General features: G+C 70.7%; 199 protein-coding genes, 3 tRNA genes and 12 pseudogenes (2 of these 214 cut by a window edge). 114 read left to right on the top strand and 100 right to left on the bottom strand.

Annotated features, from left to right (window positions below):
* The 3 genes from JIX56_RS04270 to JIX56_RS04260 all read right to left on the bottom strand — a co-directional run.
* Positions 1-57, bottom strand: the beginning of a protein-coding gene (locus tag JIX56_RS04270; protein ID WP_257537417.1) for a Dps family protein. Its footprint begins 426 nt before the window's first position; the window shows 57 of its 483 coding nt (coding positions 1-57); the start codon lies at positions 55-57; its stop codon lies off the left edge, out of view.
* 13 nt (positions 58-70) lie between these two features.
* Positions 71-346: a WhiB family transcriptional regulator gene (locus JIX56_RS04265; RefSeq protein ID WP_257537416.1), complete on the bottom strand. Its 276-nt coding sequence runs from the start codon at positions 344-346 to the stop codon at positions 71-73.
* 83 nt (positions 347-429) lie between these two features.
* Positions 430-1239, bottom strand: a complete 810-nt coding sequence (locus JIX56_RS04260) for an alpha/beta hydrolase (RefSeq protein WP_257537414.1) — start codon at positions 1237-1239, stop codon at positions 430-432.
* A 164-nt stretch (positions 1240-1403) separates the two neighbouring features.
* Here JIX56_RS04260 and JIX56_RS04255 point away from each other — a divergent pair, with 164 nt between their 5' ends.
* Positions 1404-2177 (top strand): sulfite exporter TauE/SafE family protein, encoded by a 774-nt coding sequence (locus tag JIX56_RS04255; protein ID WP_257537413.1) that lies wholly within the window; start codon positions 1404-1406, stop codon positions 2175-2177.
* Between the two features lie 58 nt (positions 2178-2235).
* On the opposite strand, the gene JIX56_RS04250 is transcribed toward JIX56_RS04255, so the two are convergent.
* Positions 2236-2793, bottom strand: a complete 558-nt coding sequence (locus JIX56_RS04250; protein WP_257537412.1) for a DUF309 domain-containing protein — start codon at positions 2791-2793, stop codon at positions 2236-2238.
* A gap of 99 nt (positions 2794-2892) precedes the next feature.
* On the opposite strand from JIX56_RS04250, the gene JIX56_RS04245 reads away from it, so the two are divergent.
* Positions 2893-2966, top strand: a tRNA-Pro gene (locus JIX56_RS04245).
* Positions 2967-3042: 76 nt separating this feature from the next.
* Here the strand turns inward: JIX56_RS04245 and JIX56_RS04240 are convergent.
* Entirely contained in the window at positions 3043-3576 is a 534-nt protein-coding gene (locus JIX56_RS04240) for a TerD family protein (RefSeq protein WP_257537411.1), read from the bottom strand.
* 208 nt (positions 3577-3784) lie between these two features.
* On the opposite strand from JIX56_RS04240, the gene JIX56_RS04235 reads away from it, so the two are divergent.
* The gene (locus tag JIX56_RS04235; RefSeq protein WP_257537410.1) at positions 3785-4240 is read left to right on the top strand and encodes an archease; all 456 of its coding nucleotides are present in this window, start codon (positions 3785-3787) and stop codon (positions 4238-4240) included.
* Between the two features lie 210 nt (positions 4241-4450).
* Here JIX56_RS04235 and JIX56_RS04230 read toward each other — a convergent pair whose 3' ends face one another.
* Entirely contained in the window at positions 4451-5863 is a 1413-nt protein-coding gene (locus JIX56_RS04230) for an RtcB family protein (RefSeq protein WP_257537409.1), read from the bottom strand.
* Between the two features lie 155 nt (positions 5864-6018).
* On the opposite strand from JIX56_RS04230, the gene JIX56_RS04225 reads away from it, so the two are divergent.
* Positions 6019-7128 (top strand): CapA family protein, encoded by a 1110-nt coding sequence (locus JIX56_RS04225; protein WP_257537408.1) that lies wholly within the window; start codon positions 6019-6021, stop codon positions 7126-7128.
* A 205-nt stretch (positions 7129-7333) separates the two neighbouring features.
* Here the strand turns inward: JIX56_RS04225 and JIX56_RS04220 are convergent, their stop codons facing one another.
* The 4 genes from JIX56_RS04220 to JIX56_RS04205 form a co-directional block, all read right to left on the bottom strand.
* The gene (locus JIX56_RS04220; protein ID WP_257537407.1) at positions 7334-7984 is read right to left on the bottom strand and encodes a phosphoribosyltransferase; all 651 of its coding nucleotides are present in this window, start codon (positions 7982-7984) and stop codon (positions 7334-7336) included.
* An 89-nt stretch (positions 7985-8073) separates the two neighbouring features.
* A complete protein-coding gene (locus JIX56_RS04215) occupies positions 8074-8730 on the bottom strand; it encodes a dienelactone hydrolase family protein (RefSeq protein WP_257550720.1) in 657 nt (218 codons plus the stop codon).
* Between the two features lie 20 nt (positions 8731-8750).
* Positions 8751-10520, bottom strand: coding sequence for a DNA polymerase/3'-5' exonuclease PolX (gene polX, locus JIX56_RS04210; protein ID WP_257537406.1), 1770 nt, complete (start codon positions 10518-10520; stop codon positions 8751-8753).
* A gap of 68 nt (positions 10521-10588) precedes the next feature.
* The gene (locus JIX56_RS04205) at positions 10589-11692 is read right to left on the bottom strand and encodes a baeRF2 domain-containing protein (protein ID WP_257537405.1); all 1104 of its coding nucleotides are present in this window, start codon (positions 11690-11692) and stop codon (positions 10589-10591) included.
* A 160-nt stretch (positions 11693-11852) separates the two neighbouring features.
* Here JIX56_RS04205 and JIX56_RS04200 point away from each other — a divergent pair, with 160 nt between their 5' ends.
* Complete coding sequence (locus tag JIX56_RS04200) at positions 11853-12542, top strand: endonuclease (RefSeq protein WP_257537404.1); 690 nt, start codon at positions 11853-11855, stop codon at positions 12540-12542.
* 656 nt (positions 12543-13198) lie between these two features.
* Here the strand turns inward: JIX56_RS04200 and JIX56_RS04195 are convergent.
* Positions 13199-15094 (bottom strand): helix-turn-helix domain-containing protein, encoded by a 1896-nt coding sequence (locus JIX56_RS04195; RefSeq protein ID WP_257537403.1) that lies wholly within the window; start codon positions 15092-15094, stop codon positions 13199-13201.
* Positions 15095-15318: 224 nt separating this feature from the next.
* Between JIX56_RS04195 and JIX56_RS04190 the strand changes: the two genes are divergently transcribed.
* The 9 genes from JIX56_RS04190 (at position 15319) to JIX56_RS04150 (ending at position 27800) form a co-directional block, all read left to right on the top strand.
* A complete protein-coding gene (locus JIX56_RS04190) occupies positions 15319-17076 on the top strand; it encodes an FAD-dependent oxidoreductase (protein ID WP_306819821.1) in 1758 nt (585 codons plus the stop codon).
* Between the two features lie 60 nt (positions 17077-17136).
* Positions 17137-18066: an intradiol ring-cleavage dioxygenase gene (locus JIX56_RS04185; protein WP_257537401.1), complete on the top strand. Its 930-nt coding sequence runs from the start codon at positions 17137-17139 to the stop codon at positions 18064-18066.
* Positions 18066-19133 carry a maleylacetate reductase gene (locus tag JIX56_RS04180; RefSeq protein WP_257537400.1) on the top strand — a complete coding sequence of 356 codons (1068 nt, stop codon included), beginning with the start codon at positions 18066-18068 and terminating at the stop codon, positions 19131-19133. The genes JIX56_RS04185 and JIX56_RS04180 overlap by 1 nt, the downstream gene beginning before the upstream one ends.
* 68 nt (positions 19134-19201) lie before the next feature.
* On the top strand, positions 19202-20113 hold the full coding sequence (locus JIX56_RS04175; RefSeq protein ID WP_257537399.1) for a YceI family protein: 912 nt from the start codon (positions 19202-19204) through the stop codon (positions 20111-20113).
* 297 nt (positions 20114-20410) lie between these two features.
* On the top strand, positions 20411-20593 hold the full coding sequence (fxsA, locus tag JIX56_RS04170; protein ID WP_257537398.1) for an FxSxx-COOH cyclophane-containing RiPP peptide: 183 nt from the start codon (positions 20411-20413) through the stop codon (positions 20591-20593).
* Entirely contained in the window at positions 20593-21843 is a 1251-nt protein-coding gene (locus tag JIX56_RS04165; RefSeq protein WP_257537397.1) for an FxsB family cyclophane-forming radical SAM/SPASM peptide maturase, read from the top strand. The genes fxsA and JIX56_RS04165 overlap by 1 nt, the downstream gene beginning before the upstream one ends.
* 329 nt (positions 21844-22172) lie before the next feature.
* On the top strand, positions 22173-23510 hold the full coding sequence (locus JIX56_RS04160; protein ID WP_257537396.1) for a TIR-like protein FxsC: 1338 nt from the start codon (positions 22173-22175) through the stop codon (positions 23508-23510).
* Positions 23500-27537 (top strand): FxSxx-COOH system tetratricopeptide repeat protein, encoded by a 4038-nt coding sequence (gene fxsT, locus JIX56_RS04155; RefSeq protein ID WP_257537395.1) that lies wholly within the window; start codon positions 23500-23502, stop codon positions 27535-27537. The genes JIX56_RS04160 and fxsT overlap by 11 nt, the downstream gene beginning before the upstream one ends.
* Positions 27538-27726: 189 nt before the next feature.
* Positions 27727-27800, top strand: a tRNA-Pro gene (locus tag JIX56_RS04150).
* A gap of 346 nt (positions 27801-28146) precedes the next feature.
* Here JIX56_RS04150 and JIX56_RS04145 read toward each other — a convergent pair.
* Positions 28147-28712 (bottom strand): annotated as a pseudogene (locus JIX56_RS04145) (carbohydrate ABC transporter permease); the annotation flags it as partial.
* 281 nt (positions 28713-28993) lie between these two features.
* On the opposite strand from JIX56_RS04145, the gene JIX56_RS04140 reads away from it, so the two are divergent.
* The gene (locus JIX56_RS04140; RefSeq protein ID WP_257537394.1) at positions 28994-29719 is read left to right on the top strand and encodes a hypothetical protein; all 726 of its coding nucleotides are present in this window, start codon (positions 28994-28996) and stop codon (positions 29717-29719) included.
* Positions 29716-29988: pseudogene (locus tag JIX56_RS04135) on the top strand (LuxR C-terminal-related transcriptional regulator); the annotation flags it as partial. The gene JIX56_RS04140 and the pseudogene JIX56_RS04135, both read left to right, overlap by 4 nt.
* 458 nt (positions 29989-30446) lie before the next feature.
* On the opposite strand, the gene JIX56_RS04130 reads toward JIX56_RS04135, so the two are convergent.
* Positions 30447-31115, bottom strand: a complete 669-nt coding sequence (locus JIX56_RS04130; protein WP_306819820.1) for a GntR family transcriptional regulator — start codon at positions 31113-31115, stop codon at positions 30447-30449.
* Positions 31116-31207: 92 nt separating this feature from the next.
* On the opposite strand from JIX56_RS04130, the gene JIX56_RS04125 reads away from it, so the two are divergent.
* The 4 genes from JIX56_RS04125 (at position 31208) to JIX56_RS04110 (ending at position 34429) form a co-directional block, all read left to right on the top strand.
* Positions 31208-31636: a VOC family protein gene (locus JIX56_RS04125; RefSeq protein WP_257537393.1), complete on the top strand. Its 429-nt coding sequence runs from the start codon at positions 31208-31210 to the stop codon at positions 31634-31636.
* Positions 31637-31808: 172 nt separating this feature from the next.
* Positions 31809-32750: a carbon-nitrogen hydrolase family protein gene (locus tag JIX56_RS04120; protein WP_257537392.1), complete on the top strand. Its 942-nt coding sequence runs from the start codon at positions 31809-31811 to the stop codon at positions 32748-32750.
* Between the two features lie 504 nt (positions 32751-33254).
* On the top strand, positions 33255-33743 hold the full coding sequence (locus JIX56_RS04115) for a cytochrome P450 (protein WP_257537391.1): 489 nt from the start codon (positions 33255-33257) through the stop codon (positions 33741-33743).
* The gene (locus JIX56_RS04110; RefSeq protein WP_257537390.1) at positions 33737-34429 is read left to right on the top strand and encodes a cytochrome P450; all 693 of its coding nucleotides are present in this window, start codon (positions 33737-33739) and stop codon (positions 34427-34429) included. The genes JIX56_RS04115 and JIX56_RS04110 overlap by 7 nt, the downstream gene beginning before the upstream one ends.
* A gap of 46 nt (positions 34430-34475) precedes the next feature.
* On the opposite strand, the gene JIX56_RS04105 is transcribed toward JIX56_RS04110, so the two are convergent.
* Entirely contained in the window at positions 34476-34790 is a 315-nt protein-coding gene (locus tag JIX56_RS04105; RefSeq protein ID WP_306819819.1) for a hypothetical protein, read from the bottom strand.
* Positions 34791-35011: 221 nt separating this feature from the next.
* Between JIX56_RS04105 and JIX56_RS04100 the strand changes: the two genes are divergently transcribed.
* Positions 35012-35722, top strand: coding sequence for a hypothetical protein (locus tag JIX56_RS04100; protein ID WP_257537389.1), 711 nt, complete (start codon positions 35012-35014; stop codon positions 35720-35722).
* A gap of 115 nt (positions 35723-35837) precedes the next feature.
* Here the strand turns inward: JIX56_RS04100 and JIX56_RS04095 are convergent, their stop codons facing one another.
* From JIX56_RS04095 to JIX56_RS04080, 3 genes are all read right to left on the bottom strand, one after another.
* On the bottom strand, positions 35838-37055 hold the full coding sequence (locus JIX56_RS04095; RefSeq protein ID WP_257537388.1) for a serine/threonine-protein kinase: 1218 nt from the start codon (positions 37053-37055) through the stop codon (positions 35838-35840).
* A 1046-nt stretch (positions 37056-38101) separates the two neighbouring features.
* Positions 38102-38647, bottom strand: coding sequence for a hypothetical protein (locus JIX56_RS04090; RefSeq protein ID WP_257537387.1), 546 nt, complete (start codon positions 38645-38647; stop codon positions 38102-38104).
* Between the two features lie 684 nt (positions 38648-39331).
* Positions 39332-39883: a hypothetical protein gene (locus JIX56_RS04080; RefSeq protein WP_257537386.1), complete on the bottom strand. Its 552-nt coding sequence runs from the start codon at positions 39881-39883 to the stop codon at positions 39332-39334.
* Positions 39884-40465: 582 nt separating this feature from the next.
* Between JIX56_RS04080 and JIX56_RS04075 the strand changes: the two genes are divergently transcribed.
* The 3 genes from JIX56_RS04075 (at position 40466) to JIX56_RS04065 (ending at position 44943) form a co-directional block, all read left to right on the top strand.
* A complete protein-coding gene (locus tag JIX56_RS04075; RefSeq protein WP_257537385.1) occupies positions 40466-41047 on the top strand; it encodes an SMI1/KNR4 family protein in 582 nt (193 codons plus the stop codon).
* Between the two features lie 164 nt (positions 41048-41211).
* The gene (locus JIX56_RS04070; protein WP_257537384.1) at positions 41212-44103 is read left to right on the top strand and encodes a helix-turn-helix transcriptional regulator; all 2892 of its coding nucleotides are present in this window, start codon (positions 41212-41214) and stop codon (positions 44101-44103) included.
* 315 nt (positions 44104-44418) lie between these two features.
* Positions 44419-44943 carry a hypothetical protein gene (locus JIX56_RS04065; protein WP_257537383.1) on the top strand — a complete coding sequence of 175 codons (525 nt, stop codon included), beginning with the start codon at positions 44419-44421 and terminating at the stop codon, positions 44941-44943.
* Positions 44944-45126: 183 nt separating this feature from the next.
* Here the strand turns inward: JIX56_RS04065 and JIX56_RS04060 are convergent, their stop codons facing one another.
* Complete coding sequence (locus JIX56_RS04060; protein WP_306819818.1) at positions 45127-45606, bottom strand: MarR family winged helix-turn-helix transcriptional regulator; 480 nt, start codon at positions 45604-45606, stop codon at positions 45127-45129.
* Positions 45607-45823: 217 nt separating this feature from the next.
* Here JIX56_RS04060 and JIX56_RS04055 point away from each other — a divergent pair, with 217 nt between their 5' ends.
* Positions 45824-46819, top strand: coding sequence for an alpha/beta hydrolase (locus tag JIX56_RS04055; RefSeq protein ID WP_257537382.1), 996 nt, complete (start codon positions 45824-45826; stop codon positions 46817-46819).
* Between the two features lie 33 nt (positions 46820-46852).
* Here the strand turns inward: JIX56_RS04055 and JIX56_RS04050 are convergent, their stop codons facing one another.
* The 4 genes from JIX56_RS04050 to JIX56_RS04035 all read right to left on the bottom strand — a co-directional run bounded on the left by JIX56_RS04050 (position 46853) and on the right by JIX56_RS04035 (position 51901).
* Complete coding sequence (locus tag JIX56_RS04050) at positions 46853-47017, bottom strand: hypothetical protein (RefSeq protein ID WP_257537381.1); 165 nt, start codon at positions 47015-47017, stop codon at positions 46853-46855.
* A gap of 36 nt (positions 47018-47053) precedes the next feature.
* Complete coding sequence (locus tag JIX56_RS04045; protein ID WP_257537380.1) at positions 47054-49273, bottom strand: NADP-dependent isocitrate dehydrogenase; 2220 nt, start codon at positions 49271-49273, stop codon at positions 47054-47056.
* A 337-nt stretch (positions 49274-49610) separates the two neighbouring features.
* Positions 49611-50696: a mechanosensitive ion channel family protein gene (locus JIX56_RS04040; protein WP_257537379.1), complete on the bottom strand. Its 1086-nt coding sequence runs from the start codon at positions 50694-50696 to the stop codon at positions 49611-49613.
* Between the two features lie 287 nt (positions 50697-50983).
* Entirely contained in the window at positions 50984-51901 is a 918-nt protein-coding gene (locus tag JIX56_RS04035; RefSeq protein WP_257550715.1) for a lysylphosphatidylglycerol synthase transmembrane domain-containing protein, read from the bottom strand.
* A 297-nt stretch (positions 51902-52198) separates the two neighbouring features.
* Between JIX56_RS04035 and JIX56_RS04030 the strand changes: the two genes are divergently transcribed.
* Positions 52199-54103, top strand: coding sequence for an ABC transporter ATP-binding protein (locus JIX56_RS04030; protein WP_257550714.1), 1905 nt, complete (start codon positions 52199-52201; stop codon positions 54101-54103).
* Between the two features lie 22 nt (positions 54104-54125).
* On the opposite strand, the gene JIX56_RS04025 is transcribed toward JIX56_RS04030, so the two are convergent.
* From JIX56_RS04025 to JIX56_RS04000, 6 genes are all read right to left on the bottom strand, one after another.
* Positions 54126-54812, bottom strand: coding sequence for a DUF6766 family protein (locus tag JIX56_RS04025; RefSeq protein ID WP_257537378.1), 687 nt, complete (start codon positions 54810-54812; stop codon positions 54126-54128).
* An 87-nt stretch (positions 54813-54899) separates the two neighbouring features.
* Positions 54900-55331: a hypothetical protein gene (locus JIX56_RS04020; RefSeq protein ID WP_257537377.1), complete on the bottom strand. Its 432-nt coding sequence runs from the start codon at positions 55329-55331 to the stop codon at positions 54900-54902.
* Positions 55332-55466: 135 nt separating this feature from the next.
* On the bottom strand, positions 55467-56207 hold the full coding sequence (locus tag JIX56_RS04015; protein WP_257537376.1) for a metallophosphoesterase family protein: 741 nt from the start codon (positions 56205-56207) through the stop codon (positions 55467-55469).
* Positions 56204-56515: a BON domain-containing protein gene (locus tag JIX56_RS04010; RefSeq protein WP_257537375.1), complete on the bottom strand. Its 312-nt coding sequence runs from the start codon at positions 56513-56515 to the stop codon at positions 56204-56206. The genes JIX56_RS04015 and JIX56_RS04010 overlap by 4 nt, the downstream gene beginning before the upstream one ends.
* A complete protein-coding gene (locus tag JIX56_RS04005; RefSeq protein ID WP_257537374.1) occupies positions 56499-57116 on the bottom strand; it encodes a nucleotidyltransferase family protein in 618 nt (205 codons plus the stop codon). The genes JIX56_RS04010 and JIX56_RS04005 overlap by 17 nt, the downstream gene beginning before the upstream one ends.
* 441 nt (positions 57117-57557) lie before the next feature.
* Positions 57558-59054: an FAD-binding protein gene (locus JIX56_RS04000; RefSeq protein ID WP_257537373.1), complete on the bottom strand. Its 1497-nt coding sequence runs from the start codon at positions 59052-59054 to the stop codon at positions 57558-57560.
* A gap of 523 nt (positions 59055-59577) precedes the next feature.
* Between JIX56_RS04000 and JIX56_RS03995 the strand changes: the two genes are divergently transcribed.
* The 8 genes and pseudogenes from JIX56_RS03995 to JIX56_RS03960 form a co-directional block, all read left to right on the top strand.
* On the top strand, positions 59578-60786 hold the full coding sequence (locus JIX56_RS03995) for a sensor histidine kinase (protein WP_257537372.1): 1209 nt from the start codon (positions 59578-59580) through the stop codon (positions 60784-60786).
* On the top strand, positions 60783-61184 hold the full coding sequence (locus JIX56_RS03990) for a roadblock/LC7 domain-containing protein (protein WP_257537371.1): 402 nt from the start codon (positions 60783-60785) through the stop codon (positions 61182-61184). The genes JIX56_RS03995 and JIX56_RS03990 overlap by 4 nt, the downstream gene beginning before the upstream one ends.
* Positions 61181-61558 (top strand): DUF742 domain-containing protein, encoded by a 378-nt coding sequence (locus tag JIX56_RS03985; RefSeq protein WP_257537370.1) that lies wholly within the window; start codon positions 61181-61183, stop codon positions 61556-61558. The genes JIX56_RS03990 and JIX56_RS03985 overlap by 4 nt, the downstream gene beginning before the upstream one ends.
* Complete coding sequence (locus JIX56_RS03980) at positions 61533-62126, top strand: GTP-binding protein (protein ID WP_257537369.1); 594 nt, start codon at positions 61533-61535, stop codon at positions 62124-62126. Before JIX56_RS03985 ends, JIX56_RS03980 begins: the two co-directional genes overlap by 26 nt.
* A gap of 13 nt (positions 62127-62139) precedes the next feature.
* On the top strand, positions 62140-63480 hold the full coding sequence (locus JIX56_RS03975; protein WP_257537368.1) for a cytochrome P450: 1341 nt from the start codon (positions 62140-62142) through the stop codon (positions 63478-63480).
* Positions 63481-63811: 331 nt separating this feature from the next.
* On the top strand, positions 63812-66397 hold the full coding sequence (locus JIX56_RS03970; protein ID WP_257537367.1) for a tryptophanase: 2586 nt from the start codon (positions 63812-63814) through the stop codon (positions 66395-66397).
* 966 nt (positions 66398-67363) lie between these two features.
* Entirely contained in the window at positions 67364-68521 is a 1158-nt protein-coding gene (locus JIX56_RS03965) for a hypothetical protein (RefSeq protein ID WP_257537366.1), read from the top strand.
* 320 nt (positions 68522-68841) lie between these two features.
* A pseudogene (locus JIX56_RS03960) lies at positions 68842-69078 on the top strand (aminoglycoside phosphotransferase family protein); the annotation flags it as partial.
* 141 nt (positions 69079-69219) lie between these two features.
* Here JIX56_RS03960 and JIX56_RS03955 read toward each other — a convergent pair.
* Positions 69220-69912: a TetR/AcrR family transcriptional regulator gene (locus JIX56_RS03955; RefSeq protein WP_257537365.1), complete on the bottom strand. Its 693-nt coding sequence runs from the start codon at positions 69910-69912 to the stop codon at positions 69220-69222.
* A gap of 99 nt (positions 69913-70011) precedes the next feature.
* On the opposite strand from JIX56_RS03955, the gene JIX56_RS03950 reads away from it, so the two are divergent.
* From JIX56_RS03950 to JIX56_RS03935, 4 genes are all read left to right on the top strand, one after another.
* On the top strand, positions 70012-70950 hold the full coding sequence (locus tag JIX56_RS03950; protein ID WP_257537364.1) for an NADP-dependent oxidoreductase: 939 nt from the start codon (positions 70012-70014) through the stop codon (positions 70948-70950).
* Between the two features lie 305 nt (positions 70951-71255).
* Complete coding sequence (locus JIX56_RS03945; RefSeq protein WP_257537363.1) at positions 71256-71804, top strand: hypothetical protein; 549 nt, start codon at positions 71256-71258, stop codon at positions 71802-71804.
* A 418-nt stretch (positions 71805-72222) separates the two neighbouring features.
* Positions 72223-72912, top strand: a complete 690-nt coding sequence (locus JIX56_RS03940; RefSeq protein WP_257537362.1) for a dioxygenase family protein — start codon at positions 72223-72225, stop codon at positions 72910-72912.
* Entirely contained in the window at positions 72909-73343 is a 435-nt protein-coding gene (locus JIX56_RS03935) for a nuclear transport factor 2 family protein (protein WP_257537361.1), read from the top strand. The genes JIX56_RS03940 and JIX56_RS03935 overlap by 4 nt, the downstream gene beginning before the upstream one ends.
* 172 nt (positions 73344-73515) lie before the next feature.
* Here JIX56_RS03935 and JIX56_RS47610 read toward each other — a convergent pair whose 3' ends face one another.
* Positions 73516-73881, bottom strand: a complete 366-nt coding sequence (locus JIX56_RS47610; protein WP_306819817.1) for an MmyB family transcriptional regulator — start codon at positions 73879-73881, stop codon at positions 73516-73518.
* Positions 73882-74114: 233 nt separating this feature from the next.
* A pseudogene (locus tag JIX56_RS47605) lies at positions 74115-74387 on the bottom strand (helix-turn-helix domain-containing protein); the annotation flags it as partial.
* Between the two features lie 62 nt (positions 74388-74449).
* Here JIX56_RS47605 and JIX56_RS03925 point away from each other — a divergent pair.
* Positions 74450-75118, top strand: a complete 669-nt coding sequence (locus JIX56_RS03925) for a quinone oxidoreductase family protein (RefSeq protein WP_257537360.1) — start codon at positions 74450-74452, stop codon at positions 75116-75118.
* A 160-nt stretch (positions 75119-75278) separates the two neighbouring features.
* On the opposite strand, the gene JIX56_RS03920 is transcribed toward JIX56_RS03925, so the two are convergent.
* The 4 genes from JIX56_RS03920 to JIX56_RS03905 are packed head-to-tail and all read right to left on the bottom strand — an operon-like array spanning position 75279 to position 80551.
* Complete coding sequence (locus JIX56_RS03920; protein ID WP_257537359.1) at positions 75279-77294, bottom strand: beta-galactosidase; 2016 nt, start codon at positions 77292-77294, stop codon at positions 75279-75281.
* Positions 77295-77341: 47 nt separating this feature from the next.
* Positions 77342-78226 carry a carbohydrate ABC transporter permease gene (locus JIX56_RS03915; protein WP_257537358.1) on the bottom strand — a complete coding sequence of 295 codons (885 nt, stop codon included), beginning with the start codon at positions 78224-78226 and terminating at the stop codon, positions 77342-77344.
* Positions 78223-79203, bottom strand: a complete 981-nt coding sequence (locus JIX56_RS03910; protein WP_257537357.1) for a carbohydrate ABC transporter permease — start codon at positions 79201-79203, stop codon at positions 78223-78225. The genes JIX56_RS03915 and JIX56_RS03910 overlap by 4 nt, the downstream gene beginning before the upstream one ends.
* A gap of 37 nt (positions 79204-79240) precedes the next feature.
* On the bottom strand, positions 79241-80551 hold the full coding sequence (locus tag JIX56_RS03905) for an ABC transporter substrate-binding protein (RefSeq protein WP_257537356.1): 1311 nt from the start codon (positions 80549-80551) through the stop codon (positions 79241-79243).
* A gap of 507 nt (positions 80552-81058) precedes the next feature.
* On the opposite strand from JIX56_RS03905, the gene JIX56_RS03900 reads away from it, so the two are divergent.
* Positions 81059-82096, top strand: a complete 1038-nt coding sequence (locus JIX56_RS03900) for a LacI family DNA-binding transcriptional regulator (protein ID WP_257537355.1) — start codon at positions 81059-81061, stop codon at positions 82094-82096.
* Positions 82097-82319: 223 nt separating this feature from the next.
* The gene (locus tag JIX56_RS03895) at positions 82320-84380 is read left to right on the top strand and encodes an RICIN domain-containing protein (protein WP_257537354.1); all 2061 of its coding nucleotides are present in this window, start codon (positions 82320-82322) and stop codon (positions 84378-84380) included.
* A 255-nt stretch (positions 84381-84635) separates the two neighbouring features.
* Here JIX56_RS03895 and JIX56_RS03890 read toward each other — a convergent pair whose 3' ends face one another.
* Entirely contained in the window at positions 84636-85925 is a 1290-nt protein-coding gene (locus JIX56_RS03890) for a cellulase-like family protein (protein ID WP_257537353.1), read from the bottom strand.
* A 158-nt stretch (positions 85926-86083) separates the two neighbouring features.
* Here JIX56_RS03890 and JIX56_RS03885 point away from each other — a divergent pair, with 158 nt between their 5' ends.
* Positions 86084-88132, top strand: a complete 2049-nt coding sequence (locus tag JIX56_RS03885; protein WP_257537352.1) for a glycoside hydrolase family 2 protein — start codon at positions 86084-86086, stop codon at positions 88130-88132.
* Positions 88133-88187: 55 nt separating this feature from the next.
* Here the strand turns inward: JIX56_RS03885 and JIX56_RS03880 are convergent, their stop codons facing one another.
* Genes JIX56_RS03880 through JIX56_RS03870 form a run of 3 tightly spaced genes read right to left on the bottom strand, consistent with a single transcriptional unit; the run spans position 88188 to position 91434 of the window.
* Complete coding sequence (locus JIX56_RS03880) at positions 88188-89114, bottom strand: carbohydrate ABC transporter permease (RefSeq protein WP_443032024.1); 927 nt, start codon at positions 89112-89114, stop codon at positions 88188-88190.
* A gap of 2 nt (positions 89115-89116) precedes the next feature.
* Complete coding sequence (locus JIX56_RS03875) at positions 89117-90085, bottom strand: carbohydrate ABC transporter permease (protein WP_443031756.1); 969 nt, start codon at positions 90083-90085, stop codon at positions 89117-89119.
* Positions 90085-91434 (bottom strand): ABC transporter substrate-binding protein, encoded by a 1350-nt coding sequence (locus JIX56_RS03870; RefSeq protein ID WP_257537351.1) that lies wholly within the window; start codon positions 91432-91434, stop codon positions 90085-90087. The genes JIX56_RS03875 and JIX56_RS03870 overlap by 1 nt, the downstream gene beginning before the upstream one ends.
* 178 nt (positions 91435-91612) lie before the next feature.
* On the opposite strand from JIX56_RS03870, the gene JIX56_RS03865 reads away from it, so the two are divergent.
* The 9 genes from JIX56_RS03865 to JIX56_RS03825 all read left to right on the top strand — a co-directional run bounded on the left by JIX56_RS03865 (position 91613) and on the right by JIX56_RS03825 (position 99191).
* The gene (locus JIX56_RS03865; RefSeq protein ID WP_257537350.1) at positions 91613-92356 is read left to right on the top strand and encodes an SDR family NAD(P)-dependent oxidoreductase; all 744 of its coding nucleotides are present in this window, start codon (positions 91613-91615) and stop codon (positions 92354-92356) included.
* 67 nt (positions 92357-92423) lie between these two features.
* Positions 92424-93170 carry a FadR/GntR family transcriptional regulator gene (locus JIX56_RS03860; RefSeq protein ID WP_257537349.1) on the top strand — a complete coding sequence of 249 codons (747 nt, stop codon included), beginning with the start codon at positions 92424-92426 and terminating at the stop codon, positions 93168-93170.
* Positions 93167-94312, top strand: a complete 1146-nt coding sequence (dgoD, locus tag JIX56_RS03855) for a galactonate dehydratase (protein WP_257537348.1) — start codon at positions 93167-93169, stop codon at positions 94310-94312. The genes JIX56_RS03860 and dgoD overlap by 4 nt, the downstream gene beginning before the upstream one ends.
* 70 nt (positions 94313-94382) lie before the next feature.
* Positions 94383-95003, top strand: coding sequence for a bifunctional 4-hydroxy-2-oxoglutarate aldolase/2-dehydro-3-deoxy-phosphogluconate aldolase (locus JIX56_RS03850; RefSeq protein WP_257537347.1), 621 nt, complete (start codon positions 94383-94385; stop codon positions 95001-95003).
* Between the two features lie 50 nt (positions 95004-95053).
* Positions 95054-95974: a sugar kinase gene (locus JIX56_RS03845; protein ID WP_443032023.1), complete on the top strand. Its 921-nt coding sequence runs from the start codon at positions 95054-95056 to the stop codon at positions 95972-95974.
* Positions 95975-95989: 15 nt separating this feature from the next.
* Entirely contained in the window at positions 95990-96877 is an 888-nt protein-coding gene (locus JIX56_RS03840) for an SMP-30/gluconolactonase/LRE family protein (protein WP_257537345.1), read from the top strand.
* 272 nt (positions 96878-97149) lie between these two features.
* Positions 97150-98148 carry a glycerate kinase gene (locus JIX56_RS03835; protein ID WP_257537344.1) on the top strand — a complete coding sequence of 333 codons (999 nt, stop codon included), beginning with the start codon at positions 97150-97152 and terminating at the stop codon, positions 98146-98148.
* A 232-nt stretch (positions 98149-98380) separates the two neighbouring features.
* Positions 98381-98800, top strand: a complete 420-nt coding sequence (gene panD, locus JIX56_RS03830) for an aspartate 1-decarboxylase (protein ID WP_257537343.1) — start codon at positions 98381-98383, stop codon at positions 98798-98800.
* Between the two features lie 46 nt (positions 98801-98846).
* A complete protein-coding gene (locus JIX56_RS03825) occupies positions 98847-99191 on the top strand; it encodes a GNAT family N-acetyltransferase (RefSeq protein ID WP_257537342.1) in 345 nt (114 codons plus the stop codon).
* Positions 99192-99650: 459 nt separating this feature from the next.
* On the opposite strand, the gene gndA is transcribed toward JIX56_RS03825, so the two are convergent.
* Positions 99651-101090: an NADP-dependent phosphogluconate dehydrogenase gene (gene gndA, locus JIX56_RS03815; protein ID WP_257537340.1), complete on the bottom strand. Its 1440-nt coding sequence runs from the start codon at positions 101088-101090 to the stop codon at positions 99651-99653.
* Between the two features lie 336 nt (positions 101091-101426).
* Here gndA and JIX56_RS03810 point away from each other — a divergent pair, with 336 nt between their 5' ends.
* Positions 101427-102533 (top strand): transglycosylase family protein, encoded by a 1107-nt coding sequence (locus JIX56_RS03810; RefSeq protein ID WP_257537339.1) that lies wholly within the window; start codon positions 101427-101429, stop codon positions 102531-102533.
* Positions 102534-102564: 31 nt separating this feature from the next.
* Here JIX56_RS03810 and JIX56_RS03805 read toward each other — a convergent pair whose 3' ends face one another.
* Complete coding sequence (locus JIX56_RS03805; RefSeq protein WP_257537338.1) at positions 102565-103686, bottom strand: DMT family transporter; 1122 nt, start codon at positions 103684-103686, stop codon at positions 102565-102567.
* A gap of 228 nt (positions 103687-103914) precedes the next feature.
* Here JIX56_RS03805 and JIX56_RS03800 point away from each other — a divergent pair, with 228 nt between their 5' ends.
* The 5 genes from JIX56_RS03800 to JIX56_RS03780 all read left to right on the top strand — a co-directional run bounded on the left by JIX56_RS03800 (position 103915) and on the right by JIX56_RS03780 (position 110439).
* Entirely contained in the window at positions 103915-104634 is a 720-nt protein-coding gene (locus JIX56_RS03800) for a (2Fe-2S)-binding protein (protein WP_257537337.1), read from the top strand.
* 94 nt (positions 104635-104728) lie between these two features.
* Positions 104729-105880, top strand: coding sequence for a glycogen synthase (gene glgA / locus JIX56_RS03795; protein WP_257537336.1), 1152 nt, complete (start codon positions 104729-104731; stop codon positions 105878-105880).
* A 45-nt stretch (positions 105881-105925) separates the two neighbouring features.
* Positions 105926-107146, top strand: a complete 1221-nt coding sequence (gene glgC, locus JIX56_RS03790; protein WP_257537335.1) for a glucose-1-phosphate adenylyltransferase — start codon at positions 105926-105928, stop codon at positions 107144-107146.
* 165 nt (positions 107147-107311) lie between these two features.
* Positions 107312-108658, top strand: coding sequence for a wax ester/triacylglycerol synthase family O-acyltransferase (locus tag JIX56_RS03785; protein ID WP_257537334.1), 1347 nt, complete (start codon positions 107312-107314; stop codon positions 108656-108658).
* A 287-nt stretch (positions 108659-108945) separates the two neighbouring features.
* Complete coding sequence (locus tag JIX56_RS03780; RefSeq protein WP_257537333.1) at positions 108946-110439, top strand: SDR family NAD(P)-dependent oxidoreductase; 1494 nt, start codon at positions 108946-108948, stop codon at positions 110437-110439.
* Here JIX56_RS03780 and JIX56_RS03775 read toward each other — a convergent pair.
* Positions 110418-110915 (bottom strand): hypothetical protein, encoded by a 498-nt coding sequence (locus JIX56_RS03775; protein ID WP_257537332.1) that lies wholly within the window; start codon positions 110913-110915, stop codon positions 110418-110420. The genes JIX56_RS03780 and JIX56_RS03775 overlap by 22 nt on opposite strands.
* 493 nt (positions 110916-111408) lie before the next feature.
* On the opposite strand from JIX56_RS03775, the gene JIX56_RS03770 reads away from it, so the two are divergent.
* Positions 111409-111582 carry a hypothetical protein gene (locus JIX56_RS03770; protein ID WP_257537331.1) on the top strand — a complete coding sequence of 58 codons (174 nt, stop codon included), beginning with the start codon at positions 111409-111411 and terminating at the stop codon, positions 111580-111582.
* Positions 111583-111894: 312 nt separating this feature from the next.
* On the opposite strand, the gene JIX56_RS03765 is transcribed toward JIX56_RS03770, so the two are convergent.
* Both JIX56_RS03765 and JIX56_RS03760 read right to left on the bottom strand, forming a co-directional pair.
* Positions 111895-113244, bottom strand: a complete 1350-nt coding sequence (locus JIX56_RS03765) for an amidase (protein WP_257537330.1) — start codon at positions 113242-113244, stop codon at positions 111895-111897.
* 149 nt (positions 113245-113393) lie between these two features.
* Entirely contained in the window at positions 113394-114818 is a 1425-nt protein-coding gene (locus tag JIX56_RS03760; RefSeq protein WP_257537329.1) for a lipase maturation factor family protein, read from the bottom strand.
* Positions 114819-114931: 113 nt separating this feature from the next.
* Here JIX56_RS03760 and JIX56_RS03755 point away from each other — a divergent pair, with 113 nt between their 5' ends.
* Together JIX56_RS03755 and JIX56_RS03750 are read left to right on the top strand one after the other, a co-directional pair.
* Positions 114932-117016 (top strand): SpoIIE family protein phosphatase, encoded by a 2085-nt coding sequence (locus tag JIX56_RS03755; protein WP_257537328.1) that lies wholly within the window; start codon positions 114932-114934, stop codon positions 117014-117016.
* A gap of 160 nt (positions 117017-117176) precedes the next feature.
* Positions 117177-118046, top strand: a complete 870-nt coding sequence (locus JIX56_RS03750; protein ID WP_257537327.1) for an Fpg/Nei family DNA glycosylase — start codon at positions 117177-117179, stop codon at positions 118044-118046.
* Positions 118047-118167: 121 nt separating this feature from the next.
* Here the strand turns inward: JIX56_RS03750 and JIX56_RS03745 are convergent, their stop codons facing one another.
* The 3 genes from JIX56_RS03745 to JIX56_RS03735 form a co-directional block, all read right to left on the bottom strand.
* Positions 118168-118827: a hypothetical protein gene (locus tag JIX56_RS03745; protein ID WP_257537326.1), complete on the bottom strand. Its 660-nt coding sequence runs from the start codon at positions 118825-118827 to the stop codon at positions 118168-118170.
* Between the two features lie 207 nt (positions 118828-119034).
* On the bottom strand, positions 119035-119550 hold the full coding sequence (locus tag JIX56_RS03740; protein WP_257537325.1) for a hypothetical protein: 516 nt from the start codon (positions 119548-119550) through the stop codon (positions 119035-119037).
* A 155-nt stretch (positions 119551-119705) separates the two neighbouring features.
* Positions 119706-120251: a sigma-70 family RNA polymerase sigma factor gene (locus tag JIX56_RS03735; RefSeq protein WP_257537324.1), complete on the bottom strand. Its 546-nt coding sequence runs from the start codon at positions 120249-120251 to the stop codon at positions 119706-119708.
* Between the two features lie 279 nt (positions 120252-120530).
* Here JIX56_RS03735 and JIX56_RS03730 point away from each other — a divergent pair, with 279 nt between their 5' ends.
* Positions 120531-121682: a CapA family protein gene (locus JIX56_RS03730; protein WP_257537323.1), complete on the top strand. Its 1152-nt coding sequence runs from the start codon at positions 120531-120533 to the stop codon at positions 121680-121682.
* A 48-nt stretch (positions 121683-121730) separates the two neighbouring features.
* On the opposite strand, the gene JIX56_RS03725 is transcribed toward JIX56_RS03730, so the two are convergent.
* Positions 121731-122192 carry a universal stress protein gene (locus JIX56_RS03725; RefSeq protein WP_257537322.1) on the bottom strand — a complete coding sequence of 154 codons (462 nt, stop codon included), beginning with the start codon at positions 122190-122192 and terminating at the stop codon, positions 121731-121733.
* Positions 122193-122338: 146 nt separating this feature from the next.
* Between JIX56_RS03725 and JIX56_RS03720 the strand changes: the two genes are divergently transcribed.
* Positions 122339-123196 (top strand): polysaccharide deacetylase family protein, encoded by an 858-nt coding sequence (locus tag JIX56_RS03720; protein ID WP_257537321.1) that lies wholly within the window; start codon positions 122339-122341, stop codon positions 123194-123196.
* A gap of 37 nt (positions 123197-123233) precedes the next feature.
* On the opposite strand, the gene JIX56_RS03715 is transcribed toward JIX56_RS03720, so the two are convergent.
* Positions 123234-123905, bottom strand: coding sequence for a class F sortase (locus JIX56_RS03715; RefSeq protein WP_257537320.1), 672 nt, complete (start codon positions 123903-123905; stop codon positions 123234-123236).
* A gap of 333 nt (positions 123906-124238) precedes the next feature.
* On the opposite strand from JIX56_RS03715, the gene JIX56_RS03710 reads away from it, so the two are divergent.
* Complete coding sequence (locus tag JIX56_RS03710) at positions 124239-124730, top strand: hypothetical protein (protein WP_257537319.1); 492 nt, start codon at positions 124239-124241, stop codon at positions 124728-124730.
* Positions 124731-124859: 129 nt separating this feature from the next.
* Here JIX56_RS03710 and JIX56_RS03705 read toward each other — a convergent pair whose 3' ends face one another.
* Both JIX56_RS03705 and JIX56_RS03700 read right to left on the bottom strand, forming a co-directional pair.
* Positions 124860-125624 (bottom strand): bestrophin-like domain, encoded by a 765-nt coding sequence (locus JIX56_RS03705; RefSeq protein WP_257537318.1) that lies wholly within the window; start codon positions 125622-125624, stop codon positions 124860-124862.
* A 16-nt stretch (positions 125625-125640) separates the two neighbouring features.
* Positions 125641-126255, bottom strand: coding sequence for a hypothetical protein (locus tag JIX56_RS03700; protein ID WP_257537317.1), 615 nt, complete (start codon positions 126253-126255; stop codon positions 125641-125643).
* A 272-nt stretch (positions 126256-126527) separates the two neighbouring features.
* Between JIX56_RS03700 and JIX56_RS03695 the strand changes: the two genes are divergently transcribed.
* The 3 genes from JIX56_RS03695 (at position 126528) to JIX56_RS03685 (ending at position 130824) form a co-directional block, all read left to right on the top strand.
* Positions 126528-127541, top strand: coding sequence for an SCO0930 family lipoprotein (locus JIX56_RS03695; RefSeq protein ID WP_257537316.1), 1014 nt, complete (start codon positions 126528-126530; stop codon positions 127539-127541).
* 329 nt (positions 127542-127870) lie between these two features.
* Positions 127871-128683, top strand: coding sequence for an SAM-dependent methyltransferase (locus JIX56_RS03690; protein WP_257537315.1), 813 nt, complete (start codon positions 127871-127873; stop codon positions 128681-128683).
* Complete coding sequence (locus JIX56_RS03685; protein ID WP_257537314.1) at positions 128680-130824, top strand: putative bifunctional diguanylate cyclase/phosphodiesterase; 2145 nt, start codon at positions 128680-128682, stop codon at positions 130822-130824. Before JIX56_RS03690 ends, JIX56_RS03685 begins: the two co-directional genes overlap by 4 nt.
* A 130-nt stretch (positions 130825-130954) precedes the next feature.
* On the opposite strand, the gene JIX56_RS03680 is transcribed toward JIX56_RS03685, so the two are convergent.
* Positions 130955-131839: a LysR family transcriptional regulator gene (locus tag JIX56_RS03680; RefSeq protein WP_257537313.1), complete on the bottom strand. Its 885-nt coding sequence runs from the start codon at positions 131837-131839 to the stop codon at positions 130955-130957.
* 138 nt (positions 131840-131977) lie between these two features.
* Here JIX56_RS03680 and JIX56_RS03675 point away from each other — a divergent pair, with 138 nt between their 5' ends.
* From JIX56_RS03675 to JIX56_RS03665, 3 genes are read left to right on the top strand one after another with little or no spacing between them, the layout of a single operon-like run.
* Positions 131978-132649, top strand: coding sequence for a succinate dehydrogenase (locus tag JIX56_RS03675; RefSeq protein ID WP_257550711.1), 672 nt, complete (start codon positions 131978-131980; stop codon positions 132647-132649).
* A gap of 2 nt (positions 132650-132651) precedes the next feature.
* Positions 132652-134610 carry a fumarate reductase/succinate dehydrogenase flavoprotein subunit gene (locus JIX56_RS03670; protein ID WP_257537312.1) on the top strand — a complete coding sequence of 653 codons (1959 nt, stop codon included), beginning with the start codon at positions 132652-132654 and terminating at the stop codon, positions 134608-134610.
* Entirely contained in the window at positions 134607-135356 is a 750-nt protein-coding gene (locus JIX56_RS03665; protein WP_257537311.1) for a succinate dehydrogenase/fumarate reductase iron-sulfur subunit, read from the top strand. The genes JIX56_RS03670 and JIX56_RS03665 overlap by 4 nt, the downstream gene beginning before the upstream one ends.
* Before the next feature lie 156 nt (positions 135357-135512).
* On the opposite strand, the gene JIX56_RS03660 is transcribed toward JIX56_RS03665, so the two are convergent.
* Entirely contained in the window at positions 135513-137555 is a 2043-nt protein-coding gene (locus tag JIX56_RS03660) for a HEAT repeat domain-containing protein (protein WP_257537310.1), read from the bottom strand.
* A 294-nt stretch (positions 137556-137849) separates the two neighbouring features.
* Here JIX56_RS03660 and JIX56_RS03655 point away from each other — a divergent pair, with 294 nt between their 5' ends.
* Entirely contained in the window at positions 137850-138620 is a 771-nt protein-coding gene (locus JIX56_RS03655) for a GNAT family N-acetyltransferase (protein WP_257537309.1), read from the top strand.
* A gap of 4 nt (positions 138621-138624) precedes the next feature.
* Positions 138625-139554: a lysophospholipid acyltransferase family protein gene (locus JIX56_RS03650; RefSeq protein ID WP_257537308.1), complete on the top strand. Its 930-nt coding sequence runs from the start codon at positions 138625-138627 to the stop codon at positions 139552-139554.
* Here the strand turns inward: JIX56_RS03650 and JIX56_RS03645 are convergent.
* The 7 genes from JIX56_RS03645 to JIX56_RS03615 all read right to left on the bottom strand — a co-directional run bounded on the left by JIX56_RS03645 (position 139518) and on the right by JIX56_RS03615 (position 152137).
* On the bottom strand, positions 139518-140525 hold the full coding sequence (locus JIX56_RS03645; protein ID WP_257537307.1) for an MsnO8 family LLM class oxidoreductase: 1008 nt from the start codon (positions 140523-140525) through the stop codon (positions 139518-139520). The genes JIX56_RS03650 and JIX56_RS03645 overlap by 37 nt on opposite strands.
* A 181-nt stretch (positions 140526-140706) precedes the next feature.
* On the bottom strand, positions 140707-145875 hold the full coding sequence (locus tag JIX56_RS03640) for a family 43 glycosylhydrolase (protein WP_257537306.1): 5169 nt from the start codon (positions 145873-145875) through the stop codon (positions 140707-140709).
* 286 nt (positions 145876-146161) lie between these two features.
* A complete protein-coding gene (locus tag JIX56_RS03635) occupies positions 146162-147121 on the bottom strand; it encodes a GNAT family N-acetyltransferase (RefSeq protein WP_257537305.1) in 960 nt (319 codons plus the stop codon).
* Positions 147122-147225: 104 nt separating this feature from the next.
* A complete protein-coding gene (locus JIX56_RS03630; protein WP_257537304.1) occupies positions 147226-148953 on the bottom strand; it encodes a SulP family inorganic anion transporter in 1728 nt (575 codons plus the stop codon).
* A 368-nt stretch (positions 148954-149321) separates the two neighbouring features.
* Positions 149322-150053 carry an FAD:protein FMN transferase gene (locus tag JIX56_RS03625; RefSeq protein ID WP_257537303.1) on the bottom strand — a complete coding sequence of 244 codons (732 nt, stop codon included), beginning with the start codon at positions 150051-150053 and terminating at the stop codon, positions 149322-149324.
* A gap of 4 nt (positions 150054-150057) precedes the next feature.
* Positions 150058-150774 carry an FMN-binding protein gene (locus tag JIX56_RS03620; RefSeq protein ID WP_257537302.1) on the bottom strand — a complete coding sequence of 239 codons (717 nt, stop codon included), beginning with the start codon at positions 150772-150774 and terminating at the stop codon, positions 150058-150060.
* 19 nt (positions 150775-150793) lie between these two features.
* Positions 150794-152137: a ferredoxin reductase family protein gene (locus JIX56_RS03615; RefSeq protein ID WP_257537301.1), complete on the bottom strand. Its 1344-nt coding sequence runs from the start codon at positions 152135-152137 to the stop codon at positions 150794-150796.
* Positions 152138-152285: 148 nt separating this feature from the next.
* Here JIX56_RS03615 and JIX56_RS03610 point away from each other — a divergent pair, with 148 nt between their 5' ends.
* The 5 genes from JIX56_RS03610 (at position 152286) to JIX56_RS03590 (ending at position 157027) form a co-directional block, all read left to right on the top strand.
* Positions 152286-152975 carry a response regulator transcription factor gene (locus tag JIX56_RS03610; protein ID WP_257537300.1) on the top strand — a complete coding sequence of 230 codons (690 nt, stop codon included), beginning with the start codon at positions 152286-152288 and terminating at the stop codon, positions 152973-152975.
* Positions 152972-154417, top strand: a complete 1446-nt coding sequence (locus JIX56_RS03605) for a sensor histidine kinase (protein WP_257537299.1) — start codon at positions 152972-152974, stop codon at positions 154415-154417. Before JIX56_RS03610 ends, JIX56_RS03605 begins: the two co-directional genes overlap by 4 nt.
* A 319-nt stretch (positions 154418-154736) precedes the next feature.
* Entirely contained in the window at positions 154737-154898 is a 162-nt protein-coding gene (locus tag JIX56_RS03600; RefSeq protein ID WP_257537298.1) for a hypothetical protein, read from the top strand.
* Positions 154899-154908: 10 nt separating this feature from the next.
* On the top strand, positions 154909-156312 hold the full coding sequence (locus JIX56_RS03595; protein ID WP_257537297.1) for a sensor histidine kinase: 1404 nt from the start codon (positions 154909-154911) through the stop codon (positions 156310-156312).
* A 70-nt stretch (positions 156313-156382) separates the two neighbouring features.
* Positions 156383-157027 (top strand): response regulator transcription factor, encoded by a 645-nt coding sequence (locus tag JIX56_RS03590; RefSeq protein WP_257537296.1) that lies wholly within the window; start codon positions 156383-156385, stop codon positions 157025-157027.
* A gap of 382 nt (positions 157028-157409) precedes the next feature.
* Here JIX56_RS03590 and JIX56_RS03585 read toward each other — a convergent pair whose 3' ends face one another.
* The 3 genes from JIX56_RS03585 to JIX56_RS03575 all read right to left on the bottom strand — a co-directional run bounded on the left by JIX56_RS03585 (position 157410) and on the right by JIX56_RS03575 (position 160506).
* Positions 157410-158453 carry a zinc-dependent alcohol dehydrogenase gene (locus JIX56_RS03585; protein WP_257537295.1) on the bottom strand — a complete coding sequence of 348 codons (1044 nt, stop codon included), beginning with the start codon at positions 158451-158453 and terminating at the stop codon, positions 157410-157412.
* Between the two features lie 234 nt (positions 158454-158687).
* Positions 158688-159458: an SDR family NAD(P)-dependent oxidoreductase gene (locus JIX56_RS03580; RefSeq protein ID WP_443032022.1), complete on the bottom strand. Its 771-nt coding sequence runs from the start codon at positions 159456-159458 to the stop codon at positions 158688-158690.
* Between the two features lie 112 nt (positions 159459-159570).
* Entirely contained in the window at positions 159571-160506 is a 936-nt protein-coding gene (locus JIX56_RS03575; protein WP_257537293.1) for an SGNH/GDSL hydrolase family protein, read from the bottom strand.
* Between the two features lie 448 nt (positions 160507-160954).
* On the opposite strand from JIX56_RS03575, the gene JIX56_RS03570 reads away from it, so the two are divergent.
* The 8 genes from JIX56_RS03570 to JIX56_RS03535 all read left to right on the top strand — a co-directional run bounded on the left by JIX56_RS03570 (position 160955) and on the right by JIX56_RS03535 (position 169890).
* The gene (locus tag JIX56_RS03570; RefSeq protein WP_257537292.1) at positions 160955-161476 is read left to right on the top strand and encodes a MarR family winged helix-turn-helix transcriptional regulator; all 522 of its coding nucleotides are present in this window, start codon (positions 160955-160957) and stop codon (positions 161474-161476) included.
* Positions 161477-161598: 122 nt separating this feature from the next.
* Positions 161599-162318 (top strand): response regulator transcription factor, encoded by a 720-nt coding sequence (locus JIX56_RS03565; RefSeq protein ID WP_257550710.1) that lies wholly within the window; start codon positions 161599-161601, stop codon positions 162316-162318.
* 419 nt (positions 162319-162737) lie between these two features.
* Complete coding sequence (locus tag JIX56_RS03560) at positions 162738-163979, top strand: cytochrome P450 (protein ID WP_257537291.1); 1242 nt, start codon at positions 162738-162740, stop codon at positions 163977-163979.
* A gap of 71 nt (positions 163980-164050) precedes the next feature.
* Positions 164051-164248, top strand: a complete 198-nt coding sequence (locus JIX56_RS03555) for a ferredoxin (protein ID WP_257537290.1) — start codon at positions 164051-164053, stop codon at positions 164246-164248.
* A complete protein-coding gene (locus JIX56_RS03550; protein ID WP_257537289.1) occupies positions 164245-165456 on the top strand; it encodes an NAD(P)/FAD-dependent oxidoreductase in 1212 nt (403 codons plus the stop codon). Before JIX56_RS03555 ends, JIX56_RS03550 begins: the two co-directional genes overlap by 4 nt.
* The gene (locus tag JIX56_RS03545; protein ID WP_257537288.1) at positions 165437-166276 is read left to right on the top strand and encodes an SDR family oxidoreductase; all 840 of its coding nucleotides are present in this window, start codon (positions 165437-165439) and stop codon (positions 166274-166276) included. The genes JIX56_RS03550 and JIX56_RS03545 overlap by 20 nt, the downstream gene beginning before the upstream one ends.
* Before the next feature lie 60 nt (positions 166277-166336).
* Positions 166337-168169, top strand: a complete 1833-nt coding sequence (locus JIX56_RS03540) for a flavin-containing monooxygenase (protein WP_257537287.1) — start codon at positions 166337-166339, stop codon at positions 168167-168169.
* 38 nt (positions 168170-168207) lie between these two features.
* Positions 168208-169890, top strand: a complete 1683-nt coding sequence (locus JIX56_RS03535; protein ID WP_257537286.1) for a hypothetical protein — start codon at positions 168208-168210, stop codon at positions 169888-169890.
* Here the strand turns inward: JIX56_RS03535 and JIX56_RS03530 are convergent.
* Positions 169875-170756, bottom strand: a complete 882-nt coding sequence (locus JIX56_RS03530) for a LysR family transcriptional regulator (RefSeq protein WP_257537285.1) — start codon at positions 170754-170756, stop codon at positions 169875-169877. The two genes, JIX56_RS03535 and JIX56_RS03530, sit on opposite strands and share 16 nt — an antisense overlap.
* Before the next feature lie 68 nt (positions 170757-170824).
* On the opposite strand from JIX56_RS03530, the gene JIX56_RS03525 reads away from it, so the two are divergent.
* Entirely contained in the window at positions 170825-171724 is a 900-nt protein-coding gene (locus JIX56_RS03525; RefSeq protein ID WP_257537284.1) for an EamA family transporter, read from the top strand.
* Between the two features lie 35 nt (positions 171725-171759).
* Here the strand turns inward: JIX56_RS03525 and JIX56_RS03520 are convergent.
* Positions 171760-172419, bottom strand: a pseudogene (locus JIX56_RS03520) (IS200/IS605 family accessory protein TnpB-related protein); the annotation flags it as partial.
* A 338-nt stretch (positions 172420-172757) separates the two neighbouring features.
* On the opposite strand from JIX56_RS03520, the gene JIX56_RS03515 reads away from it, so the two are divergent.
* From JIX56_RS03515 to JIX56_RS03490, 6 genes are all read left to right on the top strand, one after another.
* On the top strand, positions 172758-173408 hold the full coding sequence (locus JIX56_RS03515) for a GntR family transcriptional regulator (RefSeq protein WP_257537283.1): 651 nt from the start codon (positions 172758-172760) through the stop codon (positions 173406-173408).
* 80 nt (positions 173409-173488) lie between these two features.
* A complete protein-coding gene (locus JIX56_RS03510) occupies positions 173489-174244 on the top strand; it encodes a PIG-L deacetylase family protein (protein ID WP_257537282.1) in 756 nt (251 codons plus the stop codon).
* A complete protein-coding gene (locus JIX56_RS03505; RefSeq protein WP_257537281.1) occupies positions 174244-174954 on the top strand; it encodes a 4-carboxy-4-hydroxy-2-oxoadipate aldolase/oxaloacetate decarboxylase in 711 nt (236 codons plus the stop codon). The genes JIX56_RS03510 and JIX56_RS03505 overlap by 1 nt, the downstream gene beginning before the upstream one ends.
* Before the next feature lie 26 nt (positions 174955-174980).
* Positions 174981-176039, top strand: a complete 1059-nt coding sequence (locus JIX56_RS03500; RefSeq protein WP_443032021.1) for a 4-oxalomesaconate tautomerase — start codon at positions 174981-174983, stop codon at positions 176037-176039.
* A 10-nt stretch (positions 176040-176049) separates the two neighbouring features.
* Entirely contained in the window at positions 176050-177000 is a 951-nt protein-coding gene (locus JIX56_RS03495; protein WP_257537279.1) for a catechol 2,3-dioxygenase, read from the top strand.
* A gap of 126 nt (positions 177001-177126) precedes the next feature.
* Positions 177127-177321: a hypothetical protein gene (locus JIX56_RS03490; protein ID WP_443031753.1), complete on the top strand. Its 195-nt coding sequence runs from the start codon at positions 177127-177129 to the stop codon at positions 177319-177321.
* 90 nt (positions 177322-177411) lie between these two features.
* Here JIX56_RS03490 and JIX56_RS03485 read toward each other — a convergent pair whose 3' ends face one another.
* Entirely contained in the window at positions 177412-178356 is a 945-nt protein-coding gene (locus tag JIX56_RS03485) for an alpha/beta hydrolase (protein ID WP_257537278.1), read from the bottom strand.
* 80 nt (positions 178357-178436) lie between these two features.
* Here JIX56_RS03485 and JIX56_RS03480 point away from each other — a divergent pair, with 80 nt between their 5' ends.
* Positions 178437-178955 carry a MarR family winged helix-turn-helix transcriptional regulator gene (locus tag JIX56_RS03480; RefSeq protein WP_257537277.1) on the top strand — a complete coding sequence of 173 codons (519 nt, stop codon included), beginning with the start codon at positions 178437-178439 and terminating at the stop codon, positions 178953-178955.
* Between the two features lie 67 nt (positions 178956-179022).
* On the opposite strand, the gene JIX56_RS03475 is transcribed toward JIX56_RS03480, so the two are convergent.
* Entirely contained in the window at positions 179023-180120 is a 1098-nt protein-coding gene (locus JIX56_RS03475) for an NAD(P)/FAD-dependent oxidoreductase (protein ID WP_257537276.1), read from the bottom strand.
* 215 nt (positions 180121-180335) lie between these two features.
* On the opposite strand from JIX56_RS03475, the gene JIX56_RS03470 reads away from it, so the two are divergent.
* Positions 180336-180824 (top strand): phosphatase domain-containing protein, encoded by a 489-nt coding sequence (locus JIX56_RS03470; protein ID WP_257537275.1) that lies wholly within the window; start codon positions 180336-180338, stop codon positions 180822-180824.
* Between the two features lie 5 nt (positions 180825-180829).
* On the opposite strand, the gene JIX56_RS03465 is transcribed toward JIX56_RS03470, so the two are convergent.
* The 5 genes from JIX56_RS03465 to egtA all read right to left on the bottom strand — a co-directional run bounded on the left by JIX56_RS03465 (position 180830) and on the right by egtA (position 185700).
* Positions 180830-181045 carry a dodecin gene (locus JIX56_RS03465; RefSeq protein ID WP_257537274.1) on the bottom strand — a complete coding sequence of 72 codons (216 nt, stop codon included), beginning with the start codon at positions 181043-181045 and terminating at the stop codon, positions 180830-180832.
* Between the two features lie 269 nt (positions 181046-181314).
* Positions 181315-182277: an L-histidine N(alpha)-methyltransferase gene (gene egtD, locus JIX56_RS03460; protein ID WP_257537273.1), complete on the bottom strand. Its 963-nt coding sequence runs from the start codon at positions 182275-182277 to the stop codon at positions 181315-181317.
* Positions 182274-183083, bottom strand: a complete 810-nt coding sequence (gene egtC, locus JIX56_RS03455; protein ID WP_257537272.1) for an ergothioneine biosynthesis protein EgtC — start codon at positions 183081-183083, stop codon at positions 182274-182276. The genes egtD and egtC overlap by 4 nt, the downstream gene beginning before the upstream one ends.
* The gene (egtB, locus tag JIX56_RS03450) at positions 183083-184429 is read right to left on the bottom strand and encodes an ergothioneine biosynthesis protein EgtB (protein ID WP_257537271.1); all 1347 of its coding nucleotides are present in this window, start codon (positions 184427-184429) and stop codon (positions 183083-183085) included. Before egtB ends, egtC begins: the two co-directional genes overlap by 1 nt.
* Entirely contained in the window at positions 184426-185700 is a 1275-nt protein-coding gene (egtA, locus tag JIX56_RS03445; protein WP_257537270.1) for an ergothioneine biosynthesis glutamate--cysteine ligase EgtA, read from the bottom strand. Before egtA ends, egtB begins: the two co-directional genes overlap by 4 nt.
* 300 nt (positions 185701-186000) lie before the next feature.
* On the opposite strand from egtA, the gene JIX56_RS03440 reads away from it, so the two are divergent.
* The gene (locus tag JIX56_RS03440) at positions 186001-186834 is read left to right on the top strand and encodes a TIGR02452 family protein (protein ID WP_257537269.1); all 834 of its coding nucleotides are present in this window, start codon (positions 186001-186003) and stop codon (positions 186832-186834) included.
* Positions 186835-186910: 76 nt separating this feature from the next.
* Here the strand turns inward: JIX56_RS03440 and JIX56_RS03435 are convergent, their stop codons facing one another.
* From JIX56_RS03435 to JIX56_RS03410, 6 genes are all read right to left on the bottom strand, one after another.
* Positions 186911-187357: a type II toxin-antitoxin system PemK/MazF family toxin gene (locus tag JIX56_RS03435; protein ID WP_257537268.1), complete on the bottom strand. Its 447-nt coding sequence runs from the start codon at positions 187355-187357 to the stop codon at positions 186911-186913.
* A gap of 96 nt (positions 187358-187453) precedes the next feature.
* Entirely contained in the window at positions 187454-188857 is a 1404-nt protein-coding gene (locus JIX56_RS03430) for a flotillin family protein (protein ID WP_257537267.1), read from the bottom strand.
* A 147-nt stretch (positions 188858-189004) separates the two neighbouring features.
* Positions 189005-189229 carry a hypothetical protein gene (locus tag JIX56_RS03425; RefSeq protein ID WP_257537266.1) on the bottom strand — a complete coding sequence of 75 codons (225 nt, stop codon included), beginning with the start codon at positions 189227-189229 and terminating at the stop codon, positions 189005-189007.
* A 10-nt stretch (positions 189230-189239) separates the two neighbouring features.
* Entirely contained in the window at positions 189240-190661 is a 1422-nt protein-coding gene (locus JIX56_RS03420; RefSeq protein WP_257537265.1) for an amidase, read from the bottom strand.
* A gap of 705 nt (positions 190662-191366) precedes the next feature.
* Complete coding sequence (locus tag JIX56_RS03415; RefSeq protein ID WP_257537264.1) at positions 191367-192665, bottom strand: helix-turn-helix domain-containing protein; 1299 nt, start codon at positions 192663-192665, stop codon at positions 191367-191369.
* Between the two features lie 212 nt (positions 192666-192877).
* Positions 192878-193852: an alpha/beta hydrolase gene (locus JIX56_RS03410; RefSeq protein ID WP_257537263.1), complete on the bottom strand. Its 975-nt coding sequence runs from the start codon at positions 193850-193852 to the stop codon at positions 192878-192880.
* An 801-nt stretch (positions 193853-194653) separates the two neighbouring features.
* Between JIX56_RS03410 and JIX56_RS03405 the strand changes: the two genes are divergently transcribed.
* Positions 194654-195688 carry a LacI family DNA-binding transcriptional regulator gene (locus JIX56_RS03405; protein ID WP_257537262.1) on the top strand — a complete coding sequence of 345 codons (1035 nt, stop codon included), beginning with the start codon at positions 194654-194656 and terminating at the stop codon, positions 195686-195688.
* A gap of 269 nt (positions 195689-195957) precedes the next feature.
* Here JIX56_RS03405 and trxA read toward each other — a convergent pair whose 3' ends face one another.
* Positions 195958-196344 (bottom strand): thioredoxin, encoded by a 387-nt coding sequence (gene trxA, locus JIX56_RS03400; protein WP_257537261.1) that lies wholly within the window; start codon positions 196342-196344, stop codon positions 195958-195960.
* Between the two features lie 126 nt (positions 196345-196470).
* Here trxA and JIX56_RS03395 point away from each other — a divergent pair, with 126 nt between their 5' ends.
* Positions 196471-197937, top strand: coding sequence for a dihydrolipoyl dehydrogenase family protein (locus JIX56_RS03395; RefSeq protein ID WP_257537260.1), 1467 nt, complete (start codon positions 196471-196473; stop codon positions 197935-197937).
* Positions 197938-197979: 42 nt separating this feature from the next.
* Here JIX56_RS03395 and JIX56_RS03390 read toward each other — a convergent pair whose 3' ends face one another.
* Positions 197980-198636, bottom strand: a complete 657-nt coding sequence (locus JIX56_RS03390; protein WP_257537259.1) for a peptide deformylase — start codon at positions 198634-198636, stop codon at positions 197980-197982.
* Between the two features lie 184 nt (positions 198637-198820).
* On the opposite strand from JIX56_RS03390, the gene JIX56_RS03385 reads away from it, so the two are divergent.
* Positions 198821-200239, top strand: a complete 1419-nt coding sequence (locus JIX56_RS03385) for a PepSY-associated TM helix domain-containing protein (RefSeq protein WP_257537258.1) — start codon at positions 198821-198823, stop codon at positions 200237-200239.
* A 109-nt stretch (positions 200240-200348) separates the two neighbouring features.
* On the opposite strand, the gene JIX56_RS03380 is transcribed toward JIX56_RS03385, so the two are convergent.
* The 3 genes from JIX56_RS03380 to JIX56_RS03370 are packed head-to-tail and all read right to left on the bottom strand — an operon-like array spanning position 200349 to position 201676.
* A complete protein-coding gene (locus JIX56_RS03380) occupies positions 200349-200696 on the bottom strand; it encodes a tetratricopeptide repeat protein (protein ID WP_257537257.1) in 348 nt (115 codons plus the stop codon).
* 51 nt (positions 200697-200747) lie between these two features.
* A complete protein-coding gene (locus JIX56_RS03375; protein ID WP_257537256.1) occupies positions 200748-201197 on the bottom strand; it encodes a MarR family transcriptional regulator in 450 nt (149 codons plus the stop codon).
* Entirely contained in the window at positions 201194-201676 is a 483-nt protein-coding gene (locus tag JIX56_RS03370) for a MarR family winged helix-turn-helix transcriptional regulator (protein WP_257537255.1), read from the bottom strand. Before JIX56_RS03370 ends, JIX56_RS03375 begins: the two co-directional genes overlap by 4 nt.
* A gap of 143 nt (positions 201677-201819) precedes the next feature.
* Here JIX56_RS03370 and JIX56_RS03365 point away from each other — a divergent pair, with 143 nt between their 5' ends.
* Positions 201820-202785, top strand: coding sequence for a pirin family protein (locus tag JIX56_RS03365; RefSeq protein WP_257537254.1), 966 nt, complete (start codon positions 201820-201822; stop codon positions 202783-202785).
* A gap of 491 nt (positions 202786-203276) precedes the next feature.
* Positions 203277-203607, top strand: a pseudogene (locus JIX56_RS03360) (helix-turn-helix domain-containing protein); the annotation flags it as partial.
* A gap of 1032 nt (positions 203608-204639) precedes the next feature.
* Here the strand turns inward: JIX56_RS03360 and JIX56_RS03355 are convergent.
* The gene (locus tag JIX56_RS03355; RefSeq protein ID WP_020120296.1) at positions 204640-204843 is read right to left on the bottom strand and encodes a cold-shock protein; all 204 of its coding nucleotides are present in this window, start codon (positions 204841-204843) and stop codon (positions 204640-204642) included.
* Between the two features lie 163 nt (positions 204844-205006).
* On the opposite strand from JIX56_RS03355, the gene JIX56_RS47915 reads away from it, so the two are divergent.
* The 6 genes from JIX56_RS47915 (at position 205007) to JIX56_RS03325 (ending at position 210880) form a co-directional block, all read left to right on the top strand.
* Entirely contained in the window at positions 205007-205324 is a 318-nt protein-coding gene (locus tag JIX56_RS47915) for a hypothetical protein (RefSeq protein ID WP_257551545.1), read from the top strand.
* A 680-nt stretch (positions 205325-206004) separates the two neighbouring features.
* On the top strand, positions 206005-206331 hold the full coding sequence (locus JIX56_RS03345) for a PepSY domain-containing protein (RefSeq protein ID WP_257537252.1): 327 nt from the start codon (positions 206005-206007) through the stop codon (positions 206329-206331).
* Positions 206332-206534: 203 nt separating this feature from the next.
* Positions 206535-207212: a response regulator transcription factor gene (locus JIX56_RS03340; protein WP_257537251.1), complete on the top strand. Its 678-nt coding sequence runs from the start codon at positions 206535-206537 to the stop codon at positions 207210-207212.
* A complete protein-coding gene (locus JIX56_RS03335) occupies positions 207112-208431 on the top strand; it encodes a sensor histidine kinase (RefSeq protein ID WP_443031750.1) in 1320 nt (439 codons plus the stop codon). The genes JIX56_RS03340 and JIX56_RS03335 overlap by 101 nt, the downstream gene beginning before the upstream one ends.
* 135 nt (positions 208432-208566) lie before the next feature.
* Positions 208567-209919, top strand: a complete 1353-nt coding sequence (locus JIX56_RS03330; RefSeq protein ID WP_257537249.1) for a hypothetical protein — start codon at positions 208567-208569, stop codon at positions 209917-209919.
* A 175-nt stretch (positions 209920-210094) separates the two neighbouring features.
* Positions 210095-210880 (top strand): Chromate resistance protein ChrB, encoded by a 786-nt coding sequence (locus JIX56_RS03325; RefSeq protein ID WP_257537248.1) that lies wholly within the window; start codon positions 210095-210097, stop codon positions 210878-210880.
* Here JIX56_RS03325 and JIX56_RS03320 read toward each other — a convergent pair.
* Positions 210796-212253, bottom strand: a complete 1458-nt coding sequence (locus JIX56_RS03320) for an ankyrin repeat domain-containing protein (protein ID WP_257537247.1) — start codon at positions 212251-212253, stop codon at positions 210796-210798. The genes JIX56_RS03325 and JIX56_RS03320 overlap by 85 nt on opposite strands.
* 269 nt (positions 212254-212522) lie before the next feature.
* On the opposite strand from JIX56_RS03320, the pseudogene JIX56_RS03315 reads away from it, so the two are divergent.
* Together JIX56_RS03315 and JIX56_RS03310 are read left to right on the top strand one after the other, a co-directional pair.
* A pseudogene (locus JIX56_RS03315) lies at positions 212523-212720 on the top strand (tyrosine-type recombinase/integrase); the annotation flags it as partial.
* A 330-nt stretch (positions 212721-213050) separates the two neighbouring features.
* Positions 213051-213125 (top strand) — tRNA-Ala (locus JIX56_RS03310).
* Between the two features lie 721 nt (positions 213126-213846).
* Here the strand turns inward: JIX56_RS03310 and JIX56_RS03305 are convergent.
* Positions 213847-214157: pseudogene (locus tag JIX56_RS03305) on the bottom strand (IS5/IS1182 family transposase); the annotation flags it as partial.
* A gap of 41 nt (positions 214158-214198) precedes the next feature.
* Between JIX56_RS03305 and JIX56_RS03300 the strand changes: the two are divergent.
* A pseudogene (locus tag JIX56_RS03300) lies at positions 214199-214336 on the top strand (IS5 family transposase); the annotation flags it as partial.
* Positions 214337-214346: 10 nt separating this feature from the next.
* Here the strand turns inward: JIX56_RS03300 and JIX56_RS03295 are convergent.
* Positions 214347-214505, bottom strand: a complete 159-nt coding sequence (locus tag JIX56_RS03295; RefSeq protein ID WP_257551543.1) for a hypothetical protein — start codon at positions 214503-214505, stop codon at positions 214347-214349.
* Positions 214506-214589: 84 nt separating this feature from the next.
* Here JIX56_RS03295 and JIX56_RS03290 point away from each other — a divergent pair, with 84 nt between their 5' ends.
* Together JIX56_RS03290 and JIX56_RS03285 are read left to right on the top strand one after the other, a co-directional pair.
* Complete coding sequence (locus tag JIX56_RS03290) at positions 214590-215663, top strand: integrase core domain-containing protein (RefSeq protein ID WP_257537246.1); 1074 nt, start codon at positions 214590-214592, stop codon at positions 215661-215663.
* 39 nt (positions 215664-215702) lie between these two features.
* On the top strand, positions 215703-215873 hold the full coding sequence (locus tag JIX56_RS03285; protein ID WP_257537245.1) for an SDR family oxidoreductase: 171 nt from the start codon (positions 215703-215705) through the stop codon (positions 215871-215873).
* A 289-nt stretch (positions 215874-216162) separates the two neighbouring features.
* On the opposite strand, the gene JIX56_RS03280 is transcribed toward JIX56_RS03285, so the two are convergent.
* Positions 216163-217383 carry a metallophosphoesterase gene (locus tag JIX56_RS03280; protein WP_257537244.1) on the bottom strand — a complete coding sequence of 407 codons (1221 nt, stop codon included), beginning with the start codon at positions 217381-217383 and terminating at the stop codon, positions 216163-216165.
* A gap of 380 nt (positions 217384-217763) precedes the next feature.
* On the opposite strand from JIX56_RS03280, the gene JIX56_RS47910 reads away from it, so the two are divergent.
* Entirely contained in the window at positions 217764-218468 is a 705-nt protein-coding gene (locus tag JIX56_RS47910) for a DUF7002 family protein (protein ID WP_443032020.1), read from the top strand.
* 406 nt (positions 218469-218874) lie between these two features.
* On the opposite strand, the gene JIX56_RS03275 is transcribed toward JIX56_RS47910, so the two are convergent.
* Entirely contained in the window at positions 218875-219528 is a 654-nt protein-coding gene (locus JIX56_RS03275; protein ID WP_257537243.1) for a BlaI/MecI/CopY family transcriptional regulator, read from the bottom strand.
* Between the two features lie 288 nt (positions 219529-219816).
* Complete coding sequence (locus JIX56_RS03270; protein ID WP_257537242.1) at positions 219817-220155, bottom strand: hypothetical protein; 339 nt, start codon at positions 220153-220155, stop codon at positions 219817-219819.
* Between the two features lie 128 nt (positions 220156-220283).
* Here JIX56_RS03270 and JIX56_RS03265 point away from each other — a divergent pair.
* Together JIX56_RS03265 and katG are read left to right on the top strand one after the other, a co-directional pair.
* Positions 220284-220415 (top strand): annotated as a pseudogene (locus JIX56_RS03265) (pirin family protein); the annotation flags it as partial.
* A gap of 200 nt (positions 220416-220615) precedes the next feature.
* Positions 220616-222805, top strand: a complete 2190-nt coding sequence (gene katG, locus JIX56_RS03260; protein ID WP_257537241.1) for a catalase/peroxidase HPI — start codon at positions 220616-220618, stop codon at positions 222803-222805.
* A gap of 163 nt (positions 222806-222968) precedes the next feature.
* Here the strand turns inward: katG and JIX56_RS03255 are convergent, their stop codons facing one another.
* The 10 genes and pseudogenes from JIX56_RS03255 to JIX56_RS03210 all read right to left on the bottom strand — a co-directional run bounded on the left by JIX56_RS03255 (position 222969) and on the right by JIX56_RS03210 (position 230211).
* A complete protein-coding gene (locus tag JIX56_RS03255; RefSeq protein WP_257537240.1) occupies positions 222969-223361 on the bottom strand; it encodes a VOC family protein in 393 nt (130 codons plus the stop codon).
* 177 nt (positions 223362-223538) lie between these two features.
* Entirely contained in the window at positions 223539-224420 is an 882-nt protein-coding gene (locus tag JIX56_RS03250) for an aldo/keto reductase (protein WP_257537239.1), read from the bottom strand.
* 19 nt (positions 224421-224439) lie between these two features.
* Positions 224440-224601, bottom strand: a pseudogene (locus JIX56_RS03245) (transcriptional regulator); the annotation flags it as partial.
* Between the two features lie 192 nt (positions 224602-224793).
* Entirely contained in the window at positions 224794-225492 is a 699-nt protein-coding gene (locus JIX56_RS03240; RefSeq protein WP_257537238.1) for a type 1 glutamine amidotransferase domain-containing protein, read from the bottom strand.
* A 24-nt stretch (positions 225493-225516) separates the two neighbouring features.
* The gene (locus JIX56_RS03235; RefSeq protein ID WP_257537237.1) at positions 225517-225663 is read right to left on the bottom strand and encodes a hypothetical protein; all 147 of its coding nucleotides are present in this window, start codon (positions 225661-225663) and stop codon (positions 225517-225519) included.
* 646 nt (positions 225664-226309) lie between these two features.
* Positions 226310-226975 (bottom strand): response regulator, encoded by a 666-nt coding sequence (locus tag JIX56_RS03230; protein WP_257537236.1) that lies wholly within the window; start codon positions 226973-226975, stop codon positions 226310-226312.
* Positions 226972-228267: a sensor histidine kinase gene (locus JIX56_RS03225; protein WP_257537235.1), complete on the bottom strand. Its 1296-nt coding sequence runs from the start codon at positions 228265-228267 to the stop codon at positions 226972-226974. Before JIX56_RS03225 ends, JIX56_RS03230 begins: the two co-directional genes overlap by 4 nt.
* A 150-nt stretch (positions 228268-228417) precedes the next feature.
* Positions 228418-228870: a hypothetical protein gene (locus tag JIX56_RS03220; RefSeq protein ID WP_257551542.1), complete on the bottom strand. Its 453-nt coding sequence runs from the start codon at positions 228868-228870 to the stop codon at positions 228418-228420.
* A gap of 103 nt (positions 228871-228973) precedes the next feature.
* Positions 228974-229123 (bottom strand): annotated as a pseudogene (locus tag JIX56_RS47905) (ATP-binding cassette domain-containing protein); the annotation flags it as partial.
* 611 nt (positions 229124-229734) lie between these two features.
* Entirely contained in the window at positions 229735-230211 is a 477-nt protein-coding gene (locus tag JIX56_RS03210) for a MarR family winged helix-turn-helix transcriptional regulator (protein WP_257537234.1), read from the bottom strand.
* Positions 230212-230282: 71 nt separating this feature from the next.
* Here JIX56_RS03210 and JIX56_RS03205 point away from each other — a divergent pair, with 71 nt between their 5' ends.
* On the top strand, positions 230283-230686 hold the beginning of the coding sequence (locus tag JIX56_RS03205) for an SDR family NAD(P)-dependent oxidoreductase (RefSeq protein WP_257537233.1). 412 nt of this gene lie beyond the right edge of the window; only the first 404 of its 816 coding nucleotides appear in the window; its start codon is at positions 230283-230285; the stop codon falls past the right edge of the window.

Genomic DNA, 230686 nt, shown 5'->3' with positions numbered 1-230686 from the left:
AGCGTCGCCCGCGATCCGGCGGGCGGGCTCGGGCAGTGTGCTCCTCACCATCGTCATGACGCGTTACTCCTCATCGCTTCGTACCGGCGAACGCTTCGTGCCGGGCGGCATCGGCGCTCCCGGCCCTGCGGAGCAGTTCGGTGCGCTCCTCCTCGTCCATGCCGCCCCACACGCCGGCCGTCTGCCCGTTGCCGAGCGCCCAGTTCAGGCACTGGCGGCGCACCGGGCAGCGGGCGCAGACGCGCTTGGCGGCGGCGACGTCGTCGAGCGCCGGTCCTGTGGTGCCCACGGGGAAGAACAGTTCGGGGTCCTCTCCCACGCAGGCCGCTCTCCGCAACCACTCCATGCGGGGCCGGGTGCCCAGGACGGATGGGGGAAAACGCCGCATCCCGGAGCCCGCGGAACGGACCCCTCCGTCAGCCGTGAGCCTCAGCGCGCGAGTACGCCGCCCACGAACTCCCTGACATCCGCCAGCACTTCGCCCTTGTTCGTCTCGTTGAACACCTCGTGCCGGGCGCCCGGATAGACGCGCTCGGTCCACTCGGTACCGCGGAACTCCTCGATCCCCGTACGGCTGCCGGGCAGCGGCACGATCCGGTCGTCGTCGCCGTGCAGCCACAGCAACGGGAGCGAACCGATGGCCCCGCTCTTCGAGATCGTCTCCAGGGCGCGGTCGAAGGCCTCCAGCGTCGGCCGCTTGAACGGGCCGTGCCACACCAGCGGATCGTTCGCGTACGTGGCCCCGACCGTCATGTCCCGCGAGAGCAGCTTCGGGTCGAGCGGGACGTCGGGCACCTCCGGCGGTGCGAGCAGCTTCCTCAGCGGCTGCCAGATACCGATCACCGGCCCGGACAGCACGACCGCGGCGAGCCCGGAGCCGTACCGCTGGGCGTACCGCGCGGCGATCAGACCGCCCATGGAGTGGCCGATCAGCACCACCGGCAGACGCGGGTACGCGGTCCGGGCCAGCTCCTCCACCGTGTGCACATCGGTGACCACGTCCTCGAAGTCCTCGATCAGCACCCGCTCGCCCGCCGACCTGCCGTGCCCCATGTGGTCGGGACCGAACACCGCCGCCCCGTGATCCACCAGGGCATCGGCCACGTGCTCGTACCGGCCGATGTGTTCCCCGTAGCCGTGCACCAGGAGCACGATGTACCGCGCCCTCTCACACGGCCATTCCCGTGCGGTGACACCGCCGCGTGTGCCGGCGAAGCCGTGCTCGCGCGAGTCGGCCATGTCTCCTCCCACTACGTCGGCGAAGGTACCCGGGGGATCTTGCCAGCCCACCGGACGATGGTCCATGGGATGGCCGGGGCGAAACCCGAACCGGCCGACGGCGGGGTCAACTGGCGAGACGGTCCTGACGCGGGCCGATAGGTGCGCATAGCATCGGACCCCGCATGAACACGATGACTCTCTGGCACCTGTCCACGGCCGAGTTCGCGGCCCTCGCCTTCGCCGCCCTGCTCGTCGGCTTCTCGAAGACCGCCGTGAGCGGTGCCAACACGGTCAGCCTCGCGATCTTCGCGGCGGTCCTGCCCGCCCGCGCCTCGACCGGCGTCCTTCTGCCGATCCTCATCGTCGGGGACGTCCTCGCCGTGCTCACCTACCGCAGGCACGCCCACTGGCCCACCCTGTGGAAGCTCTTCCCGGCGGTCGGCGCCGGCGTCGTCTTCGGCACCCTGTTCCTGATCTGGGCCGACGACCAGATCGTACGAACCTCGATCGGCGCGATCCTGCTGCTGATGACGGCCGTCACCGTCTGGCGCCGCCGCACGGTCGACAAGGACGACGAACCCGACGCGATCACGACCCGCGCCGGCCGCGTCAAGGCCCGCTCGTACGGCGTCCTCGGCGGCTTCACCACCATGGTCGCCAACGCCGGCGGCCCCGTGATGTCCATGTACCTGCTCTCGGCGGGCTTCCGGAAGCTCGGTTTCCTCGGTACGTCGGCCTTCTTCTTCCTCATCGTCAACGTCTCCAAGGTCCCCTTCAGCGTGGGCCTCGGCCTCATCGACGCCCACTCCCTGCTGCTGGACGCCGCACTCGCCCTGTTCGTCGTGCCGGGCGCCTTCCTCGGCAAGTGGGCCGTGAACCGCATCAACCAGAAGGTGTTCGAGCAGCTGGTGATCGCGGCGACGATCGTGGGCGGCCTGCAACTCCTGCTCCGCTGACGACCCGGCGCGCTCAACTGCGGTGCCCGCGTGGGCGGCCCGTGGGACAGGCGCTCCCTCAGCGGGCGGGCGGCCGCGCGAACCCCTCGCCCCCGTCCTCGCCCCCACGCAGCCGCGGCGCCCACGCCCCCGCGTCCACCGCACGCCCCTCCCGCTCCACGACGTCGGCCAGCTCCCGCGCCCAGGCCCCCACTCCGGCCAGATCGACGCCGTGGGGACGCCGACGGCCACTGCCGGCCCCCCATTGCTCGACGGCCCCGGCGCCGCGCCGCAGCAACCGGGCCCCGCCCTTGACGTTCCCGCGTGCCGAGTGCGTGAGTCCCACCGCGAGCTGGGCCAGGCCCCGCCACAGGGCACGCTCCTCCTCGGGCCCGGACTTCCAGGCGTCCTCGAAGACCTCGTGCGCGTGGAACGGCTTCCCCGCGTCCAACAGCGCCTGCGCCTCGACGACCGTCTCCGCGGGGTCCCGCACGACCCCCTCCGGCTGCCGCTCCACACCCCGCGCCCCGTACGGCAACGGCCGCCCCAGCCCGTCCCGCGGCCGCGCACTCCGCGCCCGCCCCTCCTCGTCCCGGTCCCGCCCCTGTGCCGTCCAGCCATCCGATGTCCCGCTCATGCCCCGATTGTCCCTCGCCCCTCACCGGCCGCGGGGCAGTGGCCGACGTACGGTAAAGTTCTCAGTGCGTGATCACGCGGTTCACCGCGGACAGCGCACCGGGACGTGGCGCAGCTTGGTAGCGCACTTGACTGGGGGTCAAGGGGTCGCAGGTTCAAATCCTGTCGTCCCGACGGTGCGAAGGGTCTTCGCAGGCGAGAGCCTGTGAGGGCCCTTTTCCGCGTGGATCGTCACCGGCTTCCAAGGTGGTCAGGGCTGTGGGGTGCTGCCCATCTCCGCGGTGAAGATCGCCGGGTCGCTGTCGAACCCTCGGACCATCTGGTGGAACTCCCAGCCTGCGGAGGTGTCCCGGGTGAACTCCGCCACGGTGGCGGCGGTGGATTCGGCCACCTGTGCGAAGTCGTCCTTGAGCAGTTCTCTGTACCCCTCGAGGACCAGCACTCCGGCGTTCGACAGGTCACCGAAGGTCTTGGGGCCGCTGGTCTGGTGGATCGCCACGCCCACGACCACCCGTGCGAAGGAGGACGCGAGGCGATCGAGTTCCAGGGTCATCACCTCGACGTAGCCGAAGCCCTGACCGGTCTGGCTGTGCCGGCTCATGTTGATGGTGCCGTCGGGGGAGCGGCTGTCGTAGTGGACGATGTACACCGGCCGCCCGTAGGGGGCGTCCGCCGAGTAGGTCGCGGCGATGATGTCGAGATGATGAGGTGGCTGATCCCAGGGACTCGGGTCCCACTTGAGCCGTATCTCGGCCTTTCTCACGCCCTGGCTGTCGCTGCTCACCGGATTGCTGCCTCTCCCGTATCGATCCATCACGGGATGGCCCCCCGCATGGTCAAGTATGGCTGTCCACCATCATGTTGAAGACTCGTTCGGCATCTCCGCAGGTCCGGTCCGCTCCTTCTCGACATCTCGGGTGCGCCCAATGGGCGGTCGACCGAATGGATCTGCGCATGCGGTACCGGGCCGCCGAGCGGGCAGGTGAAGGGGCATGGTCGGCGAATCAGGTGATGACAGGGCGGCGCGACGGCAGGGCGAGGGCGGACACCGGCTGGTGCCGCACACGGCCGACGTGCGCATCGAGGCGTGGGGGGCGAGCCTGGAGTGCTGCCTGGCGGAGGCCGTCATGGGCATGGTGGGCTGCTTCGCGGACGCCTCCACGGTCCGGCCCACCGCCGTGGAGCGGGTGCGGTTCGCCGAGGCCGGCGGCGACGATCTGCTGGCCGCGCTGCTGGACGAGGTGGTCTACCGGCTGGAGGTGTACGGACAGGTGCCCGTCGACGTCGAGGTGGACGCGGACGACAGCGGCCTCGAGGTGCGGCTGGCCGTCGCCGCGCTGGCGGACGTGGAGATCATCGGCGCGACGCCGAAGGGCATCTCCTGGCACGAGCTGCACATCGGGCCGGACGCGTACGGCTGGTCGTGCGCGGTGACCGTCGACGTGTGAGAAGCGGTCGCCTCGGCCCTCGACCCCGCTCACGTGGGGGAAACGGGTGGCCTCGGCCCTCGACCCCGCTCACGTGGGGGAAACGGGTGGCCTCGGCCCTCGACCCCGCTCACGTGGGGGAAACGGGTGGCCTCGGCCCTCGACCCCACTCACGTGGGGAAGCGGGTCGCCTCGGCCCTCGACCCCACTCACGTGGGGAAGCGGGTCGCCTCAGCCCTTGACCACGCCCAGTGGAACCAGCCGGGCCACCGTGCGGCACAACCCCGCCGCCTCGCTCGCGGCGACCACCTCACCGACGTCCTTGTACGCCTCCGGGGTCTCCTCGGCCAGGCCCCGCAACGACTTCGGGCGCACCGCGATGCCGTCCGCCTCCAGCCGGGCCCGCAGCTTCTCGCCGGTGACCGTGCGTGCGGCCCGGTGTCGGCTCATCACGCGGCCGGCGCCATGGCAGGTGGAGAAGAAGGCGTCGCCGCCGGGCACCCCGGCCAGGACGTACGAGGCCGTGCCCATCGTTCCCGGGATCAGCACCGGCTGCCCGAACTCCCGTAGGTCATCGGGCAGTTCGGGGTGGCCGGGCGGGAAGGCGCGGGTGGCGCCCTTACGGTGCACACACAGGCGTCGCCGCGCTCCGGCCACGGTGTGGGTCTCGATCTTGGCGAGGTTGTGGGACACGTCGTACACCAGTGAGAGGCTCACGCCCGAGGCTTTCTCGAAGATCCGGCGGGCGGCGTGGGAGAGCAACTGGCGGTTGGCGCGGCCGTAGTTGGCGGCGGCGGCCATCGCGCCCAGATAGTCCCGCCCCTCCGGGGAGTCGACGGGGGTGCAGGCCAGCTGCCGGTCGGGCACGGTGATGCCGTACCGGCTCATGGCGTGGTCCATCGTCCGGACGTGATCGGTGCAGATCTGGTGCCCCAGGCCGCGCGAACCGCAGTGGATCATCACGCACACCTGGCCGACGGAGAGCCCGAAGGCGGCGGCGACCCGCTCGTCGTACACCTCGGCGACCTGCTGGACCTCCAGGAAGTGGTTGGCGGATCCCAGGCTGCCGACCTGCCCGAGGCCGCGCTCCCGCGCCCGCGCGCTGACCTGCGTCACGTCGGCGTCGGCGACCGCCCCGCCGTCCTCGCAGCGGGTCAGGTCGCGCTGTTCGCCGTACCCCTCCTGAACGGCGTACCGGGAGCCGCCGCGCAGGATCCGCTCCAGTTGTCCGGGGCCGGTCATCCGCCATACGCCGCCGGGGCCCGCGCCGCGCGGGATCGAGCGGTCCAGGGCGTCCATGATCGCGGGTAGTGCGGGCTCCAGGGTCCGCCGGTCGGCGTGGGCGGCCAGCAGCCGCACCCCGCAGGAGATGTCGAAGCCGACCCCGCCGGGCGAGACCACTCCACCGTCGTCGAGGTCGGTCGCGGCCACGCCGCCGATGGGGAAGCCGTAGCCCCAGTGGATGTCCGGCATGGCGTACGAGGCGCCGACGATGCCCGGCAGTGTGGCCACGTTGACGACCTGCTTCAGCGACTGCTCGGCGTCGGCGAGCAGGTCCCGGGAGGCGAACACCAGGCCGGGCACCCGCATGGCTCCCCTGGGGGCGATGCGGTAGCGGTAGGGGCGCTCCTCGATCAGTTCCATCGCGGCCTCCCTTACAGATCCGCCAGCTCTGCCAGCTCCGCCAGATCCGCTGAGAGATCCGCGTACCCCTTCCTCGGGCTCCCTCCCCCTTTCCTCCGTGCCGCCTGCCCCGAGCCCTTGTCGGCACGCCGCCCGCGGGTGCCTAGGGTGAAGGTATGGGCGACGGCGTGGTGACGCTGTTCCTGTGCGGGGACGTGATGCTCGGGCGCGGCGTCGATCAGGTTCTCCCGAACCCCGGTGATCCGGTGTTGCGGGAGGACTACGTCCTGGACGCCCGGTCCTACGTACGGATGGCGGAGGCGGTCGGCGGCCCGATTCCGGCTCCGGTCGATCCGTCCTGGCCGTGGGGCGAGGCGCTGCACGTGCTGGAGGAGGCTGCCCCGGACGTCCGGATCGTGAATCTGGAGACCGCCGTGACGCGCCGTGACGCGTTCGCGCCGGGCAAGGCGGTCCACTACCGCATGCACCCCGACAACCTGCCCGCTCTCACGGTGGCCCGGCCGGACGTCTGCGTGCTGGCCAACAACCACGTGCTGGACTTCGGCCGCGAGGGCCTGGACGAGACACTCGGCTCGCTGGCCCGTGCGGAGCTGCGGACCGCCGGCGCGGGCCGGAACGCGGACGAGGCGTACGCGCCCACGGCGATCTCCCTCAACCCCGCCGGCCGTGTCCTCGTCTTCACCCTCGGTTCGCGCTCCAGCGGCATCCCGTCCAGCTGGGCGGCGGCCGAGGACCGCTCCGGCGTCGCGTACGTCCCCGGACTGTCGGCCTCCGCCGCCGACGCGATGGTTCGGCGAGTGCGGGCCGTCAGGCGTACGAGCGACATCGTGGTGGTGTCCGTGCACTGGGGCTCCAACTGGGGATACCTCGTCCCGCGCGACCAGATCCGCTTCGCGCACACCCTGGTGGACGGCGGTGTCGACATCGTCCACGGACACTCCTCGCACCACCCCCGCTCCGTGGAGGTGTACCGGGAGCGGCTGATCCTCCACGGCTGCGGCGACTTCATCGACGACTACGAGGGCATCCCCGGCTACGAGGAGTACCGCGACGACCTCCGGATCGCCTACCTCGTCACGGTGGCGGCGAGCACGGGACGGCTCACCGGCCTGCGCATGGTCCCCCTGCGCGCCCGCCGCATGCGGCTGGAGCCCGCGCCCGCCGCGGACCGCACCTGGCTCCGCACCACCCTCGACCGCATCAGCCACGGCGTGCGCATCACCCTGGAGACCGACGGCACCCTCACGGCCGAGACCGAACCATGACCCGATGGCTGCGGCTGACCCTGCTCGGCGTGGGCGCGATGAACTCGCCGAGGTTCCTGACCGTCGCCGAGCAGGCCGCAGGCCGCAGGACACGGTGTACGGCGACTGGTCCACGCCCGCATCGGGCGGCCCAGCCTGCGGGCGATCGACGCCGGGGTGAAGCCGCCGGTGGGCGCATGGGGCGTGGAGGGGCGCACGTACGCGTTCAGCGGTCGGCGCCCGTGTGCAGCGCGGCGAGCACGTCCCGGTCGGAGAGCTGGTCGAAGTGCTCGTACCAGAGGCCGACGGCCATGAAGGCGGCCGGACGGTACAGGCAGACCACCTCGTCGACCTCGGCGCGCAGCAGGTCCGACGCCTCCGGCGAGCAGACCGGCACGGCCAGCACGATCCGCTCGGGCGCCTGCCGCCGCACGGCACGCACCGCGGCGCGGGCCGTGACGCCGGTCGCCAGGCCGTCGTCGACGACGATCACGGTACGTCCCCGCACGTCCGGGGCGGGGCGGCCCTCCCGGTAGAGCTGTTCGCGGCGGCGGAGTTCGGCGCGCTCCCGCTCGACCGTCCCGGCGAGGCCGGCTCTGCTCAGGCCCAGCCGGTCCAGGGCGGCCTCGTCGAACAGCGGCTCGTCGTCCCCGGCGATCGCGCCCACACCGAGCTCCTCCTGGAACGGGGCGCCGATCTTGCGGACGACGAGCACGTCGAGCCGGGCGCCCAGCGCCCGGGCCACCTCATGGGCCACGGCGACACCGCCCCGGGGGAGGGCGAGGACGACAGGGTCCGGGAGGGCGCCCTTCTCCTGCCGGATCCGCAGTTGTTCGGCCAGTTTCCGTCCGGCCTGCTTTCGGTCACGGAACTGCATCGCGGATGCCACTCCTTTCGCACAGGGGAGCGAGTCCCGCAGGTCGACGCACGACGGCGGTTCTCACCCGGCCGCGGTCTTCAGAGTTCTCACCCGGCCGCGGTCTTCAGACGGTCGTCGCACCACTGCCGGGCGATGTCGGCGACCCGCTCCAGCGCGCCGGGCTCCTCGAACAGGTGGGTGGCGCCCGGCACGACACGCAGGGTGTGCGGACCGCTCAGCCTGCGGGCGGCCTCCTGGTTGAGCCGCATCACCTGGTGGTCCTCTCCGCCGACGATCAGCAGGACCGGAATCCGTACGGCCTCCAGTGCGTCGCCGGCCAGGTCCGGCCGTCCGCCGCGCGACACCACGGTCAACACGCGGTCGGGCCGCTCGGCGGCGGCGACCAGGGCCGCGCCCGCGCCCGTGCTGGCGCCGAACAGGGCGACGGGAAGGCCCCGGGTGTCGGACTGGACCTCCAGCCAGTCGATCGCGGCCACCAGACGGCGGGCCAGCAGGGTGATGTCGAAGCGGTGCTCGCCGGTCGCCGTGTCGCGCCGCTCCTCTTCCTCGGTGAGCAGGTCGATCAGCAGGGTGCCGAGCCCCGCGGTGCGCAGTTCGGCGGCGACCGCGCGGTTGCGCGGGCTGTGCCGGGAGCTGCCGCTGCCGTGCGCGAACAGCACGACCGCTCGCGCCTGCGTCGGCACGGCGAGGTCGCCCGCGAGCTCCGTGTCGTCGACGGGCACCGTGACCAGTTGGGAGATCATCTGCCTCGTCTTCTTCCTCACTACCTTTGATTTCCTCGATGCCTTCGATGTACCCCGATTAATCCGGTTTTCTCCAGGAAGCGCCGCAGTCGGGAGTGCGGCCAGGTGTTGATCACGTCCTCCTTGGCGAGCCAGCCGCGCTGGGCCGTACCCACGCCGTACCGCATGTGGGCCAGGTGGAGGGTGGAGTGGGCGTCGCTGTCGATCGCGAACTTCACGCCGTGCCGCCGGGCCCGCAGGATGTCCTCGTCGCGCAGGTCGAGCCGGTCCGGATGGGCGTTGATCTCCAGGGCCGTGCCGGTGCGGGCGCAGGCGGCGAAGATCGCGTCGAGGTCGGCGTCGATACCGGGCCGCCTGCCGAGGATGCGGGTGGTGGGGTGGCCGATGATGTTGACGTAAGGGTTCTCGCAGGCCCTCACGATCCGCCGGGTCAGCGCCTCGCGGTCCTGGTTGAAGTGCGAGTGCACCGACGCCACGCACAGGTCGAAGCCGGCCAGGAAGTCGTCCGGCCAGTCCACGCCGCCGTCGGGGGCGATGTTCAGCTCCGCGCCGTGCAGCAGCCGCATGCCGCCCCGCTTGCCGTACGCGCGGTCGAGCTGCCGTACCCGATCGCGCTGGGCGAGTATCCGCTCGTCGGTCATGCGCTGCATGTACAGGTCCGGCCCGTGGTCGGTGATCGCGTAGTAGGCGTAGCCGCGCTCCGCCGCGGACCGGACCATGTCCTCCAGCGGGGCGAGGCCGTCGGTGAGGTCGGTGTGGGTGTGCAGGTCGCCCCGGATGTCGGACTCCGTGACCAGGTCGGGCAGTTCGCCGCGCCGCCCGGCCTCGATCTCGCCGCGGTCCTCGCGCAGCGTGGGCTCGATCCACGGCAGGCCGAGCCGGGCGTACACGTCCTCCTCCGTCGCGGAGACGATCTTCTCGCCGCTCTCGGCGTCGAACAGTCCGTACTCGGAGAGCTTCAGCCCCTGGTGCACGGCGATCTCGCGGATGCGGATGTTGTGCGCCTTGGAGCCGGTGAAGTACAGCAGGGCGGCGCCCCAGGAGTCGGGCGGCACGACCCGAAGGTCGATCGCGAGCCCCTTGCCGGTGCGGACCGACGTCTTCTTGTCGCCGTGGGCGATGACCTCGGTGACGTACGGCAGCTCCGTGAACGCCCGCATCAGGGGCATCGGCTTCTTCGCCGCGGCGAGGACGTCGATGTCGCCGACCGTCTCCCGGAAGCGGCGCAGTGACCCGGCGTACGCGCACCGCCGGCAACCGGTCACGCGGGACAGCGCGGCGACGGTCTCCTCGGCGAGGTCGAGGGCCGCGTCGAGCAGGACGCGGTCCCCGGAGGACCGCAGGAGCTCGATGCCGTGGAGGATCTTCTCCTCCGTCCTGGGGCCGAAGCCCTTCAGGTCGCGCAGGCGCTCCGCGTGGATGGCGTCGGCCAGTTCGTCGACGGAGGAGATTCCCAGTTCCTCGTGGAGCACCATGGCCTTCTTCGGGCCGAGCGTGGGGATGGCCGTCAGCTGCCGGACCCCGGCGGGGATCCTCGCCCGCAGCTTCTCCACGGCGGACACGCTGCCCTCGCGGAAGTACTCGACGACCTTCTCGGCGATCGATGTGCCGACCCCGGGAATCTGCCGCAGGCCCTTCACGTCGAGCGTGTCGACATCGGCGTGGTGACCGCCGATCGCGCGGGCAGCCTTCTCGTAGACGCGCGCCTTGAACGCGTCCCCGCCGGTGATCGAGATCAGGTCCGCGTACTCCTGGAAGAGTGCGGCGACCTCGTCGTTGGACCGAGCCACACCTCCAGGGTAGGCGCGTCAAGGTCGCGACGACTCCCGGAAACCGCCCTTCTCGTCAGGGGTCCCGGTCAGGTGCGCGGCGTCGGATCGGCGTACCGGAGGAGGACGCCGACGCCGTCGTGCAGTCGCAGCTGCTGCTCGGGCACGACGACGAGTTCGGCCCTGGTGTCGACAAGAGCGCGGGTGAGGGCCGCGTCGGCCCGCTCCTCACGGATGTCCTGGATGCCGTAGGAGCGGAGTTCCTGTTCGGTGAGGGCGAGTTGGCTCGGTTCCGGGCCGATCCACAGGCGCAGTGGCGACTCGGGGTGGTTGTTGAGGAAGAGGGCTTTGACCTGACCGCGTTGCAGGGCCGACACGGCCTCGGCCAGGCCCTCGGCCGACGCCCCGTCGCGGGCGCGCTGGGCGAGGAAGCCGGCCAGCAGGGACCGGTCGTGCTCGGCCATACGTCCGCTGAAGAGGCTCTCGAGCCTGTGCTCCAGCAGTGCCCGCCGCGGCTGGGACTCACCGGCGCCCTCGACGGTGGTGACCCGCCCGCGCAGGGGAGCGGGGAGTCGGCGGACGAGAATGCCACGGGCCCAGACGTCCCCCGCGACGACCACCTCCTCGGCGTTGATACGCCGCGCGTGGCCTTCCAGTTCCCCGCCCAGCACCTTGGCGGCGTTGAGCCAGTCGGTCACCGGGATCTCCTCGTTGAGGCGGTGTCCCGGTGTGACCTTGGTCAGGGGCCATACGCCGATCTCGGCCTCGATCCGCACGGTACCGGTGGCGTCCGTGGAGTGACGGCCGCCGTAGTGGACGTGGACCGCCACATAGGGGATCTCGGGGGAGTGCTGGACGATCAGCGGCATGGTGTCGGGCAGCGTTCCGAAGTGCGCCGTGTCGTGTGCGGGGGGCGTGGGCAGCTCGTCCAGCAGGGCCAGCCGGCCGTGCGCGGTGAACACCGCCTGCCCGTGTACGCCGGGGATGTCCATGTCGCCGCCCACGGCGTCCGCCGCCGCGGTGATGGAGGCCTGATCGGCCCCTTCGGATGCCAGGGCGTTCCGCAGGTGCCGCCTGCTCAGGTCCACGGCGGCGTCGGGATCGTCGATGGCGCTGTGGCGGGAGGTGTCCAGGTAGACCGATGCGTAGGGGCCGGGCTGCTTGTACAGGGGTTCGAGGAACGAAAGTCGCATGGTCCACTCCTTCAGGTCCCGCTGCGCGGTCAGGGGATGGCCTGCCTGACGCCATCCGCGGCCACACCCAAGGAATCGATCGGACCTGGACGGGTACCCGGATCGCGCGGGATATGACGCCCTCCGGACGACCGGTGAAACCTTGAACGGGTGATCAGCGATGACCGCGAAGACCGCGAAGACCGATGGGAAGTCCGGCAGGAAGACGACCGGCGCGACGGACGAAGCGGTGGTGCGCGCCCTGCTCGACCGACAGCGGCGCGCCTATACGGCGCAGGCCGGCATCCGGTTGCGCAACACCCCGGCGCCGCTGTATCAGACGCTCGTGCTCGCGACACTCCTCAGCGCCCGTATCCAGGCCGACATCGCCGTGGCAGCGGCCAAGGCGCTGTTCGACGCCGGAATGCGCACCCCGCGGTCGATGGCCGACGCGTCCTGGCAGCAGCGCGTCGACGCACTCGGCGAGGGCGGCTACCGGCGCTACGACGAGCGGACCTCCACGATGCTCGGCAAGGGAGCCGAACTGGTTCTGGAGCGCTATGACGGCGATCTGCGCCGGCTGCGCGAGGAAGCCGACCCGAAGAAGGCCCTGTTGGACATACCCGGGATCGGGCCCACGGGAGCCGACATCTTCCTGCGTGACGTGCAGGGCGTGTGGCCGGAGTTCGCGCCGTACATCGACCGCAAAGCCCTGGACGGGGCCCGACGGCTCGGGCTGCCGGCCTCACCCGAAAAGCTGAGCGGCCTCGTCCCCGACCGCGAGATGCCCCGGCTGGCGGACGGCCTGGTCCACGCGGCCCTCGACAAGCCGCTGGCGGACGAGGTACGCGCGGCCGCCAAGGCAGGGTGACAGCGCCACCGGGGAACCTTGCGAGCGCGGCCCCTGGCGGGGGCCCGGCCAGCGGGGTCGTGGTCGGCGGCGGCCTGCCTCGCGTCCGTGCGTGCCGCGCTGCCGTGCTGCCGTGCGGCCGCGAGGTGCCCGGCGGCAGCTCGCCTGGCGGCAGCCCGCCCCGCGTCCTGCCCGACCCGCAACCGTGATCGCCTGCCGGACGGGGCGCGACGACCGCAATCGGTGGGCAGCCCGGTCACCGGACACCGCACCCATCCCGGCTCTCCGGACACCGCACCCATCCCGGCTCGACGCCACTGACATGCCGCAGGTCTGAACCGTGGCCGTCTCCTGGGACCACGCCTCCCCGGCCGCAAGTCCACCCTCGTCGGGCGGCTGCTGCACGACTCCAAGTCGGGCCCACCCGCGCCACGCTCGGCTGCGGCCTCACGTACCGGCGCGGCGGGCATGCCGGAGGCACACCCCGGCGGCGAGCGGCTGCTGGATCCCGGGCCGCGGCAGCCGGCGAGTCCGGCCCTGTCATGCGTACCGCGACCGTGTCCGACCGCGGCGACCCGCGCTCGCCGGCCGGCGTCGCCGGCCGTGCACGTCGTCACGGCGTCGCGTCCACGGATGAGAGGTCCGCCGGGAGGGCGAATGCGCCGCGTGGCACACGGTCAGCCTCGATAGCCCCGCAGCTTCCGGTACAGCGTGGCGCGGGCGATGCCCAGGGACGCGGCCGCGCGGGCCTTGTTGCCTCCGTTGCGGCGCAGGGCCTCCAGGATGGCGGCGCGTTCGGCGTGTTCCATGGGGCTCAGACGCCGGGCCGCGGGCCCCTCGCGGACGGGGTCCGGCAGTTCGGCGCGCCGGACGGGACCGGACGCGCGGCGGTGCTCAGCCAACGCCCGTACGAGATGCAGGAGTTCGGTGACGTTGCCGGGCCATGGGTGCTGTTCCAGGGCGCGCAGGGCGTCCAGTGTCCAGGTGAGCGGAGGCTGTCCCGGTGTCGGCTTCGGTGCCAGAGCCGTCAGCAACTCCCTTATGTCCTCCGGCCGTTCGCGCAACGTGGGCAGGGTGACCGAGCGCGCGGCCAGTGTGTCCAGGAGCCGTTGGAGGCAGGGGCCAGGGGGAGGCCCGGGGGTGTAGGTGACCAGCAGGGGCGCGCCCGGGTGGGTTTCGAGGAGCGAGTTGAGGGTCGCGGTGTCGGGCTGGGCGAGGCGTTCGACATGGCGGATGAGGAGCGCGTGACCCTCCGTCAGCTCATCGACCACGGAACCGAGTTCGCCCTCCGCCGCGTCGACGACCAGTACGTCGGCGGCCAGTTCGTGAGCGAGCGCCGTCTTCCCGGTGCCGCGCTCACCGACGAGCAGCAGTGGTTCCGGCGACCGGGCCAACTCCGTCGCGCGGCCGACCGCATGCCGCCACGGCACCGATCGTCCGGCCAGTGCCACGACATCCCGCCCGACCGGCGCCGCGGTCGCACGCCCCAGCGGCTCCAGTACCGCCACCGCACCGATGACCGCGCCCCGGTGCGGTACGGGTGAGACCGTCGCCGAACACCTCACACCGTCAGGCAGCCGGACGCGATACGAGCCCGAGGCCGAGCCTGCCGCGGCTGTGGAGCCCGACGCCGAGCCTGCCGCGGCCATGGCTGCGGACACTCGCTGCGAAGCGGCATGGGCGGGCACGCCCGAGGCCCCCTCACCCGCCGACCGCACCCCACCCTCCCCACCGTCCGCGCCCTCCCCACCCTCCCCACCGTCCGCGCCCCGCAGCAGTCCGACCACGCTTCGCTCCAGCGCCTCCAGACCCTCCGGTGACAACAGCCGCCCCGCGGCCTCGCTCACCAGACGATTGCGGCCGTCGAGGGCGACGACCGCCTGCCCCTGGTCCCGTGCGGCCCGCAGATACGCGTCCAGCAGGACCCGTTCCGCCGGCTGCGACCGCGCCAGGAGTTCCGCCTCCACGGCACCGGCCGCGGCCTCGGCGAGCGAGGCCCAGGGATGTGGAACACACTCGGCGCAGAGCCCGGACGTGACCGTCACCGTGCCCAGCGTCTGCCCGGTCTCCGGCGCGAGCACCGGCACGCTGACCGCGGACACGTCCTGCCACAGATCGAGGAAGTGCTCCGGGCCGTGCACCTCGGCGCGACGGCGGATGCGCAGCGCGAGCGCCGCGCTGTTGTGGCCGACCACCTGCTCGGAGAGGTCCTCGCAACAGGGATCGTCCGGCGCGCGCCCGGTCGCCCACAGCACCCGCAGCCGTTCGTCGGTGAGCACGAGGGCCGTCTGCCCGGTGCCTACGGCGGGCGCGAGCCGTTCGAGCACGGGCCGGGCCGCGGCCAACAGGTCGGATGCGGCTGGTCGTACGGGATGTCGTACGGAATTCCGTGGCGCTTCGGGCGCGGGGGCCGGCACGTCGTGTCGTACGCCGAAGAACCGGGCACGCTTCCAGGCGGCGACCACGTCCTCCGGCACACCGTCCGGCAGTGGGCGCTCCTCGAGGAACAGCTCACGGGCCCTGCGCAGCGACGCCAGGGCAGGGAGGACGGAGAGGTGCTCTGCGGTGGTCACGACACCACTCACCGTACCGGGCGAGGTTGAACGGGCAACGAGCACCCCGCTTCCCGGCGGCACGCCCGAGCCCACGGCGCCCGCCTGAACGGGCGCGGCCCCCGTCCCGTATCCGAGAGCGACAAGCCACACGCACTGTCTCTTATTGAGACACCCACGCTCCCGCGCCGCCCTCCATGATCTTGAAAGGTCGGTGCCTGTTCTCATTCCCTGGAGCGTTTGCCGTGCACATCGTCGAGCCCGATGTCGTGACCGACGTACTGATCGTGGGCAGTGGCCCCGCGGGCGCCTCCGCCGCGCTCGCCCTCAGTACGTACGGCGTCCCGAACATCGTGGTCACCCGCTACGCGCGTCTCGCCGACACGCCCCGGGCACACATCACCAACCAGCGCACCATGGAGGTCCTGCGGGATCTCGGGGTCGAGGACGAGGTCGTCGCGAAGGCCACGCCGCAGCAGCTGATGGGCAACACGACCTTCTGCACCAGCCTCGCGGGCGAGGAACTGGGCCGGATCCGCTCCTGGGGCAACGACCCGCTCGTCCAGGCCGCGCACGACCTGGCCAGCCCCACCCGTATGTGCGACATGCCGCAGCACCTCATGGAGCCCGTGCTCATCGACGCGGCCGTCGCCCGCGGCACCAACCTGCGCTTCAGCACCGTCTACAAGTCGTTCGTCCAGGACGACGAGGGCGTCACGGTCACCGTCGAGGACCGGCTGCGCGGCGACGAGTACACCATCTGCGCCAAGTACCTCATCGGCGCCGACGGCGGCCGCTCCCAGGTCGCCGAGGACGCCGGGCTGCCCATGGGCGGCCAGATGGGCGTGGCCGGCAGCATCAACATCGTCTTCGACATGGACCTGACGAAGTACACCGCGCACCGGCCGTCCACCCTCTACTGGGTGCTCGCCCCCGGCGCCACCGTCGGCGGCATCGGAGCCGGCCTGGTCCGCTGCGTACGGCCCTGGAACGAGTGGCTGATCGTCTGGGGGTACGACGTCACCGCCGGCGCCCCCGACCTCACCACCGAGTACGCCGAGTCGATCGTCCGCAGGCTGGTCGGCGACGACGAGATCCCGGTGACCATCAAGTCGTCCTCGGCCTGGACCGTCAACGAGATGTACGCGGAGACCTACTCGAACGGCCGAGTCTTCTGCGCCGGTGACGCCACGCACCGCCACCCGCCGTCCAACGGCCTCGGCTCCAACACCTCCATCCAGGACACCTACAACCTGGCCTGGAAGCTCAAACTCGTCCTCGACGGCACGGCCTCCCCCAGGCTGCTGGACACCTACACCGCCGAGCGCGCCCCGATCGGCAAGCAGATCGTCACCCGCGCCAACAAGTCCATCGGCGAGACCGCCCCCGTCTTCGAGGCACTCGACGGGCTCTCCCCGCAGACCCCCGAGCAGCTGTGGGCCAACATCGCCGCCCGCAAGGACGACACCCAGGCGGCGGAGAAGCAGAGGGCCAGGCTGCGTGAGGCGATCGCGTTCAAGGTGTACGAGTTCAACGCGCACGGCGTCGACCTCAACCAGCGGTACGCCTCGGAAGCCATCGTGCCCGATGGCACCCCGGACCCCGGCTTCGACCGCGACCCCGAGCTGTACCACCAGCCCACCTCCCGCCCCGGCGCCAAGCTCCCGCACGCCTGGATCACCTCCGGCACCCGCACCCTGTCCACGCTCGACACCGTCGGCCGAGGCCGCTTCACCCTGATCACCGGCATCGGCGGCACCGACTGGACACGGGCCGCCGCGGCCCAGAACCTGGAGATCGCCACCGTCGTCATCGGCCCCGGGCAGGAGTACGAGGACCCGTACGGCGACTGGGCACGCCTCAGCGAGGTGGCCGACGGGGGAGCCCTGCTCGTACGGCCGGACGGGTACATCGCCTTCCGGCAGGCCACGGCGGCCGCGTCCCCGGCGGACGCCGAGCGGTTGCTGACCGAGGCGGTCCGGCGGATCCTCGGGCTTGCCTGAAAGGGAACAGCCGCGCGCTCAGCCGTAGCGGAGTCGCGGGAACCGTCGTAGGAGTGGGGCATGACCACCGAATTCACCACCCGCATCACCGAGGCGGTCGTCGACAGCCTCGACGGCACGGCCGACCCGCGGCTGCGCGGGCTGCTCGCCGCCCTCACCCGCCACCTCCACGCCTTCGTCCGGGAGACCGAACCGACGATGGCCGAGTGGGAACGGGCGATCGATTTCCTCACGGCGACCGGACAGACCTGCACGGACACCCGACAGGAGTTCGTCCTCCTGTCGGACGTCCTCGGCGTCTCGATGCTGGTCGAGACGATCAACAGCGACGAGCGCGGCGGCGTGACCGAGTCGACGGTTCTCGGCCCGTTCCACATGACCGAGTCCCCGGTCCGGGAGCTCGGCGCGGACATCGACCTGGTGGGCGGCGGCGGGCCGTGCGTGGTCAGCGGGCGCGTGCTGGCGAAGGACGGCACCCCGCTGCCCGGCGCGGCCCTCGACGTCTGGCAGGCGAACGCCGAGGGCTACTACGACGTCCAGCAGCCGGACGTCCAGCCGGCGGGCAACGGGCGCGGACTGTTCACGGCGGACGACGAGGGCCGCTTCTGGTTCCGCACCTGCGTGCCGAGCCCGTACCCGATCCCCACGGACGGCCCCGTCGGGGACCTTCTCCGGGCGACGGCGCGGCACCCCTACCGCCCCGCCCACATCCACTTCATCGCCTCCGCCGAGGGCCACGCGCCGGTCACCACCCACATCTTCGTGGCCGGCAGCGACCACCTCGACTCGGACGCGGTCTTCGCGGTCAAGGAGAGCCTCGTCAAGGACTTCACCGAGAACGACGACCCGTCCCTGGCAAAGGAGTTCGGCGTCCCGAACCCGTTCCGGCACGCCCGCTTCGACCTCGTGCTCAACCCACTCGACCCACTTGACGGCCGCGACGCCGAGGGGCTCGACACACGCGGCGCAGGCAACTCGGGGCGGTCGTGATGGAGTTCGTGTACGAGGCCCAGCCCATGCGGGTCGTCATGCGGCCCGGCGCGTCGGTGACCGCGGTGGCGGGAGAGGCCGAACGCCTGGGACTGCGGCGGCTGTTGGTGGTGTGCGGTCCGAGGGGCGGCGAGACCGCCAGAGCCGTCGTGGCTTCGCTCGGCGACGCGTGCGCCGGACTGTTCGCCGAGGCTCGCCAGCACGTGCCGGTCGAGGTCGCGGACCAGGCGGTGCGGGTGGCGCGGGCCGCGGGCGCGGACGGGTGCGTGGCGGTCGGCGGCGGCTCGGCGATCGGACTGGGCAAGGCGATCGCGCTCCGCACCGAACTGCCATTGATCGCCGTACCGTCGACGTACTCCGGCTCCGAGATGACCCCGGTCTGGGGCCTGACCGAACACGGCGTCAAGCGCACCGGCCGCGCCCCCTCGGTCCTGCCGCGCAGTGTCGTCTACGACCCCGAACTCACCCTCTCCCTTCCGGTGAGCCTCTCCGTGACCAGCGGCATCAACGCGGTCGCACACGCCGCCGAGGCCCTGTACGCGCCGGACGCCTCGCCGCTGGTGTCGCTGATGGCGGAGGAGGGCGCCCGGGCCATGACGGGCGCCCTCCCCGGAGTGGCGGCCGATCCCGAGGACCTTGAGGCGCGCGGCCGTGCCCTCTACGGCGCCTGGCTCTGCGGTGCTGCGCTCGGCGCCACCACCATGGGTCTGCACCACAAGCTGTGCCACGTCCTCGGCGGCACCTTCGGCCTTCCGCACGCCGAGACCCACACGGTCGTCCTGCCGTACGCCCTCGCCTACAACGCGCCCGCCGCCCCCGACGCCCTGAGGGCCCTCGGTCGAGCCCTGGCCACCGACGACGCCCCACAGGCCCTGTGGGACCTCTCCGGCCGCCTCGGCGCCCCCCGCTCCCTGGCCGAACTCGGCCTCGGGGAAGCCGACTTGGCCGTGGCGGCGGCCGAGGTGACGGGGCAGGCGTACCCCAACCCACGGCAGATCACCACGGCGGACGCCCTGGAGGTCCTGAGGGCGGCATACGAGGGCGACCGGCCCCCGGTGTGGTCCTGACCGACTGACCGACCCCGGCTGACCGGCTGACGGCGAGAACCGAACGACGAGAGTGAAAGGTGAACACCATGCCCCTCGGACTGCTCCGGCGGCGATTCAGGAACGCCCCCGGAGGCGCCGCGGGCGCCACGTTCCCGGTCCCGCACGGCGCTGGTGTCGTCCTCCGTGAGGTACTGGACCCCGTGAACCAGCCCATGGGCGCGGCCGATGTGACGGTGACGGAACTGGGCAGCTACCGCCTCGCCGCACGTGGCACCACCGACCCGTACGGCTTCTTCATGGCCGTGCTGCCACCGGGCACCTACAGCATGCTGATCATGGCCGAGGGGCTGGAACCACACCGCGAGACGATCGAGATCGTCGCGGACGCCGGTGTCTCCCCCGAGCGTGTGTGGCTCCAGTCGGCCCGGGCGCTCGAACTCCCGGCCCCCGGAACCTGGCTCTTCGACCCGCCGCACACCGCGATCCGCTTCATCGCCAAGCATGTCGGGATGGCCCATGTGCACGGCCGTTTCGAACGGTTCGAGGGCGGACTCCGCATCGAGCAGGACATGTCCCGCTCCCGCGTCCAGGTGCGGATCGACGCGTCGAGCATCACCACGGGCAACAACACCCGTGACACACACCTGCGTTCCGCCGACTTCCTCGACGTCGAACGCTTCCCGTACATCGACTTCACCAGCACCCGCTTCGCCTACCGCGGCGGCAGCAAATGGACCCTCCAGGGCAGCCTCACCATGCACGGCGTCAGCCGCTCGGTCTCCCTCGACACCACCTACCTCGGCACCGTCAACGGCGGCTACGGCGAGGAACTCCGCTGCGCCGCCCTCGCCAAGGCCGAACTCCACCGCGAGGACTACACCCTCAACTGGCGCTCCATGCTCGCCCGCGGCATCGCGGTGGTCGGCCCGACGATCCAGCTGGAGCTGGACGTCCAGGCGATGTACCGCACACATGACACGCCCACGCCGCCCGAGTAGAGGGCACAGGATCCGCGCGATATCCGCTCACACCGGGGGTGGCCGCATTCCGCTTTCCGGATGAGTACGCCATTCGTTGTCATCCGCAGCCGAAAACACGGCGGTCATGTACGTCAATTCGGCCACGGTGGCAAATAAGGAAGGGGAGAGAGCCTGCCGTTGCCGGTGTGTGGAGGGCCGTCCGACGCCAAATGTCTTGTGGACGTGCGAAGAGCACTGACAGAGCATGGACAGGGAATGTATCCGGGCGGGGGCGGCTTCCTACGCACCCATCGGCTCTCAGGGAGGCAGCAAGGCATGGACGCGCCTCAGAACAGCCACAACAGCACACGACTGGTCGACATCTCCGAGGTGACGGCCGGTCTGCTGGAGGCGGTGGCAGGGAGGGACACGGTGTTCGGTCACGCCGTGCGACGCCACCTGGAGGAACGAGACGGCGCGTCGAGGACGACCGACGTCGTCTTCGAGAGTGCGCTGTGATGACGGCGGAGACCGGATCCGGGGGCTTACCCACGGTTCCCTTCCGGCAGTTCCTCCTGAAATTACACAGTTTGTGCAACCTGTCCTGTGACTACTGCTATGTGTACTTCGCCGCCGACCAGAGCTGGCGCAGACGGCCCCGAGCGATGTCCCTCGACACCGTGCGGCAGGCCGTGGACCGGATCGCCGAACACGCCCGTGAGCACCGGCTCCCCATGGTGCGGATCATCCTTCACGGGGGAGAACCCCTGCTTGTCGGCAAGGCGTACCTCGGGGAGCTGCTCACCGTCATCACCGAGCGCCTCGCCCCCGTGGTGGAGGTGCGTTGTTCGATGCAGACGAACGGCACTCTCCTCGACGAGGACTTCCTCGTGCTGCTGCGCCGGCATCGGGTCGGCGTGGCGGTCAGCGTCGACGGTTCCCCGGCGGCGCACGACCGGCACCGGCGGTTCGCGAACGGCCGCCCCAGCCACGCGCGTGTCGCCGCGGCGCTGCGCCTGCTGAACAGCCCCCGTCACCGAGAGCTGTTCGTGGGGCTGTTGTGCACCGTGGAACTCGCCAACGACCCTGTCGAGACCTACGAGGCACTGCTGGACTTCGACGCACCCCGCGTCGATTTCCTCCTGCCGCACGGCACTTGGCGACATCCGCCGCCCGGCCTCGAGCACCGCGAGGTTCCCCCGGCGCGACCACCGGTCGTCGTGCCGCCGGACGAGCCGACACCGTACGCACACTGGCTCGGCGCGGCCTTCGACCGGTGGTTCGACGCGCCGCGCAAGGAGACCCGGGTCCGGATGTTCGAGGAGGTCATGTCCGGGGTGCTCGGCGGGGCCGTGAACACCGAGGGGCTGGGGCTCGCGCCGGTGGATCTCGTGGTCGTCGAGACCGACGGGACGATGCAGCACTCCGACTCACTGAAGGTCGTCGCGGAGGGGGCTCCCGAGACCGGCCTCGACGTCCTCCGGAACTCCTTCTCCGACGCGCTCGCGACGGAGACCATACGCGGGAGACAGGCCGGCCTCCCCGGCCTAGGCCCGGTCTGCCGTGACTGCGCGCTGGCCGCGGTCTGCGGAGGCGGGCTCTACGCGCACCGTCATCACCCCACCACCGGATTCGCCACCCCGTCGGTCTACTGCTTCGACCTCGCCGCCTTCATCGACCACGTCCGTCACCGGATCCACCGGGCGATGGCACATCTCACGGGAACACCGTCGGAACCCGGGACGGAACATCCGTCAGCTCTCTCCTGAGCCGGAGTGCGACCCAGGGCGCACGGACAACGGCCGTGCAGCGCACGGCGAACAAGCACGTACGGAAGGGGAGTTGGACGCGGAGATCGGGGGAAGCATGGATTCGGGCCCTGCCAGAAAGGGGCCTGTCCTGCCGGACAGGGGGTATCGTTCTCTGTCTCGGCACGACTCAACCAAGGCTATGGCTGTGGGGTACCGGTTGGGGGGTGAGGAGGTGTGGGAGACGTCCGAACCGTGTGCACTTCCGCCGGTGTCAGCCACCTTCCAAGGCGCGAGAATCCATCCACCCCACGACAGGCATCCCGCAAACGCGGCACGTCGGGGGCTCGTTGGAACCGTACTTCTTCCTGAGCTATGCGCGCAGGCGCGGACCCCGGGTCCTCGTCAAGCGGTTTTACGACGACCTGTGCGCGGAATTACGCCAAGAACTGCGGCGATTACACAAGGGCAATGCCGTGCCCTTCGACCGCCCGTTTCTCGACGTACAGTCCATTCAAGTGGGGCAGGACTGGAACGCGGCCCTCTGCGACGCCCTCGGGCGCTGCCGCACCATGCTGGCCCTGTACACCCCCGACTACTTCAGAAGCGACTTCTGCGGTCGGGAGTGGAAGGCGTTCGAGGACCGGCAGCGCAGCCACAGACAAGTGACGGGAGTGGACGCGAAAGCGCTCATCCCCGTTCTGTGGGAGCCGGTGCAGAACATTCCGTCGGGCGCGGCCCACATCCAGTACGACAACCTCGATTTCGGCGAGAACTACGCGCGCTGGGGCCTGCGCCGCATCCTGGTCGCGGACCCGGGCGGCGAGGAGTACCGCCGCATCGTGAACCTCATCGCGCACCAGATCCTCGTCGCCGCCGAGCACTTCCGCATACTGCCCGCCAACGGCCTGGACCTGACCGGGCCGGAATCCGCCGGCCCCTTCCCGTCCGCCGCCGAACGCGCGGAGCCGGGCAGCCACGCCCTGCTGCTCGTCGCCGCCCGGACCGCGGCGAACGCCCACAAACGGTCGACGGACCCGGGGTGCCACGGGGAGAGCCCGACCGACTGGAACCCCTATCACGCCGAATGCCCGGAACCACTGGCCAGGAGAGCGAGCCTGCTCCTGGAGGAGCGGGGTTTCACGGTACGGACCGAGATCGTCTCGGACGTGCTGGGCGCCACTCTGGACGAGGCTCGTGGGCAGGGACAGGTCGCGGTCCTCCTGGTGGAGGCGCTGGCCGCCGCGGACGAGCCGTTCGGCAGTGCCCTGCGCGCGTACGACCGGAGCAACCATCCGGGCAGCGCGGCCATCGTTCCGTGCGATCCGGAAGAGGCGGGTGACGGAGCCCGGAGCAAGGCCTACTGGGAGGCGGTCCGGGGAGCCCTTCCGTTCAACTGGGCGAAGGGGACCGGGGATCCCCTGCCGTTACTGCAGTCGGGGATCGGTTCGGATCAGTTCGACGGAGCACTCCACGCGGTTGTCGCGAAGGCGCAGAACCACCTCGTCTCCTTTCTCGAGACCCTCAAGCTCACCTCTCTGGAGATGTCCCGGATCACGTCCGCCTCGCTCCCCGTCCTGAGCACCGTGGCCGCCCCGCGCAGCCGTACCGGGCTCGCGCCCCCGATCGCTGCCCGCCCCTCCTCCCACCAGATGCCCTATGAGAAGGAGCAGGAAGATGACCCATGACGACCGCAGCCGGGGCACCATCATCACCTTCTACTCCTTCAAGGGCGGTACGGGGCGCACCATGGCGCTGGTCAACACCGCCTGGATACTCGCGAGCAACGGTCTGCGCGTACTCGTCGTGGACTGGGACCTCGAGGCCCCGGGACTGCACACCTATCTCCAGCCCCTGCTGGCCGACCCCGAACTCACCGAGAGCGCCGGCGTCATAGAGATGGTGAGTGACTTCGCCCGCCACGCGGTGGTACCGCGTGTGGGCTCCGGCGTGGACGGCGCGGGCGCGGCCGGGCCACCCCGGCCGAACGGGGCCGGCCTCCCCGAGGAGCCCGACCACCGACGGCTGGCCCGCGTCGACCGGTACGCCGTCGGCACGGAACTACGGCTGCCACCGGGCGGAAAACTGGACCTGCTGCCCGCCGGCGTCCAGGACCCCGACACCTACGCGGTCACCGTCAGCACCTTCGACTGGGGCACGTTCTACCGCATGGGCGGCGCCGACTTCCTCACCGCGCTGCGCGACGACATGACCGCGCGGTACGACTACATACTGATCGACAGCCGGACCGGCCTCAGCGACACCGCGAGCATCTGCACGGTGGTCATGCCGGACATCGTCGTGGACTGCTTCACCCTCAGCCGACAGGGCGTCAACGGCGCCGCCCACGTCGCGCGCTCGATCCGCCGCATCTCCCACACCCAGCGCGACATCCGTATCGTCCCCGTCCCCATGCGCGTCGAGGACGCGGGCCGTGACCGTCTGGAGGCCGGCCGGTACCAGGCCCGCAGTCTGTTCGCCCCCTTCCTGGACTGGGTGCCTCCGCAGGAGCAGGACCAGTACTGGAGCAGCGTCGAGATCCCGTACAAACCCAGCTACGCGTACGAGGAGATCCCCGCGACCGTCGGGGAGCGACGGCAGGACGGCACCCTGCTCGCCGCGTTCGAACGGCTCACCGCCCGGCTCACGGACAACCGCGTGACCCGGCTGGGCGACATGGACGAGTCGTACCGCCGGACGCTGCGCGCGGAGTACGAGCGGACCTCGCCGGTCATCCGTAAGGACTTCTACGTCAGCTACGCCACGACCGACCGGTTGTGGGCGGACTGGACCGTCACCGTGCTGCGGGCGGCCGGCTACGAGGCGACGCTCGCTCCGATCGAGACGGACGACCTCGCGGCCGCACCGGTGTCACCGACGTGGCTGGAGCGCACTCTCGCGGGTGAAGGGCGCATGGTGGTGCTGCTCTCCCCGCGGTACATGGCTCTGCCGCAGGCCCGGGAGATCTGGCGGCAGACCACCCGCAGGGACCCGTCGGGCCGGATAGGCATGGCCGTCCCCCTCCGGGTCGATGACTCACCGCCCCCGCCGGAGTTCGCGCCCCTTTCGGCGGTCAGCCTTGCGGGTGTCTCCGCCGAGGAGGCCGTGGCCCGCCTGCTGACCACCGTCGACCGCGTCGGTTCGGTCGAGCCGGGGTCGCGTCCGGCCGCCGTCGGCCTGGCCGCGGCGGCCCGGCTTCCGGGTACTCAACCGCAGGTCATCGGGGGGCGTCCACAGCGCAACGCCGTCTTCACCGGCCGTCGAACACTCATCGAACGCCTGCGCGACAGTCTGCTCGCGGGCACCACCGCCGTCCTGCCCCAGGCACTGTACGGACTCGGCGGTGTGGGCAAGACGCAGGTCGCGCTCGAATACGCATACCGCTTCGAATCGGACTACGATCTCGTCTGGTGGATCAACGCCGCAGAGCCGACGCAGATCCGCCAGGACTTGAACACGCTGGCCGGGCATCTCGGTGTGCCCCTTGGTGGCAAGGACTTGACGGCCGTATGCAACGAGGTTCTGGACAAGCTCCGTCGCGGCACCCCCCACGAGCGTTGGTTGCTCGTGTACGACAACGCCGAGAAGCCGGCCGACCTTGACGGTCTGATTCCGGTCAGCGGGCCCGGTCACCACATCCTCATCACCTCGCGGAACCCGGCCTGGGCCGAACGCGCCGCACGTATCGAGGTGGACCTCTTCACCCGTGAGGAGAGCGTCGCGCTGCTGCGTCGCTACAACCAGGACCTGGAGCCCACCGAGGCGGCCCGGGTCGCCGAGGAACTCGGGGACTTCCCGCTGGCCGTGAGCCTCGCCGCCGCTTCACTCCAGGAGTCGGCGATGCCCGTGGACACCTATGTGGAGATGCTCCGTACTCAGATGACCGACATCCTGCGCAACCAGTCCGCCCCCGACTACCCGACGTCGGCAGCGGCAAGCTGGTCACTCGACCGGCTGAAATCCCGTACGCCCGCCGCGGCGGCCCTGCTCCAACTGTGCGCGTTCTTCGGGCCGGACCCGATCCCGCGGGACATGCTCAGCAGCCGGCCCTCCCTCGAACTGCTCGAACGCCACGACCCGAGCCTGTCCGACCCGCTGCTGATGAGCCGGCTCTACGGAGAGATCGTCCGCAACGGACTGGCCCAGGTGGACCAGCGGACCGACACACTCACCCTGCACCGCCTGATCCAGCGTGTGCTCCGGGACCAGCTCACCCCCGATGAGCAGACCGCCATGCGGGAACGGGCCCAAGCCGTACTCGGCCAGGCCAACCCCAAGGACGCCGACGAGTCCGACAACTGGCGGCGTTACGCCACGCTGCTCCCGCACCTGTGGCCCACCCGGGCGGAGGAGAGCCACAACCTCCCCGTACGGCAGTGGATCTGCGACACCGTCCGCTATCTGTGGCGCAGCGGCGACGCCGACACGGCCAACAGGACCGCCGAGCGGGTGCTCGCCAGCTGGGTGCCACCGCGCTTCGAACAGGACGACGCGCTCGTGCTGCGGCTGCGCACCGAACTCGGCAACGCGCTCCGCGACCAGGGCCGGGTGACGGAGGCGTACGACGTGACCCGCGACGCCTACGAACGGGGCAGCCGGATCCTGGGCGAGGACCATCCGTACACCCTGGGCGCGGCCATGAGTCTCGGCTCGGACCTCCGCGCCGTCGGCCGGTACGCCGAGGCCATGCAGAGCGACCGGGAAACCCTGCGACGCACACGGCGCGTCTTCGGTGACAACCATTCCCGTACCCTCTCCGCCGCCAACAACCTCGCCGTGTCCGAGTTCCTGTCCGGCGACCGGCAGGCTGCCCGTGACACCAACCGGGAGATCCTCGAACAACGCCGGGAGATCTCCGGACCCGACCAGCGCGCCACACTCAACTCCGCCACGAACTACGCCCGCGACCTGCGGGCCGCAGGGGCGTTCCGGGAGGCGCTGAAGCTCATCGAGGACACGCTGAAGCGCAGCCGGCGCGCGCTGGGTCCCGACCACCTGATCACGTTCCGCGCTTCCCTCGGTGCCGCGGTCCTGTACCGACGGCTGGGCGAGTACGAGAAGGCGTACAAGCTGACCAACGAGACCCACGAACAGGCCCTGAAAGAGCTGGGTCCCGACCACCCCGACACCCTCGCCATCGCCACGAACCTGTGCGCGGACCTGTACGACCGGGGCGAGTCCGTCCGTGGCCGCGAACTCGCCAAGGAGACCCTGGACCGTTACGAGCGTCGGTTCGGGCCGGACCATGTCTTCACCCTCGCCAGCGGCACCAACCTGGCCGTACTGCTCCGGCTGACCGGAGAGCCGGAAGCCGCGCTGGAACTGTCGACCCGTACCCTCGACCGCTTCCGCCGACTCCTCGGGCCGCGCCATCCCTACACCCTCACCTGCATGCTGAACCACGCCACGGACCGTTCCGAGAACGGCGACCACGCACGGGCCGTCGCGGCGGGCCGCGAGGCGTACGAAGGGCTCACCGAAGTACTCGGGTCCGACCACTACCTCGGCATCGCCGCGGCCTCGAACCTCGCGGCCGAACTGCGGCGGGACGATTCTGATGAGGCCGAGCAGGTGCACGAGGAGGCCGGCCGACTCCACGACGAGGCGGAGCGCCGCGCCCGAGAAAGCAAGGAACTCGGTGGTGACCACCCCATGACCCGGGCGGTCACCCGCTGGCAGCCCATCGACGCGGACATCGAGCCGCCGGTCACCTGACGGCGGGCCGCGTCGTACGGATCACGACGACGACAACCGCCCGACGACAACCGCGCGCTGCGGGCGATCCTGCCTGCGGGGCGCGGTTCCGTGAAGAGTCCACTGGATGGGCGAGGCGTCGGGGAAGGGGTGCGTAGGGTAGGGTTTACCTGCGCGTTCACACGGATCACAGCACTGTGGGACGCGCGCCGGGACGTGGCGCAGCTTGGTAGCGCACTTGACTGGGGGTCAAGGGGTCGCAGGTTCAAATCCTGTCGTCCCGACTGGAGACGGTCGCAGGTCAGGGCCGGTTTCGGAGACATCCGAAACCGGCCCTTGGTCATTCTTGGGGACCAGTTGGGGACCGGTGTCCTTGACCGGCGTCAGCGAGTCATGACGATCGGGCCCGGCAGGGAGCGCGGTGCGCGGAGCACGCTGAGGTGCGCGGAGAGTGCCGCTCCGGCGGCCGTGATCTTGTGCACGTCCGGGTGTAATGGTGCACTCGGGTATTGGAACTCTCGGAATGCCTCCCCAGCGCCATGGTCCGGCGAGCCGATGGGACCACACATCGTCACCGGAAAGCTCCGTCTCATAGTCGGAGTCCAGGATCTCGCAGTCGTGGGCGTCGAAGCGCCACACCGCCATCGCGATCAGCGACGGCATGGCCCAGGTCTCGGAGCCGAGGAAGTCCGGTGCCCTCATGCCCAGTTCCGACGCGACGCCGGCGATCAGACCGTCCGACAGGTCGAGCACGAAGCGCCAGACGACTGCGACCGCGACGATGGAGGTGACAACGGGGGCGTAGAAGCCGACTCGGAAGAAGGTGCGGGCCCGGTCGATGCCGTTGTTGAGCAGGATGGATGGCGACCAACAGGCCGAGCAGGACGGTCAGGGGGACGCCGACGACCACGAAGTACGCGGTGTTGAACAGGGCCGTGCGGAACGTGTCGTCGCCGAAGAGTCGCACATGGTTGTCGAGGCCGACGAACTCCGCCTCCAGCGGACGGGTGACATCGCGTGCCCCGAAGTCGGTGAGGCTCATCAGGAGCGTCGCGACGATCGGGAAGAGCATGAAAACGCCGAACAGCACCAGGAAAGGGGGTGGAGAACAGCCAGTCGTGCAGGTTGTGCCGGCTCAGCGAGCGCCCCCGGCCGCGTCGGCGCGGCCCCGCGGCCGGCGGCTTCGCGGCTCTGGTCCGCCCGGTCTTGGCGGTGGCCGCGCGCGAACCGCGTTCCGGCGGCCCGAGGAGGGTGACGGACGAACAGGCCGGCCGCCGCGGTCGTCAGGCCAGTTCCTCCTGTACGACACTGGTGGCCCGGCCGCACGGTGTTGGCGGTTGTCCCGAACGTGTCGAAGGCGGCGTGCCGGGCGACCCCGCGTGTGTCATGTGGATGCCGTCCCGGTGGCCCACTGTGTTGTCACAGGCATGTTTTCGCCGGTCTGTGCGACCCGCTGTCCAGACTGGTTTGGACCGAAGTGTTCCTGGAGAACTACATCACCGCGGAACGGCACGTCGACCGCGGGCTGGAGATCGCCCGGAGGACCGGGCAGCTGTATCTGCTGCCACAGTTCCTGCTGTGCAAGGCCTACATCCACTTCAGCACCTGCCGGATCGCGACCGCGCTGGAACTGGCCGACGAGGCCGAGCCCATCACGCGGGCCCTGGGCAGCGGTGAACTGCTTGGCCTCGCCCTGGCATTCAGATCCCAGATTCTGATGCAGACCCGCCCTCCGGGCGACCCCGGTGCGCTGGCAGCTGCCGAGGAGGCGGTGGCCGCGGCCGGTAAGAGCGACAGTTGGTGGGCTTCACTGGCCTGGTGCATGCTCGTCTACGCCGCGCTCGGCGCCGGCGATCCGCACCGGGTGCAGGAGGTCCTGCTGCAAGCGGGCGGCGGAGACGAGCTGCGGCGGCTGCAGCCCTCGGTACGCCCCAACTTCCTGGAACTGCTTGCCACCGCAGCCGTCGCCACCGGCAAGATGGAAGAAGCCGAAAAGTGGGCCGAGCGCGCCCACCAGGAAGCCGAGCAGCTCGGCCTGCCCGCCCAGCGCGGAGCAGCGCTGCGCAGCCACGCCCAGATCGCGGCACGCCGAGGCGACACGGCCGCGGCGGCCCGGCTGTCGCCGAGGCCGCGGCGGACAGCGCACAGTCCGGGGCGGTACTGCGCGAGGCGCAGTCCCTGCTGTTCGGGGCCCCTTTCATGAAAGCCGCCGGAGACGGCCCGCGCGCGGCCGCCATGTGGCGCCGGGCGCAACGCCTGGCTTCCGAGGGCGGCGCACGGCTGCTGGCCGGCCTCGCCGAACGGATACGTCCGGCAGTGTTCGGGGAACCCGCCGAACAGGACGCAGAACCGACCGAGAGACTCGCCACGTTGACCCAGCGCGAGCGGGAGATCGCCGAGCTGGTCGCCGCAGGCCTCACGAGCCAGGCCATCGCCACCGAGCTCTACCTCAGCCGGCGCACCGTGGAGAGCCACCTCACCCGGGTCTTCCGCAAGACGGCAGTGTCCTCCCGTGCCGCCCTGGCGTCCCTGGTGGCACGCGGCAGCGCGGCCGGATGGTACGCGGGGCCTGGCCAACTTCCGTGTTGCGCAAGGTTTTTGCGTAGTACTACGGATGTCCCGAGGCAAACAGGGCTGGATGAGGAGAACGGCCGTGGAGTGGCTGGGCCGCCTCGTCCGCGCCATGGACAAGATGCCGGCCGAACCGGTCCCGAGGGGCGGCACCGTTGCCGCCCTGAAACTCTCGGGTACGGGACGCCACGGCGGGGGTGCGGCGGCACACCCTCTCGACAGTCCAGCGTGGGTCTGAACAGGCCCTGGTCGATGGGGGAAGTGGGCCGTCGGGTCGGCCGTCGCGACGCCATCCCAGGCGTCGGAACCCGTATGGCGGCCGAACACGGAGCAGTCGCTGATCGCCGGGGCGACCAGGGCTACCCCTTCGCGTCCGCCGCCTTGAGGAGGTCGAAGGCGTGGCTCCGGTGTTCCGCGAAGAGCCGGAGAGCGCGCTCGGTGTCGCGGGCCTCCAGGACGTCGGCCAGTTCCCGGTGTTCGGTCTCGATGTGCTGGGCGTAGCCGTTCTCGGTCAGGCCCATGCGCATCAGCAGGAACAGGTGCACCTGGGAGCGGATCGCCTGCCATGCCCCTTCCAGGCGGCCGTGGTGGGCGGCGGCGTAGACAGCGTCGTGGAACTCCAGGTCCAGCCGCACAATCGCATGCTCGTCCTCGGCACGGCCCATCCGGTCCACGGCTTTCCGGACGGCCGCCAGGTCCTCCTCCGTGGCGTGCTCCACGAGGCGCTCGACGGCCAGCTGCTCCAAGGCGCCGCGGAGGCTGTTCAGCTCCTCGGCGTCCTGTGCGGACAGGGAGGTCACGGTGGTCCCACGGTGCCACTCGCTCTGGACGAGGCCTTCGCGCTCCAGCCTGAGCAGTGCCTCGCGCACCGGACCGCGGCTGACCTGGAGGGCCGTGGCCAGCTCGACCTCGCGCAGCTGAGCTCCGGGCGCGTAGACGCCGGAGAAGATCGCGTCCCGGATCCGGTCCGCGACCTCGTTTGCCATGCCGCGTCGGCGGGCCGGCGCGATGCCATTCGGGTTGCTCACTTCGCTCCCCTTGCCTCTAAATGTAGTGATGTTAACATTCAATCATTCGTCGTCAGTGCTAGTGCTACTCTCCCGAAGGACAGGCAGCCATCATGGCCATGCACGAAATACCGGTCCCGCCGTTCCACCTGGCCGTGCCCGTCGACGACCTGGCTGTAGCTCGCCGCTTCTACGGTGAGACCTTGGGCTGCCGCCAGGGCCGCAGCTCCGACACGTGGATCGACTGGAACTTCCGCGGCCATCAGCTCGTGACGCACCTGGCGCCGCGCAATGAGCCGATCCACAATCCGGTCGACGGCCACGACGTACCCGTCCCGCACTTCGGCCTCGTCCTGTCCATCCCCGACTTCCATACACTCGCCGAACGCCTCCGCGCGGCGGACACCACGTTTGTCATCGAGCCCTATCTGCGCTTCGAGGGGCAGCCCGGCGAGCAGTGGACCATGTTCCTCAAGGACCCTTCGGGTAACGCCCTGGAGTTCAAGGCGTTCGCCGACAGCTCGCAGATCTTCGCAGTGTAGCCAGCGCCGGAGCCTGGCCCGCCCGGGCCCGCAGCCCGCTGGGCCCACCGCCGACTGTTCCCTCCGTCGACTGTTCCCTCCGTCGACTGTTCCCTCCGTCGACTGTTCCCTCCGTCGGCTGATCCCTCCTCGACTCATCTCGCAATTCGAAAACGACACAGGAGACAACGACATGCGTATTGCTGCCGCACAGGCCCGGCCGCACTGGCTCGATCCGACGGCGACGACCAAGAAGGTCCTCGCCTGGCTCGAGAACGCGGCGGCACAGGGCGTCCAGCTGATCGCCTTCCCCGAGACCTTCCTGTCCGGCTACCCGTCCTGGCTGGAGCACACAGGCGGCGCCCGCTTCAACGACGCCGCACAGAAGCGCGCCTATGCGGCATACCTGCAGGCCGCGGTCGAGCTCGACGGCCCGGAACTCGCCCGGATCACCGAAGCCGCGCGGGACCTGGGCATCTTCGTGTACCTCGGAACGACGGAACGAGGAGTGGGTACCGCCCGAGGGACCGTGTTCTGCACACTGGTCGCCATCGACCCCGGCGCAGGCATCGTCAGCGCCCACCGCAAGCTCATGCCGACCCACGAAGAACGGCTGGTCTGGGGCATCGGGGACGGCAACGGACTGCGCGTGCACCAAGTGGGCCCCGCCCGGGTGGGAGGCCTGAACTGCTGGGAGAACTGGATGCCCCAGGCCCGCCACGCCCTGTACGCGCAGGGCGAGGAACTGCACATCAGTGTCTGGCCCGGCAATCCCCACAACACCGCCGACAAGAGCACCTGCTTCATAGCCCGCGAGGGGAGGATGTTCCACCTCGCGGCCAACGGGCTGCTCTCCCTGGCCGACGTCCCCACCGACTTCCCGCTGCGCGCCGAGCTGGAGGAGGCCGGCGTGACCGACTACTGCCGTGGTGGCTCTGCCGTCGCGGCGCCGGACGGCACCTGGATCGTCGAGCCGGTCGTGGACGAGGAGCGTCTGGTCATCGCCGATCTGGACTTTGCCCGGGTCCGGGAGGAGCGCCAGAACTTCGATCCGGCCGGCCACTACAGCAGGCCTGACGTCTTCGCCGTCGAGGTGGACCGCCGGCGCAGGGACGCTTCGCACTTCCGCGACTGACCCGGATCGCGCACATCGTCAACCATGGACGGCACCGTAATACGCCCTTGCTCCCCGGCATTCACCCCAACCCGAAGTGCCGTAACCCGTTGCGTAGTTCTACCGGCATCGGCAGCAAGAAATCACGGCCAGTAGCGGCCACCGGGCCGCACCACGACCCGACCAGGGCCCTCAACCGGCCTATCCGCACGGGCTCTTGGAACTTTGTGTCCTGCGCCTGAAGTTCGATGAATAGATGAACATGCGCTGCCTTGCCGACGTCTCGACGAAGAGCCGACAAGATCCTGCAGCGTCTCGCCGCAAAGCTTGATCGAATTCCCGGAGCAGGGCACTAACATGGGGCGATGCGCATACCCTCAACGCTGCTGCGGGCCTTTCGGCCCCAAGTCCAAGAGAATCTCTACGACTTCTACGAAGAGCTGCGGAGCGCCGACGACCTCTTCTGGGACCGCACCCTGGGCGCCTGGGTCGCGACCGCGTACGCAGTGGTCAGCAAAGCCGCGGGTGACCCGGGGGCTGTCCTCGGTGCGCTATCCCGACATCGAGGCCGTTCCCGAGGAACTGCGGCCGCTGGCCCGGGTCCTGAGCCGGCAGATGCTCTACAGCGACGCCCCCGACCACCCCCGGCTACGGGCCCTGATCAGCAAAGCCTTCACCTCCCGAGCAGTAGCGGCACTCCGCGCCCGGATCTTCGAAGCCGTTGACCGGATCATCACCCACGCGGCGCCGACCGGGCGGATGGACATCGTCGCGGACCTCGCCCGCCCCCTGCCTCTCACCATCATCTGCGACCTCCTCGACGTACCGGAGCAGGACCGCCCCGCCCTCGCCTCCTGGTCCGAGCCGATCGCCGAAGCCATAGGCAACTCCCGGCTCGACGCCGACCGCAACCGCGAGGCCTCGCAGAGCATGACGGACATGCTTGCCTACTTCCGCGAACTCCTCACCCGTCACGACACCCCGCCGCCCCCCACACCCTGCGCGCCATGGTGACCGCACAGGCCGAGAACACCGACCAGGACCTCGACGAACTCCTCGCCAACTGCGCCCTGCTCCTGATCGCCGGCCACGAGACCACCACCCACTTCATCGGCAACGCCACACTCGCCCTGCTCCGCCACCCGCACGCCGCCGACCAACTGCGCCGCCGACCCGACCTGATGCCCGCAGCGGTCGAGGAACTCCTGCGCTACGACGCCCCGGTACAGCTGATGCTGCGCCGGGCACGGCACGACCTGGACCTGGCGGGCCGCACCATCGCCGAAGGGCAGACGGTGCTCCTGGTCAGCGGCGCCGCCAACCGGCATCCGGCCGTCTTCCCCGATCCCCATGTGCTGGACTTCGAGCGGCCCGGCGGACGGCACATGGCGTTCGGGCACGGGCCGCACTTCTGCCTCGGCGCGGCGCTGGCCCGGCTGGAAGGCGCGATCGTCCTGGAAGCACTCCTCACCCGGCTCCCCGGCCTGTGCCTCGACGGCACCGCGCCGCCGCAGTGGCAGCGCAGCCTCAACTTCCGCGGGCTCACCCGTCTGGACGTCGCCTTCACCCCGCCTTCGGACGATCACAACAGCGGAACGCAGGCCATGCCGGCCGACGGTTCCCCATACGGCCTCGGCCCCGCGACGCCTGCCGGCGCGTGCCCCGCCCGGCCGGGGCCCGGCGGTGTCATGGGCGCTTGACCACGGCCCGGCGCACCGCCCCTGTCGTGGTGCGATGTCACGCCGCTCACCGTCCGGCGGGCGTGAGCAGGCCGGAGGCATGAAGGACGTCGGCGAAGACGCCGACCACGGTGGGGGCGGGCCATTCGGTGTCACGCAGCGCGGCCAGGTCGTACGCAGCGCGCGCGGCGACGTCGGGTACGCCCGCGGCCACGGCCTTGGCCAGGATCTCCCAGCCGGTCTCCCACCGCTGCCGGGTGGTGGAGGTCTGGACGGTGGAGATCACGGCGGTCAGGAACGCCAGCTGCCGGTCGCCGCGCTCGGGCAGGCCGAACGCCCGGGGTCGGCCGGCACCTCGTTGGGGTCGGGGACCACGAGACATGAACGGCGCTGTGATCACGCCCACTGACATCCCCTCCCGGCAAACCCACCCCACGGCGAAGTGCCGTACCTCGATTGCGTAGTTCTACCGAAGCCTTCAGAGGACGGAAGCTGGGAGCGTGGGCATGTGTGTCACCGCCCAACGGCCTTTCCGGCCCCCCGGGTTGGTGCTCACAGCTGCAGTTGTTCGGATGGTTCAGCGGTGAGAAAGAGGTACGTTTCGTGTCAACCCGGGTTCGTGTTCTGGCAGGCTTCGGAGCGGCCGTACTGGCGTTGTCCCTCGCCGCGTGCGGCTCTGAGGCGGACAAGGACCAGAACGCCACGGGCTCGTCGGCGACGCCGGCCGCCGATGGAGCGGCTGATGATTCCGGCTCGCAGGAATGCCCCGACAAGCACGAGGCAACCGTCGAAGACGACGTGTTCGGCGGTACGGCAGACATCGACATCTGCGCGCTTCCCGACATCCACGAGACGACCCTCAGCGCCTCGTGGTCGTCGGTCAATGCCCTTCCCCAAGAAATCATTTATCAGCTGAACATCGTGCCGGTCTCCTGCAAGAGCGACTCCGAAGACAGTTGCACGCAGATCAGGAGCACGGATAATCGCGACAACTGCACACCCAGCAAGCCGAACTGTCACCCGAAACAAGGCGAAGAAGTGTCTGTGGTGTGTTCGGCCGAGGACAATACAAACGCATCCACCAGGTGGTACGGCGTGCTGCTCAACAAGCGGTTGCTGGCCACGGGAACGGACAACGGCGACATCAGCGGCCCCAAGCATTACACCGACAAGGGCAGCAAGCCCATCGGCTACATAGAGGCGAAAAACCTCAACAAGGTGCCGGGCGACCTGCCCGTCTGCGACGGCACCACGCTCCACGGCAAAATGGCCCGCAATCTCGCCCAGTTGGAGGGTGTGCCTCTCGGTCTGTAAATCGCAGGTCACGGCCGGGGCCGGAAGTAGGTGCCGGTCGACTGCTGTCCGGTGACCGTGGCGACGCAGCGCAGGACGCGCAGGCCATCGGCGTATTCCGTCTGGGACGGCGGGATCACGTCGATGGTCCAGCGGGCGGGGCGATGTCCAGGGCCTCGCCCTGCCTTGTTTTCGCCATGACGTCGCGTGAGCAGAGTTTGCGGACGTCGGGGTGTTTGCTCAGTTCCTGCTGGTTGTTGGTCGTCCGGTCCGAGGGGAGCGGGGCGATGGCGAAGGTCTCCCAGGGGTGCTCCACCAGGCAGTCGGAGCGGGTGACGGTGACGACTCCGGTGGTGACGACCATGCCGCCCCAGCACTCGGCGGTCGTGGCGCAGCGGGCGCCCACGCCCGCGACGGAGGCCGCCGGGCAGTCCTCGGTGGTCGTCGGCACCTTGAAGTCGGTGGCGGCGGAGGCTCCCTCGCCCGGGGACGCCGCGCTCGCGGTGGAGGAGACCTCGGACGCGGGGGAGGAGCCCGTGGACTCCTCGGACGAGGACCCGCTCCGGTACGCCAGCACTCCGGCCGTGCCGAGAACGGCCACGGCCAGCGCCAGGACCGGGACGGCCCACCGCGGGAGCCGGTTCTTCCTCTGGTCCCGCGCGACCACGGGCCGCGTTTCCGGTCCGCCGCCCGGCCCCGGCGGCGGGAAGCTCAACGGGCCGTGCGGCGATGGGGAGTTGCCGATTGCCGGGGCGGTCAGGGCGTACGTGGTGGGGACGGCCGGCGCATCGTCGTGCAGGTCGACGGTGGCGAGGGCGTCCCGCAGGGCCGCGGCGCTCGGCAGGCGGTGAGCCGGGTCGGGTGCCATGGCATGCCGTAGGACCTCGTTGAAGGCCGGGCTCACTCCGGGCAGGTCGGGTATGGGCCAGGTGTGCCGCTTGATGACCTCGGCGATGCTGAGGGCGCCCTCTTCGGGGAAGTGCGGGGCCCGGCCGTGCACGAGGGCGTAGATGGTCGCGCCGAGGGAGTACACGTCCCCCGCGGGCGTGGGTTCGGCCAGGTGGAACGCCTCGGGCGGGGCGTACGCGGGCGTCAACGCCTCCCGGGTGACCGACAGTTCCTGGCCCGGCCGGGGCATCGCCGCGAGACCGAAGTCGGCCAGGGCGACGCCTCCGTACTGGTTGACCATGATGTTGCCCGGCTTGATGTCGCGGTGCAGCACCCCGGCGGCGTGCGCGGCGGCGAGCGCGTCGGCGATGCGCACCCCGATGTCCCGCGCCTCCCGCACCGGGAACGGGCCCTGCCGGTGGAGCCGGTCGCCCAGCGAACCGCCCGGGCACAGCTCCAGCACCATGTACGCGCGGGTCCGCGCCCGAATCCAGAGCGCGGGACAGTGCGTTGACCGCGTCGTCGACCCGGTCGGCCGCTGCCAGGGCCCGCGCGTGGAGGACAGCGAGCCCGGTACCTCCCACCCAGGCCGAGCCCCGGGCGGCGACAGAGGCGGCCTCCTCGTAACGCCCACGGAGCATCATCCGCATGGCCTCGTCAACGTGGAAGCGCGCGAACAGGGATCGTCCACGCCCTGAGCTGAACCTCTGGAGGGGCGCCTTCTCGTTCTTGCACCCCGAACCGGGTGTGCATGCACGGTTCGTCGAGCAACAGGTGCTGAGGTTGCGTAGTTCTACCGATGTCTTCGCCCCGGCCCGTCTGTATGGTTCGCGGGAAGCCGGGCGGATGGCTCGCTGCTCCCGGGCATTTCGGTTGCGGCTTCGGGAGCCTTGACGAGGCACGGTGGTGTGGCCCCGCGCCCGTACACCCGTGCCCGTACACCGGTGGCCGACTCCTCCGACTCACGGGGCTGGTTGCGCGACCGCGGCGCGCAAGCCACGCGAGGGCCGACAGGCAAAGCAGAGGTGCGGTGCCGACCCGAGCCAGTCAATCCAGCCATATTGGTGGCATCGCCGCGCCCGCAACCGGTGATCAAGAACAGAGGGCGTTGAGCGCCGTCACCGATCCTTGTGGGCCCGACTACGACCACCACGCCAGATCGTTTGACTACAGCGCCAAGGCAGCGATCCCTTGCGGGCCTGATGCCGGGGCGTCCGCGCCTCTCCTTCTTCCACCCCGTCCAGCTGATCTTCCTGGGCAAGCTGGACCCGTGGGGCGTGAGAGCAGCGTGGTCAGACGGGCGTCGGTGCCGATGTGGTCCTTCTTGCGCGTGGACCAGCGGGCCACCCGGGCGTCCTGTTCGTGCAGGAGACGTCACACCGCTCGCGCAGTTCGGTGTCCCAGGGAAAGCCGCGCAAGGTGACCGGTCCGCGACGGCGTACGGCGTCCAGCAGCGCCGCCGGCACCGGGTGTTGCGGGTCATCGTCATCGCGGCGCCACCGGCCGGGCGACTCATTCGCTGTCCGACACCCAGGACGTCCGGTCCTCGTGCCTGCGGACCACCAGCTGGGGGCAGGCCCGGCGCAGCGCATCCGCCAGCAGCTGTACTTCGTTCCCCGGCGGGTTGAACGCCGCCTGGGTGCGGTAGACCTTGCGGCCCACCCGCAACTCCAGGATCTTGTCGCCGCCGCTGCCCCCCGCGGATCGGATCCCGACGGTGAGCGGCCGCAGCTCGGTCACCGCGCCGAGGGGATGGGTGATCGTGGAGCCGTTGCGCCGCTGCAGCACCAGCACAGGCGGTGGGCCCGGCCGGATGTCGGCTGCCACGATGGAGCGGATGTCGCGCAGCCACGGCGGCAACAGGATGCTCCCCCAGAAAGCCGCGAACACGCCGCCCACGATCAGGCCTGCCAGCGGCTCGGTGACGTACGCCGCGAACACGCCGAAGACGTGGACCAGCGTGGCGAAGACGTAGGTGCCCAAGTCGCTCTTCCCTACGCGGCCGCTGCGGCGGTACATCTCCCAGTGGAAAGCCTTGACTCTCTTGTTCGTGGACACGGGCACAGCATGGTTGCCCGGGCACGGGAGCGAAAGGGGCGTCGCGCGCATTACGTAGTTTCACGGATGTCCCGGCCCCGGACTTCCGTGAGAGCCGGTCCGTTCGAGGACGCGCGCGCCATCTCTGGGCCCCGTCGAGTGGCTGCTCGACCAGTCGCGGGTGCTACATCAAGTCACACCTCGTGCGGATCGAGGCGCCGGAGTCACCGCCGCACGACGACCTCCCGGCCGAACTGGACGCGTGCTTCGGCACCGACGGGCTCTTCGCGCGGCTGTACGCACCGGCGCGGAACGAGCCTTTCCGGGCTGGAGCAGATGTTCCGCGCGCTGAACCGGCGCGACGCGTTCGCCTCGCCTTCGAACCGGTGGGCGGACCCGCGGGCACGGCTGCTGGACGGCAAGCGGTGGGAGGCGCGGGCGCTGTCCGCTGCCCAGCACGAGCATGACCTCCTGGACGAGGACGTCGCCCGGCTCTCCCCACTGCGCCACGGGAACCTCATTGTGTTGGGCCGCTACAGTTTCCGCGCCTCCACCCGCCGGTGGCTGCCTGCGCCCACTGCGCGACCTGGCCGCAGGCAGCCCCGATGACGACGAGGACGGCTCCGAGGGCTGAACAAGCAGGCCGGTATGTGCCAGTGCGGCACCATAAACTCCTTGTACGGGATTCCGGAAGTTGGATGCCGCTCAACTCAAGCGGCATCCACAGCGTCGGTGGCAGAACGTTGCCTCGGGTTGAGCCGAGAAAAAAACGTGCTCGTTCTTCCCGTCCTCCTGGCCTGGGTGAAAGAAGGGGCGAGCCGGACGGTGCTGTCTCTCGGGCACTGTCGGTTCCGCGGCGGGCTGTGGTGTCCGGTGGGTGTCGAGCCACCGCTGCCCGTCCTCGCGCGCGGCGCGCCAGTCGGTCCACCGGTCCCCGGTCACGGCGGTCAGCAGGTCGATGACTTCGATCGAGCCGGCCGCGTATCCGCGGTTCAAGCGGCTGATCACCGCGTATGAGGGTTCGGCGAGTACCGCACGCACGAACTCGGCATCCAGCCCGAGGCATACGACCCGAAGCTCGACGTCGACTTCACCCCGCTGTGTGAGCAGGACCTGGCCTCCGCGGGCCTCGGCCAGGCCGCTTGACCGCCCGTCCCGGAGTCTTCCTCTGCGGGCACTGGCCGTGCATTCGAAGCGGCCCGAAGCCGCCTCCCATGGCTTCGGGTGCTGCTTGTCAGCCCAGTAGCGCTCGGACACCAGGGGCAAGTAACCCGCCGGAAGGTTCCGAGGGGGTCGCACCTGCCGTTTTCTGGCGCTGGGGTGCCTCGTTGGGCCGACCGGCTGAACGCCGCCCGAGGGGCCGATGGCAAGGGGCGGGTGTGCGACAGGAGTGGTCACCGGAAGACGTGGTGGCATGGTGGACGATGGTGGACGGCGACCGGGACCTGGTGGCGAACAAGTCCTGCCCAAGTCGGTTCGGCGGTGAAGGCTCAGTTGTCGCGTGTTTCAGGAGTACGGAGCGGTAGGCCTGCTTTGACGCGCCGCTTCAGCTCGCGGAAGTCCTGGACCAACCGAATCGCCCAGGCCGGTTTGTGGATATGCCCGGGCTCGCCCACCCCGCCCGGCTACCGCATCACCCTCTTTGACGCGTACAAGTGCAGCGGAGCCGACGCGAATGCCCTCGAGAGCGCCTGACACCGATTGCGCGCACCGAAGGCACGGCGTAACTCGCCGTGCCTTTCGGCGCATACGTCTGGTCCCGGTCCGGGCAACTGCCGTTCCCCCGTGGAGTGCTGCGCGTACGGTGCCGTGGAGCCACGAGATCAAGGACCGTAAACGTTGATACACGAGAGCCTGGCAGTTCTTCGCCGCGCCGCCGAGGCCGGAACGGTCACGATCACGGCGTCGGGCCCCGCCTCGGCAGACGCTGTCCGCCGCCGGGAAACGGGCCTGAAGCCGCACTTCGGCACGATCAACTGGGCGGCCCCACCCGGCTATCGGGCCCTCCTCGCCGAGCACAACGCCTTCACCTGCCGAGGCGAGTTCGGCCATGACATCGTCATCGTCGGCGACGAGGACATGGTCGCGCTGAACGCGAATATCGTGCACATGCCGGAGCACACAGACACTGGTGGCGACGGCCGTCGCCTGTCCACCAACCACCTGGTCGGCTTCGCCGATTCCGGCGCGGAGGCAGTCTGGTGCTTCGACGTCACGCAGCCGGACGCGGACGGCGAGTATCCCGTCTACCTCCGCGAGCAGGGCGAGGAGCGCGCACGCTACGTCGAGAGCGGCGACTGGGAGGTCCCGGCCGACTCGGCCCCGGACTTCGCCAGAAGTCACTGGCATTGGCAGCCGGCCCGATCTCGCGGGTCTTCGGGGCTCAGCAGTGTCAGACGACCGCTGGAGTGCGCGATGTAGATGACATCGCCCATCCTGGCGCACACGTGCGGTGTCCGAATCGGTTCCGCCCGCACTGCCCGGGGCCCTGGGGGAGGGTCTCTGTGATGTTGCGCAATCCGTTACGTAGGATCTCATATGCAAAGTCCCCGACGGCCGAGTGGCAGGGGGACGGTGAGGTAGATGTGACTCCGCTGGTCAGCCGAACGACCGAGTTGGCGCGCCTGGACGAAGTACTCGACCGGACACTCGGTCGTGACGGCGATTCGGCGGTCGTGGACCTGGCCGGGAACGCGGGCATCGGCAAGAGCCGGCTCATGGCCGAGTTCTGCCGACGGGCGCGGGACCGGGGGATGACGGTGCTGCGTGGCCGGGCCACGGAGTACGAACAGCACATCCCCTACCAGCCGTTCAGGGATGCACTCGCCGACCACGACATGGAGCTGACGGATCGCGGCGGCGCCGGGGACGGGCACAGCGACCGGTTCGGGCTGCACCGGTCCGTCGCGAAGCTGCTCGTCCGGATCGCCACGGCCGGCGGCGGGACGGGCCGCAGGACCGGCCACGGGACCGGCCGCCCACTCGGCCGAGGGCTCGTCGTGGCCCTGGACGACCTGCACTGGGCCGACCCGGCGTCCCTGGAACTCCTCGACCACCTTGTCCGTCATCCCCCGCACGCCCCTGTCGTGATCGTTGTGGCCCGTCGCGACCGCCAGACCGCGGCCTCCCTCGCCGCCGCACTCACGCGGGGCATCGACCTGGGTACGGTGCTCCGGCTGGACCTCGGACCGCTCACCGAGCGCGAGTGCGTCGAGGTCCTGGCCCCCCGACTGGCGCCCGGTCTGCCGCCCGGCCGGGCCGTCGAGTTGTACGCCGCCAGCGACGGCAACCCGCTCTACTTGCTCGCCCTCCTGCAGGCCGAGCAGGCTGAACCGGCCGGACAGTGCCGACGACATGGCGGCTCACCACCGCACTCCGCCGGGCTCGGCTCCCTCCTGCTGGACGAACTGACCCCGCTGACCGCGGGACAGCGCCGTACCACCGAGGCACTTGCCATCCTGGGCGACCATGCCACCGTCGCCCTGCTGGCCGTGGTGACCGGCCAGGACGAGGCCGGTATCGACGCGGACCTGGAAACGCTGGCCGCCCGCGATCTGCTCCGCCCGAGCCCGGGTGGGCGGTGGTCGCTGCGCCATCCGGTGCTGCGGGCGCTCGTGCACGAGAGCACCGACCCCATATCGCGCGTCCGCATGCACCGCCTGGCCGCCGCCGGACTGGCCGACGTCGGCGCTCCCGCCACCGAACGCGCCCACCACATCGAGCGGTCGCTGACCGGCTGGGACCCGGAGGCCGTCGCAGTACTCGCCGAAGCGGCCGAACGGTCCGCCGCCACCGCACCCGCGAGCAGCGCCCACTGGCTGGGCGTCGCCCTCGCACACCTGCCCGACCAGCCGCGGCACGCCACACTGCGCCGTGACTTGATGCTGCGCCGGGCCCGAGCCCTCGGCGTCTGCGGAGGACTGCGGGAGAGCCGCGACCTGCTGCACGAGGTGATCGCCATGTCGCCACCGGACGAGGCGGGGGCGACAAGCGTGCGGGCTTCCGCCGTGACGCTGTGCGCCGTGATGGAACGTCACCTCGGGCGCTACGCGGAGGCGGTCGCGCTGCTCCGCCGCGAGCTCTCCCGTATCCCTGGCCCGACCCCCGCAGATGCCGTCGAACTCGGCCTGGAGCTGGGCTCGTCCGCGCCGCATGCCACCGCATACCCGCTGGTACGTGCCGAGGTGGCACGCACCCTCGACCTGGCCCGGTCGCTGGGCGACGAGGTCGCCGAGGCAGGCGCGCTCGCGATCTCGGCCCTCGGGGAGACGTACGAAGGCGAGATTCCCGCCGCACGGGAGGCCACCGACCAGGCGGCGGCTCTCGTCGACGCGCTGACCGATCACGACCTCGCGGGCCTGTGCGAGCCGCTGTTCCGGCTGAGCTGGGCGGAGGTGTTCCTGGAAAGGTACGCCGATGCCGAACGGCACGCCGATCGCGGTCTGGCCATCGCGCGGCGCGGCGGCAAGCTGTACGTCCTGCCGCACCTGCTGCTGTGCAAGGCGCACATCCACACACAGACCCTGAGGATGGCCTCGGCCGTGGAACTCGCGGACGAGGCCGAGGCCATCGCCCGCGGCATCGGCAGCGACGAACTGCTGGCCTTCGTCCTGGGCAGCAAGGCCCATGCCCTGGTCCCCGCCCTTGCGTACGACGACCGGACCGCACTGGCGGTGGCCGAGGAAGCGGTCGCGGTGGCCGGTCCGGGCACCAACTGGTGGGCGTCCATCGCCTGGTGCATGCTCGGCTACGTGGAGATCCACGTCGGCGACCCCCAGCGTGCCCGGACCGCCCTCCTCCGCGCGGGAGGTGACGACCTGAACGCACTTCAGCCGTGCATACGTCCGCTCCTCCTGGAGATCCTGGTTAGCTCCGCCGTCGCCACGGGCGACACGGACTCGGCCAGGGCCTGGGCGGAGCGGGCCGGCAAGGAGGCCGAGCAACTCGACCTGCCGTCGCAGCGGGCCTCGGCGCTGCGCAGCGCGGCCCACATCGCGCGTACCGAAGGCGACACGGCGACGGCGGTCGAACTGTTCGAGGAAGCCGTGGAGCAGTCGGCCCGTGTCGGAGCGGTCCGGTGGGAGGCATTCAGCCTGCTGCTCGGCGCCCCCCTGACCGCGGCCGCCGGTCACCCGGACCGCGCCCGAGCCATGTGGACACGCGCCCGGCACCTCGCCGCGACCGGCGGTGCACGTCTGCTGACCGGCCTGGCGGACGTGTTCCGCCCGGCCGTGTTCGGCCCCCCGGCCGCCGGCGACGCGCCCGACACCGTGTCCGCGCCCCTCTCCCGCCGCGAACGTGAGATCGCCGCCCTGATCGCCGAAGGCCTGACCACCCCCGACATCGCAGCCCGGCTCTACCTCAGCCCCCGCACGGTCGAGAGCCACCTCAGCCGCATCTACCGCAAGACTGGCGTCACGTCGCGGGCCGGCCTCGCTGTCCTCCACATTCGGTCCGAGCTGCGCGACGGACCGTAGGGACGACCGCCCGTCGATGAGGGGTGGTGCCCGGGGCCTGCGGCCCTGCCGGCGGAAGGACGCGCGTGGACGGCCTGGGCCGCGGCCCGAACTGAAACCGGTCCTGGCCCCGGATCAGGTCGAACCCGTACACCATCTCCATGGACGCAACCTTCCCACGAGAACAGGGCCGTCGCGGGACTCCCTGTGCTCGGCAGCTGCGGTCCACCGGTCCCGGCGGCTGGACAGGCGGCCAGGGCACCCGGGTTTGTGGAGGACAGCGTGGACAGGCCAGAGAGCGTCCCGGACTGTCGACGTGTCGCTGGAAGCGGCGACGTGGCGACGGCTGTGCTCGCGGTGCGCCGCATGGGTATCGGGGGTCGGCCGACTACCGGGCTGGGCATGTTCCTGCGGGCCCTCGGCGGGACGGGCCTGTTGCACCAGTCGCAGTCCTACACGGCGCCGGACGAGGACGAATGCTGGACCGACGAGGAGGCACGGGACGCCGCTGTGCTTCTTCGTGCTGAACAGAACCTTGACGGTGATGACGACGAGGAGGCGGAAGGCGGCTCATCGGTACGGGATGCACGTGAGGACGCCGAACATCTGTGGGGCCTGATCTTCTCCCATTGGCGCGGCGCGGGACGGAGCCTGTATCGGGCACAGGCCGTCCTCGCTCCCTTTCCCTGGCTGGAGGAGTGGGCGAAGCCGTCACTGACGGCCAAGATGAGGTACCTGGAGACGCTGCGGGCCCAGGCGGCCCGGTTCGCGAACCCGGGTTTCCGGGCACCTGAACGGCACGCGCGACACCGCACGCCATGCTCCTTGTTTTCTGGCCGTATGTGCAGACAAAAAGGATGACCCCTACTCCTGGGGGTCAAGGGGTCGCAGGTTCAAATCCTGTCGTCCCGACCAGCTTTGTGGCAGGTCGGAGGCCGTTCTCTCCTATAAGGGGAGGGCGGCTTCTCGCGTGCCTGGGGGCGCGATCGCCTCCTGAGGATGTACGGCGGCGACACCGCCTTCCCCGGGCATACTCCCCTCAACTCATCCCTGGCTGACGTTCGCCGTGAGGAGTCGGAGCAACTGCTTGGTGAGGGTGTGCTGTTCGGGGGTCAGGCCCATGGCGTCGCCGATGTCCACGGGGACGGTCCGGGCCCGCTCCTTGAGCTGGGCCCCGGCCTCGGTGAGGCGGATGGCGACGGAGCGCTCGTCGTCCGTACGGCGCTCGCGGCGGAGCAGGCCGCCGGCCTCCAGGCGCTTCAGGAGCGGGGAGAGGGTGCTGGACTCGAGCTGGAGCGCGGCCCCCAGATCGCGCACGGAGATCGAGTCCTGCTCCCAGAGCACGAGCATGACCAGGTACTGCGGATAGGTCAGCCCCAGTTCGTCGAGCAGCGGCCGGTAGCGGGCCGTGACCGCGCGGGAGGCGGCGTACAGGGCGAAGCAGAGTTGATCGTCCAGGAGGAGGCTGTGCCCCTCTGCCGGCGCCGCTCCGGCTGTGCTCACGATGTCGCCGGCTGTGCTCACGGTGTCGCTCCTCGGTCCCGTGCTCTACATGACGATCTCCAACCCTACCTTTGAGTGCCCTCGATTGTATCTGGCACTAAATGGTCGTGCGATAGACAGTAGGGCGATAATTGGTTGTGCACTACTTAATCGCGCGCTACTGTTGTGGCTGTGTCGCCGACCACGGCGAACGACGCCGACCGAGCCTGCCCGCGGCACCGCATCCGAGGAGATCGCCATGTCCGAGACCACCGGCACCACCGGAATCACCGGCACAGCCGGCCCCCGTCCCGTCCTGGAGCCCGCCGCCGCGGCCTTCGCGGAGGCGACCGCGAACCCGCCGTATCTGTTCGACCTCGGGCCGGTCGAGGGCCGTAAGACCGTCGACGAGGTGCAGTCGGGCGACGTCGCCAAACCGGCCGTGGACGAGGAGTGGGTGACCGTCCCGGGTGGGCCCACCGGCGAGGTCAGGGCGCGTGTCGTCCGCCCGGTGGGAGCCAAGGGTGTGCTTCCGGTGATCCTCTACATCCACGGCGCCGGCTGGGTCTTCGGCAACGCCCACACCCACGACCGGCTGGTGCGCGAACTGGCCGTGGGCGCACGGGCCGCGGTCGTCTTCCCCGAGTACGACCTCTCGCCCGAGGCCCGCTACCCGGTCGCCGTCGAGCAGAACTACGCGGTGGCCCGCTGGATCGTCACCGAGGGCGCCGGCCACTACCTGGACGCCACGCGTATCGCCGTGGCCGGTGACTCCGTCGGCGGCAACATGAGTGCCGCGCTGACCCTGATGGCCAAGGAGCGGGGCGATGTGCCCCTGGTCCAGCAGGTGCTCTTCTACCCGGTCACCGACGCCGCCTTCGACACCGGCTCCTACGACCAGTTCGCCGAGGGCTACTTCCTGCGGCGGGACGCCATGCGCTGGTTCTGGGACCAGTACACGACCAGCGAGAAGGAGCGCGCCGAGATCACCGCGTCACCGCTGCGCGCCACCCCTCAGCAGCTCAAGGGCCTGCCCCCGGCCCTCGTCATCACCGCCGAGGCCGACGTCCTGCGCGACGAGGGCGAGGCGTACGCGAACAAGCTCCGCGCGGCCGGCGTACCGGTGACCGCCGTGCGCTACCAGGGCATCATCCACGACTTCGTCATGCTCGACGCCCTGCGCGAGACGCATGCCGCCGAGGCGGCGATCGGGCAGGCGATCACCACCCTGCGCTCGGCACTCGGCACCGACTGACGGGCAGCACGCAAGGGTGTCCGCCCGCGGCCGCTACGGGCGGACCAGCGAGGGCTGAGCCGCGCTGGGGCAGGACTCGGTGGCGACCGTCTCCGAGTTCGCCGGCAGCGTGCCGATGCGGCGGTTCTCCTGCGCCCCGGCCGGAAAGCACACCGCCCCGGCCGGGAACGATTCCGGCCGGGGCGGTGCTGTGCGCAACCGTGGTCCGCGGTCCGCACAGGGCGTGCGTGAGGGTCAGGCGAAGTTCGCCAGCGTCTCGTTCCACGTGGCCGACGGGCGCATGACCGCGGCGGCCTTGGCGGGGTCGGGCTGGTAGTAGCCGCCGATGTCGGCCGGCTTGCCCTGGACGGCGATCAGCTCGTCGACGATGCGCTGTTCGTTCGCCGTGAGCGTCTCGGCGAGCGGGGCGAAGGCCTTGGCCAGGTCGGCGTCGTCGGTCTGGGCGGCCAGCTCCTGGGCCCAGTACAGGGACAGGTAGAAGTGGCTGCCGCGGTTGTCGATGCCGCCGACGCGACGCGAGGGGGACTTGTCCTCGTTGAGGAAGGTCGCCGTGGCGCGGTCGAGGGTGTCGGCGAGGACCTTGGCGCGGGTGTTGCCGGTGACCGTCGCGTACTGCTCCAGGGACGGCACCAGGGCGAAGAACTCGCCGAGGGAGTCCCAGCGCAGGTAGTTCTCCTTGACCAGCTGCTGGACGTGCTTCGGGGCGGAGCCGCCGGCGCCCGTCTCGAAGAGGCCGCCGCCCGCCATCAGCGGGACGACCGACAGCATCTTGGCGCTGGTGCCCAGCTCCAGGATCGGGAACAGGTCGGTGAGGTAGTCACGGAGCACGTTGCCGGTCACCGAGATGGTGTTCTCGCCGCGGCGGATGCGCTCCACCGACAGCTTGGTGGCCTCGACGGGGGCGAGGACACGGATGTCCAGGCCCTCGGTGTCGTGCTCCGCCAGGTACGCGTCGACCTTGGCGATCAGGTTGGCGTCGTGGGCGCGGGTCTCGTCCAGCCAGAACACCGCCGGGTCGCCGGTGGCGCGGGCGCGGGTGACGGCCAGCTTCACCCAGTCGCGGATCGGGGCGTCCTTGGTCTGGCAGGCGCGGAAGATGTCACCGGCGGAGACCGTCTGCTCCAGCACCACGTCGCCGGCCTGGTCGACGAGGCGGACCGTGCCGGTGGTCGGGATCTCGAAGGTCTTGTCGTGGGAGCCGTACTCCTCGGCCTTCTGCGCCATGAGACCGACGTTCGGGACCGAGCCCATGGTCGACGGGTCGTAGGCGCCGTTGGCGCGGCAGTCGTCGACGGCGACCTGGTAGACACCCGAGTACGAGGAGTCCGGGAGCACCGCGAGGGTGTCGGCCTCCTGGCCGTCCGGACCCCACATGTGGCCGGAGGTGCGGATCATGGCCGGCATCGAGGCGTCGACGATGACGTCGGACGGCACGTGCAGGTTGGTGATGCCCTTGTCGGAGTCGACCATCGCAAGCGCCGGGCCCTCGGCGAGCTCGGCGTCGAAGGAGGCCTTGATCTCGGCGCCCTCCGGCAGGGCCTCGAGGCCCTTGTAGATGCCGCCCAGACCGTCGTTCGGGGACAGACCGGCCGAGGCCAGCGTCTCGCCGTACTTCGCGAACGTCTTCGGGAAGAAGGCGCGCACCACGTGGCCGAAGACGATCGGGTCGGAGACCTTCATCATCGTGGCCTTGAGGTGCACGGAGAACAGCACGCCCTCGGACTTGGCGCGGGCGACCTGCGCGGTCAGGAACTCGCGCAGGGCGGCGACGCGCATCACGGAGGCGTCGACGACCTCGCCCTCGAGGACGGGTACGGACTCGCGCAGCACGGTGGTGGAGCCGTCGTCGCCGACCAGCTCGATCTTCAGCGAGCCGGCCTCGGAGATCACCGCGGACTTCTCGGTTGAGCGGAAGTCGTTCTCGCCCATGGTCGCGACGTTCGTCTTCGAGTCGGCGGACCAGGCGCCCATGCGGTGCGGGTGGGCCTTGGCGTAGTTCTTGACCGACGCGGGGGCGCGGCGGTCGGAGTTGCCCTCACGCAGGACCGGGTTCACGGCGGAACCCTTGATCTTGTCGTAGCGGGCGCGGATCTCGCGCTCCTCGTCCGTCTTCGGGTCGTCCGGGTAGTCCGGCAGCGCGTAGCCCTGGCTCTGCAGCTCGGCGACGGCGGCCTTGAGCTGGGGGATCGACGCCGAGATGTTCGGCAGCTTGATGATGTTCGCCGCGGGCGTCTTGGCCAGCTCGCCCAGCTCCGAGAGGGCGTCCGGGATGCGCTGACCCTCCTCCAGGTACTCCGGGAAGACGGCGATGATGCGCCCGGCCAGCGAGATGTCACGGGTCTCGACGGAGACGCCGGCCTGCGAGGCGTACGCCTTGATCACGGGCAGGAACGAGTGGGTCGCCAGGGCGGGCGCCTCGTCAGTGTGCGTGTAGATGATGGTCGAGTCAGTCACCGGGTGCTCCGCTCCACGTCTGCAACATTGCTCGACATCAAGATATCTCGTGATCGGACGGGACTCGACAGGGGTCGGGGTGTGGGTGTGCGTGGCACCACGGATGTTTCTCGCCCCCGCCGCCCCTACCCGTCCCGTCCCCAGGGGCCGCGTGCCCCTTCGACCCCCGTCACAGACTCGGGGCTCCGCCCCGGACCCCGTTCGCGCAGTTCCCCGCGCCCCTGAAAAGGGGCGCGGGGAACTGCGCGAGAAGCCCCACTCACCCGCGGTTGGGGGTCGAAGGGGCACCGCCCCTGGGGACGGGACGGGACGGGTAGGGGCGGCGGGGGCGAAGAATCTAGGGCGCCACCTCGACCGTGGCCTCCCGCTGATGCGGGATCTCCACGCCCCCACCCGGACCCGGCTGGAGCGTGATCGCCCGCCGGGGCACCGGGACGCTGATGCCCTCCGCCCGGTACCGCTTGTGCAGCCGCTTGATGAACTCGTGCTTGATCCGGTACTGGTCGCTGAACTCGCCGACCCCGAGGATCACGGTCATCCCGATGCGCGAGTCGCCGAAGGTGTGGAACCGTACGGCGGGCTCGTGGTCGGGGACGGCGCCCTCGACCTCCTTCATGGTCTCGGCGATCACCTCGTTGGTGACACGCTCGACATGCTCCAGGTCGCTGTCGTAGCCGACGCCCACCTGCACGAGCAGGGTCATGTCCTGCTCGGGCTGGTTGAAGTTGGTCATGTTGGTGCCGGCGAGCTGACCGTTGGGGATGATCACCAGGTTGTTGGAGAGCGACTTGATCGTCGTCTGCCGCCAGTTGATGTCGACGACATAGCCCTCCTCGCCGCTGCTCAGCTTGATGTAGTCGCCGGGCTGGACCGTCTTGGAGGCGAGGATGTGGATGCCCGCGAAGAGGTTGGCGAGGGTGTCCTGGAGCGCCAGGGCCACCGCGAGACCGCCGACGCCCAGCGCGGTGACCAGCGGGGCGACCGGGATGCCCAGGATCTGGAGGATCACCAGGCAGCCGATCGCGAGGACCGTGACCCGGGTGATGTTCACGAAGATCGTCACCGAACCCGCGACTCCGGCCCGGGACTGGGCGAGCGAACGCACCAGACCGGCGATCACCCTGGCCGACGTGATCGTGGCCACGAGGATGAACAGCACCGTCAGGGACTGGTTCACGGTGTGCTGCACGGTCTTCGTCAGCGGCAGCACCGCCGCCGCGGCCGCCGCGCCGCCGACGAACGCGCTCCAGGGGACCAGGGAGCGCAGTGTGTCGACGATGACGTCGTCACCGCCCCAGCGGGTCTTCGTCGCGTGGCCGCCGAGCCAGCGCAGCAGCAGCCGCAGCAGGAACGCGGCCAACAGGCCCGCGACCAGAGTGATTCCGGCCACGAGGTAGTCGTCGAGGGTGAGGGCCCGGGTCATCGGTCGCCTCCCGAGGGGCGCGGGGAGCGGCCGACCGGCCGTATGTCGGGTCCCACGGGCCGTATGTGATGTGTCGTCACTTGCCACCTGCTCGAATCCGGAATGCACGATCACGCTTGCCCGGACGTGTGTACGACGTCGGGCGCGACCGCTCATCCTGCCGTATCCATACGGCTGATCGGCACCGGACCTGCGTGGATCGGCCGACGACCGGCCACCGGCTCAGCGGGAATGTCCGGATGTGCACCGCCGGGACGGCTCCCTCGCTCCGGCGCCCGACTCCGAGGTCAGATCACCTTCAGCCGGACCAGCGCGCCGAGCGTCAACGCGCCCGGCAGCAGCGGCAGCCAGACCGTGATGATCCGGAACGCCAGCACCACCGCGGTCGCCACGGCCGCCGGGCCGCCGGCCGCCACCAGGGCGACCACGAGCGCGGCCTCCACGGTGCCGAGGCCGCCCGGTGTCGGCACGAGGGCGACCGCGACCGTGGCGGCGAGATAGGCGAGCGCCATGTGCGTGACAGGTATGTCGAGGCCCAACGCCAGCCCCACGGTGACCAGTCCGGTCGCCTGGAGTGCCGGGAACGCCAGCGAACCGCCCCACAGCGCGAGGATCCGCGTCGGCCGGGTGTGCACCGAGCGGGCCTCGCCCAGCGCGGTCCGCGCGAAGCCGAACACGGCCGCACGCAACGGTCGTACGAGGAGGACCACGGCCACGGCGACGCAGACGGCGGCGACGACCGCGATCAGCAGGGGAGTCGATGTGCCCTCAGGAAGAAGGGGGCCGAGTCGCAGTGCCTTGGGGAACGCGAGCAGCAGGGCCAGCAGCAGGCCGACCCGGGCGATCGACTCCGCGAGCAGATACAGCGCGAGCGCCGCCGACGAACGGGGCAGCGACACTCCGCACACCGTCATGAAGCGCAGGTTCACCGCGCTCGCGCCCAGACCGGTCGGCAGCAGATGGTTCGCCGCGCCCGCCGCGAACTGGGTGGCCAGCAGCCGCCCCGCGGGCAGTCGCTCGACGAGCGCGCCCTGCCGGGTCACGGCTGCCGCGACCCACGTCAGACATGTCACACCGATCGCCACCACCAGCCAGGGCCACCGCGCGGTCGCGAGATGGGCGAACCCCTCCACGAGAACGGAACGGTGGCGCACGGCGACCACCAGGACCAGGACGAGGGGGAGAAGACAGAGGATCCGCCGCACCGGAACACGCCGGCGGAGCCCCCGCCCCCGGCCGCCCCGCTCCGGGACCTGGCCTTCTCCGTCACTCTGCTCCCGGCCCTGACCCCGACCGTCGTCCTGCTCGTCCTGCTCCTGTGTCCGGCCCTCGGGCAGTCGTATCGCGCTCACACCGGGAGAGGTTCTCCATGCCCGGCCAACAGGGGGTTGCGGGCGCGGGGACGGCGGTTGACCGGCGGTGGACTTCACCGCGTGCGGGCGTCCTCCACGGCGGATGTTGACCTCAAGCATGGTCGAGGTTCTAACGTCCTTCGTATGAGTATGGAGACCACCGCCTGGACCCAGCTGCAGGGCATGATGACCGCCCAGCAGCAGAGCCGCCCCTTCGCCCGGACGACGCTACGGCGTATCGGCGCCTTCGCCCGTCCACATCGTCGCCGTATCACGTGGTTCGTCGGCCTCAGTGTCGTGACCGCGCTGCTCGCCGTCGCCACGCCGGTGCTCGCGGGGAACGTCGTGGATGTGATCGTGTCGGGTGGGGACGAGGCACTCGTCGTCCGCCTTGCCGTGCTCATCGCCCTCATAGCGGTCGCCGAAGCGGCGCTCGGGCTGCTGGGCCGACGATTGTCGGCCACACTCGGAGAGGGACTCATCCTCGATCTGCGGACCGCCGTCTTCGATCATGTGCAGCGCATGCCGGTCGCGTTCTTCACACGTACTCGTACGGGAGCGCTCGTCAGTCGACTCAACAACGACGTCATCGGCGCCCAGCGGGCGTTCAGCAACACCCTGTCCGGAGTCGTGAGCAACCTGGTCACGCTGCTGCTCACCCTCGCCGTGATGCTCACCCTCTCCTGGCAGATCACCCTCCTCTCGCTCGTCCTGCTCCCCGTCTTCGTCATCCCGGCCCGGCGCATGGGCCGCCGTATGGCCAGGCTGCAGCGGGAGGCGGCCGACCTCAACGCGGCCATGGGCACCCGCATGACCGAGCGCTTCTCGGCGCCCGGCGCCACCCTGGTCAAACTCTTCGGACGGCCCGAGGACGAGTCCGCCGAGTTCGCGATGCGAGCCAGCCGAGTGCGGGACATCGGCGTGCGCACGGCGATGGCGCAGTCGGCGTTCATCACCGCCCTCACCCTCGTCTCGGCCCTCGCGCTCGCCCTGGTGTACGGCCTCGGCGGCTGGTTCGCGCTGCGCGGCACCCTGGAGGCCGGCGCGATCGTGTCCCTGGCGCTGCTGCTGACCCGGCTGTACGCACCGCTGACCGCGCTGGCCGGGGCGCGCGTCGAGATCATGAGCGCCCTGGTGAGCTTCGAGCGCGTCTTCGAGGTGCTGGACCTGAAGCCGCTCATCGAGGAGAAACCGGACGCCCGCGAGGTGCCCGAAGGGCCGGTCGCAGTCGAGTTCGACGACGTCCGCTTCGGCTACCCGTCCGCCGACAAGGTCTCCCTCGCCTCCCTGGAGGAGGTGGCCGCCCTCGACACCCGCGGCGGCACCGAGGTCCTGCACGGTGTCTCCTTCCGCGCCGAACCCGGCCAGACCGTCGCCCTCGTCGGCTCCTCCGGCGCCGGCAAGTCGACCGTCGCCCAGCTGCTGCCCCGGCTGTACGACACGGACGCGGGCGCCGTCCGTATCGGCGGCGTCGATGTGCGCGACCTGAGCGCGGCGTCGCTGCGCGGCACCCTCGGCATGGTCACCCAGGACGGCCACCTCTTCCACGAGACCGTCCGCGCCAACCTGCTCCTCGCCCGCCCCGACGCCACGGACGACGACCTGTGGGACGTCCTGCGCCGGGCCCGCCTCGACGACCTCGTACGGTCCCTGCCCGACGCCCTCGACACCGTCGTCGGCGAGCGCGGCTACCGCCTCTCCGGCGGCGAACGCCAGCGCATGACCATCGCCCGGCTGCTCCTGGCCCGCCAGCGCGTCGTCATCCTCGACGAGGCCACCGCCCACCTCGACAACACCTCGGAGGCAGCCGTCCAGGAGGCCCTCGCCGAGGCGCTGGAGGGCAGGACCGCCGTGGTCATCGCCCACCGTCTGTCGACCGTACGGACCGCCGACCAGATCCTCGTCGTCGAGGCCGGCCGGATCGTGGAACGCGGCACGCACGAGGAGCTGCTGGCGGTCGGCGGACGGTACGCGGAGCTGTACCGGACGCAGTTCGACAAGTCGGCGGCGGAGGCCGACCGGCCGGTCGCGGAGTCGCCGGTCGCCGCCGCGTAGGAGCCGTGCGGTTCCCCGTGGTTCAGCCCTCGACGCCCGTCGACGTGTGGGCGGACCCGACCGGCTTGGACTCCGGGGAACCGCGCTGACGCAGATAGATCGAGAGGATCGCCATGGAGGCGATGGCGAGGAACTCCGACTGCCAGTTCTGCAGTGTACGGTCCCAGAAGTCGGCCGAGACGATGTACTCGGGCCAGCTCGTGGGCGCCTGAAGCTGCCTCAGCCGCTCCTCGTTGTACGCGGACACACCGGTGATCGACTGGGCGAGCCAGGACAGCACGAAGACGGCTCCCATGACATAGCCGAGCGAACTGGCGTACAGCTTGAGGCGGAGGCCGCCGGCCGCCGCCCAGCGGGGGGACTCCGGACTCGCGTGCGGCCCCACGCGCTGCTCCTCGTCGGACTCGACACCGCTCTTGTGCAGGCTCTTGGACTCCGGTGAACCGCGCTGCACCAGCCAGACCGTGAGGAAGACGTACAGGAAGAACTGCAGGTACTCGGACTGCCAGTTCTCCATGACGTCGACGGCGAAGTCCGAGGACGTCATGTACTCGCCGAGAGTGACCTGCTGGAGGTCCTCCGCCGCGAGCTGGTTGTTGAAGTCGGCGCGACCGGCGAAGGCCTGGCCGACCACGGCGAGCCCGAACAGCGTCAGAAAGGCGAGCCCCAGACTGTTCTCCCACAGGAACCGCCGCACGGCCCGAGTCACCGGTGCAGCACGCCCAGCGTGATGCAGTAGGCCAGACCACCCGCGATCACCAGCAGGCACAGGGCGAACATGACGCGCACGACGTCCTCACCCGCCCTTCAGCCGACACCGGTAGGGCCGCTCCGGCTGCGGGCCGCACCCGGCGGCGACGACCTTCCAGCCCCCGGAGAACTGAGACAGGAACAGGGTGTCCGTCGGGAACTCCACCCGGGCCTGGCGTCCGCTGACGTCGATGCCCTCGACGTCGTTCGAGGCCGCGGTGACGGACGGAACCTCCTCTTCCAGAACACCTTCCTCGCACGACGCCCCGGCGGACTGCTCGATCTCCTCCCGGACGGCCGGTGCCAGCACGGCACAGACGGCGACGCCGTCCCCCGCGCCCAGCGCCCGCTCGAAGTCGAGGGCCGCGTCCAGGGCCCCCGTGCGCCGCTCCTCGACCGTCCCGCAGCCGGTCGTCAGCAGCAGGACGGTTCCCGCCGCGGCTCCCCATCCCCATCGCCATCGCCATCGCCAGGGCATCCCAGGACCTCCCGTTCGGCTGTCGACGGATGTGTCGACGGACGGTAGCGCGGCCTCGCGGTCCGGCCCGGGCAGCGCGACGGGCACGGACACGCCGTCCCCCGGCTGGGGCAACGACCCCTGGGGCGTGCGGCCTTACGAGGCGCGGGCCCCGTCCACCGGCAACTGGTACACCGCGAAGGCGCGCCGGATGACCGGCTGGGCGACATTGCGCACCCGTACACCGCCGCTCGTGATGCCGTGCTCGGTGCCCAGATGGGCGTGGCCGTGGACGGCGAGGTCGGCGCCGGACTCGTCCATCGCCTCGGCCAGCAGATAGCTGCCGAGGAAGGGGTAGATCTCCAGCGGCTCACCGACGAGTGTGTCCGGCACGGGCGAGAAGTGGGTGAGCGCGATACGGACCGCGCAGCCGTCCTCCGCCAACGCGTCGAGGGCGCGGCGCAGACCGTCCGCGAGACCCCGGGTGTGGCGGACGAAGGCCTTCATCTCGGGTTCGCCGAACTCGCTGCCGCTGCGCCCGGCGAAGCCGCCGCCGAACCCCTTCGTCCCGGCAACCCCGACCCGTACCCCGTCGACGTCGAAGGCGGTTCCCTCGCCCTCCAGCACGGTCACGCCCGCGTCCCGCAACACGGCCGTCACGTCGTCGGGCCGCTCGGCGTGGTGGTCGTGGTTGCCGAGTACGGCGACGACCGGCACCGGCAGCCCCGCCACCTCGCCGGCCACGACCCGCGCCTCCTGCGGTGTGCCGTGGCGGGTGAGGTCCCCGGCGAGCAACAGGAGATCGGCGTGGTCGGGCAGCGTCTCGAACGCCGGGCGGAGCAGACCTCGGCTGTCCGGTCCCAGATGGATGTCCCCGACCGCCGCGACCCGGATCACGACAGCTCCTCCGAACGGTCCGGGTCCGGGGCGGTGACATCGGCCAACGTGATGTCCGCCCGTACGGCCACGCCCGGCAGCTCCGCCGCCGCGATCCGCAGGATCGTCTCGCGATCGGCCACCGTGGACGCCGTACCCGTGATGTGCACGGCGTCGCCGCGGGCCTCGATCCGCATCCCCAGCTCGGCCAGATCGCTCCGGGCGAGCCGCTCCTCGAGGTGGGCTATGCGGTACTCGGTGTGCGCCGCCGGGTGGGCGGCACCGTCCCCGGGCCCGCTCACCGGTGGGTTGTCATGTCCTGTCGCCATCGCCGGTCTCCTCCGGCTCGATCACATTGAGGCGTTCCAGCAGATAGAGGAAGGCGTCCGGCATCGGCTCGGCGCCGCATTCGCGCCGTACCCGACTCCAGTCGATCTTCTCGCGCAGGGTGCGGGCGATGGGCAGCACGGCACCGAAGTCGCAGTAGTGCTCGGAGAACGCCATGAGGCGCCCGATGAGCAGATCCGTCGGCGCCAGCACGGGCATCCACACGGATTCGACCGAGAGCATCTCCGCCCGGTCCAGCAGTTCGCGGCTGACCGGTCTCTGGGACGGCCGGAAGATCAGATCGACGTCCTGCCCCTGGCTGCGGGTCTTCAGCAGCCAGTCCTCGGGCGGCTCGACCACCTTCAGCCCCGCGGCCTCCAGCGTGACGGTGACGGCGTCGATGTCCTCCGGCAGCACACAGAAGTCGACGTCGTGCTGGAGCGTCCCCGGGCCGCCGTGCGCGTACACGGCGACACCGCCCGCCAGCGCGAAGGAGTGCCCACCGGCCTTGAGCAGCGAAGCGACCTCTTTGGCCGCTTCGAGGATGGCCTGGGTCCGGTCGGGAGGGAGCCCGTCGTCGTCCGGGCCGGCGAGATCGCCCATGCCTTCCACGATAGTGCGGCTCCAGCCGATGGCCAGATGTGCAACGCAGCTCACAGTGAGCCCCACTCACAGAGTAGGCGAACAGCTGAACCGGACAGTGCCCTGGACGAACGTCCTCCCGGCCGGAACCCCTGTCCTGGATGTCGCCCTGCGCGGTGAGGGGCGCCGGACCGGCCGACCAGGCGCCGGACGGGGACTGCGGGACGTCGTCGCATGCCCGTACGAGCACGGGTCCACGTGACCGAGCCGGTCACGGGCGTCCTCGCCCCCCGGCGGTGTCATGCCGATACGTCCGTCGCATGCGGCACACCGCGAAGCGCCAGGGGAAAGACCGCTGCTCGGGGACCGGCTGACGCGGTCCGGGAGGGCGAGGTCCGCGTTGCTCATCGAGGAGGCCGAGCGGCGACGTAGGGCGCGGTGGAGTACCGTCGGCGAGCCAGGTCAGAAGATGCTCGGGCCGGGAGTGAGGATGCCGCTCGGGTCGTAGTGATTCTTCCACGAGAGGAACTGCGCCCACATCGAGCCGTAGTGCGCTTGCCAGTCGGCTTGCGTGAACGCGCATGCGCCGTGCGGGTAGCGCACGCCGCCGAGGGCAGCCGCCTCCTGGTAGAAGCGATAGTTGCGGTCCATCATCCGTGACGCGAACTCAGGATCGGGGCCGGACTCCGCTGAATCGGTCAGCACGCTGACCAGCCAGACCCAGGGGCCGCCTGCCTCGTCGGGGAGTCGCAGCAGCGGTCGGCCGTAGCTCGAACGCAGCATCGGGAAGATCAGCCCGAAACCGGTCGGCCCCAGGTCCTCGGCGGTCAACGACGGGAACACCGACTCGACGTACTGCTCCACGGCGCCGTCCGGAAGGAACAGGTCCGACCAGGGCTTGACTTTCGCGTCCCAGTCCAGGTTCGCCGCGAACGCGTCGTACATGGTGGTGACCAAGGAGATGTAGTCGAGATAGGGGTAGTCCTCGAAGGCCGCCGCGTCCGCGGCCGAGCTGAGCCCACGGAGCAGATGGGACGCGTCGGGCACGTCGCCAGGGTTGTGGAAGACGGTGGCCCACAGCGTCAGCGGCTGCGCCGTGCCTGGCTGGGGAATGCTGCCGAGCGAGTCGAACTCGCCCCGGTTCGCAAGGACGCGGATGTCCTGGAAGAAGGTCGGTATGTCCGAGTACTCGATCCGGTACGTCCGAGCCAGCCGCTTGGCGGGCACCAGGTCGATGGTCGCTCGCGTGATCACGCCACACTGGCCCAGTCCGGCGAGTGCCGCCTCGAACAGGTCGCTGTTCTGCGTGCCCGAGCACCACTTCAGCCGACCCTCGCCAGTGACCACCTGGAGTTGCTGGGCGTGATCGACCTGCGCGCCGGCCCGATAGGCCGACATCATCCCGATGCCGCCCATGGACAGGGTCCCGCCGACTGTCGTCCTGATGTAGCTGGTGATCGACGCCGGCGTGAGACCCTGCTCGTACGCGGCCTCGATCACGTCCTTCCACAGCACGCCGGCATCGACGTCGGCGCCGTCCGTGCCGATCGAGTGGATCGTGTTCAGTGATTGCATTTCGATGATCAGGCCACCGCTCACGAGTGGTTGACCGAACATCGCGTGATGCGTGCCGGCCGGTGCGACCGTGATGTCGTGGTCGGCGCAGAAGCCGACCATCTTCCGGATGTCCTGGACCGAACCTGGCCGGAGCACCGCGCACGGTGTCCGGAACACGATGTTGCCCTGGTCGTGCGAATTCGCCGCGATGGATTCCGCGTCGAATGTGAGGGTGCCGTCGAGAGGTGGCGCTGTGGCGAACGAGGCACTTTCCGCGGCTGCGGCCTCCGTCACCCACTGCCGGGCAAGCAGATCGAAGCCCGCCACGAGTGCTACGGTCCCCGCTCCGCACCGGAACAGGAACTGACGTCTGTTGACGGGACCGGGTTCCTTGAGTGCCATGACAGCCTCCGTGGTGTTGATACGGCGGTTCGTCGGCACACCGCCTCGCCTTGTCGTCCTGCAATAGATTCCGCTTGCTTCCCATCATGGAGTCCGGGAGGCACATCGCGCGATGGGCCGAATCGCCAGCGGCGGCCTGACCTGTGGTCGGTGAACGAGTACATGGTGCTGCGCACCGGGCGCTTCCCGACCGGCTGGCCCTGGCAGTCAGGCACCAACCGCTGCCGGCCGGAGTCGATTCCGTATCGCCGCCGAGGGCGACGCCTCCAGCCGGCCTCGCCCCACGTGCGCGGCTGCTTGCCGTAGGGCTCAACCTTCGCAAGTACTCCGCAGATTGACGACCCGTCACCACCCGGAGTGGTGATACGATCACCGCACTTACCGAACGGACGGATGGGTGCAAAAGGAGCATCTCTCGCCATTGGTGGAGGCCTGGGTGGCAACCCCGGAGTGGCTGAGCCTTCGGTCTGTGTGAATTGACGGGAATTCAGTAGCTGGCTATCAGCCGCCTGAAGAAGGTCTCATGACGCAATACATACAAAATCCGGCACTCTGGGCACTCGTTGTCGTGACCCTTGCCGCCGTCGCCCTGATTGTTCGTCAGCGACGGGCGGCGCGGACATTACGACAGGAGATCGCAGGGCTCAGAAAGCACTACGGTGAGTTGGAGAGCCAATACTCGGAGTCCGTCCGTGCGGCCCAACAGGAAGCCGAGGGAGAAACGAGGACGGCCCTGAAGTCCGCCATGCGGACACTGCAGGGTCTCGCCGCCGAGCAGCAGCGCATCATTTCCGGGCTGCAGCGGAAGTACGGCGACTCCGTCATGCTCCAGGACCTCCTGGAGATCGACCACATGAACGCGCAGTTCGGTCGACGTGCCCAGTCCATCGCCGTGTTGTGCGAGGGCTGGCTCGGCCGGCACCGCGACACGGCCTCGGTGTACGACGTGGTCCGCAGTGCCCAGGGCAGGATCCGGCATTTCCAGCGGGCGCAGATCCTGTCGAAGGTCGACTTCGGTATCACCAGCCGGGCCGTCGAACCGGTGGCGCTGGCGCTCGCCGAGTTGCTCGACAACGCGACCAGTTACTCCAGCCCGGACACCGTGGTGGAGATCAACGTCCGCTCCGTGCCCAAGGGTGTCTGCATCGTCGTCGATGACGCCGGTGTCGGTATGAACGAGGAAGAGAAGGCCAGGGCCGAGAGGCTCCTGACGAGCGAGCGGGTCACGGGCGTCTCGGGGCTGGGCAACCCTCCGCAGTTCGGCTTCGCGGTGATCGGTGTCCTCTGCGAGCGCTTCGGCTTCACGGTGTCGGTGGACTCCACCTCCCCCTACGGAGGTGTGCGGGCGGTCGTGCTGCTGCCCGACGAGCTGCTGACCAGCATGCCGGAGCCGAGGCAGCCGACGGTGCCGGTGGACTCGGTGGCGCCGAAAGAGGTGCCGCCGCCGCCCGCCGAGGAACGTCCCTCGGTGTACGAGACCGACCCCGAGCCCTCGCTGCCCATCGCCACGACCGAGGACGGCCTGCCCAAGCGGCGGCGCAAGCGGCCGATGGCCCTGGTCTCGACCGACTCGCCCGCCTCACCGGCCACGAGGCGCCGCAGTGAGGACACGGCAGCGATCATGGCCGCCTTCAAGCAGGGCACGGACGCGGGCCGCGCCACACATCCGCAGGCGGGTGAGCGTCCGAGCAGCACCCGTGACGCAAGCAGCGAAGGGCACGAGGCCGAATGAACAACGATCTTTCTTGGATGCTTGACAGCGCCTTGGAGATCCCCGGAGCTCTCCACGCGGTTCTGGTCTCCTCCGACGGGTTGCTGAGGGCCCGTTCGAAGGGAGTGGACAAGGACGACGCCGACAAGGCAGCCGCCGCGATGAGCGGCATGCAGTCGCTCAGCCGATCGCTGGCGTTCTTCTGCTCCCGGTCGGATCTGCGGTGGCAGCAGACACTCGTCGAGTTCGACGGCGGCTGGATCTTCCTGATCTCGGCCGGTGACGGTGCCTACCTCGCCGTGTCGGCCTCCTCCGACATCGACATGGCGGACATCACCTTCCGCATGCAGCAACTCGTCGGCCAGTTGGGCAAGGTCATGACCGCTCCACCCCGGGAGAGCAGCGTGATACGGCCATGACCGATTCCGACAAGCAGGAGCCCGAGGCTGCCGAGTTAGTACGGCCGTATGTCATCACCGGTGGCCGCAGTCTTCCCGGTGAGAGCCAGTTTTCCCTGATCACACTGGTCACGGCGGTCGCCGACCAGCAGCAGCGGCCGGCGCGCCTCTCGCCCGAGGAGCAGGACCTGCTGAGTATGTGTGTCGGCGGTTACCTCTCCGTCGCCGAGATCGCGGGGCACACCCAATTGCCGGTGGGGGTGGTGAAAATCCTGCTGGCCGCGCTGTCCGAGGCCGGCTACCTCGTCACCCGCCCGCCGGTTCCGCGTGCTCCCGTCGCCAACCTGCAGATTCTCGAGGAGGTGCTCAATGGTCTCCAGTCCAAGTTTGGATGAGCGGGCGTACGTCCCGGACGGCGAGACGCAGACCGCCGTGAAGATCCTGGTCGTCGGGCACTTCGCGGTGGGCAAGACCACGTTCATCGGGTCGATCTCCGAGATCTCGCCGCTCTCCACCGAGGAGACGATGACCCAGGCGGGCGAGGCGATCGACGACCTCAAGGGCGTCCAGGGCAAGACCACCACCACGGTCGCCATGGACTTCGGCCGTCTCACCGTCAGCGACCGCGTCGTGCTGTATCTCTTCGGCACCCCCGGCCAGCTTCGCTTCGTGCAGATGTGGGAGGACATGGCCCGCGGCGCCCTCGGGGCGCTCGTGCTGGTCGACCCCGAGAGGCTGGCCGACTCATTCGCCGTGATCGACCTGATCGAGCAGTACGGACTCGACTACGCGATCGCGGTCAACCATTTCGACGGTACGTCGATACGTGACGCAAGGGCGCTGCGCGAAGCGCTGGATCTGCTCGACGACACCCCTATCGTCACCTGCGACGCGCGGGACGAGAGGTCGTCGGCCGAAGCACTGATCACGCTCGTCCGCTACTTGATGGACCGCGCCCGTTAGGAGCAGAGCAGACATGACCTCCGATTCCACCTTCCCCGCACCGCCACCCGGCTGCCCGGCCCACGACAGCGGACAGCGCGTTCCGTTGTACGGGCCGGATTTCGCGGCGGATCCGCAGGCGTACTACGCGCACATGCGGCACTACGGGCCGACCGCGCCGGTCGAGATCGCTCCCGGCGTGGACGCGACCCTCGTCACGGACCACGCGACGGCGCTGAAACTGCTCCAGGATCCCGGCAACTTCCGCAAGGACGCACGCCGTTGGCGAGACGTCGCCGAAGGCAAGGTCGGCCCGGACAGCCCGGTCGTGCCGATGCTGGGGTACCGGCCCAACTGCATGTTCACCGACGGCGCCGAGCACGCGCGACTGCGTCAGGCGGTCACCGACAGCCTCGCCAAGGTGGACTCCCGCCGACTGAGCGACATGACCAAGCGGGCCTCCGACTACCTCATGGCCCAGGTCGCCTCCCGCGGTTCGGTCGACCTGATGAACGACTACGTCAAGCAGCTGCCGCTCCTCGTGTTCAACGAGCTCTTCGGCTGCCCGGCGGACATCGGTGACAGGGTCGTCTTCGGCATATCCGGAGTCTTCGAAGGCGTCAACGCCGAGAAGGCGAACGAAGTGCTGGGGCAGGCCGTGTTCGAACTGGTGGCGCTCAAGCGGGCCAGGCCGGCCGACGACGTCACCTCGTACCTGATGCGACACCAGGCGCGGCTGACCGACGAAGAGCTGGTCCACCAGTTGATCCTGCTCCTGGGCGCGGGCGCCGAACCGCTGCGCAACCTCATCGGCAACACGTTGCACCGGTTGCTTCTCCACGACCGGTACGCCGACGGTGGCCTGATCGAGGAGGCCATCGACGACACGCTGTGGGAGAACCCGCCCATGGCGAACTACGCGCCGCACTACCCCGCGGCCGACATGGAGTTCGGCGGGACGAAGCTGCGGGCGGGCGATCTGGTCCTCGTCAGCATGACGGCCGCCAACACCGACCCGGCGCTCGCCGCCGCCCGCCAGACCGGCGGCAGGCGAGCCCACTTGTCATGGAGCGCCGGCCCGCACGCCTGCCCCTCGAAGGAACTCGCGCGGCTCGTCACCATGGTGGCCATCGAGAACCTGCTCAACCGGCTGCACGACATCGAACTCGCGGTGCCCGAGGACAGCCTGACCTGGCGTCCGGGCCCCTTCCACCGCGCCTTGGCCGCGCTGCCCTGCCGCTTCACCCCGCAGGTGGTGGAGCGGCCCAACCCCCCGCAAGCGACGCAGGCGCCCGCACTCGGCGAGAACACCCCGGCGGCCCGGAAAACGGAGCGAGGTGTGTGGGGCTCCTTCCTGTCCTGGTTGAAGGGGTGACGCACGCAACAGCCTGTAACAGAACGCACTGCATGAGTATTCAACCAAAGGGGTAGTAACGCGGCGACATTCGTGGTGACCAATGAACAAAGGGAGGTGTCGTGGAATACGTGTCCACCGGCGCCGCTTCTGCTCGACATCCTGACATTTCCCGCTCCCGACGACAGACCGCGTTACACCACGCGGAGACTGCGAGGGGCGTGCCCCGCCACCAGTCGCCGCGAGACGAGATACCCGCCCAGGTCGGCGGGTATCTTTCTGTGTCCCCTCGCACCCCCATCCACGGGACACAAGCCCCACCCCCGCACTCCGAGCAGCGGCGGGAGCACCGGTGAGCGCCATCGGGTCCGGCACCGGGAGCACCGGGAGTGACCGGACGCTCGGCGGGCTCGTGACGGGCCAGTTGCTGCGGTTGTGCCAGGTGTCGGGGCTCGGACGATCCGACGCCGAGACATACGCGCACGTACTGAACGACTCGCTGGGAGCGGTGGCCGAACGGCCCCTGGACCTGCCGCCCCCCTCCCGCACTTTCCTGTCCGACGACTCCACGCCGGTGGAGTTCTCGCTCTCCTTCACACCGGACGCGCCGCCGACGGTGCGTGTGCTGCTGGAACCGGGATGCGATGCCGACAGCCTGAGGGACAACGGCCGCGCCGGACTGCGCGTCGTCCGGTCGATGGCGCGGCGCTGGGCCTTCGCCACCGATCAACTCGACGTGCTGGAGGACCTGTTCTTACCCACGGACCCTCAGGGCCCCCTGGCGCTGTGGATCGCGCTGGAGCTGCGCCCCGGCGGTGTACCCAAGGCCAAGGTCTACCTGAACCCAGCGGCGGCCGGCGCGACGCGGGCCGCCGAGACGTTACGGGAAGCACTGGACCGGCTGGGCCACCGGCACGCCTTCGACGCGCTGCCGCCGGCCGACGGCTACCCGTTCTTCGCGCTCGACCTGGGCGACTGGGCGGCGCCCCGAGTGAAGATCTACGCCACTCATCACGGACTGCCGACCACAGCCGCCGGTGGTCTGTGCCGGATGGAATCCGGCCCCGACAACCAGACGCTGGAGGAGTTCCTCCGCACGGCGGGCGGATTCGACGACGGAACGCAACACCCGTCGGCCCTGAGGGCCACGTTCGACAGGCGCCCCGTCCTTACCTGCCATTCCTTCACGAGGACGACCGGTGGCCCCACCGGCTTCACCCTGCATGTCCCGATCAGGGACTACGTCCGGGACGACGCGGAGGCACTCCAGCGGGCTGGGGCCGTCCTCGGTCGCCACGGGCTGGACACCGGCGCGCTCGCCCGGTCGCTGGGCGCCATCACCCCGCGGCGGCCGCAGGACGGTGCCGGGCTCATCGCGTACGTGGCGCTGGCCCATGAGCAGGATCAGCCACCCCGGGTGACCACGTACCTCTCATCGGAGGCCTACGAGGTCCGGCCGCCGAACACCCCGCCGTCGGGCTACGGCACGCCGTCATCCGGACGGCATGAGCCCAGTCGCCGACACATCAACCACGCGGCAACCCGCAGCACGTCAGGAGCAAGGACCGGCATGGAGCCCTACCGCATCAAAGTCGTCGAGCCCATCGCGCTCACCACTCGGCAACAGCGCGAAGCGGCGCTGGAGCGGGTGCACTACAACCTCTTCGACCTGCGCGCCGAGGAGGTGACCATCGATCTGCTCAGCGACTCGGGCACCGGCGCCATCTCGGCCGCGCAACTCGCGGCGGGCATGGAGGGCGACGAGTCCTACGCGGGTTCGCGCTCCTTCTATCGCTTCCACGAGACCGTGACGGAGCTGACCGGCTACAAACACATCCTGCCGGCCCACCAGGGGCGCGCCGCGGAACGCATCCTCTTCACGACGCTCCTCGAACCCGGCGGCATCGTCCTGTCCAACACCCACTTCGACACGACCCGGGCCAACGTCCAACTTGCTGGATGTCAGGCGCATGACATTCCGTGCGCCGAGGCCCGCGACCTCGACAGTGCCCACCCCTTCAAGGGCAACATCGACCTGGCCGTACTCCGGCGCACGCTGGAGGGTCCGGACGGCTCCCGCGTCCGCGTGGTGATCATGACGATCACCAACAACGGGGGCGGCGGCCAGCCGGTCTCCATGGAGAACCTGAAGCAGACCGCCGAGATCTGCCGCCGGCACGGCGTCCCGATGATCCTCGACGCCGCCAGGTTCGCCGAGAACGCCTGGCTGGTGACCCGCCACGAGGAGGCATACCGCGGCCGTACCCCGCGCCAGGTCGCCGAGGAAGCGTTCCGGCTGGCCGACGGCTGTGTGATGAGTGCCAAGAAGGACGGCATCGTCCACATCGGCGGCTTCATCGGCCTCAACGACCCGGAACTCGCCGAGAAGTGCGAACGGCTCCTCATCGCCACCGAGGGCTTCGCCACGTACGGCGGTCTCGCGGGACGCGACCTCGACATGATGGCCACCGGCCTGCTGGAGGTGACCGAGCCCGCGTACCTCGCGGAGCGGGCCGACGTCGCCTCCCATCTCGCCGACCGGGTCCGCGCGGCGGGCGTCGACATCCTCGAACCCCCGGGGCTGCATGCCTTGTACCTCAACGCCGGACGATTGCTTCCCCACATACCGCCCCACCATTACCCGGGCCACGCCCTCGCCTGCCGCCTCTACCTCGAAGGCGGCATCCGCTCGGCCGAACTCGGTTCCCTCTACCTCGGCGAGGAGGACGAGGACGGCAACCCCACCAAGAGCGCGCCGTACGAACTGGTCAGGCTGGCGCTCCCGCGCCGGGTCTACACCCGCAGTCACTACGACCACGTCGGCAGGACCCTGGAACGGATCGCCAAAGGCGCGGAATCCGTCCGGGGCTACAGAATCGTGGACCAGTCCCCGATTCTTCGGCACTTCCGCGCCAAACTGCAGCCGGTGACCGGCTGACAGCACGCTCGACCCTGGTGTTCAGCGGCGGCGGCCGGGTTCGCCGCCGCCGCTGACAGGGGCCGTGCGCCGCCGGTCTGCCGCACGAGCCCTCAAAAGCCTCCCGCGCATGCTGACCGGACATGCGACTCGTCGTAAGGTATGGAAACAGCCCTTGACCTGCAAAAACGCAGGCAGGGAGCCTAGGTCCGGGAGCGCCTCCATGCTGCGTAGCATGTTCAAGTCCAAGATCTAGCGTTTGGGTGTTTCCGCGGGTCAGAGCGCTGATCTCCGCCTCCAGGTCAGCAAACGGTCAGCATCAGGCCGGACGGCTTCCGGCTTGCTGACGTGCACCCGCGGCAGGTGTCGGCTGCCCCGCCCGACGCCCTGCTCGGAAGGCTTGATACGTGGCTCGACAGCTCGCCCGTGGGATGGGGGCGGTCTTCAGTGCCCGTTTCTGAACCCCTCTTCTGGATCTTTGAGGGGGTCTAGGCTGGCTGGGTGGCCGGGGTCAACGGGCCGGTGGGAGAGCGGCGTTGTCCCGGGTGCGGTTCGCGGCTGGTGCCGGAGGCCGCGCCTCGGGCGGTGCACTGCTCGGGGGTGTGTCGGTCCAGGCAGTGGCGCCGGGTACGTCGGCTTCGGCGGCGGGTGGCCGCGTTGGAGCGGGGCGAGGGCCGGCGTGTCTGCCCGGAGTGCGGGGAGGCCTGGGTGGCCGGGGTGGACCACCGCAGCGATGCGGTGTACTGCTCGCCGCAGTGCCGGAAGAGGGCCTGGCACCACCGGAGGGAAGCGTTCGTTCAAGCGTCCAGCTGACGCTTGAACGAACGGCGAAAAGGCCCCAATTGCGGCGCTGTTCGCCCAGTTTCGCTCAGTTCCCGTCACTACCGGTGGTCGATCTGTCGGGTGCGCTGCTGCTGATGGCAGGGCCGGGGTGTGTCACCGGCGGTCCGGTCCGCCGGGCCCCGACCGCGAGGGGTGGTGGCCACGATGACGGCTGTCACGGACAAAGTCGGGAGCGTCAGCCGGCAGCGCTACGAGCAGATCGTGGCCGAACTGCGGGACGTCGTACAGCAGCAGACCAAGGGGCAATTCCTCATCGGGGACCGGGCCTTGGAGATAGAGCGCATGCAACTGAGGGGCGGACAGCACGAGGCGGCTCCTGGCGAGGAACTGCTGACGGTGCGCCAGGCGCTGTTCATGCACCCCGCGGGTTCGCACGACCCACCGGTTGACGCCGCACGCTTCACCGCGCCGGTGATGACGATGCGCGGAGCGGTTGCCACCGCCGACACACCTTCCGGCGCGGTCCGGTTCCTCGGCGCCCACCTCGGTCTGCTGGATTGCGACGGTGCGCGGCTGGCGAACACGTCCGGTCCCGCCCTGCACGCCGACGGTCTGCGGGTCGATCACAGCGTGTTCCTCCGCGCCGGGTTCCGGGCAACCGGCGCCGGACACGCCGTGCTCGCCTTGAACGGCCTGTCGGGTGAAGGTTCGCTGTTTTTGGACACCAGCGGGGTGACTCGGTCGGGTCAGGCCACGGGGGCCCTGGTCGGCATCGACGGGCTGACCTACGCGGACCTGCCGGCGCCGGTCGGGTTGTCCCGGTGGCTGGAGCTGTTGCGTGACCACACGCCCGGCTACTCCGCTCAGCCGTACCAGCAGTTGGCCGCCGTCCACCGGGCGGCCGGTCACGACAGCGAGGTGCGGGACATTCTCATGGCGCAGCGGCGGGACCAGATCGACCGTGGCGGGCTTCGGCGGCGTGACCGGGCCTGGGCCCGATTCACCGGGCTGGCCCTCGGCTTCGGTTATCAACCCTGGCGAGCGCTGCTGCTGTTGTTCGCCGTCCTCGCCGGCTCGGTCGCGCTGGCGGTCGTCCTCGGCGGGCCGGGCGGCCTGGGGCACACCGCCCGCGCGAGCACACCCACGACGCCCTGCAGCGTCGTGGAGCGGGTCGGCGTGGGTTTGGATCTGGGTCTGCCGGTGGTCAAGACGGGGGCGCGGGACCTGTGCGCCCCCGTCTTGACCACCGGCACCCCTGCAGGGCAGACCCTCACCGTCGCGGGCTGGCTGCTGCAGCTGGCCGCGTGGGCGTTGGCCACCCTGTTCGTCGCCGGCTTCACCGGCGCCGTGCGCAAGACCTGACGATTCGCCGAAATGAAGATACGCCCGAAATTCAAGATCGGTCCGGCGATCGCGAGGCGGGATTCGAGCCCGCGACCTCCGCCACGCAGGTAGCGGCGCTCTTCCCGCTGAGCTACTCTCCCGAACGGATGCTGGAGGAAGAACTCCGAACCTTCGCACCGGGTACTGGCGTTGGGACTCCTAACAAAAGTGGTGGGCTTGACCTGGTCAGAGGTCGGTGCCGTGCACGAGGCCGCTGGGTAGGGGGACGCGGTCAGCCGCGTAATCGCACGCGATAAACCCGGCGACGCCGGCGATCATCCCCGGGATACTGGTCGCCCATGGATGAGGTCAAAGTCGTCGTCGCCCATTCCGAGCGGGCGACTCTGCGCGTCGGCGGCATGTTCCTGAAGGTGGACGTCGATCAGGCGCGCATCGACGTCGAGGTCGAGGCGATGTCCCTCGCGCCGGTCCCGACCCCGGAGGTCCTGTGGCGCAAGCCGCCCGTGCTCGCGACCGCCGCACTCCCGGGGACGACGCTTGGGCGCCTCGGCGGACCGTCGACCGGGTCGCCGGCCAGGGACTCGCCGTGACCGGGGCCGCCGACATCTTGTCGAGTGGCCCACTCCGAGGGTTCCGGCCGTCGCTGCACCGCAGCGAGAGCCCCGCAACCGGTTCCCCGCACACGATGGCGCCGTAGACGAGCCAAGGCCGCCACCCTAGGTGGCGGCCGGCCCGGTTCGTGAGAGGCGGACCATGGCCCGGTACAGGACGGTGGGCGCCGGTGCTTCGGGCAGGGCGGGGATCGGGGCCCCGGGCGCGGCGTAGGAGCGGAGCATGTGGCCGACGAGGCGGCGCCAGGTGTCGGGGGCGGCGTCGCCGGTGGCGGCGATGACGCCGGCGTTGGCCATGAGCAGGATGACCACATCCTGGTGGGTGAAGTCGTCGCGCAGGTGCCCGGTGTCCTTGGCGTGGGCGATGAGTTCGAGGAGGCTCTGGTAGGCCTCGGCGCGACGGGCCTCCAGCGCTTTGGCGGTGGGGAAGGTCATGGTCAGCACGTCGGCGAAGCCGCGGTCGGCGGCCTGCATGGCGCAGACAGCGGTGATGTAGCCGGTGAAGCCGTGCCAGGGGTCGGGGTCGTCCAGGGCGGCGGTGACGGCGTCGGCGTAGGCGTCCATGCGGTCGGCGAAGACCGCGTTGACGAGTTCCTCCCGGGTGGCGAAGCGGCGGGAGAGGGTGGCTTTGCCGACCCCTGCCTCCCGGGCGACCGAGGTCATGGAGACGCCGAGTCCTTCGGTGGCGTAGAGGCGGCGGGCGGCGGCCAGGATGCGGTCGCGGTTGCGCTCGGCGTCGGCGCGCAGTCCCGTGCCGGGCTGCCGGCTCGGCGTCTGATCGGAAGGCGGGGAGGTCATGCTCCCACTCTACTCAACTGGAACGGGTGGGCCGGTTCTGTTGTACGGTGGGAGACAGTGAAAGTGGGCCGACCGGTCCACTTAATCAGGAGTGCTGTCATGCGTGCTGCAACACTCGATTCCGTCCCCTCGCCCCCGGCCGTGGCCGAGGTGGAGACCCCTCGTCCAAAAGCCGGGGAATTGTTGGTCAAGGTGGCCGCCGCCTCCTTGAACGGCTTCGACCTCGCCACCGCCGCCGGCTACACGCAGGCGTTCATGGAGCACCGCTTCCCCCTGGTCCTCGGCCAGGACTTCGCGGGCACCGTCGAGGAACTCGGCGAGGGCGTGTACGGCTTCGCGGTCGGCGACGCGGTCTTCGGTGTCGTGCTGAAGCCGTTCCTGGGCGCCGGGTCGCTGGCCCAGTACGTCACCGTGCCCGCCGGACACGGCGTCGCCCACATTCCCGTCGGCCTGACGGTGGGGGACGCGGGCGCGCTGGGCGTGGCCGGGGCCACCGCCCAGGTGAGCCTGGACGCGGTGGCCCTGTCCGAGGGCGAGACGGTGCTGGTCTCCGGGGCCTCCGGCGGGGTGGGCGCGCTGGCGGTGCAACTCGCCGCAAGCCGCGGTGCGAAGGTGGTGGCGACTGCCCGTCCCGGCGCCCAGGCCGACTTCGTCGCCGGCCTCACCGGCGCGGAGGTGCACGTGGTCGACTTCACCGGTGACCTGGAGGGACAGGTCCGCGCGATCGCCCCGGACGGTGTGGACGCGGTGCTGCACCTGGCGGGCGACGGCCCGGCGCCGGCCGCTCTGCTGCGGCCGGGCGGACAGCTCGCCTCCGCTACCGGCCTGTCCCAGGACGACGTCAAGGGGCAGGAAGTCACCGTCCACGCGATCATGGCCACCCCTGGCGCCCAGATCCTGACTTCCCTGGCCGAGCAGGTCGCCTCCGGCGCACTGCGTGTGCCGGTCACGGCCACCTACTCGCTGGAGCAGGCCCCGGAGGCTTTCGCCGCCTTCGGCGCCAGTACCCCGGGCAAGATCGCCGTCACCTGCGCCTGAAACCGGCCCCTCTTCACGGAAGACAAAGCCATCGTGCCCACTACCGCCATCGTCGGCGCAGGCCCCGGAATGGGCCTGGCCATCGCCCGCACCGTCGGCAGCCGCGGCTTCGACGGCGCCCTGATCTCCCGCACCAAGGAAGAAGCTGCAGACGCTCGTCGACCAGCTCGGCCAGGAAGGCATCACGGCCGCCGCGTTCCCCGCCGACGTGCTGGACCGCGCCTCACTGACGGATGCTCTGGACGCGGCCAAGGCCCTTTTCGGCGGCATCGACGTACTGGAGTACTCCCCGGCCGCACTCCCCGGTGCCCGGCCTCACCATGGTCGCCCCCTCCGAGGCCACTGTGGGCAATCTGCAGCCGCAGATCGAGTATGTCTTCTACGGCGCCGTCGCCGCGACCCACGCGGTGCTGCCCGCGATGCGCGAGGCGGGCGTCGGCACCCTGCTGTTCACCACCGGCGGCGGTTCGGTGGATCTCGTTCCCATGCTCGGCAACGTCAACGCCGCCGGCGCCGCCCTGCGCAACTGGGTCAATAACCTGGCCAACGAACTGGCCGGCAGCGGTGTGCACGCCGCACACGTGGCGATCAACGTCTGGATCGGTGACGGCGGCCCGGAGGGCTTCCCGAGCGTTCCTCGTCCTCCAGCTCACCGACGCCCGCTACCGGCGGGCCATGCCCGCCATCAGCAACTGACTCAGGACCGGCCCGCCATGACCTTCGAACTCGGCGTCTACTCCTTCGGCAACACCCCGCGCCGTGCGGACGGCAGCCGCGGCCCCACCGCCCAGGCCCTCCGCGATGTGCTGGAGGCCATCAAGCTCGCCGACGAGGTGGGCCTGGACTTCTGGTGAGGCGTCTGCGGGCCTTGCGGGGTCACCCCATGGCCGACATCCGACGAATCCGACGAATCCGTCGAAGTCCTCGCCACCGAACCGCCCGCCGTCCGAAAAGACCACGCCATGAAGACCGTCGCCACCGGGTTTCGCAGCCGTGCCCCTCCGACTCCCCTCGCACCCCGGGCGCCTGATGCCCGCCCTCAGTGATCCCCCACCATGAAGGAGCAGACCGGAATGACCACGACCACCGATCCGTCCTACGTCGACCCGGCGCTGATCAACCCCCGCACGGTACGACTCGTCGAGGCGTTCAAGGACGCCCTGGCCCGCCTCCGCGACGAGGAAGGACTGACCTTCGACGACCTCAACGCCGTCACCGACGTGCTGCAGCAGATGCAGCAGGCCACCGGCGCCCCCCCTGGCGCTGGCCGCCATGCCGCTCTACGGCGAGCTCTTCCAGGGCGGCCGGGACGGCTACACCCCCTCCGAGGACGTCAAGAGCCCCACCGTCATCCCCGGCTCCCCACGGATCGACAACCCCGGCACTCTGCCGATGAGGCCGGACGAGCCCGGCACCCCGCTGGTCGTGTCCGGCCGCGTCCTGGACGGCCACGGACAGCCGCTCGCGGGCGCCAAGCTGGAGATCTACCACGCGGCCAACAACGGCAACTACTCCGGTCTGTACGACGACGGAGTGCCCAAGTACAACCTGCGCGGGCACCTGTTCACCGACGCCGACGGCCGCTACACCTTCACCACCGTCACCCCTGTCGCCTACGCCGATGCCTACGCCATGGCGATCGACAGGGTCGTCGAGGCCGCCGCGGCCATCGGCCGCAGCCTCTACCGTCCGGCCCACATCCACTACGAGGTCCACCACCCCGACCTGATCACCCCCTGGTTCGGCGAGATCTACTTCAAGGGAGACCCCGTCATCCCCGTCGACTTCGTCGGCCCGAAGCTGGCCCACCCCGCCCTGCAGGCGGACACCGCCCTGCACGAGGACCCCGAGGACATAGCCGCACACGGTTTCCAGGGCCCCTACCGGAGCATGGAGTTCGACTTCGTCCTCAAGACCCGCACCAGCCCGGACACCATCACCCCGAAGGGGGAGAAGGCATGACACCCGAGGAGACCACGACCTGGTCGCTGGCCCGGCTGAACACGGCCTTCTTCCACCACTACGACCGTCGCGAGTACGACGAGCTGCTCGAACTCTTCGCCCCCGACGCCCTGTACGAGGTCCATGGGCGCAAGCTGCGCGGTCATGCCGAGATCCTGGACGTGCTCCACGCTCGTTCCGGTCCCGAGGTGACGGTCCGCCACCTCGTCACCAACCAGCACTTCCACACCATCGGGGACGGGAGCGCCCAGGGCACCGTCTCCCTTCTTGCCTACGCCGGACCCACCCCTGTCGACGAGGGCCCCGCCCTCTATCCGGCCGCGAACGCCGGACACATCGTCGAACTGAACGACCACTACCGGCTCGACAGCGGGCACTGGAAGATCACCCACCGCGCGACGCACCCGATCCTCGCCCCGGCCCTCAACTGATCATCCCCACGGTGTCGTGACCTCTCGTCGGCGGGACCCACAGCGGTTCCCGCCGACGAGCATCCGCCCGTTGGGGAAAGAGCCGCGACCACCGGCGGCGGATCACCACCGGACACGGGACGCGTCACGCTGTCCCGCGGAGTCCGGACATCGACGTCTCTTCCAAGGACGCTCAGGCGGTCGCCGGGCCCGCATCTCCGTCGGACTCCGGCGCTGCGGCGGGTACTTCCCGACCGGCCGGGCCGGTTCGGCCGGCAACCCAGCTCAGCAGCATCCCGAGGGCCTCGGCGGTCGGTGAGCCGAGCCGGGGCAGGTAGGTGATCAGTGAGCGATCGGGACGTGCTGGCACGGTGAGCATGTGGTAGTCGAACTCGAGCGTGCCGACGACCGGGTGCACGACACGGACGACGCCCAGCCGCTTCTCCCGTACGTCGCCGGTCGCCCACAGCCGTTGGAACGGCTCGCTGCGGATGGCCAGCTCACCGACCAGCGCTGCCAGTTTGGCGTCGTCGGGCCGGCGCCCCGTGAGCAGGCGCAACTGGGCGACCGTCTCGGCGGCGATCGCCTCCCAGTTCGAGTACCGAGCAGCAGCGCGGGCGCGTCCCCCATGGCCTCCAGCAGCCGGACCAGCGGCTCGTCGGGCACTGCTCTCGATACCCGTTGCGTGGCTCTCGCCTCGGCGTCGGCTCGACGCGGGCGAGCCAGGTTGCGAAGGTGCTCGGTCTCCACGTCCGAGAGGGAGAGCGCCTGCGCGACAGCGTCGAGCACCTGGTCGGAGACCTGAGCGGTACGCCCCTGCTCCAGGCGCTGGTAGTGGTCCGGGCTGACACCGGCGAGCAGGGCGACCTCCTCGCGTCGCAGCCCCGGTACCCGCCGCCGGGTGAGGCTGGGGGGCAGCCCCGCCTGTTCGGGTGTGATGCGCTCGCGTCGGATGCGCAGGAACTCCCCGATAGTCGTCTCCACCCCACCGACGGTACGCCGCCGACCACAGACCTGCCTGGCCCTGCTGGACCCAGGTAACAGCGGACCTTCCTCGCAGCTCATCGGTGGACCAACGTCGGACCTGCGACTTCCGCACGGGAGGCGCGGAGAGAAGGACAGGTCAGATGCGTGCAGCAGTAGTCAGGGAGTCCGGCGGCCCCGAGGCGATCGAGATCGTCGACGTGGCGACCCCCGAACCGGGGCCCGGAGAGGTGCTGGTCAAGGTGGCCGCGGCTTCGGTCAACTTCGCCGACGTCATGGTGCGCACGGGACTCAAGGTGGCCCTGGAGCCGGGGGAGTGGCTGCTGGTGTCGGGCGCCGCCGGCGGGGTGGGGCTCTTCACGGTCGAGCTTGCGCGGCTGCGGGGGCTGAACGTGATCGCCCAGGCCGGACCGGCCGACGAGAAGCTCGTGCGGGAGGCCGGCGCACGGCTTTTCGTCTCGCGCGACGACGACCTTGTGCCCACGGTGCGCCGACTGGTGCCTGGGGGCGTGGACGGAGCGGTCGACGCGGCCAACCTGGCCGCCGGGGCGGCGGACGCCGTGCGGCACGGCGGTGTGTTCGTGTCGCTGCTCAACTCCGCGCCCATGGCGCGCCGCCAGGTGCGGATGATCAATATGGCGTGGCACACGGACGCCGGGCGCCTGGCCAAGCTGGCGGCCTATGCGGGCGCCGGTCTGATCAGCCTGCGGGTGGCCAGGACCTATTCCCTGGAGCAGATCGCGGATGCCCACCGGGCCCTCGCCGAAGGCGGGCTCCGAGGCCGGATCGTGTTGGTCCCGGACCACCGGTGACACAAGCCCTGGTCGACGGCGGGCAGGCGGGGATCGTCTGACTGTTCCACGGCAGCGTGCCCACGGTTCGTCGGCACGCTCCCTGGCGAGGGCGTCACCACCGCCGCGTCCCCCTGACGTACTCGACCGCGATGTCGGCGGCCCAGGACCTGCGCTCTGGTCAGCGTGGCTCGCGGATGACGGCGACGGCTCCCGGTGGGACGCTGACAGTGCCGGAGACCGGCGTGCCGGTGAGGAGTTCGACGCCTTCGGCGAACACTTCGGCGCCCTTTCCCGTGTGGTCGATGAGGAACAGATAGTCGGCTTCCGCACCCCGGCGCCGGACGACCTCGATCCCGGCGGGTGCGTCGTGCTCCGGTGTGACGCCGGCGTCCTGACGGATGCGGTCGAGCAGGGCGGCGAGCGTGTCCTGGTCGGGGTGTGTGGCCAGATACCAGGCAGTGCCGTCGCCGTGCCGGTGGCGGGTGACGGCGGGGTGGCCGGCCAGTGGGCCGTCGGCGTGGGAGGCGACGGCCTGTGCGCCGGTGAGCCGGACGCGTTCCGACCACAGGTCGGCCGTGGCTCCCGGCGCCACGTCGCCGGTCAGGCCGGTCGTCTCGCCCGGCAGCAGGGGGAAGAGCTCGTCGGTGACCACGCCGAGGACATCGCGGAAGGCGCCGGGGTAACCGCCCAGGTACACATGGCAGTTCTCGTCGACCATGCCGCTGTGGAAGCCGACGGCAAGAGTGCCCCCGCGTTCGGTGAACCGGGTGAGGTTCGCCGCGGCCGCCTCCGTGACCAGGTACATCGAGGGTGCCAGGACGAGTTTGTAGCGGTCGAGTCCGGGGTCGTCGGGGCGTACGAAGTCGACGGCGACCCCGGCCCGCCGCAGGGGGGTGTACCAGTCCCGTACCAAGTCCTGGTAGCGCAGTTCGCCGCTGGGCTGGGAGGGCAGTTCCAGTGCCCAGCGGGCGTCCCAGTCCCACACGATCGCCACCTGTGCCGTGCTGGTGGAGTCCCGCACTTCGGCCAACGCCCGTAGTTCGGCGCCGAGTTGGACGACGTCGCGCCAGATCTGGCTGTCGGTGCCGGCGTGCGGGAGCATCGCCGAGTGCCACTGCTCGGCGCCCGCCCTCGCCGCCCGCCACTGGAAGAACGCGATGCCGTCGGCGCCGTGGGCCACGTGCGCGAGCGCGTTGCGGCGCATTTCCCCGGGGAGCTTGGCACGGTTGACGGGCTGCCAGTTGACGGCACCGGTCGAGTGCTCCATGAGGAACCACGGGCCGCCCGCGAGCGAACGCATCAGGTCGCCGTGGAGGGCGATGTCGACCTCGGCCTCCGGGTCGTCGGACAGCAGGTAGTGGTCGTTGGAGAGGATGTCCAGCTCGGGTGCCCAGCGCCAGTAGTCGAGAGCGTCGATGGTGCGCAGGACCAGGAAGTTGGTGGTCGCGGGGGTGTCCGGAGCGGCCCGCCGCAGTACCTCCCGTTCGGCGGTGCACAGGGAGAGTAGTTCGTCGGAGCAGAAACGGCGCCAGTCGAGCCGCTGGGTGGGGTTCGGGGGAGCCGCGGTGGTGCGGGGCGGCAGGATCTGGTCCCACGAGTAGTACCACTGGCTCCAGAAGGTGGTGCCCCAGGCGTGGTTGAGGGTGTCCAGATCATTGTCGTAGCGGGCGCGCAGCCAGGTGCGGAAGGCGGCGGCGCTGGTGTCGCAGTAGCAGGCGTCGTTGTGGCAGCCGTACTCGTTGTGGACGTGCCACATGGCGACGGCCGGGTGGGTGGCGTAGCGCTCGGCGAGGGCTTCGGTGATCCGCAGCGCCGCTCGGCGGTAGGCGGGGCTGGACGGGCAGAAGGTCTGGCGGCTGCCGTACGTCAGTCGGCGGCCGTCCTTGTCGACCGGCAGGGCTTCCGGGTGCTCGACGAAGAGCCAGGCCGGCGGGGCCGCCGTGGGGGTGGCCAGGTCTGCGGAGATACCGTTGGCGTGGAGCAGGTCGAGGATCTTGTCCATGCGGGCGAAGTCGTAGACGCCCTCGGACGGTTCGAGCAGCGCCCAGGAGAAGATGCCGACGCTGACCATGGTCACCCCGGCCTCGCGCATCAGCCGCATGTCCTCCGCCCAGACCTCCTCGGGCCACTGCTCGGGGTTGTAGTCACCTCCGTAGGCGATTCCAGGTATGCGAAGACGGCGTGCGGTACTCACTGGTGATGCTCCGGGAGGGGTGTAGGGGAGGGGCAAGAGGGGGTGTGTCAGCCCTTGTTGGCGCCCAGCGTGAGGCCGCTGACGAACTGCCGCTGCAGCACGAAGTAGACGATCAGCGTCGGGATCGCGGTGAGCAGGGCGCCTGCCGCGACCAGGTTCGGGTCGGTGAAGTACGCCCCGGTGAGGTTGTTCAGTGCCGAGGTGATCGGCATGTTCTCGCCGGTGGAGATCAGGACCAGGGCCCAGAAGAAGTCGTTGTAGATCCAGATGGAGAGCAGAGTGGCCAGGGCCGCCATGGCCGGGCGGCACAGCGGGAGCACGATCTGCCAGTACTGCCGCCACACCGAGGCGCCGTCGACCAGCGCGGCCTCGGTCAGTTCGTGCGGGAGCGAGCGCATGTAGTTGCTCAGCACGAACGCGCAGAAGCCGGACTGGAAGGCCACGTGGATCAACACCAGGCCGAGCGCGGAGTCGTAGAGCTTGCCGGACATCGTGATGCCGGGCAGGTCCACGAGCAGGTACAGGCGGTACAGCGGGGTGATGATGACCTGTTGCGGGAGCAGGTTGCCCGCGGTGAAGACCAGGAGCAGGAAGAGGTTGATCCGGAAGTCGAAGCGGCTGACGTAGAAGGCGACCATCGACGACAGGAACAGCGTCACCAGCACCGCCGGCACGGCGATGATCATCGTGTTGACGAAGTAGTGCCCCATGTCCGACTGCGTGAACGCGTTCGTGAAGTTGTCGAAGCTCAGCTCGTCGGGCCAGGACACATAGCCCTTCTCGCTGGTCTCCGCGTACGACCGCATGGCCGAGTACAGCGCCCAGAGCAGCGGCGCGAGCCAGGCCAGCGCGGCGCCCGCGAGGAAGACGTGCAGCAGGACCCGGGCGGGCCGGACGGGCGTACGGACCTTGGTCATGACGGTGGAGCTCATGCGCGCCGCTCCTTCCGGAAGGTGGCCACCAGGTAGGGGATGATCACGACGAGCGAGATGACCAGCAGGACGACGGCGATGGCCGAGCCGTAGCCGATCCGGCTGGACTCGCCGATGATGTTGTTGGTCACGAGGATCGACAGCAGCTCGGTGCCCTCGGCGCCCTTGTTGAAGACGAAGACGAGGTCGAAGGCGCGCAGGGCCTCGATGATGGTGACGACCAGCACGACGGTGTTGGTCGGCCGCAGGGTCGGGAAGATGACGTTCTTGAACGTCTGCCACTCGTTGGCACCGTCCAGGGCGGAGGCCTCCCGCAGCGACGGGTCGACGCCCTTCAGGCCGGCCAGGTACAGGATCATCATGTAGCCGGTGTGGCGCCAGGAGGCGGCGACGAGGATCGCCCAGAGGTTGAGGTCGGGGTCGCCGATCCAGTCGATGTAGCGGCCGGGCTCGTTGGCCCCGACGATGCTGTTGATCAGGCCGGTGTCCGGGTTGTACACCAGCTGCCAGACGAACCCGATGACCGCCATCGACAGCACGACCGGCAGGAAGAACGCCGTCTGGTAGACCCGGCTGAACCGGATCTTCTTGTCCAACTGCACGGCCAGGAACAGGCCGAGCGGCGTGGGGAGCGCGATCAGGACGACGAACCAGATGACGTTGTGCTGGAGGGCGGGCCAGAACTGCGGGTTCTGCTCGAAGAGTTCCTTGAAGTTCTGGAGCCCGACCCACTGGATCGAGTCGAAGCCGATGCCGTCCCAGGTGGTGAAGGCGAGGGCGATGGAGGCCAGGGCGGTGACCCAGACCAGGGACACGTGCAGGATCGTCGGCAGGCCGGCCATCAGGCCGAGCGTGATCCGGTCGCGGCGGGTCAGCAGGCGCTGGTGGCCCTGCGGAACCCGCCTCTTCGGCGTCGCGGCGCCCGGAGGCGGCGCCGCGGCCGCCTCCGGGATCTTCGTGATCGCGTCGGAGCTCATGGTGTCGGTGTTCATCCGCTTCAGAAGGGAGTCGGGCTCAGCCGGACGCGAAGATCGTCTTCTTCTGACGCTCGATCGAGGACAGCAGGCTGTCGATGCCCTTGGGGTCGCGGATGAACTTCTGGAGTGCGGGCTGCATCACCGTGGAGGTGAAGTCGGGCCGGCTGTCACGGTCCATGAACTGGGTGAGATGCTTCGCCTGCGCGATCATCTCGTAGCCCTTCTTCTGGAGGGCGCTGTAGCCGGAGGTGTCGGCCTTCGTGGAGGCGGCGATCAGGCTCGGGTCGGCCTTCAGGTAGATCTCCTCGGCCTGCGGCGTGCCCAGGAATTCGAGCAGCTTGACGGAACCGGCGTGGTTCTTGGGCTTCTTGCTGAGCATGATGCCGTCGGTCGGCGCCTCCACGGTGTCCTGGCCGTACGCCGGGTCTATCTCGGGGAAGGCGAAGAAGTCGAGGTCGTCCAGGTCCGCCTTGTTGGTGAACTGCTGGGCCACGAACATGCCGAGCATATACATGCCGGCCTTCTTCGCCACCAGAGTCTGGGCGGCGTCCTGCCAGGTACGGCCGACCGCGCCCTCCTGGTGGTAGGGGAGGGTCTCGGCCCAGGTGTCGAAGACCTTGCGGACCTTCGCGTCGGTCCACGAAGCCTTGCCCGCCATCAGCTCGACATGGAAGTCGTAGCCGTTGAGGCGGAAGTTGATCTGGTCGAAGGAGCCCATCGCCGGCCAGGCGTCCTTGTCGCCGTACGCGATCGGGACGAGGCCGTCCTTCTTCATCTGCTTGCACAGGGCGACGTACGCGTCCCACGTGGTGGGGACCTCGTAGCCGTACTGCTGGAAGACACTCTTGCGGTAGAAGACCGCCCACGGGGACGTGGTGAGGGGTACCAGGTAGTACTTGCCGTCCTGACCCTTGCTCAGGTCGTGCATCGCTGAGGGGAAGTTGCCGCCGATCGTCTTCCACACGTCGTCGATCGGGGAGGCGAGCCCCTTGGCCGCGAAGAACTGCATCCGATAGCCGGCGAACCACTGGAACACGTCATCCGGGGTGCCCTGCAGGTAGGTGTTGATCTGCTCCTGGAAGGTGTTGTGGTCCTTGGTGTTGATGTCGACCGCGATCCCGGACTGCTTCGTGAAGGCCGCGTAGACGTCGGCGTACCCCTTCTTCGGGACGGCGTCGGACGCGTTGGAGCCCACGGTGACGGTCTTGGTGTCCGACGACACGGAGCTGTCGGCGCAGGCACTCAGCAGGGGAATGCCGGCACCCAGTAGCGCGGCTCCGCCAAGCCCGCGGAGCACGGTGCGGCGGCTGGTGCCAGGCATGGGCTGGCCAAGGGATGAATGGTGCATTTCGACTCCTGACAGATCTGGCGGTACCCAGGCATGGCGCGTCAGCCGGAAGGGGGTTGGCGGAGAAACAGCCGCCGAGTGACCAGAACCAAACACGATCGAACAAGTGCGATCGGTGGACGCCAGGAAGCGTGAACGCTCTGTGTACTGGCTGTCAAGACGTCGCGTCCGGCAATGTGTGATGGATCCAGGTCCGATCGGGAGCCCGTTGTCCGGGCAGCCGGAGCGGACGGACAGGACTGACCCGGCTGGCCGTCGAGTCGTTCCGTATGGAGAAAACACTGCTTGAACTGCAGCAATGGGTGTCGGGCACGTTTCCTGGAGCGCCTGCGGCAACGCCCTCCGCCCGGCCGCGGGCCCCGGCGTCCGCTCGCGTCGGAGGCAAGTGGCGTTGCGAAAACTCTTGACGTGTTCTCGGCGGGTGCGTAGACATTGACCGCGCGGTCAGACCGCGTGGTCATGTCACTGACCTAGCTCGATGTAGGCACACGGTCGTTGGGAGACTTCATGGCAACAGGGGTGGAGCGTGGTGTCGGCTCCTCCGCGCCGCGCAGTGAGGACGTGGCCAGGCTGGCCGGCGTCTCACGCAAGACGGTCTCCCGGGTCCTCAACAACGAGCCGTACGTCTCCGACGAGTCCCGCCGACGTGTCCTGGCAGCCGCCGAGGAACTCGGCTACCGGCTGAACCACGCGGCCAGGGCACTGGCCTCCGGCCGTACCCGCTCCATCGGTGTGGTCGCTCTGGCGACAGCCGGGTACGGAACCGCCTCCCTGCTGGTGGGCATCGAACAGGCCGTACGGGACGCCGGTTACGCGCTTCGCGTGGTCAACACCCCCGACGGCGACCCGGAAAGCATCGCCGGCGCCGTGGAGTCACTCCTCGAACAGGGAGTGGACGGCATCGTCGTCTCGGAACCCGTCGTCGAAGGAGAAGTCCCGCTCGGTGTCGACGTACCGGTCCTCTTCCTGGGAGCACCACCCGCCTTCACCGCCGCCCGGACACTGAGCGTCGGCGTGGGTGCCCGTCAGCTGGCGCGCGCGGCCACCGAACACCTGCTGGACCTGGGGCATTCGACCGTCCATCACCTCGCCGGACCGCGGCGGTGGTACGCCACCAAGGACCGCATCGAGGGATGGCAGGCGGCGCTGGCGGCACGAGGCGCGCACGAACCGCCCGTGCTCAACGGCGACTGGTCTGCGGCCTCCGGGTACGCCGCGGGCCTCGGGCTGGCCTCGGACCGATCGGTGACCGCGGTGTTCGCCGCGGGCGACGAGATGGCCATCGGACTGATCCACGGCCTGCGGGAAAGCGGTCGTCGTGTGCCGGAAGACGTCAGCGTGGTCGGATTCGACGGCAACCCCGTCTTCGCCTACGTCTCACCCCCGCTGACCACCGTCCGCCAGCCCTTCGAGGCCGCATCCCACCAAGGAATCCAGCTTCTTGTACACGCCATCGAGAAGCCCGACACCGAACCGCCACCGGCGAACGACCCACCCGTCGAACTGATCGTCCGCGGTTCCACCGCACCCCCGCCCTCCCTCTGATCCACCCCGCACCCCGTGCACTGCTCCGGCGCACCCACACGCCGGGGCGCTCCACCTCCACCGTTCCGCGCTTGTCGCGCCGTGCCCCCCGCTCGCGAGCCGTGCCCGGCAGTGTCGCCCGGCTGTCCGCCGGGCCACGCGCCCAACGAACTCCGCCGCGTCACCCTGAGTCGTTCCGAGCCGGCGGCGGAAACCGAAACACACCTTCCCCCTGGGAGCCGCAATGTCCCCTGCGCAGGCAGGCGCCAGACCCGGCGCCGCTCCGCGTTCCCGTCCCGTCTTCTTCTTGTCCCTGGCTTTCGTCCTGCTCGTCACGGCGGTGGCCATGGTCATGCCCGCCGGCCGTGCGGACGCCCTGGCCCGTCCCTCGCAGACGATGTACACCCCGCCGTCGAGTGCGCCCTCGCCCGGGTCGCTCTACCCGCGGGGGATGCGGATGCAGCACAACGGCTCCGCCAACGGCACCATCCTCGCGACGTTCGAGCAGTACACCTCCGGCACGCCGGTCCTCCCCATCTACCGCAGTACGAACAACGGCACCTCCTGGACGAAGATCTCCGAGGTCGCCGACACCCAGAACGGCTGGGGCATGCGCTGGCAGCCCGAGCTCTACGAGCTGCCCACGGCGGTGGGCGGCTTCCCCGCGGGAACCATCCTCGCCGCCGGGGCTTCCGTCCCCGCCGACCGCTCGGCCATCAAGATCGATGTCTATGCCAGCACCGACCGCGGACAGACCTGGAGCTTCGTCAGCAACATCGCCACCGGCGGCCCGGCATTCGACCAGAACGGCAATGGCAACACCCCCGTGTGGGAGCCGTTCTTCCTCCACGCCAACGGCAAGCTGATCGTCTACTACTCCGACCAGCGCGACCCCGACCACGGCCAGAAGATCGTCCACCAGGTCACCACGGACCTCCGCAACTGGGGGCCGGTCGTGGACGACGTGGCGATGCCCACCTACAGCCAGCGCCCGGGTATGGCCACCGTCGCGCAGCTGCCCAACGGCAACTACGTCATGACGTACGAGTACGGCGGCTCGCCCTCGGGCAACTTCGCCGTCTACTACAAGATCTCCGCCGACCCGGAGGCTTTCGACTCCGTCACGGGCATTCCCCTGCGGTCGACGGACGGCGCGGTCCCCACCAGCACCCCGTACATCACGTGGCTGCCCACCGGCGGTCCGAACGGCACGCTCGTCGTCGGCGCCTACAGCACCACCGACCTGTTCCTCAACACGCAGAACGGCGCCGCGAACACCTGGACGCGCATCCGCTCCAACGTCGCCAACGGCTACAGCCGCGGCATGGTGCCCCTGCCCGACGGCCACAGCCTGCTCGTGCTCAGCGGCGGCAACGGAGGCAGCAACCTCTCCAACCCCGTCACCTACAGCACCATCGACCTGGGCGGCGGCATCTCGGACGGTGCCACCTACACCATGTCGAACGCGGGCTCCAGCCTCATGCTGAGCATCGCGGGCGGCTCCACCACCAACGGCACGAACGCCACCCAGCAGACCCCGACCACCTCCACCAACCAGCAGTGGCGCTTCGTGCAGCAGAGCTCGGGCTACTTCGAGATCTTCAACGTCGCCAGCGGCAAGGTACTCGGCGTGGAGAACCAGTCCACCGCCGACGGCGCCAAGATCCTCCAGTGGGACGACAACGGCACCCTGGACCACGAGTGGGCCGTCGCCCCGCACCAGGCCGGCGGGTACACCATCACCAACCGGGTGACCGGCAAGCACCTGGAGATCCCGAACGCCTCCACCGCGGTCGGCACCGCCGCCGTCCAGTGGAGTGGCACCAGCTGCGCCTGCCAGCGCTGGAACCTCACCCAGACCGCCCTGCCGCCGCTGGGTACCGGTCAGTACGTCTTCGTCAACAAGAACAGCGGGAGGTACCTGGACATCCCGCAGGGATCGACCGCCACCAACACGGCAGTCCAGCAGTGGCAGAACTCGGCCTGTCTCTGCCAGATGTTCACCTTCCAGCCCGCCGGCAGCGGAGCCTGGACCATCAGGAACGCCAACAGCAACCTGAACCTGGACATCCGTAACGGCTCCACCACCGCCGGAGCGGCCGTCGTCCAGAACACGCCGTCCGCCGCGAACTCGCAGAAGTGGACCCTCACCGACGCGGGCAACGGCTACTACGCACTCAAGAACGTGGGCAGCGGCTTCAACGCCGCCGTCGCCCAGTCCTCCACCAGCAACGGCGCGGCAGTCGTGCAGTGGAACGCCCTGGACCTCGACGACCAGCTCTGGAAGATCGTCCGCATCAACTGAGTGGCTGCGTATGGTGCGGAGAGCGGGCGTGTATCCAGCCCGCTCTCCGTATTGGTCAGGCGGGGAGCATGCAGGCGGCGGGTCTGGTCCAGCGCGCGGAGGATCTCCGCATCCTCAGCCACACGGCCAAGACCGGACAGGCCGTCCTTGTGGTCGACGGGCGGCCTGCCCAGGCGGGTACCGGTTCCGGCGCGGGGTCCCGTCATCTCGCGCATCGCGGGACCACCGGTGTTCCCGGCCGCCGCCGGGGCGTGATCAGGCCGCGGTGATACGGGCGTTGACCCGCTGCATCCAGTCCCGGTCGGTGTGCCACATGGGGTGGTGCGGGGCCGCGTTGGAGGTCAGGACGACGCCCTGGAAGCCCGCGGCGAGGCAGCGGTCGACGACGAACTCGGCGATGTCCTTGCCGACGGCGTCCTCCTCGAAGCGCGTCAGCAGCGGGGTGTAGCCCACGACGCCTTCGCCGAGGACGGCGGGGATGCCACGGTGACGGGCGAAGTCGGCGACGGAGTCGACCCATCCGGCCAGTGTGTCCCGCATGGCCTGCCGGTGGGCCGGATAGTTCTCGTAGAGCCACAGGTCCCAGCGGTCGGGGTCGACCCAGTCGTGTGCGTAGAACAGTTCGCGCGGGATTCCGGTGGCGGCCAGTCGCCAGGGTTCGTCCGGCTGGTAGTCGGCGAAGGCGGGCGCGTCGGGGCGCAGCATGGCGGCCAGTTCGGGCGTGGGCCAGGTGGCCGTCTCGGGCGCCGCCTCGGTGCCGTGCCCGAGTCCGACAGCCTCGTAGAGCGCGCCGAGCACGCCGTAGACGTAGAAGTGGAAGTGCGCGATCTGCGCCCCCTCCGGCAGGTCGTCGATCTCGCTCGGCCAGGGCTCGCCCAGCGAGTAGGTGACGGGGATGCCGGGGTGGCGGGCCCGCAGCAGCTTCACGGCGCGGTCGAGGGGGCCGCGCAGATAGGCGTAGTGGGTGGCGCCGTCGCGCGGTACGAGGGAGCAGTTGTCGACCTCGTTGTGCACCTCGACGTAGGCGACGTGGTCGGCCAGCCCGCGCTCGGTGAGGAAGTCGAGGAGTTCGGCGAGGGCTTCGGCCACCGCCTTCGCGCGGTCCGGGCCGGGCACCTCGGCCAGGGCGCGGTGCCAGACGTCGGTGTCGGCGAAGCTGGGGGACTGCTGGTACTCCCAGGAGGACACGACCACCTTGCAGTCGTGGCGGGCGGCGGCCTCGAACAGCTCGACGAGCCGTCGGCGGCCGTCCAGCGGATAGCCGCCGCGCACGTCGTACCAGCGGGTGCGCTGTCCGAACTCCCCGCCCAGGCCGCGGACCTCGATGGACTCCGGGTCGGGGACGCGGCCGGAGAACAGCAGGAAGGGCATGGCGCAGACGCGCACGGTGTTGAAGCCCCGGTCCACGGTCTCGGCGAAGGCGCGGTCGAGGTCGGCGAAGGGCTCGCCGGGTCCTGCCTGCGTGTACCAGCTGAAGTCCCACAGGGTGATGGCGAGTCGGCCCGTGGTCTCGCTCGTGGTCGCTTGCTGTTGTGCGGTGGTCATGAGGTCACCCGTCTTCGTGTGCGGTGGGACGCCGTCGGCGGCTCGACGGCATCACGCTAGCTCAATTCATTATTTATGAATAATCCTTGACGAGGGTAACGGGGTTGTCCAGGCTGTGGGGCGGACGAACACGTATGTGCATCGAGGAGCCGCCTGTCATGACCGAATCCATCCACCCGTCCCGGCGCACCGTCGTCACGGCACTCGGCGCGGCCGCCTTCGTCGCCCTGCCGGCCTGGCCGGAGACGGCGCGAGCGGCGGACGGCCCGGCCGCGGCCGCCGCGAACGGCCCGGTTCTCGACACCCACCCCGCCACCGAGCCCTCCGGCACCCATGTGCGCGCGGTCGGCGGCACCAACGTCGTCTTCCAGTACGGCACGGTGCTCCCCGCCTTCGACGGCTGGCGCACCCACGAGCCCACGCGCGACTACCTGTCCCTGGACAAGCGGTGGCGCTTCCGCTTCGACCCCGCCGACCAGGGACTCGACGAGGGCTGGCAGTCCCCGCGCCACGACGACCGGGCCTGGGACCTCATCGACGTCCCGGCGGCCTGGGACCTGCTGAACACCCCCGGCTTCGGCTCGGAGACCGCCCCCTTCGGCCAGGGCACGGCGTTCGCCGACGGCTACGCCTGGTACCGCACCACCGTCGACGTGCCCGCGTCCTGGCGTGCCCGGCACGTACGCGTCGCCTTCCTGGCCGCCGGCTACAGCGCCGAGGTCTGGCTCGACGGCAAGCACCTTGGCAAGCACGAGGGCGCCAACTCGCCCTTCGCGCTCCCGGCGGCGGGGGCTCTGAGGCCGGGGACCCGCCAGACGATCGCCGTGCGGGTCTTCCGCCGGGCCAGCTACACCGACTACACCGCCGCGACTCCGCAGCCGGTCACCGACGACCACGAACTGCCGTACAAGCCCGTCGACTACTGGCCCTACGCGGGTCTGACCCGGTCGGCGTGGATCGAGGCGGTCCCGCAGGTCACCGTCGCCAAACTGCTCGTGTCCGCCGCGAACGGGCGCCTGGAGGCACACGCGGTCGTCGAGAACCACGGCACCTCCGACTTCGACGGCCGGCTCACTCTGGATCCCGGCCGGGGGAGCGGCGCCCGGCCCACCGTCGTCGCGGCCAGGATCGCGGCCCGGTCGGCGGGCGTCGTACGGGTCGCGGTCCGTATACCCGGCGCGCCACGCTGGAGCCCGGCCGCGCCGCACATGCTCACCGCCCGCGCCACCCTGACCGCCGGGAGAACCGCGGGCCCACGGGTCGACACGCTGTCCACCGCCTACGGCGTACGCGAACTGACCGTAGCCGACGCCCAGTTGCGGCTGAACGGCAAGCCGCTGTTCCTCAAGGGCCTCAACTGGCACGAGGAGACGGCAGCGCACGGCAGGGCGATGACACCGGCCGAGTACGACCGGGAACTGGGCCACATCACGGCAGTGGGCGCCAACTTCATCCGCAACTGCGTCTACAACCGCCACCCGTACGTCTACGACTGGGCGGACGAGCACGGCATGCTGGTGATGGACGACATCGACACCATGTGGCTCAACACCCCGCAGGAAAAGCTCCAGACCGAGCGCTACGGCCTCGCCCGCGCCCTGGCCCTGACCATGGCGTGGAACCAGCACAACCACCCCTCGGTGATCCTGTGGGGCCTCCAGAACGAGTCGGAGATCGACCCCGACGGCGCCCCCGTCTACCGGGCCTGGCTCGCCGATCTCAAGGCCGCCGTGAAGGCCGTCGACCTCACCGCCCGCCCCGTGACCTGGGCCTCCAACACGAGCAACGACCCCGCGTTCGACCTCGCCGACGTCATCGGGTTCAACGAGTACTTCGGCTACTTCTACGGCAAGGACGCCGACCTCGGCCCCACGCTGGACGCGGTGCACGCGAAGTATCCCGACAAGCCGATCCTGATCACCGAGAACGGCACCTGGTCCGTGGCCGGCACCCACGGCCCCGCCACCACGCAGGGTACGGAGGAGTGGCAGGCGGCGAGCTTCACCGTGCACTGGGACCAGGTGGCCGCGCGCAGCGAGTTCGTCGCCGGATTCACCTACTGGGTTCTCAAGGATTACAAACAGCGGGCCGGTTACAACCAGGACTACAACGGCATCTCCGTCATGGGGCTGCTCACCTTCGCCGAGGAGCGGCCCAAGCTCGTGTACGACGCGTTCCTGGAGGCGGTATACCCCAGGGGCAGGTGACCTTTCGGTAGACGCGGTGGCGTGGAGGGGAGGGGCGGGCCGCCCCTCCCCTCGCTCAGCCCTTGACGCTGCCCTGGGTCAGGCCGGAACGCCAGTAGCGCTGGAGGACGAGCATCGCGGCGGCCAGCGGGAGGATCGACAGGAACGCGCCGCCGATCGTGAGCTGGTAGAGCTCGGGATTGCGGTCGGCCGCCGACTGCCACGTCGTCAGGCCCAGGGTGATCGGGTACTTGCGGTCGTCGGAGAGCATGACCAGCGGCAGGAAGTAGTTGTTCCAGATGCCGACGAACTGGAAGAGGAAGACGGTCACCAGCGCGGGCGTCATGGTGCGCAGCACGAGGGTGCCGAAGATCCGCCACTCGCCGGCGCCGTCGACGCGTGCCGCCTCCAGCATCTCGACGGGCACCGCCGCCTCGGCGTAGATACGGCACAGATATACGCCGAACGGACTGACCACGCTGGGGATCAGCACGGCCCAGTAGGTGTTGGCCAGACCCACCTTGCTGAACAGCAGGTACAAGGGGAGGGCGAGCGCGGTGCTGGGCAGCAGCACACCGGCGAGCACCACCCTGAAGACCGTCTCCCGTCCGCGGAAGCGGTACACGGCCAGGGCGTACCCGGCGGCGCACGCGAGCAGGGTCGCCAGCGCGCCGCCGACCCCCGCGTACAGGAGGCTGTTCCACGTCCAGCTCCAGAACACGCCGTCGTTGTAGGAGAAGACCTGGGACAGGTTGTGCAGCCACTGCGGGTCGGAGAACCACAGGCCGAAACTGCCGAAGAGGTCGGCACCGCTCTTGGTGGAGGCCACCAGCAGCCAGTAGACGGGCAGCAGGAAGTAGAGCGCCGCGACGGTCAGCAGCGCGACGAGCAGGATCCGCGAGGGCTTCACGCCGCAGCGCGGCGTGCCGGCCCGGCGTCCTGTGGCGGCCCGTGGAGTTCGGGCGGCGGCGGCCGTCGGCTTCCTGACGTCGGGTGTGGACACGCTCACCGTGCATCCCTTCCCTTCCCGCGGTTCACCAGGCTGAGGAAGCCGAAGGACAGCACGCTCGCGACGAGGGCGAGGATCACCGACTCGGCTGCGGCGAGGTAGATGTTGTTGTTGGCGAACGCCTCGTTGTAGGCGCTCAGGTTCGGTGTGTACGAACTGGTGACCGTCGAGGTCAGCGGCTTGATGACGAGCGGCTCGGCGAAGAGCTGCAGCGTGCCGATGATGGAGAAGACACCGGTGAGGACGAGGGCGGGCCGGGCCAGGGGCAGCTTGATCCGGATCGCCGTCTGCCACGCACCGGCCCCGTCGATGCGCGCGGCCTCGTAGAGCTCCTGCGGGATCGCCTTGAGCTGGGCGACGATCACCAGCATGTTGTAGCCGGCGAACTCCCAGATCACGATGTTGGCGATGGACCACAGCACGCTGTCGTAGCCGAGGAAGTCGGGCGCGAGGCCGACCCTGCCGAGCAGGTCGACGACCGGGCTCACGCCCGGTACGTACAAGAAGCCCCACAGGATCGAGGCGATGACGCCGGGAACGCCGTACGGCAGGAAGTAGGCGGCCCGCAGGATCCCCGCCCAGCGGTGGGAGAGCGTGTCGAGGGCCAGTGCCAGCGCGGTGGCCAGCATCAGCATCACGGGGATCTGCACGACGCCGAAGAGCAGCACCCGCGCGAAGCTCTCCAGGAAGGCCGACTGCTGCAGGGCGAGGGAGTAGTTGTCCAGCCCGGCGAAGCCGACGGTGGCCGGACCCAGGCCCAGCGCACCGGAGCGGACCGGCTTGAGCATGCTCTGGTAGACGGCGTAGCCGAGCGGGAGGACGAAGGTGAACAGGAAGAGGGCGACGAAGGGGAGGAGGAACGTCCATGCCGCCCGGTCCGGACGCGCGGACCGCCGGCCGCCCGGTGTCGGTTTCATCGTCCGGCTCTCCGTCCGGTTCTTCGTCCGGCTGATCGCGGTGCTCATCACGCGCTCCTCGCCTTGAGTCCCTTGGCCAGCAGGTTGTCCACGGTGTTCTTCTGAGCGCCGGCCAGCGTCGCGGCGAGGGAACCGCCTCCGGCTATGGCCGCACCGAAGGCATCGCCGAACTGGGCGAAGTCGGCGTCCGTGGTGGGGGACCACTTCCAGGAGGTGTCGATGGCCCGGTCGGAGGCGGTGAACACGTCGTTGTACCGCTGGCCGCCGAAGAACGGGTCGGGCTTGTCGAGTGCCGATCCGCGGAAGACGCCGGTGGCGGCGGGCCAGCCGTAGCCGACCGAGATGTTCAGGTCCACGGCCTCGGGGTCGGTGTTGACCCAGTGCGCGAACCGCAGCGCCTCACGCGGGTGGCGGGTGCCCTGGAGGATGGCGGTGGACGATCCGCCCCAGTTGGCGGAGGCGTTGTCCCCCCGGGTCCACTGCGGCAGGGGAGCGACCCGCCACTTCCCCTTGGTGCCCGGGGCGTTGCTGCGCAGCATCGCGTCGCCCCACTGGGGGCCGACCCAGGCGGAGATCTGTCCGGTCTGGACCTGCCTGAACCAGGCACTGGACATGTCGGGCCCGACGAACACGAGGTCGTCGCGGACCATCCGCTCCCAGAAGTCGGCCACCTCGCGCGAGAGGTCGCTGTTCATGTCGACGATCCAGTCGTCGCCCTCGGTCCGTATCCAGCGCGCACCGCGCTGCCAGCACATCGCGGCGAACCAGCTCGGCTGGTTGGGCGCGAACGTGCACAGCCGGGCGCCGCCGCCGCGGGCCTTGACCACGCGGGCGGCCTGTTCGAACTCGGCCCAGGTGGCGGGCGCCTCGATGCCCCACTTCTCGAAGAGGTCCTTGCGGTAGAAGAGGCCCATCGGGCCCGACGCCTGCGGGATGGTACGGACCCGCCCGTCGAAGACGCCCTGGTTCCACTGCCACGGCACGTAGCTGTCGCGCAGCTCGTCGGCACCGTACGCGCTCAGGTCCGTCAGGCCGTTGACCAGCATGAAGCCGGGAAGCTCGTGGTACTCGACCTGCGCCAGGTCCGGCGGGTTCCCGGCCGTCAGCGAGGCGTGCATCTTCTGGTAGCCGCCCTGCACGTTCTGGGGGATGGTCTGCATCTCGACGTGGATGTCGGGGTGCGTCCGGTTCCACAGGTCGACGGTCTTCTGCATCGGCACCCAGGTCCAGAAGACGAGGTTCACCTTCTGTCCGGGGCGGGTGGCCGCCTGCCGGGTCGTGCGGGCGGCTCCCACGGTCTGACCGCAGGCGGTGAGAGCGGGAAGCGCGGCAAGTGCTCCGGTCGCCCCGGCGCCCCATCGGAGCACCGTCCTCCGCGAGGGTGGTGAGCTGTTCATGTGTGTCCCTTGTGTCCCTTGTGGCTTCTTCCGCGGCTCGCTCGTGCGGCAATGCCGGTCAGTCTTGGAGCGGCATCGCCACGCCGTCAAGATATATTCATAATTAATTGAAAGAGCTATGGTGGTGTCGTCAGCAGGCACCAGACGGGAGACGCGCACGATGACGGAGTGCCGCAGGATGGCGGGACGCGTGGCGGTGATCACCGGCGCCGCGCACGGGATAGGCGCGGCCACGGCGCGAAGGCTCGCCGACGAGGGTGCGACCGTCGTGGTCACGGACGTGGACGACACGGCGGGCAAGACGCTCGCCGCGGGCATCGAGGACGCCGGCGGCCGGGCGGAGTACGTACGGTGCGATGTGACCTCGGCCGCCGACTGGGCGAACCTGGCCCGCCACGTCGACGAGCGGCACGGGCGGCTGGACGTGCTGCACAGCAACGCCTTCGCCCAACTCAACAAGCCCGCCCACGAGTTGAGCGAGGCCGAGTGGGACGGTCAGATGGCCGTACTGCTGAAGCCGGCCTGGCGCGGGATGAAGACCTTCGCGGCCATGCTGCGCGAGGCGTCGGGATCCGTCGTCCTCACCTCCTCGGTACACGCCGTCATGGGCCTGCCCGGCCACGCCGCCTACGCGGCCGCGAAGGGCGCGCTGTGCTCGCTGGGGCGGCAACTGGCTGTCGAGTACGGGCCGGACATCCGGGTCAACACGGTGCTGCCCGGCCCCATCCTCACCGCGGCCTGGGACGGCATCCCGGAGTCCGAGCGGGCGCGCAGCGTGGCGGCCACGGCGGCGAAGCGGTTCGGGCAGCCGGAGGAGGTCGCCTCGGCGGTCGCGTTCCTGGCATCTGCGGACGCCTCCTATGTGACCGGCGCGAGCCTGGTGATCGATGGAGGATGGAGCGTCATGAAGGAGTCCTCGTGAGCGAGGCGTCCTGCGCGGGGAGCTGTACGCGGCATCCGCGAACAGCAACTGAACGGAAACGGAGAACGTGGTGACTCATCCCGGTAGGGGGCTGCACGGCCAGGCGGTGGAGGAGCTGGGCCGGCGCATCATTCGTGGCGACTACCCCCCGGGCTCCGTGGTGGACCCCGTCAAGTTCGAGACCGAGCTGGGCGTCAGCAAGACCGTCGTGCGCGAGGCGCTGCGCGTGCTGGCGTCCAAGGGCCTGCTGGAGTCGAAGCAGAAACGCGGGACGACCATCCGGCCCCGCGCCGACTGGAACCTGCTCGACAGCGACCTGCTGCGCTGGCAGGGCAGCAGCGCCCCCACCGACGGCTTCCTGGAGGATCTCGCCGAGGTCCGCGCGATAGTCGAGCCCGCCGGAGCCAGGCTCGCCGCGGCCCGCCGCACCCCCGCCGACCTGGACGCGCTGCGGCAGGCACTCGACGCGATGGCGGCGGCCGGGACGGACGCGGACGCGATGGTCGAGGCGGACCTGGCCTTCCACCGCGCCCTGCTGGACGCCGCGCACAACGAACTGCTCAGCCGGATGGAGGTCGTCATCGAGGCCGGTCTGCGTGTCCGTGACCGCATCGTGCACGGCGCCCGGCACTTCTCCGACTCCATCCCCGTGCACCAGGAACTGCTGGCGGCGGTCGAGGCGGGTGATCCGGACGCGGCGGTGGCCGCCGTCGAGTCACTGCTCGCGCAGGCGTCCCAGGACCTGGCGGCCGTAAAGGCCCAGGAAGACCTCGCCGACCTCGCGACCGACCCGCTCCCCGAGGAATCCCCTTGAAGATAACCGGACTTGAGACGTTCCTGGTGGCCCCGCGCTGGCTGTTCCTGCGCGTCGCCACCGACGAGGGCGTCACCGGCTGGGGCGAGCCCGTGATCGAGGGCCGCGCCGAGACCGTACGCGCCGCGGTCCACGAACTGGCCGACTACCTCGTCGGCCGGGACCCGCTGCGCATCGAGGACCACTGGCAGGTGCTCACCAAGGGCGGCTTCTACCGGGGCGGCCCCATCCTCTCCAGCGCCGTCGCCGGCATCGACCAGGCCCTGTGGGACATCGCGGGCAAGACCTACGGCGTCCCGGTGCACCGCCTCCTCGGCGGCCCCGTACGCGACCGCGTCCGGATGTACGCCTGGATCGGCGGCGACCGCCCCAGCGATGTCGCGGAGCTGGCCGAGGAGCAGATGAAGGCGGGCTTCACCGCCGTGAAGATGAACGCCTCGGCCGAACTCGCCCCGATCGACACCCCGGCACGCACCGCCGAGGTCGTCGAGCGCGTCGCTGCCGTCCGCGAGGTGCTGGGCGACGAGCGGGACATCGCCGTCGACTTCCACGGCAGGGCCTCCACCGCCATGTCACGCCGCCTGCTGCCCCTGCTGGAACCGCTGCACCCGCTGTTCGTCGAGGAACCCGTCGCACCGGAACACTCGGGCCACCTGCGCAGCCTGGTGGAGTCCACGAGCATCCCGCTCGCCACCGGCGAACGCCTGTACTCCCGCTGGGACTTCCGCGAGGTCATGACCAGCGGCATCGCCGTCGCCCAGCCCGACCTCTCGCACGCCGGCGGCATCTCCGAGGTCCGCCGCATCGCCGCTATGGCCGAGACGTACGACGTCGCCCTGGCCCCGCACTGCCCCCTCGGCCCCATCGCCCTGGCCGCAAGCCTGCAGATCGCCTTCTCCGTGCCGAACTTCCTCATCCAGGAACAGAGCATGGGCATCCACTACAACCAGCAGTGCGACCTGCTGGAGTACGTGATGGACCCCGAACCCTTCCGCTTCCAGGACGGATACGCCGTCGCCGCCTCCCGCCCCGGCCTCGGCGTCGACATCGACGAGAAGGCGGTACGCCGCGCCGCCGAGACCGGACACCGCTGGCGCAACCCCGTATGGCGGGGCGCGGACGGGGGTTTCACCGAGTGGTGAGCACCCCCAGGTACCGAATGGTGAGCACCATCAGGCCCGCACACCCCGAACCCAAGGAGAGCCCGCTCCCATGAACCTGGTGGAATCCCTCCGAGCCCACCGCCTGCTGGCGATCGTGCGGGGCAAGGACCCCTCAGCGGCCCTGCACACCGTACGCACTCTCACCGAGGAGGGCGTCGCGGCCATCGAGGTCTCACTGACCACCGCCGACGCCCTGACCGTCATCCGGCAGGCCCGCGCCGAACTCGGCCCCGACGCACTCCTCGGCGCTGGAACCGTGCGCTCGGCGGCGGACGCGGCCCGCGCCGTGGACGCCGGTGCGTCGTACCTCGTCACTCCGGCTCTGGTCGACGGGCTGGAGCCCTACGGCATACCCGTACTGATGGGTGCCCTGACGCCGACCGAGATCGAACTCGCCCTCGCACGGGGTGCCGCCGCGATCAAACTCTTCCCCGGCACTCTGGGCGGCCCCGGTTATCTGCGGGCCCTGCGCGACCCCTTCCCCGAGGTGCCGTTCGTACCCGTCGGCGGAGTGGACGCGCAGGTGGCCCGCGACTATCTGGAGCGGGGTGCCCTCGCCGTGGGCGTCGGCTCACCTCTTGTGGGGGACGCGGCCGACGGTGGCGACCTCGATCAACTCCGGGCCCGAGCGGCCGAGTTCCGCAAGGTGGCCGCAGGGGAGACACCGTGACGACACCGGTCGGCCAGGCCGCGCCCGAGGTGGTGACCTTCGGCGAGACGATGGCGGCGCTCCGCGCCCACGGCGCACTGCGGCTCGGCGGCAGCCTCGGCCTGTCGGTCGCGGGAGCCGAGTCCAACGTCGCCATCGGCCTCGCCCGGCTCGGGCACCGGGTGCGCTGGGCCGGCCGGGTCGGCGCGGACGAACTCGGCGCGCTGGTACTGCGCACCCTGCGCGCCGAGGGCGTCGACATCGACCACGCGGTCACCGACGACACCGGCCGCCCCACGGGACTGCTGCTCACCGAACCCCGCCTGGGCACGCTCACGCGCGTCAGCTACTACCGTGCCGGTTCCGCCGGTTCGGCCGTCTTACCGGCCGACGTCCTGCCCGCGCTGGCTCCGGAACCCCGCATCCTGCATCTGACCGGCATCACACCGGCGCTCAGCCGTTCGGCGGCCGAGGCCGCCCTGGCCGCCGCCACCACAGCCCGCGAAGCGGGCATCACCGTATGCCTCGACGTCAACCACCGCTCCCGGCTGTGGACCGCCGACCGCGCCCGCACCGCCCTCCGGCCGCTGTTGGCCCGTACCGACCTGCTCATCGCCTCCGAGGACGAACTGCCGCTGGCGCTGGAACGACCCGGTGCGGGCGAATCCGAGGCCGTGCACAGCATCCTGGCGGCAGGCGTGACCGAGGTGGTCATCAAACGGGGCGCACAGGGCGCGACCAGCGTCACCGCCGACGGGGCGACCGACCGCGCGGCGCGCCAGGTCCACGCCGTCGACCTGGTCGGCGCGGGCGACGCCTTCGTGGCCGGATACCTGTCCGGACTCCTCGACGGCGCGGACGTCCCCGCCCGGCTGCACCGAGCCGTCACCACCGCGGCGTTCGCCGTCGCCACCCGGGGCGACTGGGAGGGCCTTCCCACGCGGGACGAACTCGGCCTGTTCGACCAGCCCGACGGCACCACCATCCGCTGACCCAGGAGACGGAACATGACATCAACGGCACCGTCGGCGACGCTCCTCGTGGAGGGAGCATACGAACTCGCCGAGGGCGGCCGCTGGTTCGACGGCCGGTACGTGTACGTCGACATCCTCAGCGGCCGGCTCTTCGAAGTGCCCGACGACCGCGACGACACCGGACCGACCGAACTCGCCTGTCTCGACGTACCGTTGGGCGCCGTCGCGCCGGTGTACGGCCGACCGGACACCTGGATCGCCGCCGCGGGCACCGGCATCGCGCTGCTCACCCCCGACGGCACCCTGGAATGGCTGGACCGCCCCGAGGACCGCACCCCGGTCCCCAGCCGGATGAACGACGGCGTCGCAGACCGCGCCGGGCGCTTCTGGGCCGGCAGCATGGCCTACGACGGCACCCCCAGCGCGGGCTCCCTCTACCGCACGGACCCCGACGGCACGGTGGTACGCGTCCTCGACGGCCTGACCATCGCCAACGGCCCGGCGTTCACCGCCGACGGCACCACCATGTACGTCGCCGACACGGCCGTCGGCACCGTCCTGCGCTGCCGGGTCGACCCCGTCTCGGGCGACCTCACCGGTGGCCCGGAAACCTTCGCCCAACTGCGTGACGGCGAAGGCAGCCCCGACGGAATGACCGTCGACGAGGAGGGCTGTCTGTGGGTCGCGCTGTGGGGAGCCGGGGCGGTCCGCCGCTACCATCCCGACGGACGCCTGCTCCACACCCTGACCGTCCCCGCCCCGCACCCCACGTCGGTGTGTCTGCACCCCGACGACAACCGCCTCTTCGTCACCACGGCCCGGTACGGGGTGCGGGACCCGACCGCGATCTCCGGCGCGGTACTCGGCATCCCCGTACCGATCAGGGGAACGGCAGCCTGCTCCTGGCGGGGCCGGCTCTGAGACGCACATCGACCCGGGGTTGCATCAACGGGGCCTTCGGCCTGTGCCGGTACTGACAGGCCACGCCTATAGGGGGCATTGATTTTGGTCGTGGACCCCTCATCTGTGGCCCGGTTCACTGTGGCGAAAGTCGGCGCGGACCGATCGGGCTCGATACCACGCGATCAGGGAGGCCGCAATGACGCATCCCCCGGGCAACGGACGAGTCGAACAGGCCGTGCGTATCGCGGCGAAGCCGTGGTACCGGCAGTTGTACGTCCAGGTGACTCCCGTTGGCGGACGGGGGCGAGGGGAGCGTGGCCGCCACCTGCGCGGGCCGGTTCGGCTCCGAGAAGATCATGGTGACCGGCCCGACCGGCCGGCCCGTCACGGCCGAGGTCGCGGTGCGCGGCCGTACCGTTCTCATCGAGGCGGCGGCCATCTGCGGACTGGGTGTTCTGCCGGGCGGGCGCAAGGCGCCCCTCACGGCCACCAGCCGAGGCATCGGCCAGGCCCTCCAGTACGCGCTGGCCGACGAGGCGGACACGATCGTCCTCGCGCTCGGAGGGGTCGCCACCACCGACGGTGGCGCGGGCCTGCTGCAGTCCCTCGGCGCGACGCTGGCCGGGGAGGACGGCACACCGATCGGCCTGGGCGGCGCGGGACTCGCCGCTCTCCGCACGGTTCACCTCGCCGAGGCCCGCGCGGCCTTGGCGGGAGTGGACCTCGTCCTCGCCACCGACGTGGACAACCCGCTGCTCGGGACGGCGGGCGCGGCCGCCGTCTACGGCCCCCAGAAGGGGGCGACCGCAAGCGAGGTGCGGGAACTGGACGACGCGCTCGCCGGCTTCGTACGGCGACTGGAAGCGGCGGGCGTCGCAGAAGCGGCAGGTCTCGCCGATGTCCCCGGTGCCGGGGCGGCCGGCGGGCTCGGGTATGCCGGGATGCTGCTGGGCGGGCGGGTGCGGTCGTGGCCGACTACTTCCTCACCCCGCTCGGTGCCGACGAACTGCTGGCCGGGAGCGACCTCGTCGTCACCGGCGAGGGCAACACGCGAGTCGCTGCAGATCCGCAAGACCTGGTCCGGCGAACGCGAGGCACGCCTCGACGCATTCCGCTGGCTCGACCGCTACAACACCTGTGGGGCATCAGCAGTCGTCGGTCCACTCGACCGCCTAATGTTTCGGGACCGGATGAAGCCCCGGGCTGCCGAGTGCGTGAACGACTTCCAGGTCGATGCGGAGGATGGCTCCGTGCTCGAAGAAGTGCTTGCCTGGCGCATCGTCAGGTAAATCAGCATCCGGTCAGCATTAGTTCTCGCGCACTCCGAGACAGGTGCTCGAGCGGGTGCTTGGCCGACGATGGCGCAACAGCCTGGTTGGCGTGGAAGCCCAGGCAGGGAGCCTGCTCGCAGAGTGAAGCGATGTTCCTCACAATCATCGACTCCGACACGTGCCGGTGTACAGTAAATACCGCCCTTGACCTGCAGAAAGCAGGCAGGGAGCCGTCTTCCAGGAGTCCAAAGTGCTGCGTACTCTGTTCAAGTCCAAGATTCACCGTGCCACGGTCACCCAGGCCGACCTGCACTATGTCGGATCGGTGACCATCGACGCCGACCTGCTCGACGCCGCCGATCTGCTGCCCGGCGAGCTCGTGCACATCGTGGACATCACCAACGGCGCCCGCCTGGAGACGTACGTCATCGAGGGCGAGCGGGGCTCGGGGGTCGTCGGGATCAACGGTGCCGCGGCCCATCTCGTCCATCCCGGAGATCTCGTGATCATCATCAGTTACGCTCAGGTCTCCGACGCCGAGGCCCGGACCCTGGAGCCCAGGGTCGTGCACGTGGACCGCGACAACCGGATCGTGGCTCTCGGGGCGGACGCGTCCGAGCCGGTGCCGGGTTCGGACCAGCGGCGCAGCCCGCAGGCCGTCACCGCCTGAGGCCACGCGCGGCCGTACGGCGTCCCCACCGCACGTGAGGAGTGCCATGAGCGACGTACAGATCCGCGACGACCGGGCGGCCGGCCGACTGGAGGCCTTCGCCGGCGACGAGTTGGCAGGTCACATCCAGTACTTCGTCCTCGAATCCCCGCAGGGCGCGCTCGTCCCGGTCCACACGATCGTCGAGCCCGCGCACGAGGGCAAGGGCGTCGCGGGCTCGCTGGCACGGGAGCTGTACGGCATCGCGGCCCGCGAGGGCGTGGTCGTGGCACCCCTGTGCCCGTACGTCGTCAGGTGGGCCGAACGCCACCCCGACGAGGCCCCGGCCGCCGACCCCGAGCTGCTGCGGGCCGCGAAGGACTGGCTCAGCGCGCACCCCGAGGGGTTCTGAGGGGGCCGCCACCGAGGCCGGTCACAGCGGTTCGGTCGACCGGGTGACTGCCCGTGCGGGTGACGGGTACCCGTGGCACAAGTCCATGGCCGACGTACTCACTGGCTGGAGGACGCGATGACGCACCCAGACCCGGACCCCGTGAAGCCCGGCCCCACCCCGGGCCCGGGCCCCGACCACCCGGAACCCTTCCCGCCGACCCCGTTCCCGGACCCGGTCCCCACTCCCGACCCCCGCCCCACCCCGGAACCGGACCCGGTGCCCAAGCCCCCGGGCCCGGACCCGGTCCCGGGCGAACCGAAGCCGGGCCCTGTGTCGTAGCAGGTGTCGGGCAACAGCAGATCGGCCCGGCAGGAACTTCTCCCTGCCGGGCCACATCAAGCAACTCAGGGGCGCGGGGAACTGCGCGACCAGCCACACGCGACCGCAGTCGCCAACCGGTCCGCACCCCCCACCTCCTTAGGCCTCGATCTCAGACCGCCCCTGCCCCCACATCGTGTGGAACGACCCCTCCCGGTCCACCCTCCGATACGTGTGCGCCCCGAAGAAGTCCCGCTGCCCCTGCGTGAGCGCCGCAGGCAACCGCTCGGCACGCAGCGCGTCGTAGTACGCCAGCGCCGCGGCGAAACCGGGCGTGGGCACACCCTGACGCGTGGCGGCGACCAGCACCTCACGCCAGTCGTCCTGCGCCGCCGCGATCTCCTGGGCGAACGTCTCGTCGGAGAGCAGGCTCGGCAGGTCGGGCCGCGCGTCGTACGCCGCGCGGATCCGGTCGAGGAACGCCGCCCGGATGATGCAGCCGCCACGCCAGATGGAGGCGACCCTGCCCAGGTCGATGTTCCAGTCGTACTCGTCGCGGGCCGCGTCGATCTCGTGGAAGCCCTGGGTGTACGACACGATCTTGGACGCGTACAGCGCCTGCTCGACCCGGTCGGCGAAGGCACCCGCCTCGGCCGCGCTGAGCGGCGTGGCCTTCGGGCCGGCCAGCGAGCGGGAGGCCTCGCGCAGCGCGGCGTGACCCGACAGGGACCGCGCGAAGACGGCCTCGGCGATGCCGGACACCGGAACGCCCAGGTCCAGCGCGATCTGGACGGTCCAGCGGCCGGTGCCTTTCTGCTCCGCCTGGTCCACGACCACGTCCACGAACGGCTTGCCGGTCGCCTCGTCCACGTGCGCCAGCACCTCGGCCGTGATCTCGATCAGATACGAGTCGAGCCGCCCGGTGTTCCAGGTGCGGAAGATCTCCGCGATCTGCGCGGGGGTGTAGCCGGCCACGTCGCGCAGCAGCTGGTACGCCTCGCCGATCAGCTGCATGTCGGCGTACTCGATGCCGTTGTGGACCATCTTCACGAAGTGCCCGGCGCCGTCCGGACCGACGTGCGTCACGCAGGGCGCCCCGTCGGCGGCCTTCGCGGAGATCTTCTCCAGCATCGGGCCGAGGGAGTCGTACGACTCGGCCGGGCCGCCCGGCATGATGCTGGGTCCGTTGAGCGCGCCCTCCTCACCGCCGGAGATGCCCGCGCCGACGAAGTGGATGCCCTGCTCGCGCAGCGCGGCCTCACGGCGGCGGGTGTCGGCGAAGTGCGCGTTGCCGCCGTCGATGATCATGTCGCCGGGCTCCAGGAGCGGTGCGAACTCCTCGATCACCGCGTCCGTCGGTCCGCCCGCCTTCACCATGACGACCAGCCGCCGGGGCCGCTCGAGCGCCTGCACGAACTCCTTGGCGCTCTCGGCCGCGATGAAGTCGCCCTCGTGTCCGTGCTCCTTCACCAGCGCGTGGGTCTTCGCCGCCGAGCGGTTGTGGACGGCGACCGTATAGCCGTTGCGCGCGAAGTTGCGGGCGAGGTTGCTCCCCATCACCGCGAGGCCCGTGACGCCGATCTGGGCTGAAGTGCTCATACGGTTGGCTCCTATGGATCCTGATATCGGTGGTGCCGTTCCTGCCCGCCAGTATTGTCCTTCCGGCCATCCTGACGTGCACCGGCCCCGTCCGCACTGCGCGGCTTGCCGGGCTTGAGTACGCGGGAAGGGCCCTACCTGCCTCAATGGGGCGCGCAACCAGGTGAATTGTGCGCCGTCCTCGGTCACGCGCGCGCCGGACAGGGGAACTTACGCGCCGGAGCAGGTCGCATACCCGCCACTCACGGGACTGGAGCGGCTGAATTTTCGTCTTGTCCTGGCCGGTTCGTGGCGCTTACTTTTGCGGCTCATGGCATAGGCGAGGGGGGCTTCTCCATGGCCGTACGCGGTCGGCACCGGCGGTACCAACCGAACAGGATCAACCGAGCCTCACTCACCGTGACGGCGGGCGGTGCGGGGATGGCGCTCCCGCTGATCGGCACCGGGGTCGCGGAGGCGGCCGATGTCGAGACCTGGGACAAGGTCGCGGCCTGCGAGTCCACCAACGACTGGAACATCAACACCGGGAACGGCCACTACGGCGGTCTCCAGTTCACCCAGTCCACCTGGGAGGCCTACGGCGGCACGGCCTTCGCCGCCCGCGCGGACCTGGCCACCAAGGAACAGCAGATAGCGATAGCCGAGAAGGTCCTCGACGGGCAGGGCCCCGACGCCTGGCCCGTCTGCTCGGAGCGCGCGGGTCTCACGATCGAGGACGTGAAACCCCAGACCACGCCCCAGTCGCAAGCGGGCAAGGTCGAGATGTACACGATCGTCCGGGGCGACACCCTCTCCGAGATCGCCGACTCCCAGGACGTACGGGGCGGTTGGCGCAAGCTCTACGAGGCCAACCGCAGGACCATAGGCTCCGACCCGGACGTGATAATCCCCGGCCAGCGGCTGAGCCTGAGCCCGACGGGCGAGAAAAAGGAACAGAAGAAGGAACCGAAGAAAGAACAGAAAAAAGAACAGAAGAAGGTCCAGAAAGAACAGAAGAAGGTCCAGAAGGAGCAGGCATCCGAGAAGCGGCAGGAGTCGGCGTCCCTCGTCGCCCCCGTGAGCGCCTCCCTCGGCACGCCCTACCGCGCCTCCGGTTCCTCCTGGTCGAAGGGCTACCACACAGGCGTCGACTTCCCCGTGGCGACCGGCAGCTCGGTCAAGTCCGTGGCCGCCGGGGAGGTCGTCACCTCGGGCTGGGGCGGTTCCTTCGGCTACCAGGTGGTGATCCGGCACGCCGACGGCCGCTACTCGCAGTACGCCCATCTGTCGGCGATCTCCGTGAAGGCCGGCCAGAGCGTGAGTGCGGGCCAGCGCATCGGCCGCTCCGGCTCCACGGGCAACAGCTCGGGCCCGCATCTGCACTTCGAGGTGCGGACGGGGCCCGGCTTCGGCAGCGACATCGACCCGATCGCCTATCTGCGGGCGGGCGGGGTCCGGATCTGACGTGGTGCGGGGGCCCGGTCCGGGCCCCCGCTCAGGAATTCACCCGGTCGTCGTGATGCCGGTCGAGGAGCGTGCGCGGGACGTACAGCTCGCCGTGGAACGGCCGCAGCAGCAGTCCGGGCGGAGCGTCGTCCACCTCCGCCGCGCTCCTCCCCAGGAACGGGGCAGGCACGACCACACGCTTGTCCAGGCCGATCACGTCGCCGGCGCCCGGGACCCCGGCGGACTGCCGAGGCAGTCCCGCGAGCAGCTCCTCCAGGGCGAGCGACTCCCGGTCGGCGGCCGGGACCGTGACGTCCTCGTCGGCCCGCTCCGCCCGGTCCTCGTCGCCGAGACGCTCGGTGGTCAGCAGGATCAGACCGCCCGCCGCGACGACGCCGCAGCCCAGCGCGAGGACGGTGCCGGTGGTGCCGTAGCGGAACGTCTCGCCGAACATCGTGATGCCGACCGCCGCGGCCACCACCGGGTTCACCACGGTCAGCGTGGCGAGCGGGGCCGCGAGGCCGCCGCCCCGGTAGGCGGCCTGGGACAGCAGCAGGCCGGCCGTCGCGAAGACGCCTATGACCGCGAGGGTCGGCAGGTCGAAGAGCGTGACGCCGTCCGTCCAGTCGACGGCGACCGTCTTGGTGAACACCGAGGACATACCGAACGCGACACCGGAGGCGACCGCCAGCAGGATGCTGCGCACCGCCGGGTGCCGGTGCGCGGCGCGCGCCGCCACCATCAGCGCGGCCACCGCGCCACCGCTGACCACGGCCACCACCACCCGCTGGGCGGTGTCCAAGGACTGCACATCGGCCGAGCCGACCAGGGAGAGCAGGCCCGCGAGGCCCACCGTCGCCATGATCGCGCCCCGCCAGGCCGTCGCGCCCGCCTTGCGGCCCACGAAGAGGGCCGCCATGGGCAGGGCGAAGACGATGGTCAGCGCGCCCAGCGGCTGCACCAGGCTCAGCGGGCCGAAGGCCAGGGCCACCACATGCAGCAGCCCGCCGAGGCCGTTCAGCCCGACGGCGGCCCACCAGCCCGACCGGCGCAGCGGCGCGTAGGAGTGACCGGGGGAGGACACCGCGACACGCTCCTGCACGATCGCCCCGCCCGCATACGCGACGGCGGAGACGAACGACAACAGGACGGACAACGCGAGGGCACTCATGAGGGGCTCCTCAGCGAAGCGCGAGGGCTCCGGGCCCGGCGCGGTGGACGCTCGGCTTTCATAGTGACCACGATGCCTCGCGAAAGCGTTCGCGTCGTCGTACCTGAGCACTTAATGAGTCCTACTACCGATGGAGTACGAACGGCCCTCCGTCATACCCCCGGCGGGCGACACTGAGTGCAAGCCCCCAGGTGAGCGCGGACACGGCTCCTGGTACTACTCGTCCTCGTGGACCACGACCCCGGCCTCACCGCCCTCTCGGCCCTCGGCGGCTTCTTCGTCCTACGCACGGGAGAACCGCCGCACGGCCCGCCGCCCACACTCGCGGAGGCCTACGCGGCACGGGATGCCGATATGGACGAGGAGGTTTACGCGAATCCCGTAATTTTCCGCGTCCGGAAAGTCGCGCGGAGTGTCCGCGCTCCCGAACCGCGCGTGGCCGCCTCCGTCGCCCACCTCGGCTTCGCCGCGCGCCTGTGGTCGGTGGCCCTCGGGGCGGCCGCCCTGTACGACCGCGTACCCGACCTCGACCCGCGCCTCCTGCGCTGGGACGCGGACGCGAGCGCCCCCGACGAGCTGTGGCTGAGCGAGGTGCGCAGCCTGCCCGCCGAGCGGATCGGCGAGGTCGTACGGGACGGCCATCTCCTGCCGCTGGCAGCGGCTCTGCGCGCACAACTTCCCATCTCCGCCCGCCTGTTGTGGGGGAACGCCGCGTCCGCGCTCATGGGCGCCGTACGCCAGATCGACCGTTGGGCCGTCGACAACGGCCGTACCGAGGTGGGGACTCGGGCCCGCGCGCTCGCCGCCGACCTGTTCGCACACCCCGACCTGGCCGGCACGCTCGACCCGGCCACGTACCGTCGCCGCAGTTGCTGCCTCTACTACCGGCTGCCCGGCGGGGGGCTGTGCGGCGACTGCTGCTTCGACCGGCCGCCCCGCCGCACCTGACAGGTGGTGCGCCGCCGCGCGGAATCGCGGTCTTCCCCAACCGACCCTTCTGAGTGACCATGTGGGAACCAGCCACTGAGACAGGGGGTTCCGGGTGCGAGTCGGCCTGCTGACCCGGGAGTATCCGCCCGACGTCTACGGTGGCGCGGGGGTCCATGTCGAGTTCCTCGCCCACGAGTTGAGGTCCCTCGTCGATCTGGACGTGCACTGCTGGGGCGAGGGGGCGGGCGGCGGCGTCGTACGCCACCGGCCCTGGTCCGCGCTCGACGGCGCCAACGACGCGCTGCGCACCTTCTCCGTGGACCTCTCCATCGCCGCCGGCCTCGAAGGCCGCGAACTGGTCCACTCGCACACCTGGTACGCCAATCTCGCCGGCCACTTCGGCAAGCTGCTGCACGGCATCCCGCATGTGATGACCGCCCACTCGCTGGAGCCGCTGCGCCCCTGGAAGGCCGAGCAGCTGGGCGGCGGCTACGCCCTGTCCAGCTGGGCCGAGCGCACCGCCATCGAGTCCGCCGACGCGGTGATCGCCGTCTCCGGCGCCATGCGCGACGACATCCTCGGCTGCTATCCGGCCCTCGACCCGGCCAAGGTCCGCGTCGTGCACAACGGCATCGACACCTCGCTCTACCGGCCGGACCACGGCACGGACGTCCTCGACCGCGTCGGCGTCGACACCGGCCGCCCGTACGTCCTCTTCGTCGGCCGCATCACCCGGCAGAAGGGCGTGCCCCACCTGCTGCGCGCCGTACGGGACATCGACCCGGCCGTGCAGGTCGTGCTCTGCGCCGGCGCACCCGACACCCCGGAGATCGACCAGGAGTTCCGTGACCTCTTCGCGGAACTGAGCCGTGTGCGCGAGGGCCTGTTCTGGATCCCGCAGATGCTGCCGCGCCCGGACGTGATCCAGCTCCTCACGCACGCCGCCGTGTTCGTCTGCCCGTCGGTGTACGAGCCGCTGGGCATCGTCAACCTGGAGGCCATGGCCTGTGGCACGGCCGTGGTGGCCTCGCGGGTCGGCGGTATCCCGGAGGTCGTGGAGGACGGCGTCACAGGCCTCCTCGTGTCGACCGAGGACGACTTCGAGGCTCAGCTGGCCCGCGCCCTCGACTCGTTGCTCGCCGATCCCGAGGCGGCCGCCCGTATGGGTGAGGCCGGACGGGAGCGGGCGGTGCGGGAGTTCGGCTGGGACGCGGTCGCCCGGCGGACGGTCCAGCTTTACGAGGAAGTCCTCAAGCAGGGGTAGTCAAGGCACAGGCTTCGGCACAACCGGGTGTAGAGGGGCGGCGGCATGCGGCGCGGTGGACCTTCGGTGCTGGGAATCGTACTGGCGGGCGGTGAGGGCAAGAGGCTGATGCCCCTGACCGCCGACCGTGCGAAACCGGCGGTGACCTTTGGCGGAACGTATCGCCTGGTGGATTTCGTCCTGTCCAATCTCGTCAACGCGGACATCCTGCGCATCTGTGTGCTCACGCAGTACAAGTCGCACTCGCTGGACCGGCACATCACCACCACCTGGCGGATGTCGAGCCTGCTGGGCAACTACGTCACCCCGGTCCCGGCCCAGCAGCGGCTCGGCCCGCGCTGGTACCTGGGCAGCGCGGACGCGCTCCTGCAGTCCCTGAACCTGGTGCACGACGAACAGCCCGAGTACATCGCCGTGTTCGGCGCCGACCACGTCTACCGCATGGACCCCCGCCAGATGCTGACCCAGCACATCGAGGGCGGCGCGGGCGTGACGGTGGCCGGCATACGCGTGCCGCGCACCGAATCGTCCTCCTTCGGTGTGATCACGCCCGGCTCCGACGGCCGGACCGTGGAGCGCTTCCTGGAGAAGCCGGCCGACCCGCCGGGCCTGGCCGACGACCCCGAATGCGTGTTCGCTTCGATGGGCAACTACATCTTCACGACCAAGGCGCTGGTGGAGGCGCTCCAGCGGGACGCCGAGGACGAGACTTCCGTGCACGACATGGGCGGCTCGATCCTGCCCCAGCTCACCGACCGGGGCGAGTCGCAGCTGTACGACTTCAGCGCCAACCACGTGCCCGGCGAGACCACCCGCGACCAGGGCTACTGGCGGGACGTCGGCACGCTCGACGCCTACTACGACGCCCATATGGACCTCATCGCCGAGCGCCCCGCCTTCAACCTCTTCAACCGCAGCTGGCCCATCTACACCAGTTCCGGCCAGCTCTCCCCGGCCCGCTTCAACGCGGGCGGCATCGCCAGTGAGTCGATCATCAGTGCGGGCTGCCTGATACGCGGCCAGGTGACCAGGTCCGTCCTGTCCCCGGGTGTCGTCGTCGACCCGGGCGCCGTCGTCCAGGGCTCGGTTCTGCACGACAACGTCCACATCGGGCGAGGCGCGGTCGTACGGGGCGCCGTGCTCGACAAGAATGTCCAGGTGCCCCCGGGCGCCACCATCGGCGTCAACCCCGAACGGGATGCCGAGCTGTACACGGTCTCCAAGGGCGGAGTGATCGCCCTGGGGAAGGGTCAGCAGGTCTCCTAGCCCTTCAGGGTGACCACTGTGGACACGGATGTCCCATGCATCCCGCCTTCGCCAGGTGGTGGGGCTTAATCTGCTGTTAACTGTGCGTAGCTTGATCGTACTTGACCGTAATCGGCCAACAGCGGTTGACTGCTGACTCACCCTTCGTCGACGCGAGGCAAGCCATTGACTTCTGACCTGCTCGCACCACTCGACCTGGCGTTCTGGAACATCGAGTCCGCCGAGCACCCGATGCACCTCGCCGCCCTCGGCGTCTTCACGGCGAACTCGCCCACCGCGGGAGCCCACGCCGCCGAGCTGCTCGCCGCGCGGGCCGCCGGGGTGCCCGGGCTGCGGATGCGGATCCGGGACGTGTGGCTGCCGGGCGTACGGCTGCCGCTGGCGTTCGGCGGCGCGACCCGGGAGCCCGTCGCCGACTTCGAGCCGTTCGACCACGTACGGCTGCACGCGCCGACCGCCGACTTCCACGAGATGGCGGGGCGGCTCATGGAGCGTCCGCTGGAGCGCGGCCGGCCGCCCTGGGAGGCGCATGTGCTGCCGGGGCGGGACGGCACCTCCTTCGCCGTGCTGTTCAAGTTCCACCACGCCCTGGCCGACGGGCTGAGGGCGCTGACGCTCGCCGCCGCCGTCATGGACCCGATGGACATGCCCGCGCCCCGGCCGCGCCCCGCGGAGCCGCCGCGCGGCCTCCTCGGCGAGGTGCGCAAGCTGCCCGACCTGGTCCGGGGCACCTTCTCCGACCTCGGCCGGGCCCTCGACATCGGCGCGTCCGTCGCCCGCACCACGCTCGACGCGACCCTGGGCGCCCGGTCCAGCGCCGCGCTGACCTCCGAGGCCAGCGGGACCCGTCGTACGGCCGGGGTGCTCGTGGACCTCGACGAGGTGCACCGGATCCGCAAGACCGTCGGCGGCACCGTCAACGACGTCCTCATCGCCGTGGTCGCGGGCGCGCTGCGCCGCTGGCTCGACGAGCGGGGTGACGGCAGCGAAGGGGTCGCGCCCCGGGCCCTGATCCCCGTCTCCAAACGCCGCCCGCGCACCGCGCACCCGCAGGGCAACAGGCTCTCCGGGTATCTGATGAAACTGCCCGTCGACGACCCCGACCCGCTGAGGCGGTTGCATACGGTGCGCACGGCGATGGACCGCAACAAGGACGCCGGGCCCAACCGGGGTGCCGGGGCGGTCGCCCTCCTCGCCGACCATGTGCCGCCCCTCGGCCACCGCCTCGGCGGCCCCCTGGTCAGCCAGGCCGCCCGCCTCTGGTTCGACATCCTCGTCACCAGCGTCCCCCTCCCCAGCCTCGGCCTCCGCCTCGGCGGCTGCCCCCTCGCCGAGATCTACCCCCTCGCCCCGCTGGCCCACGGCCAGTCCCTCGCCGTCGCCGTCTCGACGTACCGGGGGAGCGTCCACTACGGCCTCGTCGCCGACGCGGAGGCCGTCCCGGACCTGGAGCTGCTGGGCAAGGCGGTGACCCGGGAGGTCGAGGAGCTGCGGGCGGCGTGTGAGCCGTGACACCGTGGGGGGCGTGGTACGTGGGCGGGTGCGGGTCCGTCGTGGCTGGTCGCGCAGTTCCCCGCGCCCCTTCAAAGGGCGCGGGGAACTGCACGACCAGGGTCCGAGGCGGAGCCCCGAGTCTTTGACGGGGGTCGAAGGGGCGCGCGGCCCCTGGGGATGGGACGGGTAGGGGCGGCGGGGGCGGGGCTCGGTTTTTGGTGCGCGGGGCCGTCGCTCCGTAGAATTCCGCGTTCGGTGGCGGACGCGGTCGGCGCGCCGCGGGTGATCAGGGAAGCGGCAGCGCGATGACGGTGACAGAGGACGGCCCGGCGACCACGGACGAGGTCGCGTACGGCCCCGGAATCGACCCCGAACGGCTCGCCGTGTGCCTCAGTGTGCTGGAGGAGCTGGACAAGCTGGAGGTCGACCACCCCGACGCGATCGCGGTGCGCCGGGCCACGGCCGGTGTCTACCGCACGGTGAAGCAGCGCCGCCGCCAGGAGCGCCGCGCCGCCAAGACCGCACACGACAAGGCGGTCACGGAGTCCACGGCGACCGGCTCCGCGCAGCGCATCGACGACGAGACGGAGGGCATCCTGCCGTCGTCCGTCACCGAGGAGGGGAAGATCGCGGGGATACTCCAGCGCCCGCGCTCCTGCTACACCTGCAAGACGCGGTACGTGGAGGTCGACTACTTCTACCACCAGCTCTGTCCCGACTGCGCCGACCTGAACCGCGGCAAGCGCGACGTCCGCGCCGACCTCACCGGCAAGCGCGCCCTGCTCACCGGCGGCCGCGCCAAGATCGGCATGTACATCGCGCTGCGGCTGCTGCGTGACGGCGCGCACACCACCGTCACCACGCGCTTCCCGAAGGACGCCATCCGCCGCTTCAAGGCCATGGACGACTCGGCGGACTGGATGCACCGTCTGGAGGTCGTCGGCATCGACCTGCGCGACCCGGCGCAGGCCGTGGCCCTCGCCGACCAGGTCGCCGAGGCGGGCCCCCTCGACATCCTCATCAACAACGCGACCCAGACGGTACGCCGCCTGCCCTCCGCCTACGCCGCCCTGGTCGAGGGCGAGAGCGCCCCGCTGCCCGCCGGTGAGCTGCCCCCGTACCACGTCATCGGCGCCTTCAACTCCGGCGCCGTGGACGGGCTGGCCGCTCTGCCCGTCGGCATCAGCGGTCTCGACGCCCAGCAGGTCGCCGACCTCGCCCTGGTCGCGGGCAACGCCAGCGTCGCCCGGCACCTCGACGGCACCGCCATCGACGCGGGCGGCCTCGTCCCCGACGTCGTGGACAGCAACACCTGGGTGCAGACCATCGAGCAGATCTCCCCGGTGGAGCTGCTGGAGACCCAGCTGTGCAACTACACGGCGCCGTTCATCCTGATCAGCAAGCTCCGCCCGGTCATGGCGGACGCCGCCAGGAAGGCGTCCAGCGGTCGCGCGTACGTCGTCAACGTCTCGGCGATGGAAGGCGTCTTCGGCCGCGGCTACAAGGGCGCGGGCCACCCGAACACGAACGCCGCCAAGGCCGCGATGAACATGGTGACGCGGACCAGCGCCCAGGAGATGTTCCAGACCGACGGCATCCTCATGACCTCGGTCGACACGGGCTGGATCACCGACGAGCGCCCCCACTTCGACAAGCTGCGCCTCGCCGACGAGGGCTTCCACGCCCCGCTGGACCTCGTCGACGGCGCGGCCCGCGTCTACGACCCCGTCGTGCGCGGCGAGCAGGGTGAGGACCTGTACGGCGTCTTCCTGAAGGACTACGCGCCCGGCAAGTGGTGAGACGCCCTCGCCCGGTCCGACACCAGCTCCAGTACCGTCCGCCAGTCCTCCAGGACCCCGGCGTCCACGCCGGGGGTCCAGCCCGCCTCGTCCGCGTGCCGCAGGGCCAGCACGTCCTCGACGAGCGTCGCGTCCGCCCATCCGCCCGCGTGCAGGCGCACGAGATCGTCCGGGCCGAGGGCGTGCAGGCGTACGAGACGGGCGACCCGCTCGCCGAGCAGCGGGCGCACGGTGTCGGCGGCCAGGTCGGCGTGGCTGGTGTCGTCACCCGGACGGAGCAGATGCCCGATGGCGTGTACCAGGCCGGCCACCTGGAGCTCCTTGTCGGCCGGCCGCCCTCGGCGCAACAGCGCGGCGGTCTGCAGCGCGTGCTCGTGCGCATCGACCGGGGTGCCCCGGCGGCGGTCCGGCACCTCCCTGCCGCCGCGGCAGGCGTGCAGCAGATCCATCAGCTCCTCGACGCTGCGCAGTTCCATGCGTCGTTCCTCCCGAGTCCGCCCGCGAGAAATGCCGTTGCGACACCTGAGCAGATCATGGTCGGCTTGCGATTCGGCCAACGGGACCTGAACTACGTGCCGAGGGCAGCGATCCGATGGGTCGTCGGCCCAGTGCGGGGTGCGAGTGCTGAGCCGAACGGGTGATGAGAAAACCGAAGAAATGGGTCAAACTGCCTTAGGGTGAGGCCTGCTGGGTGCTGAACGACTCAAGACAGTTACCTCTTGTTTTCAGCCCTATCGAGCGGACGCCCGCTCATTTGGTTACTCTGTACCGGACGGACAGCCTTATTCGGGTCCCACCCACACCCACGGTCCGTCCTGGGACAAGCCGGTCACCACGGCCTGCTCTCACATCCAGGAACACCGGCGCCACCGCGTCCGAACTGACATCGACTCAGACCTGAGGGGACGTCAGGCGCGCAGCGGCAGGCTGGCCGACGTCCCGAGGGTGACCCGACATAAGGAGTGCGCGGTGACACCAGAGAAGACGAATCGCGATCAGCGCCCCAAGGAACGCACGGAGAGCGGCGGCCGGTCGAAGAAGGAGCTCGGCAGCCTGGACGTGTGGGCCAGGTCCGCTCCGATCCGACTGGCGGGCTACGAGGACGACCTCGCCGAGCCCCACATCCTGCCCAGCGTGGACTGACCGGCAGGACCTTCGCGATCGCCGACCGCATGGGCGTGCCGACCGCACGCCCATGCGGATCAGAGAAGTCACCGCCGACGACCGGCCCGGGATCTTCCGACGCGGCTAGTGCCCCGGCAGGCAACGTTCGCCCCGTCACGACGCCCGGCACGCTCCCCCATTCTCGGCTTCGCTCGAACGGGAGGGGCCCCCACCGCCGCACCGGCCGAAAGCCCAAGTACATCCGGTCCATCGACGGGGCCTTCCGGCCGGCACGCCGAGAGCACGCACCGGACGCCGCTCCTTAACGGGCAAACGTTGCCTGCCGGGGCACTAGTCGATCGGTGCCGTCCGCCGCCAGGGCCGCAGCTCCTCCAACCGGCCCGCCACCGCCAGGAGTTCGCGTTCGGAGCCCGGGCGGCCGACCAGCTGCACCGCGCAGGGCGCGCCCGACGCAAGCGTGCCGAAGGGGACCGACATCGCCGGCCAGCCCGTGAGATTCCACGGCGGGGTCAACGGCGAGTAGTTGGTGTTCACCAGCAGATTGCGCAGCCAGCCACGCTCGTGCCAGTTCGCGGCGGCGGGCCCGCGCCGGGCGAGCGCCGGGGTGAGCAGCACGTCGTGCTCCGCGAAGAACGGCTCAAGGCGCCGCCGCAGTTGCTCCCGGCGGTCGCCCGCCCGGACCCCCTTCATGAAGCGCCGCCCCACGGCCGCGTGCACCCGCGTGCGCCGGGTGAGCAGCTTCGGATCGAGGCCCTCGGCGTCCACCGCGGTGCCCGCCGTCCAGTGCGCCAGCGATGTCGTGCCCAGCCAGACGGGATACGGCGGATCGGCCGGCCGGACCCGATGCCCCGCCCCGGCCAGCAACGCGGCGGCTTGTCGCGCGGCGTCGGCGTACGGGCGCGTGACGGTCACGCCGACCAGGGGGCTGCGTACGGAGAGGGCGATGCCGGGGGTGCGCGGGGCGGTCTCGGACGGTCGTCCGATCTCCCTTCCCGCCAGGACCTGGAACATCAGCCGGGCGTCCTCGACGGTCGTCGCGAGCGGGCCGTTCTCGGACATGCCGAACCAGTCGCCGTGCCCGATGTCCGCCGGGACGACACCGAAGCCCGGTTTGAGGCCGAGCAGACCGCAGTTGGCGGCCGGTATGCGCAGCGAACCCATCCCGTCGTTGCCGAGGGCCAGCGGCACCAGTCCGGCGGCGACCGCGGCCGCGCCGCCGCCCGAGGAGCCGCCGGCCGTGCGTGAGGTGTCCCACGGGTTGCGGGCGGTGCCGTGCACCCCGTCCGTGGTGCCGAAGACACACAGCTCGGGCACGTTCGTGAGCCCCACGACCACCGCGCCCGCCGCCCGCAGCCGGGCCACCGTGACATGGTCGTCCTCGGCCGCCGTGTCCGGTGTCGCGGCGGACCCGTTCCGGGTGGCCTCGCCCCGCACGGCGAGGTTGTCCTTGACCGCCACCGGCACGCCCGCCAGCGGGAGTTCGGCCAGGTCGGCCCGGCCGGCCACCTCGTCGGCCTCCACCAGGGCCGTCCCCGCCCGGACCTTGCGGAACGCCCCGACCCGCGCGTCCAGCGCCTCGATCCGCGCCAGATGCTCCGCCACCACCTCACGCGGCGTGACCCGCTTGTCCCGCACGGCGGCGGCGATCTCGACGGCGGTCCGGCCGACCCAACTGGTCACGGGCGCTCCCTGGCGGTGTCGTGCGCGTCGGTGTCGTACGCGACGGAAGGGTGTACTCGTGAGTAACGATCGAGTACGAGGAGCACTGTGCCCTGCGGGACGGCCCGGCGTCGAGAGGCCGCCTGAAGAAGCCGTCCACGGCCGCCCCGCTAGGACTTCCGCGCCGCCGACGTGGCCAGCCGCGTCGGCGGCATGAACTCCCGTACGTATGTCCGCTCCCAGCATGCCCCCGTCTCCCGCAGCTCGCGCCAGGTCGTGTAGCGGTAGCGGAAGAGACGGGCGCGGACGAACCGGGGCGGCGCGTCGGCGAGGAAGGGGGAGCGGCGGAACAGACGGAGGGTGTCGCGGTCGTTCTCCAGGAGGCGCTCCATCATGGCCCCGAACCAGGAGCCGGCGTACGCCGGGGAGAGCGCGGCGAACCACATCAGCCAGTCGAGCCGCAGATGGTACGGGGCGAACTGGCGCGGCCAGCGCCTCGGATCACCCGGCTTGCCCTTGAACTCGTACTCCCGCCACTGAGAGTCCTCGCGCGGCACGTCGTCCGCCGTCCCCTCGACCACCACCTCGTAGCGCACCCGGCTGACGCTGCCGAACGCCCCGTAGGTGTTGACCAGATGGAGCGGGTCGAAGGAGCGGTTCATGACCTGGCGGCGCGAGATCATGTTGCGGACCGGCTGGTAGCTGAGACAGAGGACCAGCGCGGTCACGGCGAGTACGACGACCGTGTACCAGAGCGGCGCGTCGGGGGTGTCCGGTGCGGTCGTCCCGAAGTCGACGGCCGACAGGGCCAGCACGATCGTGATCCAGTTCAGCCAGGCGAAGTTGCCCGACAGCACCAGCCACAGCTGGGTCAGGATCATCAGCGAGGCGGCCGCCGTGGCGATCGGCTGCGGGGTGAACAGCAGGAACGGGACCACGAGCTGGGTGACGTGGTTGGCGGCCACCTCGACCCGGTGCAGCGGCTTGGGGAGGTGGTGGAAGAACCAGCTCAGCGGGCCCGGCATCGGCTGCGTCTCGTGGTGGTGGTCGAGGCAGGTCAGCTTCCGCCAGCACGCGTCGCCGCGCATCTTGATCAGCCCGGCGCCGAACTCGACCCGGAACAGCACCCAGCGCAGCAGGAACAGCACGACGATCGGCGGCGCCACCTCGTCGTTGCCGAGGAAGACGGCCAGGAAGCCGACCTCCAGGAGCAGCGACTCCCAGCCGAACGAGTACCAGGTCTGTCCCACGTTCACGATCGACAGGTACATCGCCCACGGCACCAGCCACATCACCATGCCGGCCCACAGGGGCAGCAGCGAGTCAACGCCCGCGAGGAGCGCCAGCGACACCGCGCAGCCCGTCCAGGCCCACACCGCGAAGAAGCGGTCCGAGTAGTGGAGGTGGAACACGCTGGGCGCGTGCCGGAACGGCACCCGCTCGACGAACCGGGGCACGGGCAGCATGCCGCGCTCACCGAGGAGCGCGCGGAACTGCAGGGCCGCCCCCAGGAAGGCGATCAGATAGAGGACGGCAAGGGCCCGCTGGAAGAGCAGCCGGCTCAGCCAGTAGTCGGGTGCGGTCAACCACTCCATGGCTCTCGCGCTCCTGGATCGCGCGCCGGGACAGGGGCATTACTGACAATAGTGAGCGGAATCGCGTCTCACCCCCACTCGAATAATCGGGCAATTGCTGGCAAAGTGGCCCCATGGTTGATCGGGGAGCGAGCGACTCGGAAGTCCCGGACGACTGGCTCGCCCACCCGGACCCGGTCCTGGCGCTCAACCGCATGGGCACCTTCGACTGGGACCTCGACGCAGGCGCGTTCCACATGGACGCCACGGCCCACGAGATCTTCGACGTGCGCCCGGACGAGTACGACGGCAACCCCGAGAGCCTGTCGGTGCGGGTACCCCCGATGGAGGGCCGCAGACTCGACACCCTGGTCTCGCAGGCCCTCAAGGACGGCAGCGAGAACTACGGCGCCTACTTCCGCATCCGGCTGCGCGACGGCACCCTGCGCTGGACCCACACCCAGGGCTACATCCGCCGCGACGGGACGGGCCGCCCGTACCGCGTCATCGGCATCGTCCGCGACGCCACCAGTGAACTGCGCGAGATCCGCTCCCGCACCGAGCGGGCCGCGCAGGACGAGGCCCGGCGCAAGCAGACCAACGTCGTCCAGGTCATCACCGCCGCCCTGGCCCACGCCCGGACCGTCCAGGACGTGATCGATGTCCTGGAGGACACCGACGGCCTCACCCACCTCGGCGCGACCGACCTCGTCATGGGCCTGGTGGAGGCCGGACGCATCCGCCTGGTCGCCACCGGCCCCGAGGACAGCTATGTGCCCGGGACCCGGATCACCCGACTCGATGTGAAGTACCCGATGAACGAGGTCGTACGGAACCTCGTACCGCACTTCATCGAGTCCCCGGAGGAGTTCGCCGAGTCGTATCCGCTGCTGTGGCCGCACATCACCGACCTCAAGATCACCTCGGCCGCCTATCTGCCGCTGATCGTGCAGGCCCGCCCCATCGGCGCCATGGGACTCCTCTACAGCGACCGGCGGGGCTTCACCTCGGAGGAGCGCGACGTCCTCATCGCGCTCGGCAGCAGCATCGCCCAGAGCCTGCAGCGGGCCATGTTCTACGAGCAGGAGAAGGACCTCGCCGAGGGCCTCCAGCAGGCGATGCTGCCCCGGTCCATCCCCAGCGTCCCGGGCGCCGACATCGCCGTCCGCTACCGGGCCGCCTCGATCGGGGGCTCGCACGGCCGGGACATCGGGGGCGACTGGTACGACCTCATCCCGCTGCCCGGCGGCCGGGTCGGCGCGGTCATCGGCGACGTCCAGGGCCACGACACGCACGCGGCGGCCGTCATGGGCCAGCTCCGCATCGTCCTCAAGGCCTACGCCACCGAGGGGCACACCCCGGCCACCGTGATGGCCCGCGCCTCCGCCTTCCTCCATGAACTCGACACCGACCGCTTCGCGACCTGCCTGTACGCGGAGGCCGACCTGTCGACGGGGGTGGTCCAGGTGGTCCGGGCCGGGCACATAGACCCCCTGATCCGGCACACCGACGGCAACTGCCACCGGGTCACCGTGGACGGGGGGCTGCCGCTCGGGCTGTCCGCCGAGTTCGGCGGCCTCGAGTACCCGGTGACCGCCGTCGAGCTGGACCCCGGGCAGACGCTGCTGCTGTGCACCGACGGGCTCATCGAGGAGCCGGGCGCCGACCTCGACGACGGTATGCGGACGCTGAAGGCGCTGATCGCCACCGGGCCGGACGACGTCGACGACCTCGCCGACCGGCTCATCGACGTGGCGGAGGAAAGAGGCGGCGACGACGACGTGGCCCTCCTCCTGCTGCGACGCCGCAGCGGGAGCGCCGAGCAGCCGGGCGGGCGGCTCCAGCAGCACGTCGGGCCCGGCGACCCGGAGGCGCTCACCGAGGCCCGGCACATGATCGGCGCGGCGGTGCGGACCTGGGGTGCGCGCGATCGGGCCGACGAGATCGAGCTCGTCGCCGACGAACTGATCACCAACGCGCTCATGCACACGGAGGGCTCCGCGGTCGTGACGCTTCGCGCGTTGACCGGGTCCGACCGGCGGTTGCGGGTCGAGGTGGAGGACTCGTCCAGCGCGTTGCCGCGGCGGCGGGAGGCGGGGGAGTCGGGGGTGTCCGGGAGGGGGCTGCTGCTCGTCGACCGGCTGACGGATGTGTGGGGGGTGGAGGCGCGGGGTGGGGGAAAGTGTGTGTGGTGCGAGTTCGTGGTGCCGGGCGCCTAGGAACTCGGGGGGTGCGGTTCGTCGGCGGGTGCGGGTCCGGTGGGGCTTCTCGCGCAGTTCCCCGCGCCCCTGAGAAGCAGGGGCTGCGCCCCGTGCTTTTCAGGCCCGCAGGGGCCTGCTCACCCGCACCGGACCACGTACCTCATGGCACCCTTGTTGTATGCCTGAATTGCCCGAAGTGGAGGCGCTACGGGACTTCCTGGTCGGCACTCTCGTCGGCCATGAAGTCGTCCGTGTGCTGCCCGTGGCGATCAGCGTGCTGAAGACGTACGACCCGCCGGTCACCGTGTTGGAGGGGCGGGAGGTCACGGGTGTACGGCGGTACGGGAAGTTCCTCGACATCGAGGCGGACGATGGTGCGCTGCACCTCGTGACGCATCTGGCCCGGGCCGGGTGGCTGCACTGGAGGGACCGGCTGCCGGACGGTCCGCCGAAGCCGGGAGGCAAGAGTCCGCTCGCCCTGCGCGTCGCCCTGGAGACCGGCGAGGGCTTCGACCTCACCGAGGCCGGGACGCAGAAGCGGCTGGCGGTGTACGTCGTACGGGACCCGGCGGAGGTCCCGGGCATCGCCCGGCTCGGTCCGGACCCCCTCGCCGACGACTTCGACGTGACCCGCTTCGCCGGGCTGCTCGCGGGCGAGCGGCGGCAGATCAAGGGCGCGTTGCGGGACCAGAGCCTGATCGCGGGGATCGGGAACGCGTACAGCGACGAGATCCTGCACGCCGCGAAGATGTCACCCTTCAAACTGGCCTCGTCGCTGAAGCCGGAGGAGACCCGGCATCTCCACCAGGCGCTGCGCGCCACGCTCACCGAGGCCGTCGAGCGCTCCCGGGGGCTCGCGGCCGGGAGGCTGAAGGCGGAGAAGAAGAGCGGGCTCCGTGTCCACGGCCGGACCGGGGAGCCCTGCCCGGTGTGCGGTGACACCGTCCGCGAGGTCTCCTTCAGTGACTCTTCGCTGCAGTACTGCCCGACCTGCCAGACGGGCGGCAAGCCACTCGCCGACCGGCGGCTGTCACGGTTGCTCAAGTAGCGTGCCGGCGGCGGCTCGGGACCGCTGGAACAGCCCGTGAACCGGAGCCGTCCATGATCCGCAACCATTGAAGGTACGGACCAATCGAGGCCCGTTCGACGGGCCGATCCGGTGGACCGATTCAGCGCCAGGCCGGGGCCTTGAGGGTCACGAGCAGCTCGCCCTCCTGGCTGCGGACCTCGAAGTGGCTGATGTCCTCGCGCTGCATGGCGGTGCCGCCCATCATCGTGGAGGCCTCGTCGGCGCCTTCGGGGGACTTCCAGTTGGCGGCCGTCTCCTCGGAGCCGTCCTTGCCGATCGCGACGAGCCGGCAGGCGTGCGCGCCGTCGGCCTCCTTGACCTTCAGCTCGATGTCGGCACCCCAGACCCGGTCCTCGGCCGTGATCTCGGCCCACACGCCCGTCTTGGCGTCGGTGGCGGCGACGGTGTCCGGCGGCTCGCCCGGACCTGCGAGAACGGCGACGGCGGGACCGCCCACGGCGATGACCACGGACGCGGCCAGCGCGAACAGCCAGCGCCTGCGCTTCGCCCGATGTCGGGCGGCCACCTCGTCGAGCAGTCGGCCCAGCAGTCGGGGACCGGGCGCGGCGAAGGGGTGCACGGCACGCGGCGTCGCGCTGCGGTACAGCATCAGCTGCCGGGCCGCCGGCCGGAACTCGGTGACCTGTACCGCGCACTGGGGGCAGCCGCGGACATGGTCCTCGAAGTGGAACGAATCCACCTCGTCCAGCACGCCCAGCGCGAACGCGCCGACGTCGTGATGACGATCCTGGGACCACATGGCAATTCCTCGGGCCGGTGTGCGGTGGGGGTTGCTTCCTGCCCCCACCGGTACGGACCAGACCGGCGAATCACTCAAGCCCCACGACCAATGCCAACCAAAAGATTCGGAGCCCTCCGCCGCGCGGATTGGTCCGGGACCGAAAAAGATGGTTCTCCTGGGCCGGAACAGGTGGATGGCCGACACCTGAACACAGGGTCGCCGGTGCTAGAAGAGATGGATCGCCAGATGCCCGAGCGGCAGACCGAGTCGCCAGGCGGGAGTCCACACCTTCGGGCCGTCGTCCTCACCGAGGACCGCGCCCCCGCCCGGGACCGCGTCCAGGTCGGGTGCGAGCAGCTCGGTCTCCTCCAGCCAGCGCCAGGCCGAGGCCGCCAGCTCCAGGTCCGGTGACGGGCCGCCGGCCTCCAGCGCCTCGGCGGTGAAGTGCGCCATGCGCTCGCACACCCAGTCCTGCCACGGCTGGTCGTACGCCGTCAGCGACAGCCAGGTCTCCAGCTGGGTGACGACCCGGATGCCGGAGAGCTCACCGCCCGCGTCCGACAGGAAGATGGTCAGCGCCAGGGCGTCCCTCCCCGCACGGAACTCGAAGGACGTCGGCGGCATCAGGTCGCCCGTCCGCAGCAGCTCCTCGGCGATGTACTCGGCGTAGAACCACGCCATGGGCACGGCCAGTTCGCCGCCGCCGGCGCCGTCCGTGCTCTCTTGACCTCTGTGCAGCATCCCTTCCTGCCTTCCTCCGGTGCGTGCGCGTCGCCCGACCCCGGGCCTGGAGACCAAGCCCCGGGCCCTCACCCGGAACACGGATGAAGACAGCTGATTGCTCAACCGGGGTCCTCAGCAAGGCGCTTTACGGAGGTTTGACTCGGCCATGGGTTTCACCGCAGGTCGGCCGCGTATCCCGGAAGCACCCGGCGCAGGGCGCGCAGCGCGTAGTACGCGCGGGACTTCACCGTACCGGGCGGGATTCCGAGGGCTTCGGCGGCTTCCGCCACACTCGCCCCCTGGAAGTACACCTGCACCAGTACTTCGCGGTGCTCGGGAGTGAGTGTCTTCACAGCTTCGCGCACATCGAGGGTCGCCACCGACCGTTCGGCGTGATCGGCCATCACGCGGGCGTTCTCCAGCACCGCGTCGCCCACTTCGGCGGGGCGCGCCTGGCGGGCCCGCCGCGCGTCAATGGCGAGCCGCCGCCCGACGGTGAGCAGCCAGGGGCGTACGGAGTCGAAGTCGTCGGCGCGCAGCGCCTCGGGGTGTTGCCAGGCGCGCACGAAGGTCTCCTGCACCAGGTCCTCGGCGCGATGGCGGTCCCCGTCGGAGAGCCGCAGCAGCAGGGCGAAGAGGGGGCGGCCGTGTTCGCGCTGGAGCTCGGCCAGCTCGTGTTCGGCGGTCGTCCCGTTGGTGATAGTGGTTCCGGCCGTCATGGCCGTATGGGAACGCGGGGCGCTTCGCGTGGACAGGGGGCCGGTCACGGGTGTGCGGCGGGCGGTCGAACCTGTCGGCGAACGGTGCGACGAACGGTCTGCCGGTGTTTCGGGGGCTCCGCCCCCCGACCCCCGCATCGGCCCTCGGCCTCGTCCTCGAACGCCGGACGGGCTCATCGCGCATCCGTGCGCCGGTATGCCTACTTGACGGATTCGTGTGACTGTATGTGGATTCGTACCGACTCCTCATGAGATACGACCACAACGGGGTGCTCATCGATGACCGCATACCGACGGGCCACCGTCGCGGCTCTCGCCGTCCTCCTCCTCACGGCCGCCTGCCAGTACCAAGGCTCGCCCTCTCGGCCCGGGCCGTCAGCCCCAGCGGGAGATCCCCGTGCCTTCACCCTCGTCGCCTCCGGTGACGTCCTCCCGCACATGTCGATCATCGAGAAGGCGTACACGGACGCGGGTGGCGACGGATACGACTTCAGGCCGATGCTCGCGGGTGTGAAACCCGTGGTGTCCGGGGCGGACCTGGCGATCTGTCATATGGAGACGGTGTACGGGGCGGACGGGAACTACAGCGGCTACCCCACGTTCAAGTCGCCGCCGCAGGTGGCGGAGGGGCTCGCGGACACCGGGTACGACGCGTGCTCCACCGCCTCCAACCACACGCTCGACGACGGCGCGGCCGGTATCCATCGCACGCTGGACGCGCTCGATCGCGCCGGCGTGCGGCACGCGGGATCGGCGCGCACGGCGGAGGAGGCGCGGAGTCCGACGTTGATGCGTGTCAGGGGCGCGCAGGTGGCGCATCTGGCGTACACGTACGGGACGAACGGCATTCCGCTGCCGGTGGACCGGCCCTGGGCCGTGAATCTGATCGACCGCGAGCGGATTCTCGCGGACGCGCGGGCCGCCCGGCAGGCGGGCGCGGAGGTCGTGGTGGTGTCGCTGCACTGGGGGACCGAGTGGCAGGACGCTCCGGACGCGCAGCAGCTGAGCCTGGGGGAGGAGCTCACCGCGGCGGCCACCCACGGGCGGCCCGACATCGATCTGATCCTCGGCACGCACGCACATGTCCCGCAGGCCTACGAGAAGGTCAACGGGACCTGGGTCGTCTACGGGATGGGCGACCAGATCGCGGGGACGATGTACAACCACTCGGGGGCCGTGGACCCACGCGGCAACCAGGGCACCCTGGCCCGCTTCACCTTCGCCCCGCCCGCGCGCGAGGGCGGCCGGTGGACGGTGACGAAGGCCGAGTTCGTGCCGCAGTGGTTCGACCTGGGCTCGGGGCGGGTCGTCGACCTCAACTCCGCGATCACGTCCGGGGCGGGGGCGGACATCACCTCCGTACGCGACCGTATCCGCGACGTCGTCCTCAGCCGGGGCGCGGCGCAGGACGGGCTGGTCATGGGGAGGTAGACACCGCGCGGGCTCCTCGGCCGTGGGTACGGTGCCACTGCCGGGGGTCTACGGCACGACCGTCACCGGCCAGCGGCCCGCCTTCACCAGGCGGAGCGCCACCGAGCCGACGAAGCGGTGGCCGGCCTGCTGGGAGGCGCCGACCACGACCGCGTCCGCCTTGAGCCGGTCCGCCGCGGTCACGAGGCCGTTGTACGGGTCGCCGCGGAAGGTGTGGAACTCCCAGCGCACCTCGAAGATCCCCTTCACCTGCTCGGCGGCCTCCCGGATCTCCGCGACCAGGTGCGCGGCGATCTCGTCGGTCGTGCCGGCCACCGGCACGCCGAGCGCCGCACTGGCCGCCAGGAGCGGCTGCACGTACACGATGGCGAGCAGCGCGTGCTGGCGGCGGGCGAGGCCGGCCGCGTAGGCCACGGCGCGCAGGGAGGAGTCGGAGCCGTCCAGTCCGACGAGGACGACCTTGGGCCCGTCGGTGCCCCGTTCGAACCGCTGTGCTTGCTGATCGCTCACGGTCGCGAGGCTATCCGAGCGCCCTGGCCCCGGCGGACGCCGGGCGGTCACCGAGAGCGCGGAAAACTACTCTCATCGGGTGTTTTCATGCCGCCGCACCGGTGTCGTGGTGGTGCGCCGTTCCGGAATTGGTCGACTGATGAGTCATGACGAAGGATCAGATGTTCACGCGGCGGCGCCTGTTGCTCGGCGGCGCCGCCCTGCTGGGCGCGGCCGGTACCGCGGGCGCCGCCGCTCTGCTCGTCGGCGACGGGGCCTCCGGTCCGGCCCCGGGCCGTGCCGCCGGTCCGGCAGCCGGTCCGGGGACCCGCCGGGCGCTCAAGCCCTCCGCGTACCGCCTTGAGCCCATCGCCGGGCACGGCCCGCCCACCCGGCGCCGCACCCTCGTCCGGGCCGCCGTCCGGCGCGAGCCGTTCCTGAAGGTGGACGGGCGCGGCCGCAGCATGGTGCTGACCTTCGACGACGGGCCCGATCCGCGCTACACCCCCGACATCCTGCGCATCCTCCGCGACCACGACGTCCGGGCGACGTTCTTCGTGTGCGGCGAGATGGCGGTCCAGCACAAGGACCTCCTGCGGGAGATGGCCTACGACGGCCATGTGGTCGGCAACCACACCTGGTCCCATCCGCTGCTCACCACCCTTTCCCGGTCCAGGATCCACGCGGAGATGGCCCGCACCTCCGAGATCATCGAGGAGGCGTACGGCGAACCGCCGCTGTGGTTCCGTGCCCCGTACGGCGCCTGGAACCGGGCCGCGTTCCAGCTGGGCGCCGAACTCGGCATGGAGCCGCTGGGCTGGACCGTGGACACCCTCGACTGGCGGACCCCGGGCGCGCACACCATCGCCGAGCGGGTGGAGAAGGGCGCGGGCCCCGGTGTCGTCGTGCTCGCCCACGACGCGGGCGGCGACCGCTCACAGAGCGTACGGGCGCTGCGCGAGTATCTTCCCGATCTGCTGGACGCCGGTTATCGCATCACCGTGCCGCGGCGGACATACACGTAGCGCCGGGTGGGCTTTCGCCCGCCCGGCCGGGGAACACTCAGCGCACCTCGACCAGGCGGGCGAAGACGACGACGTTCCCGTCGTAGCCGTTCTGCTGGGAGAAACCGCCCCCGCAGGTGATGACCCGCAATTCGGGAATCCCGCTGTTCCCGTAGACCCGGTCACCCGGGAAGTTGTTCTTCTCGAAGACCTCGATGCCGTAGATCTCGAACACGGCGGTCTTTCTGTCCGCGCGCCGGATCTCGACCTTGCTGCCCTTCTTCAGCGCCCCGAGTCCGTAGAACACCGCGGGCCCCTGATCGTTGTCGACATGCCCGACGACGACGGCCGTGCCCTTCTCGCCGGGGGAGACCGCGCCGGTGAACCAGCCCGCGAGGTTCTTGTCGTGGGCCGGCGGCGCGTCCACCCAGCCCTCCGCGTCCAGCCCGACGGGCACGGCCGGCGCGTCGACCTGGATCGAGGGGATCCGCACCCGGTCGACCATGGCGTACGGCAGCGGGTCGGGGACATTGGTGAAGGTGCCGTGGGATGCGCCGCGGGTGTCGGCGGCCGCCGCGGACGCGGGCTGCGGTGGCCCCACGTCGAATTCCCCCGAACCATTCCGGATGAGAGCGAGACCGGTCAGCAGAACAAGCGCTATCACGCCCCATGGAGCACGCTTCTTCCGCCGCTCCTCCCATTCGACCTCGGCCGGTCCGGACGAAGACATTCGCCATCCCCTCTCGACACGGCCGTCGCCGCGTCCGTCGCGCATACGACAAACGCTAAGCGTGCCGCAACGCGACGGCGACGGGGCAGGTGCGAACGGGTGGCGGTGAAGAGGAGTCCTGCGCCATCCGAGTTGCCGTCGACCAGAATTTTCTGACGGTCCGTGACCTGCGGCGATATCCGATCGTATGGAGATATCCCGGTGTGTCCGCTCACCAGGACGGACCAGCGCCGACATGCGGGTCCGCGCACGGCAACCGAGGGTCTTTCTGGGAGGCGCTTTCTCGCCGATCGACCGGGGACGGGTCCCGGGGCGTCTTCCGCGGAGGATCACATGCGTACTACTCGTGCCCTGGCGGCCTCGGCCGCCGCGGTCGCCCTGGTCGGCCTCGCCGCGCCGACGGCCGCCGCCTGGGACCAACCGAGCTCGGTCACGGCCGCCCCCAGCTCCGTCGCCCGTGGTGGGCAGCTCGTCCTCACCGTCAGCGGCGGTGACGCCTGCACGATGACCGGGAGCACGATCAGCTCGAACGCCTTCCCCACCACCAACCTCACTTCCATGGGCGGCACCACCGCCACGGCCACGGTCCGGGTCAACTCCAACGCCAGCCCCGGCTCGTACAGCGTCACCACCCACTGCGAGGGCAAGCGCAAGACGTTCAACGGTGTCTTCACCGTCATCGGCGGCGTCCGCGGCGGTCTCGGCGGCAGCAGTTCCACCGGGGCCACGCCGACCGACATCGCGATCGGCGGCGGACTGGTGACCGCGGCGGTCGTCGGCGGTGGCGTGTTCTGGATGCGCCGCCGCTCCGAGAACAAGATCTGAGCGAGAGGAACGGCGGTCAGGCGGAGCCGCGGCCGTTGCTCCGCACAGGGGGCCCGGCACGCGTACGGCCGGGGGACGGACGCGGCGTGGCGTCCGTCCCCCGGCCGTATCGACGGGCTTGAGCGGCCGTCACCCGCGCACGTTCGGGAACAGGGTCAGGAACGGGTCCGCCGTGGCCGAGAGTCCCCGGCTGTAGGGCGCGTCGAAGTCCCAGACGAGGAACAGCAGGAAGGCGATGAGGGCGGAGAACAGACCGGCGAGGATCAGCTCGCGCGCCGTACGCCGGATCTGTAGGGCGAACACCATGCCGACCGTCACGACGGCGCCGATGATGAGGCCGAACCAGACCACACCGGGCATCGTCTCGCCGGTGGAGTCCGCGCGGCTGCCGCGCGCCGCGTCGGCCGCCGCCACCTGGTCGAGCAGCGGCTGGTAGGACTGCGCCTCGAAGTCGCTGCGCGGTTCGTAGTCGGTGACGTCGTGACGGACGGTCGCGAACAGCTCGGTGCCGCGCTCGGTCACCTCGCCCTTCTCGGCCATGACCTTCCACTCGGTGGTCACCACATGGCCGACATACGCGTCGATGTCGCCGCGGATGCGGTCGCGCACGTCCTCGGGGTACACCCGCACCCGCTCGCTGATCTCGTGCAGGGCCTGCGCCTCCGCCTGGACCTGGTCCTGCGCGGCGCTGCGGGCCTCCCAGACACCGGCGATGGCGAGGCCCAGGACGATGGCGTACACCACGCCGATCATCATGGTGATGTACTCGATGACGTCCGGGGTCTCGGACGGGTCCTCGTCCGCGGGTGCGGCGTGATGCCGTACTACGGCCACGATGAGGACGACGACGCAGGCCGCCCCCATCGCGAGGGTGAGAACAAGCCATTCCGACAAGAGGTTCCTCCAGGGGTCAGCGCGGACGCAGGGCGGCGGCGGCGAACACCGCGGGCACGGTGACGAGCAGGGCGAGCGAGACGAGGGACGGACCGGAGCGCTTGGCCTGCGAGCGGGCCGGCGTCCGGTACGGCGGATAACTCACCGGGGTCGGCGAGGCCTCGGGACTCGCGCTCGGCGTGGGCTTCGGCTTCGGGGCGGGGACGGGCCGGGGCGCCTCGGTGACGGGCGGCGGAGGCGGCGGTGGTGGCGCGGGCCTCGGCGGCGGCGTGGGCGTCGGTGTCGGTGGGGGGTCCGGGGCGGGGTCGGGTGTGGGGGCGGGCGTGGACGGCGGTGGCTCCGGCGGGGGAGTCGGGGTGGGCGTCGGCTCCGGCGGGCACGTCGGCTCCGGCGGCGGATCGGGGGTGGGGGACGGCGTGGGCGTGGGTGTGGTCTCCGGAACCGGCTCGCAGGAGTCGGTGCCCCCGATCGCCACGGCGACCGCGCCGCCGCTGTCCGGGCCGAGAGAGGCGTACGCACAGGCGTCGGCGACCGCCGTGCCGCTCGGCGCTCCGGTGAGAAGCCAGGTGAGTGCGAGCAGGGCCGACAGCCGCAGGGCGAGAGCGGATCGGGTCCGCTGGGGTCCTTGCACGTCGGAGATCATCCGTGCTCACGCGCCCGCGTAAGCCGGAGCACTGGAGGGATTGCTCCGAAGGAGCGAAAAACGGCCCCGAAGGTTTGAGTGTGGGCGTCGGACGCTGACCCCCTTTCGATTCCTCCGCAGGCCGTGCCACGAACCGCGTCACAGACTTCGGAAAGAAATTCGTGCCGCGTTGAACACTTCAGCCACTCCCGCCCGTACCTAGGGCCAGCGAGCGGCGCAGTAGGGCGCTGCAACACCCACCGGAATCACGGGGAGTTGGAATGAAGACCTCCTGGCGGAGCGCCTCACTCGTAGCCACCGCTGCGGCTGTGCTGGTGCTGACGACTGCATGCGGTCAGGAACAGGGGTCCACGTCCTCGCAGAACGTGGGCGCCGCTTCCACCCCGACGCTCGGCGCCGGCACCATCGCCGGTGCGGGTACGGCGGGCGCGGGCACGGCCGGTGCGGGTACGGCGGGCTCCGGTACGTCGGACCAGGCCCAGTCGACCACCGCGGCCTCCGCGGGTCAGCTGACCGTGTGGAACAGCGACGAGTACGGCAAGGTCCTCACGGACAGCGCCGGACGCACCCTGTACCGCTTCGACAAGGACTCGTTCGAGCCGCCGAAGACGACCTGCGAGGGCGAGTGCGCCACCACCTGGCCGCCGGTGCCCGCCTCGGGCGCCACCGCCGCCCAGGGTGTCGACAAGGCACTGCTCGGCGAGGTCAGCCGCCCCGACGGCACCAAGCAGCTGACGGTCGGCGGCTGGCCCATGTACTACTTCGCCAAGGACACCAAGGCCGGTGACATCAAGGGCCAGGGCCTCAAGGGCACTTGGTTCGCCTCGGACCCCAACGGCAAGAAGGCCTCCACCAAGGGCGGCGGAGCCGGCACCGGTGGCGCGGGCGACGCCGGTGGCGAGGCGGTCGAGCAGGCCGGCCTGACCACCCGCAAGGACGCCAAGCTCGGCGAGATCGTCGTCGACAAGAACGGCATGACGGTCTACCGGTTCATGAAGGACACGCAGTGGCCGATGTCGACGGCGTGCACCGGCGCCTGCCTCGACAAGTGGCCGGTCGTCGCCCCTGTCGACAAGAACGACACCGAGGGCATCCTGCTGAAGGGCTACACGGTCTTCGACCGTCCCGACGGCATCAAGCAGCAGACGATCAACTGCATCCCGCTCTACACCTTCGCCAGCGACAAGGCCCCGGGTGACACCAACGGCCAGGGTGTGGGCGGTACCTGGTTCGCCATCAACGGCGACGGAGAGCCGATCGGCGCGAAGAAGTAAGGATCACCTTCCACAGAGAAGAACGCCGGACGCACCACACCGGCGCGGCCGATCCGGGTCCGCCCCCTCCGCAGCACCGCGGAGGGGGCGGACCGCTTGGCATGCCCGGGCACGGCCGAACAGGCGGGCGTGGGCGCGGTGTTGGGGATCGGGGAACTGTCGGGTAGCCGAACCGGCATGGTCGGGGCGCCGGTTGGGCATGTGCCATCGGCAGTGAGCTTGAACGGACGGTCATTTTCCGTTTTTACTCGCTCCTTCGGCGGACGATCAGTAGCCTCAGCTCGAACACCGGATCGCCTACGCCACCCCCGACGCGTTGGAGAACACAGATGGAGCGTCCCGCCTGGGCTCCTCGGAGCATCGACATCTCGATGCCGTCCGTGGCCCGGATGTACGACTACTACCTGGGCGGTTCGCACAACTTCGAGGTCGACCGGGAAGCGGCCCGCAGGGCCATGGAGTTCATGCCGGGCCTGCCCAAGATCATGCAGGCGAACCGGGCGTTCATGCGCCGCGCCGTGCGGTACGCGGCCGGCTCGGGCATCACCCAGTTCCTGGACGTCGGATCCGGGATCCCCACCTTCGGAAATGTGCACGAGGTCGCCCAGGGCGCCAGCCCCGGCGCACGGGTCGTCTATGTCGACCACGACCCCGTCGCCGTAGCACACAGCCAGGCGGTTTTGGAGGGGGACGACGACACGGACGTGGTCGCGGCCGACCTCCGCAAGCCCCGGGACATCCTCACGAGCCCCCGTGTTGAGCGACTCATCGACCTGAACCGCCCGGTGGCGCTGCTCCTGGTTGCCATACTGCACTTCGTGGAGGACACGGACGACCCGTACGGAGCGGTGGCCGAGCTGCGCGACGCGCTCGCGCCCGGCAGCGTACTCGTCGTCTCGCACGCCTCCTTCGAAGGGATCCCGCTCCCCCAGGAGCGGGCCGAGGGCGCGGTGGACGTGTACAAGGACATTCGCAATCCGCTGATCATGCGCTCTCGCGACGAGATCGCGCGGTTCTTCGAGGGGTACGACATGGTGGAACCCGGACTGGTGCCGATGGCGAAGTGGCGGCCCGACACGGCTCCGGAGGACGAGGATCCGTACGCCTTCTCGGGGTTCGCCGGAGTGGGGACCAAAGCGTGAGGGCGGAGCCGGACGGGCCGGAGGACAGACTTCGCCGGTTCGCGACGATCTGGAGCCGCGCGGTCTACCCCGCCACCTCCACGTCGCTGACCCGGCCCGAGTTCGAGGAACGACTTCTGCCGCTGGCCCGCGTGCTCAGCGAGGCGCTGCGGGCCAGGACGTACGACGCCGAGGCGGGCAGGGCCATCGGCGCCGCCCTGGTCGAGGCGCACTGCACCGAACCCGAGGCGCTCAGCCGGACCCTGGACTGTGTCGACGCCTACCTGGTGCTCTACTGCGGCGGTGACGGACCCCAGGACGATCTGCGGGCCCGCGCCGCGCGGCTGCAGTCCGCGATGGCCGCCGGATACGCCGAGGCGCTGCGGCAGCGGACGCTGGCCGAGCAGGAGGCGATCGCCCGCGCGGCGCTGGAGGCCCAGGGCGCGGTGGCCCGGGCGCTGCACGCGACCGAGGCCCGTTTCCGCGCGGTGTTCGAGGGCGCCGCCATAGGCATCGGCATCGCCGACCTCGAAGGCAACATCCTCCAGGTCAACGGCGCGCTGCTGCGTATGTTCGGTGTCACCGAGCAGGCGATGCGCGGGCGCAGTGTCACCGAGTGGACCCACCCCGACGACGCGCCCCAGGTCTGGCGCCTGTACGACGAACTGGTCCGCGGTGAACGCGAGCACTACCACGCCGAAAAGGCGTTCTACCGACCTGACGGAACGGTCCTGTGGACCAACCTGACGGTGTCCCTGCTGCGTGACGCGGACGGCCGGCCCCAGTACCAGCTGGCCCTCATGGAGGACACCACCGAGCGCCGTCTGCTCAACCTCCGCCTCCGCTACGAGGCCACCCATGACGCGCTCACCGGGCTGCCCAACCGCACCCTGTTCTTCGAGCGTCTGGAGAAGGCCCTCGCGGCGGGCGACGGCCAGCGCTTCGGCCTGTGCTATCTCGACCTCGACGGCTTCAAGACCATCAACGACAGCCTCGGCCACGCGGCCGGCGACCGGCTGCTCGTCGAGGTCGCCGACCGGCTGCAGTCCTGCGCGACCGCGCCCGGCGAGATGGTCGCCCGGCTCGGCGGCGACGAGTTCGTGGCCCTGACCACCGGCACCGACACCGAACGCGAGGTCGACGAACTCGCCGACCGCATCATGAACGCGCTGGTCACGCCGGTCCGCATCGAGGGCCGGGAGCTGCTGGTCCGCGGCAGCATCGGCATCGTCGAGGGCCCGGCGGGGGAGCGCGGCCCGGCGGAGGTGCTGCGCAGCGCCGACATCACGATGTACCGGGCCAAGTCGGCGGGCGGCAACCGCTACGAGATGGCCGACGCCGAGGCCGACGCCCGCGCGATCACCCGGCACGGACTCACCACCGCCTTGCCCGCCGCCCTGGACCGGGGCGAGTTCTTCATCGAGTACCAGCCGCTGGTCCACCTCGGCGACGGCACGGTACGCGGCGCCGAGGCCCTGGTCCGCTGGCTGCATCCGCAGCACGGCGTCCTCGGTCCCGACCGTTTCATCCCGCTCGCCGAGCGCACCGGCCTGATCGTGCCGCTCGGCCGCTGGGTCCTGGAGCAGTCGGTGCGCCAGGCCCGCGCATGGCAGGAACGGCACGGCGGTACGGGAGCGACCGGCCCGCTGCGGGTCAATGTCAATCTCTCCCCGTGCCAGCTGACCCACCCCGGCCTGGTCCAGGACACCGTCGACATCCTGGAGCGCGCGGGCCTCGAACCCGACGCCCTCTGCCTGGAGGTCACCGAGTCCGCCCTGATCGGCGCCGACGACGACCTGCTCAAACCCCTGCGCAGGCTCTCCGAGATGGGCGTCGACATCGCCCTCGACGACTTCGGCACCGGCTACTCCAACCTCGCCAATCTGCGCCGACTGCCGGTCCGCGTCCTGAAGTTGGACCGCTCCTTCACCCAGAGCATGCAGCAGTTCCCGGCCGACCCCGTCGACCTGAAGATCGTCGAGGGGATCGTCTCCCTCGCCCACAGCCTCGATCTCGCGGTCACCGTCGAGGGCGTCGAGACCGGCGCCCAGGCCGAACAACTGCGGATACTGGGCTGCGACACGGCCCAGGGCTGGTACTACGCCCGCCCGGGCCCACCGGAGCGCCTGCACGAACTGGCGCTGGTGGACGCGACGGGATAGGAGCCGCTGTCGCTCGACGGGGCCTGCAGCGCCGTTAAGGGGCGCGGGGAACTGCGCGACCAGCCACAGCGAACCCGCAGACCCGAACGGCGACCACGCTCAATGGCGCTGCCGGAACAACCGCGCACGCTCACCGCTCCACCAACATCCGCTGCAACTCCCGCGCGGCCCGAGGCGGAGCCACATCGCTGCGGTGGGCCAGCGCGATGGTGCGGTGCAGCCCGGGGCGGGCCAAGGGGGTGACCCTCAGGCCCCGCCCCGCGCGGGTGGCGACCATGCGGGGGACGACGGCGACGCCCAGCCCCGCCCGGACGAACCCCAGGACCGCGTCCATCTCGCCGCCCTCCACCGCGAAGTCCGGCTCGAACCCGGCGGAGCGGCACGCGGCGACGGTGAGTTCGCGCAGGTCGTAGCCGTGCCGGAACATGACCAGACGCTCGCCCTCCAGGTCGGGGATGCGGACGGTACGGCGGCCGTCGCCGGGCCTCGACGCATCCGGGGAGGACACCACCACCAGGTCCTCGCGCAGCAGCTCCACCGTGGTCAGGGCCGGGGAGGGCGTGGGAAGGGGGAGGACGACCAGGGCCAGGTCGAGGGCGCCGCGCGCGAGCTGCCGTACGAGGTCGTGGGAGCCGCCCTCCTCGATCAGTAGCCGGATGCCGGGATAGCGGTCGTGGAAGGCGCGCAACACGTCGGGCAGCAGGCCGGTGCACAGGCTCGGGGTCGCGCCGAGCCGGACCCGGCCCCGGCGCAGCTGCACCAGCTCCTGCACCTCGTGCCGGGCCGTGTCCGTGTCGGCGAGGATGCGGCGGGCCAGCGGCAGCAGCGCCTCACCGGCGTCGGTCAGCGTGATGTTGCCGCGCGCCCGCTGGAAGAGGTCCGCCCCCAACTCCCGTTCCAGCGCCTTGATCTGCTGGGACAGCGACGGCTGCGCCACATGGACCAGCTCGGCGGCCCGGGTGAAATGCCTGGTCTCGGCGACCGCCACGAAGTACTGGAGCTGCTGGAACTGCATCCCTCCACGATACGGGACGATAGTTTCCGGCTATCGAATCGAGCTGTTTCATGTCTTGGACCGATGGGGTGAAGCGGTTCTAGCGTCTGTTCCATGGCTCTGGCAACGCGGACGGAACGGACGGAACGAAAACCGTCCATGGCGCGCACGGTGTGGGACAGCTCCCTCGGCAAGAAGACGGTCATGGCCGTCAGCGGTCTGATCATGCTCGCCTACCTGGTCGTCCATATGCTGGGCAACCTCAAGATCTTCTTCGGCTCGGACGAGTTCAACGGCTACGCGCACTGGCTGCGCACCCTCGGCGAGCCCTTCCTGCACCACGAATGGGCCCTGTGGATCGTCCGCGTGGTCCTCGTCGCTGCGGTCGTCGCCCACGCCACGGCCGCCTACCAGCTCAGCCGCCGCGACATCAAGGCCCGGCCGAACAAGTACGTCCACACCAAGCGCCGGGCGAGCTACGCGACCCGCACCATGCGGTGGGGCGGCATCATCCTCGGCCTGTTCATCGTCTGGCACATCCTCGACCTGACGACCGGCACCGTCCACCCGAACGGCTTCGAGGCAGGTCACCCGTACCAGAACGTGATCGACACCTTCTCCACCTGGTACGGCAACACCCTCTACATCGTCGCGATGCTCGCGCTCGGCCTGCACATCCGGCACGGCTTCTGGAGCGCCGCGCAGACCCTCGGCGCCGGCAGCCGCACCCGCGACCGCGCCCTGAAGACCATCGCCAACGTCCTCGCGCTGCTGCTCACGGTCGGCTTCGTCGCCGTACCCGTGGGCGTCATGACCGGAGTGGTGAGCTGAACATGACTACGTCCTCCGAGTATGTGGACTACGAGACCGGCGAGCCCGTCGCCGACGCCAAGGCGCCCGCCGGCCCCATCGACGAGCGCTGGGACAAGCGCCGCTTCGAGGCCAAACTGGTCAACCCCGCCAACCGCCGCAAGCACACCGTCATCGTCGTCGGCACGGGCCTCGCCGGCGGCTCGGCGGGCGCCACGCTCGCCGAACAGGGCTACCACGTCGTCCAGTTCTGCTACCAGGACTCCCCGCGCCGCGCCCACTCCATCGCCGCGCAGGGCGGCATCAACGCCGCGAAGAACTACCGGAACGACGGTGACTCCGTGCACCGGCTGTTCTACGACACCGTCAAGGGCGGCGACTTCCGGGCCCGTGAGTCGAATGTGCATCGGCTCGCCCAGATCTCGGTGGAGATCATCGACCAGTGCGTGGCGCAGGGGGTGCCGTTCGCCCGGGAGTACGGGGGGCTCCTCGACACGCGGTCCTTCGGCGGCGTACAGGTCTCGCGGACCTTCTACGCCCGTGGGCAGACGGGGCAGCAGCTCCTGCTCGGTGCCTACCAGGCCCTCAGCAGGCAGATCGCCGCCGGGAACGTGGAGATGCGTCCCCGGACCGAGATGCTCGACCTGATCGTGATCGACGGACGGGCGCGCGGAATCGTGGCGCGGGATCTGATCACGGGGAAGATCGACACGTACTTCGCGGACGCCGTGGTGCTGGCGAGCGGTGGGTACGGGAACGTCTTCTACCTGTCGACGAATGCCATGAACTCCAACGCGACCGCCGTGTGGCGGGCGCACCGGCGGGGTGCGCTGTTCGCGAACCCCTGCTTCACGCAGATCCATCCGACGTGCATTCCGCGCACCGGCGACCATCAGTCCAAGCTGACGCTGATGAGCGAGTCGCTCCGCAACGACGGGCGGATCTGGGTGCCGAAGGCCCCGGGCGACACCCGCCCGGCCAACAAGATCCCCGAGGACGAGCGCGACTACTACCTGGAGCGGATCTACCCGTCCTTCGGCAACCTCGTGCCCCGTGACATCGCCTCCCGCGCCGCGAAGAACGTGTGCGACGAGGGCCGGGGAGTGGGGCCCGGTGGGCAAGGTGTCTACCTCGACTTCGCCGACGCCATCGAGCGGATGGGGCGCAAGGCCGTCGAGGCCAAGTACGGCAACCTCTTCGACATGTACCAGCGGATCACCGACGAGGATCCGTACGAGGTGCCGATGCGGATCTACCCGGCCGTGCACTACACCATGGGCGGGCTGTGGGTGGACTACGACCTCCAGACCACCGTCCCCGGCCTGTTCGCGATCGGTGAGGCCAACTTCTCCGACCACGGGGCCAACCGGCTCGGCGCGTCGGCGCTGATGCAGGGCCTCGCCGACGGGTACTTCGTCCTCCCGGCGACGATCAACGACTATCTCGCCCGGCATCCGAAGCAGGACGGGATCGGCCGCGAACACCCCGTGGTCCAGGAGGTGTTGGCCGAGACCGAGGACCGGCTGAACCTGCTGCTCGCCGTCGACGGCGACCGTACGCCCGACTCCTTCCACCGTGAACTCGGTGAGCTGATGTGGGAGTTCTGCGGCATGGCCCGTACCGACGGCGGGTTGCGGAAGGCTCTGGAGCGGATTCCGCAGATCCGCGAGGAGTTCTGGCGACGCATCAAGGTGCCGGGGACGGGCGAGGAGTTCAACCAGTCCCTGGAGAAGGCCAACCGGATCGTCGACTACCTCGAACTCGCCGAGCTGATGTGCCTCGACGCGCTGCACCGCGGCGAGTCCTGCGGCGGTCACTTCCGTGAGGAGTCCCAGACGGCCGACGGCGAGGCGGAGCGCCGGGACGAGGAGTTCTCCTACGCCGCCGCCTGGGAGTTCACGGGTACGGGCACGGCCCCCGTGCTGCACAAGGAAGACCTCGTCTTCGAGTACGTCCATCCCACCCAGCGGAGCTACGCATGAGGCTCACCCTGCGCGTATGGCGGCAGCGTGCCGCCGACGCCGACGGCGCCATGTCCACGTACGAGGTGGACGACATCTCGCCCGACATGTCCTTCCTGGAGATGCTCGACACGCTCAACGAGGAACTGATCCTGCGCGGTGAGGACCCGGTGGCCTTCGACCACGACTGCCGCGAGGGAATCTGCGGGGCGTGTTCGCTGGTCATCAACGGGGACGCGCACGGGCCGGAGCGGACGACGACGTGTCAACTGCACATGCGGTCCTTCTCGGACGGCGACACGATCGATGTCGAGCCGTGGCGTGCGTCGGCGTTCCCGGTGATCAAGGACCTGGTGGTGGACCGGTCGGCGTTCGATCGGATCATCCAGGCCGGGGGGTACATCACGGCGCCGACCGGGGCCGCGCCGGAGGCGCACGCGACGGCTGTGCCGAAGCCGGACGCCGACTTCGCTTTTGAGCACGCGGAATGTATCGGGTGTGGGGCTTGTGTGGCCGCGTGTCCCAATGGGGCGGCGATGTTGTTCACGTCGGCCAAGGTGAACCATCTGAATGTGTTGCCGCAGGGGGCGCCCGAGCGGGAGACGCGGGTGCTGGACATGGTGGCTCAGATGGATGAAGAGGGGTTCGGGGGGTGCACGTTGGCGGGGGAGTGTGCCACGGCTTGTCCCAAGGGGATTCCGTTGGTGTCCATCACCGGGATGAACAAGGAGTGGCTGCGGGCCGCTCGTCAGGCCGGGAAGCGGTAGCGCCGTAGGGGGCTTGTCGTTTTCGGGCCGCGGGTTCGGTTGTGGCTGGTCGCGCCCACGCGGCGGAGCCGCATATCGATGCAGCCCCGCGCCCCTTGGGGCGCTTCAGTGAAACGTTCGCCGAAAGGTGCGGACGGGCGGGGCCGGGTGTGGTGCTCAATCCCGGTCCCGCCAAGGTTTCTTGGGCGGGATCGTCAGCGCCTCGTCCAGCAGGGCGCGGAATTCCTCGTCCTGGAGGACTGCCTGGTAGTCGGCGCACGGCGAGAGGCGGTGATCCTGGTCTCGGAGGATGCGCAGGGCGGCCTCGGTGGCGGGGGTGAGCGTGCGGAAGCGGATGAGCGTGCGTAGTGCGTCCTGGAACGTGCCGTACCAGTCGCCGCCGGCTGTGAACGCCAGGATCTCCTCCTCCAGGGACGGCAGGGCGGGCCCGGGGTCGCCTGTGATCGACCACAGGGCGATCGCCGCCTGTGTCCTGATCCAGCCCTCGCCGGCCGTCAGGGCGTAGCGCACCCGGTCGGTGTACGGCGCGGCCTCGGCGCCGAAGTCGGCGAGGCGGCCGGCCATGCCGATGAAGGGCTTCTCCCCTACGGCCGACAGGCTTTCGCCGACGGCCCGCAGCGCCTCGGCCGGGTCGGCGCCGCCGATGCGCCAGAGGGCCCAGAGCAGGAACGGGTGATTACCCGGAGGCTCCAGGGCCATGCGCTCGCGCAGGGCGGGCGCGGCGGAGACGGCGGCCGGGCCCATGGCCACCAGGGCCTCGGTGGCGCCGTACCAGTTGAAGCGGTCGGCCACGAAGGCCGTGATCTCCGGCAGGGCGGGCAGCGCGTCCGTCTCCCAGGCCTTGAGGGTCGCCAGGAAGTCGGACGTCAGGGCGCCGTGTGCGTCGGGGTCGGTCAGGTCGCGGCGGAGTTCCTCGCGTATCGACGGCAGGAGGGCGTCCGCGTGGGCGCGGAGCGGGGCCAGGACGTCCACGATCTCGGGGCGGCGGGGTTCGCCACCGCTGTAGGCGCGGCTGTACTGCTCGCGGAACGGTGCGCAGAGCCGGTCGACCAGGCCGGGCAGTGCCCGTGGATCGTCCATCCGGGTCAGCGCCCAGCAGGCATGTTCGCTGACGGCGCCCTCCAGGAATTCCGCCTCGCCCGAGTCGTCGAGCAGACCGGCCAGTCGATCGGCGTACGCCGTGGCCCGGGGGCCCAGCATGCCGAGGAGATGGGCCGCCCTGACGCGTACCGAGGGGTCCGGATGATCCAGCGCACCGCCCGCCAGCGGCAGCACCGCGGGTTCCACGGACCGGCGGGAGACCAGCAGCAGGAGGCAGCGGTCCAGCACGGCCCGCAGCAGATCGGCGTCCGCGCCGGGTTCCGCCGCCGAGGACAGCCGGGTCAGGAACCCCAACTGCTGGGCGGGTGTCTCGTCGAACAGGACGGCCGTCCAGTACGCGACGCTCTCGCGGTCGAAGGGGTGCTCGTAGTCCCGCTCGTACCAGACGGTCCCCCAACGCGGGCGCGCGCCGGGGTCGGTGAGCGCCTCCAGCAGCAGATCCAGCTCGCGGACCGGCACCTCGGTGTCCAGCTCCGCGTAGGCCACCACGGCCGCGGCCCGCAGGACGGGGTCGGGGTCCTTCAGCAACGCGTCCAGGACGGCACGGGTCTCGGTGACCGTCGTGGTCCCGGCGCCGGGGGCCGTCGCGAGACGGCCCAACGCGAACAGCACCGGCAGCCGGACCGAGAGGTCCCGCTCGGTCCGCCACCGCTCCAGGAGCCGACCGGGGCCGTCCGCCAGCCCGATGGCCTCCCGGCGTACCGCCGGATCGGGGTCGGCGAGCAGGGACTGCACCGCCTGGTGGGCATGTCGCCAGGCCTCGGGCCAGCCCGGGTCGACCGACTCCGGCGGGGCCTGCTCCTGCGCCTGGGACAGGAACACGAGCAGTTCCACGAGGGTCCCACGTGCGCCCGTCCGGGGATCGGTGGCGAGCGCGACGACGAACGGCAGGGCGGCCGTGGCGACCGAGGAGACGCCGTTCACCGATGTCCCCAGGTGATCGAAGAGTGGCCGACAGTCGTCCTCGGTCGACTCCGGCCCTTTGCGGAACAACCGGCGCAGCATCCGACGCACTTCCCTGGGCAGGACGTTCGGATCGATCGACTCCAGCCGGTCCCCCGGCACCCCGTCCAGTGCCTCCGCCGACAGCTCCGCCACTCGTACATCCCCGTTCGTCGATCAGTTCGTCAATGAGACGGTTTTCCGGGCCGGAAGGTTGCCCCCCGGTAACGGGCCGGTCACCGCCGTTCGCCGGTCACCGCCGCGACACCCGCCCGTCGACGGAGTCGGACGCCCCGGACACCTGGTCCGAGCCGTTCAACCTCCGCACATCCGGGCTCTCGCAACCGGTCACGCGCGTGTCAGTCGGCGTCGGAAGAACTAGGGCGGCGGACCGCACGTCCCCAGGTCCGTCCCTGACGCCGCCGAGTCGGCCCGTGACCAGGAGATGCCATGACCGCCTCCACCCTCGACAGCCCGCCCCAGTCGATGGCCCCCACCCGCTACACCGTCACCCTGGCCCGCAGCGAGGAGGACGTCCGTGCCGCTCAGCGGCTGCGGCACGATGTGTTCGCCGGGGAGATGGGCGCCCTGCTGGCGGGCCCGCAGCCGGGGCTCGACGCCGACCCGTTCGACGCGTACTGCGACCACCTGCTCGTCCGGGAGACGCTGACCGGGCAGGTCGTCGGGACCTACCGGCTGCTGCCGCCCGAGCGGGCCGCCGTCGCCGGACGACTGTACTCCGAGGGCGAGTTCGACCTCACCAACATCGACGCCATCCGGCCCGGCCTCGTCGAGGTCGGCCGCTCCTGCGTCCACCCCGACCACCGGGACGGCGCGGTCATCGGCCTCATCTGGGCGGGCATCGCCCGCTACATGCTCGACCGCGGCCACGAGTGGCTGGCCGGCTGCTGCTCGATCCCGCTCGCCGACGGCGGCACGCTCGCCTCCGCCACCTGGGACCGGGTCCGCGACAAGCACCTGGCGCCGGAGGAGTACCGGGTACGGCCGCTGCTGCCCTGGACCCCGAAGGACGAGGCCCCGGCGGCCCGCATGGAACTGCCGCCGCTGCTGCGCGGCTATCTGCGGCTCGGCGCCTGGGTCTGCGGCGAGCCCGCGCACGACCCGGACTTCGGCGTCGCCGACCTGTACGTGCTGCTGTCGATGCGCAAGGTCAACGCCCGCTACCTGCGCCACTTCCTCTCCCTCGTACCGGCGGCCTGACCCGATGAGCGTGTGGCTGCCCAGCGCGCCCTGCAGCCCGCAGGCGTGTGTGGAGGCGAGGGCGTCGGTCGCGGCGGTGCCCCGGGCCGTCGCGCGATTCGCGGCGGTCGTGACCCTGGTCCTCCTCGGGGTCCTGGTGACCCTCCTCGGCCTGCGGGTTCCGACCGGGGTCGTGCGGCGGTGGTGCCGGTGGACCGTGCGGGCCTCGGGGGTCCGGGTACGGATCACCGGCCCCGCCCCGCCCGCCGGCGGACTGCTCCTCGTCGCCAACCACGTGTCCTGGCTGGACATACCGCTGCTCGGCGCGGTGCGTCCCGCGCGGATGCTCGCCAAGTCGGACATTCGCGGCTGGCCGGTGGCCGGCGCTCTCGTCGCGCGGAGCGGGGTGCTCTTCATCGAGCGGGACCGGATTCGCGCGCTGCCGGAGACGGTCGCGACCATCGCCGAGGCCCTGCGCGGCGGTGCGGCGGTCGTCGCCTTCCCCGAGGGGAGCACCTGGTGCGGCCGGGCGCAGGGACGCTTCCGGCGGGCCGTGTTCCAGGCGGCGCTCGACGCGGGCGTGCCCGTACAGCCGGTGCGCGTCCGCTACCGGTTCACCGAGGGCGGCGCGAGCACCGCGCCCGCCTATGTCGGGGACGACTCGCTGCTCGCGTCGGTGTGGCGGGTGGTGTCGGCACGCGGAGTCGTCGCCGAGGTGGACGTACGGCCCGTCATCGACCCGGACGGTCACGTCGACCGGCGGGCCCTGGCAGGGGCCGCGGAGACGGCGGTGATCGATGTGGCGGCCATGGTCGCGCACACGCCGGAACAGCGCGGCGACTGCCGGGGAGGACGGCCGAGTTCCACGACGGGGTTCCAGCCGAGGCCCGCGACGGAGATCGGTGCCGGCCCTGGGGATCAGCTGAGGCCCGCGATCCCGGCCAGCCTCCGGTAGGAGTCCCACAGTGCCTCGCGGTCGTACGTGCTCGTCGTGACCAGGACCTCCTGGGCACCCGTCTCCTTGACCACCGACTCCAGCTCGTGCGCGACCTGCTCCTCGGTGCCGTACACGTGTCCGGTCAGGCCGGCCTCGTAGAAGCCCCGCTCCTTCGCCGTCATCGTCCGCCGCTCGACCTCCTTGGCCGGGGTGAGCGGCGGGAACGTGCCGTGGGTGCGGGAGTACGCCATGGCCCAGGCCTCGGGGAGGAGGACGCGGCGGGCGTTCTCCGGGGTGTCGGCGACGGCGATCGTGCCGGAGACGACGACGTACGGCTCCTCGGCCCAGGCGGACGGGCGGAACCCGGCGCGATAGCGGTCGATGCCGCGCCGCATCCTGTCGCGGTCGCGGAGGTCGCCGATCACCATCGGCAGGCCCGCCCGCGCGGCGATCTCGGCGCCCTCGCCCATCGCGAGGACGAAGGGCGGTACGGCCAGGCCCTCCGGGGGACGCGCGTGCACACCGGTCGGGGACGTCCCGCGGAACCAGCCGAGCAGGTCGTCGAGCTGACCCGCGAAGTCATCGGCGTCGGCGGCGTCCTTGTCCCGGCCCAGTGCCCTGCGTACGCCGTCCGTGAAGCCGACGGAACGGCCGAGCCCCATGTCGATCCGTCCCGGGAACAGGGACTCCAGCACGCCGAACTGCTCGGCCACGACCAGCGGGCGGTGGTTGGGCAGCATCACGCCGCCGGTGCCCACCCGGATGGTGCGCGTGGCCGCCGCGACGGCCGCCGCCAGCACCGTCGGCGCGGAACCGGCCACGCCCGGCACACCGTGGTGCTCCGACACCCAGAACCGGTGGAACCCCAGCTCCTCCACCTCCCGTGCCAGCCGCACGGTGTCCCGCAGCGCCTCGGGGGCGGTGTGGCCCTCCCTGACGCGGGAGCGGTCGAGGACGGAGAAGCGGGTGGTGGAGAGCACGGAGGTCATAGGGGGTTCAACGTTCTGGACGCGTCGGGATTCCCCGGGAGGGCTCATGGGCCGCCGCGAGATCGGGTTTCAGGCCGAAACCCGATCATCACTTCGGTACTCACTTCCGCCCAACGCGCCGAGCCGCGCCCGGAGTTGATCCGGGCGCGGCTCGGCGGGACGTGTCGTGAGGGGCTCGATGTCAGCTACGGCCGATGGTGATCCCCTTCGTCTCCGCGGCGTTCGTGTTCTCGTAGAGGACCGTGCCGGTGGACTTCTTCCAGATCTTGATCTTGAAGGTGTCGGGGCCGTCGGTGGCGGTGATGCGGAAGGCGTAGCCGCTCTGGCCGTTGACGGTTCCGGTCCCCTGGTAGACGGCGGTGGACCCGGTCACCACCAACCAGTCGGACGCGGTGGAGCGGAACTTCTGCTTGCCCTGGTCGAAGTCGAACGCGGCTTTCCCGGTGGGCGTCGTGCTGAACCAGTTGTACTTGGCGGTGAACGAGAAGGTCGCCTTGCCGGCCGGCGAGGTGAAGCCGCCGTCGCCGGTCGCGGCGCCCGCCGCCCGGTCGTAGACGATCAGCTCGGCAAGCGTGGTGCTGTCCGAGGCGCCGTCGTCATCGGTGACCGTGACGACCGGGCGGTGGATGCCCGCCTCGGTGTACGTGTGCTCGGCACGGCAGCCGGTGGCGGTGACCTTGCCGGCGGTGGGCCGGCCGCCGTCCTTCCAGTCGATCTCGCAGGTGTGGGTGTCACCGGCGCCCGGGTCACCGAAGGCCGCCGTGACCAAGGCCGGCTTGCCGGCCGACACCGGGGTCTTCGGGCCGGCGGCCGACGTGATCGTCGGCGCCGCGTTGGTGACCTTCACGGTGGCCGAGTCGCTGCTCCGGCCACCGCTCAGGGTCACCGTGTAGGTGCCGTTGTCCGCGCAGGTGACCGTGGTCTTCGCGGACGCGGCGTCGGCGAAGGCGCAGGGCGCTCCGTTCTCGACGGTCCACTGCGGGCTGCCCGCCCCGGAGACGGTCCCGCCGAGCTCGATCCGGTCGCCCTCCCTGCCCTCGGCGTCCTGCCCGGCGCGGGCGATGCCGACCGGGGCGATGCTCTCCAGGGTGGGCACGACCTTCTTCAGCAGGCCGTCGGCGTCGAACTCCAGCTTGTCGATGGTGGTTTCGCGGTGGGTGCCGTCACCGCCGGGGATGGCGAAGCGGTGGTAGACGATGTACCAGTCGTCGGTGTTCGGGACATGGACCACCGAGTGGTGGCCGGGGCCCTTGATACCGAGCGAGAGGTCCTTCTCCAGGATCACGCCCTGCTTGGTCCAGGGACCGGTGGGCGAGGAGCCGGTGGCGTAGGCGACCCGGTAGTTCTCGTCACGTGTGTCGTTCTCCGACCACATGAAGTAGTAGGTGCCCTTGCGCTTGATGACGAAGGTGCCCTCGTTGTAGCCGCTCGGGGTGATGTCGGTGACCTTCGAGGCGTCGAAGGAGACCATGTCGTCGTTCAGCGGCACCACGTAGGCGCGGCCGTTGCCCCAGTAGAGGTACGACTGGCCGTCGTCGTCCGTGAAGACCGCCGGGTCGATCATCTGGCCCCGGTGGTCGCCGGCCTTGAGCAGCGGCTTGCCGAGCGCGTCCTTGAACGGGCCGGTGGGCGAGTCGGAGACCGCGACACCGATGTTCGCGTCGGCGCAGAAGTAGAAGTAGTACTTGCCGTTCCGCTCCTCCATCGCCGGCGCCCAGGCCCTGCTGTCCGCCCAGGAGACGTCCGGACCCAGGTCGAGGATGACGCCGTGGTCCTTCCAGTTGACCAGGTCGGTCGAGGAGTAGGCCTTGAACTGCGTACCGCTCCAGCCCTCGAAGCCGTCGGTGGTCGGGTAGATGTAGAAGGTGTCACCGAAGCGGACGATGTTCGGGTCGGCGTTGAGGCCGGGGAGCACCGGGCTCTTCAGCTCCCGCGCCGACACCGTCCAGGTGCGCTTCTTCCCGTCCGAACCCGTGACCTCGTACGTCACCGGCTCACTGAAGTCCTGCGCGCTCCCGGAGGCGGGGCTGATCGCCGCGCCGTGGGCGAGGGTGAACTCCGGTGCCAGCGCGGTGAGATCCGTGCCCGGCTTCATCGGCAGCGTGATCCGGCTGCCGGCGTCGTCGATGATCGCGTCGGTCTTCAGCTCCGGGTGGGTCACCTTGGCGATGCCCGTGGTGTTGCCGCTGATCTCCATGACCTCGGCGGCCGTCAGGGCGCGGTTGTAGATCCGGAAGTCGTCGACCTCACCGCCGAAGTACGGGTCGGGGGAGTACATGGACCGGCCGATGTAGCCGCTGTGGTCCTTGGCCGCGTCGTACAGGTCGGACGGCTTGACGACGACGTCGGTGGCGCGGGACACCTCGACGCCGTCCACGTAGAGGACCGCCGTGCCGGACCCTCCGTCGATGGTGACGGTGACGTGCTTCCACTCGCCGACGGGGAGCCGCGCGCCCGACAGCTTCTTCTCCGCGCCCCAACTCGCCGCTGTGATGGCCGAGTAGAGGGACGAGGAACCGTTCGAGGGGCTGGCGAAGAGGTACTTGTCGCTGTCCGGTCCGAGGCCGAACAGCCACTGCCAGTTGTCGCCGCCCTTCCACTTCGCGTACGTGGAGACGGTGACGCTGTCGGCGTTCTTCAGCACACCGTTCGGGATCTTGACGTACGGGGAGGTCGTCGAGCTGCTGGAGCCGCCGGACATCTTGAACGAGCCGCCGTCGACGCCGGTCCCGAAGTCGGGCATACGGACGTAGGTGCCGTGGTAGCCGTGGCCGCTGGAGTCCCGGGCGATGTTGCCGCCGGTCTCGTCGAAGCCGTAGTGCAGAAGCAGATCGGCCGGGACGTCAGGTCCCTCGGCGGAGACCGTGACCTCCGCGCCGACCTCGATCGCCGCGTCGCCCGGCAGATCGCCCTTCACCGTGAAGGTGCCGGCCTGCGCGTACTGCGACTCGGCCACGTCCTCCCAGGTGACGGCGACGGGCCGCTTGGCGCCGTCGGCGAACTCCGCGATGACGGTGGCCGGCAGGACCGGGGCGTCGCCGATGCGCGTCTCGACCTTGACGTCCTCGGCGCTCGTGATGATCTGGTCCGGCTGGTACGTCTTCAGCAGCCGGTCGTACTCGGCCTGGGTGACCGGGAGCACGGTGCCGTGCCGGGGCTTGGACGGCAGGTCGTAGTCGCTGGACGGGGTCCAGACGCCGGAGGCCAGGTCCGTCGTCTCGAAGGGGATGTAGCCGCGCCCGCCGAACTCGTCGAGGAACGCGTACCACTTCTCCTCGGTGTTCGACTTGAACACCAACGGACCCTCGGCGGCGCTCATCTCGCCCTTGCCGATGCCCTCGGCGACCGCGGTCCAGGAGAGGTCGCGCAGCGAGTCGCTCTTCTCCTCGAAGACGAACTTGCTGTTGGGCGTGGAGGAGGTGTTGTTCCGCTCGTCCTTCGACAGACGGAAGTACGTGCCGTCGTGCTGGATGACCGTGGAGTCGATGACCGAGTAGCCGCGGTCGACCCAGACCTTGGGCTCACTGAAGGTGTAGAAGTCGCGGGTCGTCGCGTACATCATGCGGTTGTACGTGTCGCCGGAGTGGGCCTCGTTGTCGTACAGCTTCGACGCCCAGAAGACGACGTACTCGCCGAGCTTCTCGTCGTAGTAGGCCTCGGGGGCCCAGGTGTTGCCCGCCGAGTCGGGGGAGACCTTGACCAGGCGCTGGTTCGTCCAGTTCACCAGGTCGGTGGACTCCCAGACCATGATGGACTTGCTGCCGGTGCGCTGGGAGGCGTCCCAGTCGCCGTTGCCGTAGATCCTGAGGTCGGTGGCGATCTGGTAGAACTTGTCGCCCTCGGGGGAGCGGATGATGAACGGGTCGCGCAGGCCCTTCTCGCCGAGCGTGGAGGTCAGGACGGGCTTGCCGTCGTTCAACTCCCGCCACTTCAGCGGGTCGTCGCCCTTGCTGAGGGCCGCGTAGAGCTGCTCGCCGTCCGAGGTGCCCTCGCCGGTGAAGTAGCTGAACATATAGCCCTTGTAGGCCTGCTTCGCGGGCAGTTCGGGCACCTTGGCAGTGAAGGCGCGGGTGGTCTTCGCGTCGCCCTTGGTGACGGTCGCGGTCAGCTCGACGGTCGTGGCGCCGTCGCCGTGCGCCGGGCGGTGGACCACACCGTCGTCGGCCACGACGGCCGCGTTCGCGGAGGACCAGGAGACCTTCGTGCCGAGGGCGCCGTCCGTGGGGAGCGTGAGGTTGCCGCGTACGTCGTCGAGGTTGCGTACGGTCAGCGCCTCGGCGGCCTGCTTGACGGCGGTCGCGTCGTCGAAGGCGGGCAGGACCGTGACCTCGAAGGTCTTGGTGTCGGTGACGGTGCCCTTCTTCAGGGTCGCCGTCAGCGTGGCGTGGCCCTCCGGCTCACCGGCGGCGGGACGGGTCACCGCGCCGGAGTCCGAGACCACGTCGGTGTTGTCGCTCTTCCAGCTGATCGACGAGCCGCCGGCCGTACCGGTCTTCGGCAGGTCCAGGTCGGCCGTGACACCGCTGGTGTCGCCCAGGGTGAGGGCGGCCTTGTCGTCGGTGACACCCCGCGTGGCCACGGGGAGCGAGAGCTGCTCGACCTCGGAGCCGGCGAGGGCCCGGTCGTAGACCCGGAAGTCACGGATCTTGCCCTTGAAGAGCTTGTCGCTGGTGTAGACCGATTTGCCCAGGTAATTGGCGGTCGTGGTGCCCGAGCCGATGGAACCCGGGGTGGTGGTGACCGAGGTGTTGCGGCCGACCTCCACGCCGTCCTCGTACAGCACGGCCGTGTTGCCGGTCTGGGTGTAGGTGAGCTGCTTCCACACCGAGCGGGTCAGGTTGTGCGAGTCGGAGGGCCGGGTGTTCTGCTCGGTCGACCAGTTGCCGGACGCGATGGCGGTGCGCAGCGAGTTGCCGGTGGCGAAGAGGTAGCCGTTGCCCGTGCCGTTGCTGGTGTTGCCGAAGCCGTAGAGGAAATACGGGGTGGTCTGCGACTCGTCCATCAGCACGTCCAGGGAGACGCTGATCGAGTCCATGCCCTTCATGACGTCGTTCGGCACCTTGACGTACGTGTCCGAACCGTTGAAGGCGAGGCCCTGGCCGTTGCCCGTCCAGCCGGCGGTGCCGTTCACCGTGCCGTCGCGGCCGTTGCCCGAGGCGTCGGCGACCGTGGTGCCGGAGGCGGCGTCGAGCTTGTACCAGAGGGCCAGACCGTCGGTGATGTCGGCGCTGTCCGCGGCGGCCGGTGCGGTCGGCCCGGCGAGGCCCAGGAGCAGTGACGCGGCGGTCAGTCCGGCGAGCGGACCCGCCCAGCGTCTCGCGCGGCCGCGCAGACGTGCGATGTACGTCATGTCGAGTATCCCTGCTGAGAGCACGGCTGAGGAATGGGGGGAGGAAGGCAAGAAGGGGTGAGGAGGCAAGGGGGAGCAGGCCGAGGGGCGGCGGGAACCCTCGCCCTGGGCGCCCCGCTGTTTCGGCCTTGTGACGTCGTGTTGCGAGAGTGTCAATCGGCGTGTGGTGGGGCGTCAAGAGGTTTCGAACAATGTCCGGCAGGTCGAACAGAGAACCCCCGTTCCCTGGGGGGAACGGGGGTTCGGAGCTGTTGCTGCTGGAGTGGAACGGTTCTCTGTGCCGCGCCTACTTGACGGGGCGTATCAGCTCCCAGGTGTCGACGGCGAAGTCCAGCTTCATGCCGTGCCCTTCGTAGAGGGCGAGGGCACCGCTGCTGTTGTCGGTGTCGACGCCGAGGCCGATGCGGTCGCGGCCCAGGGCCGCGTAGTGACCGAAGGTGTGGCGGAGCAGCAGGCTGCCGAGGCCCCGGCCGCGGGCCTCGCGCAGGACGCCGATGCTGGAGATCCAGGCCATGTCGGAACGGTCGTCGCGGGACCGCAGGGCCGCCACGTCACCGAGACCGTCGACGTGCGCGATCCAGACCAGCGACCAGTCGACATGCTCGGCGTCGATGTCGTCCAGCCACTGCTCGTACGTACGCGGCTGGAAGTCGAAGTGGTCGGCGAAGGCCGCCTGGAGCAGGGCGTGGGCCTTCCTGCGGTCCGGCTCGGCGGCGCAGGGGCGCAGGGTGACGCCGGTCGGGGGCGTCGGAAGCGGCTCGGCGGGGGACAGGGGGCGGGCCATGACGTGGTAGCGGCGGACCGTGCGCCAGCCGCGCCCGCGCAACGCGTCGAGGTCCATCGTGGGCGCGATGTTGAGGTGCATGTGCACGACGGCCCGGTCCGCCCCGTTGGCCGCCGCCCGCTCCGCGGCCCGGGCCTCCATGAGGTCGAACAGGTGCAGCGCGCCGAGCGGCTGGTCGGGCAGCGTGTAGTGGTCCATGTCGATGCGCTCGCCGCCGGACTCGTCCCACTGCAGCCCGTACGCCACCAGCCGGTCCCCGTCGAACAGCAGCCAGGAGTCACGCTCCAGGTCCGAATCGGGATGCTTCAGGTCGGCCTGCACCTCGCCCAGTTCGGTCCCGGCGCGGCCGATCTCCAGCACGTCGATCTCGTTGAGCAGCCCGCACACCGCTTCCGCGTCGTCCAGCGTCGCCGGGCGTACGGTCAGGCCGGGCGGGAGGGCGGTGGTGGGTGTCGTCGTCATGGGGTCACTGTCGGGTGAGGGCCGCTGGGACCGCAACAGGATTTTCGGGGAGGGGAGGCTCGGGGCGGAAGACCTGGGGGGCATCGGCCTTGGCCACCACGGTTTCACCGGTCGTGGTCGCGGTACCACTGCCGGTACGCCGCCACGGCCGTCGGCAGCGTCGGGAAGATCAGCTCGTCACCGACCGACTTCGCGAGCCCGTACGCCTCCAACTCGTCCAGCAGATCCTGCTTCACCCGGGCGAGGGCGAAGACGATGTCGCGGCGGGCCAGTTCGCGACGGAGATCGTCGACGGCGTCGAGGGCGGTGATGTCGACCTCGACGTTGGCCTCGGTGTTGAGCACGAACCAGCGCACGGTCTCTCCCTGTTCCTCCTGCTCGTCGACCGCGGCGAGGGCCCGGCGGCGGAAGTTCTCCGCGTTGGCGAAGAAGAGCGGGGAGTCGTAGCGGTAGACGAGGAGTCCGGGGATCGTCCGGGCCTCGGGGTAGTCGTCGATGTCGTGCATGCCGGCCACACCGGGGACCAGTCCCTGCACGGCGTCGTGGGGCCGGGCCACCCGGGTCAGCAGCTCGACCACCGACAGGCCGACGGCCACCAGGACGCCGTACAGGATGCCCCAGGCGAGCACGCCGGCCAGACAGCCGACCGCGAGGAGCAGCTCCCGGCGCCGGAAAGCGGCCAGTCGACGGAAGCCGGCCAGGTCGACCATCCGGGCGGCGGCGTAGACGACGATCGCGCCCAGCACGGCGGCCGGGGTGCGGGTCAGCAGCGGACCGAGGAAGAGCAGGACGGCGAGGACCGCCACGCCGGAGACGAGCGCGTACACCTGGCTGCGGGCGCCCGCCGAGGAGGCGAGCGCGGTACGGCTGGCGCTGCTGCTGACCGGCATGCCGTGCAGCACGCCCGCGCCCAGGTTGGCGGCGCCCAGCGCCAGGAACTCCTGGTTCGGGTCGCACCCCGGGCCCTTGTCGGCAGGGTCGGCGAACGCCCGGGCGGTGAGGACGACGTCCGTGTAGCTGACGAGCAGGACACCCACGGCGGGCAGCAGCAGGGACGGCAGTTCGGCCAGGTCCGGCACGGCGAAGCCCGGCAGGCCGGACGGGACCTCGCCGATCACGTCGATGCCGGACCGGTCGTCGAGGTCGAACACGACCACGGCCGTGGTGCCGAGGACGACGGCGAGGAAAGGGCCGGGGAGAGAGCGGGAGAGGCGGGGGACGAGGAAGAGGAACGCGATCGCGATCGCCGAGAACACGACGGTGGCCATGTGGGCGTCCCCGAGATGCCGGAGGAAGGACCACAGCTTGGGGAAGAAGTCCGAGCCGGACACCTTCACTCCCGCGAGCTTCGGCAGTTGGTCCATGACCATGATGAGCGCCAGGCCGGCCAGGTAGCCGATCAGCACCGGGCGGGAGAGCAGGTCGGCGACGAAGCCGAGGCGTACCGCCCGGGCGAGCAGGCAGAGCAGGCCGACGGCGATCGCCAGGACGGCGGCGAGTGTGGCGTACCGCTCCGGGTCGCCCTCCGCGAGCGGGCCGATCACCGCCGCCGTCATCAGGGCGGCAGTCGATTCCGGGCCGATCGACAGGAGGCGGGAGGAGCCGAGGAGCGGATACAGGGCGAGTGCGGGGAGCATCGCCCACAGACCGACGACCGGGGGCAGCCCGGCGACGACCGCGTACGCCATGACCTGCGGGACGAGGTACGCCGCCACCGTCGCGCCGGCGATCAGGTCGCCCCGCAGCCATGACCGGCGGTAGCCGAGGAGCCTGTCGAGGCCGGGGAGGAGGAGGCGCCATGCCGCTCCGCGCTCGGCCGAGACGTCGGTCATACGTCTCCCTTCGACCGATGATCCCAGGATCCACCGGGGGAGGGGGAAGCGCGACGGGGTGACGGGGGCTTGGTCGGGAGGTACCCGGCGGCTGGGGCTGGGCGGGGGTGAGTTTCGCTCACCGGCGCTCGCCGGGTGCCGCTGCGCCCACCCGTGCCGCCCCAGCGGCACGACTGCCCGCAGTTGAGGGGGCGGGCGGCTGGGGTGCTGCTATGGCAGCTGGGGCCCGCACCCTAAGGGGCGCGGGGAACTGCACGACCAGCCACCCACTACCCGCAGTCGCCGAACAACCCGCACCCCCGAGCCATCAGGCGCCCCCGAGCCATCAGGCGCCCCCAGTCACGAGGCGCCCCCAGTCACGCCTCCCATCACGCCGCCACCGGCAACCCCGGCGTCCGGAACACACGCTGCTCCCCGTCGACCGCGAAAACCTCGCACCCCTCCCGCGACGCGGCCCACTCGATCCCCTCCGCCCCCATCGCGAACGCGGCGGTCGCCGTGGCGTCGGCCTCCGTCAGGGACGGGGCCACGACCGTGAGGCTCAGAAGACCCGTCGCGGGGCGCCCCGTGCGCCCGTCGAGGATGTGGTCGCCGCGCTCGTAGCGCGCGGAGGTCGCGACCGCCCCGTCGGTGATGGACAGGACCGTGCAGAGCCGGTCGGCCCGCTCGGGATGGCGTACACCCACCCGCCACGGGCCCCCGGTCGCGGCCACGTCCCCGCCGGCGTTGAGGCAGAGCCGCTTCGCACCCCGCTCCGTCAGCAGCTCGGCCGCCCGCTGCACGGCCCATCCCTTCACCATGGCGCAGGGGTCGAGCCCGCGCCCCGGCAGCCGTACGTCGAACGCGCCACCGGTCGCCACCCGGTACTCCTCGCACAGATCGAGGACCTCGGCCAGCTCCGGGCTGATCTCGTGCGGTGCGAGCTCGCCCCGGTCCAGCCGGGACACCTCGCTGTCGGCACGGAACGGGCTGAACCGGGCGTCGACCTCGCGCAGCCAGTCGAACGCCGGCTCCGCGGCCTCGGCACTCGGGGACCCGTGCTCGCCGTCCTCGATGACCAGCGAGATCGGAAACCCCATGATGTGTTCGACGCGGCGCATCCGATCAGGCCTTCGCGTCGAGGGCGGCCTGGAGGGACACCCGGTAACCGTCGCTGGTGATCGTCGCCCCGGAGACGGTGTCGATGTCGGCGCTCTGCGCCGCCAGGGTCTCCTTGATCAGCACCGGGACGGCGGCCTCGGTCTGCGGGTGGTTCGGCTGCTTCAGCATCTCCACGGCGGTGATGTCGTCGCCCTCGAAGGTCACCTGGACCTGGACGTCGCCCTTGGAGGTGCTGACCGTCGAACCCGCGACGGTCTGGCTCGTGCTCTGAGCCGAGGAGGAGTCCGACGCGGAGTCGGAGTCGGAGTCGGACGAGGCCGCCGACTCCGCGTTCTCGTCGATCGCGGCCTGGAGGGACTCCCGGTAGCCGTCGCTCGTGAGGGTGGCGCCGGAGACCGTGTCGATGTCGGCGCTCTGCGCCTGAAGCGTCTCCTCGATCAGCACGGGCACCGCGGCCTCGGTCTGCGGATGGTCCGGCTGCTGGAGCATGTTGACGGCGGTGATCTTCTTGCCCTGGAAGGTCGCCTGGACCTGGACGGGGCCCTTCTCCGTGTCGACCGTCGGGCCCGCGACCACGTTGGAGCCCGCCGCGGCGGACGAGGATGCCGAGGGGTTCGGCTCGGCGGTCACCGTGGTCGTCGTCTCGGTCGAGGGGGCGTAACGCCAGACGGGGACCAGCGCGGCGGCGCTCAGGACCAGGGCGGGTATGGCTCGTTTCACAGTGCTTTCCTCGTGTCCCTCATCCAGCCAGGCTGAAGCGTTCGAAGTGGATCTGCGGCTTGGGCACGTCCAGCTCGCGCAGGCTGCCCAGGACCGCGTTCATCATCGGCGGCGGCCCGCACAGGAACACGTCCCGGTCGGCGATGTCCGGCACCATCCGCAGCAGCTCGCGCGGCGCCAGCTTGTCGGGGCTGACCGGCCCGGACACCAGGTGCAGCTCGGCGCCCTTGTCGGAGGCGAGCTGCTGGAGCTCTTCGTAGAGGACCGCGTCCTGGTTCGTGGCCACGCGGTAGATGACCACGGCGTGCCCCTGGATCTCCTCCAGCAGGGCCCGGATGGGGGTGACCCCGACGCCGCCGGCGATGAGCACGGACTCCGGCCGCGTGCGGTGCATCGCGGTGAAGGCGCCGTACGGGCCCTCGGCGAACACCCGGGTGCCGACCTTCACGTGGCGCAGGGCCGCGGAGCCCTCGCCGGCCGCCTTCGCGGTCAGCCGCAGCTGCTTGCCGTCGGGCGCGGCCGACAGCGAGAACGGATTGGCCTGCCACCAGCGGTCCCGGGTCAGGAAGCGCCACAGGAAGAACTGGCCGGCCCGCGCGGGCATCCGGTCCAGGTCACGGCCGGTCATGTAGATCGAGACGACGTTGTCGGCCTCGGGGACGACGGCCGTGACGCGCAGCTGGTGACGCCAGTTGCGCCACAGCGGGAGCACCAGCCGGCCCAGGAAAACGGAGGCCAGGGCCACGCCCCACAGCACGTACCAGTACGCCGTCGCGGTCGGGGACGAGGCGAACGACGTACCTGCCGCGACCTGGTGCGTGAAGGCCAGCACCACCGCGACGTAGGTGTACAGGTGGATGAAGTGCCAGGTCTCGTAGGCGAGCCTGCGCCGGGCGAAGCGGGCCGAGACCACGCCGATCACGATGATGATCCCCAGCGCGACGATCGAGCGCAGCACGCCCTCGACGGTCTCGGCGAGGTCGACCAGCTGGCTGACCGGGTCCAGGTCCGAGGACTGGGCGTAGCCGAAGGTGATGAACACGCCGTGCGCGACCAGCAGCCACAGCACCGAGAAGCCGGTCCAGCGGTGCCAGGAGGTCAGCCGGTCCATGCCGATGCGCCGGTCGAACCACGGCAGCCGGGCCACCAGCAGCAGCTGGAAGGCCATGAGGAGCGCCCCGTACAGGCCGGTGAGGCGGCCCAGCACGATGAGGGCGTTCGAGGCGAAGCCGGCCTGGACGAAGAAGAACGTCACCACGGCCACGTTCGCCGCCAGCACCGCGTACAGACCGGTGCGGGCGACCACTTTCGGGCGCGCTCCCGAGCGGCCTACCGCCGCGGGGGGTTGTTGGACAGTGGTCACGGGGACAGCTCCTTGATCGGGTGGGGGATACGAGCTTGTCCGGTGAGCGCTGTCGTTTTGCTGTCGGACAACTTTCAAGTTTTTATCGATCGGCCGCCAAACTGTGAGCGGCTATGGCACGAAGCGACCGGTAGCGCACTATGAGCACGTGGAAAAAGTGCGACTTCTCGTTGTGGACGACGATCCGCCCATCGCTGACCTGGTGGCGACCGTCGCCCGCTACGAGGGCTGGGACGCGGTCACCGCGCACTCCGGTGAGGAGGCGTTGCGGCAGGCTGCCGAGTTCCATCCCGACATCGTGGTCCTGGACCTCATGCTGCCGGGTCTGGACGGCTTCGGCGTGCTGGACCGGCTGCGCCGGTCCGGCACGATGGTGCCCGTGGTGTTCCTGACCGCCCGCGACGGCGTCGCCGACCGGGTCGCCGGCCTCACCCGGGGCGGTGACGACTACCTGGTCAAGCCGTTCGCCGTGGAGGAGCTGATGGCCCGCCTGCGCACCGTGCTGCGCCGCAGCGCCGGGCCGGCCTTCCAGCGGTCCGTGCTCCAGGTGGCGGACCTGACGATGGACGAGGACACCCGCGAGGTCCGCCGCGGCGACAAACTGCTCACCCTCACCCCCACCGAGTACGAGGTCCTGCGCTACCTCATGCGCAAGTCCCCGACCGTCCTCACCAAGGCGCAGATCCTCGACCACGTGTGGGAGTACGGCTTCGGCGGCCGCTCCAACGTCGTCGAGCTGGTCGTCAGCCGGCTCCGCCGCAAGCTCGAAGACACCGGCGAACCCCTCATCCACACCGTCCGGGGATTCGGGTACGTGCTGCGGCAGGCCACCGAGTGATCGCCCGCCTCAAGCAGAGCTACCGCGGCATGCGCCTCGGCACCCGGCTGGCCCTCGGCCTCGGCGCCCTGGCGCTCGTCGTGTTCGCCGTCGTCGGCAGCGCCCTGACCATGTACATGCGCGACTACCTGTCGGCGCAGCTCAACGAACAGCTGAAGATCGCCCAGATAGCCCAGTCCAAGAGCATCGCGGACTACGGAACGCTCAAGGGCAAGAAGTACTACCGCTGGTACTACGCGGTGTACGACGTCTCGGACGGAACCCCCGAACTCCGCAAGCCCGAGGACCCCGCCGACGTCCCCGAGGACATCGACGACTTCACCCTCGTGGCCAAGGCGCTGACCGTCGAAGGCACGGAGGTCACCCGCACCGAGCACCTCAAGGGCCAGGGCCAGTACCGGCTGCGGGCCTGCGAGGTCAAGCCCGGGGTGATCCTGGTCAGCGCCGCGCCGATGGACGACATCGAGGACACGGTCGGGCAGCTGATCACGATCCAGGTCATCACCTTCGTTCTCGCCCTCGCGGCGCTCGTCGTCTTCGGCCGGGCGATGCTGCGGCGCGGTCTGAAGCCGCTGAGCGACATGGCGCACACCGCCCGCGCCATCACCTCGCACGACCTGACGGACTCGGCGGCGCTGCCCGTGCGCCACGACAACCGCGACGGCGGCCCCGAGGTCGAGGAACTGCGCACCGCCTTCAACACCATGCTGGAGCACATCGACGACGCGCTCGCCGTCCGCACCGAGGCCGAACAGCGCCTGCGCCGCTTCGTCGCCGACGCCTCGCACGAACTGCGCACCCCCCTGATGTCGGTACGCGGCTACGCCGACCTCTTCCAGTACGCCGCCGCCCACAGCCCCGAGGAACGCGACAAGCATCTGGCCCGACTGCGCGCCGAGGCCGCCCGCATGGGGTACCTGCTGGACGATCTGCTGATGCTCGCCCGCCTGGACGCCGCCGACGTGGAGACCCCGCTGCGGCTGGAGGAGGCCGACCTGGTGCAGCTGGCGCACCAGGCGGCGGACGCCTTCCGCGCGGGCCACCCCGGTCATCCGCTGACGGTGGCGGCCGGCCCCGACGCGGTACGGCTGCGCCTCGACCCCCTGCGGGTGCGCCAGGTCCTCGACAACCTCCTCACCAACGCCGCCGTGCACACCCCGCGCGGTACGAAGGTCTGTCTGGAGGTGTCCGTCGAGTCCGGCTCGGCCGAGGTACGGATCACCGACTCCGGGCCCGGTATCCCGGCGGACGACCAGGAGCGCGTCTTCGACCGCTTCTACCGCGTCGACAAGGCCCGCAGCCGCGACCGCGGCGGCAGCGGCCTGGGCCTCGCGGTCGCCCGCTCCCTGGTCCGCGCCCACGGCGGCACCATCGCCCTGACCAGCGGCCCGGGAGAGACGACGTTCACGGTACGGCTGCCGCGGGGCGGGTCTCGGGCCTGAGGCCGCCGGGGGCGACGGGGTGGGTGCGCGGGCCCGGACCCGGCACCGGTCTTCGGCGGCGCGGGGGCGGGGCCGGGCCCGGCACCGGGGGCCACGGGCCCACCGCCGCTTGGGCCGCTGCGGCTCGGACCGTTGCGGCTCGGACCGTTGCGGCTCGGACCGCTGCGGCTCGGGCCGTCGGCGAACAGCCCGCACGCTCGGAAGCCCGCACGCTCGGAAGCCCGCGTGCTCGGACACTCGCGTGCTCTGACAGCCCGCGTGCTTGGCCGCTGCCGCTCGGACCGTGCCGCTCAGATCGTCGGCGAACAACCCGCGTGCGATGAACAGCCGGAGAGTGGTGGGCAGCAGGAGCGGGCCCATCGTGCTCGCCTACGGCGGCAGTGGCGGCCACGGCCCGATCGTGCTCCTTGCCCCGTCGAGCGCCGAGCGCGGTGATCCATGGGGCGGCCCCGCGCCGCGCCTGTCTCACCAGGTCGCCTAACCTGAGCGGCATGGGCAAGACGGTGGGGCGGGCCGCGCGGGCCACACTCCAGCTGATCATCGCCGCCGCGATGGCCTTCGGCATCTACCTCTTCATCACGGTGCTGCTGATCACCGCGATCGCCACGCTCGCCGTCGTGGGCGCCTGGATGCTGCCCGAGACCGTCACACTGATCCGCCGGATCGCCGGCGCGAAGCGCCACCAGGTGGCCGCCTGGACCGGCCGGGCCGTCCCCGAGGCCTACCAGCCGATCGAGGGCACCCTGCGCGAACGCCTGCGCATCGCGTTCCGTGACCCCGGTACCCACACCGACGCCCGCTGGATGCTCTCGTACTACGTCTACGGTGCCCTCTTCTTCCTCGCGGTGCCCCTGTGGCCGCTGGGCCTGGTCGTCGACGGCGTGTGGTGCGGACTGCTGGGCCGCCCGGCCGTCGTCCTGCCGCTGATCAGCCGCCTCGCCGACCTCGACGCCCACTGGTCCGAGGCCCTGCTCAAGCCGTCGCCCAAGGCCCGCCTCGCCGAGCGGGTGGAGGAACTGACGGCGACCCGGGCCGACGCGATCGCCGCCCACGGCGCCGAACTCCGCCGTATCGAACGGGACCTGCACGACGGCGCCCAGGCCCGCCTCGTCTCGCTGTCCATGCGCATCGGGCTGGCCCAGCGCGCGTACGACCGCGACCCGGACGCCGCCCGCAAGCTGCTGCTCGACGCGCAGGAGCAGGCCGAGGCGGCACTGGCCGAACTCCGCCACGTCGTCCGCGGCATCCACCCGCCGATCCTCACCGACCGCGGCCTGGCCGGGGCCGTACGGGCCCTCGCCGCCGGCAGCGGGCTCGACGCGACCGTCGCCGTGGAGGGCCTGGAGGACGCCGACGGGCCGCGCCCGCCCGCCGCGGTCGAGGCCGCCGCGTACTACGTCGTCGCCGAAGCCCTGACCAACGCCGCCAAGCACAGCGGCTGCGCCCACGCCGAGGTCCACCTCGCCCGCACACCGAGAGGCGTCCGCGTCCTGGTGCGCGACGACGGCCGAGGCGGCGCCGAGACCCTCATCGGGGCGCCCGGCCCGGCTTCCCCACCGGGCGGCTCAGGCACGCCAGGCCTGGCGAAGGCGATCGGCGGCCCCGGCCCGGCGACGGCGACAGGTGGCCCCAACACGTCCCTCCCGGCTCCCACGACGGGTGCCCCCGGCACAACCGGCCCGGCGACGGCGACGGCGACAGGCGGGTCCGGCGCATCCGGCCGAGCGGCCACGCCTGGCCCGCCCGATCCGGGTCCCGGCCCGGCCTCCGCCATGGGCGGATCCGGACTCCTCGGGATGCGGCGCCGCGTCGCGGCCCTCGACGGGCGTATGGCCGTGACCAGCCCCGTCGGGGGGCCCACCGTGATCGAGGTGGAGCTGCCCTGCGTATGGTGATCGAAACGGAATCAACGGCCGATCCGGGGACATCCCGTACGCGGTGGTCGTGGACGGAGGTGGGACTGCCGTGCGTGTGGTGATCGCCGAGGACAACGCCCTGCTGAGAGAGGGTCTGGTCCTGCTGCTGACCTCGTCCGGACACGAGGTGGCGGCCGTCGCGGGCAGCGGCCCCGAGGTCCTCCCCGCGCTGCTGGAACACCGCCCGGACGTCGCCGTCCTGGACGTCCGGATGCCGCCCGGCTTCCGCGACGAGGGGCTGCGCGCCGCCCTGGAGGCCCGCCGGAAGATCCCCGGCCTGCCGGTGCTGGTCCTCTCGCAGTACGTGGAGGAGTCGTACGCCGCCGAACTGCTCGGCGGAGGAGCGAGCGGGGTCGGCTATCTGCTCAAGGACCGGGTCGGCCGGGTGGACGAGTTCCTGGACGCGCTCGACCGGGTCGCGGCCGGCGGCACCGCCCTCGACCCGGAGGTGGTGACCGAGCTGCTGACCCGCCGCAAGGACTCACCCCTCGACTCGCTCACCCCGCGCGAGCACGAGGTGCTGAAGCTGATGGCCGAGGGCCACGACAACGCCACCATCGCCAGGACCCTCGTCGTCACCGAACGCGCGGTCAGCAAGCACATCGGCAACGTCTTCCTGAAGCTCGGCCTGCCGACCAGCGACAGCGGACACCGCAGGGTGCTGGCCGTGCTGGCGTATCTGAACAACAAGTAGCCCAACCCACGGACCGGGGGAGACCCGTCCTTGGCCGCATCCCGGTCATGTCTAAGTCAACCGCTTGACTTAGAAGATCCGCCTCCGCGTGCCTGATCCCCTCCGGACACCTGAACTCCCGTACGGAATGGGTGAATCGATCGCCAGCACGCTGCTCTCCGTTCCCGGTGTTCCCGGTGTTCCCGATGGAGCGGGCGGCGGGCTGCCCGCTCCATCCGCCGCCGTGGCTCAGGGGTGTACGGGCTGCCAGTGGCCTGGTGACGCGCGCGCACGCGAGGGGCCTGCCACCGGTGACAGCCGACGGCAGGCCCCTCTCACTTCGAGACGTCCAGAACATCCAGAACATCCAGAACGTCCAGGACGTCCAAGACGCGCAGGACGCCTACGCGTCGAACGTCACGACCACCTTCTCCGCCGCCCCCGGCGTCAGCGCCAGCTCGAACGCCTGGTCGACCTCCGCGGCGGGCACCCGGTGGCTGATGAGCTTGGCGAAACGCTCGTGGTGCTCCACGATCTCGGGGGTGACCTCGAAGATCTCGGTGGGGTAGCCCTGCGAGGCGATGAGGGTCAGCTCGCTGCGGAGCATGCCGCCGAGGTCGATCTCCGAGCCCTTCTTCTGCACGGCGACCATGACCAGCTTCGCGCCCCACTTGGCCGAGCCCACCACGGTGTTGAAGACGGCGGGGACACCGGCCGCGTCGATGAAGATGTCGGTGCCGGGCCGGGGCTGGCCGAGCGCGTTGGCGGCCTGGCCGTGCAGCTCGGTCAGGCGCGCGGCGACGTCCTCCTGGGCGGAGTCGATGACGGCGTCCGCGCCCACGGCCAGTGCCTTCTCCAGCCGGGAGGGGATGACGTCGGCGACGACCACGTGCTTGACGCCGCGCAGCTTCAGCCAGATGGCCGCGCCGAGGCCGATGGGCCCGGCACCGAAGACGACGACCTTGTCGTCGGGGCCCGCCTCGGAACGGTTGACGCAGTGCCGGGCCACGGCCATGGGCTCGTTGAGGGAGGCGACGTCGAAGGGCACGGTGTCGGGGAAGACCGCCACGCTCTTGCCGACCTCGGCGTTCTCGATCAGCAGGTACTCGCTCATCCCGCCGTACTTGCCGCCGCAGCCGATGATGCCGGTCGGCGCGTCCTGCGGGTTGACCACCACCCGGTCCCCGACCGCGAGGCCGGTGACCTCGGCGCCGACCTCGACGACCTCACCGGCCGGCTCGTGGCCGAGCGGCACGGGCACCATCTCACCGCCCAGGTGAGCGCGGGCGGGCATGCCTCCCATGTGGAGGAAGGTGACGTCGGTGCCGCAGATGCCGCAGGCGCGGACACGGACGAGCGCGTCCTTGGGGCCGGGCACGGGACGCTCGACGTCCACCACCTCGACCTTGCCGACACCGGCGGTCTGGACGGACTTCATGGTCGCCATGGGGAGACTCACTTTCTGGAGGTGCGGAGCTTCCTGGGGGTGCGGAGCTTCCTGGGGGTGCGGGAGCTTCCTGGAGATGCGGGAGCTTCCTGGAGATGCGGGAGAGACGCTGTCGAGGAAGCGTGCGGAGAGCTGCCGCGGAGGTGTGCGGAGAGAGGTGTTGCCGGTCGGGCCCGGCCCCGGACGGACACCGGGGAACCGTGACCCGACCGGGGGCAGCCGTGAACCCGGCTGTCAGACGGCGGCCCAGGCGTCGTCGACGGGCAGGACCACGCCGTTGACGAACGCGGCCGCGTCGGAGGCGAGGAACAGAATCGCGTCGGCCTGCTCCTCGGCCGTGCCGAGCCGGCCGATGTTGGCGCCGATCAGCCCGCCGATGACCGCGGGGCCGTGGGCCTGCTGGTCGGCGTCGACCTGGATGTTGGTCATCGTGGGGCCGGGGGCGATCGCGTTGGCCCGGATGCCCTGCTTGCGGTACATCACCGACAGGTTCTTCACCAGGCCGACGACACCGTGCTTCGACGCGGTGTAGGCGGCACCGGCCGCGCTGCCGCGCAGCCCGGCCTCGGAGGCGGTGAAGACGATCGCGCCGCGCTCCGCCCTCAGCATGTGCGGCAGTGCGGCCCGGGTGAGCAGGAACGGCGCGGTCAGGTTGACCCGGATGACCCGCTCCCACTCGGCGTCGTCGACATCCGCGAGGGCCGACATCCGGTCCATGATCCCGGCGTTGTTCACCAGGACGTCCAGCCCGCCGAAGGCCTCCACGGCACGCTCGACGACCTCGTCCACGACCGCCTGGTCGCTGAGGTCGCCGACGACCGCGAGAGCGGTGCCACCGGCCGTCTCGATCTCCTTGACGGTCTCCTCGGCGGCCTCCTCGTTGAGGTCGGCGACCAGGACCTTCGCACCCGCCGCGGCGAACTTCAGGGCCGCGGCCCGGCCGATGCCGGAACCGGCGCCCGTGACGACGACACTGCGGCCGTCGAGACCGATACTGCTCATCAGATGTTCCTCTTCCGTAGGGTGGGCCGGTCGCCGGGCGGGGGATGTCCGCCCGGCCCGCCCACGATCAGTCGTCCGGTGGCTCAGTCGTCCGGTGGCTCAGTCGTCCGGTGGCTCATGGGCGTGCCCCGAGCGCGTGCAGGACCGCGTCGGCCATGCCGCGCTCGCCGCGCTCGTTGGGGTGTACGGAGGCCGCGGGGGAGCGCGGCAGAAGTGGCTCGATCCAGCGGGTGTCCTCGGCGGAACAGGCGTCGTGCCCCTCGGACGGCCCGTACGTGTCGACGTACCGCGCCCCGGCGGCCTCGGCGCGCTGCCGCAGCATGGTGTTGAGCTCCCGCTCCTTGGCGCGGACGAAGGAGACGTCGCCGGGGGCGAGGGACAGCTCGCGGCCGCAGTCGCCGCCGTCGGACGGCAGGATCGCCGGGTAGCCGACGACGTACACCCGCGCCTTCGGCGCCCGCCGTCCGACCTCGTCCAGCGCGCGGGCGAGGCGCCCGTCCGCCGCCTCGATCCTCTGCCGCACCTCGTCGACGTCGTCGGACACGTACCGCTCCTTGCAGGGAGCGTCGCCGTCCCGGCCGCCGGCGACCGCGTACAGCACGCCGCTGGTGACGCACCGCCGGATCACCGAGGCGAAGCCGATGTCGTTGCCGCCGATGCCGACGGTGACCAGCCGGGTCGCCTCGGACAGCGCGTCGAACTGGGCGGGGTTGGTCCCGTCGTCGGTCGACTGGGGTGCGGACAGGTCGGCGATGGTCGCTCCGGTGCAGCTGACGTCGCGGAAGTCGGACGCCTTGATCTTCAGCTCCGCGGCGACCACGGCGGGGTAGTTCCGGCCGGACCGCTCGCAGCCGGCGGGGACGCCGCTCTGGTCGGGGATCCTCGGGCCGGCCGTGTAGGAGTCGCCGAGCGCGACGTACGGGCCCGTCGGGGGCGCCGAACCGTCGCCGCCACCCCCGTCGCCGTCACCGTCGCGACCGAGGGTCATCGCGGTGACCAGCACGCCACATGCGAGCGCCCCAGCCAGGCCGGCTCGTAGAGAGGTTCTCATCGGTGTGTCCTGTCTTCCGTCTCGGGCGGTCCGTGCGGGGTGCGGCACGCGCACCGTCCGGATCCGGCGGCTGCCGGGTCCGGGGCGGTGCGGTCGTTCGCTCGGCCGGGGGAGGGGCGGCTGGGGCGGTCGAGCGAGTTCGGGTCGTGAGGGTGTCCCCGGGCCCGGTGCCGATCGGGGGAGGTGATCGGCGGCCGGGTCCGGGGACGGCGCCGGCCCGTCCCCACGGGTGCGGCGCGGCGGGGCCAGTCCGCTCAGATGGCCCCGGTCCTGGAGGGCCACGGCCGGGGAGGGCCGTGGGCTCGATACATCTGGTCCCATCCGTTCCGTCCGAAGCGGCACCATCGCCTTGCTTGAGTTAGGCAAGCACATGTGACTTACTTGAGTCAAGCAATCTGGCCGAATGGGGTTGCTTGAGTTAGGCAACGAGAAGGGTAGGGTGATGTTCATGTCCCCATCGCCGCCGGCGGCCGGTTCCGCCTCCCCGGAAGTGATCGAGATCGAACGGGCTCTGACGCAGATCACGTATCTGAGCACCAGGGCCCGGCAGCACGAGCGGCTGATGGCCCTCGCCGGAGTGCCGCTGGACCGGGCCGCCGTGGCACTGCTGCGCCAGGTGGCCGACTCCGAACCGCTGCGCCCGGGGGAGTTGGCGGGTCGGCTCGACGTCGAGGCGTCCCATGTCACCCGCCAGATACAGCAGTTGGAGAGATCCGGCTACGTCACCCGCGTCGCCGACCCCGGCGACCGCCGCGCCCTGCGCGTCCGGCTCACGCCCACCGGCCAACAGGCCATCGACCGCATCCGGGAAGCCGGCGCGGTCGGCATGCGCATGGCCCTCGCCGACTGGTCCCCCGACCAGATCCGCCAACTCGCCGCGCTCTTCCACCGGATGGTCGACGTGTTCCTCACCTACGCCGTCGACGAGGGCCGGGGTCCCGACGCGGGGCCACCGGATCCCGCCGACTGAGGGCGGGGGAGCGCCATGCGGGGCGGGGCGGAGCACCCGGCACCCGCCCTCCTCCAACCCCCCACTCCGAACGGCCCCTCGGCGGCCCACAAGGAAAGAGCCCTACACGAATGGCCTTAACCATGTACGGCAGTGCCAGCGAGAAACCGTCGCTTCCTCGGGGTGCGGGGCAGCACGTCCTGATCGTGGTCGACGATCCGGACGTCGCCGAACTGCTCTCCACCACACTGGAGTTGGCGGGCTACCTGATCCATACGGCGGAGTCGGGGACGGAGGCGGTGGCGCGGCTCACCGAGCAGCGGTTCGACCTGGTGCTGCTCGACCTGACACTGCCGGACATCGAGGGCCTCGGGCGCGAGCGCCGGCCCGTCGTCCATCGCCCCCCGGTGCTCTTTCTCACGAAGTACGACTCCCTCGGCAAGCTCCTGCCCGAACTCGGCCTGGGAGAGCAGGACTACGTCACCAAGCCCTTCCGGATCGCCGAGGTCCTGGCCCGCGCCCAGGTGTTGCTGCGCGGCCGAAAACCCGTCCGGCGGGACAACGAACTGTCCTACTGCGACCTGACCCTGGACGACTCCGCCTGCCAAGCCCTGCGCGCGGGACGGGCGTTGAACCTCACCCCCGCCGAGTACCGGCTCCTGCGCTACCTCCTGGTCAACGCCCACAAGGTGCTGTCGAAGGAGCAGATCGGCCGCTATGTGTGGGGCGACTTCCACGGCGACAACGCCATCGAGCAGCTCGTCTCCCGGCTGCGCCGCAAGGTGGACCGCGAGGTCCCGCCGCTGATCCACACCCGCCGGGGCTTCGGCTACTGGCTCGGCAGATCCGGGGAACAGGAATGAACCCCCATGGGGCCGTCCGGTCGGGCGGACACCGCTGACCAGGGCCGTTGAATGAAGCTTTCGTGGGCACCACGGGAAGCAAATGTGTCCCTGACATGCCGCAGAGCGTGACACTCCGGGATGTCATCGGAAGGGCGGCGCCAGAACGTCCTGGCGCTGCCCTTTTGCGTCCGCGCGGCCCTCGTCCCGGACATTCCTGTGTACGTCAACTGGTGGCCAGTGCAAGCTGGTTGGGGTCGAAAGCCCGTTCCGTGCGGTCCATGGGGGGAGGCCGGGGGTGTGATCCGGGTCACGTCAGGTTCTTGTCAGGTAACTGACCGGGAGCCGTCAGACCGCTCTGTTTGCATGTGCTCATCGAGGCCTCGAAGCAGTCCCCCGGCGCTCCACCCCACCGGAGCCCCCACCACCGAGGAGAGACCATGGCCGACACACTGACCGACGCCGCGTCACGCCCGAGCGGGCAGTGCCCCGAGTACCCGATGCCCAGGGCGACGGGCTGCCCCCTCGCGCCGCCGCCGGCCGCGGCGGAGCTGCGCGGCGAGAAACCGATCACCAAGGTGCGGATCTGGAACGGCACCACCCCGTGGCTGATCACCCGCCACGCCGACCAGCGGACCCTGCTCACCGACCCGCGCGTCAGCAACGACGACCACGAGCCGGACTTCCCCCACGTCAACGCCCACCGCGCGGCCATCGCCCCGCACACCCCGAAGCTCATCACCAACACCGACGCGCCCGAGCACACCCGGCTGCGCCGGTCGGTCAACGCGCCGTTCCTCGTGAAGCGGATCGAGGCGATGCGCCCGGCCGTGCAGAAGATCGTCGACGACCTGATCGACGCCATGCTGGCCGGCCCCAACCCGGCCGACCTGCTCACCGCGCTGGCCCTGCCCGTGCCCTCCCTCGTCATCGCCGAACTGCTCGGCGTGCCGTACAAGGACCACGACTTCTTCCAGGAGAACAGCAACCGCGTCCTCGACAGCTCCATCTCGGTGGAGGAGGCGGGGAAGGCGGGCCAGGCGCTGGGCGGCTACCTGGACGCCCTGCTCCGGCAGAAGCTCGAACAGCCGGGCGACGACGTGCTGTCCGAGATGGGCGCCCGGGTCAAGGCCGGTGAGATGGCCCACGAGGAGGCCGTCAGCATGGGTGTCGCCATGCTGATCGCCGGACACGAGACCACCGCCACGATGATCAGCCTCGGCACGCTCGCCCTGTTCGAGCACCCCGACCAGCTCGCCGTGCTGCGTGAGACCGAGGACCCGAAGGTGATCGCGGGCGCGGTCGACGAGCTGCTGCGTTACCTGTCCATCGTCCACTCCGGTCTGCGCCGGGTCGCCAAGGACGACATCGAGATCGACGGCCAGATCATCCGCAAGGGCGACGGCCTCCTCTTCGACCTCCAGACCGCCAACTGGGACCCGGAGGCCTTCCCCGAGGCCGAGCGCCTGGACCTGAGCCGCCCCGCCCGCCAGCACAACGCGTTCGGCTACGGCCCCCACCAGTGCCTCGGCCAGAACCTGGCCCGCCTCGAACTCCAGGTCGTCTACGGCACCCTCTACCGCCGCATCCCCACCCTGCGCCCCGCCGCCCCCATCGAGCAGCTGGCCTTCAACCACACCGGCACGACGTACGGCGTGAAGTGCCTGCCCGTCGCCTGGTGAACACGCCCGCCCGGTGAACACCCCTACCTCGTGAACGCCCCCCACCAGTACCAAGAACCGAGGAGCAACCCATGCGTGTGGAACTCGACGAACCCAAGTGCGTGGCCTCCGGCCAGTGTGTGATGGCCTCCCCGGAGGTGTTCGACCAGCGGGACGACGACGGCGTGGCGATCCTGCTGGAGGAGCACCCCGCCGACGACCTCATGGACGGCGTACAGGAGGCCATCGCGATCTGCCCGGCCGCCGCGATCCGACTGGTGGACCAGTGAGGCGGATCCTCGTCGTGGGTGCCTCGGCCGCCGGACTCGCGGCGGCCGAGACGCTGCGCCGCGAGGGCTACGACGGCACGCTCACCCTCGTCGGCGACGAACCCCACGCCCCGTACGACCGGCCCCCGCTGTCCAAGCAGCTCCTCTCGGCGGAGTGGGACACCGACCGGCTGACCCTGCGCACTCCCGCCCATCTCGACGGGCTCGACCTGGACCTGCGCCTCGGGACCGCCGCGACCGGCCTGGACCTCAGGGAACGCGAAGTTCGGCTGGCCGACGGATCGACAGTGCCGTACGACGGACTGGTCATCGCCACCGGCGTACGGCCGCGCCGGCTGCCCGGTGAGGGCGCGCATGTGCTGCGCACCCTGGACGACGCCCTGACGCTGCGGGAGCGGCTGACGCCGGGGACGCGGCTGGTCGTGGTCGGCGCCGGGTTCCTCGGCGCGGAGGCCGCGGCCGTCGCCTGGCGTCTCGGCGCCGAGGTCACCCTCCTCGAACCGGCGCCCGTGCCGCTGGCCCACGCGGTCGGCGGGGAGGTCGGCGCGGTGCTGTCCCGGGCCCATCTCGACCACGGGGTGGACCTGCGCACCGGCGTCACCGTCACCGAGGTGACCGAGGACGGGGTGCGGCTCGCGGACGGCGAGGTGATCGAGGCCGACGAGGTGCTGGTCGCCATCGGCTCCCTGCCCAACACCGAGTGGTTGGCCGGCAGCGGCCTGGCCGTCGGCGACGGCGTGCTGTGCGACGAGTACTGCGAGGCCGCGAAGAACGTGTACGCGGCCGGTGACGTCGCCCGCTGGTACAACCCGCTGTTCGGCACGTCGATGCGCGTCGAGCACCGTACGAACGCGGCCGAGCAGGGCATGGCGGCCGCCCGCAACCTGCTCGACGCCGAGGCCCGCAAGCCGTTCACGCCGGTGCCGTACTTCTGGTCCGACCAGTACGACATGAAGGTCCAGGCCTACGGCCATCTGCGCGGCCACGACGAGGTCACCGTCGTCGACGGGGACCTGGCCGAACGCCGCTTCGTGGCTGTCTACCGCACCGACGACCGGGTGACCGGCGCTCTCGCGGTCGGCATGCCGCCCAAGGCGATCCGGCAGTGGCGGCAGGCCATCGCGTCCGGCGCCGGCTGGCGCGAGACGTTCCCGCCGGAGAGACCGGCACGACTGGAGGAGGTCGAACATGGCGGAACAGCTGCCTGAACCGGGCCGTGACGTGGTGGTCGTCACCGGCGCCGGCGGCATGGGCGTGGCGATCGCGCGGCGGCTCGGCAGCGGGCGGACCCTGTTCCTCGCCGACGCCTCGCGCGGTCAACTCGACCGGGCCGTGGACGCGTTGCGTGACGAGGGACACGCGGTGCGGGGCGTCCTGACCGACGTATCCGACCGGAAGTCCGTGGACAAGCTCGCCGAAGAGGCGGCCGGAGAGGGCCGGGTGGCCGCCGTCGTGCACACCGCCGGTGTCTCCGCCGTCCTCGGGTCGGCGAAGACGATCCTGGAGGTCAACCTGCTGGGCACGGCCCATGTCATCGACGCCTTCGAGAGCGTGGCCGCGCCGGGCACGGCCATGGTCTGCGTCTCCAGCATGGCCGGTCATGTCGCCTCCCTCAGCCGTGCGGACGAGGCCGCCCTCGCCACCGCCCCGGTGGAGGAACTCCTCGGGATCGGCGGCGTCGCCGCCGTCGCGGACAGCCCGACCATGGCGTACGTCGTGTCCAAGCGGGCCAACCATCTGCGGGTCGAGGCCGCCGCGCTCGCCTGGAGCCGGCGCGGCGCCCGAATCAACAGCGTCAGCCCGGGCGTCATCGCCACCGCGATGTCGAAGGCGGAGGCCGAGGGCCCGAGCGGCGCGCGCATGCTCTCGATGCTGGAGGCCAGCGGCGCGGGCCGCTCCGGCACCCCGGCGGAGATCGCCGACGCGGTGGCATTCCTCACCGGTCCCGAGGCGCGTTACATCACCGGCACGGACCTGCTCGTCGACGGCGGACAGGCCGCCTGGCTCCGCCGGCACCGGCCCGCCTGACGCGGCCGCACCACAGCACCACCACCCGACAGACGTACAAGGACCGCAGAGAGGACATCGATGTCCACCCCCCACAGCCCGTCCACCCCCACGTCACCGAGCCCGGAGGAGCTGGGCTTCGACCCGGACGCCCTGCGCGAGCGGTACCGAGCCGAACGCGACCGCCGGATCCGCCCGGACGGCGGCGGGCAGTACCAGCGGATCGCCGGTGAGTTCGTCTCCTACGACGACGACCCCTACGCCGACCAGGAGTTCACCCGGGAGCCGCTGCACGACCGGGTCGAGGCGGTCGTCATCGGCGGCGGATTCGGCGGACTGCTCGCGGGGGCCCGGCTGCGGCAGGCCGGCGTGGAGTCGATCCGGGTGATCGAGAAGGGCGGCGACTTCGGCGGCACCTGGTACTGGAACCGCTACCCCGGCATCCACTGCGACATCGAGTCGTACATCTACCTCCCGCTGCTCGAAGAGCTCGGCTACGTCCCGAAGTGGAAGTACGCGCCCGGCGAGGAGATCCGGCAGCACACCCGGGCCATCGGCCGGCACTTCGACCTCTACCGCGACGCCTGCTTCCAGACGGTGGCCACCGAACTGCGCTGGGACGAGACCGAGTTGGAGTGGATCGTCTCCACCGACCGGGGCGACAGCATGCGGGCCCGGTACGTGGTCGTCTCCAGCGGCACGCTCAGCCAGCCGAAGCTCCCCGGCATCCCCGGCATCGAGACCTTCAAGGGCCACACCTTCCACACCAGCCGCTGGGACTACGACTACACCGGCGGCGACGCGAACGGCGGGCTGACCGGGCTCGCCGACAAGCGCGTGGCCGTCATCGGCACCGGCGCCACCGCCATCCAGGTCGTCCCCCACCTCGGGGCCGACGCGGCACACGTCTACGTCTTCCAGCGCACACCCTCGACGGTCGACGTACGCGGCAACGGTCCCACCGACCCGGAGTGGGCGAAGACGCTCACCCCCGGCTGGCAGGGGCAGCGCATGGACAACTTCCTCAAGACCGTCACCGGGGTCCGGGCCGAGACGGACCTGGTGAACGACGGCTGGACCAGCAGCGCCCGCCTCCAGGAGAAGCTCATCCCGACCGACGCCTACGCGGACGTCCCGGCGGACGAGCGCGAACGGGCCTACGAGATCGCCGACTTCCAGAAGATGAACGAGCTGCGCGACCGCGTGGCGGCGATCGTCGAGGACCCGGAGACCGCCGAGAAGCTGAAGCCCTGGTACCGCTACATGTGCAAGCGGCCCACCTTCAGCGACACCTACCTCCAGACCTTCAACCGGCCCAACGTCACCCTGGTCGACACGGCCGACACCCACGGCGTCGAGCGGATCACCGACAAGGCCGTCGTGGTCGGCGGGGTCGAGTACGAGGTCGACTGCGTCATCTTCGCCACCGGCTTCGAGGTCGGCGTCTCGGGGCTGCTGTCCGGCCGGCTCCCGGCGTACGGCCGGGGCGGCGTCAGCCTGCTGGAGACCTGGATGACGGCCGGCCCGAAGACACTCCACGGCTTCTACAGCCACGGTTTCCCCAACCTCTTCCAGCTCGGCCCCATGCAGAACGCCAGCGCGGTCAACTACGTCCACATCCTCGACCAGCAGTCGATCCATGTCGGCGAGGTCGTCGCCGAGGCCCGCAGGCGCCGCGCCCGGTATGTCGAGCCGAGCGCTGAGGCCGAGGCCGCCTGGGTCGCCACGATCCGCGAGAAGGCCGCCGACCTGCACAAGTTCCAGGCCGAGTGCACCCCCGGCTACTACAACAACGAGGGCATGCCCAGGGAGCGCAGCGAGTCGTACGGCGACGGCCCGGTCGCCTTCCACGAACTGCTGCGGCGCTGGCGCGCGGACGGCGGCATGGACGACGTCCTCGTCGGCGCCGAGTGAGCAGGGCGGGAGCGGACATGAGCACCCCGGGAGACGACATGAGTACGCGACCCAACCGGTACGACGAGACCGGTGAACTCCGTACCACCAGCGCCCGTTGGGAGGCGCGGCGGCTCAACCCGCCCAACCCGCTGTGGGGTTCCAACGGGGTCTCGTTCGGCCCCGACGGGCGGCTGTACGTGGCGCAGTTCCTCGCCGGGCAGATCAGCGCCGTCGACCCGGCCACCGGGGACGTCGACGTCGTCGTCCCGATGGACGGGCCGGTGCAGTCGCCGGACGACCTCGCCTTCGGCGCCGACGGCTCGATGTACATAGCCGACCTGGTGCCGGGCCTGGTGTGGCGGCGGAGCCCGGCGGGGGAGTACAGCCTCGTCGCCGACGACGTGTCGAACCCCAACGGCATCACCTGTGTCGGGGACCGGCTCTTCATCAACGAGATGAAGCCCAACGGCCGTCTGATGGAGCTCTTCCCGGACGGCGGCGACCCGGTCGTGCTCACCGAGGGCCTGGCCCTCGGCAACGCCATGCAGCTCGGCCCGGACGGCCACCTGTACTACCCGCACATGCTCACCGGCCAGGTCTGGCGCATCCCGCCGGACGGCGGCACCCCCGAGGTGGTCGCCGAGGACGTGCACGAGCCGGTCGCGGTCCGCTTCGACCGGGGTGGTGTCCTGCACGTCCTCTCCCGGGGAGTCGAGGGCATCGTCACCCGTATCGACCTCCACGGCGGCGGGTCCCGCACGCTCGTGACCAGCGGCCTGAAGGGGCTGGACAACGCGGCCTTCGACGCCGAGAACCGCATGTTCGTGTCCAGCTACTCCACGGGCGGCGTCACCGAACTGCACCCCGACGGTCGCACCCGTGAGATCGTCCGCCGCGGCTTCGACGGCCCCTACGGCGTCACGGTCGACCTCGGCGGCACGGTGTACGCGGCCGACCACTACCGGCTGGCGAGCCCCGCCGTGACCGACGAGGGCGAGCCGGTCGGCCCGTCCCCGGCGGCCGGAGCCGGCGGCGTGACGACCCACCTCCTGCTGCCCTTCGCCCACGGCATCACCGCCGAGGGTGGACTGCTGCACTACACCTCGCAGTTCGGCAATGTGCAGACGTACGACCCCGGGAGCGGGGCACGTCGGGAGCGGGCGCGGGGGCTGAACCGGCCCATCGGTATCGCGGTCGCCCCGGACGGTTCCCTCGTCGTCGCCGAGGCGGGCGCGGGCCGGGTCGTGGCCATCGACGTCAGCGACCCCGACTCCGACCTCGGCACCGTGACCGTCCTCGCGGAAGGCCTCGACCAGCCCACGGACGTGGCCTTCGACGCGGAGGGCCGTCTCCACGTCAGCGAGGAACGCCTCGGGACGGTGCTCCGGATCGAGTCGGAGGGCAGGACGGTCGTGGTCGCGGACGGGCTCGGCGCACCGCAGGGTCTTGCGGTCCTGGGCGGGGAGCTGTTCGTGGTGGAGACCGAGCAGCGCAGGCTGCGGGCGGTCTCCCTCACCACGGGGGAGCGGCGGATCGACGCGGAGGACCTGCCGGTGGGACCGCCGCCGGGTGTGGTCCCCCGCACCGAACCGGCGCTGTTCGCGGACGTCATGCCCGGTATGGCCCGCCGCTTCGCGGGCCTCGCGGCCGCCCCGGACGGGACCCTCGTCCTGTCGGCCAACGGGGAGGGCACCGTGCTGCGGCTGACACCGAGGACGGGAGCTCAGCCGGGGCGGTAGAGCGTCGTCAGCAGTTCGATGGCGGCCGGGGTGGCGGGATGCGGATCGTCCCGCCACCAGGCGAGCCGTACGGCGATCGGCTCGGCGTCGCGCACCGGCCGGTAGACGACGCCGGGCCGCCGGTACTGGTTGGCGGTGGACTCCGCGGTCACACCGATGGCGCGGCCCGTGGCGATCGCGGTGAGCCACTCGTCGACGTCGTGTGTCTCCTCGGTCGCCGGGCGGGAGCCGGGCGGCCACAGGTCCGTGGTGGTCGTGCCGGTCCGGCGGTCGATGAGCAGGGTGTGCCCGCTCAGATCGGCGAGCCGGACCGAGCGGCGCCGGGCCAGCGGATCGTCGCTCGCCAGCGCGCACAGCCGCCGCTCCAGCCCGACGATCACCGAGTCGAACCGGCGGTCGTCCACCGGCCGGCGCACCACGGCGAGGTCGCACGAGCCCTCCGCCAGCCCGGCCGTCGCCGAGTTGGCCCGCACGAACTGCAGATCCGTCCCCGGATGCGCCACGCCCCAGCGGCGCTGGAACGTCAGCGTGTGCCGGCCCAGCGCCGACCAGGCGTAACCGATCCGCAGCCGGACATGGCCCGAGGTCGCCTCCCGCACCAGGTCGTCCACCTCACCGAGCACCCGCCGCGCGTGCGACACCACCCGCAGCCCGGTCGGCGTCGGCGTCACCTCACGGGAGGTCCGCCGCAACAGCCGTACCCCCAGGGCCCGTTCGAGCGAGGCCAGAGTGCGGGACACCGCCGCCTGGGAGACCCCGAGCGTGATGGCCGCGTCGGTGAAGGTGCCCTCCTCGACGATCGCGACGAGACAGCGCAACTGCCGCAGCTCCACATCCTTGGCGGCCGGGTCCGTGACGTCATTCATGACGTGAGCGTATAGATCGACTCACCGATGCATTTTGCGCAACGGCGGTCCGGTCGCACGATCGGCCCATGGACACCGCCGCTGCCTCCGCCCCCGCCTCCGGTACGGCCCACGCGTCCCCGGCCCCCGAGTCGGGCGGGGCACGCCTGGCCGGTGTCCTCACCATGGTCGGCTGCGGGGTGTCCAACCAGGTCGGTGCCGCGCTGGGGTCGCTGGCCTTCCCGGTGCTCGGGCCCGCCGGGGTCGTCGCGATACGGCAGTACGTCGCCGCGATCGTCCTCGTGGCCGTCGCCCGGCCCCGGCTGCGGTCCTTCACCGCACGGCAGTGGTGGCCGGTGGTGCTGCTCGCGCTGGTGTTCGGGACGATGAATCTCTCGCTGTACACCGCCATCGACCGCATCGGCCTGGGGCTCGCGGTGACCCTGGAGTTCCTCGGCCCGCTCGCCATCGCCCTGGCCGGCTCGCGCCGCAGGGTGGACGCGTGCTGTGCGCTGATCGCCGGCCTGGGCGTGGTCACCCTGATGCGTCCGCAGCCCTCCGCCGACTACCTCGGCATGGGGCTCGGCCTCCTCGCCGCCGGCTGCTGGGCGTCGTACATCCTCCTCAACCGCACCGTCGGCCGCCGCATCCCCGGCGCGCAGGGCTCCGCGGCCGCCGCCGGGCTCTCCGCGCTGGCCTTCCTGCCGGTCGGCACAGCCGTGGTCGTACGGCAGCCGCCCACCGCCGGGGCCGTCGGCTACGCGATCGCCGCCGGGATCCTCGCCTCGGCCGTGCCGTACCTCGCGGACGTGTTCACCCTGCGCCGCGTACCCGCCCAGGTCTTCGGCCTCTTCATGAGCGTCAACCCCGTCCTGGCCGCCCTGGCCGGCTGGATCATGCTCGGGCAGGACCTGGGGTGGATCGAGTGGGCCGCCATCGGCGCGGTGGTCGCGGCGAACGCGCTGAGCATTCTCGTAGCCCGTCGCTGATCCACCTCGTGGGGAGTTCCACCGGCGAACCGTTCCTAAGGACTGAGCGGGAGTGAGTCCTGTTGCCAGGACTCGTGCTCAGCCGAACACCCCGAACGGTGCTGGGTGTTCTGGTCGCCCGCGTTCGCTCCGCGTCCGGCGCGCACGGATCGTGTCCGTGGTCCGGGGATGCGGGGGCGGGTTCCCTCACGCCCGGGGATGCCTGGTCGGGCCTGTACGGTCCGATGCCCCTGCTCATCGCTCCGGTGAGCAGGGGGCGGTGCCGTCCGTCGCCGGATCGGGTGTCCCTGGGCGCGCCTGCCGATCGCCACGGCGGCCGCGTCGTGGCGAGTGGTGGTGCGGGTGTTGCTGGTGAGGGGTTTCTGCCAGTGCTGGGCGCCCCAGCGGCTGGTGTAGGCCGGGTCCACGGCGATGACCGCGATGCCGGTGGCGTCGGCCATCGAGGTCAGCCGGGCCCGCAGACGGCCGGTGGGCATACCGGAGATCAGCTGCCGGAAGCGTTTGTGGCGGCCGTGTTTCTCGCGGGTCTTCTCGGCGGTGAAGTCCAGGTCCTCCACCGCGATCGCCTGCACCCCGCACGACTGGGCCCAGTGCAGCAGGCGGGTGAGGGCGTGGCGGACCTGGGCGTCGCGGTGCTGGGCGGTGCCGGACAGGTCGTAGAAGAAACGATGCGGGCTCCCGGTGGGGTTGCCGTGCAGCCATCTCCCGCAGCCCACCCGCCCCGTCACCCCCAACCCCCGAAAAATTCTGTCACCGTCCCCGACGACCACCGCCCACAGAGGTCACGCATTCGACACAAGAACGCCAGTTCTCCCGAAAGGCCGACGCAACGACCGAGACACGCAAACACCACCGGAACTCACTCCCGCTCACCAGAACACACTTGAGTTCACTCCAGGTGTGCAGCAGCTCTGAACCCCGGCGCTGATAGAGAGCGGCCCTGCAAACAGTGCGACCCCGTGAGGACAAAATTGTTGACAATCCTGTTGGCCTAGATTTACGTTCGACAGGCACTCACTCAGGGAGGGCACGAATGCAGGAGGAAGCCCGTCCGGGCACCGGAGAGCAGGCCAAACAGCTCGCGTTGGCGAAGCTGCGGCAGGCGATCGCGCACGGCGAGATGGCACCGGCCCAGCGGCTGGTGGAGAACGAACTCGCCGAGCAGTTCGGTGTGACACGGGCCAGCATCCGCGCGGCACTGATCGATCTGGAGGCCGAGGGACTGGTCGAGCGGATCCGTAACCGGGGCTCGCGGGTGCGGGTGGTGACCGTGGAGGAAGCGGTCGCCATCAGCGAGTGCCGCATGGTCCTGGAAGGGCTGTGTGCGGCGAAGGCGGCCACCCTGGCCACCGACGACCAGCTGGCCGAACTGGCCGACATCGGCACGGCGATGACCAAGGCCGTGGCCGACGGCGAGCCGGTGACGTACTCCGAGCTCAACCAGCGCCTGCACGCCAGGATCCGGGAGATCTCCGGTCAGCGGGTGGCGGTGGAGCTGCTGGAGCGGCTCAACGCCCAGCTGGTGCGCCACCGTTTCCAGCTCGCGCTGCGGCCGGGACGGCCCCAGCACTCCCTGGGTGAACACCTGGCCATGATCGAGACGATCACGGCGAGGGACCCGCAGGCGGCCGAAGAGGCCGTCCGCGCCCACCTCATGAGCGTCATCACCGCGCTGCGCGAATAGCGCGTCGCCCCCGCGCGCTCCGGGGTGGGCCCACAGGCCTGATCGGCCTGTCCGGTCCGTCCACCAAGGAGATTCCCCACATGACCGACGGCACGGTGCCCGCCACCGCCCCACCACGATCGACTCTTGTCGTCACCGCGCACGCGGGGGACTTCGTGTGGCGGGCCGGCGGCGCCATAGCCCTGGCGGCCTCGCGCGGTGAGAAGGTCACCATCGCCTGTCTGACCTTCGGTGAGCGCGGCGAGTCCGCCAAGGCCTGGCGCGAGGGCCGGAAGCTCGACGAGATCAAGGCGATCCGCCGGGAGGAGGCCGAGAAGGCCGCCGCCACCCTCGGTGCCCGGATCGTCTTCTTCGACGCCGGCGACTACCCGCTGATCGGCACCCCCGAACTCACCGACCGCCTGGTCGCCGTCTACCGCGCTACCCAGCCGGACGTCGTGCTCACCCATCCGTTGGAGGACCCGTACAACGGCGACCATCCGGCCGCCGCCCGCATGGCCCTGGACGCCCGCGTGCTCGCCCAGGCCATCGGCTACCCCTCCGAGGGCGAGATCATCGGCGCCCCGCCGGTCTTCTTCTTCGAGCCGCACCAGCCCGAGATGTGCGGCTTCAAGCCCGAGGTGCTCCTCGACATCACCGAGGTCTGGGAGACCAAGCGCAAGGCCATGGAGTGCCTCGGCGCCCAGCAGCACCTGTGGGACTACTACACCGACCTCGCCGTACGCCGGGGCGTCCAGCTCAAACGCAACGCGGGCCCCAACCTGGGCCTCGCCCACAAGACCATGGCCGAGGCGTACATGCGCCCCTACCCGCAGGTCACGGGGGTGCTGGACTGATGGGCGGCGTGATCGTCACCAACCCGCCGAAGGCGGACGCCGAGGACGTCGAAGCGATCGCCCGGTACGGCGTCGCCACCGTCCACGAGGCGATGGGCCGCACCGGCCTGCTCGGCACCCATCTCCGCCCGATCCAGCAGGACACCCGCATCGCAGGCACCGCCGTCACGGTCCTCTCCTGGCCCGGCGACAACCTCATGATCCACGCGGCCGTCGAGCAGTGCGGCGAGGGCGACATCCTCGTCGTCACCACCACCTCGCCCTCCACCGACGGCATGTTCGGCGAACTGTTCGCCACCGCGCTCCAACGCCGTGGCGTACGCGGCCTGGTCATCAACGCGGGCATCCGCGACACCGCCGAACTGCGCGCGATGGACTTCCCCGCCTGGGCCGCCGCCGTCAGCGCGCAGGGCACGGTCAAGGCCACCGGCGGCTCGGTCAACGTCCCCGTGGCCATCGGCGGCCAGACCGTCCGCCCCGGCGACGTGATCCTCGCCGACGACGACGGCGTGGTCGTCGTCCCCCGCGAGCGGGCCCGTCGCACGGCCAAGGCCTCCGAGGCCCGCGAACAGAAGGAGGCCGCCTCTCGCGCCGCCTTCCTCGACGGTCAACTCGGCCTGGACCGCTACGGATTGCGCGAAACCCTCGTACGCCTCGGGGTGATCTACCGGTCCTACGAGGACCACGCGAGCGAGGAGGCCCAGCCGTGACCGGGTGGCTCGACGGGGTGCGCTGCATGCTGCTGCGCGGCGGCACGTCCAAGGGCGCCTTCTTCCTCGCCGAGGACCTGCCCGCCGACCCGGCCGCCCGCGACGACCTGCTGCTGCGCGTGATGGGCAGCCCCGATCCGCGCCAGATCGACGGCCTGGGCGGGGGGCATCCCCTGACGAGCAAGGTCGCCGTGGTGTCCGCCTCGGCCGACCCCGAGGCCGACGTCGACTACCTGTTCCTCCAAGTCGGCGTCGAGCAGCCGGAGGTGAGTGACCGTCAGAACTGCGGCAACCTGCTCGCCGGCGTCGGCCCGTTCGCCGTCGAACGCGGACTGGTGACCGCCGGCGAGCCGGAGACGGCCGTACGCATCCGCATGCTCAACACCGGTGATCGCGCGGTCGCCACCTTCCGCACCCCCGGCGGCCGGATCGCGGTCACCGGGGACGCCGAGATCTCCGGGGTCCCGGGGACGGCCGCGCCGGTGGTGATCGAGTTCCCGAGGAGCGGCAGTCCGCTGCTGCCCACAGGACACGCCCGCGACCTCGTCGCCGGCACGGAGGTCACCTGCGTGGACAACGGCATGCCGACCGTCCTGATCCCCGCCACCGCCCTCGAGATCACCGGTTACGAGGCCCCCGAGGAGCTGGAGGCGGACCAGGCCCTCGCCGACCGGCTGCGTGACATCCGGCTGGCGGCGGGCCGGTCGATGGGCCTCGGCGACGTCGAGCACACCACCGTGCCCAAACTCAGCCTGCTCGCCCCGCCCCGGAACGGCGGCGCCGTCACCACCCGCACCTTCATACCGGTGCGCTGCCACACCTCCATCGGCGTACTCGGCGCCGCGAGCGTGGCGGCCGGGCTGCGCGTGGAGGGCGGAGTCGGCGACGGCATGGCCCAACTCCCCTCCACCGGTGACCGAGTGCGCATCGAGCACCCCACCGGCTTCCTCGACATCGAGGCCGGCGTGGTGTACGGCCCCGACGGCAGCCCCTCGGCGAGCCGCACCGCCGTCGTCCGCACCGCCCGCAAGATCTTCGACGGCACGGTCTTCCCCCAGCCCGCCGACCCCTCTTCCCGTCCCTAAGGAGTCACCGATGACCCCGCCGCTCGGCGACATCGCCCACCTCGGGCATGTCGAACTGCTCACCCCGGACCTCGACCGCAGCCTCTGGTTCTTCACCGAGATCCTGGGCCTGACCGAGAACGGCCGCTCCGGCGGCTCGGTCTACCTGCGGACCTGGGACGACTACGAACACCACAGCCTGATACTCACCGCCCACTCCACCAACGGCATCCGCCGCACCGCCCTGCGTGCCTCCAGTGAGGAGGCCCTGCGACGCCGGGTCAAGGAGCTGGAGAACACCGGGCGCGCGGGCCGCTGGGTCGAGGACGAACCCGGCATCGGCCCGCTCTACGTCACCACCGATCCCGACGGCCACGAGGTCGCCCTGTACTGGGAGAGCGAGTGGTACGAGGCCCCGGCCGACCTCAGGCCGGGCCTGAAGAACCAGCCGCAGGCCAAACCCGGCCACGGCGTGGGCGTACGCCGCCTCGACCACGTCAACTTCCTCGCCTCCGACGTCGAGGCCGACGCCGCCTTCACCCGCGAGGTGCTCGGCGCCCGCCCCACCGAACAGATCGTCCTCGACACCGGGAAGATCGCCGCCCAGTGGCTGACCTTCACCAACAAGTCGTACGACATCGTCTACACCGAGGACTGGACCGGCTCACGCGGCCGCCTGCACCACATCGCGTTCGCCACCGACACCCGCGAGGACATCCTGCGGGCCGCCGATCTCTGCCTCGACCAGGGCGTGTTCATCGAGACGGGCCCGCACAAGCACGCCATCCAGCAGACGTTCTTCCTGTACGTCTACGAGCCGGGCGGCAACCGCATCGAGCTGTGCAACCCGCTCACCCGGCTGGTGCTTGCCCCCGACTGGCCGCTGATCACCTGGACGCAGGCGGAGCGCGCCAAGGGCCAGGCGTGGGGTCTGAAGACCATCGAGTCGTTCCACACGCACGGCACACCGCCGGTCGACTGACGGGCTTCCCCCCGATCGCGCCGGTCCCGTCTCCGGGTGCGTCGGCCACGCAAGGCCCCAACTGTCGCCAAGATTGTTGACAAAAACGTTGATCTTTGGTCGGTTGCTTAGCGTCTGGCGCACCGCATGGGCCGCTTCGGAGCCGTCTTCGGCCCCTGGCTCGGCGGCCAGCTCCTCGCCGCCGGCAACGGCGACTGGGGCTTCACGGCCTTCGCCCTCGCCGACGTCTCCTCCATGGTCTTCATCGGCATCGCCTCCCTGCGCACCTCCCGCCAGACCCCGCAGGGCGACCCCGAGAAGTCCCTGTCACCGACCGGCTGACCACGGCCCGGAGGGCCGACCCGCGCATCCGGGCCGGCCCTCTCCCCGCGCGACGGCGCTACGACGCCCCCGGTCACGGGTGGGATCGCCCTACGACGCCCCCTTGTCGAACGCCCGCCGCACCTGCGCCGCGATCAGCGGATACACCTGGCGGGCCTTGGTCTCGTCCTGGCTGTCGTAGCCGTGGTCGGCCCCGGTGACATCGTGGTGGCCGACCAGCGATCCGGCGGTGCGGAGCCGGTCCGCGTAGGCGACGCCCTCCGCCTTGAGGAGGTCGTACTCGGCGGTGACGACGAAGGCCGGGGCGATGCCCCTGAGGTCGGCGGTGTCGGAGGGGTGTGCGGGGGAGACGAGGCGGTCGGCGCGCTGCTTCGGGTCGGGGATGTACGCGCTGTCGAAGACGTCCGCCATCCACGGGCGCAGCATCGGCTTGGCGATGGCGGCCCGCTTGTCGCGGGCGCCGGTGGCGAGGTCGAGCGGCGGATAGTGCAGGACCTGGAGGGCGATCGAGGGCCCGCCCTCCTCCAGAGCCTGGCGCGCCGCCGCGGCCGCGAGCCCGCCGCCGGCGCTCTGGCCGCCCACGGACAGCCGGTCGCCGTCCCAGCCGTGCTCGCCCCCGTGCTCGGCGGCCCACTTGACGACCTCGTAGGCCTGCCGGGGCGCGGCGGGGAACGGGTGCTGCGGAGCGACCACGTAGTCCACGTTGAGCACGGCCACACCCGCCTCGACGGCTATGCACCGGCACAGGGCGTCGTCCAGCTCGATCTGCGGCATGACGTAGCCGCCGCCGTGGAAGTTGACGTGGACCGGCGGGGGAGCACCCTCGGTGCCGGCGGGCAGGTAGAGCACGGCGCGGGCCGGGCCGAAGGAGGTGGGAGCGGTCAACTCGCGGGTGGTGCAGGTGTACTCGGGGAGACGGGCGAGCCAGGACGCGGTGGAACCGCGCCCGCCGGTTCGTCGGTTCGCCAGTGCCTGAAGTCGCTGCATCGCCTTGGCCGCGAAGGCGGCCACCGCTGGGCGGGCGAGTATGGACATGGGGGCTCCATTCGGTCCGAGGGCGCTGCCCGAGCGATGAACTTACTTGAGTCAGGCAACAAGATGGTAAAGTAGAGCCCATGTCCCCATCACCGCTACCCTCCGACCCCGCCTCCCCGGAAGTGATCGAGATCGAGCGAGCCCTCACTCGCATCACCTACCTCAGCACCCGGGCCCGGGCGCACGAGCGCCTGATGAGCCTGGCGGGCGTGCCGCTCGACCGTGCCGCCGTGGCCCTGCTGCGGCAGATCGCCGACTCCGAGCCGCTGCGCCCGGGGGAGCTGGCCAACCGGCTCGGCGTCGAGGCCTCCCATGTCACCCGCCAGGTCCAGCAGCTCGAGAAGTCCGGCTACGTCACCCGCGTACCCGACCCGGACGACCGCCGCGCCCAGCGCATCGAGCTGACGTCCGTAGGCAAGGAGGCCATAGGCCGTATCCGCGAGGCCGGTGTCCGCGGGATGCAGATGGCGCTGTCCGACTGGTCGCCCGAGGAACTCCAGCAGCTCGCCGGGCTCTTCCACCGCATGGTCGACGACTTCCTCGCCCACGCCAACGACCCCGAGGACCAGTCTCTGCGGGCCGAGAAGCACGGGGCGTAGCCCCTGCTTCTCAGGGCGCGGTGAACTGTGCGACAAGCCCCACCCACCCGCACTCGGCACCCAACCGTCAGTAGCCGAGCTGCTTCCGGATGTACGGCGTCATCAGCGTCTTCGCCTTCGCGAGCGTGGAGGTACGGGCGCCGAGCACGGCGGTCTCGCCGCCCGGCACGGGGATCAGGGTGATTCCGTCGGCCGAGCCGAGAGGCACGATCAGCGGGGTCCGCTGGATCGACCGGTAGAGGCGCGGCTCCTTGCGGTGCTTGCCCGAACTCCCCAGATAGGTGCGGATGTTGTGGGCGGCGATGTCCGCCTGGGCGATCGCGACGGGGGAGATCTTCAGCTCGCTGACGTCGTTCACGTCGCCGACCGCGAACACGTCGAGCCACCCGTCGACCCGCAGCGCCCGGTCGACCTTGATCTGCCCGGCGGTGTTCAGCCAGGCCCCGTGGCCGGCCAGCCGCAGCCAGAGCGTGTTCGGCGTGGTGCCGGTGGCCCAGAAGGAGAGGTCGGCCTCGATGATGTCGCCCCGGCCGTCCCGGTAGGTGCCGTAGTCGGCCCCGGGGGAGATGAACGAGTCCAGCCGCACCTCCACGTCATGGGACTCCAGCCAGGTCAGGGCCCGCCGCCCGGCCCACTTGCTGCGCGTGGAGTTGAGCAGCGCCGACCCGGCGTGCGCGAGCGTGACCCGCGCGTCCGGCCGGGCCAGCCGGATCTCGGCGGCCAGCTCCACGCCGCCCGGCCCGCCGCCGACGATCAGCACGTGCTCGGCCGAGGCCACGCTCTCCTGGTGCGCGGCGAACGTCTTGGCCGCCTCCTCGGTGGTCGTGCCCAGGAAACGGGCCGGCTCCGGGTAGTCCGCGCCGGTCGCGATCACCACCACGTCGTACGGCAGCCGCTCACCCGTGGCGAGCTTCACCTGCCGCTCACCGGTGTCGATGTCGATCGCCTTGCCCACCACGACACGGCCGTTGCTCAGCAGCCGGTCGTAGGGGATGAAGGGCGTCGTCGTCCACTTCTCGTGCACACCGGCCCGGAGCGCGGCGATGCGATGGAAGAAGACCTCCTTGCGGTCCACGAGGGTGACCCGTGCGACCTCGTCCAACTGCTTGGCGAGGCGGATGCCCCCGTATCCGCCGCCGATCACGATTACTTGGCCGTCAAGCACACCGATTCTCCTGTGCTGGGTGGGGGGAGAGATGATGAGCCTAACTTTTGAAACTTAAAGCTACTGGCGGGGTCTGTGATGGTTGTGTGAAGCGACGACGGACGACACGAGTCACCGCGCGGGCGCTCCGCCGGAAGCCGGTGATGAATCCGCGGGCCGGTGGGGGCTGGTCGCGCAGTTCCCCGCGCCCCTACGCGCCTGCCTAGGCTGGTGCCGTGACCGACAACGACCGGCCCCTCGCCGTATTCGACCTGGACAACACCCTCGCCGACACCGCGCACCGGCAGCGGTTCCTGGAGGTGAAGCCACGCGACTGGAACGGGTTCTTCGCCGCCGCCCCGCAGGACCCGCCGCTCGCCGAGGGCATCGCGCTGGCGCGGGAGAGCGCCGAGGAGTGCGAGGTCATGTATCTGACCGGGCGCCCCGAGCGGTGCCGCCGCGACACCGTCGACTGGCTCGCAGCCCATGGGCTGCCCGAGGGACGGATCTGGATGCGCCGCGACAACGACCGCAGGCCCGCCCGCCGCACCAAAATGGAGATCCTCCGCCGACTCGCCAGGACCCGGGAGATCCGCGTCCTCGTGGACGACGACGAGCTGGTCTGCGAGGACGCGGAGCGGGCGGGCTTCACGGTCGTACGGGCGCGCTGGGCCGCCCCTTCCGCCGCGCTGAAGGTGGCGCAGGAGCGGGAAGGGCGGACCTGAGCGCGTCAGTCGCCGTCCTCCAGCCGGAAGCCGACCTTCAGACCGACCTGGTAGTGCGCGATCTGCCCGTTCTCGATATGCCCCCGGACCTGCGTCACCTCGAACCAGTCCAGGTTGCGCAAGGTCTGGGCGGCGCGGTCGATGCCGTTGCGGATGGCGTGGTCGACGCTCTCGCTCGAACTGCCGACGATCTCGGTGACCCGGTAAACGTGCTCGGACATACGGGTTCTCCTTGTCGCGTGCTCCGCCGTGGCCGGTGCGCCACACGTCATTCCACGGTGCCTCAGGCTGCGCCACTCCGCGAGTGATCGGGCGTCCCGCCGCCTGCGATTTCGGGTGCGGGCTGTTCGTGGCTGGTCGCGCAGTTCCCCGCGCCCCTGAAGGCCCCGGGCGCGACCCATGCCGTCAAGGGGCGCGGGGCTGTGTCTGATATGCGGCTCCGCCGCGGGGCGCGACCAGCCCCCACCCACCCGCACCCGCAAGGAACTCGTTACGCCACCCTGCTCAACGACAGCGCGAACCGCCCCTCCCGGTCCGTCCACCAGTGGGCCAACTCCAACCCCACGGCGGCAAGCTCCGCCCCCACCCCCTCCCTCCGGAACTTCGCGGACACCTCGGTCCGCAGCTCCTCCCCGGCCTCGAAATCGACCGCGAGGTCCAGCGCGGGAATCTTCACCGTCTGGGCCGTACGGGACCGCAGCCGCATCTCGATCCACTCGCACTCGGCGTTCCAGAGGGCGACATGGTCGAAGGCGTCGGGGTCGAAGTCCGCCCCCAGCTCCCGGTCGACCACGTTCAGCACGTTCTTGTTGAACTCGGCCGTCACCCCGGCCGCGTCGTCGTACGCCGCGACCAGCACCGCCTCGTCCTTGACCAGGTCCGTGCCCAGCAGCAGCGCGTCACCGGGCGCCAGCAGCGCCCGGACGCCGGCCAGGAACGCGGCACGCTCCACGGGCACCAGATTGCCGATCGTGCCGCCGAGGAACGCCACCAGGCGCGGCCCCGGCGTCTCGGGCAGTGCGAGCCCGGCGGTGAAATCGGCGATCAGGGCATGCACGTTCAGCCCCGGCCGCTCGGCGACCAGCGCCTCGCCCGCCTGCCGCAGGGCGCTCTCGCTGACGTCGACCGGCACGTAGGTGTGCAGATGGGGCATGGCGTCCAGCAGATGCCGGGTCTTGTCGGAGGAGCCGGAACCCAGCTCGACCAGGGTGCGCGCTCCGCTCGCCGCGGCGATCTCGCCCGCCCGGTCGACGAGGATCTCGCGCTCGGCACGGGTCGGGTAGTACTCGGGCAACTCGGTGATCTTCTCGAACAGTTCACTGCCGCGGGCGTCGTAGAACCACTTCGGCGGCAGTGTCTTCGGGGTACGGGTCAGACCGTCCAGGACATCGGCGCGCAGCGCCGCGTCGGTGGCGTCCTCGGGCAGGGTGCGGGTGACGAGGAACGGGCTCACGCAGAAGGCTCCTTCGGTGGAACGGGGGCCATGTCGTCGTTCGGGCGGGAGTGTTCCTCCAGCTCCTTGAGCGGGGTGAGCAGGACGTCCGTACGGCTCGCCGCGAGCAGCGTCCGGTCGGGCACCTCCACCCAGTGCGGATCGTCGTCGTACGGCTCGGACGCCACGACCGTGCTGCGGCCGGGCTCGGCGAGATACCAGAGCGTGTCGCCCCAGGCCGTCGCGGCGATGGTGTCGCCATTGGTGAGGAGGAGATTGAGCCGGGACCCGGGGGCCGCCCGGGCGACCTCCAGGACCGTGTCCGCCAGCGCCTGGCCCTCGTCGTCACCGGCGCGCAGCCGGTTCAGGACCAGAGCCCACACGAGCGCGGAGTCGTTGCGGGCCTCCATCGACAGCACCTCGACGGCGGGCAGTTCGGCGGCGAGCGGCGCCAGGGACCGGGGCCACCCGGCGACCGCCCCGTTGTGGCTGAACAGCCAGGGCCCGGCGGCGTACGGCGCCGCCGCGGCCTCGTTGTCCGCCCCCGGCACCGTGGCGTCCCGTACGGCGGCCAGCAGTGCCCCGGTGCGGACCACCCGGGCGAGGTCGGTGAAGGACAGGTCACCCCAGATGGGCCCGGACCTGCGGTAGCGGCCCGGCACCGGGTCCCCCTCGGCGTACCAACCGACCCCGAAACCATCGGCGTTGACCGTCCCGTACCGCTGCCGCCGGGGCGCCCAGGACTGCCGGAACAGACTGTGCGGCGGGTCCACGAGGACCCTGCCCAGCGGTGACTCCGGGCCCAGGAAGGCGAGATGACGACACATCAGACGACCTCCGCGGAGGCGTCCCGTGCCGTGCGGAAGCCGGTGAAGATCTGCCGCCGGATCGGATAGTCCCAGTTCCGGAACGTCCCCCGGCACGCCACCTGGTCCACGGCGAACGCACCGCCGCGCAGCACCTTGTACTCGGGGCCGAAGAACACCTCCGAGTACTCCTTGTACGGGAACGCCGTGAACCCCGGGTAGGGCAGGAAGTCGCTCGACGTCCACTCCCACACGTCACCGATCAACTGCCGTACGCCGAGCGGCGATTCACCCGCCGGATAGCTGCCGACGGGCGCCGGACGCAGATGCCGCTGTCCGAGGTTGGCGTGCTCGGGCGTCGGATCGGCATCGCCCCAGGGGTAGCGGGTCGAGCGGCCGGTGACCGGGTCGTGCCGGGCGGCCTTCTCCCACTCCGCCTCCGTGGGCAGCCGGCGCCCCGCCCAGCGGGCGTACGCGTCGGCCTCGTACCAGCTCACGTGCAGCACCGGCTCGTCGGCCGGTACGACCTCGGTGACGCCGAAGCGCCGCCGCAGCCACTGCCGGCCGTCACGCCGCCAGAACAGCGGCGCGTGGATGGCGTGCGCACGGATGTGGTCCCAGCCCTCGGCCGTCCACCAGCGTTCGTCGTCGTAGCCGCCGTCGTCGATGAACGCCTGGTACGCGCCGTTCGTCACCGGTGTGGTGTCGATGTGGAACGGCGGGACGTGCCGCCGGTGCGCGGGCCGTTCGTTGTCCAGCGCCCATGGCTCGGTCGAGGTGCCCATCATGAACTCCCCGCCGGGTACGAGGACTTCGGCGGGCCCCGTGAACAGCGGGGCGGGCTCGGGGTCCGGTGCCGACAGCACGGCGGGGCCCTTGCGGAGCTGATGGGTGATCAGCATCGTCTCGTCGTGCTGCTGTTCGTGCTGGGCGATCATGCCGAAGGCGAAGCCCGCGTCGGTGAGCCGGGTGCCATGGAAGTCGGTGCTCTCCAGCACGTCGAGCGCCCGGCCGCGCACCTCGTGCAGATACCGGCGGGCCTCCCCGGGCGCCAGCAGCGGCAGCTTGGGCCGCTCGGCGCGCGGGTGCTCGAAGGCGTCGTACAGCCCGTCGATCTCGGGCCGCATCGCCTCCCGCCCGGCGACGTTCCGCAGCAGCCACAGCTCTTCCTGGTTGCCGATGTGGGCGAGGTCCCACACCAGCGGGGACATCAGCGGCGAGTGCTGCGCGGTGAGGTCGGGTTCGTCGACGGCGGTGGTCAGGAGCGCGGTGCGGGCACGGGCCGTGGTGAGCGCCGTCAGCGCGCGCTCCCGGAGTATGTCGGGGTCGGCGTCGTGCGGCGGGGCCGGCGTCTCGGGCGCGGTCATGCGGGGATGTCCTTCCCGTGGAACAAGTCGAGCAGATCGTCGGCGGGGCAACGGCCCCGGGCCACATAGCGGTCGGTGTACGCCACGACCGCGTCCCGCACTTCGGCACTCGCGCCGAGCCGGGGCAGTGCCTCGGCCGCCGCGGCGAAGCAGACGGCCGCCGCCTCCCGCAGCTCGGGATCGGCCAGGCCCGAACGGGCTGCCGCGTCCCACAGCGGATTGCGCGGCGCCGGCCGTGAACCGGCCCGCTCGGCGAGGGGCTTGACGGTCCGATAGGCGGTCTCGGCGGCCTCCGGGTCCTCGAACAGCGCCGCGGTGACGGCGAGCGGCACGATCCACCCGTCCTCACCGGGCTGGGCGTCGATCATGCGGAACTCCAGATGGCCGCGTGGACGCACCGGTGGGAACAGCGTCGTCAGGTGGTAGTCGAGGTCGGCCCGGCTCGGCGGGGTGTCGGATCTCGTCCACTCCCGGAACGTCATCGCCCCGGGTACGCGCCAGGGGCCCTCGTCCGCCCGTACGCACATCACCGGCGCGTCCAGCACCGACCGCGCCCACGCCCCGCGCGGGTCGCCGTCCAGCACGGGGGCGTTCGTACGGGCCGGGTCCATGGCCGCCCACAGTGACTGCCGGGTCGAACGCCAGCCGGTGACCCGGCCCCGCGCCAGCGGGGAGTGCGCGAACGCGGCCACCAGCACCGCGCCGAGCTGGTGCGCGAGCCACCAGCGCCGCCCGTGGCCGAGGGGGCCCGGTTCCTCGTATCCGGCGTCGAGACACACCTGGACCGAGGCGGACGAGCACATCATGGCCCGCCCCTCGGGTCCGAAGCGGTCGAGATAGGTCTCCATCGCTTCGTACCGGGGCTGGTGAAGATAGCGGGTCGGGGGGTTCCAGGGTTCGTGGCCGAAGCCGCTGATGCCGAGATCCGCCTCGCGCAGTGTGGCGCGTACGGCGGCGAGATCGGCCGAGACGGACTCCACGCACTCCATCAGGGAGGCGGCGGGCGCCGAGCTGAGCTCCAACTGGCCGCCGGGCTCGACGGTCAGCGGCGAGGTCAGCGGCAGGGTCCGCAGTGCGGCGTAGGCAGCTTCGAGTCGTGCGGGTGGTGCCGGGAGCCGCGGATCACGCAGCTCGTGGATGTGCCATTCCAGTTCGACACCGAGAGTGCGGGGTGGGCCGGTCTTGAAGCAGATGCCCCGAACCAGGGCCTCCACCTCCGCCTCGGTGACCGCGGAGCGTTGCTCCGTACAGCCACTCGATGATTCTGACATGTAGGGATCCTCCTGAGATTCCACCATGCCGCCGATCCGATTCCACTGGGCCCGGACCGGCAGTGCTCGTCCCACCCAAAACCCTTGCGCCGCTTTCGCACAAGGGTGCACATCGTGGCAACGCGGATCGACGATCTCTGTTTCCGGGAACTTCAGGCACCTCTTCCCGTACCAGTACTGGGCCATTCACGTCGGGAAAACCTCGTTGCGGTCCCTCACCAGCATCGCCCAGGATGCGTCCATGAGCACGACGGGGAAGCGCACGCGGGCAGGGGTCGCGGCGTACATCGGGGTGGCGCCGTGAGCGCGCGCCTGCGAGGAATCGCACGGGAGACCGAAGACATCGTCGCGGCGGGGCACTACCGCGCGCCCGCCGGTCACGAGGTGTCCATCGCGGCCGAGGTGGAGGCCGCCCGGGCGGGCACACGGCTGCACGGCCCCGACCCGGTGGAGACACCGCAGCTTGCCCCGGTCAAGACGATCACCGAGGTCACCGGTGAGAGCAGCCTGGAGGCCGCCCACCGCCTCACGACCGCCGACGCCTCCGCCGCCCCCGTGGCCGTCCTCAACTTCTCGTCCGCCCGCAACCCGGGCGGCGGCTACCTGAACGGCGCCCAGGCCCAGGAGGAAGCCCTCTGCCGGGCCTCGGCGCTCTACACCTGCGTCCGCGAAGCCCGCGCCTTCTACGACCACCACCGCACCCACCGCGACCCGTTCTACACGGATCGTGTCATCCACTCACCCGCCGTCCCCGTCTTCCGAGACGACCGAGGCACCCTCCTCGACACCCCCTACACCGCCGGCTTCCTGACCTCCGCGGCACCGAACGCGTCGGTCGTCCGGCGTACGGTGCCGGAGCGCGCGCCGGAGCTGCCACGCGCCCTGGCCGCACGTGCGGAACGCGTACTGGAGACGGCGGCGGCGAACGGCTACCGCCGACTCGTCCTGGGCGCCTGGGGCTGCGGCGTGTTCGGCAACGACCCGACGCAGGTGGCGACAGCGTTCCGGGCCCTGCTCATGGACGGCGGCAGGTTCGAGAACCACTTCGAGCATGTGGTGTTCGGGGTACTGGACCGCACGAAGGGCGCGGTGGTCCGGAGCGCCTTCGAACAAGAGCTGAGCACCTGCTTCTAGGGGCGCCGGGCTGTGACATGTGCGGCTCCGCCGCGTGGGCGCGACCAACCCCTACGGCCCGCAGCCGGCGTACGACCTAACGCCACCCGTACCGTTCCCGCAACCGGTGCACAACGGAGTTGAACCGCATCCGATCCAACGCGCACGCCTCCCGCCGCATCCCGTCCTCGTACAGCCGCAACACCCGGTCCACATCCACCCAGGAATCCCGCCCGGACCGATCCCACGGCCCACTCCCGATCGGCACCCACTCCCGATCCCCGTCATGCCGCTTGCTCGACAACTGAACGGCGAGAAACGTCCCCCGGGGCTCCCGAGCCACAACGAGCACCGGCCGATCCTTCCCCCGCCCGTCGTTCTCCTCGAACGGCACCCACGTCCAGACGATCTCCCCGGGATCGGGATCCCCGTCATGCGCGGGCGAGTACTCGGTACGCACCCGCCCCACCTCACGGGGATCGGCCTCGACGGTGGCGGTGGGCCCGTAACGCCCGGGCACTTCTTGATCAGCGAAGGAAGTCACAGCACACGCTAACCCGCGCCCCGTCAGGGGCGCGGGGAACTGCGCGATCAACCACGAACGACCCGCAGCGGACAACCTGCAGTCGGAGCTACGGCGCTACGACTCCCGGTCCACCGCCACCTTCTCCACCGGCACCCCATTGACCCCTGCCGAGCCGCCGGCGGGCACAGCGTTCTGGTTCATGGACGACAACAACTGCCGAGCCAGCCCCAACCCGGTGCCCCCCATCGTGAGGGCCTTGGCGAACATGTCCGCCATCCCGTCGGCCCCGTTCAACAACACCATGTTGTCGACGTTCCCGAAGGCGGACGCACCCGCCTGCACGATCTCCGGCCACTGTTCGGCCAGTTGCTGCGCGATCACCGCTTCCTGGTTCTCGGCCAGCGCGGCGGCCCGCGCCTTGATGCCCTCGGCCTCGGCGAGCCCCTTCGCGCGCGTGGCCTCGGCGGCGGCGAGCCCCTTGGCCTGACGGGCGGCGGCCTCGGCCTCACCGGAGATCTGGGTCGCGGTCGCCTCGGCGGCGGCCGCGAGTTCGGTCTCCTTGGCCTTGGCCTGCGCGGCGGAGATACGGGCGTCGCGCTCGGCCTCGGCGAGCGTGCGTTTCTCGTAGGCCTTGGCGTCCGCGGGCTTGCGGACGTCCGCCTGGAGCTGCTGCTCGCGCCGGGCCGCCGCCAGCTCCGCGACCCGGGTCTCCTGGACGACGACCTCCTGCAGGGCGGCCGCCTCGGCGAGCGGGCCGGCCTGCCTGGACTCGGCGGCGGCCTTGTCCCGCTCGGCCTGGTAGCCGGCCTGGAGGATCTCGCTGTCCCGGGTGGCCTCCGCCATGCGAGCGGCGGCCTGCTGCTCGGCCTCGGTGGCCAGCCGGTTGGCCTCGGCCTGCGCGATACGGGCGTCCCGCTGGACGGCCGCCGCGTGCGGCATGGCCAGGTTCTTGATGTAGCCGGTCGGGTCCTCGATCTCGTGGATCTGCAGCGAGTCGACGATCAGACCCAGCTTCTCCATCTCCGTACCGCACGCCGCCCGTGTCTGGCCGGTCAGCTTGTCGCGGTCCCGGATCATGTCCTCGACCGTCAACCCGCCCACGATGGAGCGGAGATGACCGGCGAACACGTTGTGCACCCGCTCCGAGACGCGCTTCTGCTGGTCGAGGAAACGACGGGCCGCGTTGGCGATGGACACGAAGTCGTCGCCCACCTTGAAGATGACGACACCACGGATCTTCAGCGGAATGCCCTGATGGGTCACGCAGTCCACGGACAGCTCGGTCTGGTTCAGGTCGAGCGAGAGCTTGCGCACCGCCTGCACACCGGGCAGCACGAGCGTGCCGCGCCCCGTGACGATACGGAAGTTCATGCCCTCCTCCAGACCCTCCATCTTGGTCTTGGAGCCGGAGATGATGAGCGCCTCGTTGGGTTCGGCGACTCGCCACATCAGTTTGAACAGACCGATCAGTACCAGGACGGCTCCTACGGCCGCCCCCGCGATCATGCCGATGAACATCGACACCCCCTCTGCCAGGTGCCCTTTCGGCACCGAACGTCGGGAGTGTCCCGCGTGCCAGGGCGGCGGTACAGGGAGCGGGGGACCCTTGTTGCAGTCCTGATGCCAACCGGTGGCAGAAGCCCGACAGGCCGACCCGACGGACCGTCAACTGTCGTACGCCACCGTCACATACACCGTGCGCGGCGGCAGATATTCCATCACCATCACGAGCGTCCCCGGCTCGATCCGGTCCTTCGCGGAGGCGGGGTACGCGAGAAAGTGCTCGGCGCCGCCCCGCACCCGGACGATCACCTCGCCGACGAGCCCGGGGCCGACCGCACCGGTCACCCGTCCCATCAGCCCGACCATCGACGCTTCGTCCATGGTCACAGCGTACGGGTCACACCGTGGGGGAATCCGCGGCGGCCGACTGAGGCGGCCACAGTTCGTGCCAGCGCTGGTCCGCCTCCAACTGCGCGGCCAGCGACAGCAGCAGAGGCTCGCTGTTCGCCGGACCGAGCAACTGCGCGCCCACCGGCAGCCCGTCCACGAAGCCCGCCGGTACGTTCAGCCCGGGCCAGCCCAGCACGTTCCACGGCCAGGCGTACGGGCAGGCCGCGATCATCGCGCGGTCGGTGCCGAGGCCGCCCAGGTTGAGCATGGAGCCGATGCGCGGTGGGGGAGCGGCGGTCGTCGGCGCCAGCAGCACGTCGTACGAGTCGAAGAGGGCGCCGATCCGCTGGTGGAGCGTGGCCTCCGCGCGGCGGGCCAGTCGCAGGGGCGCCCCACCGAGGAGCCGGCCGAGGCGGGCGGTGTCGAGGGTGCGGCGGTCGAGGAGGTCCTGTTGGGTGATCGCGCCCACCCGTTCGGCGATTCCGGCGGTGGCGCGCGGGACGAACGTCAGCCCGATCTGCCCGTACCTCGGCTCCGCCTCCTCCACCACATGCCCGAGCGCGGCGAGTCGCTCCGCCACCGCGCGGACCCGTTCCCGTACGCGGGGGTCGAGCCGTGCGGGCAGCGCGGTGAACGGCGGCTTCACGGACAGGGCGATTCTGAGCCGTCCCGGATCACGTCCCACCGCCTCGGAGGCGTTGATGGCGGGCGGCCGGTGCAGGTCGCCCTCGTGGTTGCCGCTCGCCGCGTCCAGGAGGAGGGCCGCGTCGGCGACCGTGCGGGCGAGGGTGCCGTTGACGGTGATGCCCTGGAAGGACTCCGCGTGCGGCCAGGTCGAGATCCGGCCGCGCTGGGGCTTGATGCCGACGAGATGTGTCCAGGCCGCCGGGATGCGCACCGAGCCGGCGCCGTCCGAGCCCAGCGCGGCCGGCACGAGCCCCGCCGCGACGGCCGCGGCCGAACCGCCGGAGGAGCCGCCGGGTGTGTGGTCCGGGTGCCAGGGATTGCGGGTGGCCCCGAAGGCCGGGCCCTCGGTGAACGGCCACTGCCCCAGCTCACATGTGTTGGTCTTGCCGACGACGATCGCCCCGGCCGCGCGCAGCCGCCGTACCGCCTCGCCGTCCTCCGGCAGTGAGGGGAACTCGCCCTGGCAGCCGAACGCGGTCGGCTCCCCGGCCACGTCCATGTCGTCCTTCACGGCCACCGGCACCCCGAGCAACGGCCGCCGCCCGCCCGCCGCCAGCTCCTCGTCCGCCGCCTCGGCCTCCACCAGCGCCGCCTCGGCCCGCACCCGCCGGAACGCGTTGACCGTCCCCTGACTCGCCTCGATCCGGGCGAGCGTCTCCTCCACGAGCGCCCGCGACGTCACCTCCCCGGCGGCCAGCGCACGAGCACACTCCGCCAGACCCGGGACACGGTCGGCAGCCATACGGAACACCTCCGGAAGCAGGCTTTCTACCGAACGGTAACGTCCGCACGGACGCCACGGTACAGGGAGAAGGACTTCCCTGACGGGACCGGCGATTCGCGTTGGCGGGCGAGGCGATGGCGATGGCGAAGCGGGTGGCGATGGGGAAGGGGGGTGGCGATGGCGAAGGGGGCGGCGATGGGGAAGGGGGGCGGTAAAGAGAGGGGCGGCGACGGCGAAGGGGGCGGCCGTGGCGGTGGGGGCGCCGGGAGGCGGCAGGGGAGGCGGGGGAGGCGTTGCCTGGCTTTGCCTCTGGCCGGGCCGGAAGCTGCTTGGTCGCGGACTGGAAGCTGCTGGGTCGCGGGCCGGAAGTCGCCGCGTCGTGGACTGGAAGCTGCTGGGTCGCGGGCCGGAAGTCGCCGCGTCGTGGACTGGAAGCTGCTGGGTCGCGGGCCGGAAGTCGCCGCGTCGTGGACTGGAAGCTGCTGGGTCGCGGGCCGGAAGTCGCCGAATCGCGGACCGGAAGCTGCCGGATCGCAGGCCGGAAGTCGCCGAATCGCGGACCGGAAGCTGCCGGATCGCAGGCCAGAAGCCGCCGAATCGCGGACCGGGAACGGCCGGACCGCGGACCGGAAGCCGCCGAATCGCGGACCGGGAACGGCCGGACCGCGGACCGGAAGCCGCCGAATCACCCGCCGAAGCCGCGTGGCCGCCGCCTGCGGTCGCCTAGCCGCGCGCCAAGTGCCGCATGGTCAGCGCCAGGTGGAGCCGGAGTCGGCCCTGGGGTGTGCGGACCGGCCAGCCGAGGAGTGCCTCCGCGTGGGTCAGGCGGTCCTGGAGCGTGGAGTGGTGGACGTTGATCCCGGTGGCCGCCGCCCGCAGGCTCGCCGTGGACGCGACCGCGTGCAGTGTGGCGAGCATCCAGGGCGAGTCGGCCGCGGCCCGCTCCAAGTCCCGTACGTCCGGAGGCGGTTCGGCCCCCGGCGCGATCAGCTCGGCGAGGAGGGCGATCCCGCCGAGGTCGTCGGCGTACACCACCGGCTCCCCCGGGTCCCGCGCGCTCCCCTCGGCGGTGAACCGCAACGCGATCCGCGCACCGTCCCAGGACCCGGGCAACCCGAGTACGGGCACAGCCGGCCCCACACCGACCCGCCCACGGGGCAGCTCGGCCTCGGCGGCCCGGCCGTCCCACCGATCACGTGATGCGCCCTGCCCGGGCCTGCCGCCCCGCCGATGGGGAGACGCACCGTCGCCGGACCAGCCGTCCCGCCGATCGCGAGACGCGCCGTCGCCCGACCAGCCGTCCCGCCGATCACCCGCTGTGCCGTCGTCGGCCCGGCCGTCCCGCCGATCACCCGCTGTGCCGTCGTCGGGCCTGCCGTCCCGCCGACCGAGCGAGGTGCCCTCGGCGGGCCTGCCGCCCCGGCGGCCCCGCGATCCACCATCGGCGGGCCTTCCCTCCCGGCGTACCCGCAGGACCCGGGGCCGGCCTCCGAGTGGGGCGACGGCGCGGGCGCGGCTGGTGGGGTCGTCGGGGTCGAGGCCGAGGCGTCGGGCGGCGTGCAGCCGGGCTCCCTCGGCGGCGGTGGCGTCGAGGACGGTCTCCACGAGTGCCGGGTCGTCGGCGGGGGAGAGGGGCGCACGGCCCCGGGTCCGGTCCAGTACCACCCGCAGGGCACCCGCGGCCCGCTCCAGGATGACCGCGTCCACCACACTCGGCTCGGCGGCCCCGGCCCGCTCCAGCCACAGGGCGGGTACACCGTCCGGGACCAGCGCGGCGGACGGCCAGTCCGGGGCCGGCGGACCGTCACTGTCCTGGCGCCGCCCGTCGGGCTCCACCCGCACGTGCACGCGCCGCTCGACGTCGACCAGCCGCGCCGGGCACCCGGCCAGCACGGCCGCCCCACGCACCAGTGCCTCCAGGCCGGCCCGTGACTCGGCCAGCGTGTCGAAGTAGGCGATGACCCGGACGGCGGCACCGGCATCCGGATCCAGCGCGGTCAGCCGCCCCGCCAGCTCTTTCATACGACCCATGGTGCGGCATGGGGGCGCCGTTCGGACGAGGCCGGCCTTCGTCCGCGGCCGGGTGGGAACTGCGCGATCAACCACACACAACCCGCACCCGCCGCACCATCCTCACCCCCGAGCTCTGACGCGCCAGGGGGTCGCAGGGGCACCGCCCCTGGGATGGGACGGGTAGGGGCGGCGGGGGCGAAAAACATCAAGGGCGCCCCGCCTCACTCCCCGAGCAACCGCCGCAACCACCGCACATGCGCCTCTCGACACTCCCGGGACACGGCAGCCTGCGGCGCCAGACCGTCGAACCCATGAAAGCCCCCCGGCCACACATGAAGCTCGGCCACCCCACCCGCCTGCCAGAGCCGCGACGCATACGCCACCACCTCGTCCCGGAACGTCTCCGCGGACCCGACATCGAGAAACGCCGGAGGCAACCCGCTCAGATCCTCCGCCCGCGCGGGCGCCGCGTACTCCGACACATCGGGCCCACCCCGCAGCTCCCCCAGCAGCGCCGTCCACCCCGTCTCGTTGGCCGTCCGGTCCCACACACCCCGCCCCGCCATCTGGTGGGCGGACGGCGTGTCGTTGCGATCGTCGAGCATCGGGCACAGCAGCACCTGCCCGATCGGCCGCGGCCCCTTCCGGTCCCGCGTGAGCAGCGCCAGCGCCGCGGTCAGCCCACCACCCGCGCTGGCCCCGGCGATGACGATCCGCTCGGGGTCGCCCCCGAACTCGTCCGCGTGCTCGGCCGTCCACAGCAGCCCCGCGTAGACGTCCTCGACGGGCGCCGGATGCGGATGCTCGGGCGCCAGCCGGTACTCCACGGACACCACGACCGCGCCCAGCTCCCGCGCCCAGGCCAGCGGCCCGTCCACCCCGACCCGGTTGGTGCCGACGATCATGCCGCCGCCGTGGACGTGGTAGATCACCGGCAGCGGACCGGGCCTCGCGGGGGCGGCCGGGCGGCAGATCAGCAACGAGATCTCCGGCGCGCCCTCGGGCCCGGGCACCAGCCGGTCCTCGACCTCGAAGAACCCGTCCATGGTGAGGTCGAACTGCGCCAGCAGCTGGATGCCCGGCCCCTGACGCATGACGGCGATGTCGTCCATGGTCAGCTGCTGCGGAAGCATGTCCTTGAGCGCCTCCAGAGCCGCCGCGAGCTCGGGATCGAACGGGGGCGGGATCATGGTCATGGCTTCTCCTCGTGCGGGTGCCGCGTCCACGGTCCGTACCGCGACGCCGGCCAACGGTCCGTACCGCGGACGCGTGCCAACGGTTCGTACCGCGATGATGAGCGCGACGGCAAGGCGCGAGGAGGCCGTCGTACGGCGGTGGATGCCCGCCATACGGCGGGTGGGCCCGCCGGAAGCCGTGCACAGTCCCCCGCGTGGGCCCTCCACAACCTGTTCACACCCACAGCGAACACACAGTTCACGCCATAGCTTCCGAGCATCGAGGCCGCATGGGGCGCACACCGTACGTGGCCGCCGCCAGCTGCGGTCGGCGCTTGTCAGCCACCGCGCGCCCGTCCGGCAGCAGGTGCGCCCCGTCGGCGCCGAGCCGGACGGTCCGCCGTCGGCGGACGGCCGCGGGGAACCTCCGGAACGCCGCCCGAGGATCAGCCACGCGTCCTCGGCCAGGCGCGATACGGCGAACCGGTCGCCCGTCCCGACCCGCACGTCAGCCCCGGTCACCAGCGGAACCCTGGTTTGTCCGCCGCGCCGCGAGACCACGGCGGCGCCCGCGCCGAGATCGGTCGCCGGTACACCGAACCGGCACCGAACCGGCGCAGGAAACCGAGCAGCCGTCTGTGAAAAGTCGCCGTCGACCACCTCGCGGATATGGCGCGAATTGGTTGCAGGGTTGAACAGATTTCGAACACATTCGCCAAACTGCCCAGCCACAAAGATCGGTGGCCCAACCCCGAGCTCCCGCGTGGCCGGAACTCCCCCGGCCGGAACGACCTTCACCGCTTCTGCAAGGATGCCGTCCTCATGGTGCAGATACCGAAAGAGCCCGCCCCGCCCTCGCCCCTGCAGCGATCCGTGCCCACGAGCGCCGATGTGGCACGACTCGCGGGTGTCTCCCGCGCGACGGTCAGCTACGTCCTGAACAACACCAGCGCCGTCCGCATCAGCGAGCCCACCCGCCGCCGGGTCCATGAGGCCGCCAAGGAACTCGGCTACGTGCCGCACGCGGCGGCCCGCAGCCTGCGCGCCGGACACAGCCGCCTTGTACTGATGCCCACGCCGAACGTGCCCATCGGCCCGCTCTACAGCCAGTTCATCAACGAGATCCAGTGGGCCCTCAGCCGTCTCGACTACACCGTGGTGCAGCACGGCGGCATCGGCCTGCGCGGCGACGACGCCGCCCGCGCCTGGGCCGAGCTGCGTCCGGTCGCGGTGATCGTGCCCGGCGTCGGCCTCGGCCCGCAGGGCGTGGCCGTCCTCAAGCGCTCCGGCGCCAAGGCCGTCCTCACCCTCACCCCCGAACCCGTCGAGGGCGCCCACGCGTTGATCCTGGACCACACGGGCGTCGGCTACAGCGCCGGCCGACACCTGGTCGAGCGCGGCCGGCGCCGGATCGGTGTCGTCGTGCCCGAGGAGCCCGGCCTCGGGGTCTTCTCCCAGCCTCGGCTCGCCGGCGTACGACGTGCGGTGCAGGGGACCGAGGCGACGGTCATGGAGCTGCCGCTCGCGTACGACGAGGCGGCCGCGGCCCGGCTCGCCCGGGACTGGCCCTCGCTCGGCCTGGACGCCGTGTTCGCGTACAACGACGAGTACGCGATGCTGGTGATGCGGGCCCTTCAGGACGTAGGCATCGCAGTTCCCGGGGACACGGCCGTGGTCGGTGCCGACGACCTGATGCTGGGCCGGCTGCTGCGGCCCCGACTCAGCACCGTCCACCTGGAGTTGCCGTCCGGACGCGACCTCGCGGAACTGGTCGACCGCGCGGTGCGCGACCCCGGCACGGTCCCCACGACCCACGACGTACTGGCCGCGCGGATCGTCCACCGCGAATCGAGCTGACCGCGGACGGCAGGACCGGCCCCCTCGCCGCCCGCTTCGCGACCGACGCCGACCGGACCCTGGAGCGCGGGCCGGTCACCGCCAAGTCGATCACGCCGACCTGGCGGTGTCGGACGTCCACGTCCCGGCGCGCGCGCCTGTCGAGTCGTACGGCGAGGGATCGGCGCAACTCCTCGACCCGTGACCGGAGTTGTGCCTCGACCGGGTCTGCGGGCGACCCGCTCTCCTACGGCTTGACCAGGATGCCGCTCACCTCGTGAACCCGCGGTTCACTGACCGTTCTGCTCGACCTGCGCCTGCTGCTCGGCGACCGCCTTGCGGACCTCTTCCATGTCCAGCTTGCGGGCCTGCCCGATGACATCGGTCAGCGCCGCCTCGGGCAGCGCGCCCGGCTGCGCGAACACGGCGACCTGGTCCCGGACGATCATCAGCGTCGGGATCGACTGGATACCGAAGGCCGAGGCCAGCTCCGGCTGCGCCTCGGTGTCGACCTTGCCGAACACCAGATCAGGGTTCTCCTCGGCGGCCTTCTCGTAGACCGGGGCGAACTGCCGACACGGTCCGCACCAGGACGCCCAGAAGTCGATCAGGACGAACTCGTTGTCGGTGACCGTCTGGTCGAAGTTCTCCTTGGTGAGCTCCACGGTGCTGCTCATGGCGTGCATCCCTCTTCCTGGTATCGGCGCTCGGGCGAGCCGCTCTCGACAACGCCACCCCGCGATGGCGTATTCCGCGCGCGTACCCGTGTGGCCACGGCGCACACCAACAACCAGACTGGCCCCATGACGGATACGGAAAACACCGAAAACACCGAAGACGCAGGCGAAGCGGCGACTGCCGAGTACGACGTCGTGGTGCTCGGGGCCGGACCCGTGGGGGAGAACGTCGCCGACCGCACCCGCGCGGCGGGTCTGTCCACCGCGGTCGTGGAGAGCGAACTGGTCGGCGGCGAGTGCTCCTACTGGGCGTGCATGCCCAGCAAGGCCCTGCTGCGCCCCGCGCTCGCCCGCGCCGACGCCCGCCGCGTACCCGGCCTGCGTCACCTGGCCGAGGGCCCGCTGGACACCGCCGAGGTCCTCGCCCACCGCGACTACGAGACCTCCCACTGGAAGGACGACGGCCAGGTCGGCTGGCTGGAGAGCATCGGGGCGACCCTGTATCGCGGCCAGGGGCGTCTGGCCGGGCCCCGCCGGGTGGTCGTGGACGGCCCCGACGGCGGGCGCCACGTCCTCGCCGCCCGGCACGCCGTGGTGGTCTCCACCGGCAGCCGGGCCCTCCTGCCCGACCTGCCGGGACTCGCCCAGGTCAAGCCCTGGACCAGCCGCGAGGCGACCAGCGCGCAGGCGGTCCCCGGCCGGCTGATCGTCGTGGGCGGCGGTGTCGTCGCCGTGGAGATGGCCACGGCCTGGCGGGCCCTCGGCTCCGAGGTCACCGTCCTCGTCCGCGGCAAGGGCCTGCTGCCCCGCATGGAGCCCTTCGCGGGCGAACTGGTCGCGGAGGCGCTCACGGAGGCCGGCGCGGACGTCCGCACCGGTACGTCGGTGACGGCGGTGTCCCGCGAGAACGGGACCGTGGTGGCCCTCACCGACACCGGCGACCGCCTGGAGGCCGACGAGATCCTCTTCGCCACCGGCCGCGCCCCGCGCACCGACGACATCGGCCTCGACACGGTCGGCCTGGAACCCGGCTCGTGGCTGCCCGTCGACGACAGCCTCCGGGTGACGGGCAGCGGCTGGCTCTACGCGGTCGGCGACGCCAACCACCGGGCGCTGCTCACTCACCAGGGCAAGTACCAGGCCCGGATCGCGGGCGCGGCCATCGCCGCCCGCGCGGCCGGTGTCCCGCTTCTGGAGAGCGACCGCTGGGGCGCCCACGCGGCCACCGCCGACCACGCCGCCGTACCCCAGGTCGTCTTCACCGACCCCGAGGCCGCCGCCGTCGGTCTCTCGCTCGCCGAGGCGGAACAGGCCGGCCACCGCGTCCGCGCGGTCGACGTCGAGTTCTCCTCCGTCGCGGGCGCGGGCCTGTACGCCGACGGCTACCGGGGCCGCGCCCGCATGGTCGTCGACCTCGACCGCGAGATCCTCCGGGGCGTCACCTTCGTCGGCCCCGCCGTCGGCGAACTCATCCACTCCGCCACGATCGCCGTCGTCGGCGAGGTCCCGGTCGACCGCCTCTGGCACGCGGTGCCCTCGTACCCGACGATCAGCGAGGTGTGGCTGCGGCTGCTGGAGGCGTACCGGGGCTGAACCGGCCGAGCCGGGCGCACAGGACCCCTGCCAGGCGGTCGCTCAGTCGGGCAGCAGGAAACCGAGCGCCCGGGCGGCGTTGGCCGGAGTCGGGTCGTTCCAGCGGTCGGCCATCGCCTGGTTGGAGGAGAGGGAGCGCAGCTCGGCGTGGTCGAGGTAGAGCGTTCCGTTGAGGTGGTCCGTCTCGTGCTGGACGATACGGGCGGGCCACCCCGAGAACTCCTCGTCCACCGCCCGCCCGTGCTCGTCGAGCGCCCGTAGCCGCACCTTGGCGTGCCGGGCCACCACGGCCTGCCAGCCCGGCACGCTCAGACAGCCCTCGAAGAACGCGTCACGGAAGGAGCCGACGGCCTCGTACGCCGGATTGACCAGGACGCGGAACGGCTGCGGGACCCGGCCCCGGGCCAGCCGTACCTCCTCCGGGACCGGCGCGGGGTCCTCGATCACCGCGATGCGCAGGGACACCCCGACCTGGGGTGCGGCGAGGCCGACGCCGGGTGCCGCGTGCATGGTGGCGCGCAGGGCGGCGACGAAGCGGGCCAGGAGGTCCGGGGACAGTTGGCCGTCGAAGGGCTCGGCGGTGCGGCGCAGTACCGGATCGCCCGCGGCGACGATCGGCAACGGGCCCTCGTGGGCGAGGAGTTCCTCGACCCGGTCGCTCAGGGGGCGGGACTCGATGCGATCACGTTCGGAAGCCATCGCGCCAGGATGCCAAGCATGATGGCGCGATGCGAGGCGGCTCTCGCGAAGCCGTGTGCACGAGTCAACGCGACACCAGGGCCTTCCTGTGACCGGCATCACACATTCCCTCGGGAACTCGAAGCCCGTGCGCCCCGACTACTGAACCGCCACGACGTCCCCGCGATCCCGGAGTAGCCAGCCGATGACCACCGCTCCCTCGACCGAGACGGACGAGCCCCAGAAACCCGTCGTCAAGCCCGACGTCACCACGAGGGGCTGGTCCTCGCTCAGGCCCCTCGTCCTGCGGCTGCATTTCTACGCGGGCGTCCTCGTCGCCCCGTTCCTGCTGGTCGCGGCCCTGACGGGCGGGCTGTACGCCGCCTCGTTCTCGGTCGAGAAGTTCGTCTACGCCGACGAGATGACGGTCGCGAAGGTGGGCGCCGAGAAGCTGCCGATCTCCGAGCAGGTGGCCGCCGCCCGCGAGGCGCACCCCGAAGGCACCATCTCCGCCGTACGCCCCTCGCCGGAGGACGACGCGACGACCCGCGTGATGCTGACGGGCGTCGCGGGCATCGACGAGACCAACACGCTCGCGGTGTTCGTCGACCCGTACACGGCTCAGGTGCGCGGCGCGCTGGAGCAGTACGGGGCGACCGGCGCGCTGCCGGTGCGGACCTGGATCGACAAGTTCCACGCCAACCTCCAGCTCGGCGAGACCGGCCGCCTCTACAGCGAACTCGCCGCCAGCTGGCTGTGGGTCATCTCGGGCGGCGGTCTCGTGCTCTGGTTCACCCGCCGCCGCGCCCAGCGCAAGGTGCGCGGTACCAGCGGCCGCCGACGCACCCTGGGCCTGCACGGCACGGTCGGCGTCTGGGCCGCCGCCGGGTTCTTCTTCCTCTCGGCGACGGGCCTGACCTGGTCGACGTACGCAGGCGCCAACATCGAGGTCCTGCGCACCGAACTCCACCAGGCCACCCCGGCCATCTCGGCCGCGGCGGGCGACCACGGCGGCCATGACGCCGGCCCGGCGGACGGCGGGACGGCCGCGGACGGCGACCTGGACAAGATCCTCGCCGCCGCGCGCGCCGAGGGCCTCGGTGACCCGGTGGAGATCGTGCCGCCCGCCGACGCGTCCTCCACGTACGTCGTGAAGCAGGTCCAGCGCAGCTGGCCCACCAAGCAGGACGCGGTGGCCGTGGACCCGGCGACCGCCGAGGTCACCGACACGCTCCGGTTCGCCGACTTCCCGATCCTCGCCAAGCTGTCCCGCTGGGGCATCGACGCCCACACCGGCGTCCTGTTCGGCCTGGTGAACCAGCTGCTCCTGATCGCCCTCGCGCTCTCCCTCGTCATGCTGATCCTCTGGGGCTACCGCATGTGGTGGCAGCGCGGCCGCGCCTCGTCCTTCGGCCGCCCGATCCCGCGCGGCGCCTGGCAGCAGGTGCCGCCGCACCTCCTGGTCCCCGCCCTGGCCGTCATCGCCGTCCTGGGCTACTTCGTGCCGCTACTCGGCATCCCCCTCGCCGCGTTCATCGTGGTGGACGTCGTCCTGGGCGAGATCGCGTACCGGCGGGGCAAGCGGTCGTACGGCGGCCGGGCGGAGGCCAAGTCGGACGCGTAGCCGGGACGGGCGGGAGCCGGAGGCGTACGGACGAGGGGGGCCGGGTCCCGATCGGGACCCGGCCCCCCTCGTGTGCTGTGCTGTGCCGTGCTGATCTACCGCGCGTGCCTCACAGCCGCTCGAAGTCGCCCGCGAGTGCCGAGGCGATCCGCAGGTGGGACTCCGCCTCGTCGTGCCGGGCCTGCCGCTGGAGCGTGCGGCCCAGCATCAGCCGGGCGTAGTGCTCCACCGGGTCCCGTTCCACGAGAACGCGCAACTCGGCCTCGGCGCGGCGCAGTTGGGCCGAGTGGTAGTAGGCGCGGGCCAGCAGCAGCCGTGGGCCGGTCTGCTCCGGCACCTCCTCGACCAGCGGGCCGAGAACGCGCGCGGCGGCGGCGTAGTCCTTGGCGTCGAAGAACATCCCCGCGCGCTCCCAGCGCTCGGCGGGGGTTCCGTGGTCGTAGTACGTCGTGTCCACTGATGACCTCCTTCGGCGTCCCACAACCCCCACTGGCTGTTGAATATTCCACTACTTCATGGCGGCCAGCTCCGCGTTGGCGCGCTCGGTGACGAGGGTCAGTACGCGACCGGCGGCCACCAGATCCTCGGCGGGAATGCCGGCGTAGATTCGGGCGGAGATGGGTGCGGTCTCGGCGGCGGACCTGGTGAACGACTCACGCCCGGCGTCCGTGATCCTGAGCCGGGTCGGCTGCGCGGGGTCCGTCTCCAGCAACTTCGCGAAGACCAACTCCTCGACGGCGGCCCGTATGCCGGCTTCCTCGACCTTGAGGGAGTCGACGACCTGGCCCACGAGCCGGTCACGGTCGACGGGTTCGTCGGCGACCGCGACGAGCCGGAGGGTCACCGACTGCTGGAACGTCAAGCCGTAGCCGGCCAGGACGCTTTCCAGAACCGCGCGGCTGGCGTAGTGGGCGAGGCCGATGACGCGGCCGTCGACGGTGGGGGCGGTGGTGGTCATGGCTGCTCCTTCTCGTGCTCGGTGGCAGGGGTGAGTGGTACGTCGAGGAGTGCTGTCAGGTCGCGCGCGAACTCCCGTGTGCGGGCGCTGTCGAGGCCGCCGAGCGGTTCCAGCAGCTGTCGCAGCAGCCCCTGGACGACCTCGATCGCGCGCCGGGCCACATCGCGCCCCTCCTCGGTGAGCGCCAGCTGTACGGCGCGCGGGTCGCGGGGGTCCCGGGTGCGTTCGAGGAGCCCGGCGGTCTCCAAGGCGCGGGCCAGCTTGGAGACGTACAGGGCCTCCAGGCCGGTGTGGTCCGCGAGTTGCCGCTGGCTCGGCCGTTGTCCGGCCCGGTGCATGCCGTACAACGACGCCACCAGCGCGTACTGCGCGTGGGTCAGCCCCAGCGGAGCGACCGCGCGGTCGACCGCCACCCGCCACTTCGTGGACAGCCGCCAGACGAGAAAACCGGGCGTCGCGCCCTCGAAAGCCGAACTCATACAGATACCGTACATGGATACTGTAGCCATGGCTACTATTTGCCTCGGTGACGGTGGCGGGACGAGCTTCGCCGCTGCGCTCCGTGCGACCGGGGCGGGGGTTGGCCTGCCGGTGGGGCCGTGCGAGGACTAGGTTGAGCGGCATGAGCAATCTTGACCGTCAGCCGGTGCCGAGTGTGTGCGGCGGCCGGGGATTCGTCGTCACCGAACCCGTGCGGGAACTGCTGAGCCCTCGCCGGGTGCGGCTCGGCGAGTCCACCGAGGTCCGGCGCCTGCTGCCCAACCTGGGCCGCCGCATGGTGGGGGCGTGGGCCTTTGTCGATCACTACGGCCCCGACGACATCGCCGACGAGCCCGGCATGCAGGTCCCGCCGCACCCGCACATGGGCCTGCAGACCGTCAGCTGGCTTCACGAGGGCGAGGTCCTGCACCGCGACTCCACGGGCAGCCTCCAGACGATCCGTCCGCGCGAACTGGGCCTGATGACCTCCGGCCGGGCCATCAGCCACTCCGAGGAGAGCCCGAAGCCGCACGCCCGCTTTCTGCACGGCGCTCAGCTGTGGGTGGCCCTCCCGGACAGCCACCGGCACACCGACCCGCGCTTCGAGCACCACGCCGAACTGCCTGTCATCACGGCGGCCGGCCTGAGCGCCACCCTCATCCTCGGCTCCCTGGACGGCGCGACCTCGCCCGGCACGACCTTCACGCCGATCGTCGGCGCCGACCTCACCCTGACGCGCGGCGCCGACCTGCGCCTCCCCCTCGAACCCGACTTCGAGTACGCCGTCCTCTCCATGTCCGGCGAGGCCCACGTCGACGGCGTCCCCGTCCTCCCCGGCTCCATGCTCTACCTCGGCTGCGGCCGCACCGAACTCCCCCTCCGCGCCGACTCGGACGCCTCCCTCATGCTCCTCGGCGGCGAACCCTTCGAGGAGGAGCTGATCATGTTCTGGAACTGGATCGGACGGTCCCAGGAAGAGATCGTGCAGGCGCGTCAGGACTGGATGGAAGGGACGCGATTCGGGGAGGTAAAGGGGTACGACGGGCCTCCACTGTCCGCACCGGAACTGCCACCGGTGTCGTTGAAACCGCGGGGAAGAGTGCGCTGACCTGCGGGAACGCGTCAGCTTGGGCGACCGCTGGGCGGCAGGCGGTCGGGGATTTCTTACCGCCTTCCAGCTGCCTACCGGAAGGCGTCTGAACAGTCGGCTGGCTCGAGCCGGTGCGGTTGGCGATTCCACAGTGTGGGTGCTTGTGGGTAGCTGTGGCAGGACTCTTGCTGACCTGATGCTGACTTTGCTGACGCCTCGTCAGGCTGGGGTGAGAGGTCCTTGTCCGGGCTTAGGCGCTCGTGCAGGTGTTTGCAGGTTCGGTGGTGTCCGGACCCATACTGACCTTGCTGGCGGTCGAGTCAGGCGTTGCGGAACGGTTGCGCCGCTCACGCTGCCGCCGTGTGGAGATTCCACACGTTTCCGGTGTCACGGCTGTCTGTCGGCAGCGCCGCTCGCGTCCGGTCCGAGAAGCGCTGCGCCGGAGAGTGACTACTGAGGTTTTCGGCCTAGGGTGACGGTGATCTCGCGGGTGGGCGTATTGCTGGAGGATGCGGTATCCCGATGGGGGTGGCCTGACCGCGAAGCAGCGGGCCCGGCGGGAGCAAGTGCGGTTCGAGCCTGCCGAGTTATTTGCGCAAGGGGTGACACCGCCGCAGGTCGCGCGGCGGTTACGGGTCTCACGTAAGTCCGCCTATGCCTGGCATGCCCGCTGGTGGGACGACGGCGTTGAGGGTCTGCGGTCCAAGGGGCCGTCCGGGCGTCCGTCACGGATGAAGCCGGAGTGGCGGGCCTGGTCGGCGGCGGAACTGGAGAAGGGGCCGGCCGCGCACGGCTGGGCCGAGGGACCAGCGGTGGACCCTGGCCCGGGTAGCCACGGTGAGAGTAGTAGGTTCTTCGTCTGTTGGTGGTACGGCGATTGCGAGCCACTGAACTGCGTGATGGTGTATGAGGTGGCATTTTGCGGCTCGGTTGGTCCGCGTGTGGTCCGGATCTTTCCTGTCCCGTGGCTTCGTGTGCGCGGGAGGGACTGAGGGCAGCTGGAAGGGCGACGCCTTATGGGAATCTCCCGCGTGTGCGATACCACATGGCACAGGTAGGCGAAACCGTCTCTTGGCGTCGAGAGAGTCCACTCCAGCGCGGGGCGGTTGATCCGCGGGTGGACGACTTCCACCCGGTCGGCGTGCGCGGAACTCGGGCCCGGTCGGACGAGGCCGGACCGGTATTGGGCCGCCGGTGGCCTGGCCCTGCGGGAGTTCCCGGATGAGCCGGTGCAACGGCCGGGCCCAGCCGCCCTCGCTGCCGGTCGCCGCGCACTCGGCAGCCGCCGAGGCATTCGGGCCCGCGGCACACGGACTACGCCGGCTACTTGTCCGGACGCGGGCCGGCACTGGCGTAGTAGAAGGCTCGTGTCTGCTTGACGCGGTCCTGGACGGCGCTGTGCTCCGCTCCCTCGAGCAGTCGCCGTCCGGCATCGCCGGTATTGGCCGATCCGGGGAAGGAAGTCAGGACCTCGGGAGGCGCCCACCAGGCGTACACCCCGGCAGTCGTAGGCAGAGCGCCAGCCGCGCGCCCAGGGGTCTGGGGTGCGCAGAGCGGATCGGCTGTGGCCCGCTGAACGGTCGCGTCGTCGAGCATGGGCGCACCCCAGGCGCGGCGGAGCGGATCTGTCACCGCCTGCGGCATCACCCCGCAGCTTGATCAGACAAGTGGCTCAGGGGGCGTGCACCTGCGGGTTCATCTCTCGGGTGCGGGTTGCAGGCGTGGTGCTCGCATCTGCCGTCAGTGGGCCCGAGCCGTACCCGGCGACGGCCCAGGCGCGGCCTGGGACACCGGCCTGCTGTCCGGGTACAGCAGGCGGAAAGGCCCGGCGGCCTGAAGTCGGTATGCCGGGCCTTGCCGCAACAGCGGCGGTCAGACAGGGCGAATGTTCTCCGCCTGCGGGCCCTTCTGGCCCTGGGTGACGTCGAACTCGACCTTCTGGCCCTCCTGCAGCTCGCGGAAGCCCTGGGCGGCGATGTTGGAGTAGTGGGCGAAGACGTCGGGGCCGCCGCCCTCCTGCTCGATGAAGCCGAAGCCCTTCTCACTGTTGAACCACTTGACCGTGCCCTTGGCCATGACTGTCTCCTTCGAGGGAAAACCGGGCCCGCACCCTGCGTGCCCGGGAGGTGATCGCCCTGGTCCGGAGAGGCGCTGAAACGCAAGAACGCCCGTGATGGTGATCACGGGCGAACGGGACTTCGGAACCACGACTGCTGGCTCACGACGCTACACCTGCCGGGTGGCAGCCGCTATCAGGACGGCGCCAGTGCCGCTGTGCTTCCAGGCATCGGCCGCCTCAGGCGGAAACTCGCTGAATGCACACGGGACGGTCGCCTTCCCCGAGCACATAGCCGGCAAACAGGACCCCAACACGGGCTCGTTCAACACCAAGCCGGTCGGCACCGGCCCGTACTTCCTCTCCGTCCGGAGCAAAGGTACCCAGGTGATCGGTGAACGCCTCGTGCGGTCCTCGCTGTTGTGCGCCGTCTCGTTCCTTGTCGCCGTGCTGGCAGGCACCCTGCTGGGGGTGCTGGCGGCCCGCCGCCCCGGATCGTAGCGGGACCGGATCGTCAGCTCGCTCGCCTACACCCTGGAGGCGGCACCGGTCTTCTGGATCGCGCAGGTCATCGAGTGGCGGATGAAGAACGACACGGTCCTTGCGGGTTTTCGGCAGCACCGGCGACAGGCCCGCGGCACCCACGAGGAACGCCGCGCCGGTCGGAGGGGTACACGGACTCGCCGACAACCGGCGGCACTTCCTGTTCGACGGGTCGTCTCACGCTCAAGTACCCCTACGCGCCGTTCGCCGGGCGCACGTCTCCAGCGCCGTCCTGACTGGACAGCCCTTGCCGCAGGACTGCCCAGGTTCGCCAAGGGCATCGAACGCATCCAGGGCCTCGGCTTTCCTCAAAGCTGCTGGCACCGAGTTGGTCCCACCCGTTCGGCACCGACGGCCTGGGCCGGACGGGTGCAGAGGGCCGGCACCGCCTGGAGCTGACCCCTGTCGTCACGGTGAGCGGGCGCGTGGCTGTCCGCTCGCCCGCACCACGGCGCCGTCGCTATTATTCAGCAGCTGGTGGCGCCCGGCGTGCTGGTCCGGCGCAAGCCACGTGACATGCCCTGGAGACTGACACCTCGTTCAGACTCGTTCAGCCTCTGTTCAGCGGGTCTGTCGCACTATGAGGCCGTCAGCCCGGCCGCGCCCAGCGGCCGGGGGGTGCGGCGAGAGGATGCGGCATGAAGCGCAAGGGTAAGTGGATCGTCGGGGCCGTGCTCTCGGCCGCGCTGATCGGCGGTGGTACTGGCATCGCTGTATCCGCGACCGGTGGGGATGACACCGAGACATCCATCTCAGGACCCGCCCTGGGGAAGGCGAGCGCCGCGGCACTCGCGTACACCGGAGGAGGCGAGGTCACGGACTCCGAGGTCGGCGACGAGGAGGGCTCCTACGAGGTCGAGGTGACGCTCGACAACGGCAAGCAGGCCGACGTGCACCTCGACAAGGACTTCAAGGTCCTCGGCAGCGAAGTGGACGGCGGGGACGAGCCGAACGACAAGGACTGATCCCGGCGCGCCGCACCGGACCGCGTCCGTGGCCCGGTGCGGCGCCGGTCTGGCGCCAGCCGATGGCACCGGCCGCGGTGACGTCGAGGGGCTTGGCTGAGGATCTTGGTCGAGGGCCTTGGCCGAGGGGCGGTCCGAACTGCTCGCCGCCCGCATGATCGCTTCCGCTTGTCACCGCGGGAGGCTCCCGTAGCGTGGGCCGTATGCGGGTGCTGGTCGTCGAGGACGAGGAGCGGTTCGCGGCCGGGCTCAGGGACGGGCTGGAGGCCGACGGTTTCGCCGTGGACGTCGCGCTCGACGGGGTGGACGGGCTGTGGATGGCGCGTGAGAACGCGTACGACGCGATCGTCCTGGACATCATGCTGCCGCGCCTCAACGGCTACCGGGTCTGCCGGTCGCTGCGCGGCGAGGGCGACTGGACGCCGATCCTCATGCTCACCGCCAAGGAGGGCGAGTGGGACGAGATCGAGGGCCTCGACACGGGCGCCGACGACTACCTCACCAAGCCGGTCTCGTACGCGGTGCTGCTCGCCCGGCTGCGGGCGCTGCTGCGGCGGGAGGCGCGGGAGCGGCCCGCGGTGCTCGCGGTGGGCGACCTGCGGCTGGATCCCGCCGCACGCACGGTGACCCGGTCCGGGCGTCAGGTCGAGGTGACGGCACGGGAGTTGGCCGTGCTGGAGTTCCTGATGCGGCGGCCGGGCGAGGCTGTGAGCAAGCGGACGATCCTCGACCATGTGTGGGGCGACGACTTCGAGGGCGATCCGAACATCGTCGAGGTCTATGTGCGGCGCCTGCGCAACAAGATCGATCGTCCCTTCGGGCGGGACTCGCTGCGGACCAGGCGGGGGCACGGGTATCGGTTGGTGCCGGATGGCGGGTGAGCGGCGACGCCTGCGGGCGGTGCGCGTCCGGGCCACGGTGATCGCCGCCCTGGCGGTGGGGCTCGCCCTGGTCGCCGGAGGCGTCGTCCTGGTGATCGGGCTGCGGGTCGAGCTGAGCAACGACGTGCGGGACGCCGCGCGGACCCGCGCCCAGGCGGTGGCCCGGGAGATCGAGGCGGAGGGAGGGGTGCCCGAGGTGCGCGTGGCCGACCCCGAGGAGGAGTTCCTCCAGGTCGTCGACGAGCGGGGGACGGTCGTCGCGGCGAGCTCGAACGTCAAGGGACTGCCGGCGCTGACCGGGCTTCGGCCCGGCGGCAGCACCGAGGTCGACACCCCGATCGACGAGGACCCCTTCCTGGTGGTGGCGGTCGGAGCGCGGGACGGCGACCGGCGCCTGACCGTCCTGGACGGCCGTACGCCCGCCGGGGTCGCCGAGGCCACCTCCACGGTCACCCGGATGCTGCTCATCGGCCTGCCCGTGCTGCTGGCCCTGGCCGCCGCCGCGACCTGGGTGGCCGTGGGACGGACGCTGCGGCGGGTCGCCCGCGCCGAGGCGGCGCAACGGCGCTTCGTCTCGGACGCCTCCCACGAACTGCGCTCCCCCGTCGCCACGGTCCGGCAGCACGCCGAGGTGACCCTCGCCCATCCCGGGCGCGCCGATGCCGGGGCGCTGGCCGGGACGGTCCTGGACGAGGCCGTCCGGATGCAGCGCCTCGTGGACGATCTCCTTCTTCTCGCTCGCGCCGACGAGGACGCGATCCGGCCGGCGCGGCGCCCCGTCGATCTGGACGACCTGGTCCTGGAGGAGGCCCGGCGGCTGCGGGAACGGAAGGACGGCCCACACGTCGACAGCAGCGGGGTCTCGGCCGGGCGGGTCCTGGGCGACGAGGACGCGCTGCGCCGCGTGATCCGCAACCTCGGCGAGAACGCCGCCCGCCATGCCCGCTCCCGGGTCGCCCTGACGCTCGGCGAGGCCGGCGGAACCGTACGGCTGGACGTGGACGACGACGGCCCCGGGGTGCCGGAGGGAGAGCGGGCCCGGATCTTCGACCGTTTCGTACGCCTGGACGAGGCCCGCGCGAGGGGAGAGGGCGGAGCCGGCCTGGGTCTCGCCATCGTGGCCGAGCTGGTGGCGGCGCACGGGGGCACGGTGACGGTGGGGACGGCGCCGGGGCTGGGCGGTGCACGCTTCACCGCGAGGTTGCCGGCCCCCCGCTGAGGGGCGCGGGGCCGGGAGATGGTGCGAGCCGGATGCCCGCCCCGGATTCGCCTGACGGCACGTTCAGGTGCGTTCAGCGTCCGTTCAGAGGGCCGGCGGGACGCTGAGCACAGGCCACGTCCCAGGGAGGCCGCCATGAACGCCCACCGCCATGTCCTGCTGACCGGAGTCTCCGTGACCGCCGCCGCGCTCCTGGCCGGTGCGTGCTCGGGCGCCGTCGGCACCCCTGCCGGCCCGACCGAGCGGAGCGCCTGCGTGCGTGTCGTCGACGAGGACACGGGCAGGAAGGGCGACGCCTGTCTGTCCCTCGCCCCGGCGAAGGACCGTGTCGACCTCGCCGAGCCGCGCTTCACGCACCCCACCCGGATCACGAACCCGCTCCACCCCACCAGTGACGTCACGCAGGTCATCATGGGCGGGCAGGTGGACGACAAGCCGTTCCGGACCGAGGTCAGCCTCCTGCCCGGCACGAAGAAGATCGCGTACGACGGCCGTTCCGTCGAGACGCTGGTCAGCCAGTACGTCGCCTTCTCCGACGGCCGGATCCAGGAGGTCGCCCTCGACTGGTACGCCCAGGCCGACGACGGCTCCGTCTGGTACTTCGGCGAGGACGTCCGCAACTACGAGGACGGCGTCGTGGCTGACACGGCCGGCACCTGGCAGGCGGGCCGCGACGACGCCCCACCCGCGATGATCATGCCCGCCGACCCGGAGAAGGGTGACGTCTACCGCCCCGAGAACCTCCCGGAGAAGGTCTTCGAGGAGGTCACCGTACGGGCCGTGGACCAGACGGTCGACGGCCCGTACGGCGAGGTCGAGGGCGCGATCACCGTCCGGGAGCTGCACATGGACGGCTCGACCGAGGAGAAGGTGTTCGCGCCGGGCTACGGGGAGTTCTCGACCGGCACGGAGGACGGCGACCTGGAGGCGGTGGCGCTCGCGGTGCCCACCGACGCGCGGCCCGGGCCGCTGCCGGACCGGCTGAGCGCCCTGGAGCGCGCGGCCGTCGCGGTCCACGAGTCGCCCGGGGCCGCCACCGTCCGCGAGGTCCGCGCCGCGTGGGACGCGTACCGTGCCTCCGACGCCGTGCCGGAGCTGTTGGAGCGGCAGGTGGAGCGTGACCTCGTCGCCCTGGAGAACGCCGGGGACGGTGCGCGGGCGGTGGGTCCCGCCCTGCGCGTCGCCCAGAACGTGACGGATCTGCGACTCCGCCACGAGTCCGTGCCGGCGGTCGACCGGGACCGGCTCGCCCTCTGGACACGCCAGGTGACGATCGACGCGTCGGCCGGGAACGAGGGCGCCGTCGCGGGCGACGTGACCGCCCTGGAACTCGTGTGGGAACGGGTGCGGCACGAGACCCCGGACGCCGCGTCGGTGGACACGCAGCTGAGGAAACTCCGCGCGGCGGCCGATGACACGGACATGGCGGAGATGCAGCAGCTCGCACCCGAACTCACGGAGCACATCACGGAGTTGAAGGGTTCGTAGCCGCCTTCCAGGAGGGTGTGCACGAGGTCGGGCCGACTCGACAGTGTGATGCCGCTCGCTGGCCTGCGGCGCCGGATACAGCGCCAGCGTGCGGCCTCGGGCTCCGCCAGTAAGACCGTCGCCGAGATCGACGAGCCGTGCGGGCTGGAAAGGTTGCGCGGCGAGCGACGGTGGGATGCCGGGGCCCGGGCACGCGGTATATAAAATACTGCTGCATTTTTATGGTGTGTCAGCCATTCCATCAGACGGCCGCTGGCTCGTCCTCGTCATCAAACTGGCAGCAGAGCCGTCCCGGCACCGAGTCACCGTCTGGCGTGAGCTGCGCAAGATCGGCGCGCTGTCGCTCTGGCAGGGCGTGTGGGCCGTACCGGATGTGCCGGTCTTCGCTGACGGCATCGCGCGGGCGATCGAGCTGACCGGGGCTGCCGAGGGGCAGGCTGTGACGCTAGGACTACAGAGAGCGTTTCTTCCGCGCCCTGCACGAGACACCAGAGGGCGACCGATGACGCAGGCGACGGATGTGAAGGCTCAGGCGGCACCGGCGCGGCAGATGTGGCCGCTGTACGCGGCCGGATTCGCCACCGCTTTCGGCGCGCACGGCATCGCCGCCAACCTCGGCGGCTTCTCCCAGGACGCGGTCACCTCGCTGCCGGTCGCCACCGAATCCGGCAGTGACACCGGCGTGCTGACCGCCTTGTTCGCCGCCCGGCGGAGCTGTGGTCTGTTCGCCACTGCCGCCGTCATTGGAGCATCACTGAACTCCGGCGACGGCAGCCCGTTACCCACGGCTTCGCCGACACCGACGACCGTCGCCTCCGTACCCGCCGATGAGACCCGGACCGCTCGGGTGAAGGGCCGGGTGGGTACCGGATTGTGTCAGGTCCGGGGAGCCAGCGGTCTGAGATACGACTCCATATGGCGCTTGCCGCCGTGCTCGGCCCAGCCGAGCGGGGTGGCGTGATGTTCGGTGTCCTCGATCGTGGGGTCGGCGCCGAGTTCGATCAGTACACGGGCTGTCTCCACATCGTCGTTCCAGGCGGCCTCGTGTAGCGGGGTGGCCCGGCCGCGGTGGTTGACGTCGAAGCCAAGCCCAACGAGTAGCCGGACCGCCGCGGGGTTGCGGTGCTCGGCCGCATGGTTGATCAGCTCGGGGTGTCCGGCTAGCGCCCGTGTGAGGGCCTTGGGGCCCAAGGCGGCCACCGCCTCGTGATCGGCGCTCATGCAGGCCGCAGCGAACGCGTCCATCCCGTCCAGAGTTGCTGTCGCGCCTGCCGCGGCGAGGATCTCGGCGACCTCGGTGTGCCCGTGCAGCAGCGCCAGCTCGTACGGGGTGCGGCCGCCGTAGGCCGGATGCTCGCCACGGCCCTCCGCCTCGGCGCCGTGTGACAGAAGCAGCCGGGCACGGCGCGGGCCACCGCGCAGAGCGGCGGTGGCTAGCTCTTCGGGCAGCAGCCGACGTGGGGACCGCAGGGCCGGGCCCAGCCGGGTCCGCCAGGGCCCGCCGTTGCCTTGTCCTAGGCCGTACTCCAGCAGCAGTTCGAGGTGGGCGGTGCCGGCCTCGTCGTCGGCGAACGAGCCGCCGAGGCCCAGGTTGTACAGCGTCTGGTGGTCGTTGGGATCGGCGCCGGCCTCGAGCAGCAGTCGGGCCAGCTCCATGCTGCGGGGGTGACGCGGCTGGTGCCCTTCGCCGCCCCCGAACGCACCGGTGAGCGCGGTGAACGGCGGGGGGAGCCCGTCCCACAGAAAGCCGGCGTTCGGATCGGCGCCGTGGCGCAGCAGCAGATGGGCGGACGCCACGCTGTCACCGGGGGCCGCCAGGCGCGCGTAGGTCAGATAGAGCAGTGGCTCCCAGCCGAAGGGTCCGCCCTGGGACCGGGCGAGGCCGGGGCTGGCCGCCAGCGCCGCGGCCAGCGGTTCGGTCGAGCCGGTGGCGGCCATCGTGAAGACGTCGGCGGTGGCCAGCTCGGGATGGCGCGTCAGCAGCTGGTCGGCCTCGCCGGTGCGGCCCGGGTAGTCGTCGCCATAGGTGAGGCAGGCGAGCCGTAGGAACTCCCGGGGAAGGTCTTCACCGGGCGGGACTTGGTGAGGCGAGCGGGAGAAGCGCTCCACGATGTCGAGGTGCTGCTTCAGCCGGGGCCAGCTGGGGAAGCCGTACATGCGCGCGGTGACCAGTTGCGCGTCGGACAGCTTCAGCGCCGCGGGCGGCCTCGGATGGAATTCCGCGACCAGCGCGAGCGCGCTCGGAATCCCCGCCCGCACATTCTGCAGCAGAGCCTTGGCCTGCTTGCGCAGACGCTCCAGGCTGGGCTGGTCGGGCAGTCGGTGAACGGGCACGAGGGCCTCCCTTCCGTATCTGCCTGGTGTCCGCTTGATCAGGCCGGAAAAGAGGATGGCTGCGCAGAGCTATGAGCATCAGGTGGGCTTCGCCCTTTCCGCGGACCGGTCGCGCCCTGAGCGCGCACTGGTCAGCATACGCCGTCAGGCGCCGAATCCTCGGCCGGTCCGACGTCTCGCATGACGAGGCCAATCGTGCGTAGGCGGAGGTGAAAGCTGCGCCACTTCGCGCATCACTGCAGGTTATCGGTGACATCGACCGCCTCGGCAGTCCGGCGCCAACGTGGCTGTGTGCCGGGGCGGATCCGGCTGAGGTCGCCCAGCGGGCGGGGAACAGCGTCGAGGTCCTTCTGAGCCGGTACGCGAAGTGCCTGTACGACCGACAGTCCGTCAATAACCAGCGCATCGAAGGGCTCCTGAGCGCCTACGACAAGCTGCTCGAGCCTGATGAATCGGACGAGGAGTAGCTCTCCTGGCGAGGTTTCCGGCCGATGGTCGCCTTACGGAGCCGGTCCTTGCCCTGAAATGGTGATGACCTGGAAGTTGTGGGTGTCTGGGCGAAGTCGGGAACAAGCGGCCCACGTGTTTTCCTGCACGCATGCATTTGCTGACCGTGCAGGTGGACGGAGATCACCTGGCACGCCCCCGACACGGCCGCAGATGTGGTCGATGCGCGACACAAATTCAGCACGCTGGGTGCCGTGGAGCGCTTTGGCGTGTGTCTGCCGTTCGGCGATGGGGTGGAGAACCCTCCCCGTGTGGTGAGCGTGGTTTGGTACCGGCACCCGACCGGCCCTGGTCCCGTAGCTCAGTTGGTCAAAGCGTCCGCCTGGCGAGCGGAGGGCCGCCGGTTCGAGATCTGGTCGGGACCACTCTCCCGTGTGCGGTATGCGGAGTGCACCCGGCCCGACTCTCACGCCCTGGGGGCCTCGGAAAATGGCCTGGAGCGTGGGCTCGACCCCCACCACACCGGCCCCTGGTCGGCCCTATCCAGGCGGCGATGGGGGGATTGACCTCTATCTCTGCGTCGCGAGCCACGTGATGGCTGAGCCGACGCCCGCAATAAGCACGGAGGTTACGACCCTGGTCAGGAAACGTTCGGTCGCACGTGGATAACGTCGGGGCCGCCCCGCCTTGACGTGCAGGGTGCCCACTCGCAGCTCAAAGTATGGCGTCCGGGGGGGGAGTTGGCTCTGTCACTTCGGCATGGCCTTTCTGTGCCTCACGTCGGTGGAGCGCGCGCAAGGTGGATCGTGTCATGGAGGTTGTGCGTGGCGCTACCGGTTGCGATGAAATCCGACTGTCGCGAATCCGGCTGTTGCGTTTTGAGGGCCCTCATTTGAGAGCCCTTCATTTGAAGGCCCTTCACGGGACTGATGCAGCACTATCTGAGATTCCAGATAAACCAGTTCAGATGAACCAGTGCTGATGAAATCCGTGTGAGTGAAGGGATTGCACGGGTGGCCGGGTGCGTATGCAACTGGCCGAAGTGACGCCTTCGGGATCGGGCCGTTTCGAAACCCTGTTCCGAATGTCTGACGCGGAGCGGTCTCTCGACCGCTCAATTCTGTGAGTTGCAACCAGCTGACTCAATGAGCTGAGTTGTTGGTGGGTAATCAGGCTGCAGGTCAGTTTCGGGAACGCTTCGTGGATGTCGGTTCGCCGTTTCCAGCGGACCCGTAGGCGTCCGAAGCCGTGGAGCCAGGCGGGTTGGTCCGCTGGATCACCCACCGGTATGTGCCCAGGCCGGTGCCGTGCTGAGCGCCCCGGCGGGCGATGGCCGGCACGATGCCACGGGCGGAACCTGGTCTGCGGTAGACGTCGTGGTCGTAGCCCCGATCAGCTAACAGCGAGTCCGGCTTGCGGCGTGGAACCCCGACCCGGCCGCGGACCGGCGGGATCGCACTGTCGCCAGCGACTCGACCCGGTCGACGAGGTCATCGTCCTGACCGGGTTCCGCCCGGACCTGTCCTCGCGCCTTTCCGATGCCTGCTGGGCGTTGATCAAATTAGTGCTGCCCGCCTGGCGCACCGAGCGCCGTGGCCGCGGTCTCGACATCGGCTGCCCGCCCCAGCACGACCTGGGACCCGTCGCTACGGGTGGAGGGCGGCCGCGCCCACGACGAGGACACCCGTCTCCTCTCCCGGGCGGAGGGACAGGGGGCCTGCGACCCGGACGCCGACCGGGGTCTCGTGGCCCTCGACGGTCACGGTGACCATGGTGTCGTGGCCGTAGTAGCAGATGTCGGTCACTGTGCCTGTAGGGTTCCAGAAGTGACGTACAGCATCTGACCAGGCACTTTGCGACTCCGGGCGATCACGACAAGCTCGGACCCCATGGCACTGCGCATGCTCTACCTGGTCTTCTTCCGACTCCTCGGACTGCTCCTGCTGCTCTCCCGCTCGCAGCAGACCAAGGACGCCGAGCTGCTCGCGCTGCGCCGTGAGAACGCGGTGCTGCGCCGCCAGCTCGGCGTCCGGCCACACCTCACCTGGCCGGACCGCGCAGTGCTCGCCGCCCTCGCCCGGCACCTACCCTCCCGGCTGCGCCGACACCGCCTGTTCACACCCGGCACCCTGCTCACCTGGCACCGGCGACTACTGCGCTGGAAGTGGAAGCAGAAACCCGCACGGACCGGCCGCCCGCCGATCTCCGAGGAACTCACCGCCCTGATCCTACGCCTGGCCCGCGAGAACCCGACCTGGGGCTCAACCCGTATCCAGGGCGAGCTGCGGCGCCTGGGCCACCGCGTCGGCGCCTCCACCATCCGACGCATCCTGCGCAGCGCCGGCCTCGGCCCCGCACCCAGACGAAGCCGCGGCGCCCCGACCTGGCGCGAGTTCGTACGCGCCCAGGCCTCCGGCCTGCTCGCCGCCGACTTCTTCCACGTGGACACCGCCGCGCTGACCAGGCTGTACGCCTTCGTGGTCATGGAGGTCGGCACCCGCACCGTGCACATCCTCGGCGTCACCGCCCACCCGACCGCAGCCTGGGCCACCCAGCTCTCGAGGAGCCTCCTCGCCAACCTCGCAGACCGCGCCGCCGGCTTCCGCTACCTGCTACGCGACCGCGACAGCCGCTACACCCAGGCGTTCGACGCCGTCTTCACCGCCGACGGCATCGAGATCCTGAAGAGCGCGCCACAGACACCGCGGATGAACGCCCACGTGGAGAGGTTCATCCGCAGCGTGCGGGCCGAGTGCACCGACCGGATGCTGATCTACAACGAGCAACACGCACGGCGTGTCCTCGCCGAATACGCCGAGCACTACAACTCCGGAAGGCCGCACCGGGCCCTGCACCTTCGCGCACCAGCCGACGATCCGGACGTCATCCCCTTCCCCGCCCAACACATCCAGCGCCACGACGTCCTCAGCGGACTCATCCACGAGTACCGCGACACAGCCTGACGAAGATCACGAAAGTCTGGCGAACGCCCAGCTCAACGCATGTGCGGGACTTTTGGCACCCAACAGGCCGTGGACGCCGTACCGCTCAAGCGGATCGGCGACACCGAGAAGGACGTCGGCGCCCTCGTGTCCTTCCTGCTGGGCGATGACTCGACCTATCTCACCGCTCAGTCCATCTACGTTGCCGGTGGCTCCGGGGTATACCGATGACCGGCGCGACGCTGCTGCCGAACCCTTTGACCGCAGAGAACCGAGATCCACATGCCACTCCTGCAGAAGCTCATCACTCAGAAGTTCCTGGAGCCTGCGCACAAAATGAAAGTGTCCCAGTTCGAGGAACTGCCACCTCTGCCCGGAGCGGTCGTCTTCCTGGGCGACAGCATCACTGCCGGGGGCGCATGGCATGAGTGGCTTCCGCAGCACTCGGTCGTCAATCGTGTCGACGCCGCTTCCCTCGGCTCGTGGACTACTCCAAGCGGATGTGTCGGCCCGTCGAGTGCTACATCGAGGGGGGCAGGTGCGGGGAGCGGAGCACGAGCAGGGTGATCTCGCTGGGGGCGAAGACGCGGAACGGCGGGCCCCAGAAGCCGGTGCCGCGGCTGGTGTAGAGGAGGGTGCGGGGGCCGTGGTGGCTGAGGCCGGCGAGGGCGGGCTGGTCGATGCGGACCAGGTGGTGGAAGGGCCAGATCTGGCCGCCGTGGGTGTGGCCGGAGAGCTGGAGGTCGATGCCGTCGGCTGCCGCCCGGTCGACGAACTTGGGCTGGTGTGCCAGGAGCAGGACGGGTAGGTCGGGGTCGGCGCCGTTCAAGGCTCCGGCGAGGTGGGCGCGGTGGCCTGCCAGCCCGGAGGACTCCGCGGTGACGTCATCCACGCCGGCGACCACGAGGGTGTCGCCTCCGCGTTCGAGCAGCAGATGGCGGTTGCGCAGCGGCTCCCAGCCCAGCTCGCCCATCAGGTCGACCCAGCCCTGGGCCTCGCTGTAGTACTCGTGGTTGCCGGTGACGTAGACACGGGCCCGGGTGGCCCGCACGGTACCGAGCGGGACGGCCTGGGCGCGGCGGCGTTCGGCCGTGCCGTCCGCGATGTCGCCGGTGTGGCAGACCAGGTCGGCTTCCAGAGTGTTCACCGTCTCGCACACCCGAGCCGACCAGCGAGTGCGATCGAGCGGGCCGTAGTGGGTGTCGGTGATGAGGACGACACGGATGCCGTCCAACCCGGCACCCAGCCGCGGGAGTTGCACGTCGAGTCGGCGCACGCGCGGCACGCGGCGGGCTTCGGCGTACCCCCAGGCGAGCAGTACGGCGGTGCTGCCGAGGACGGCCCACGTGACGATTCGGGCCCGGTCCTGACTCTCGCCGACGCCAGCCACGGTCAGGGCGAACCGCAAGAGGACGCCGAGCAGAATGGACCAGGTGAACAGAACCCAGCTGGTGCCCAGCAGGGTGTCACCGACGATCGCCGCCCGGTCCTGCTGGCGCCGACCGTGGCCGCGCACCATCGCGAGCGGCATACCGACGAGGCCGAGGGCGAACAGGGCGGTGCCGACCAGCGTGACGGGCAGCGGCCAGTGCTGGCCGGTGTGCAGGAGCACCCAGCAGGGCACGGCCCACAGCAGGACGGGGGCGATGAGGGGGAGGTAGCGCATCAGGCGGTGCAGTCGGCTCTGCCGCGGAGCTTGCGCTTCGCTGTCGGCGGGTCGGGTGTTGCTGGTGTCGGTCACGTTTCCCCTCCCTGACCAAGCTGCCGTCCCGCGCACTGTATCCGGTCGCCCTCGGGCCGGCCGGACCGGCGTTCATGGGTGCGGCCCCTTGGGGCGAAGGGTTCTCTGCGGGTGGCAGGACTCCGCCGCAGACACCTCCCTCGGCATGAGCGGCGATCAGCAGCCGGCAGTCGGGCAGGATCCCGTCCCACCAGCCCTGTTCGGCTGAGGCGGCGGCCCTGATCGGACGTTCGACCGCCTTGCCCGCGGGCCGCACGCGCAGGGCGGTGAAGCGTGAGCGTAACTCCCCTCTCGAGCCGTGCCGCCAGGTGAGAGGGGTGAATGCCTCGAAGGGATACCTCCCTGCGGCCTTCACCACGTTCGTGGGCAGGCGGCGGGAGATGGCGGAGATCCGCCGCCGCCTCGGTACGGCGCTCCGCCCGGACCGGGGGTCTCGAAGATCATCCACCTCGGAGTGCGCACCTGGCGCCCGCGCTGACTGCAGCAGCCCACCGACCACCTCTGGGCAGCCCCTATACAGGCGTGCAAAGTACGAGTGCGGACATGCCGTATGCCCCTCGGCGCCGACAGTGAGGGCGCCGTTCCTCGATTGTCCTGGCCCGTTCCGGACTCGCTCCTGCCGTCGTACGCGATCAGCTGCCCCTGAAGTACCTCGAGCAGGGCCTGACGGACGGAACCACCCCCAGGAATACCTGGCTCTGCTCAACGGCAGGGTCTTCTTCTGGCTTACCCGCGAACGTCTTTCCCGGCTGCTCCGGGCCCGGCAATACCGCTCTCACCCGCATCTGGTCCTGTGCCTCGACACCGCCGAACTCCTACGGCGCCACGGCAAGAACGTGCAGCTGGCCCCCTACAACACGGGCAGCATGCTGAGGCCTCCTCCGTACTCGCCCAGGCGCGGACGCGACGTATTCGTCGACATCGACGAATACCCCTACGGCAGATGGCGCAGACAACGCGGCCCGCGCCGGGACGCCGTAGTGGAACTGACCGTCGCCTACGCCGTGTCTGACGCTGCGGACCTCGTGCTTCGGGTAGAGCGCTGGGAAGGCGGCGCCCGCACAGAGATTCTCCTCGAGAGATGACACACCAAACGGTCCGGGAGAGCCATCCCCGCGCCGGGCGTGAACCGTGCGGTGTCCGCCCCTCACACTGGATGACCGCCGTTGCTGTCGAAGGGCCTGGCTGCGTTCGATGCCCGGGCGGTGTCAAGTCCCGGGCGGATGCGCGCCGCCCGGCCGGCCCTCTGGCTGACCAGGTCGGTCCGGTCCTCGCCGAATTGCTGGCCAGTAGTAGGCGAGCCGGGAGCCGCAGGGCACGGCACGGCCGGTCGGCCGGGTTGCGTCACCCATCCTTCGGAGAAGCTGCTGGCGGTGCGCAAGAGAGCCCGGACCGGTGAGACCGGGGCTCTCCGCTGAAGCCGATCGCGCGGTAGACCGCCCGACGTCCGTCCAGGACCACAGCGGCCGGCACGGCTGTGCCGCAGTGGTGTCACGCGTCGGCTGGTGCGGGCTGCTCCTCAGCCTGTAGCGCTGCCGCCTGCTCCGGCGCTGCAGAAGCGGTGTAGAAGACGGACGAGCCCTGCTTGCTGCGCTGCGCCTGGCTTTTGGCCACCAGCCCTTCGAGGGTGGTGCGCACCACGGTCGTCTTGACGCTGCGGTCAGGATGAGCCTGGCCGAGGTCTGCGGCGATCTCCGCTGCCGAGCGCGGCTCGCTCTGCTCGGAGAGATGGCCACGGATCAGCTCGACCAGCGTCGGCTGCGCCGTCTTCACGGACTCTGCCTTGCCGGCGTCCTTCTCGGCGGCCGGTTTCCCGGCCGTGCCACGACGGGGTGCGGGGGCGGTCTTCTTCGTCCGTGCCCGCTTGCCTGTGCCGGATTCGGCGGTCTTCTTCGTTCCGCGGGGGGCGGGCACCGTGGTGCTGTCCGACGGTGCCGCAGGCTCTGCGGAAGCCGGTGCCGCGTCGATCGCCTGCTGGATGCTGACCAGCACCGCGTGGTCACGCTGATGGGCTGCCAACTGCTCCTGCAACGCGGCGATTTCCGCGCCGATCCGTTGTTGCTCCTTGGCGTTGCGTTCGAGGTCCGCACTCACTTGAGCGCTGTACTGCGATGTCAGTTCGGTGGCGGAAACGTTCTCGGACATGGGTGCACAACCTTTCCCGGCTCAAGGCCGGAGTTGAAGGGCCTGCCACACAAGTGTGCTTTCCCAGGCCGGTGCCTGCGGGGCGGCAGCGATATCCAGTGCACAGTGCCCTGCTCTGGAGATAGTACGGATAGCCGGAGCGGGCTGTTCTACTCGAGCATGTCCGGACGCGGTGAAGCGCCCAGTGAGCGGCGCGGCGGCGCGCGCTGCGGCCGGGTGCCTGGTCCAGGACTGTGGCATCGAGCAGATTCACCGCACCGGTGCCGACTTCAGGACCGGCATCCCCGGCTACCGGTCCTGGGCCAGTTCCTGCCACAGTTCCTGGCGTCCCTGCAGGCGCATGCCGTGCAGCAGGCCTGCCGGGAGCCGGACCTGGCCGCAGGCGTCGGCGCGTAGGGCGCACTGCAGGGCCGGCAGCCGGGCGGCTGGGGGGAAAGCGGGGCAGTGCCGATGCCAGGTGCCTCGGGCCTGGAGGCGGTCAACACCGCGGTGCAGAAAACGAGTGTTTTCCTCGTCGGATGGCATCGCCTCGTCCCTGGCCCAGGTGTCGGCGCTGAACGCGGCGAGCCGTTCCCGACTGCGCGGCAGATCAGCGAGGTGAGCCTCCAGATCGGGGAGGTGGGACACGTCGGTGCGGAAGTGCCCGCAGCCCACGCAGCGGGTGGGGACACTTCGACCACCGCGACCGCGGATGCTCGCACTCCTTGAAAAACGACCCCATCGCACGGACCAGGACAGCGGAACTCAAGGTTGCTGAGATCGTGCAGGCGCGTCAGGACTGGACGGAGGGGCGGCGATTCGGTGAGGTGAAGGGGTATGACGGTGATCCGCTACCGGCTCCGGAACTGCCGCCCGTGCTGTTGAAGCCGCGCGGCTGGCTGCGCTGACCTGCGGGAATGCTCGAGAGTGTGTGGTCCTGTCGAGCAGGAGGTGGCCGTGCGCCGGTACGGCAGCATCGACGTAAGGCCATGCGGGGGTGCTCTGCGTGTTTCGTAGCGGTGCCGTCTGCGGTGCGCGACCATACGGACGCCGACATCACATTCATCGGCATGGTGCGTGGAATCACCGAGACAGAAAGAAGGACGACGTGTCCGGTAGCGAAAGCGAGAACCCGGCAATCGCCTCTCCGACCCCCACGCCGACTCGGCCCAGGACGAACCGGGACTGGTGGCCGAATCAGCTGGACCTTCAAATTCTCCACCAACACTCGTCCCGCTCCAATCCGATGGACGAGGACTTCGACTACGCGAGAGAGTTCGCGACCCTCGACCTCGACGCACTGAAGCAGGACGTCTTCCAGGTGATGACGGCGTCACAGGACTGGTGGCCTGCCGACTACGGCCACTACGGGCCGCTCTTCATCAGGATGAGTTGGCACGCCGCGGGCACGTACCGTGTCGCCGACGGCCGGGGCGGTGGCGGCAGCGGCGCTCAGCGCTTCGCCCCCCTCAACAGTTGGCCGGACAACGCCAGCCTCGACAAGGCGCGCCGTTTGCTGTGGCCGGTCAAGCAGAAGTACGGCCAGAAAATCTCCTGGGCCGACCTGCTGGTCTTCGCCGGTAACTGTGCCATGGAATCAATGGGATTCAAGACGTTCGGCTTCGGATTCGGGCGAGAGGACATCTGGGAACCCGAGGAGATCTTCTGGGGGCCCGAGGACATCTGGCTCGGAGACGAGCGCTACAGCGGTGACAGGGAACTCGCCGCTCCCTTCGGTGCCGTGCAGATGGGACTGATCTACGTCAATCCGGAGGGGCCCAACGGCAACCCGGATCCGATGGCCGCCGCCCGGGACATTCGCGAGACATTCGGGCGCATGGCGATGAACGACGAGGAGACGGTCGCGCTCATCGTCGGCGGCCACACGTTCGGCAAGTGCCATGGTGCGGTCGATCCCGCGCACATCGGCCCGGAACCAGAGGCCGCACCCGTCGAGCAGCAGGGCCTCGGCTGGCGGAACACGTACGGCAGCGGCAAGGGCGCCGACGCGCTCACCAGTGGGCTCGAGGGCGCATGGACCTCCGAGCCGACCAGGTGGGACAACGGGTACCTGGACAACCTGTTCCGGTACGAATGGGAGCTGACGACGAGCCCCGCCGGTGCCAAGCAGTGGACTCCCACGGATCCTTCGGCCAAGGGCACCGTGCCCGATGCTCATGATCCGTCGAGGAGGCACGCTCCCATGATGCTGACGACGGACCTCGCGCTGAAGCTGGATCCGGTCTACGGACCGATCTCGAAGAGCTTCCACGAGAATCCGGACAAGCTCGCGGAAGCCTTCGCCAAGGCCTGGTACAAGCTGTTGCACCGCGACATGGGACCCGTCACGCGCTACCTCGGCCCGTGGGTTCCCGAGCCCCAGCTGTGGCAGGACCCCGTCCCCGAGGTCGATCACCAACTCGTCGTGGACGAGGACATCGCTGCTCTCAAAAGCAGGATCGTCGCCTCCGGACTGTCCATCTCCCAGCTGGTCACCACCGCCTGGGCGTCCGCGGCGAGCTTCCGCGGCACCGACAAGCGCGGCGGGGCCAACGGGGCACGGATTCGCCTCGCGCCGCAACGGGACTGGGAGGTCAACCACCTGCCCGAGGTGGCCGAGGTGCTGCAGAAGCTGGAGCAGATCCAGCAGGACTTCAACCTCTCACATGCCGGCGGCACGAGGGTCTCGCTCGCCGACCTGATCGTCCTGGGCGGGTGCGCGGCCGTCGAGCAAGCCGCGAAGAACGCCGGTTACGACATCACCGTCCCGTTCGCACCGGGGCGCACGGACGCCTCGCAGGAGCAGACGGACGTGGAGTCGTTCGCCGTGCTCGAACCCAGGGCCGACGGATTCCGGAACTACGTCCGCGCGGGAGAGAAGCTGTCGCCGGAGACACTCCTGCTGGACCGCGCCAACCTGTTGACGCTGACCGCCCCCGAGATGACGGTGCTGATCGGCGGCATGCGGATCCTGAAAACCGGCCACAAGCGATCCTCACACGGCGTCTTCACTCACCGGCCGGAGACACTGACCAACGACTTCTTCGTCAACCTGCTCGACATGGGCACGGAGTGGAAGGCGTCGACTTCGGACGAGAACGTGTTCGAAGGCCGGGACCGTGCCACAGGCGAGCTCAAGTGGACCGCTACCGCGGTCGACCTCATCTTCGGTTCTCACTCCCAGCTGCGAGCCGTCTCGGAGGTCTACGCGTCCCAGGACGCGGGACACAAGTTCGTGCGTGACTTCGTGGCCGCATGGGACAAGGTGATGAACCTCGACCGGTTCGACCTCTCCTGAACCCGATGTCCCGGCCGGCGCGGTGACGCCGATCGCTCAGAGCTCCCGCAGCGCTTCCCCGGTGGGCACGCGCGCTCCACCCACAGCACGCGTGCCCGCCGCCCGGGACGCCACTCGCACGACAGCGGCGACATCCGAGCGATGCCGGACCGGGCCCCGATCGTCAATGCTCCTGGAGCACGGAGAGAACGTTCCCGGCGGGGTCGGTGAACCAGGCGATCGCCGCAGGGCCGCCGTCACCGACCCGGACGACGCCCTTTTCGTCATGGTCGAACCCGGGATAGCGCTCAAGGCTCACGCCGCGCCGCCCCAGTTCATCGGCGGCGGCCTCGATGTCGTCCACGGGGAAGTTGAGAATCGTGAACGTCGCGGGGGTGTGGGTCTCCTTCGGGTAAACGAAGACACGCGCGCCGCTGCCGAGTGTGAGGGTCAGCATCCTCATGTCCCCCTGCCCGGTCTCCTCCACCTGGAGACCGAGGGTCTCACCGTAGAACCTGCGGGCCTCGCCGAGGTCGTCGACCGCGAAGCCGCTGAACGCCTGCGACTGTCCGAACATGCCGTGTGTCTCCTTCACGGGTGAGCCGTCACAAGCTCTCAGGGCACACCACACACACCACGGTCGACGGCGCGCCACGCGGTCGACGCCCGGATGGTCGTGCGCCCTTCACTCTCACCGGCGCCGCGGCCGTACGCGTGGGATGGCTTCCTTGAGGAGGAAGCCATCCCATCCCGGCTACCTGTCGAGCAGCGACATGTGGTGCTCGTTGTAGCGGTCTCCCCGCACCCCGACCCGACCGGCGAGTTCGTTGAGGTCTGACAGTTCGTCGGCGGACAGCGGCAGCTGAGCGGCGCCGATGTTCTCGTCGACGCGCGTGACGCGCCGCGTTCCCGGAATGGGAACGATCGACGGATGCTGTGCGAGCAGCCAGGCGAGTGCGACCTGCCCCGGTGTGGCGTCCTTGGCCTGCGCGAGCGTGGCGATGTGCTCGACGAGAGCCTGGTTCGCCGCCCGGTTCCCGGTCGTGAACCGGGGAATGGTGGTGCGGACGTCGTCGGCCGCGAAGGACGTCGAAGCGTCCACCGCTCCGGTCAGGAACCCCTTGCCGAGCGGACTGAAGGGTACGAATCCGATGCCGAGCGCCGTGCACGTCGGCAGGACCTCTGGTTCGGGATCTCGGGTCCACAGCGAGTACTCGCTCTGCACCGCCGCGACGGGGTGGACGGAGTGAGCACGGCGGATGGTCTCCGCACTGGCCTCCGACAACCCGAAGCAGCGGACCTTGCCTTCCCGCACGAGTTCGGCCACCGTGCCGGCGACGTCCTCGATCGGCACCTCGGGATCCACGCGGTGCTGGTAGAACAGGTCGATCCTCTCGACCCCGAGCCGTTCGAGGGAGGCCGTGGCGACGGCACGGATCTGCTCGGGTCGGCTGTCGAGTCCGACTGACGCACCGTTCTCGATGCGGAATCCGAACTTCGTGGCGATCACCACCTGGTCACGGACCGGAGCGAGGGCCTCTCCGACGAGCTCCTCGTTGACGTAGGGGCCGTACACCTCAGCGGTGTCGAAGAACGTGACCCCGCGGTCGACGGCGCCACGGAGCACGGCGATCATGTCGCTTCGATCACCGGGGGTACTCGGTGCTGATCGCGGCGAGAAGGGCTACTTCCTCACGGCGCAGACCGCGCACACGCCGCCGTTGTCCGCCACGGAGTCCGACGTCGGAGGGACTGAGCTCGGCACGGCGGGCTTTCAGGAACTCACCCAGCTCATCGAGATGCGGGTCGCGGTTCATGATCTCCAGATCTCCAGCCTCGCACAGAAACCCGGCATCGTGAGAGTGGGGGGAGGGATCACTTGGCTACGTTCGGCTCGGCTGACGCCTCAGAATCCCACGGTCCGACCCGTGCGGCCAGGCAACAGGATTCGGTGGCCCCTACGCACTCGACGTAGATGCGGGCCGCCGAGTGAGCACACAGCGGTGGCGTCAGCCCAGTGCCTTGACCAGCTCCTGGGCCAGCGGGACCGCCGAGCCCGGGTTCTGGCCGGTGAGCAGGGTGCGGTCGACCTCGACGTGCGGGGTGAACGGCTCGGTCTCGCGGTAGTCCGCGCCGAGTTCGCCCACGAGGCGGTCCTGCAGCAGCCACTTCGCGCGGTCCGCGAGGCCGTTCAGCTTCTCCTCGGCGTTGGAGAGGCCGGTCAGCCGGTAGCCGGCGAACGGGGACGTTCCGTCCGGGCCGATGGTGGCCAGCAGCGCCGCGGGGCCGTGGCACACCAGGGACAGCGGTTTGCCGGAGGCGAGCCACTCGGTGAGCAGCTTGCCGGAGGCGGCGTTGTCGGGCAGGTCCTCCATCGGGCCCCAGCCGCCGGGGTAGAAGACGGCCACGTAGTCGTCGATGCGTACGTCCTCGATGCGCATCGGATGCGCCAGCTCGGTGGCCTCGCGCAGCGCGGTCCGCATGCGCTCCGCGCCTTCCTCGCCGCCGTTGAACTCCGGGCTGAGGCTGAGCGCGTCCGCCGTGGGCGGCACACCGCCGGGTGTCGCCGCCGCGATCTCGTATCCGGCCTCCTTGAAGACCTGGTACGGGCCGATCGCTTCCTCGGCCCAGAAGCCGGCCGGCTGCCGGGTTCCGTCGGCCAGGGTCCAGTGGTCGGACGCGGTGATCACGAAGAGGATCTTCGCCATGGGTGGCTCCTGATAGGTGGGGGCTCAGCCCTTGAGGGCTTCCTGGAGGACGTGGCTGTCGGCGGCCTGCCGCATACTCACGGCCTTGCCGTCGCGGACGGTCCACAGGTGGATGAACCGGACGTCGGCCGTGTTCCCGGTCCTCGTCTCGGCGTGGTAGCGCCCGTACACGAAGACGTGGCCCTCGTCGTCCGCGTAGTCGTGTGGTCAGGCGGTGAGGGCGGGCCCGCCCGGCGCGGAAGATCGCGGCCTGGCGCGCGACGTGCCCCCAGGTGTTCCGCGGTGGCGATGTCCGACCTGCGGAGCGCTTCGGGACCGGCTCCCTCGGCGCCACGCGCCACGGCTTCGGCGGTGACGGCTGTGTGGCCGTAGCCCGGGGGGGAAGGCGATGGCGACCATGGGGCGGCCGGAAGGGGACATGGCGACGGGGCTCCTCGAATGCCTTGCTCGGTGCGTGACCGAGCTTCGCATCGGAAGAGCGCGCTGTGAGGGGTAAGGAAATGTCCCCTCCCTACCGTTCTCCGGGGGAGCGATTCTCCCCTCAGGGGGCTACGCGAAGGCGCGACCGCTGGGATTGAACGGGGGCACAGCGACTGGTGTACGGCGACACGACCGGAGCCGCCCCAGCCGCCCGCGATGAAGCGTGCTGCCACCGCAGACAGACGTCCGGCACGGGCCTGCCCCTGTCGCACGGCACCGGCCCCATCCACCATCCCGCGCAGTCTCTGCCCGGCCTGGCGGCGGCGCCGTAACCCCGCACAGACGCCGCCCGGCAACCGATGGGCAATCGGCGCGCGCCGAGTGGTGTGCGGTCGGGTCATGCACCGGGGTGGGCGTGGCCGGTCTGGTAGGCGATCACGACGAGTTGGGCGCGGTCGCGGGCGCCGAGTTTGGCCATCACGCGGTTCACGTGGGTCTTGGCGGTCGAGGTGGAGATGTGGAGCTGTTCGGCGATCGTGTCGTTGGAGAGGCCGGCGGCCACGAGGACGAGCACTTGGCGTTCGCGTGCGGTCAGACTCGTCAGCGCCGGGGCCGGGGTGCTCGTCCTGTCGGGTGTGGAAAGGTAGTGGGCGATGAGGGCCTTGGTGGCGCTGGGGGACAGCAGTGCCTCTCCGTGGGCGACCAGACGGATGGCGTCGAGGAGGTCGGAGAGTTCCACGCCTTTTCCGAGGAAGCCGCTGGCCCCGGCACGCAGCGCCTGGAAAACGTACTCGTCGGCTTCGAAAGTCGTCAGGATCAGCACCCGTACGCCCGCGAGGTCTTCGTCCGCCGAGATGGCGCGGGTGGCGGCGAGGCCGTCCAGGTCGGGCATCCGGATGTCCATCAGTACGACGTCGGCACGGGTGGCGCGGGCCAGGCTGACCGCCTCGGCGCCCGTCGCCGCCTCTCCGACGACCTCCAGGTCGGGCTCCGACTCGATGATCAGGCGGAAGCTGGTGCGGACGAGGGCCTGGTCGTCGGCGAGCAGAACGCGGATGGTCATCGCTGCCTCCCCTTGGCGGCGGTCGCGCGCGGGGCCGGGCGGGAGCGATCCGATGGGCGGGCGTCGGTCGGTGGTCCGGTTTCGGGCAGGGGGAGGCGCACGTCGAGGAGGAAACGTCCGCCGGTGTCCATTCCGGCATGGAGGCTGCCGCCGACCGCGTGGGCGCGCTCGCGCATGCCCGTCAGCCCGTGTCCGGTGCCCGGCGCGGCCAGGACCGGCGTCGCGCCGGAGCGCGGGGGATTGGTGATCCGGATGCGCAGTACGTCGGTGCCGTAGTCGACGAGCAGGTCCGCCTCGGCGGTTGCGCCGTGCTTGTGGGCGTTGGTCAGCCCTTCCTGGATGACGCGGTAGGCGGCTATGTCGATGGCGGTCGGCAGGGAGCGCGGATGGCCGGTCTGCCGGTGGCGGACGCTCAGCCCCGCGGCGGTCAGCGATTCGAGGAGCCGTCCGAGGCGGGACAGGCCGGGGACGGGTTCGGTCGGTTGCGCCTCGTTCATCTCATCTGTCTCGTCTGTCTCATACGACTCGTCGTCGGACTGTCGTAGTACGCGCAGCAGCGAGCCCAGTTCGTCCAGGACGGTGCGGCCGCCGTCGCGGATGTGGGCGAGCGCCGCGTCGGCCTGGTCCGGCCGGTCACGCAGGAAGTGTCCGGCGACGCCCGCCTGAATGGTGATCAGGGCGATGTGGTGGGCGATCACGTCGTGGAGTTCCCGGGCGATGCGCAGCCGTTCCTCGGCGACCCGGCGGCGGGCCTCTTCTTCCTTGCTCGCCTCCGCCCGTAGCGCTCGCTCCTCCATCGCGGCGACGTAGTCGTGCCAGGTGCGTACGGTGGCCCCGACGGCGGCGAACATCCCGGTCCAGGCGAACACGGCGCCGGCCTCCGGGCTGGAGGCGGAATCGGTCGCGTAGGTGATGACGGCGTACAGAGTGAGGGCCGTGCCCGAGACGGCGATCAAGGCGATGCGCCGGCGGACCGTGCGGGCCACCGTGTAGACCGCGATCAACGCGGCGATCTTCAGCACCCGCGACGGATACGACGCGAGGACGGTGAAGGCCACCTCCCCGAGCACGGTCAGCGCCAGGACGGGCAGCGGTGTCCGGCGGCGGGCCAGCAGAAGCAGGAACGCGACTGCGGCGGCGACGGCGTCGGCCCTTGTCGGCTGTTCGCCGTCGGGCCATTGCCCGAACAGCAGGGGAAGCATCCCGGCACCGCCCACGAGGGTGGCGAGGGCGGCATCCAGCAGGCGCGGGTGGGCGCCGGTCACCTGTCGCAGCGACGCCGGTCCGATCACGGGTTCACCGTTCCTTGTACAGATCCTCGGTTTCGGGATACAGATCCTCGGTTTCGGGATACAGATCCTCGGTTTCGGGCGGATGCGGCCGCCTGTCCGCACGACCGAAGGCGTACGAGCGGGCCGGCGGGGTGCCCGCGGCAACCGGGCTCACGCGTCGCGTCGCTTGAGCAGGACGGCCGCGCCGGCCAGGAGCACGACGAGGTACACGGCGAACACCGCCAGTCCGGACCCGGGTGACAGTGAGTCACCGCTCGTCTGCACGGACATGACCGCGTTCGCCGCGTTCGACGGCAGGTTCGGGCCGATGGCGTCGTTCCAGCTGCTGGGCAGGAGCTGGATCAGGCCGGGCACCACGAACAGCGCGCCCACCACGAGGGTGATCGCCCCGGCGGTGTTGCGCAGCAGGACGCCGACCGCCAGACCGATCAGCCCGGCACCGGTCAGGTAGACCGCCGCGCCGACGACCGCGCGGAACACCCCCGGATCGGACAGCGCGGCGGTGTCCATATCGCGGGAGGACAGGACCGACTGACCGGCGAGGAAAGCCCCTAGGACCGCGACGAACATGAGCACGAAGCTCACCACGGCGAAGACGACCACCTTGCCCCACCTCCAGCAGCGCCCCGATCGTCTCCAGCGGTGCGTTGTGCTGCTCGTACGGGCGACCGTTGACGAGGACCGTCCCGGACGACGGCCGGTCAAGGCCCATGATCATCCGCATCGTGGTCGACTTGCCCGCGCCGTTGGGCCCGAGAAAGCCCGTCACCACGCCAGGACGCACGGTGAAGCTCAGCGCATCGACCGCGAGTTTGTCCCCGAATCTCTTGCTGAGGTCGTTCACCTCGATCACCATCCACCTCCGGGCTGTTCCAGGCCTCAAGGTTCTTGCGAAACGGTCGGCTTTTGCGTCGCCCCACGGCGGTCACTGCGCGTACCACGACCGCAGTACGCCGCTGTCGACGGCAGCGACCGTGGGGTGACGCCCGTCGTCGCCCGCCGTGGTCGAAGAAGGGCCGGGACGTTCAAGGCCGCCTTGGATGCGGTCGGCGTACGGTGGATGTCGTGGCCGGCGGCGATCTCCCGGCCGGCCTCGCCCATCCGTTCCTCGTCGAGCCGGCCCCCGCGCTGTGCGGCACGCTCGGCGTGGCTACCGAAGCAGAGCAGCACGGCGGCCGAACTCGCCACAGGACGGACGACGTATCCGTCGGGCCCGCTCGCGCGGCACGGGATGATGGCGCAGGCCGCGAGCCAGCAGCAGACCGGCCGCGGGAACCTCGGCGAGCGCGGCCCCCGCCGCACAGCGGTGCACCAGCCCGCCCGGCGACGAGGCACCGTCCAACGGATCGGTGAGCCACGGTGTGGAGCTCCGCACGTGGCGGTGGCGCAGGTTCAGTCGGTGGAGGAGACGGCCTCCGGTCGTCCCCGTGGGTCACCAGGGAGGCCACCGCTCGCGGGGCGACACTTTCAGCCGGCGGGACCGCTGGGTCGGTCCTCGCGAACCGTCTCGGCCACCCGGTCGAGCAACGCCCGTAGCTGCGCGCCTTCCTCCGCGCCGAGACCATCGGTGATCTGTACCTCGATGTCGGAGATCACTTTGTCGGCCGCGCGCAGCGCCTCCCGCCCGGCGTCGGTGAGGTGGAGTTCCTGCACGTGCCGGTGACGCGGGTGCTCGCGTCTCTCCAACTGTCCGCGGCTCTCCAGGCGTGCCACCAGTGAGGCGACGGCCTGCGGGGTGACGTTGAGGCGGCGGGCCAGCTCGGCGCCGGTCAGGCCCGGTTCGGCGTGCACCGAGATCAGGAGCGTGTAGTGCGAGGCCGCCAGGCCCAGGGGGCGCAGCCGCTGCTCCTTGAGTGTCTGCACCGCCAGCTCCGCGCGGCGCAACGCCCAGGTCACCCGGTCAAGCGCGTCGAGCCCGACGGGCTCCTCGTTGTTCCGTATCACAGGAGAAGGGTACGACACTTCATGAGCATCAAACGTTTGACATGAGCCCAGCGTTTGCAGACACTGGTCCCATGACTCGCACCATCGCTCTGATCACTGGCGCCTCCTCCGGAATCGGCGCCGCCTACGCCCGTCTTCTCGCAGACGACCACGACCTCGTCCTGGTGGCGCGACGCGCCGACCGGCTCGCCGACCTCGCCGAGGAACTCCGCGCCCAAGGAGCGAGCGTCGAGGTGCTGCCCGCCGACCTCGCCACCCACGACGGCATCGCCGCTGTCACCGACCGCCTGGCCGCCGGCGACGTACGCATGCTGATCAGCAACGCCGGCGCCGGCGGCTACGCCCCGCTCACCGATGTCGACCCGGCCGAGATCGACCGCCTGCTCACCCTCAACGCCGTCGCCCCCATTCAGCTGGTCCGCGCCGCACTTCCCGGAATGCTCGCGGCGGGCGAAGGCGCCGTCGTCACCGTCGC

Origin of the sequence: Streptomyces sp. CA-210063, from assembly GCF_024612015.1 — a bacterium.
GTDB lineage: Bacteria > Actinomycetota > Actinomycetes > Streptomycetales > Streptomycetaceae > Streptomyces.
This window is presented reverse-complemented; position numbering and strand designations above follow the sequence as displayed.

What these genes read in the sequence shown, in the direction of transcription:
- JIX56_RS04265 (WP_257537416.1), bottom strand. Translation starts at nt 346, where the DNA reads ATGGAGTGGTTGCGGAGAGCGGCCTGCGTGGGAGAGGACCCCGAACTG.
- JIX56_RS04260 (WP_257537414.1), bottom strand. Translation starts at nt 1,239, where the DNA reads ATGGCCGACTCGCGCGAGCACGGCTTCGCCGGCACACGCGGCGGTGTC.
- JIX56_RS04255 (WP_257537413.1), top strand. Translation starts at nt 1,404, where the DNA reads ATGAACACGATGACTCTCTGGCACCTGTCCACGGCCGAGTTCGCGGCC.
- JIX56_RS04250 (WP_257537412.1), bottom strand. Translation starts at nt 2,793, where the DNA reads ATGAGCGGGACATCGGATGGCTGGACGGCACAGGGGCGGGACCGGGAC.
- JIX56_RS04235 (WP_257537410.1), top strand. Translation starts at nt 3,785, where the DNA reads ATGGTCGGCGAATCAGGTGATGACAGGGCGGCGCGACGGCAGGGCGAG.
- JIX56_RS04230 (WP_257537409.1), bottom strand. Translation starts at nt 5,863, where the DNA reads ATGGAACTGATCGAGGAGCGCCCCTACCGCTACCGCATCGCCCCCAGG.
- JIX56_RS04225 (WP_257537408.1), top strand. Translation starts at nt 6,019, where the DNA reads ATGGGCGACGGCGTGGTGACGCTGTTCCTGTGCGGGGACGTGATGCTC.
- JIX56_RS04220 (WP_257537407.1), bottom strand. Translation starts at nt 7,984, where the DNA reads ATGCAGTTCCGTGACCGAAAGCAGGCCGGACGGAAACTGGCCGAACAA.
- JIX56_RS04215 (WP_257550720.1), bottom strand. Translation starts at nt 8,730, where the DNA reads ATGATCTCCCAACTGGTCACGGTGCCCGTCGACGACACGGAGCTCGCG.
- JIX56_RS04205 (WP_257537405.1), bottom strand. Translation starts at nt 11,692, where the DNA reads ATGCGACTTTCGTTCCTCGAACCCCTGTACAAGCAGCCCGGCCCCTAC.
- JIX56_RS04200 (WP_257537404.1), top strand. Translation starts at nt 11,853, where the DNA reads ATGACCGCGAAGACCGCGAAGACCGATGGGAAGTCCGGCAGGAAGACG.
- JIX56_RS04185 (WP_257537401.1), top strand. Translation starts at nt 17,137, where the DNA reads ATGACCACCGAATTCACCACCCGCATCACCGAGGCGGTCGTCGACAGC.
- JIX56_RS04180 (WP_257537400.1), top strand. Translation starts at nt 18,066, where the DNA reads ATGGAGTTCGTGTACGAGGCCCAGCCCATGCGGGTCGTCATGCGGCCC.
- JIX56_RS04175 (WP_257537399.1), top strand. Translation starts at nt 19,202, where the DNA reads ATGCCCCTCGGACTGCTCCGGCGGCGATTCAGGAACGCCCCCGGAGGC.
- fxsA (WP_257537398.1), top strand. Translation starts at nt 20,411, where the DNA reads ATGGACGCGCCTCAGAACAGCCACAACAGCACACGACTGGTCGACATC.
- JIX56_RS04165 (WP_257537397.1), top strand. Translation starts at nt 20,593, where the DNA reads ATGACGGCGGAGACCGGATCCGGGGGCTTACCCACGGTTCCCTTCCGG.
- fxsT (WP_257537395.1), top strand. Translation starts at nt 23,500, where the DNA reads ATGACCCATGACGACCGCAGCCGGGGCACCATCATCACCTTCTACTCC.
- JIX56_RS04125 (WP_257537393.1), top strand. Translation starts at nt 31,208, where the DNA reads ATGGCCATGCACGAAATACCGGTCCCGCCGTTCCACCTGGCCGTGCCC.
- JIX56_RS04120 (WP_257537392.1), top strand. Translation starts at nt 31,809, where the DNA reads ATGCGTATTGCTGCCGCACAGGCCCGGCCGCACTGGCTCGATCCGACG.
- JIX56_RS04110 (WP_257537390.1), top strand. Translation starts at nt 33,737, where the DNA reads ATGGTGACCGCACAGGCCGAGAACACCGACCAGGACCTCGACGAACTC.
- JIX56_RS04105 (WP_306819819.1), bottom strand. Translation starts at nt 34,790, where the DNA reads ATGTCTCGTGGTCCCCGACCCCAACGAGGTGCCGGCCGACCCCGGGCG.
- JIX56_RS04095 (WP_257537388.1), bottom strand. Translation starts at nt 37,055, where the DNA reads ATGGTGCTGGAGCTGTGCCCGGGCGGTTCGCTGGGCGACCGGCTCCAC.
- JIX56_RS04055 (WP_257537382.1), top strand. Translation starts at nt 45,824, where the DNA reads ATGTCCGAGACCACCGGCACCACCGGAATCACCGGCACAGCCGGCCCC.
- JIX56_RS04040 (WP_257537379.1), bottom strand. Translation starts at nt 50,696, where the DNA reads ATGACCCGGGCCCTCACCCTCGACGACTACCTCGTGGCCGGAATCACT.
- JIX56_RS04030 (WP_257550714.1), top strand. Translation starts at nt 52,199, where the DNA reads ATGGAGACCACCGCCTGGACCCAGCTGCAGGGCATGATGACCGCCCAG.
- JIX56_RS04020 (WP_257537377.1), bottom strand. Translation starts at nt 55,331, where the DNA reads ATGCCCTGGCGATGGCGATGGCGATGGGGATGGGGAGCCGCGGCGGGA.
- JIX56_RS04010 (WP_257537375.1), bottom strand. Translation starts at nt 56,515, where the DNA reads ATGGCGACAGGACATGACAACCCACCGGTGAGCGGGCCCGGGGACGGT.
- JIX56_RS04005 (WP_257537374.1), bottom strand. Translation starts at nt 57,116, where the DNA reads ATGGGCGATCTCGCCGGCCCGGACGACGACGGGCTCCCTCCCGACCGG.
- JIX56_RS04000 (WP_257537373.1), bottom strand. Translation starts at nt 59,054, where the DNA reads ATGGCACTCAAGGAACCCGGTCCCGTCAACAGACGTCAGTTCCTGTTC.
- JIX56_RS03995 (WP_257537372.1), top strand. Translation starts at nt 59,578, where the DNA reads ATGACGCAATACATACAAAATCCGGCACTCTGGGCACTCGTTGTCGTG.
- JIX56_RS03990 (WP_257537371.1), top strand. Translation starts at nt 60,783, where the DNA reads ATGAACAACGATCTTTCTTGGATGCTTGACAGCGCCTTGGAGATCCCC.
- JIX56_RS03985 (WP_257537370.1), top strand. Translation starts at nt 61,181, where the DNA reads ATGACCGATTCCGACAAGCAGGAGCCCGAGGCTGCCGAGTTAGTACGG.
- JIX56_RS03980 (WP_257537369.1), top strand. Translation starts at nt 61,533, where the DNA reads ATGGTCTCCAGTCCAAGTTTGGATGAGCGGGCGTACGTCCCGGACGGC.
- JIX56_RS03975 (WP_257537368.1), top strand. Translation starts at nt 62,140, where the DNA reads ATGACCTCCGATTCCACCTTCCCCGCACCGCCACCCGGCTGCCCGGCC.
- JIX56_RS03965 (WP_257537366.1), top strand. Translation starts at nt 67,364, where the DNA reads ATGACGGCTGTCACGGACAAAGTCGGGAGCGTCAGCCGGCAGCGCTAC.
- JIX56_RS03955 (WP_257537365.1), bottom strand. Translation starts at nt 69,912, where the DNA reads ATGACCTCCCCGCCTTCCGATCAGACGCCGAGCCGGCAGCCCGGCACG.
- JIX56_RS03950 (WP_257537364.1), top strand. Translation starts at nt 70,012, where the DNA reads ATGCGTGCTGCAACACTCGATTCCGTCCCCTCGCCCCCGGCCGTGGCC.
- JIX56_RS03940 (WP_257537362.1), top strand. Translation starts at nt 72,223, where the DNA reads ATGCCGCTCTACGGCGAGCTCTTCCAGGGCGGCCGGGACGGCTACACC.
- JIX56_RS03935 (WP_257537361.1), top strand. Translation starts at nt 72,909, where the DNA reads ATGACACCCGAGGAGACCACGACCTGGTCGCTGGCCCGGCTGAACACG.
- JIX56_RS03925 (WP_257537360.1), top strand. Translation starts at nt 74,450, where the DNA reads ATGCGTGCAGCAGTAGTCAGGGAGTCCGGCGGCCCCGAGGCGATCGAG.
- JIX56_RS03915 (WP_257537358.1), bottom strand. Translation starts at nt 78,226, where the DNA reads ATGAGCTCCACCGTCATGACCAAGGTCCGTACGCCCGTCCGGCCCGCC.
- JIX56_RS03910 (WP_257537357.1), bottom strand. Translation starts at nt 79,203, where the DNA reads ATGAGCTCCGACGCGATCACGAAGATCCCGGAGGCGGCCGCGGCGCCG.
- JIX56_RS03905 (WP_257537356.1), bottom strand. Translation starts at nt 80,551, where the DNA reads ATGCACCATTCATCCCTTGGCCAGCCCATGCCTGGCACCAGCCGCCGC.
- JIX56_RS03900 (WP_257537355.1), top strand. Translation starts at nt 81,059, where the DNA reads ATGGCAACAGGGGTGGAGCGTGGTGTCGGCTCCTCCGCGCCGCGCAGT.
- JIX56_RS03895 (WP_257537354.1), top strand. Translation starts at nt 82,320, where the DNA reads ATGTCCCCTGCGCAGGCAGGCGCCAGACCCGGCGCCGCTCCGCGTTCC.
- JIX56_RS03890 (WP_257537353.1), bottom strand. Translation starts at nt 85,925, where the DNA reads ATGACCACCGCACAACAGCAAGCGACCACGAGCGAGACCACGGGCCGA.
- JIX56_RS03885 (WP_257537352.1), top strand. Translation starts at nt 86,084, where the DNA reads ATGACCGAATCCATCCACCCGTCCCGGCGCACCGTCGTCACGGCACTC.
- JIX56_RS03875 (WP_443031756.1), bottom strand. Translation starts at nt 90,085, where the DNA reads ATGAGCACCGCGATCAGCCGGACGAAGAACCGGACGGAGAGCCGGACG.
- JIX56_RS03870 (WP_257537351.1), bottom strand. Translation starts at nt 91,434, where the DNA reads ATGAACAGCTCACCACCCTCGCGGAGGACGGTGCTCCGATGGGGCGCC.
- JIX56_RS03865 (WP_257537350.1), top strand. Translation starts at nt 91,613, where the DNA reads ATGGCGGGACGCGTGGCGGTGATCACCGGCGCCGCGCACGGGATAGGC.
- JIX56_RS03850 (WP_257537347.1), top strand. Translation starts at nt 94,383, where the DNA reads ATGAACCTGGTGGAATCCCTCCGAGCCCACCGCCTGCTGGCGATCGTG.
- JIX56_RS03845 (WP_443032023.1), top strand. Translation starts at nt 95,054, where the DNA reads ATGGCGGCGCTCCGCGCCCACGGCGCACTGCGGCTCGGCGGCAGCCTC.
- JIX56_RS03840 (WP_257537345.1), top strand. Translation starts at nt 95,990, where the DNA reads ATGACATCAACGGCACCGTCGGCGACGCTCCTCGTGGAGGGAGCATAC.
- JIX56_RS03825 (WP_257537342.1), top strand. Translation starts at nt 98,847, where the DNA reads ATGAGCGACGTACAGATCCGCGACGACCGGGCGGCCGGCCGACTGGAG.
- gndA (WP_257537340.1), bottom strand. Translation starts at nt 101,090, where the DNA reads ATGAGCACTTCAGCCCAGATCGGCGTCACGGGCCTCGCGGTGATGGGG.
- JIX56_RS03810 (WP_257537339.1), top strand. Translation starts at nt 101,427, where the DNA reads ATGGCCGTACGCGGTCGGCACCGGCGGTACCAACCGAACAGGATCAAC.
- JIX56_RS03805 (WP_257537338.1), bottom strand. Translation starts at nt 103,686, where the DNA reads ATGAGTGCCCTCGCGTTGTCCGTCCTGTTGTCGTTCGTCTCCGCCGTC.
- glgC (WP_257537335.1), top strand. Translation starts at nt 105,926, where the DNA reads ATGCGGCGCGGTGGACCTTCGGTGCTGGGAATCGTACTGGCGGGCGGT.
- JIX56_RS03780 (WP_257537333.1), top strand. Translation starts at nt 108,946, where the DNA reads ATGACGGTGACAGAGGACGGCCCGGCGACCACGGACGAGGTCGCGTAC.
- JIX56_RS03775 (WP_257537332.1), bottom strand. Translation starts at nt 110,915, where the DNA reads ATGGAACTGCGCAGCGTCGAGGAGCTGATGGATCTGCTGCACGCCTGC.
- JIX56_RS03760 (WP_257537329.1), bottom strand. Translation starts at nt 114,818, where the DNA reads ATGGAGTGGTTGACCGCACCCGACTACTGGCTGAGCCGGCTGCTCTTC.
- JIX56_RS03755 (WP_257537328.1), top strand. Translation starts at nt 114,932, where the DNA reads ATGGTTGATCGGGGAGCGAGCGACTCGGAAGTCCCGGACGACTGGCTC.
- JIX56_RS03750 (WP_257537327.1), top strand. Translation starts at nt 117,177, where the DNA reads ATGCCTGAATTGCCCGAAGTGGAGGCGCTACGGGACTTCCTGGTCGGC.
- JIX56_RS03745 (WP_257537326.1), bottom strand. Translation starts at nt 118,827, where the DNA reads ATGTGGTCCCAGGATCGTCATCACGACGTCGGCGCGTTCGCGCTGGGC.
- JIX56_RS03740 (WP_257537325.1), bottom strand. Translation starts at nt 119,550, where the DNA reads ATGCTGCACAGAGGTCAAGAGAGCACGGACGGCGCCGGCGGCGGCGAA.
- JIX56_RS03735 (WP_257537324.1), bottom strand. Translation starts at nt 120,251, where the DNA reads ATGACGGCCGGAACCACTATCACCAACGGGACGACCGCCGAACACGAG.
- JIX56_RS03730 (WP_257537323.1), top strand. Translation starts at nt 120,531, where the DNA reads ATGACCGCATACCGACGGGCCACCGTCGCGGCTCTCGCCGTCCTCCTC.
- JIX56_RS03720 (WP_257537321.1), top strand. Translation starts at nt 122,339, where the DNA reads ATGACGAAGGATCAGATGTTCACGCGGCGGCGCCTGTTGCTCGGCGGC.
- JIX56_RS03715 (WP_257537320.1), bottom strand. Translation starts at nt 123,905, where the DNA reads ATGTCTTCGTCCGGACCGGCCGAGGTCGAATGGGAGGAGCGGCGGAAG.
- JIX56_RS03710 (WP_257537319.1), top strand. Translation starts at nt 124,239, where the DNA reads ATGCGTACTACTCGTGCCCTGGCGGCCTCGGCCGCCGCGGTCGCCCTG.
- JIX56_RS03695 (WP_257537316.1), top strand. Translation starts at nt 126,528, where the DNA reads ATGAAGACCTCCTGGCGGAGCGCCTCACTCGTAGCCACCGCTGCGGCT.
- JIX56_RS03690 (WP_257537315.1), top strand. Translation starts at nt 127,871, where the DNA reads ATGGAGCGTCCCGCCTGGGCTCCTCGGAGCATCGACATCTCGATGCCG.
- JIX56_RS03680 (WP_257537313.1), bottom strand. Translation starts at nt 131,839, where the DNA reads ATGCAGTTCCAGCAGCTCCAGTACTTCGTGGCGGTCGCCGAGACCAGG.
- JIX56_RS03675 (WP_257550711.1), top strand. Translation starts at nt 131,978, where the DNA reads ATGGCGCGCACGGTGTGGGACAGCTCCCTCGGCAAGAAGACGGTCATG.
- JIX56_RS03670 (WP_257537312.1), top strand. Translation starts at nt 132,652, where the DNA reads ATGACTACGTCCTCCGAGTATGTGGACTACGAGACCGGCGAGCCCGTC.
- JIX56_RS03665 (WP_257537311.1), top strand. Translation starts at nt 134,607, where the DNA reads ATGAGGCTCACCCTGCGCGTATGGCGGCAGCGTGCCGCCGACGCCGAC.
- JIX56_RS03655 (WP_257537309.1), top strand. Translation starts at nt 137,850, where the DNA reads ATGACCGCCTCCACCCTCGACAGCCCGCCCCAGTCGATGGCCCCCACC.
- JIX56_RS03650 (WP_257537308.1), top strand. Translation starts at nt 138,625, where the DNA reads ATGAGCGTGTGGCTGCCCAGCGCGCCCTGCAGCCCGCAGGCGTGTGTG.
- JIX56_RS03645 (WP_257537307.1), bottom strand. Translation starts at nt 140,525, where the DNA reads ATGACCTCCGTGCTCTCCACCACCCGCTTCTCCGTCCTCGACCGCTCC.
- JIX56_RS03640 (WP_257537306.1), bottom strand. Translation starts at nt 145,875, where the DNA reads ATGACGTACATCGCACGTCTGCGCGGCCGCGCGAGACGCTGGGCGGGT.
- JIX56_RS03635 (WP_257537305.1), bottom strand. Translation starts at nt 147,121, where the DNA reads ATGACGACGACACCCACCACCGCCCTCCCGCCCGGCCTGACCGTACGC.
- JIX56_RS03630 (WP_257537304.1), bottom strand. Translation starts at nt 148,953, where the DNA reads ATGACCGACGTCTCGGCCGAGCGCGGAGCGGCATGGCGCCTCCTCCTC.
- JIX56_RS03625 (WP_257537303.1), bottom strand. Translation starts at nt 150,053, where the DNA reads ATGCGCCGCGTCGAACACATCATGGGGTTTCCGATCTCGCTGGTCATC.
- JIX56_RS03600 (WP_257537298.1), top strand. Translation starts at nt 154,737, where the DNA reads ATGAACAGCCGGAGAGTGGTGGGCAGCAGGAGCGGGCCCATCGTGCTC.
- JIX56_RS03595 (WP_257537297.1), top strand. Translation starts at nt 154,909, where the DNA reads ATGGGCAAGACGGTGGGGCGGGCCGCGCGGGCCACACTCCAGCTGATC.
- JIX56_RS03585 (WP_257537295.1), bottom strand. Translation starts at nt 158,453, where the DNA reads ATGGCGACCATGAAGTCCGTCCAGACCGCCGGTGTCGGCAAGGTCGAG.
- JIX56_RS03575 (WP_257537293.1), bottom strand. Translation starts at nt 160,506, where the DNA reads ATGAGAACCTCTCTACGAGCCGGCCTGGCTGGGGCGCTCGCATGTGGC.
- JIX56_RS03570 (WP_257537292.1), top strand. Translation starts at nt 160,955, where the DNA reads ATGTCCCCATCGCCGCCGGCGGCCGGTTCCGCCTCCCCGGAAGTGATC.
- JIX56_RS03565 (WP_257550710.1), top strand. Translation starts at nt 161,599, where the DNA reads ATGTACGGCAGTGCCAGCGAGAAACCGTCGCTTCCTCGGGGTGCGGGG.
- JIX56_RS03560 (WP_257537291.1), top strand. Translation starts at nt 162,738, where the DNA reads ATGGCCGACACACTGACCGACGCCGCGTCACGCCCGAGCGGGCAGTGC.
- JIX56_RS03555 (WP_257537290.1), top strand. Translation starts at nt 164,051, where the DNA reads ATGCGTGTGGAACTCGACGAACCCAAGTGCGTGGCCTCCGGCCAGTGT.
- JIX56_RS03545 (WP_257537288.1), top strand. Translation starts at nt 165,437, where the DNA reads ATGGCGGAACAGCTGCCTGAACCGGGCCGTGACGTGGTGGTCGTCACC.
- JIX56_RS03540 (WP_257537287.1), top strand. Translation starts at nt 166,337, where the DNA reads ATGTCCACCCCCCACAGCCCGTCCACCCCCACGTCACCGAGCCCGGAG.
- JIX56_RS03535 (WP_257537286.1), top strand. Translation starts at nt 168,208, where the DNA reads ATGAGTACGCGACCCAACCGGTACGACGAGACCGGTGAACTCCGTACC.
- JIX56_RS03530 (WP_257537285.1), bottom strand. Translation starts at nt 170,756, where the DNA reads ATGAATGACGTCACGGACCCGGCCGCCAAGGATGTGGAGCTGCGGCAG.
- JIX56_RS03525 (WP_257537284.1), top strand. Translation starts at nt 170,825, where the DNA reads ATGGACACCGCCGCTGCCTCCGCCCCCGCCTCCGGTACGGCCCACGCG.
- JIX56_RS03515 (WP_257537283.1), top strand. Translation starts at nt 172,758, where the DNA reads ATGCAGGAGGAAGCCCGTCCGGGCACCGGAGAGCAGGCCAAACAGCTC.
- JIX56_RS03510 (WP_257537282.1), top strand. Translation starts at nt 173,489, where the DNA reads ATGACCGACGGCACGGTGCCCGCCACCGCCCCACCACGATCGACTCTT.
- JIX56_RS03505 (WP_257537281.1), top strand. Translation starts at nt 174,244, where the DNA reads ATGGGCGGCGTGATCGTCACCAACCCGCCGAAGGCGGACGCCGAGGAC.
- JIX56_RS03500 (WP_443032021.1), top strand. Translation starts at nt 174,981, where the DNA reads ATGCTGCTGCGCGGCGGCACGTCCAAGGGCGCCTTCTTCCTCGCCGAG.
- JIX56_RS03495 (WP_257537279.1), top strand. Translation starts at nt 176,050, where the DNA reads ATGACCCCGCCGCTCGGCGACATCGCCCACCTCGGGCATGTCGAACTG.
- JIX56_RS03490 (WP_443031753.1), top strand. Translation starts at nt 177,127, where the DNA reads ATGGGCCGCTTCGGAGCCGTCTTCGGCCCCTGGCTCGGCGGCCAGCTC.
- JIX56_RS03485 (WP_257537278.1), bottom strand. Translation starts at nt 178,356, where the DNA reads ATGTCCATACTCGCCCGCCCAGCGGTGGCCGCCTTCGCGGCCAAGGCG.
- JIX56_RS03480 (WP_257537277.1), top strand. Translation starts at nt 178,437, where the DNA reads ATGTCCCCATCACCGCTACCCTCCGACCCCGCCTCCCCGGAAGTGATC.
- JIX56_RS03465 (WP_257537274.1), bottom strand. Translation starts at nt 181,045, where the DNA reads ATGTCCGAGCACGTTTACCGGGTCACCGAGATCGTCGGCAGTTCGAGC.
- egtC (WP_257537272.1), bottom strand. Translation starts at nt 183,083, where the DNA reads ATGTGTCGTCATCTCGCCTTCCTGGGCCCGGAGTCACCGCTGGGCAGG.
- egtB (WP_257537271.1), bottom strand. Translation starts at nt 184,429, where the DNA reads ATGACCGCGCCCGAGACGCCGGCCCCGCCGCACGACGCCGACCCCGAC.
- egtA (WP_257537270.1), bottom strand. Translation starts at nt 185,700, where the DNA reads ATGTCAGAATCATCGAGTGGCTGTACGGAGCAACGCTCCGCGGTCACC.
- JIX56_RS03430 (WP_257537267.1), bottom strand. Translation starts at nt 188,857, where the DNA reads ATGTTCATCGGCATGATCGCGGGGGCGGCCGTAGGAGCCGTCCTGGTA.
- JIX56_RS03420 (WP_257537265.1), bottom strand. Translation starts at nt 190,661, where the DNA reads ATGGCTGCCGACCGTGTCCCGGGTCTGGCGGAGTGTGCTCGTGCGCTG.
- JIX56_RS03415 (WP_257537264.1), bottom strand. Translation starts at nt 192,665, where the DNA reads ATGAAAGAGCTGGCGGGGCGGCTGACCGCGCTGGATCCGGATGCCGGT.
- JIX56_RS03410 (WP_257537263.1), bottom strand. Translation starts at nt 193,852, where the DNA reads ATGACCATGATCCCGCCCCCGTTCGATCCCGAGCTCGCGGCGGCTCTG.
- JIX56_RS03405 (WP_257537262.1), top strand. Translation starts at nt 194,654, where the DNA reads ATGGTGCAGATACCGAAAGAGCCCGCCCCGCCCTCGCCCCTGCAGCGA.
- trxA (WP_257537261.1), bottom strand. Translation starts at nt 196,344, where the DNA reads ATGAGCAGCACCGTGGAGCTCACCAAGGAGAACTTCGACCAGACGGTC.
- JIX56_RS03395 (WP_257537260.1), top strand. Translation starts at nt 196,471, where the DNA reads ATGACGGATACGGAAAACACCGAAAACACCGAAGACGCAGGCGAAGCG.
- JIX56_RS03390 (WP_257537259.1), bottom strand. Translation starts at nt 198,636, where the DNA reads ATGGCTTCCGAACGTGATCGCATCGAGTCCCGCCCCCTGAGCGACCGG.
- JIX56_RS03385 (WP_257537258.1), top strand. Translation starts at nt 198,821, where the DNA reads ATGACCACCGCTCCCTCGACCGAGACGGACGAGCCCCAGAAACCCGTC.
- JIX56_RS03375 (WP_257537256.1), bottom strand. Translation starts at nt 201,197, where the DNA reads ATGACCACCACCGCCCCCACCGTCGACGGCCGCGTCATCGGCCTCGCC.
- JIX56_RS03370 (WP_257537255.1), bottom strand. Translation starts at nt 201,676, where the DNA reads ATGAGTTCGGCTTTCGAGGGCGCGACGCCCGGTTTTCTCGTCTGGCGG.
- JIX56_RS03365 (WP_257537254.1), top strand. Translation starts at nt 201,820, where the DNA reads ATGAGCAATCTTGACCGTCAGCCGGTGCCGAGTGTGTGCGGCGGCCGG.
- JIX56_RS03355 (WP_020120296.1), bottom strand. Translation starts at nt 204,843, where the DNA reads ATGGCCAAGGGCACGGTCAAGTGGTTCAACAGTGAGAAGGGCTTCGGC.
- JIX56_RS03345 (WP_257537252.1), top strand. Translation starts at nt 206,005, where the DNA reads ATGAAGCGCAAGGGTAAGTGGATCGTCGGGGCCGTGCTCTCGGCCGCG.
- JIX56_RS03340 (WP_257537251.1), top strand. Translation starts at nt 206,535, where the DNA reads ATGCGGGTGCTGGTCGTCGAGGACGAGGAGCGGTTCGCGGCCGGGCTC.
- JIX56_RS03335 (WP_443031750.1), top strand. Translation starts at nt 207,112, where the DNA reads ATGTGCGGCGCCTGCGCAACAAGATCGATCGTCCCTTCGGGCGGGACT.
- JIX56_RS03330 (WP_257537249.1), top strand. Translation starts at nt 208,567, where the DNA reads ATGAACGCCCACCGCCATGTCCTGCTGACCGGAGTCTCCGTGACCGCC.
- JIX56_RS03325 (WP_257537248.1), top strand. Translation starts at nt 210,095, where the DNA reads ATGCCGGGGCCCGGGCACGCGGTATATAAAATACTGCTGCATTTTTAT.
- JIX56_RS03290 (WP_257537246.1), top strand. Translation starts at nt 214,590, where the DNA reads ATGGCACTGCGCATGCTCTACCTGGTCTTCTTCCGACTCCTCGGACTG.
- JIX56_RS03285 (WP_257537245.1), top strand. Translation starts at nt 215,703, where the DNA reads ATGTGCGGGACTTTTGGCACCCAACAGGCCGTGGACGCCGTACCGCTC.
- JIX56_RS47910 (WP_443032020.1), top strand. Translation starts at nt 217,764, where the DNA reads ATGGCGGAGATCCGCCGCCGCCTCGGTACGGCGCTCCGCCCGGACCGG.
- JIX56_RS03275 (WP_257537243.1), bottom strand. Translation starts at nt 219,528, where the DNA reads ATGTCCGAGAACGTTTCCGCCACCGAACTGACATCGCAGTACAGCGCT.
- JIX56_RS03255 (WP_257537240.1), bottom strand. Translation starts at nt 223,361, where the DNA reads ATGTTCGGACAGTCGCAGGCGTTCAGCGGCTTCGCGGTCGACGACCTC.
- JIX56_RS03250 (WP_257537239.1), bottom strand. Translation starts at nt 224,420, where the DNA reads ATGATCGCCGTGCTCCGTGGCGCCGTCGACCGCGGGGTCACGTTCTTC.
- JIX56_RS03240 (WP_257537238.1), bottom strand. Translation starts at nt 225,492, where the DNA reads ATGGCGAAGATCCTCTTCGTGATCACCGCGTCCGACCACTGGACCCTG.
- JIX56_RS03230 (WP_257537236.1), bottom strand. Translation starts at nt 226,975, where the DNA reads ATGACCATCCGCGTTCTGCTCGCCGACGACCAGGCCCTCGTCCGCACC.